This window comes from Atlantibacter sp. RC6, assembly GCF_014193285.1.
GTDB lineage: Bacteria > Pseudomonadota > Gammaproteobacteria > Enterobacterales > Enterobacteriaceae > Atlantibacter.
The window spans coordinates 57,672-288,357 of sequence record NZ_JACHZE010000002.1; the positions used below are offsets into that span (position 1 = coordinate 57,672).

213 protein-coding genes, 5 tRNA genes and 1 riboswitch (2 of these 219 only partly in view) are annotated in these 230,686 nt (G+C 55.5%); of the genes, 102 read left to right on the plus strand and 116 right to left on the minus strand.

Annotated features, from left to right (window positions below):
* A protein-coding gene (locus FHW74_RS05295; protein WP_183169490.1) for a LysR family transcriptional regulator crosses the window boundary here: on the plus strand, positions 1-431 show its end. It extends 472 nt beyond the left edge of the window; only the last 431 of its 903 coding nucleotides appear in the window; its start codon lies beyond the left edge, outside the window; the stop codon is at positions 429-431.
* Between the two features lie 32 nt (positions 432-463).
* Here the strand turns inward: FHW74_RS05295 and fhuB are convergent, their stop codons facing one another.
* The 6 genes from fhuB to hrpB all read right to left on the minus strand — a co-directional run bounded on the left by fhuB (position 464) and on the right by hrpB (position 11,756).
* Positions 464-2,449, minus strand: coding sequence for a Fe(3+)-hydroxamate ABC transporter permease FhuB (gene fhuB, locus FHW74_RS05300; protein WP_183169491.1), 1,986 nt, complete (start codon positions 2,447-2,449; stop codon positions 464-466).
* A complete protein-coding gene (gene fhuD, locus FHW74_RS05305) occupies positions 2,446-3,342 on the minus strand; it encodes a Fe(3+)-hydroxamate ABC transporter substrate-binding protein FhuD (protein ID WP_183169492.1) in 897 nt (298 codons plus the stop codon). The genes fhuB and fhuD overlap by 4 nt, the downstream gene beginning before the upstream one ends.
* Entirely contained in the window at positions 3,342-4,139 is a 798-nt protein-coding gene (gene fhuC, locus FHW74_RS05310; protein WP_183169493.1) for a Fe3+-hydroxamate ABC transporter ATP-binding protein FhuC, read from the minus strand. Before fhuC ends, fhuD begins: the two co-directional genes overlap by 1 nt.
* A 47-nt stretch (positions 4,140-4,186) precedes the next feature.
* Positions 4,187-6,439, minus strand: coding sequence for a ferrichrome porin FhuA (fhuA, locus tag FHW74_RS05315; RefSeq protein WP_183169494.1), 2,253 nt, complete (start codon positions 6,437-6,439; stop codon positions 4,187-4,189).
* 266 nt (positions 6,440-6,705) lie between these two features.
* Positions 6,706-9,228: a bifunctional glycosyl transferase/transpeptidase gene (gene mrcB, locus FHW74_RS05320; protein ID WP_183169495.1), complete on the minus strand. Its 2,523-nt coding sequence runs from the start codon at positions 9,226-9,228 to the stop codon at positions 6,706-6,708.
* A 95-nt stretch (positions 9,229-9,323) separates the two neighbouring features.
* A complete protein-coding gene (gene hrpB, locus FHW74_RS05325; protein WP_183169496.1) occupies positions 9,324-11,756 on the minus strand; it encodes an ATP-dependent helicase HrpB in 2,433 nt (810 codons plus the stop codon).
* A gap of 87 nt (positions 11,757-11,843) precedes the next feature.
* On the opposite strand from hrpB, the gene thpR reads away from it, so the two are divergent.
* From thpR to panD, 9 genes are all read left to right on the plus strand, one after another.
* Positions 11,844-12,371 (plus strand): RNA 2',3'-cyclic phosphodiesterase, encoded by a 528-nt coding sequence (gene thpR / locus FHW74_RS05330; RefSeq protein ID WP_183169497.1) that lies wholly within the window; start codon positions 11,844-11,846, stop codon positions 12,369-12,371.
* Positions 12,372-12,383: 12 nt separating this feature from the next.
* Positions 12,384-13,088 carry a DNA/RNA nuclease SfsA gene (gene sfsA / locus FHW74_RS05335; protein WP_183169498.1) on the plus strand — a complete coding sequence of 235 codons (705 nt, stop codon included), beginning with the start codon at positions 12,384-12,386 and terminating at the stop codon, positions 13,086-13,088.
* A 178-nt stretch (positions 13,089-13,266) separates the two neighbouring features.
* Positions 13,267-13,722, plus strand: coding sequence for an RNA polymerase-binding protein DksA (gene dksA / locus FHW74_RS05340; RefSeq protein ID WP_002436912.1), 456 nt, complete (start codon positions 13,267-13,269; stop codon positions 13,720-13,722).
* Between the two features lie 60 nt (positions 13,723-13,782).
* The gene (gluQRS, locus tag FHW74_RS05345) at positions 13,783-14,664 is read left to right on the plus strand and encodes a tRNA glutamyl-Q(34) synthetase GluQRS (protein WP_183169499.1); all 882 of its coding nucleotides are present in this window, start codon (positions 13,783-13,785) and stop codon (positions 14,662-14,664) included.
* Between the two features lie 55 nt (positions 14,665-14,719).
* A complete protein-coding gene (gene pcnB / locus FHW74_RS05350) occupies positions 14,720-16,117 on the plus strand; it encodes a polynucleotide adenylyltransferase PcnB (RefSeq protein ID WP_370527980.1) in 1,398 nt (465 codons plus the stop codon).
* Positions 16,114-16,593 carry a 2-amino-4-hydroxy-6-hydroxymethyldihydropteridine diphosphokinase gene (gene folK, locus FHW74_RS05355; protein WP_183169500.1) on the plus strand — a complete coding sequence of 160 codons (480 nt, stop codon included), beginning with the start codon at positions 16,114-16,116 and terminating at the stop codon, positions 16,591-16,593. The genes pcnB and folK overlap by 4 nt, the downstream gene beginning before the upstream one ends.
* A gap of 81 nt (positions 16,594-16,674) precedes the next feature.
* Complete coding sequence (panB, locus tag FHW74_RS05360) at positions 16,675-17,469, plus strand: 3-methyl-2-oxobutanoate hydroxymethyltransferase (RefSeq protein WP_183169501.1); 795 nt, start codon at positions 16,675-16,677, stop codon at positions 17,467-17,469.
* Between the two features lie 14 nt (positions 17,470-17,483).
* Entirely contained in the window at positions 17,484-18,335 is an 852-nt protein-coding gene (gene panC / locus FHW74_RS05365; protein ID WP_183169502.1) for a pantoate--beta-alanine ligase, read from the plus strand.
* 108 nt (positions 18,336-18,443) lie between these two features.
* Entirely contained in the window at positions 18,444-18,824 is a 381-nt protein-coding gene (gene panD, locus FHW74_RS05370; RefSeq protein WP_183169503.1) for an aspartate 1-decarboxylase, read from the plus strand.
* 27 nt (positions 18,825-18,851) lie between these two features.
* Here panD and FHW74_RS05375 read toward each other — a convergent pair whose 3' ends face one another.
* From FHW74_RS05375 to FHW74_RS05390, 4 genes are all read right to left on the minus strand, one after another.
* Positions 18,852-20,099: a polysaccharide deacetylase family protein gene (locus tag FHW74_RS05375; protein WP_183169504.1), complete on the minus strand. Its 1,248-nt coding sequence runs from the start codon at positions 20,097-20,099 to the stop codon at positions 18,852-18,854.
* Positions 20,100-20,176: 77 nt separating this feature from the next.
* Positions 20,177-20,608 (minus strand): PTS sugar transporter subunit IIA, encoded by a 432-nt coding sequence (locus FHW74_RS05380; protein WP_183169505.1) that lies wholly within the window; start codon positions 20,606-20,608, stop codon positions 20,177-20,179.
* Between the two features lie 123 nt (positions 20,609-20,731).
* A complete protein-coding gene (locus tag FHW74_RS05385; protein WP_183169506.1) occupies positions 20,732-21,502 on the minus strand; it encodes an ABC transporter permease in 771 nt (256 codons plus the stop codon).
* The gene (locus tag FHW74_RS05390) at positions 21,499-22,425 is read right to left on the minus strand and encodes an ABC transporter ATP-binding protein (RefSeq protein WP_183169507.1); all 927 of its coding nucleotides are present in this window, start codon (positions 22,423-22,425) and stop codon (positions 21,499-21,501) included. The genes FHW74_RS05385 and FHW74_RS05390 overlap by 4 nt, the downstream gene beginning before the upstream one ends.
* Positions 22,426-22,532: 107 nt before the next feature.
* Here FHW74_RS05390 and can point away from each other — a divergent pair, with 107 nt between their 5' ends.
* Positions 22,533-23,195: a carbonate dehydratase gene (can, locus tag FHW74_RS05395; protein WP_183169508.1), complete on the plus strand. Its 663-nt coding sequence runs from the start codon at positions 22,533-22,535 to the stop codon at positions 23,193-23,195.
* Between the two features lie 26 nt (positions 23,196-23,221).
* Here the strand turns inward: can and hpt are convergent, their stop codons facing one another.
* Positions 23,222-23,758 (minus strand): hypoxanthine phosphoribosyltransferase, encoded by a 537-nt coding sequence (gene hpt, locus FHW74_RS05400; RefSeq protein ID WP_167509364.1) that lies wholly within the window; start codon positions 23,756-23,758, stop codon positions 23,222-23,224.
* A 194-nt stretch (positions 23,759-23,952) separates the two neighbouring features.
* Between hpt and FHW74_RS05405 the strand changes: the two genes are divergently transcribed.
* Positions 23,953-26,352, plus strand: coding sequence for a glucose/quinate/shikimate family membrane-bound PQQ-dependent dehydrogenase (locus tag FHW74_RS05405; RefSeq protein WP_183169509.1), 2,400 nt, complete (start codon positions 23,953-23,955; stop codon positions 26,350-26,352).
* Between the two features lie 50 nt (positions 26,353-26,402).
* On the opposite strand, the gene cueO is transcribed toward FHW74_RS05405, so the two are convergent.
* Complete coding sequence (gene cueO / locus FHW74_RS05410; RefSeq protein ID WP_183169942.1) at positions 26,403-27,950, minus strand: multicopper oxidase CueO; 1,548 nt, start codon at positions 27,948-27,950, stop codon at positions 26,403-26,405.
* 146 nt (positions 27,951-28,096) lie between these two features.
* On the opposite strand from cueO, the gene FHW74_RS05415 reads away from it, so the two are divergent.
* The 3 genes from FHW74_RS05415 to speD all read left to right on the plus strand — a co-directional run bounded on the left by FHW74_RS05415 (position 28,097) and on the right by speD (position 30,270).
* Positions 28,097-28,444 (plus strand): YacC family pilotin-like protein, encoded by a 348-nt coding sequence (locus tag FHW74_RS05415; protein WP_125293639.1) that lies wholly within the window; start codon positions 28,097-28,099, stop codon positions 28,442-28,444.
* Positions 28,445-28,594: 150 nt separating this feature from the next.
* The gene (gene speE, locus FHW74_RS05420; RefSeq protein ID WP_183169510.1) at positions 28,595-29,461 is read left to right on the plus strand and encodes a polyamine aminopropyltransferase; all 867 of its coding nucleotides are present in this window, start codon (positions 28,595-28,597) and stop codon (positions 29,459-29,461) included.
* Between the two features lie 14 nt (positions 29,462-29,475).
* A complete protein-coding gene (speD, locus tag FHW74_RS05425; RefSeq protein WP_183169511.1) occupies positions 29,476-30,270 on the plus strand; it encodes an adenosylmethionine decarboxylase in 795 nt (264 codons plus the stop codon).
* 45 nt (positions 30,271-30,315) lie between these two features.
* Here speD and yacL read toward each other — a convergent pair whose 3' ends face one another.
* Positions 30,316-30,678 carry a protein YacL gene (gene yacL / locus FHW74_RS05430; RefSeq protein WP_183169512.1) on the minus strand — a complete coding sequence of 121 codons (363 nt, stop codon included), beginning with the start codon at positions 30,676-30,678 and terminating at the stop codon, positions 30,316-30,318.
* Positions 30,679-30,866: 188 nt separating this feature from the next.
* Between yacL and FHW74_RS05435 the strand changes: the two genes are divergently transcribed.
* Complete coding sequence (locus tag FHW74_RS05435; RefSeq protein WP_183169513.1) at positions 30,867-31,250, plus strand: hypothetical protein; 384 nt, start codon at positions 30,867-30,869, stop codon at positions 31,248-31,250.
* A gap of 49 nt (positions 31,251-31,299) precedes the next feature.
* Here the strand turns inward: FHW74_RS05435 and acnB are convergent, their stop codons facing one another.
* Complete coding sequence (acnB, locus tag FHW74_RS05440) at positions 31,300-33,897, minus strand: bifunctional aconitate hydratase 2/2-methylisocitrate dehydratase (protein ID WP_183169514.1); 2,598 nt, start codon at positions 33,895-33,897, stop codon at positions 31,300-31,302.
* Positions 33,898-34,803: 906 nt separating this feature from the next.
* Here acnB and FHW74_RS05445 point away from each other — a divergent pair.
* Together FHW74_RS05445 and FHW74_RS05450 are read left to right on the plus strand one after the other, a co-directional pair.
* Entirely contained in the window at positions 34,804-36,435 is a 1,632-nt protein-coding gene (locus FHW74_RS05445) for a DUF3300 domain-containing protein (protein ID WP_183169515.1), read from the plus strand.
* 12 nt (positions 36,436-36,447) lie between these two features.
* Entirely contained in the window at positions 36,448-37,296 is an 849-nt protein-coding gene (locus FHW74_RS05450) for a DUF2950 domain-containing protein (protein ID WP_183169516.1), read from the plus strand.
* Positions 37,297-37,342: 46 nt separating this feature from the next.
* Here FHW74_RS05450 and FHW74_RS05455 read toward each other — a convergent pair whose 3' ends face one another.
* The 5 genes from FHW74_RS05455 to pdhR form a co-directional block, all read right to left on the minus strand.
* Positions 37,343-37,627, minus strand: a complete 285-nt coding sequence (locus FHW74_RS05455; RefSeq protein WP_183169517.1) for a hypothetical protein — start codon at positions 37,625-37,627, stop codon at positions 37,343-37,345.
* A gap of 200 nt (positions 37,628-37,827) precedes the next feature.
* Entirely contained in the window at positions 37,828-39,252 is a 1,425-nt protein-coding gene (gene lpdA, locus FHW74_RS05460) for a dihydrolipoyl dehydrogenase (RefSeq protein ID WP_183169518.1), read from the minus strand.
* A 210-nt stretch (positions 39,253-39,462) separates the two neighbouring features.
* Positions 39,463-41,361, minus strand: a complete 1,899-nt coding sequence (gene aceF / locus FHW74_RS05465) for a pyruvate dehydrogenase complex dihydrolipoyllysine-residue acetyltransferase (protein WP_183169519.1) — start codon at positions 41,359-41,361, stop codon at positions 39,463-39,465.
* Between the two features lie 14 nt (positions 41,362-41,375).
* On the minus strand, positions 41,376-44,039 hold the full coding sequence (aceE, locus tag FHW74_RS05470; RefSeq protein WP_183169520.1) for a pyruvate dehydrogenase (acetyl-transferring), homodimeric type: 2,664 nt from the start codon (positions 44,037-44,039) through the stop codon (positions 41,376-41,378).
* Between the two features lie 178 nt (positions 44,040-44,217).
* On the minus strand, positions 44,218-44,982 hold the full coding sequence (pdhR, locus tag FHW74_RS05475; protein ID WP_125293654.1) for a pyruvate dehydrogenase complex transcriptional repressor PdhR: 765 nt from the start codon (positions 44,980-44,982) through the stop codon (positions 44,218-44,220).
* Between the two features lie 536 nt (positions 44,983-45,518).
* Between pdhR and aroP the strand changes: the two genes are divergently transcribed.
* From aroP to FHW74_RS05490, 3 genes are all read left to right on the plus strand, one after another.
* Entirely contained in the window at positions 45,519-46,886 is a 1,368-nt protein-coding gene (gene aroP, locus FHW74_RS05480; RefSeq protein ID WP_183169521.1) for an aromatic amino acid transporter AroP, read from the plus strand.
* A 168-nt stretch (positions 46,887-47,054) separates the two neighbouring features.
* Positions 47,055-48,461 (plus strand): glycoside-pentoside-hexuronide (GPH):cation symporter, encoded by a 1,407-nt coding sequence (locus FHW74_RS05485; protein ID WP_183169522.1) that lies wholly within the window; start codon positions 47,055-47,057, stop codon positions 48,459-48,461.
* On the plus strand, positions 48,458-49,408 hold the full coding sequence (locus FHW74_RS05490; protein ID WP_183169943.1) for a family 43 glycosylhydrolase: 951 nt from the start codon (positions 48,458-48,460) through the stop codon (positions 49,406-49,408). The genes FHW74_RS05485 and FHW74_RS05490 overlap by 4 nt, the downstream gene beginning before the upstream one ends.
* 17 nt (positions 49,409-49,425) lie before the next feature.
* Here FHW74_RS05490 and ampE read toward each other — a convergent pair whose 3' ends face one another.
* Together ampE and ampD are read right to left on the minus strand one after the other, a co-directional pair.
* Positions 49,426-50,280, minus strand: a complete 855-nt coding sequence (gene ampE, locus FHW74_RS05495) for a beta-lactamase regulator AmpE (RefSeq protein WP_183169523.1) — start codon at positions 50,278-50,280, stop codon at positions 49,426-49,428.
* Positions 50,277-50,840, minus strand: a complete 564-nt coding sequence (gene ampD, locus FHW74_RS05500; protein ID WP_183169524.1) for a 1,6-anhydro-N-acetylmuramyl-L-alanine amidase AmpD — start codon at positions 50,838-50,840, stop codon at positions 50,277-50,279. The genes ampE and ampD overlap by 4 nt, the downstream gene beginning before the upstream one ends.
* A gap of 87 nt (positions 50,841-50,927) precedes the next feature.
* Between ampD and nadC the strand changes: the two genes are divergently transcribed.
* The 4 genes from nadC to hofC all read left to right on the plus strand — a co-directional run bounded on the left by nadC (position 50,928) and on the right by hofC (position 55,009).
* Entirely contained in the window at positions 50,928-51,818 is an 891-nt protein-coding gene (gene nadC / locus FHW74_RS05505) for a carboxylating nicotinate-nucleotide diphosphorylase (RefSeq protein WP_183169944.1), read from the plus strand.
* Positions 51,819-51,996: 178 nt separating this feature from the next.
* Positions 51,997-52,434 carry a prepilin peptidase-dependent pilin gene (gene ppdD / locus FHW74_RS05510; protein WP_183169525.1) on the plus strand — a complete coding sequence of 146 codons (438 nt, stop codon included), beginning with the start codon at positions 51,997-51,999 and terminating at the stop codon, positions 52,432-52,434.
* Positions 52,435-52,443: 9 nt separating this feature from the next.
* Positions 52,444-53,814, plus strand: coding sequence for a type II secretion system protein GspE (gene gspE, locus FHW74_RS05515; RefSeq protein WP_183169526.1), 1,371 nt, complete (start codon positions 52,444-52,446; stop codon positions 53,812-53,814).
* Positions 53,807-55,009 carry a protein transport protein HofC gene (hofC, locus tag FHW74_RS05520; protein ID WP_183169527.1) on the plus strand — a complete coding sequence of 401 codons (1,203 nt, stop codon included), beginning with the start codon at positions 53,807-53,809 and terminating at the stop codon, positions 55,007-55,009. The genes gspE and hofC overlap by 8 nt, the downstream gene beginning before the upstream one ends.
* Positions 55,010-55,066: 57 nt before the next feature.
* Here the strand turns inward: hofC and FHW74_RS05525 are convergent, their stop codons facing one another.
* Positions 55,067-56,110: a GMP reductase gene (locus FHW74_RS05525; RefSeq protein ID WP_183169528.1), complete on the minus strand. Its 1,044-nt coding sequence runs from the start codon at positions 56,108-56,110 to the stop codon at positions 55,067-55,069.
* Positions 56,111-56,376: 266 nt separating this feature from the next.
* Here FHW74_RS05525 and coaE point away from each other — a divergent pair, with 266 nt between their 5' ends.
* From coaE to yacG, 3 genes are read left to right on the plus strand one after another with little or no spacing between them, the layout of a single operon-like run.
* Positions 56,377-56,997, plus strand: coding sequence for a dephospho-CoA kinase (gene coaE / locus FHW74_RS05530; RefSeq protein ID WP_183169529.1), 621 nt, complete (start codon positions 56,377-56,379; stop codon positions 56,995-56,997).
* Complete coding sequence (zapD, locus tag FHW74_RS05535) at positions 56,997-57,740, plus strand: cell division protein ZapD (RefSeq protein ID WP_183169530.1); 744 nt, start codon at positions 56,997-56,999, stop codon at positions 57,738-57,740. Before coaE ends, zapD begins: the two co-directional genes overlap by 1 nt.
* A gap of 9 nt (positions 57,741-57,749) precedes the next feature.
* On the plus strand, positions 57,750-57,944 hold the full coding sequence (yacG, locus tag FHW74_RS05540; RefSeq protein ID WP_161660877.1) for a DNA gyrase inhibitor YacG: 195 nt from the start codon (positions 57,750-57,752) through the stop codon (positions 57,942-57,944).
* Positions 57,945-58,000: 56 nt separating this feature from the next.
* Here the strand turns inward: yacG and mutT are convergent, their stop codons facing one another.
* Genes mutT through trmB form a run of 4 tightly spaced genes read right to left on the minus strand, consistent with a single transcriptional unit; the run spans position 58,001 to position 60,231 of the window.
* Positions 58,001-58,402, minus strand: a complete 402-nt coding sequence (mutT, locus tag FHW74_RS05545) for an 8-oxo-dGTP diphosphatase MutT (protein ID WP_183169531.1) — start codon at positions 58,400-58,402, stop codon at positions 58,001-58,003.
* 12 nt (positions 58,403-58,414) lie between these two features.
* Entirely contained in the window at positions 58,415-59,131 is a 717-nt protein-coding gene (locus FHW74_RS05550) for a DUF2884 domain-containing protein (protein ID WP_183169532.1), read from the minus strand.
* A 54-nt stretch (positions 59,132-59,185) separates the two neighbouring features.
* On the minus strand, positions 59,186-59,512 hold the full coding sequence (locus FHW74_RS05555) for a YggL family protein (protein ID WP_183169533.1): 327 nt from the start codon (positions 59,510-59,512) through the stop codon (positions 59,186-59,188).
* A complete protein-coding gene (gene trmB, locus FHW74_RS05560) occupies positions 59,512-60,231 on the minus strand; it encodes a tRNA (guanosine(46)-N7)-methyltransferase TrmB (RefSeq protein ID WP_183169534.1) in 720 nt (239 codons plus the stop codon). Before trmB ends, FHW74_RS05555 begins: the two co-directional genes overlap by 1 nt.
* Before the next feature lie 150 nt (positions 60,232-60,381).
* Between trmB and mutY the strand changes: the two genes are divergently transcribed.
* The 4 genes from mutY to FHW74_RS05580 all read left to right on the plus strand — a co-directional run bounded on the left by mutY (position 60,382) and on the right by FHW74_RS05580 (position 64,390).
* The gene (gene mutY / locus FHW74_RS05565) at positions 60,382-61,473 is read left to right on the plus strand and encodes an A/G-specific adenine glycosylase (protein WP_183169535.1); all 1,092 of its coding nucleotides are present in this window, start codon (positions 60,382-60,384) and stop codon (positions 61,471-61,473) included.
* Positions 61,470-61,745 (plus strand): oxidative damage protection protein, encoded by a 276-nt coding sequence (locus FHW74_RS05570; protein WP_183169536.1) that lies wholly within the window; start codon positions 61,470-61,472, stop codon positions 61,743-61,745. Before mutY ends, FHW74_RS05570 begins: the two co-directional genes overlap by 4 nt.
* Positions 61,746-61,800: 55 nt before the next feature.
* Positions 61,801-62,880, plus strand: a complete 1,080-nt coding sequence (gene mltC, locus FHW74_RS05575; RefSeq protein ID WP_183169537.1) for a membrane-bound lytic murein transglycosylase MltC — start codon at positions 61,801-61,803, stop codon at positions 62,878-62,880.
* A 253-nt stretch (positions 62,881-63,133) separates the two neighbouring features.
* Positions 63,134-64,390 (plus strand): nucleoside permease, encoded by a 1,257-nt coding sequence (locus FHW74_RS05580; protein ID WP_183169538.1) that lies wholly within the window; start codon positions 63,134-63,136, stop codon positions 64,388-64,390.
* A gap of 47 nt (positions 64,391-64,437) precedes the next feature.
* Here FHW74_RS05580 and FHW74_RS05585 read toward each other — a convergent pair whose 3' ends face one another.
* Positions 64,438-66,573, minus strand: coding sequence for an ornithine decarboxylase (locus FHW74_RS05585; RefSeq protein WP_183169539.1), 2,136 nt, complete (start codon positions 66,571-66,573; stop codon positions 64,438-64,440).
* 520 nt (positions 66,574-67,093) lie between these two features.
* Here FHW74_RS05585 and FHW74_RS05590 point away from each other — a divergent pair.
* Together FHW74_RS05590 and FHW74_RS05595 are read left to right on the plus strand one after the other, a co-directional pair.
* Entirely contained in the window at positions 67,094-67,804 is a 711-nt protein-coding gene (locus FHW74_RS05590; RefSeq protein ID WP_125293673.1) for a DUF554 domain-containing protein, read from the plus strand.
* A gap of 104 nt (positions 67,805-67,908) precedes the next feature.
* Positions 67,909-67,984: transfer RNA gene (locus FHW74_RS05595), tRNA-Phe, on the plus strand.
* A 354-nt stretch (positions 67,985-68,338) separates the two neighbouring features.
* Here FHW74_RS05595 and FHW74_RS22990 read toward each other — a convergent pair.
* A complete protein-coding gene (locus FHW74_RS22990) occupies positions 68,339-68,593 on the minus strand; it encodes a type I restriction endonuclease (RefSeq protein WP_370527981.1) in 255 nt (84 codons plus the stop codon).
* A 401-nt stretch (positions 68,594-68,994) separates the two neighbouring features.
* On the opposite strand from FHW74_RS22990, the gene FHW74_RS05605 reads away from it, so the two are divergent.
* Complete coding sequence (locus FHW74_RS05605; RefSeq protein WP_183169540.1) at positions 68,995-69,777, plus strand: type IV toxin-antitoxin system AbiEi family antitoxin domain-containing protein; 783 nt, start codon at positions 68,995-68,997, stop codon at positions 69,775-69,777.
* Positions 69,764-70,693: a nucleotidyl transferase AbiEii/AbiGii toxin family protein gene (locus FHW74_RS05610; RefSeq protein ID WP_183169541.1), complete on the plus strand. Its 930-nt coding sequence runs from the start codon at positions 69,764-69,766 to the stop codon at positions 70,691-70,693. The genes FHW74_RS05605 and FHW74_RS05610 overlap by 14 nt, the downstream gene beginning before the upstream one ends.
* 532 nt (positions 70,694-71,225) lie before the next feature.
* On the opposite strand, the gene FHW74_RS05615 is transcribed toward FHW74_RS05610, so the two are convergent.
* Complete coding sequence (locus FHW74_RS05615; RefSeq protein WP_183169542.1) at positions 71,226-71,525, minus strand: SymE family type I addiction module toxin; 300 nt, start codon at positions 71,523-71,525, stop codon at positions 71,226-71,228.
* 551 nt (positions 71,526-72,076) lie between these two features.
* On the opposite strand from FHW74_RS05615, the gene FHW74_RS05625 reads away from it, so the two are divergent.
* From FHW74_RS05625 to FHW74_RS05660, 8 genes are all read left to right on the plus strand, one after another.
* Entirely contained in the window at positions 72,077-72,820 is a 744-nt protein-coding gene (locus FHW74_RS05625; protein WP_161660891.1) for a FadR/GntR family transcriptional regulator, read from the plus strand.
* Between the two features lie 24 nt (positions 72,821-72,844).
* The gene (rpiB, locus tag FHW74_RS05630; protein WP_183169543.1) at positions 72,845-73,291 is read left to right on the plus strand and encodes a ribose 5-phosphate isomerase B; all 447 of its coding nucleotides are present in this window, start codon (positions 72,845-72,847) and stop codon (positions 73,289-73,291) included.
* A 17-nt stretch (positions 73,292-73,308) separates the two neighbouring features.
* Positions 73,309-74,217: an NAD(P)-dependent oxidoreductase gene (locus tag FHW74_RS05635; RefSeq protein WP_183169544.1), complete on the plus strand. Its 909-nt coding sequence runs from the start codon at positions 73,309-73,311 to the stop codon at positions 74,215-74,217.
* A 14-nt stretch (positions 74,218-74,231) separates the two neighbouring features.
* Positions 74,232-74,909 (plus strand): amino acid ABC transporter permease, encoded by a 678-nt coding sequence (locus FHW74_RS05640; protein ID WP_183169545.1) that lies wholly within the window; start codon positions 74,232-74,234, stop codon positions 74,907-74,909.
* A 12-nt stretch (positions 74,910-74,921) separates the two neighbouring features.
* A complete protein-coding gene (locus FHW74_RS05645) occupies positions 74,922-75,608 on the plus strand; it encodes an amino acid ABC transporter permease (protein WP_183169546.1) in 687 nt (228 codons plus the stop codon).
* Between the two features lie 18 nt (positions 75,609-75,626).
* Positions 75,627-76,352 (plus strand): amino acid ABC transporter ATP-binding protein, encoded by a 726-nt coding sequence (locus FHW74_RS05650; protein ID WP_183169547.1) that lies wholly within the window; start codon positions 75,627-75,629, stop codon positions 76,350-76,352.
* Positions 76,353-76,392: 40 nt separating this feature from the next.
* Entirely contained in the window at positions 76,393-77,190 is a 798-nt protein-coding gene (locus tag FHW74_RS05655; RefSeq protein WP_183169548.1) for a transporter substrate-binding domain-containing protein, read from the plus strand.
* 126 nt (positions 77,191-77,316) lie between these two features.
* The gene (locus FHW74_RS05660) at positions 77,317-77,928 is read left to right on the plus strand and encodes a DUF2238 domain-containing protein (protein WP_183169549.1); all 612 of its coding nucleotides are present in this window, start codon (positions 77,317-77,319) and stop codon (positions 77,926-77,928) included.
* Between the two features lie 47 nt (positions 77,929-77,975).
* Here the strand turns inward: FHW74_RS05660 and FHW74_RS05665 are convergent, their stop codons facing one another.
* Positions 77,976-78,935 carry a LysR family transcriptional regulator gene (locus FHW74_RS05665; protein WP_183169550.1) on the minus strand — a complete coding sequence of 320 codons (960 nt, stop codon included), beginning with the start codon at positions 78,933-78,935 and terminating at the stop codon, positions 77,976-77,978.
* A gap of 250 nt (positions 78,936-79,185) precedes the next feature.
* Between FHW74_RS05665 and FHW74_RS05670 the strand changes: the two genes are divergently transcribed.
* On the plus strand, positions 79,186-80,472 hold the full coding sequence (locus FHW74_RS05670) for an amino acid permease (protein WP_183169551.1): 1,287 nt from the start codon (positions 79,186-79,188) through the stop codon (positions 80,470-80,472).
* 21 nt (positions 80,473-80,493) lie between these two features.
* Positions 80,494-81,675, plus strand: coding sequence for a cystathionine beta-lyase (gene metC / locus FHW74_RS05675; protein ID WP_183169552.1), 1,182 nt, complete (start codon positions 80,494-80,496; stop codon positions 81,673-81,675).
* A 2-nt stretch (positions 81,676-81,677) separates the two neighbouring features.
* Here metC (FHW74_RS05675) and FHW74_RS05680 read toward each other — a convergent pair whose 3' ends face one another.
* Complete coding sequence (locus FHW74_RS05680) at positions 81,678-82,517, minus strand: alpha/beta hydrolase (RefSeq protein ID WP_183169553.1); 840 nt, start codon at positions 82,515-82,517, stop codon at positions 81,678-81,680.
* A 191-nt stretch (positions 82,518-82,708) separates the two neighbouring features.
* Between FHW74_RS05680 and FHW74_RS05685 the strand changes: the two genes are divergently transcribed.
* Positions 82,709-85,492: an autotransporter outer membrane beta-barrel domain-containing protein gene (locus FHW74_RS05685; protein WP_183169554.1), complete on the plus strand. Its 2,784-nt coding sequence runs from the start codon at positions 82,709-82,711 to the stop codon at positions 85,490-85,492.
* A 34-nt stretch (positions 85,493-85,526) separates the two neighbouring features.
* Here the strand turns inward: FHW74_RS05685 and cobU are convergent, their stop codons facing one another.
* Together cobU and FHW74_RS05695 are read right to left on the minus strand one after the other, a co-directional pair.
* Complete coding sequence (gene cobU, locus FHW74_RS05690; protein ID WP_183169946.1) at positions 85,527-86,078, minus strand: bifunctional adenosylcobinamide kinase/adenosylcobinamide-phosphate guanylyltransferase; 552 nt, start codon at positions 86,076-86,078, stop codon at positions 85,527-85,529.
* The gene (locus FHW74_RS05695) at positions 86,075-87,586 is read right to left on the minus strand and encodes a cobyric acid synthase (RefSeq protein WP_183169555.1); all 1,512 of its coding nucleotides are present in this window, start codon (positions 87,584-87,586) and stop codon (positions 86,075-86,077) included. Before FHW74_RS05695 ends, cobU begins: the two co-directional genes overlap by 4 nt.
* A 111-nt stretch (positions 87,587-87,697) precedes the next feature.
* Here FHW74_RS05695 and FHW74_RS05700 point away from each other — a divergent pair, with 111 nt between their 5' ends.
* Positions 87,698-89,011 (plus strand): FAD-binding oxidoreductase, encoded by a 1,314-nt coding sequence (locus FHW74_RS05700; RefSeq protein ID WP_183169556.1) that lies wholly within the window; start codon positions 87,698-87,700, stop codon positions 89,009-89,011.
* Here FHW74_RS05700 and FHW74_RS05705 read toward each other — a convergent pair.
* Complete coding sequence (locus FHW74_RS05705) at positions 89,008-90,213, minus strand: serine hydrolase (protein ID WP_183169557.1); 1,206 nt, start codon at positions 90,211-90,213, stop codon at positions 89,008-89,010. The genes FHW74_RS05700 and FHW74_RS05705 overlap by 4 nt on opposite strands.
* Positions 90,214-90,353: 140 nt before the next feature.
* Here FHW74_RS05705 and yghU point away from each other — a divergent pair, with 140 nt between their 5' ends.
* The gene (gene yghU, locus FHW74_RS05710) at positions 90,354-91,205 is read left to right on the plus strand and encodes a glutathione-dependent disulfide-bond oxidoreductase (RefSeq protein ID WP_183169558.1); all 852 of its coding nucleotides are present in this window, start codon (positions 90,354-90,356) and stop codon (positions 91,203-91,205) included.
* A 45-nt stretch (positions 91,206-91,250) separates the two neighbouring features.
* Here yghU and FHW74_RS05715 read toward each other — a convergent pair whose 3' ends face one another.
* From FHW74_RS05715 to FHW74_RS05730, 4 genes are all read right to left on the minus strand, one after another.
* Positions 91,251-94,616, minus strand: coding sequence for an autotransporter domain-containing protein (locus tag FHW74_RS05715; RefSeq protein ID WP_183169559.1), 3,366 nt, complete (start codon positions 94,614-94,616; stop codon positions 91,251-91,253).
* Positions 94,617-95,008: 392 nt separating this feature from the next.
* Complete coding sequence (yghX, locus tag FHW74_RS05720; RefSeq protein WP_183169560.1) at positions 95,009-95,896, minus strand: YghX family hydrolase; 888 nt, start codon at positions 95,894-95,896, stop codon at positions 95,009-95,011.
* A gap of 96 nt (positions 95,897-95,992) precedes the next feature.
* Positions 95,993-96,490, minus strand: a complete 498-nt coding sequence (locus tag FHW74_RS05725; RefSeq protein ID WP_183169561.1) for a TIGR00645 family protein — start codon at positions 96,488-96,490, stop codon at positions 95,993-95,995.
* Positions 96,491-96,579: 89 nt separating this feature from the next.
* Entirely contained in the window at positions 96,580-97,077 is a 498-nt protein-coding gene (locus tag FHW74_RS05730; RefSeq protein ID WP_183169562.1) for an ESA_00282 family adhesion-associated protein, read from the minus strand.
* 103 nt (positions 97,078-97,180) lie between these two features.
* On the opposite strand from FHW74_RS05730, the gene FHW74_RS05735 reads away from it, so the two are divergent.
* From FHW74_RS05735 to FHW74_RS05745, 3 genes are all read left to right on the plus strand, one after another.
* Positions 97,181-97,585 carry a hypothetical protein gene (locus tag FHW74_RS05735; RefSeq protein WP_183169563.1) on the plus strand — a complete coding sequence of 135 codons (405 nt, stop codon included), beginning with the start codon at positions 97,181-97,183 and terminating at the stop codon, positions 97,583-97,585.
* A gap of 3 nt (positions 97,586-97,588) precedes the next feature.
* Positions 97,589-98,038: a cytoplasmic protein gene (locus tag FHW74_RS05740; RefSeq protein WP_183169564.1), complete on the plus strand. Its 450-nt coding sequence runs from the start codon at positions 97,589-97,591 to the stop codon at positions 98,036-98,038.
* Positions 98,039-98,124: 86 nt separating this feature from the next.
* Complete coding sequence (locus tag FHW74_RS05745; RefSeq protein WP_183169565.1) at positions 98,125-99,021, plus strand: SDR family oxidoreductase; 897 nt, start codon at positions 98,125-98,127, stop codon at positions 99,019-99,021.
* 56 nt (positions 99,022-99,077) lie between these two features.
* Here FHW74_RS05745 and exbD read toward each other — a convergent pair whose 3' ends face one another.
* Entirely contained in the window at positions 99,078-99,503 is a 426-nt protein-coding gene (gene exbD / locus FHW74_RS05750) for a TonB system transport protein ExbD (RefSeq protein ID WP_183169566.1), read from the minus strand.
* A gap of 6 nt (positions 99,504-99,509) precedes the next feature.
* Positions 99,510-100,241, minus strand: a complete 732-nt coding sequence (gene exbB, locus FHW74_RS05755; protein ID WP_183169567.1) for a tol-pal system-associated acyl-CoA thioesterase — start codon at positions 100,239-100,241, stop codon at positions 99,510-99,512.
* A gap of 242 nt (positions 100,242-100,483) precedes the next feature.
* Here exbB and metC (FHW74_RS05760) point away from each other — a divergent pair, with 242 nt between their 5' ends.
* Together metC (FHW74_RS05760) and FHW74_RS05765 are read left to right on the plus strand one after the other, a co-directional pair.
* Positions 100,484-101,671, plus strand: a complete 1,188-nt coding sequence (metC, locus tag FHW74_RS05760; protein WP_183169568.1) for a cystathionine beta-lyase — start codon at positions 100,484-100,486, stop codon at positions 101,669-101,671.
* Positions 101,672-101,793: 122 nt separating this feature from the next.
* Complete coding sequence (locus FHW74_RS05765) at positions 101,794-102,447, plus strand: DedA family protein (RefSeq protein ID WP_125293701.1); 654 nt, start codon at positions 101,794-101,796, stop codon at positions 102,445-102,447.
* A 31-nt stretch (positions 102,448-102,478) separates the two neighbouring features.
* Here FHW74_RS05765 and FHW74_RS05770 read toward each other — a convergent pair whose 3' ends face one another.
* The gene (locus FHW74_RS05770; protein WP_183169569.1) at positions 102,479-103,375 is read right to left on the minus strand and encodes an AraC family transcriptional regulator; all 897 of its coding nucleotides are present in this window, start codon (positions 103,373-103,375) and stop codon (positions 102,479-102,481) included.
* Between the two features lie 187 nt (positions 103,376-103,562).
* On the opposite strand from FHW74_RS05770, the gene yqhD reads away from it, so the two are divergent.
* The 3 genes from yqhD (at position 103,563) to FHW74_RS05785 (ending at position 107,284) form a co-directional block, all read left to right on the plus strand.
* Entirely contained in the window at positions 103,563-104,726 is a 1,164-nt protein-coding gene (gene yqhD, locus FHW74_RS05775) for an alcohol dehydrogenase (protein WP_183169570.1), read from the plus strand.
* A 102-nt stretch (positions 104,727-104,828) separates the two neighbouring features.
* Positions 104,829-105,656 carry a 2,5-didehydrogluconate reductase DkgA gene (gene dkgA / locus FHW74_RS05780; protein WP_183169571.1) on the plus strand — a complete coding sequence of 276 codons (828 nt, stop codon included), beginning with the start codon at positions 104,829-104,831 and terminating at the stop codon, positions 105,654-105,656.
* A gap of 170 nt (positions 105,657-105,826) precedes the next feature.
* Complete coding sequence (locus FHW74_RS05785) at positions 105,827-107,284, plus strand: DASS family sodium-coupled anion symporter (RefSeq protein ID WP_370527982.1); 1,458 nt, start codon at positions 105,827-105,829, stop codon at positions 107,282-107,284.
* A gap of 37 nt (positions 107,285-107,321) precedes the next feature.
* Here the strand turns inward: FHW74_RS05785 and FHW74_RS05790 are convergent, their stop codons facing one another.
* From FHW74_RS05790 to parC, 4 genes are all read right to left on the minus strand, one after another.
* The gene (locus tag FHW74_RS05790; protein ID WP_183169573.1) at positions 107,322-109,505 is read right to left on the minus strand and encodes a YgiQ family radical SAM protein; all 2,184 of its coding nucleotides are present in this window, start codon (positions 109,503-109,505) and stop codon (positions 107,322-107,324) included.
* Positions 109,506-109,593: 88 nt separating this feature from the next.
* Positions 109,594-111,006, minus strand: coding sequence for a cell division protein FtsP (ftsP, locus tag FHW74_RS05795; protein ID WP_183169574.1), 1,413 nt, complete (start codon positions 111,004-111,006; stop codon positions 109,594-109,596).
* A gap of 57 nt (positions 111,007-111,063) precedes the next feature.
* Positions 111,064-111,801 carry a 1-acylglycerol-3-phosphate O-acyltransferase gene (locus FHW74_RS05800; RefSeq protein ID WP_183169575.1) on the minus strand — a complete coding sequence of 246 codons (738 nt, stop codon included), beginning with the start codon at positions 111,799-111,801 and terminating at the stop codon, positions 111,064-111,066.
* 224 nt (positions 111,802-112,025) lie between these two features.
* Positions 112,026-114,296 carry a DNA topoisomerase IV subunit A gene (parC, locus tag FHW74_RS05805; protein ID WP_183169576.1) on the minus strand — a complete coding sequence of 757 codons (2,271 nt, stop codon included), beginning with the start codon at positions 114,294-114,296 and terminating at the stop codon, positions 112,026-112,028.
* A gap of 249 nt (positions 114,297-114,545) precedes the next feature.
* Here parC and FHW74_RS05810 point away from each other — a divergent pair, with 249 nt between their 5' ends.
* Together FHW74_RS05810 and FHW74_RS05815 are read left to right on the plus strand one after the other, a co-directional pair.
* Positions 114,546-115,127, plus strand: a complete 582-nt coding sequence (locus tag FHW74_RS05810) for an NAD(P)H-dependent oxidoreductase (RefSeq protein WP_183169577.1) — start codon at positions 114,546-114,548, stop codon at positions 115,125-115,127.
* Between the two features lie 89 nt (positions 115,128-115,216).
* On the plus strand, positions 115,217-115,531 hold the full coding sequence (locus tag FHW74_RS05815) for a putative quinol monooxygenase (RefSeq protein WP_183169578.1): 315 nt from the start codon (positions 115,217-115,219) through the stop codon (positions 115,529-115,531).
* 84 nt (positions 115,532-115,615) lie between these two features.
* Here the strand turns inward: FHW74_RS05815 and FHW74_RS05820 are convergent, their stop codons facing one another.
* The 8 genes from FHW74_RS05820 to nudF form a co-directional block, all read right to left on the minus strand.
* Positions 115,616-116,050 (minus strand): hypothetical protein, encoded by a 435-nt coding sequence (locus FHW74_RS05820; protein ID WP_183169579.1) that lies wholly within the window; start codon positions 116,048-116,050, stop codon positions 115,616-115,618.
* The gene (locus FHW74_RS05825) at positions 116,047-116,403 is read right to left on the minus strand and encodes a tlde1 domain-containing protein (RefSeq protein WP_183169947.1); all 357 of its coding nucleotides are present in this window, start codon (positions 116,401-116,403) and stop codon (positions 116,047-116,049) included. Before FHW74_RS05825 ends, FHW74_RS05820 begins: the two co-directional genes overlap by 4 nt.
* 10 nt (positions 116,404-116,413) lie before the next feature.
* The gene (locus FHW74_RS05830; protein WP_183169580.1) at positions 116,414-116,905 is read right to left on the minus strand and encodes an Hcp family type VI secretion system effector; all 492 of its coding nucleotides are present in this window, start codon (positions 116,903-116,905) and stop codon (positions 116,414-116,416) included.
* Positions 116,906-117,215: 310 nt separating this feature from the next.
* The gene (parE, locus tag FHW74_RS05835; protein WP_183169581.1) at positions 117,216-119,108 is read right to left on the minus strand and encodes a DNA topoisomerase IV subunit B; all 1,893 of its coding nucleotides are present in this window, start codon (positions 119,106-119,108) and stop codon (positions 117,216-117,218) included.
* A 43-nt stretch (positions 119,109-119,151) separates the two neighbouring features.
* Positions 119,152-119,727, minus strand: coding sequence for an esterase YqiA (yqiA, locus tag FHW74_RS05840; RefSeq protein ID WP_183169582.1), 576 nt, complete (start codon positions 119,725-119,727; stop codon positions 119,152-119,154).
* On the minus strand, positions 119,727-120,554 hold the full coding sequence (gene cpdA, locus FHW74_RS05845; protein ID WP_183169583.1) for a 3',5'-cyclic-AMP phosphodiesterase: 828 nt from the start codon (positions 120,552-120,554) through the stop codon (positions 119,727-119,729). The genes yqiA and cpdA overlap by 1 nt, the downstream gene beginning before the upstream one ends.
* Positions 120,555-120,578: 24 nt before the next feature.
* Complete coding sequence (locus FHW74_RS05850) at positions 120,579-121,001, minus strand: DUF1249 family protein (RefSeq protein ID WP_125293715.1); 423 nt, start codon at positions 120,999-121,001, stop codon at positions 120,579-120,581.
* 2 nt (positions 121,002-121,003) lie between these two features.
* A complete protein-coding gene (gene nudF, locus FHW74_RS05855; RefSeq protein ID WP_183169584.1) occupies positions 121,004-121,636 on the minus strand; it encodes an ADP-ribose diphosphatase in 633 nt (210 codons plus the stop codon).
* A gap of 212 nt (positions 121,637-121,848) precedes the next feature.
* Between nudF and tolC the strand changes: the two genes are divergently transcribed.
* From tolC to FHW74_RS05870, 3 genes are all read left to right on the plus strand, one after another.
* Positions 121,849-123,339: an outer membrane channel protein TolC gene (tolC, locus tag FHW74_RS05860; protein ID WP_183169585.1), complete on the plus strand. Its 1,491-nt coding sequence runs from the start codon at positions 121,849-121,851 to the stop codon at positions 123,337-123,339.
* Positions 123,340-123,490: 151 nt separating this feature from the next.
* A complete protein-coding gene (locus FHW74_RS05865; RefSeq protein ID WP_183169586.1) occupies positions 123,491-124,162 on the plus strand; it encodes a DUF1190 family protein in 672 nt (223 codons plus the stop codon).
* Between the two features lie 3 nt (positions 124,163-124,165).
* A complete protein-coding gene (locus FHW74_RS05870; protein ID WP_183169587.1) occupies positions 124,166-125,326 on the plus strand; it encodes a glutathionylspermidine synthase family protein in 1,161 nt (386 codons plus the stop codon).
* A gap of 33 nt (positions 125,327-125,359) precedes the next feature.
* Here FHW74_RS05870 and ygiD read toward each other — a convergent pair whose 3' ends face one another.
* Positions 125,360-126,148 (minus strand): 4,5-DOPA dioxygenase extradiol, encoded by a 789-nt coding sequence (gene ygiD / locus FHW74_RS05875; protein WP_183169588.1) that lies wholly within the window; start codon positions 126,146-126,148, stop codon positions 125,360-125,362.
* 196 nt (positions 126,149-126,344) lie between these two features.
* Between ygiD and zupT the strand changes: the two genes are divergently transcribed.
* Positions 126,345-127,118: a zinc transporter ZupT gene (gene zupT / locus FHW74_RS05880; protein WP_183169589.1), complete on the plus strand. Its 774-nt coding sequence runs from the start codon at positions 126,345-126,347 to the stop codon at positions 127,116-127,118.
* Positions 127,119-127,179: 61 nt separating this feature from the next.
* Here zupT and ribB read toward each other — a convergent pair whose 3' ends face one another.
* On the minus strand, positions 127,180-127,833 hold the full coding sequence (gene ribB / locus FHW74_RS05885) for a 3,4-dihydroxy-2-butanone-4-phosphate synthase (RefSeq protein ID WP_183169590.1): 654 nt from the start codon (positions 127,831-127,833) through the stop codon (positions 127,180-127,182).
* Between the two features lie 107 nt (positions 127,834-127,940).
* Positions 127,941-128,097: riboswitch (FMN riboswitch) on the minus strand.
* A gap of 158 nt (positions 128,098-128,255) precedes the next feature.
* Between ribB and FHW74_RS05890 the strand changes: the two genes are divergently transcribed.
* Entirely contained in the window at positions 128,256-128,597 is a 342-nt protein-coding gene (locus FHW74_RS05890; protein WP_183169591.1) for an accessory factor UbiK family protein, read from the plus strand.
* Positions 128,598-128,650: 53 nt separating this feature from the next.
* Here FHW74_RS05890 and FHW74_RS05895 read toward each other — a convergent pair whose 3' ends face one another.
* From FHW74_RS05895 to FHW74_RS05915, 5 genes are all read right to left on the minus strand, one after another.
* The gene (locus FHW74_RS05895) at positions 128,651-129,097 is read right to left on the minus strand and encodes a lysozyme inhibitor LprI family protein (protein WP_183169592.1); all 447 of its coding nucleotides are present in this window, start codon (positions 129,095-129,097) and stop codon (positions 128,651-128,653) included.
* Positions 129,085-129,822, minus strand: a complete 738-nt coding sequence (locus FHW74_RS05900) for a LysM peptidoglycan-binding domain-containing protein (RefSeq protein WP_255459865.1) — start codon at positions 129,820-129,822, stop codon at positions 129,085-129,087. Before FHW74_RS05900 ends, FHW74_RS05895 begins: the two co-directional genes overlap by 13 nt.
* 147 nt (positions 129,823-129,969) lie before the next feature.
* Positions 129,970-131,403 carry a bifunctional D-glycero-beta-D-manno-heptose-7-phosphate kinase/D-glycero-beta-D-manno-heptose 1-phosphate adenylyltransferase HldE gene (hldE, locus tag FHW74_RS05905; RefSeq protein ID WP_183169593.1) on the minus strand — a complete coding sequence of 478 codons (1,434 nt, stop codon included), beginning with the start codon at positions 131,401-131,403 and terminating at the stop codon, positions 129,970-129,972.
* Positions 131,404-131,469: 66 nt separating this feature from the next.
* Entirely contained in the window at positions 131,470-134,310 is a 2,841-nt protein-coding gene (glnE, locus tag FHW74_RS05910) for a bifunctional [glutamate--ammonia ligase]-adenylyl-L-tyrosine phosphorylase/[glutamate--ammonia-ligase] adenylyltransferase (protein ID WP_183169594.1), read from the minus strand.
* Between the two features lie 12 nt (positions 134,311-134,322).
* Positions 134,323-135,624, minus strand: a complete 1,302-nt coding sequence (locus FHW74_RS05915; protein ID WP_183169595.1) for an inorganic triphosphatase — start codon at positions 135,622-135,624, stop codon at positions 134,323-134,325.
* A 244-nt stretch (positions 135,625-135,868) separates the two neighbouring features.
* Here FHW74_RS05915 and FHW74_RS05920 point away from each other — a divergent pair, with 244 nt between their 5' ends.
* Positions 135,869-136,489, plus strand: coding sequence for a TIGR04211 family SH3 domain-containing protein (locus FHW74_RS05920; protein WP_161659142.1), 621 nt, complete (start codon positions 135,869-135,871; stop codon positions 136,487-136,489).
* Positions 136,490-136,585: 96 nt separating this feature from the next.
* Positions 136,586-137,821 (plus strand): multifunctional CCA addition/repair protein, encoded by a 1,236-nt coding sequence (locus FHW74_RS05925; RefSeq protein ID WP_183169596.1) that lies wholly within the window; start codon positions 136,586-136,588, stop codon positions 137,819-137,821.
* Between the two features lie 16 nt (positions 137,822-137,837).
* Here the strand turns inward: FHW74_RS05925 and bacA are convergent, their stop codons facing one another.
* A complete protein-coding gene (gene bacA, locus FHW74_RS05930) occupies positions 137,838-138,656 on the minus strand; it encodes an undecaprenyl-diphosphate phosphatase (protein WP_183169597.1) in 819 nt (272 codons plus the stop codon).
* 113 nt (positions 138,657-138,769) lie between these two features.
* Positions 138,770-139,138, minus strand: a complete 369-nt coding sequence (gene folB / locus FHW74_RS05935) for a bifunctional dihydroneopterin aldolase/7,8-dihydroneopterin epimerase (RefSeq protein ID WP_183169598.1) — start codon at positions 139,136-139,138, stop codon at positions 138,770-138,772.
* A gap of 106 nt (positions 139,139-139,244) precedes the next feature.
* Between folB and plsY the strand changes: the two genes are divergently transcribed.
* Entirely contained in the window at positions 139,245-139,862 is a 618-nt protein-coding gene (gene plsY, locus FHW74_RS05940) for a glycerol-3-phosphate 1-O-acyltransferase PlsY (protein WP_183169599.1), read from the plus strand.
* A 14-nt stretch (positions 139,863-139,876) separates the two neighbouring features.
* On the opposite strand, the gene tsaD is transcribed toward plsY, so the two are convergent.
* Positions 139,877-140,890, minus strand: coding sequence for a tRNA (adenosine(37)-N6)-threonylcarbamoyltransferase complex transferase subunit TsaD (gene tsaD / locus FHW74_RS05945; protein WP_183169600.1), 1,014 nt, complete (start codon positions 140,888-140,890; stop codon positions 139,877-139,879).
* Between the two features lie 245 nt (positions 140,891-141,135).
* Between tsaD and rpsU the strand changes: the two genes are divergently transcribed.
* The 4 genes from rpsU (at position 141,136) to FHW74_RS05965 (ending at position 145,900) form a co-directional block, all read left to right on the plus strand.
* Positions 141,136-141,351, plus strand: a complete 216-nt coding sequence (gene rpsU, locus FHW74_RS05950; RefSeq protein WP_001144069.1) for a 30S ribosomal protein S21 — start codon at positions 141,136-141,138, stop codon at positions 141,349-141,351.
* Between the two features lie 178 nt (positions 141,352-141,529).
* On the plus strand, positions 141,530-143,272 hold the full coding sequence (gene dnaG, locus FHW74_RS05955; protein WP_183169601.1) for a DNA primase: 1,743 nt from the start codon (positions 141,530-141,532) through the stop codon (positions 143,270-143,272).
* 153 nt (positions 143,273-143,425) lie between these two features.
* The gene (rpoD, locus tag FHW74_RS05960; RefSeq protein ID WP_183169602.1) at positions 143,426-145,273 is read left to right on the plus strand and encodes an RNA polymerase sigma factor RpoD; all 1,848 of its coding nucleotides are present in this window, start codon (positions 143,426-143,428) and stop codon (positions 145,271-145,273) included.
* A 213-nt stretch (positions 145,274-145,486) separates the two neighbouring features.
* Positions 145,487-145,900: a hypothetical protein gene (locus FHW74_RS05965; RefSeq protein WP_183169603.1), complete on the plus strand. Its 414-nt coding sequence runs from the start codon at positions 145,487-145,489 to the stop codon at positions 145,898-145,900.
* Between the two features lie 29 nt (positions 145,901-145,929).
* On the opposite strand, the gene mug is transcribed toward FHW74_RS05965, so the two are convergent.
* Positions 145,930-146,436, minus strand: a complete 507-nt coding sequence (gene mug, locus FHW74_RS05970; RefSeq protein WP_183169604.1) for a G/U mismatch-specific DNA glycosylase — start codon at positions 146,434-146,436, stop codon at positions 145,930-145,932.
* Between the two features lie 125 nt (positions 146,437-146,561).
* Between mug and FHW74_RS05975 the strand changes: the two genes are divergently transcribed.
* Positions 146,562-146,637 (plus strand) — tRNA-Ile (locus tag FHW74_RS05975).
* A 496-nt stretch (positions 146,638-147,133) separates the two neighbouring features.
* Positions 147,134-149,212, plus strand: a complete 2,079-nt coding sequence (locus FHW74_RS05980; protein WP_183169605.1) for an ADP-ribosylglycohydrolase family protein — start codon at positions 147,134-147,136, stop codon at positions 149,210-149,212.
* Positions 149,213-149,333: 121 nt separating this feature from the next.
* Here FHW74_RS05980 and FHW74_RS05985 read toward each other — a convergent pair whose 3' ends face one another.
* From FHW74_RS05985 to FHW74_RS05995, 3 genes are all read right to left on the minus strand, one after another.
* Positions 149,334-149,633 carry a DUF1889 family protein gene (locus tag FHW74_RS05985; RefSeq protein WP_221192262.1) on the minus strand — a complete coding sequence of 100 codons (300 nt, stop codon included), beginning with the start codon at positions 149,631-149,633 and terminating at the stop codon, positions 149,334-149,336.
* 270 nt (positions 149,634-149,903) lie between these two features.
* A complete protein-coding gene (gene foxA, locus FHW74_RS05990) occupies positions 149,904-151,994 on the minus strand; it encodes a ferrioxamine B receptor FoxA (protein WP_183169607.1) in 2,091 nt (696 codons plus the stop codon).
* A gap of 140 nt (positions 151,995-152,134) precedes the next feature.
* Positions 152,135-153,121, minus strand: coding sequence for an AraC family transcriptional regulator (locus FHW74_RS05995; RefSeq protein ID WP_183169608.1), 987 nt, complete (start codon positions 153,119-153,121; stop codon positions 152,135-152,137).
* Between the two features lie 246 nt (positions 153,122-153,367).
* On the opposite strand from FHW74_RS05995, the gene FHW74_RS06000 reads away from it, so the two are divergent.
* From FHW74_RS06000 to FHW74_RS06035, 8 genes are all read left to right on the plus strand, one after another.
* A complete protein-coding gene (locus tag FHW74_RS06000) occupies positions 153,368-155,680 on the plus strand; it encodes a dynamin family protein (RefSeq protein WP_183169609.1) in 2,313 nt (770 codons plus the stop codon).
* Positions 155,677-156,612: a hypothetical protein gene (locus FHW74_RS06005; protein ID WP_183169610.1), complete on the plus strand. Its 936-nt coding sequence runs from the start codon at positions 155,677-155,679 to the stop codon at positions 156,610-156,612. Before FHW74_RS06000 ends, FHW74_RS06005 begins: the two co-directional genes overlap by 4 nt.
* A gap of 246 nt (positions 156,613-156,858) precedes the next feature.
* Positions 156,859-157,158: a hypothetical protein gene (locus FHW74_RS06010; protein WP_183169611.1), complete on the plus strand. Its 300-nt coding sequence runs from the start codon at positions 156,859-156,861 to the stop codon at positions 157,156-157,158.
* Between the two features lie 4 nt (positions 157,159-157,162).
* Entirely contained in the window at positions 157,163-157,375 is a 213-nt protein-coding gene (locus tag FHW74_RS06015; protein ID WP_183169612.1) for a hypothetical protein, read from the plus strand.
* 414 nt (positions 157,376-157,789) lie between these two features.
* Positions 157,790-159,019 carry a PocR ligand-binding domain-containing protein gene (locus FHW74_RS06020; protein WP_183169613.1) on the plus strand — a complete coding sequence of 410 codons (1,230 nt, stop codon included), beginning with the start codon at positions 157,790-157,792 and terminating at the stop codon, positions 159,017-159,019.
* 17 nt (positions 159,020-159,036) lie between these two features.
* Positions 159,037-160,101, plus strand: coding sequence for an AraC family transcriptional regulator (locus FHW74_RS06025; RefSeq protein ID WP_183169614.1), 1,065 nt, complete (start codon positions 159,037-159,039; stop codon positions 160,099-160,101).
* Positions 160,102-160,220: 119 nt separating this feature from the next.
* Positions 160,221-161,372, plus strand: a complete 1,152-nt coding sequence (gene grpR / locus FHW74_RS06030; protein ID WP_183169615.1) for a propanediol utilization system methionine adenosyltransferase GrpR — start codon at positions 160,221-160,223, stop codon at positions 161,370-161,372.
* A gap of 45 nt (positions 161,373-161,417) precedes the next feature.
* Entirely contained in the window at positions 161,418-161,963 is a 546-nt protein-coding gene (locus FHW74_RS06035) for a BMC domain-containing protein (protein ID WP_183169616.1), read from the plus strand.
* A 112-nt stretch (positions 161,964-162,075) separates the two neighbouring features.
* Here FHW74_RS06035 and grpO read toward each other — a convergent pair whose 3' ends face one another.
* The 22 genes from grpO to FHW74_RS06145 all read right to left on the minus strand — a co-directional run bounded on the left by grpO (position 162,076) and on the right by FHW74_RS06145 (position 185,226).
* Positions 162,076-162,981 (minus strand): propanediol utilization system permease GrpO, encoded by a 906-nt coding sequence (gene grpO / locus FHW74_RS06040; protein ID WP_183169617.1) that lies wholly within the window; start codon positions 162,979-162,981, stop codon positions 162,076-162,078.
* 146 nt (positions 162,982-163,127) lie between these two features.
* On the minus strand, positions 163,128-164,045 hold the full coding sequence (gene grpN, locus FHW74_RS06045; protein WP_183169618.1) for a glycyl radical diol dehydratase-activating enzyme GrpN: 918 nt from the start codon (positions 164,043-164,045) through the stop codon (positions 163,128-163,130).
* A gap of 108 nt (positions 164,046-164,153) precedes the next feature.
* A complete protein-coding gene (gene grpM, locus FHW74_RS06050; RefSeq protein WP_183169619.1) occupies positions 164,154-166,706 on the minus strand; it encodes a glycyl radical diol dehydratase GrpM in 2,553 nt (850 codons plus the stop codon).
* 48 nt (positions 166,707-166,754) lie between these two features.
* Positions 166,755-167,330 (minus strand): DJ-1/PfpI family protein, encoded by a 576-nt coding sequence (locus FHW74_RS06055; protein WP_183169620.1) that lies wholly within the window; start codon positions 167,328-167,330, stop codon positions 166,755-166,757.
* Between the two features lie 10 nt (positions 167,331-167,340).
* On the minus strand, positions 167,341-167,640 hold the full coding sequence (gene grpK / locus FHW74_RS06060) for a propanediol utilization system shell hexameric protein GrpK (RefSeq protein WP_122927243.1): 300 nt from the start codon (positions 167,638-167,640) through the stop codon (positions 167,341-167,343).
* A gap of 23 nt (positions 167,641-167,663) precedes the next feature.
* Positions 167,664-169,184, minus strand: coding sequence for a propanediol utilization system aldehyde dehydrogenase GrpJ (gene grpJ / locus FHW74_RS06065; RefSeq protein WP_183169621.1), 1,521 nt, complete (start codon positions 169,182-169,184; stop codon positions 167,664-167,666).
* Between the two features lie 60 nt (positions 169,185-169,244).
* Entirely contained in the window at positions 169,245-170,030 is a 786-nt protein-coding gene (gene grpI / locus FHW74_RS06070; protein WP_183169622.1) for a propanediol utilization microcompartment protein GrpI, read from the minus strand.
* A 21-nt stretch (positions 170,031-170,051) separates the two neighbouring features.
* Positions 170,052-170,333, minus strand: coding sequence for a propanediol utilization system shell hexameric protein GrpH (grpH, locus tag FHW74_RS06075; protein WP_002438304.1), 282 nt, complete (start codon positions 170,331-170,333; stop codon positions 170,052-170,054).
* A gap of 286 nt (positions 170,334-170,619) precedes the next feature.
* Positions 170,620-171,816: a propionate kinase gene (gene tdcD / locus FHW74_RS06080; RefSeq protein WP_183169623.1), complete on the minus strand. Its 1,197-nt coding sequence runs from the start codon at positions 171,814-171,816 to the stop codon at positions 170,620-170,622.
* Between the two features lie 32 nt (positions 171,817-171,848).
* A complete protein-coding gene (locus FHW74_RS06085) occupies positions 171,849-172,346 on the minus strand; it encodes a heme-binding protein (RefSeq protein WP_183169624.1) in 498 nt (165 codons plus the stop codon).
* Between the two features lie 35 nt (positions 172,347-172,381).
* Positions 172,382-172,654, minus strand: coding sequence for a propanediol utilization microcompartment vertex protein GrpE (gene grpE, locus FHW74_RS06090; RefSeq protein ID WP_122927237.1), 273 nt, complete (start codon positions 172,652-172,654; stop codon positions 172,382-172,384).
* A gap of 11 nt (positions 172,655-172,665) precedes the next feature.
* Complete coding sequence (locus FHW74_RS06095; protein WP_183169625.1) at positions 172,666-173,382, minus strand: flavoprotein; 717 nt, start codon at positions 173,380-173,382, stop codon at positions 172,666-172,668.
* A 4-nt stretch (positions 173,383-173,386) separates the two neighbouring features.
* Positions 173,387-174,211: an ethanolamine utilization protein EutJ gene (gene eutJ / locus FHW74_RS06100; RefSeq protein ID WP_183169626.1), complete on the minus strand. Its 825-nt coding sequence runs from the start codon at positions 174,209-174,211 to the stop codon at positions 173,387-173,389.
* On the minus strand, positions 174,204-174,896 hold the full coding sequence (locus tag FHW74_RS06105; protein WP_183169627.1) for a phosphate propanoyltransferase: 693 nt from the start codon (positions 174,894-174,896) through the stop codon (positions 174,204-174,206). The genes eutJ and FHW74_RS06105 overlap by 8 nt, the downstream gene beginning before the upstream one ends.
* Positions 174,897-175,035: 139 nt before the next feature.
* Positions 175,036-176,154: a 1-propanol dehydrogenase PduQ gene (locus FHW74_RS06110; protein WP_183169628.1), complete on the minus strand. Its 1,119-nt coding sequence runs from the start codon at positions 176,152-176,154 to the stop codon at positions 175,036-175,038.
* Between the two features lie 356 nt (positions 176,155-176,510).
* Positions 176,511-177,554, minus strand: a complete 1,044-nt coding sequence (fbpC, locus tag FHW74_RS06115; RefSeq protein WP_183169629.1) for a ferric ABC transporter ATP-binding protein — start codon at positions 177,552-177,554, stop codon at positions 176,511-176,513.
* 15 nt (positions 177,555-177,569) lie between these two features.
* Positions 177,570-179,648, minus strand: a complete 2,079-nt coding sequence (locus FHW74_RS06120; protein WP_183169630.1) for an iron ABC transporter permease — start codon at positions 179,646-179,648, stop codon at positions 177,570-177,572.
* Between the two features lie 53 nt (positions 179,649-179,701).
* Positions 179,702-180,733, minus strand: coding sequence for an ABC transporter substrate-binding protein (locus tag FHW74_RS06125; protein WP_183169631.1), 1,032 nt, complete (start codon positions 180,731-180,733; stop codon positions 179,702-179,704).
* A 15-nt stretch (positions 180,734-180,748) separates the two neighbouring features.
* Positions 180,749-182,071 carry an MFS transporter family glucose-6-phosphate receptor UhpC gene (uhpC, locus tag FHW74_RS06130; protein WP_183169949.1) on the minus strand — a complete coding sequence of 441 codons (1,323 nt, stop codon included), beginning with the start codon at positions 182,069-182,071 and terminating at the stop codon, positions 180,749-180,751.
* A gap of 99 nt (positions 182,072-182,170) precedes the next feature.
* Complete coding sequence (locus tag FHW74_RS06135; protein ID WP_183169632.1) at positions 182,171-183,712, minus strand: MASE1 domain-containing protein; 1,542 nt, start codon at positions 183,710-183,712, stop codon at positions 182,171-182,173.
* Positions 183,712-184,341: a response regulator transcription factor gene (locus tag FHW74_RS06140; protein WP_183169633.1), complete on the minus strand. Its 630-nt coding sequence runs from the start codon at positions 184,339-184,341 to the stop codon at positions 183,712-183,714. The genes FHW74_RS06135 and FHW74_RS06140 overlap by 1 nt, the downstream gene beginning before the upstream one ends.
* Before the next feature lie 132 nt (positions 184,342-184,473).
* Positions 184,474-185,226, minus strand: coding sequence for a siderophore-interacting protein (locus tag FHW74_RS06145; RefSeq protein WP_183169634.1), 753 nt, complete (start codon positions 185,224-185,226; stop codon positions 184,474-184,476).
* A 228-nt stretch (positions 185,227-185,454) separates the two neighbouring features.
* Here FHW74_RS06145 and FHW74_RS06150 point away from each other — a divergent pair, with 228 nt between their 5' ends.
* On the plus strand, positions 185,455-186,021 hold the full coding sequence (locus FHW74_RS06150; RefSeq protein WP_183169635.1) for a PadR family transcriptional regulator: 567 nt from the start codon (positions 185,455-185,457) through the stop codon (positions 186,019-186,021).
* 26 nt (positions 186,022-186,047) lie between these two features.
* On the opposite strand, the gene FHW74_RS06155 is transcribed toward FHW74_RS06150, so the two are convergent.
* From FHW74_RS06155 to FHW74_RS06175, 5 genes are read right to left on the minus strand one after another with little or no spacing between them, the layout of a single operon-like run.
* The gene (locus FHW74_RS06155) at positions 186,048-186,941 is read right to left on the minus strand and encodes a dihydrodipicolinate synthase family protein (protein ID WP_183169636.1); all 894 of its coding nucleotides are present in this window, start codon (positions 186,939-186,941) and stop codon (positions 186,048-186,050) included.
* Positions 186,938-188,653 (minus strand): dihydroxy-acid dehydratase, encoded by a 1,716-nt coding sequence (ilvD, locus tag FHW74_RS06160; protein WP_183169637.1) that lies wholly within the window; start codon positions 188,651-188,653, stop codon positions 186,938-186,940. The genes FHW74_RS06155 and ilvD overlap by 4 nt, the downstream gene beginning before the upstream one ends.
* Entirely contained in the window at positions 188,650-190,026 is a 1,377-nt protein-coding gene (locus tag FHW74_RS06165) for an MFS transporter (protein WP_183169638.1), read from the minus strand. The genes ilvD and FHW74_RS06165 overlap by 4 nt, the downstream gene beginning before the upstream one ends.
* A gap of 35 nt (positions 190,027-190,061) precedes the next feature.
* Positions 190,062-190,709, minus strand: coding sequence for a 2-dehydro-3-deoxy-6-phosphogalactonate aldolase (locus tag FHW74_RS06170; protein ID WP_255459867.1), 648 nt, complete (start codon positions 190,707-190,709; stop codon positions 190,062-190,064).
* Positions 190,706-191,602, minus strand: a complete 897-nt coding sequence (locus FHW74_RS06175) for a 2-dehydro-3-deoxygalactonokinase (RefSeq protein ID WP_183169639.1) — start codon at positions 191,600-191,602, stop codon at positions 190,706-190,708. The genes FHW74_RS06170 and FHW74_RS06175 overlap by 4 nt, the downstream gene beginning before the upstream one ends.
* A gap of 232 nt (positions 191,603-191,834) precedes the next feature.
* Between FHW74_RS06175 and FHW74_RS06180 the strand changes: the two genes are divergently transcribed.
* Positions 191,835-192,311: a hypothetical protein gene (locus FHW74_RS06180; RefSeq protein WP_183169640.1), complete on the plus strand. Its 477-nt coding sequence runs from the start codon at positions 191,835-191,837 to the stop codon at positions 192,309-192,311.
* A gap of 232 nt (positions 192,312-192,543) precedes the next feature.
* Here the strand turns inward: FHW74_RS06180 and FHW74_RS06185 are convergent, their stop codons facing one another.
* Positions 192,544-193,284: a FadR/GntR family transcriptional regulator gene (locus FHW74_RS06185; RefSeq protein ID WP_183169641.1), complete on the minus strand. Its 741-nt coding sequence runs from the start codon at positions 193,282-193,284 to the stop codon at positions 192,544-192,546.
* 117 nt (positions 193,285-193,401) lie between these two features.
* Positions 193,402-194,922, minus strand: a complete 1,521-nt coding sequence (locus tag FHW74_RS06190; RefSeq protein WP_183169642.1) for a PAS domain-containing methyl-accepting chemotaxis protein — start codon at positions 194,920-194,922, stop codon at positions 193,402-193,404.
* 195 nt (positions 194,923-195,117) lie between these two features.
* Between FHW74_RS06190 and FHW74_RS06195 the strand changes: the two genes are divergently transcribed.
* Positions 195,118-195,387, plus strand: coding sequence for a hypothetical protein (locus FHW74_RS06195; RefSeq protein ID WP_183169643.1), 270 nt, complete (start codon positions 195,118-195,120; stop codon positions 195,385-195,387).
* Positions 195,371-196,777: a putrescine aminotransferase gene (gene ygjG / locus FHW74_RS06200; protein ID WP_221192264.1), complete on the plus strand. Its 1,407-nt coding sequence runs from the start codon at positions 195,371-195,373 to the stop codon at positions 196,775-196,777. Before FHW74_RS06195 ends, ygjG begins: the two co-directional genes overlap by 17 nt.
* 43 nt (positions 196,778-196,820) lie before the next feature.
* Here ygjG and nadR read toward each other — a convergent pair whose 3' ends face one another.
* The 3 genes from nadR to serB form a co-directional block, all read right to left on the minus strand.
* Positions 196,821-198,053 carry a multifunctional transcriptional regulator/nicotinamide-nucleotide adenylyltransferase/ribosylnicotinamide kinase NadR gene (gene nadR, locus FHW74_RS06205; protein ID WP_183169645.1) on the minus strand — a complete coding sequence of 411 codons (1,233 nt, stop codon included), beginning with the start codon at positions 198,051-198,053 and terminating at the stop codon, positions 196,821-196,823.
* 155 nt (positions 198,054-198,208) lie between these two features.
* Positions 198,209-199,591 carry a DNA repair protein RadA gene (radA, locus tag FHW74_RS06210; protein ID WP_183169646.1) on the minus strand — a complete coding sequence of 461 codons (1,383 nt, stop codon included), beginning with the start codon at positions 199,589-199,591 and terminating at the stop codon, positions 198,209-198,211.
* A 12-nt stretch (positions 199,592-199,603) separates the two neighbouring features.
* On the minus strand, positions 199,604-200,575 hold the full coding sequence (gene serB / locus FHW74_RS06215) for a phosphoserine phosphatase (protein ID WP_183169647.1): 972 nt from the start codon (positions 200,573-200,575) through the stop codon (positions 199,604-199,606).
* 105 nt (positions 200,576-200,680) lie between these two features.
* On the opposite strand from serB, the gene FHW74_RS06220 reads away from it, so the two are divergent.
* Together FHW74_RS06220 and lplA are read left to right on the plus strand one after the other, a co-directional pair.
* Entirely contained in the window at positions 200,681-201,322 is a 642-nt protein-coding gene (locus FHW74_RS06220; protein ID WP_183169648.1) for a YtjB family periplasmic protein, read from the plus strand.
* A gap of 24 nt (positions 201,323-201,346) precedes the next feature.
* Positions 201,347-202,363 carry a lipoate--protein ligase LplA gene (lplA, locus tag FHW74_RS06225; RefSeq protein ID WP_183169649.1) on the plus strand — a complete coding sequence of 339 codons (1,017 nt, stop codon included), beginning with the start codon at positions 201,347-201,349 and terminating at the stop codon, positions 202,361-202,363.
* A gap of 27 nt (positions 202,364-202,390) precedes the next feature.
* Here the strand turns inward: lplA and kch are convergent, their stop codons facing one another.
* From kch to deoC, 5 genes are all read right to left on the minus strand, one after another.
* Entirely contained in the window at positions 202,391-203,575 is a 1,185-nt protein-coding gene (kch, locus tag FHW74_RS06230; RefSeq protein ID WP_183169650.1) for a voltage-gated potassium channel protein, read from the minus strand.
* 129 nt (positions 203,576-203,704) lie between these two features.
* Positions 203,705-204,424, minus strand: coding sequence for a purine-nucleoside phosphorylase (gene deoD / locus FHW74_RS06235; protein ID WP_125293779.1), 720 nt, complete (start codon positions 204,422-204,424; stop codon positions 203,705-203,707).
* 53 nt (positions 204,425-204,477) lie between these two features.
* Entirely contained in the window at positions 204,478-205,701 is a 1,224-nt protein-coding gene (gene deoB, locus FHW74_RS06240) for a phosphopentomutase (RefSeq protein ID WP_183169651.1), read from the minus strand.
* A gap of 100 nt (positions 205,702-205,801) precedes the next feature.
* Positions 205,802-207,124 (minus strand): thymidine phosphorylase, encoded by a 1,323-nt coding sequence (gene deoA, locus FHW74_RS06245; RefSeq protein WP_183169652.1) that lies wholly within the window; start codon positions 207,122-207,124, stop codon positions 205,802-205,804.
* A 56-nt stretch (positions 207,125-207,180) separates the two neighbouring features.
* Entirely contained in the window at positions 207,181-207,960 is a 780-nt protein-coding gene (gene deoC / locus FHW74_RS06250; RefSeq protein WP_183169653.1) for a deoxyribose-phosphate aldolase, read from the minus strand.
* 265 nt (positions 207,961-208,225) lie between these two features.
* On the opposite strand from deoC, the gene FHW74_RS06255 reads away from it, so the two are divergent.
* A complete protein-coding gene (locus tag FHW74_RS06255) occupies positions 208,226-209,776 on the plus strand; it encodes a YjjI family glycine radical enzyme (protein ID WP_183169654.1) in 1,551 nt (516 codons plus the stop codon).
* Positions 209,748-210,611 (plus strand): YjjW family glycine radical enzyme activase, encoded by an 864-nt coding sequence (locus tag FHW74_RS06260; protein WP_183169655.1) that lies wholly within the window; start codon positions 209,748-209,750, stop codon positions 210,609-210,611. Before FHW74_RS06255 ends, FHW74_RS06260 begins: the two co-directional genes overlap by 29 nt.
* Here the strand turns inward: FHW74_RS06260 and FHW74_RS06265 are convergent.
* The 8 genes from FHW74_RS06265 to FHW74_RS06300 form a co-directional block, all read right to left on the minus strand.
* Complete coding sequence (locus tag FHW74_RS06265; RefSeq protein WP_183169656.1) at positions 210,606-211,382, minus strand: TatD family hydrolase; 777 nt, start codon at positions 211,380-211,382, stop codon at positions 210,606-210,608. The genes FHW74_RS06260 and FHW74_RS06265 overlap by 6 nt on opposite strands.
* The gene (locus tag FHW74_RS06270; RefSeq protein WP_183169657.1) at positions 211,379-212,455 is read right to left on the minus strand and encodes a patatin family protein; all 1,077 of its coding nucleotides are present in this window, start codon (positions 212,453-212,455) and stop codon (positions 211,379-211,381) included. The genes FHW74_RS06265 and FHW74_RS06270 overlap by 4 nt, the downstream gene beginning before the upstream one ends.
* A 195-nt stretch (positions 212,456-212,650) precedes the next feature.
* A complete protein-coding gene (locus tag FHW74_RS06275) occupies positions 212,651-212,812 on the minus strand; it encodes a DUF1328 domain-containing protein (protein ID WP_002437547.1) in 162 nt (53 codons plus the stop codon).
* Between the two features lie 130 nt (positions 212,813-212,942).
* Positions 212,943-213,566: a molecular chaperone OsmY gene (gene osmY / locus FHW74_RS06280; RefSeq protein ID WP_183169658.1), complete on the minus strand. Its 624-nt coding sequence runs from the start codon at positions 213,564-213,566 to the stop codon at positions 212,943-212,945.
* A gap of 416 nt (positions 213,567-213,982) precedes the next feature.
* Positions 213,983-215,572, minus strand: a complete 1,590-nt coding sequence (gene prfC / locus FHW74_RS06285; protein WP_183169659.1) for a peptide chain release factor 3 — start codon at positions 215,570-215,572, stop codon at positions 213,983-213,985.
* Positions 215,573-215,669: 97 nt separating this feature from the next.
* Positions 215,670-216,347 (minus strand): pyrimidine 5'-nucleotidase, encoded by a 678-nt coding sequence (gene yjjG / locus FHW74_RS06290; RefSeq protein WP_183169660.1) that lies wholly within the window; start codon positions 216,345-216,347, stop codon positions 215,670-215,672.
* Between the two features lie 24 nt (positions 216,348-216,371).
* Positions 216,372-216,815 (minus strand): ribosomal protein S18-alanine N-acetyltransferase, encoded by a 444-nt coding sequence (rimI, locus tag FHW74_RS06295; RefSeq protein ID WP_183169661.1) that lies wholly within the window; start codon positions 216,813-216,815, stop codon positions 216,372-216,374.
* A complete protein-coding gene (locus tag FHW74_RS06300; protein ID WP_183169662.1) occupies positions 216,784-217,197 on the minus strand; it encodes a DNA polymerase III subunit psi in 414 nt (137 codons plus the stop codon). The genes rimI and FHW74_RS06300 overlap by 32 nt, the downstream gene beginning before the upstream one ends.
* Positions 217,198-217,323: 126 nt before the next feature.
* On the opposite strand from FHW74_RS06300, the gene rsmC reads away from it, so the two are divergent.
* The 4 genes from rsmC to FHW74_RS06320 all read left to right on the plus strand — a co-directional run bounded on the left by rsmC (position 217,324) and on the right by FHW74_RS06320 (position 218,796).
* Complete coding sequence (gene rsmC / locus FHW74_RS06305; protein WP_183169663.1) at positions 217,324-218,355, plus strand: 16S rRNA (guanine(1207)-N(2))-methyltransferase RsmC; 1,032 nt, start codon at positions 217,324-217,326, stop codon at positions 218,353-218,355.
* A gap of 122 nt (positions 218,356-218,477) precedes the next feature.
* Positions 218,478-218,564: transfer RNA gene (locus FHW74_RS06310), tRNA-Leu, on the plus strand.
* 28 nt (positions 218,565-218,592) lie between these two features.
* Positions 218,593-218,679 (plus strand) — tRNA-Leu (locus FHW74_RS06315).
* 30 nt (positions 218,680-218,709) lie between these two features.
* Positions 218,710-218,796, plus strand: a tRNA-Leu gene (locus tag FHW74_RS06320).
* A 32-nt stretch (positions 218,797-218,828) separates the two neighbouring features.
* On the opposite strand, the gene FHW74_RS06325 is transcribed toward FHW74_RS06320, so the two are convergent.
* Entirely contained in the window at positions 218,829-219,065 is a 237-nt protein-coding gene (locus tag FHW74_RS06325) for a DUF1435 domain-containing protein (protein WP_183169664.1), read from the minus strand.
* A 255-nt stretch (positions 219,066-219,320) separates the two neighbouring features.
* Between FHW74_RS06325 and FHW74_RS06330 the strand changes: the two genes are divergently transcribed.
* On the plus strand, positions 219,321-220,388 hold the full coding sequence (locus FHW74_RS06330; protein ID WP_183169665.1) for a GGDEF domain-containing protein: 1,068 nt from the start codon (positions 219,321-219,323) through the stop codon (positions 220,386-220,388).
* 80 nt (positions 220,389-220,468) lie between these two features.
* Positions 220,469-221,257 carry a siderophore-iron reductase FhuF gene (fhuF, locus tag FHW74_RS06335; protein WP_183169666.1) on the plus strand — a complete coding sequence of 263 codons (789 nt, stop codon included), beginning with the start codon at positions 220,469-220,471 and terminating at the stop codon, positions 221,255-221,257.
* A gap of 13 nt (positions 221,258-221,270) precedes the next feature.
* Here fhuF and FHW74_RS06340 read toward each other — a convergent pair whose 3' ends face one another.
* Positions 221,271-222,614, minus strand: a complete 1,344-nt coding sequence (locus tag FHW74_RS06340; RefSeq protein ID WP_183169667.1) for a PTS sugar transporter subunit IIC — start codon at positions 222,612-222,614, stop codon at positions 221,271-221,273.
* Positions 222,615-222,928: 314 nt separating this feature from the next.
* Between FHW74_RS06340 and FHW74_RS06345 the strand changes: the two genes are divergently transcribed.
* Positions 222,929-223,387: a YbaK/EbsC family protein gene (locus FHW74_RS06345; RefSeq protein ID WP_183169668.1), complete on the plus strand. Its 459-nt coding sequence runs from the start codon at positions 222,929-222,931 to the stop codon at positions 223,385-223,387.
* Positions 223,388-223,431: 44 nt separating this feature from the next.
* Here the strand turns inward: FHW74_RS06345 and bglJ are convergent, their stop codons facing one another.
* Entirely contained in the window at positions 223,432-224,079 is a 648-nt protein-coding gene (bglJ, locus tag FHW74_RS06350; RefSeq protein WP_183169669.1) for a DNA-binding transcriptional activator BglJ, read from the minus strand.
* A complete protein-coding gene (locus FHW74_RS06355) occupies positions 224,055-224,759 on the minus strand; it encodes a helix-turn-helix transcriptional regulator (protein ID WP_370527978.1) in 705 nt (234 codons plus the stop codon). The genes bglJ and FHW74_RS06355 overlap by 25 nt, the downstream gene beginning before the upstream one ends.
* A gap of 672 nt (positions 224,760-225,431) precedes the next feature.
* Here FHW74_RS06355 and FHW74_RS06360 point away from each other — a divergent pair.
* From FHW74_RS06360 to opgB, 6 genes are all read left to right on the plus strand, one after another.
* Positions 225,432-226,208 (plus strand): threonine/serine exporter ThrE family protein, encoded by a 777-nt coding sequence (locus FHW74_RS06360; RefSeq protein ID WP_183169670.1) that lies wholly within the window; start codon positions 225,432-225,434, stop codon positions 226,206-226,208.
* Positions 226,199-226,672 carry a threonine/serine exporter gene (locus tag FHW74_RS06365; protein WP_183169671.1) on the plus strand — a complete coding sequence of 158 codons (474 nt, stop codon included), beginning with the start codon at positions 226,199-226,201 and terminating at the stop codon, positions 226,670-226,672. Before FHW74_RS06360 ends, FHW74_RS06365 begins: the two co-directional genes overlap by 10 nt.
* Positions 226,673-226,798: 126 nt before the next feature.
* Positions 226,799-227,344 carry a primosomal protein DnaT gene (dnaT, locus tag FHW74_RS06370; protein ID WP_183169672.1) on the plus strand — a complete coding sequence of 182 codons (546 nt, stop codon included), beginning with the start codon at positions 226,799-226,801 and terminating at the stop codon, positions 227,342-227,344.
* Between the two features lie 2 nt (positions 227,345-227,346).
* A complete protein-coding gene (dnaC, locus tag FHW74_RS06375) occupies positions 227,347-228,087 on the plus strand; it encodes a DNA replication protein DnaC (protein ID WP_183169673.1) in 741 nt (246 codons plus the stop codon).
* 134 nt (positions 228,088-228,221) lie between these two features.
* Positions 228,222-228,719, plus strand: coding sequence for a DUF2501 domain-containing protein (locus tag FHW74_RS06380; RefSeq protein WP_183169674.1), 498 nt, complete (start codon positions 228,222-228,224; stop codon positions 228,717-228,719).
* Between the two features lie 241 nt (positions 228,720-228,960).
* Positions 228,961-230,686: the 5' portion of a phosphatidylglycerol--membrane-oligosaccharide glycerophosphotransferase gene (gene opgB / locus FHW74_RS06385; protein ID WP_183169675.1), read on the plus strand. It continues 566 nt past the right edge of the window; only the first 1,726 of its 2,292 coding nucleotides appear in the window; the start codon lies at positions 228,961-228,963; the stop codon falls past the right edge of the window.

Consider the following 230,686-nt stretch of genomic DNA (forward strand, 5'->3'; position numbering starts at 1 on the left):
CACCGCCGGAACTGCGTAGCCGTTTTCTGTTCGATGAAAAATACCGGCTGGTGTGCCGCCACGATCATCCCGAACTGCAACGCGCGCCGGATCTGGCGCAGTTTTGCCAGCTGGAGCATGTGATTGTCTCGCCGGACGGCGGCGGATTTTCCGGCAGCACCGACGAGGCGCTGGCGAAACTGGGGTTGAGCCGTAAGGTGGTGCTGTCGGTGCCGCACTTTAGCTTTGTCAGCGCCGTACTGAGCCGCACAAATCTGGTGGCGATGTTGCCGGAACGGCTGGTGCGCGACGATCCGGCGCTACGCGTGCTGGACGCGCCAATTGAGATCGCGGGGTTTGAGAAAATGATGCTATGGCCGGAGCGGATGCACCGCGACCCGGCGCATCAGTGGCTGCGCGAGTTTATCGCCAGCTCGGTTCCGGCAGAATAAGGCCCCTTTCCTGCTGAAAGAGGCCCACTCGCTTAGCGGCTCTGCTTACGCAGCAGATACACAAAATACGGCGCGCCGATAAAGGTCGAGAGTAATCCTGCGGGGATTTGATACGGGAACATCACCATCCGCCCGCACCAGTCCGCCACCACCAGTAACAATCCGCCAAGCAGCGCGGAAATCACCAGTTGCGGCAGCGCGCGGCGGAAACCCATCATCCGGGTGATGTGCGGGGCCATTAGCCCGACAAAACTCAGCGGGCCGATGGTCATGGTCGCCGCCGCCGTCAGGCTGGATGCCAGCATCAACAACGCCACGCGCGACGGCGTAAGCGCCATCCCCACCGCCCGCGCCGTGTCGCCGCCCAGCGGCAGCACGGTTAGCCAGCGGCGGCACAGCGGCGTCAGCGCCAGCAGTACCGCCATCACGATAAAACTGTATACCGCATGCTGGCCAGTAACGCTGTAGGTCGAGCCGGAAATCCAGGTGATGACTTTCGCCATTCGCGGATCGCCGCTGGCCTGTAGCATCATCAATAGCATGGTGAACGCGGTGCTTAAGGCCATCCCGGCGAGCAGCATCCGGTGCGGAGAAAATCCGCCGCGCCCGGCGGCGATCATGATAATCAGCAGCGTGGCGGCAGCGCCCAGGCTCCCGGCGGGCAGCAGCCAGCCAAAGGCGTCACCCGGCACCAGAAACAGCATCAACACCACGCCAAACGCCGCGCCGGAGCTGATGCCCAACACTTCCGGGCTCGCCATGGCGTTGCCGGTCAGCCGCTGGATAATACAGCCCGCCACCGCCAGCATGCAGCCTGCGGTCATCGCCGCCAGTACGCGCGGCCAGCGCCACGGCAGCAGATCGCGCAACAGATCGCCGCTGGCCCAGGTCCAGCCATGGGCATCGCGGCCAAACGTCAGGGCAACAGCAATCATCAGCAGCAACACCCCGACGCCTGCCAGGCTGAATAGCAGCACCTGCTGGCGCTCGCCAGGGATATGGTCGCCTGCGTCAAGCGACGGCGCGCTCTGGGTACGCAGGCGCGGCAGCAGCCACAGCAGCAGCGGCGCGCCGATTAACGCCGTAACTGCCCCGGTCGATACTTCCATCCACACCCGCGTCAGCCAGACAATCACCTGATCGGAGAGCCACAGGATCAGCGCGCCAATCAGCGGCGCGAGGATCAGCCGGGACAGCAGACGGCGCGCGCCAAGCATCTTCGCCAGCAGCGGGGCAAACAGGCCGATAAAACCGATAATCCCCACCGCGTTAACCAGCAGGGCGCTGATCGCGATAGCCAGCACCAGCGCCGCCAGGCGCGCCATGGAGAGCGCCAGACCCAGATTGCGCGCCACGCCGTCGTCAAGGCCCATCAGGGTGAGCGGGCGCAGCAGCAACAGCGTCAGCATTACGCCGCCCAGCAGTTGCGGCCACAGCCGGGAAACAATGCTCCAGTCGGTCTGGTTAAGCGCCCCGGTGCTCCACAAAAATACGCTTTGCAACTGGTCGTGATGGAAAATCACAATCAGCTGATTCACCGCGCCGCAGTACAGGCTGACCACCAGCCCCGCCAGGATCAGCGTGATCGGCGACAGGCGTTTATTCCAGGCGACACCGAAAACGATCAGCCCCACCAGTGCCGAGCCCGCCAGCGCGGCGAACTGCGAGGTCATATAGCCGCCGGGTAGCGCCCACAACGTAGTAATGGCGATGCCCAACTGCGCGCCCGTCGCCACGCCAAGCGTGGTCGGCTCCGCCAGCGGATTGCGCAGCACCTGCTGGAACAACACGCCCACCAGGCCAAGCCCTGCGCCAACCAGCAGCGACAGCGCCAGACGCGGCAGCGCGCTGTAGTGGAACAGCATCTGATCGAGCGCGTCCTGGCTGGGATGCCACAGCGCCGCGCTCCACTGGTCGCGCGGCAGTTGATGGTTGAGGTTAAACCAGGTGAGCCACAGCCCGGCCAGAAACATCACCGACAGCAGCACCGGCGCAAACAGATTGCTTTTGGCCCTCATGCTTTGCCTCCCAGCGCCGCATCCAGCACCCGGCAGAAATGCATCGACGACAGGGTCGCGCCGTAGAACCACACGGCAGGCACGCGCTGGAAGCGCTGCTGGCGGATAAACGGCATCGCGTTCCACAGCGGGGTAACGGCAATACGTTTCATCAGGGCGTCGTCGCCGTGTTCAAAGCACAGCACATCGGCGTCTTTTACCGCCGCCAGCCGTTCGATACCCACAACGGCGCTGCCCCAGAAGTTGGTTTCGCCGTGCCAGGCATTGGGAATGCCCATCACATCCATCACCTGCTGGAACAGGCTGTTCTCGCCGATCACCAGCACATGGCGCTCGTCCATCAGGGTCATCATCAGGATCGGACGATTACCCCGTCCGGCAAAGCGCGGTTTCATCTGCGCCAGATACGCGTCAAACTTATCCAGATGCGCGTGCGCCGCCTGGGAAAGCCCCAGCAGTTCGCCCATCTCCAGCAGTGAGTTGCGCGCTTTGGTCAGGGGGTGTTTACCGTCGCTGAAGCTAAAGCCGCGCCCCGGCGCGATAGGCCGCAGCGTCTCTTCCGAGGGGCCATAGCCCGTGGACCAGACCAGCATTGACGGTTTCATTTGCGCCAGTAGCTCAAGATTGGGTTCGGTACGTAGCCCGACGTCTATCACCGAGTCCGGCAAGGCGGGCTCATTGACCCACATTTTGTAGTTAACAATATCCGCCACGCCGTAAGGCATCACGCCAAGCGCCATCAGCAACTCTACCGGCAGCCACTCCAGCGCCACCACGCGATGCGGGTCAACCGTGGCGGCGCGGGCGGAACCCATTTGCCACAGTAGCGGCGACAACGCCATCGCCGTCACCAGGCGACGACGGGAAATCAGGTTTGACAGGGAATCAGCCATCAGTAGACAAAGCTCACCGGGGCTGCGCCCGCGGGATGGGGCAGAATGCCCATAGGAATACCGTAGATCCGCTCCAGAGTTTCGCTGTGCATCATGGCAGCAGGCTCCCCCTGGGCAATCATTTCGCCGCCGCGCAGCGCCACCAGATAATCACAATAGCGCGCCGCCATGTTGATATCGTGCAGCACGGCGATCACCGTTAAGCCTTTTTGCTGGCTCAGGCGATGGATCAGCGCCAGCACGTCCACCTGGTGGGCGATATCCAGCGCCGATGTCGGTTCATCCAGTAATAAACAGCGGCTGTCCTGGGCCACCAGCATCGCAATCCACACCCGCTGGCGCTCGCCGCCGGACAGGCTGTCCACCAGGCGATGGGCAAACGGCTTCAGCCCCACCAGCTCGATCGCCTCTTCCACTTTCTCACGATCGGCGACGCCGAAACGCCCTAACGCGCCGTGCCACGGATAGCGGCCAATCGCCACCAGTTCACGCACCGTCATGCCTTCGGCGGGCGGTAGCTGTTGTGGCAGATAGGCCACCTGGCGGGCAAAGGCTTTGCTGGTCCACTGGTCAAGCGGCAAATCGTTAAGCCGCAGATCGCCATCGGACGGCTTCTGATGGCGGCCAAGCATTTTCAACAGGGTGGATTTCCCGGAACCGTTGTGGCCGATCAGGCCCGTCACTTTACCCACAGGAAAGGTCAATGAGAGCGGGTGAAGCAGCGTTCGGCCTGGCACCCGGAAGGTGATATCGCGCAGAGAAAAGGTGGTATCGGGATGCGTCTGTTTATCCTGCATAGTCATCAACTTGATAAAGGGCACGGCGAACCGTGCCCGAAAACGGATCAGAAACGGAAGGTCGCGGTCGCGACAACCTGACGTTCCGCGCCCCAGAAGCAACCATAGGTATTGAAGCAGCTGGCGACGTATTCACGATCGAACAGATTGTTCACGTGTAGCGCCACGTTGGAGCCGGCCATGCCCACGCGAGCCAGGTCATAGCGGACCAGCGCATCCACCAGGGTGTAGCTGCCGACTTTAAAGGAGTTCGCCGGATCGCCGTAGCTGGAGCTGGTATAGCGAACGCCGGTGCCCAGAGTCAGGCCGGAGAGCGGGCCGTCAAACATGGTGTAATCGCCCCACAGGGATGCCATGTGTTTTGGCACCTGAGCCGGGGTGTTGCCCTTGTAGTTGGTGTCGGTGGTGTATTCCGCATCGGTATAGGTGTAAGAACCTACCATGTTGATGTTGGCGGAAAGCGCCGCTTTGGCTTCCAGCTCAACGCCGCGCGCGCGGATCTCGCCGCCTTCAACCGAGAAGAACGAGCCCGCAGGGTCGGCCATCAGGTTGTTGGTTTTGGTCAGCTGGTACACCGCGCCGGTCAGCACGATCGGACGATCTTCCGGTACGTACTTCACACCCGCTTCGTACTGTTTGCCTTTCGACGGCGCGAAGATGCTGCCATTCGCACCCACGGTAGAAGCCGGTTCGAAGGATTCGCTGTAGCTGAAGTACGGCGTCACGCCGTTGTCGAACAGGTAGTTCACACCGCCGCGCCAGGTGAATTCGTTATCATTGCGCGAGTGCTGGATATTCGCTTCACGATCCAGCGAATCCTGCTCCGCCCAGTCGTAACGGCCACCCAGGGTCACCAGCACCTTGTCCCACTGCGCCTGATCCTGCACGTACACGCCGGTCTGTTTTTGCTTGTTCAGCACCCGGTAAGCCGCGCCTGGGCCAGGGTGAGCGCCGAAATCAAAGTCGCTGCGGTCGAGGTTGTAGATATCCGATGACGCCACAGAACCCGCCCAGCCAAACCAGGAATTGATGTCGTTACGCATGCGCATAAAGTCGACGCCGGTCAGCAGGGTGTGGTCCACGGAGCCGGTTGCAAAGGTGCTTTGCAGTTGGGTATCTACCGCGAAGTTCTCTAATTTCTCGTAGTCGTCCACATAACGGCGCGTCAGGGTATGGCCCCATTCTGACGGCGCGATAGTTGCGCAGGGGCTGTTAGCCGGATCGCCGGTGTACAGCGGGTCAGAACACATGCCATAGCCGTAAACGCTGTGCTGCGACGTTTTGTTTTGCGCATAACGCAGATTCTGACGCACGGTAAAGGTGTCGTTAAAGCCATGTTCGAAGCTATAACCCACCATTTTCTCGTTACGTGAATAGGTATTGTTTTCCGCGCCTTCGTTGAAATCGGTCGGCAGACGGCTACCGTTTGGCAGCGTGGTGACCGTGCCCTCTTTCGGCAACCAGCCGTAATAGCCGGTTTCCGGCTCGTTCTGGAAGTAAGAGAGGAAGGTAAAGTTGGTTTTGTCATCGGGACGCCAGCTAAACGATGGCGCGATGGCGTAACGCTGCTCTTCCGCGCCCTGCTGCTGGGCATTCGCCGAGCGCGCCAGGCCGGTTAAGCGATACGAGTAAACCCCGTCTTCATCCAGCGCATCGCTGAAATCAAAACCGGTCTGATACAGGCTGTCGGTGCCCATTTTGAACTGGACTTCATACAGCGGCTCGGTGGTCGGGCGCTTGCTGACCATGTTCAACAGGCCGCCTGGGTTGCTCTTTCCGTACAGTACGGAAACCGGACCGCGCAGCACTTCGGCGCGCTCCAGCATATAAGGGTCAATCACCGCATCGTTATAGAAGTTGCCCTGCATCTTCAGGCCGTTGAGATAGTTATTCTGGCTCTGGCCGTCGGCTGCGAAACCGCGAATGATCAGGTAGTCATAGGTATTCGATGCGCCACGGGTTCCCACGGCGACGCCTGGCGTGTAGCTCAGGGCTTCTTTCACAGATTTCGGCTGGTGCAGCGCCATCTCTTCAGCAGTTACCACGGAAATCGACTGCGGCGCCTTCTGGATGGGGGTATCTGTTTTGGTGGCGGTGGCAGACTGTCTGGCCGCAATGGTGGCCGCCGGGCCCCATGCGCTTTCCTGCGGAGCCGCTGCGGTAACCGTGATGGTATCTTCTTTCTGGGTGGTGTCAGCCGCAAAAACCGGAGCAGAAATGCTGCCGACTGCTGTGGCTATCATCACAGCGATTTTACGCAGTGAGGTATTGACTGGCTGAGCAGTGTCTGGACGCGCCATGGGATTTTCTCTACGTGAATATAACGAATGATAACGTAAACGATAATTATTATTATGACCGCAGGATAATATGCGAAACGGTGTTTATATAGCAAGCAGCACACCTGCCTGATTTCACTAAGGGAACAAGAAATAATCACCCTGCTAAACGCAGGTTATATAGGGGTATGGCAGGGGTTACCGGGATGTGAAAAAACGTGGGGAGTGCGGTGTTCAGATACACGAAGGGCGGGAAAATCCCGCCCTTTATGGCTTGTGCTACGGCGTTAGTTGCCGCCGAACATATCCTTGATCCAGCCCGCCACGCCATCGCTCTTCTGCTCCTGCGCCGGTGCCTGCTGTTGCTGCTGAGGCTGCTGCTGTTGCGGCTGCGATGACTGGTCAAACGGGTTACCCGACGGCTCTGGCGGGCGGCTCTGCTGGCAAAGCGCGTCCGGGTTGGTGGTCCATACCGGCAGTGAACGCATCCCACCGCCGCCGCACAGGAAGTAGCCCTGATCGTCCACGCCCATGGTAACGATGTCTTCCGGCGGCGTCAGATCCAGCGCGATGGGCGACTGGTTGCTGAGGTAGCGCTGGTAAATCGACATCGCCCCGCTGGCCCCGTAAAGCTTGGTCGGCTGGTTGTTGTCGCGCCCTACCCAGGTGATCACCACTTCACGCCCGTCGATACCGGCAAACCAGGTATCGACGTTGTTGTTGGTGGTCCCGGTTTTCCCGGCCAGATGCAGGCCAGGGTATTTCGCGCCCAACTGGCGGCCGGTCCCGCGCTGCACCACCTGCTGCATGGTCCACAGCGTCATGTAGGCCGCCTGCGCCGGAACGGCGCGTTCAGACTGCGGGAAGCTCTGGAACAGCGCAGTGCCGTCTTCGGCAATTACCGAACGCACCGCTGACAGCGTGGCGCGGTTACCGCCGCTGGCGATAGTCTGGAACGCCTGCGCCACTTCAATCGGCGTCAGGTTCAGCGCGCCCAACAGCATGGAAGGAACCGGGTGCAGCTGGTCTTTTGGCACGCCCAGCTTCAGCCAGGTGTCGGTGACCGCTGGCAGGCCAATCGCCATCCCCAGGTTCACCGTCGGCACGTTCATGGAGCGGGTCAGCGCATCCACCAGCATCACCTGGCCGCTGTAACGGTGATCGTCGTTCTGCGGCGACCACACCTGGCCGTTCGGCTGCGGCAGAGAGATCGGCGCATCGGCAATCCAGGTATTCAGGCGGTACTGGTTGGGCTGGCTGAGCGCGGTGAGATAGGTCGCCGGTTTTGCCAGTGAACCGATAGAGCGGCGGGCCTGCATCGCACGGTTATAACCGGCAAACTGCGGATTCGCCCCGCCGACCATGGCGCGGACTTCGCCGCTAAAGCGGTCAACAACCACCATCGCGGTTTCCAGATCGCTCAGCTTACGCTGTTTGATCAGCGCCGGAATGCCTTCAATAGCGGCTTTTTCCGCCGCGTCCTGCGCGACCGAGTCAAAGGTGGTGAAGATCTTCACGCCGGAGAGATCTTTTACCTTATCGCCCAGTTTGGTTTGCAGCTCCTGACGCACCATCTGCATAAACGCCGGCTGCGGAGAGATCACCCCGCCGCGCGGCTGCACGCCCAGCGGACGGGCGCTCAGCATGTCATACAGCTCCTGGTCGATAACCTTCTGCTCCTGCAATAAACGCAGCACCAGATTACGGCGCTCCAGCGCCATTTTCGGGTTACGCCATGGGTTATAAATCGACGCGCCCTTCACCATGCCCACCAGCAACGCCTGCTGATCAAGGCTCAGCTCGTCGACCGGGCGGCCAAAGTAATACAGGCTGGCCAGCGGGAAACCACGGATTTCGTTATCGCCGCTCTGGCCGAGATACACCTCGTTCAGGTACAGCTCAAGGATGCGGTCTTTGCTGTAGCGCGCGTCCATGATCAGCGCCATATAGGCTTCGTTGGCCTTACGCCACAGTGTGCGTTCGCTCGACAGGAACAGGTTTTTCGCTAACTGCTGGGTCAGCGTACTCGCCCCCTGAACGGCGCGACCGGCGGTCAGGTTCGCCAGCACCGCACGGCCAATGGAGTAGAGGCTAATGCCGTCATGCTCGTAGAAATGGCGGTCTTCGGTAGCGATCAGCGTATCCACCAGCAGATCCGGGTAGCCGCTGCGCGGCACGAACAGACGCTGCTCGCCGTTCGGCGAAGAAAGCATGGTGATCAGCCGCGGGTCGAGGCGGAAGAAGCCGAACTCGCGCTTGCTGTCGAGGTTCTCGATGGTCTCCAGACGATCTTTGCTGAACGTCAGACGCGCACGCACCTGCCCCTCTTTGCTGTCAGGGAAGTCGAACGGGCGGCGGATCATCTCGATGCTGTTGGCCTGCACGGTAAACTCGCCCGGGCGCGTCATCCGCGTCACCTGGCGGTACTGGGTCGCCTCCAGCAGTTGCACCATCTCCTGCTTGCTGACGGGCATATCCGGCTCAAGGTTGACCATCCGGCCATAGACCGCGGCGGGCAGTTGCCACACTTTACCGTCGATGCGGCTGCGGATTTTCTGATCGAGATAAACGCCGTAAATCACCAGCACCACAATCAGCACCAGTAAAATTTTCAGTAACAGCCAGAGCCAACGGTGTTTTCTCTGCGGCTTTTTCCCTTTGCCTTTCCGTGGGGGCATCGGCTCCTCGTCTGCATCGTCTTCATAATCGTCGTACTCATCATCTCTGAGACGACGACGGGTTACTTTCTGTTTCACCGGACGTGAAGGTCGCCCTTTACGCCCGATGGGTTCGCGGTCATTCCCCGCCATGCTTTCTCTCCACTACGTTCAGGCGCGAGGGCCTGATTCTTGGTTCTTTCACGTCGCCGCGAAAGAAGAAATCTCTCAAAAGTACCGGCGTCTGGTTATGGCTGATGTTTTTTGGTACGCCGCGTTGGCAACGCGCTGGCAGGGTCGTCCGGCCAGACGTGTTTTGGATAACGCCCCTTCATCTCTTTTTGTACTTCCCGGTACGATCCCTTCCAGAAGGCGCTCAAATCACGGGTGATTTGCAGCGGGCGCTGGGCGGGCGACAGCAGTTCCAGCGTCAGCGGAATACGCCCTTCCGCGATCGCTGGCGTCACCGCCTCGCCGAACATTTCCTGCATCCGCACCGCCAGCGCCGGAGGGTTTTCCTGATGATAGCGCACGGCTATCCGGCTTCCGGTGGGCACAGTGTAATGAGTTGGCAGCGCACTATCCAGACGTTGACGCTGCGACCACTCCAGCAAATTGCCGAGCGCCGCGCTTAAATCGACGTTCTGCAAGGCGCGCAGCGAATGCACGCCGCCGAGTTGCGGCAGCAGCCAGCGCTCAAGTGTAGCCAAAAGTGCTGAATCTGAAACATCCGGCCAGGGATATTCCGGCAGCCATTTTGCGGCGCAGTGTAAGCGTAGCCGCAATTGCTCGGCTTGCGGGCTCCAGTTCAATACGGTCAGCCCTTTTTCACGGATGCCGTTGAGCATCGCCTGATGTAACTCTTCTTCCGACGGGCGCGCCAGCAGCTGGTTTTTGACTACCAGCTGGCCGATTTGCTGGCGGCGAAACGCTTTCAGCGTTCCCTGCGCCTCATCCCACTCCACGCTATCCTGCTGGCGCAGCAGTTGCGGGCACTGCGCGATCAGCGCGTCAATATCCAGCGCCAGCGCCTGCAAAATGCGCGCGTCCGGGGAATGGCTGCCCTGCAATAACAGCGGCGCGATCAACCATTCGTGGCGGGTCAGCGCATCGTCAGGATCGAGACGCGCCCCCATGCCGTTAGCGAGCTGGTAGCGCCCGTCCAGCCCGCGCCGCCGGGCGATGCGATCGCTAAACGCGATAGCGAGCAGTTGCGGCGCGAGAGTGATATCCCGCGCGCCCCCCCGGCTATCCATGCGCTTGAGCAGTTGTTGGCTACGGCTCTGCCAGTTCTGCTGGCTGCGTGAAAACATACTGGCTAAATCGCTGTTGCCGGTACGCGGCGGCTCTTCGAGCAGCGCGGCAAGCCAGGCGGCGGTCGCTTTCTCATCGGCAGATCCTGACGCCGCCAGCATCGCCGCCAGCCGCGGATCGTTGCCAAACTTCGCCATCTGCTGGCCGCGCGCGGTTAATCGCCCTTCCTTTATTGCGCCTAACTGTTCGAGTAACGCGCGGGCGGCGGCGAGATTAACCTCGGGCGGCGTGTCCAGCCAGTTAAGCTGCGCCACATCCTGGCAGCCCCACTGCAATAACTCCAGCCATAACCCGCTGAGATCGCTTTGTAAAATTTCCGGGTCCGCCTGAGCAGCCGCGCGCTCGCCCTGCTCTTTGGCGGTGAGATGCAGACAGATGCCCGGCTCGAGCCGTCCGGCGCGACCGGCGCGCTGGATCATCGATGCCTGGCTGATGCGCTGGGTAATAAGCCGCGTCAGGCCGCTGCGCGGATCAAAGCGCGCCACCCGCTCAAGGGTGCTGTCCACCACCAGGCGAATACCTTCGATGGTTAAGCTGGTTTCGGCGATATTGGTCGCCAGCACCACTTTGCGAAACCCGGATGGCGCGGGGAGGATCGCTTTACGCTGCTCGCTAAGCGGCAGCGCGCCGTACAGCGGGCACAACAGCACATCGCGCTGGACGCGTTCGGCTAGCTGTTCCTGCACTCGCTGGATTTCCGCCACGCCGGGCAAAAACAGCAGCAGCGAGCCGGTTTCTTCCCGCAGTAGCTGCGCCGTGGCGGCGGCAATCGCCTCTTCGCTACGCAACTGGCCAGGCAACGGCTGCCAGCGCCGCTCCACCGGGAAGGCGCGCCCCTCTGACGCAATAACCGGCGCGTCGGGCAGCAGCGCTTCCAGACGGGCATTGTCCAGGGTGGCGGACATAATCAGCAGTTTGAGATCGTCGCGCAGCCCCTGCTGCACATCCAGCAGCAGCGCCAGCGCCAGATCGGCCTGCAGGCTGCGCTCGTGAAATTCATCAAGGATCACCAGACTGATGCCGGTTAGCTCCGGGTCCTGCTGGATCAGACGCGTCAAAATCCCTTCGGTCACCACTTCAAGCCGCGTTGTCGGCCCGACGCAGGTTTCGCCGCGCATCCGGTAACCCACGGTTTCGCCGGGCGCTTCATTCAGTAATTCCGCCAGGCGCTGGGCGACGTTGCGCGCCGCCAGACGTCGCGGCTCCAGCAGGAGAATTTTGCCGTTAAGATCCGCCGCGTTTAGCAATTGCAGCGGCAGCCAGGTGGATTTGCCCGCGCCGGTGGGGGCGGAGAGCAGCACCTGCGGGGCGGATTGCAGGGCATCCAGCAGACGGGGTAAAACGGCGGCGACCGGCAATGAGGACACGGAGAGCTCCCAGGGGTTCACATCAAAAGGGTTAACATTAAAACGGGCGCATTGTAGCATCCCCTCAAACCATTACCGAGAACTGCTATGTCTGAGCCCAAACGGCTATTTTTTGCCCTTGAGATACCCGCGCCGATCCAACAGCAGGTGATCCAGTGGCGCGCCGCGCAGTTCGCCCCGGAGGCGGGCCGCCCCATCGCGGCGGCGAATCTTCATCTGACGCTGGCGTTTTTAGGCGAAATCAGCGAGCAAAAGCAGCAAATGCTGATGGCGCTGGCCGGGCGCATCCAGCAGCCGGCGTTTACCCTGACGCTGGACGACGCCGGGCACTGGCCGCGTTCGCGAGTGGTGTGGCTGGGTAGCCGCCAGCCGCCGCGCGGGCTATTGCAACTGGCGAATCTGCTGCGCGCCCAGGCTGCGCGCAGCGGCTGTTATCAGAGCCCGCAGCCGTTTCATCCGCACGTGACGCTGCTGCGCAACGCCGCGCATCAGGTCGCTATCCCCGCGCCAGGCTTTCACTGGACCTTTCCGGTGACGGAATTTGTGCTTTACGCATCGCAGTTCAGCCAGGGACGCACCCAATACCAGCCGCTGGCGCGCTGGTCGCTGGAATAAAAAGGACCGATTATGGAATTTTCTCCCCCGTTGCAGCCCGCCACGCTGATTAAACGTTACAAACGTTTTCTGGCCGATGTGGTAACGCCCGAAGGCGCGCTGCTGACGCTGCACTGCCCGAATACCGGCGCGATGACCGGCTGCGCCACGCCCGGCGATACAGTCTGGTATTCCACCTCGCCCAATCTGACGCGTAAGTACCCGCACACCTGGGAGCTCACCCAGACTCAAGAAGGCCATTTCATCTGCGTTAACACCCTGCGCGCCAATCAATTGGTCAAAGAGGCAATCCAGGAAAACCGGCTGGGGGAATTTTCTGATTATTCGACGGTCTTAAGCGAAGTTAAGTACGGCGCAGAGCGCAGCCGTATTGATTTCATGTTACAGGCAGGTTGCAAGGTTAACTGCTATATTGAAGTGAAATCAGTCACGTTATCGGATAATTCGCAAGGGTATTTTCCCGATGCCGTCACGGTAAGGGGCCAAAAACATCTGCGTGAATTGATGAGTGTGGTGGAGAACGGCGAACGCGCCGTCCTGTTATTCGCCGTATTGCATTCGGCGATTGAGCGGGTCTCTCCGGCGCGCCACATCGACCCCCGATACGCAATGTTGCTCAGTGAAGCACAGCAAAAAGGGGTGGAAATCGTTGCCTGGAAGGCGACGTTAACCGCCGAGAAAATGCAATTAACGATACCCGTACCGGTCTGCTTGTAATGCCGGTTAACCGTTTGAGTCATTATTGTTTCAGGCGCATGCGCAAATACGCTTTTCCTCACAGGGTTGTCAAGTGTAACGTTTATACAATTGCTATCCCGAAAAGCTTCTGCTATTTATAGCGGCCTGATTTTTCCCCCGACAAGGGGATCGATAGTGCGTGTTAAGGAGAAGCAACATGCAAGAAGGGCAAAAACGTAAAACATCGTCCCTGAGTATTCTCGCCATCGCTGGGGTGGAGCCGTATCAAGAGAAGCCGGGCGAAGAGTATATGAATGAAGCCCAGCTGGCACACTTCAAGCGCATTCTTGAAGCATGGCGTAATCAACTTAGGGATGAAGTCGATCGCACCGTTACGCATATGCAGGATGAAGCGGCTAACTTCCCGGATCCGGTCGACCGCGCCGCCCAGGAAGAAGAGTTCAGCCTCGAACTGCGTAACCGCGACCGTGAGCGTAAACTGATCAAGAAAATCGAGAAAACTCTCAAAAAAGTAGAAGACGAAGACTTCGGCTTCTGCGAATCATGTGGAGTGGAAATCGGCATTCGTCGTCTTGAAGCACGTCCGACCGCGGACCTGTGCATCGACTGCAAGACGCTGGCTGAAATCCGCGAAAAACAAATGGCTGGCTAACCGCAGCCCACATCCATTAATAACAAAGGCGGGGTCTCTCCCGCCTTGTTTTTTAGCGCTATGTCCACAGCTTATATCGGGCGTTTTGCCCCTTCTCCTTCTGGTGAACTCCACTTCGGCTCGCTGATCGCCGCGCTGGGCAGCTATTTGCAAGCCCGCGCGCAGCACGGCGTCTGGCTGGTGCGTATCGAAGACATCGACCCGCCGCGCGAAGTGCCCGGTGCCGCCGACACCATTTTACGCCAGCTTGACCATTACGGCCTGCACTGGGACGGCGAGGTGCTGTACCAGTCCGCGCGCCATGATGCCTACCGCGAGGCGCTGGCCTGGTTGCGCGAACATCAGCGCAGCTATTACTGCACCTGCACCCGCAGCCGGATCCAGCACATCGGCGGGATTTACGACGGCCACTGCCGCGACTTGCATCATGGCCCGGAGCACGCCGCCGTGCGTTTACGCCAGACCCAGCCGATGATGAGCTTTACCGACCAGCTACGCGGCGAGATTGTCGCCGACCCGGCGCTGGCGCGGGAAGATTTTATCATTCACCGCCGCGATGGGCTTTTCGCTTATAACCTGGCGGTAGTGGTGGACGATCATTTCCAGGGCGTCACCGAAATCGTACGCGGCGCGGATTTGATTGAACCCACGGTGCGCCAGGTGTCGCTGTATCACCAGTTTGGCTGGCAGCCGCCCGCCTGGTTCCACCTGCCGCTGGCGCTTAACGCCGACGGGAATAAACTGTCGAAACAGAACCACGCCCCTGCCCTGCCGCACGGCGATCCGAAACCAATGCTGGTTGCCGCATTGCAGTTTTTGAACCAGCCTGTAACAGAGCACTGGCGGGATTTATCTACCGACGCGCTGCTGCGCGAAGCGGCGATTAACTGGTCTCCCCAACGCATACCCGTGAATCCAGCATTCTCAAATGCGTTGCGCTGAGCTATGATTAGCCGCTATTTTTTGTCCAGAGTCTGACACACTACCGAGGTGCACCATTTTTACCCGAGTCGCTAATTTTTGCCGCAAGGTGTTAAATCGCGAGGAAAGCGAGGTTGACGATATCGTCAGCCAGCCCACGATTACCGTCATCCCGCGCGAACAGCACGCTATTTCCCGCAAAGATATCAGTGAAAACGCCCTCAAGGTGATGTACCGCCTGAATAAAGCGGGCTACGAAGCGTGGCTGGTCGGCGGCGGCGTGCGCGATCTGTTGCTGGGCAAAAAACCCAAAGATTTTGACGTGACCACCAACGCCACGCCGGATCAGGTCCGCAAACTGTTCCGCAACTGCCGCCTGGTGGGCCGCCGTTTCCGCCTGGCTCACGTGATGTTCGGCCCGGAAATTATCGAAGTGGCGACTTTTCGCGGTCATCATGAAGAAAATGTCAGCGATCGCGCTATTTCCCAACGCGGCCAGAACGGCATGCTGCTGCGCGACAACATTTTCGGCTCCATTGAAGAAGACGCCCAGCGCCGTGATTTCACCATCAACAGCCTGTATTACAGCGTGGCGGATTTCACCGTTCGCGATTACGTCGGCGGGTTGCAGGACTTAAAGCTCGGCATCATTCGCCTGATTGGCGATCCGGAAACCCGCTACCGTGAAGATCCGGTGCGCATGCTGCGCGCGGTGCGTTTCGCCGCTCGCCTGGATATGCAAATTAGCCCCGAGACCGGCGAGCCGATCCCGCGTCTGGCGACGCTGTTGAACGATGTGCCGCCTGCGCGCCTGTTTGAAGAGTCGTTGAAGCTGTTGCAGATGGGTTACGGCTACAACACTTATCTGCTGCTGCGTGAATATTCGCTGTTCCAGCCGCTGTTCCCGACCATCACCCGCTTCTTCACCGAACAGGGTGATAGCCCGATGGAGCGCATCATCGCTCAGGTGCTGAAGAACACGGATACCCGCATTCATAACGATATGCGCGTCAATCCGGCTTTCCTGTTCGCCGCGCTGTTCTGGTATCCGCAGATTGAAACCGCGCAGAAAATCGCCCAGGAAAGCGGCCTGAGCTGGAATGACGCCTTCGCGCTGGCGATGAACGACGTGCTCGACGAAGCCTGCCGTTCGCTGGCGATCCCGAAACGTATCACCGCGCTAATCCGCGATATCTGGCAATTGCAGCTGCGCATGTCCCGTCGTCAGGGTAAACGCGCCTGGAAATTAATGGAGCATCCAAAATTCCGCGCCGCCTACGATTTGCTGGAATTGCGCGCCGAAGCGGAAAACAACGCCGAATTGCAGCGTCTGGCCCGCTGGTGGGGCGAGTTTCAGGTTTCCGCGCCGCCTGCCCAGAAAGATATGTTAAATGATCTGGATGATGAACCGGCCGCCCGCCGTCGCCCGCGCCGCCCGCGTCGTCGTGCCCCGCGCCGTGAGGGCAATGCGTGACCCGCGTTTATCTCGCCATCGGCAGCAACCTTGCGTCCCCTCTCGAACAAGTGAATGCTGCCCTGGCGGCGCTGGCCGACATCCCCGAAAGCCAGCTCGTCGCGGTTTCTGACTTTTATCGCACCCCGCCGCTCGGCCCGCAGGATCAGCCTGATTATCTCAACGCCGCCGTGGCGCTGGAGACCACGCTAGCCCCGGAAGCGCTGCTGGACCACACCCAGCGTATTGAGTTGCAGCAGGGGCGCGAGCGCAAAGCCCACCGCTGGGGGCCGCGTACTCTCGATTTAGATATCATGCTGTTTGGCGAGCAACACATTCATACCCCCCGCCTGACCGTCCCGCATTACGACATGAAAAACCGCGCCTTTATGCTGCTGCCGCTGGCGCAAATTGCCCCGGATTTACGCTTCCCGGACGGCGATAAATTGTCTGAACTGCTGGAAAAGCTTGATCATTCCGGCATTTCCCGCTGGTAGTTGCCCAACCCCTGAACGCTGGCTACTCACTGTGAAAGCTATCGTTTACACTGTTCGCCATTTTCAGTTCAGGGGATAGCCATGAAACCAACCACCATTGCCCAGCTGCTCCGTTTGAAGGCCAGCGGCCAAAAATTCGCCACCATCACCGCCTACGATTTTAGCTTCGCCAAACTGTTTGCCGATGAAGGCATCGGCGTGATGCTGGTGGGCGATTCGTTGGGCATGACGGTCCAGGGGCATGATTCCACCCTGCCCGTCACCGTGGACGATATCGCCTATCACACCCGCGCGGTACGCCGTGGCGCGCCGAACTGCCTGCTGCTGGCCGACCTGCCGTTTATGGCCTATGCCACGCCGGAACAGACCTTCGCCAACGCCAGCGTAGTCATGCGCGCCGGCGCCAACATGGTGAAAATCGAAGGCGGCCGCTGGTTAGTGGATACCGTGCGGATGTTGACCGAACGCGCTGTGCCGGTGTGCGGACATCTGGGCCTGACGCCGCAGTCGGTGAACATTTTCGGCGGCTATAAAGTGCAGGGCCGCGATGAAGCCGCCGCTCAAACGCTGCTGGACGACGCGCTGGCGCTGGAAGCCGCCGGGGCGCAGTTGCTGGTGCTGGAGTGCGTGCCGGTTGAACTGGCGCAGCGCGTCACCGGGGCGTTACGCATCCCGGTGATCGGCATCGGCGCGGGCAACGTTACCGACGGTCAAATCCTGGTGATGCACGACGCCTTTGGCATCACTGGCGGCCATATCCCGAAATTCGCGAAAAATTTCCTTGCCGACGCGGGCGACATGCGTGCCGCCGTGCGCCAGTATATTACTGAGGTCGAGTCCGGGGCTTATCCGGGCGAAGAACACAGTTTCCACTGACAGGAGTATGGGTTGTGCTGATTATTGAAACCGTATTGATGCTGCGCCAGCAGATTCGCCGTCTGCGCCTGGAAGGCAAACGGATTGCGCTGGTGCCGACGATGGGAAACCTTCACGACGGTCATATGAAGCTGGTTGATGAAGCGAGAGCGCGCGCTGATGTGGTGGTGGCGAGCATTTTCGTTAATCCGATGCAGTTCGATCGTCCGGACGATCTGGCGCGTTATCCGCGCACCCTGCAGGAAGATTGCGAAAAGTTGAATCGCCGTGGTGTGGAGTTCGTGTTTTCTCCAACGCCGGAAGAAGTGTATCCGCGCGGTATGGGCGAACAAACCTATGTCGACGTGCCGGGCATCTCGACCATTCTGGAAGGCGCAAGCCGTCCGGGGCATTTCCGCGGCGTCTCCACCGTGGTCAGCAAGCTGTTTAACCTGGTGCAGCCGGATATCGCCTGCTTCGGCGAGAAGGATTACCAGCAGTTGGCGCTAATCCGCAAAATGGTCGCTGACATGAGCTACGACATCGAGATTGTCGGCGTGCCTACCGTACGGGCCAAAGATGGCCTGGCGCTCAGCTCGCGCAACGGCTATCTCACCAGCGACCAGCGTAAAATCGCCCCAGGGCTGAGCAAAGTCATGAACGGCATCGGTGAAAAATTAAAGGCTGGCGAGCGCAACGTGGAAGAAATCCTCGCAGCCGCCGCGCTGGAGCTGAACGAAAAAGGCTTTCGCAGCGATGATTTACAGATCCGCGATGCCGATACCCTGCTGGAACTGACGCCGCAAAGCCAGCGCGCCGTGGTGCTGATGGCGGCATGGCTCGGCCAGGCGCGCCTGATTGATAATTTGACGGTCGAACTGGCGTAACGGAGCGGGGATAGACAGCGGTTATAAAACGGGCAATACTGCCTGGGTAAAATTCCTGGAGCGGGGTCAACCCGCTCTGACAGTGTTGGTGTTAACAGGGTTAAATTTATGATTCGTACAATGTTGCAGGGCAAACTGCATCGCGTCAAAGTGACTCAGGCAGACTTGCACTATGAAGGTTCCTGCGCCATTGATCAGGATTTTCTTGAAGCGGCTGGCATTCTGGAATATGAAGCCATCGATATTTATAACGTGACGAACGGCAAGCGTTTTTCCACTTACGCCATTTCCGGCGAGCGCGGTTCGAAAATCATCTCGGTAAACGGGGCGGCGGCGCACTGCGCCGATGTGGGCGATATTTTGATTATCGCCAGCTACGTCACCATGCCGGATGAACAGGCCCGCAACTGGCAGCCAAAAGTGGCGTACTTTGACGGCGACAACGAAATGAAACGCACCGCCAAAGCGGTTCCGGTTCAGGTCGCCTGATGTTTTCGCGCCCGTTCGCGGGCGCTATTACCCCTGCGGCTGGTTACTGATTAAGCGCGCCATATCTTCCAGCGAATCCGTTCTCAGAATATACAACCGCTTGAGTAAATACGGATTGTCCCCCGGCTTCACCTTCCCTTTCACCGTCGTTACCGCTAAATGAAACCCTGCGTCATGAGCCGCTTTAACGGCTTTCTCATCGTAACCGCCAAACGGATACGAAAGGTACAGCACGTGCGGGTTGAACTGCGCCAGCGCCCGGCGCGAGCGTTCAAAATCGAACAGGATATTGTGATAACTGCGGCTAAGCAGGATCGGATGGCGCAGGCCGTCGATGCGGTGCAGGAAATGGGTATGGGACTGGATATCAAATACATCCTGGATGGACTGCAATTCTGAGACGCTCATAAACTGCAGGGATTTCGGGTCCCACTTTTGCGGGTGGCGTTTGATGCGCGAAGAGATAATAAACGCCGTGGCGGTAAACCCGTACTGCTTCAGCACCGGCCAGGCATAGCGCGATACCGACTTCAGGCCATCGTCAAAGGTAATGACCACCGCCCGGGCGGGCAAATTGATACGGTTATTCACGTAGCCTTCAAGCTGGTACAGAGAAAGCGTGGTGTAGCCCATATCGCGCAGCCAGGTCATCTGGTTGCTGAAAGCGCGTACCGACGTGGTGGTGGAGGTGTGACGAAAACGAGTGTTCTCTTCGTCGCGCAAAATATGGTGCCAGGTCAGCACTGGAATGCCGTTATCTTCCTGTGCCTCCAGGCTACTGACCCACGCCAGCCGGTTGCCGATGCGGATCTGGAACCAGGTCTGGTTAAGCCGATCTTTGAGTTTAGAATTAATCGGATAGCGCAGGTTTTCCGCCAGTACGCCCAGCGGTTGGCTTTGCGTGTCAGGTTCGTTATACAGCGTGACGGCTTGCCAGGTAAGCAGGTTCTGATTGCTGAGCGGCTTATTGAGATCCCCCAACCGATCCTGAATCCGCAGTTTGCCCTGTACCGGTTTGAGGTGGCGTTTATCAATAAACCCGGTGCCAAAGCCAAAGTTGAATTCGTAGTAATCGGCGTCGGTCGGCACCACCGCCAGCACCTGCCCCTGCTCGATACGGCCCACGGAAATGACGCGGTTGCCGATATGCGCCCAGATATCTGCATCTTCCGTGGTCTGCATATAGCGCGGCGGATTAAAGGTCGGGTTGACCAGGATCGCGCCGGCAGGTGCGGTAAATAGCAGCACAAAGCAGAAAATCAGGCGTGTCAGCATAGGGAATCGAAGCGGCTTGAGGAATTTGCGCTTATTTTGACAAAAAGTGCCTTTTACACCAAGCGGTAAACCGTCTGTCAGGCGTGATGCAGTAACACGAAAGGGGGATTTTTTTGCTGCTGGTGCCAGAGACTGCTGACGCCCTCGCCGCCACGCTCGACGATGGTATGGCGAAACGCGCGGCTGCTTAAGCAAAAGCGTAGCGGATAAAGCTCGGTAAGCAGGGTAAGCGTCACCCCGGAAATCACTTCACAATTATTATGCTTGTGGCTCATCAGAGCGGCGACACGGTACGGCGCGCCGCCGTTGCAGTCGGTCAGAAAAATCACCCCGTCGCCGGAATCCGCATGGTGCAGCGCATCGCACATCATTCTGCTGAGCATATTGGTGCCGATGCCATGCCAGTAATTGACAACCCGGCACTGGGGGATATGGCCGAAGCGTTTTTCCAGTTGTTCCAGTATGCATTGCGCCTTGTCGTCATGACAGGCGATGACCCATCCCAGCATTGGCAACTCCTTATCCAAAAGGGGTAGTTTAGCGAAGTAACGAAACGCCGTTGTGACCCGAATCATGGGAAAACAAAAGGCCCTCAAAATGAGGGCCTCGTTTTACCGTCAAAAGTCACGCTATCAGGTGCGCAAGCCGCGTCCGCGCTGGATCAAGTACCAGCAGAGCAGATAAAACGCGAGAATAAACACCACCAGCACGCCCATAGTGAAACCGAGCGGCACATCGTTAATACCCAGGAAACCGTAGCGGAACCCGCTGATCATATACACGATGGGGTTGAGGTGAGACAACGCCTGCCAGAACGGCGGCAACAGCGTCAGCGAGTAAAAAACCCCGCCCAGATAGGTTAACGGCGTCAACACGAAGGTTGGGATCAGGCTGATGTCGTCAAAGGTGGTGGCGAACACCGCGTTCAGCAGACCGGCCAGCGAGAACAAAATGGCGGTAAACAGCAGCGTAACGCCAACAAAAAGCCATGAATGCACCTGAAACGGCACGAAAAACAGCGAAATCGCGGTAACCAGGATACCGACGCACAGCCCGCGCGCCACGCCCCCGCCCACGTAGCCGATGATGATGACGTGAGTCGGCACCGGGGCCACCAGCAGCTCTTCAATATTGCGCTGGAATTTGGCGCTAAAAAACGATGACGCCACGTTGGCATAGGCGTTGGTGATCACCGCCATCATAATCAGCCCCGGCACGATAAATTGCATATAGGTAAAGCCATGCATTTCGCCGATGCGCGAGCCAATCAGGTTACCGAAAATAATAAAATAGAGCGTCATGGTGATGACTGGCGGCACCAGAGTCTGGACCCAGATACGCATAAAACGGTGGATCTCTTTGGTCCAGATACTTTTCAGCGCCACCCAATACAGCTGCATCATGCGTGGTCTCCTTGCTTTTCGTTCACCAGAGTCACGAACAACTCCTCCAGGCGGTTGGCTTTATTACGCATACTCAGGATCTGAATACCCTGTGCGGTCAGTTGGTTAAAGACGCTGTTGATGCCCTGTTCGCGCAGCACTTCCACTTCCAGCGTCGAGGTGTCTACCAGGCGATATTGATAGCCTTCCAGCTTCGGCAACGGGCTGCGCGGCGCTAAATCGAGGATAAAAGTCTCTGATTTCAGCTTGGCGAGCAGCGACTTCATCGAGGTGTTTTCCACCAGTTCGCCGCGCTGGATAATGCCGATATTGCGGCACAGCATTTCCGCTTCTTCGAGATAGTGGGTGGTGAGAATGATGGTGGTGCCTTTGTCGTTGAGATCCTTCAGGAATCCCCACATCGAGCGGCGCAGCTCAATGTCCACGCCAGCGGTAGGTTCGTCGAGGATCAGCAATTTCGGCTCGTGCATCAGGGCGCGGGCGATCATTAACCGGCGCTTCATCCCACCGGACAACATCCGCGCACGTTCGTTGCGTTTTTCCCACAGATCGAGCTGATTAAGGTATTTTTCGCTGCGGGCAATCGCGTCTTTACGCTCCACGCCGTAATAACCCGCCTGGTTAACCACGATCTGCTGCACCGTCTCGAACGGGTTGAAGTTAAACTCCTGCGGCACCAGCCCCAGCTGGCGCTTGGCGTTGACCACGTCTTTTTCGAGGTCATAACCAAACACCCTCACGCGGCCTGACGTTTTGTTCACCAGCGAACTCACTATCCCTATAGTGGTAGATTTACCGGCACCGTTCGGCCCGAGCAGCGCGTAGAAATCTCCCGCCTCTACCTGTAAGTCAATGCCGCGTAAGGCTTTCACGCCGCCGGGATAGGTTTTTTTTAATCCTTCCAGTTCCAATGCAATTGTCATGGATATACAGTTACCTTGTATCGCACAAAAGTTATGGTGTTTAAAAAATAATTGAGTTGCCTTATATTACATCAACGCAATCCCACGGTTACAGGTTGTTAACCTAAATGAAAGATATCGATACACTCATCAGTAATAACGCTCACTGGTCCAAAATGCTGGTGAACGAAGATCCTGGTTTTTTTGAACGCCTTTCTCAAGCGCAAAAGCCGCGCTTTTTGTGGATCGGCTGCTCCGATAGCCGCGTTCCCGCCGAACGTTTAACTGGCCTTGAGCCAGGCGAACTGTTTGTTCACCGTAATGTCGCCAACCTGGTGATCCATACCGATCTCAACTGCCTGTCAGTGGTGCAGTATGCGGTGGATGTCCTTGAAGTTGAACACATTATTATTTGTGGGCACTACGGCTGCGGCGGCGTACAGGCAGCGGTTGAAAATCCGGAATTGGGCCTGATTAACAACTGGCTGCTGCATATCCGCGATATCTGGTTCAAACACAGCTCCCTGCTGGGCGAAATCCCGCAGGAACGCCGTCTGGATACGCTGTGCGAGCTGAACGTGATGGAACAAGTGTACAACCTTGGGCACTCCACCATCATGCAATCTGCGTGGAAACGCGGACAGAAAGTCACGATTCACGGTTGGGCCTACGGGATTCACGACGGCCTGCTGCGCGACCTGGATGTGACCGCGACCAGCCGCGAAACGCTGGAGCAGCGTTACCGCAACGGTATCTGCAACTTAACGCGAACGCACACCAGCCATAAATAAGACTAAAGGGGCCGCGGCCCCTTTGTTTATTCGTCCAGCAAAACGACTTTGCCAATGTACGGCAGATGACGGTAGCGCTGGGCATAATCGATGCCGTACCCCACCACGAATTCATCGGGAATAGAAAAACCGATAAACTCCACTTTCACATCCACTTCGCGACGCGACGGTTTATCCAGCAGCGTGCAGATCGCCAGGGATTTCGGCTCGCGCAGGCTTAAAATCTCGCGCACTTTCGACAGGGTATTCCCGGAGTCGATGATGTCTTCCACAATCAACACATCTTTGCCGCGAATATCTTCATCCAGATCTTTTAAAATTTTCACATCGCGGGTCGTGGACATGCCGCTGCCGTAGCTCGACGCGGTCATAAAATCCACTTCATGGCCAACCTGCACTTCACGGCACAAATCGGCCATAAACATAAACGAACCGCGCAGCAGGCCCACCAGCACCATCTCACTTCCGCTGTCGCGATAGCGTTCAGTAATCTGACGTCCAAGTTCGACAATACGCGCTTTAATCTCCGCTTCGGAGATCATCACTTCAACAGTATGTTTCATATCGCTAACCATATGATTTAAGAACTAAATCATTAAATACTGGCGTTTATTTCACCAGCACTAATTCGTAAGGCAGGCAGTATAACAGTAATTAGCGTGTCGGGACCTATTCTGAAAAAAAGCTCTTTTTGTGATTAAGATCACACATGTTAATAACTATAATTACTTGCTACTAAAAAATTACGAGTGTGATTATGGCGGAAACAAAACATAAACAATCATCACTAATTGTGGTGTTAACAGCTCTGTTCGCAGCATTGTGCGGGCTGTATTTACTGATTGGCGGGGTATGGTTAGTTACATTAGGGGGTTCCTGGTACTATCCCATTGCGGGCCTGGTGATGCTTGGCGTTGCCTGGCTGCTGTGGCGCGGTAAACAATCGGCGCTCTGGCTGTATGCGGCGCTGCTGCTCGCGACCATGCTGTGGTCAATCTGGGAAGTCGGCTTCGATTTCTGGGCCTTGACCCCGCGCTGCGATATCCTGGTGTTCTTCGGCATCTGGCTGATCCTGCCGTTTGTCTGGCGAAAACTGCCGGTGATCTCGCGCCCTGCTCTGCCCTCAATGATGGTGACGTTGATTATCACCGCCGGTATTCTCGGATGGGCCATTTTCAACGATCCGCAAGAGATCAATGGCACCCTGAAAACCGATGCGGCGGCAGCCACCACTACCGCTCCGGCGATCCCGGACGGCGACTGGCCTGCATATGGTCGTAACCAGGAAGGGCAACGTTTCTCTCCGCTTAAGCAAATCAATGCGGATAACGTTCATGAGCTGAAAGAGGCCTGGACCTTCCAGACCCGTGATGTGAAATTACCCACCGACCCGGGTGAAATCACCAACGAAGTGACGCCGATTAAAGTGGGCGACACGCTGTACCTGTGCAGCGCGCACCAGCGTTTGTTCGCACTGGATGCGGCTACCGGGAAAGAGAAATGGCACTTCGACCCACAGCTGAACGCCAATCCGTCGTTCCAGCATGTGACCTGCCGCGGCGTCTCTTATCATGAAGCGCGCGCTGACAACGCCAGCCCGGATGTGGTAGCGGATTGTCCGCGTCGTATCATTCTGCCGGTAAACGATGGCCGTCTGTTTGCCATCAACGCTGACAACGGCAAGCTGTGCGAATCCTTTGCCAACAAAGGTATTCTCAACCTGCAAACCAACCAGCCGGTGACCACGCCGGGCATGTATGAGCCGACATCGCCGCCGATTGTGACCGATAAAATTATCGTGATCGCAGGCGCGGTGACCGATAACTACTCGACCCGCGAGCCGTCCGGCGTGATCCGCGGTTTCGATGTTAATACCGGCGATCTGGTCTGGGCGTTCGATCCGGGCGCCAAAGACCCGAATGCCATCCCATCGGATGAGCATCACTTCTCCTTGAATTCCCCGAACTCCTGGGCGCCTGCCGCCTACGACGCGCAGCTGGACCTGGTCTATCTGCCGATGGGCGTTTCTACGCCGGATATCTGGGGCGGCAACCGTACCGAAGAGCAGGAGCGTTACGCCAGTTCGATTGTGGCGTTGAATGCCTCCACCGGCAAGCTGGCCTGGTCTTATCAGACTGTCCACCATGACCTGTGGGATATGGATATGCCTTCCCAACCGACGCTGGCGGATATCACTGATAAGAACGGTAACGTAGTACCGGTGATCTACGCGCCGGCGAAAACCGGCAACATCTTCGTTCTGGACCGTCGTGACGGAAAACTGGTGGTCCCGGCCCCGGAAAAACCGGTGCCGCAGGGCCCGGCGAAAGGCGACCGACTTTCGCCGACTCAGCCGTTCTCGGAGTTGAGCTTCCGTCCGACCAAAGATCTGAGCGGCGCGGACATGTGGGGCGCGACCATGTTCGACCAGCTGGTGTGCCGCGTGATGTTCCATCAGCTGCGCTACGAAGGGATTTTCACCCCGCCGTCTGAGCAAGGCACGCTGGTATTCCCGGGCAACCTGGGGATGTTCGAATGGGGCGGTATTTCCGTCGATCAGAACCGTCAGGTGGCGATTGCTAACCCGATTGCCCTGCCGTTCGTCTCGAAACTGATGCCGCGTGGCCCGGATAACCCGATGGAGCCGCCAGAAACGCCGCATGCCGCCAGCGGTCAGGAAACCGGCATTCAGCCTCAGTACGGCGTACCGTTCGGCGTAACGCTGAACCCGTTCCTGTCGCCGTTTGGTCTGCCGTGTAAGCAGCCGGCCTGGGGTTATATCTCCGCCCTGGATCTGAAAACCAACGAAGTCGTGTGGAAAAAACGTATCGGGACGCCGCGCGACAGCCTGCCGTTCTCGCTGCCATTCCCGCTGCCGTTTAACCTCGGGATGCCGATGCTCGGCGGGCCGATCTCCACCGCCGGTAACGTACTGTTTGTTGGCGCGACCGCAGATAACTATCTGCGCGCCTACAACATGACAAACGGTGAAAAACTGTGGGAAGGCCGTCTGCCAGCGGGTGGACAAGCCACACCGATGACCTATGAGGTTAACGGTAAGCAGTACGTGGTGATTTCCGCCGGGGGCCACGGCTCGTTCGGGACGAAGATGGGCGACTACATTGTTGCCTTCGCGTTGCCGGATGACGCGAAGTAATCCTCAACGTTAAACAACAAGGCCGCGAATGATTCGCGGCCTTTTTTGTTTTACGCGACGGTAAAGCCCAGCATCATGCCGGTATCTTCATGCTCCAGCAGATGGCAGTGCGCCATATAGGCCTGCTCCGCCGGGGCCGGATGTTCAAAACGCACCAACACCTCGCTGCGCGCGCCTTCCACCCAGACGGTATCTTTCCAGCCCGCGCGATGAGCGGCTGGCGGCTTACCGTTTTCAGTCAGGATGCGAAACTGGGCGCCGTGGATGTGGAACGGGTGCATCATCATGTCGCCCTCTCCGGAAATGGTCCAGCGCTCGTACTGCCCGCGCTCCACGGCAAACGCCGGCTTCGCCATGTCAAACGCCAGCCCGTTAATTTTATTGGCGTGATGGAAATCCATGTTCTGGTGGCCCATGCCGCCATGGTTCATGTTGCCGTGGCCCATACCGTGGTGCATACCCATGCCGGCCAGCGCCTGTTTGCCGTATTTTTGCTCCAGCGCCTGCATCCCCATCATATCGAGCATCGGGTCCATCATCAGCTGTAGCCAGCGCTCTTTGGCGTTGACGCTCTCGGGAATGGTGGGCATGTCGACCAGTTTGTCAGGCAGTTCGCCGGATGCGGTCACTACCAGTGGTTGAATGCGCACCACCGGCACAGGCTTATCAAACGGCGCGACGGTCATGCCGATCTGTTTCACCGGCAGCGTCACAATATCGAAAGGCGTGTTGTCGCGGTTTTCCACCAGCACTTCAAAACGCTCGCCCATGATCATCGGCAGTTCGGTCACTTTGACCGGCTCGGCCAAAAAGCCGCCGTCGCTGGCGACCACATACAGCGGGCGTCCATCGCTGGCGGCGATGTTCAGCGAACGGGCGTTACAGCCGTTCAGCAAACGCAGGCGCAGCCAACCGCGCGGGGCGGCATGTTGCGGATACGCCGCGCCGTTACACAGCAACGTGTCGCCAAACCAGCCGACAGCGGCGCTCATCATATCCAGTTGATAATCAATTTGCCCATCGGCCCCGAAGCGTTTGTCCTGGATAATCAGCGGGACGTCGTCAATGCCCCACTGCTGCGGCAGACGCAACAGGCGGCTATCGTTATCTTCAATCAGCACTAATCCCGCCAGCCCCATCGCTACCTGATGTCCGGTTTTGCCGTGCTGATGCGGGTGGAACCAACAGGTGGCGGCACGCTGCTGCGGCGTAAAAGAGACGGTACGGGTTTCGCCAGGTTTAATCACCCCCTGCGGGCCGCCGTCTACTTCACCTGGGATTTCCAGACCATGCCAGTGCAACGTGGTTTCTTCCGCCAGGGTGTTATGAATATTGACGGTCACGGCTTTACCCTGACGCAACTGGAGCGCCGGGCCGAGCAGGTTGCCGTTGTAGCCCCAGGTGGTCGCCGCTTTGCCGTTAAACAACGTCTGGCCCGCCTGAATGGTCAGGCGGATGCGGCTCTCGGCATCGGCGGTTAACAGACTGGGGATGGGTAAAGCGGGACGATCGGCGGCGAAGGCGAAGCGGCTCCACAGCGGTAACGCGCTTGCTGCGCCCAGCACGGCGGAATATTTTATAAAGTCGCGGCGATGCATGTCGATTTCCTTATGGTTCGCAGGCGTAATTTTGAGCATAAACCCTCCCCTAAGCGGAAGGTCAAGCCTGGCCGAGAATAATAAAGATCGTCGTGAAATACAGAATTGTGCTAACTTTCACTCTTCAGAGAGGAGTTCCAGGCGCGATGATGAAGTGGGTCAGATTGGTGTTACTCGGTGGGTTGCTCGGATTTTCCGCCAGTAGCTTTGCATTAAGTGAGTCTGAAGCCGAAGATATGGCTGATCTTACGGCAGTTTTTGTATTTCTTAAGAATGATTGCGGCTATCAAAACTTGCCCAACGGCCAAATCCGACGCGCGCTGGTGTTTTTCGCTCAGCAAAACCAGTGGGATCTGAGTAATTACGATAGCTTCAATATGAAGGCGCTCGGCGAAGACAGCTACCGCGATCTCAGCGGCATCGCCATCCCCACCGCAAAAAAATGTAAAGCCCTGGCGCGCGACTCGCTCAGCCTGCTCGCTTACGTCAAATAATCCCCTCCGTTCAGCCTGAACATACTGGCGTTCAGGCTACGACACTGTTGCGTCTTTCGTTGATGAAATATTGACCGTGCATCGGTGTAAGATGTTAGCTATCATGTTGCGCCATTTTTCCATGAGTGTTAACGAAAGAGGTATCTGCCAATGGCCGAAGCAAAAGTGTGGCAGGAAACGCTGCACGACCAGTTTGGACAATACTTTGCCGTTGATAATGTGCTGTATCACGAAAAGACCGATCACCAGGATCTGATCATTTTCGAGAACCGCGCATTTGGCCGCATCATGGCGCTGGACGGCGTTGTGCAAACCACCGAGCGTGATGAGTTTATCTATCACGAAATGATGACCCATGTACCGCTGCTGGCCCACGGCGATGCGAAGCATGTGTTGATTATCGGCGGCGGCGATGGCGCAATGCTGCGTGAAGTGACGCGCCATAAAAACGTCGAAACCATCACCATGGTGGAGATCGACGCGGGCGTAGTCTCGTTCTGCCGCCAGTATCTGCCCAACCATAACGCCGGAAGCTATGACGATCCGCGCTTCACGCTGGTGATCGACGACGGCGTTAACTTCGTCAATCAAACCACGCAAACCTTCGATGTGATCATCTCCGATTGCACCGATCCCGTCGGCCCCGGCGAAAGCCTGTTTACCTCGGAATTTTATCAGGGTTGTAAACGCGCGCTGAATCCGGGCGGAATTTTCGTCGCGCAAAACGGCGTCTGCTTTTTACAGCAGGACGAAGCCATCGGCAGCCATCGTAAACTCAGCCACTACTTTGAGGACGTGAGTTTTTACCAGGCCGCAATCCCAACCTATTACGGCGGCATTATGACTTTTGCCTGGGCCACCGATAACCCCGCGCTGCGCCAGCTCGATCTAAACACGATCCAGACGCGCTTTGCCGACGCCGGTTTACCCTGCCGTTATTACAACCCGGCAATCCACGCGGCCGCTTTCGCTCTGCCGCAATACTTGAATGACGCACTGGCTCGCCAGGCATCCTAAGGAGGTGAACAAAATTGAAAAAGCTTAAACTGCATGGCTTTAATAACCTGACCAAAAGCCTGAGTTTTTGTATCTACGATATTTGCTACGTCAAAACGGCGGAAGAGCGCGATGGCTACATCGCTTATATCGATGAACTGTATAACGCAAACCGTCTCACTGAGATCCTGACGGAAACCTGCTCCATCATCGGCGCGAACGTGTTGAATATCGCGCGCCAGGATTACGAGCCTCAGGGCGCCAGCGTGACCATTCTGGTCAGCGAAGAGCCCGTCGACCCGAAGCTGGTCGATAAAACCGAACACCCCGGCCCATTGCCCGAAACGGTGGTGGCACACCTGGATAAGAGCCATATCTGCGTCCACACCTACCCGGAAAGCCATCCGGAAAACGGGCTGTGCACCTTCCGTGCGGATATTGAAGTGTCAACCTGCGGGGTGATCTCTCCGCTTAACGCGTTGAACTACCTGATTCACCAGCTTGAATCCGATATCGTGACCGTAGACTACCGCGTGCGCGGCTTTACCCGCGACGTTAATGGCATGAAGCACTTCATCGACCATGAAATCAATTCGATTCAAAACTTTATGTCTGAAGACATGAAAGCGCTGTACGACATGATGGATGTGAATGTGTATCAGGAGAATATCTTCCACACGAAGATGCTGCTAAAAGAGTTCGATCTTAAACACTACATGTTCCACACCAAACCGGAAGATTTAACCGAACAAGAGCGGAAAGACATTACTGATATGCTCTGGAAAGAAATGCGCGAGATTTACTACGGACGTAATATTCCGGTGGTATAACGCAGGTGGAGCAGGGACGCTCCACGCGGTTAGCTTTACTGAAGGCTATTTTTGCTGGATAAACTCACGGTAAGCGCGCAGCACCTGAAGAAAATCCTCCACGCCGCACAGCGACAGGCTCTCTTCATCGTAATAGCTCATCCCCTCTTCCATTTCATCGCCAGAAAAGGCTAGCTGATTGGCGCGCACCATCACCTCTTCGCCATCCAGCCACAGGGTGTATTCATGCCCGGCGCGTTGCCACTGGCGCTCGCTGCCGATGACCGCCTGCGCCGCCTGCTCCACTTCCTCCAGCAGCGCCAGGTTCTCCTTCACTTCCTCATTAAACCAGTGACCAATCGCTTCATGGCCCATCGACATGCGTACTCTCACCGTACCGGTAACGTCGCGCAGAAATTCATGATCCATAGTGTTTTCCTCTGCTACACGCCGGGCAAACTACGCCCGAATTTTCTTATCTGTAATTATCGCAGCACGGCGCAAGAAAAACAGCGCAGCGGGCAGAGGTATCGAGAAAAAAGCCAGACGGGACGGTTGTGCTATCCTGAGGATCTTCTTAAAGCCTTAAATCGTAATCAGTTATGCAAAAATTGAAAATGTCATTGTCCCCGATTCTGCTGTTTATCTTCCTCGCGTTTCCCTTTTCCGCCGCGTATGCGGGCGAAGCGGTGCGGCTCGACTGTCTGACCCGCCAGAATGTCCTGATCTCCTTTTTTAAATATCACCTCACCACCATGCAATGGGGAAAACATTTTCAGATAGCTTCTGGCGCGCATAAAGATCGCACCCAGTCAGGCGCGCGTTACAAAACCTGGTCGTTTCGTAACGGTGATGATCTGGTGTTTTTCCCGAAGAATGAGCGTTGGTTTATTATTTATTCCGACCAGCAAAAGCCGGAGCGCTGCCGGGTTGAAGAGAGCTTTACCTGGCCGGTGGTCAGCCTGCCGCGCTACAGCGGCAAAGAAGATGCCCTGTCGTAAGGCATAAAAAAGGGAAGCTCTCTGGCTTCCCTTTTCGTTACGCGAAAGATCAGACCGCCGTCTGGAAAATCACCCCGTCGGCTTTCTCGGTGTACTGGGAAAGCTGGTCGAAGTTCAGATAGCGATAAGTATCCGCCGCGGTTTTATCCACCTGGGAAACAAACGTCTGGTACTCTTCCGGCGTCGGCAGTTTACCGATCAGCGCCGCAACCGCAGCCAGTTCCGCAGACGCCAGGTAGACGTTCGCGCCGGTGCCTAAACGGTTCGGGAAGTTACGGGTCGAAGTCGACACGACGGTCGCGCCGTCCGCCACGCGCGCCTGGTTACCCATGCACAGTGAACAACCCGGGATCTCAATACGCGCCCCGCTCTTACCGAATACGCTGTAATAGCCCTCTTCAGTCAACTGCGCGGCGTCCATACGGGTCGGCGGCGCAACCCACAGACGGGTCGGCAGCTGGCCTTTGTGAGTATCCAGCAGTTTACCCGCCGCGCGGAAGTGACCAATGTTGGTCATGCAGGAACCGATAAACACTTCGTCGATCTTGTCGCCCTGCACGTCAGACAGCAGACGCGCATCGTCCGGATCGTTCGGTGCGCACAGGATCGGCTCTTTGATATCCGCCAGATCGATCTCGATCACCGCGGCATATTCCGCATCGGCATCGGCTTCCATCAGTTGCGGATCCGCCAGCCACTTCTCCATGCCCTGAATACGACGCTCCAGCGTACGGCGGTCGCCGTAGCCTTCAGCAATCATCCACTTCAGCAGCACGATGTTGGAGTGCAGATACTCTTCGATCGGTTCGCGGTTCAGTTTGATGGTGCAGCCTGCCGCAGAACGCTCGGCGGAAGCGTCAGTCAGTTCGAACGCCTGCTCTACTTTCAGATCCGGCAGACCTTCGATTTCCAGAATGCGGCCAGAGAAGATGTTTTTCTTCCCTTTCTTCTCAACGGTCAGCAGACCTTGTTTGATGGCATACAGCGGGATAGCGTGAACCAGATCGCGCAGGGTAATGCCCGGCTGCATTTTGCCTTTAAAGCGCACCAGCACCGATTCCGGCATATCCAGCGGCATGACGCCGGTCGCGGCGGCAAACGCCACCAGGCCTGAGCCCGCCGGGAAAGAAATACCAATCGGAAAACGGGTATGGGAGTCACCGCCGGTGCCGACAGTGTCCGGCAACAGCATGCGGTTCAGCCAGGAGTGGATAACGCCATCACCCGGACGCAGCGACACGCCGCCACGGTTCATAATAAAGTCCGGCAGGGTGTGGTGCGTGGTGACGTCAACCGGCTTCGGATAGGCAGCGGTGTGGCAGAAAGACTGCATCACCAGATCCGCAGAGAAGCCCAGGCACGCCAGGTCTTTCAGCTCATCACGGGTCATCGGGCCGGTGGTGTCCTGAGAGCCCACGGAGGTCATTTTCGGCTCGCAGTAAGCGCCCGGACGAATGCCCGCCACGCCGCACGCACGACCTACCATTTTCTGCGCCAGTGAATAGCCGCGGTTGCTTTCCGCCACGTCTTTCGCCTGACGGAATACGTCGCTGTGCGGCAGGCCCAGCGCATCACGCGCTTTGGTGGTCAGGCCGCGGCCGATGATCAGCGGAATACGGCCACCGGCACGCACTTCATCCAGCAGCACATCGGTTTTCAGCTCGAAGCTGGCCAGCAGTTCGCCGGTCTCGTGATTGCGCACTTCGCCTTTGTACGGGTACACGTCAATCACATCGCCCATATTCAGGTTGGCAACATCCACTTCGATCGGCAGCGCGCCGGCATCTTCCATGGTGTTGAAGAAGATTGGCGCAATTTTGCCGCCCAGCACCAGGCCGCCGCCGCGCTTGTTCGGTACGTTCGGGATATCGTCACCCATAAACCACAGCACCGAGTTGGTGGCGGATTTACGGGAAGAACCGGTACCGACCACGTCGCCAACATAGGCCAGCGGATAGCCTTTCTGTTGCAGGGCTTCGATCTGTTTAATCGGGCCAACGCTGCCCGGCTGATCCGGCTCGATGCCTTCACGGGCGTTTTTCAGCATCGCCAGGGCGTGCAGTGGGATATCCGGGCGCGACCAGGCATCCGGTGCCGGAGACAGGTCATCGGTATTGGTTTCACCGGTAACTTTAAACACGGTAACGGTAATTTTTTCATTCAGCGTCGGGCGCGACAGGAACCATTCGGCGTCTGCCCAGGACTGCATGACCTGCTTCGCGTAGCTGTTGCCCGCTTTGGCTTTTTCTTCCACATCGTAGAAGTTATCGAACATCAGCAGAGTGTGGGACAGCGCTTTCGCAGCAATCGGCGCGAGTTTGTCATTATCCAGCGCGTCGACCAGCGGATGGATGTTGTAACCACCCTGCATAGTGCCTAACAGTTCGATAGCTTTTTCAGGGGTGACCAGCGGAGAGGTTGCTTCGCCTTTGGCAATTGCAGCGAGGAATCCGGCTTTAACATAGGCGGCTTCATCAACGCCCGGCGGTACACGGTTGGTCAGCAGATCTAACAGGAATTCTTCTTCGCCCGCGGGCGGATTCTTCAGCAGCTCGACGAGCGCGGCCATTTGGGTTGCATCTAAGGGTTTTGGAACAATCCCAACGGCTGCACGTTCTGCTACGTGCTTACGGTATTCTTCTAGCACGACGGTTCTCCTCGCTCTCATTGTCATATGCGGCAGGCGCTTCTCTTCACGCTCCTGTGAGACAGCAGTTTGTAGGGTAAATGCCCGATACCGCGTCGGGCAGCATAGCAGGATTTTGAGGGGGTGTTAATCTGTTTACAAAAAAGCAACATAAAAAGATTTGCTGAATCGTTAAGCATGGTATAGCGCAAGAAAGCGGCGTTTTGCGGAGACAAAAAAACCGCTTTTCAGCGGTTAGTTTGTGCCATGCGGTGGTAGCAAGCACCGGTCCGGCGGTATCGATTTGTGGCAAAACCCTCACGCTGGGCATTCTGCTCCGCTCATAAACTGAACGCAAGCGCAAAAATGCTTTTTGCGTAACGTTATCCAGATTCGAATGAAAATCGCTGAAATTTACCCTACCCGTCTGTTTTAAAAAGTAATCATCAGATAATGTCCGCATCGGCCTGCTTCGCTGGCGTAGCAACCAGTCACCGGGCCCGGAAGCAGTTCCGTCATTTGCTACGTGGCAAAACCCTCATTTGCCAGGTTCTGCCTTTCCCGGTGAAGAAGGATCAGCGTAGTCCTGAAAAGGAAACGTACGCAATGGAGATGCGACAGCTATATGCATTAATCATTGTGACAGGTTTACTGCTGACGGCACTGCATGGTGGATGGAATATTTCCGACATCTCGGTACTGTTTGTCGTTAACCTCGGCAATTAGCTACTGGCCGCTCGTAAGAGCGGCCTTTCAATAACAGCGCAGCAGCAAATCCATCATCGCTTATAATTTGTGTAATAAATGTTCACATCTTAATTCAGACTTAACGGTTCGGTTCACCCTTTAAGTCAAAAACGCAAAATACGGGTGAATATACTCGCGGCAATCTAAACGCCTTACGGCTGGCCTTCGTCGGAGTCATCTATGAAATTGCCCTTTACGCCACACCTGCTTGCACTGCTGTGCAGCGCCGGGCTATTAGCCGCCTCCGGCGTGCTATATGTCAAAAGCCAGACGCCCGCAGCAAGCCCCCCGGTATCTCAACCTGCGCCCGCTCAGGCGCAGCCGGCACCCGCCGCTCCGGTTGCTCCCGCCTATACCACTGCACAAATCGATCAATGGGTCGCGCCCGTGGCGCTGTATCCGGATGCGCTGTTATCGCAGGTGCTGATGGCGTCAACCTATCCGGCTAACGTCGTACAGGCGGTTCAATGGTCGCGGGATAACCCCTCGCTTCAGGGCGACCAGGCGATTCAGGCGGCGGCGAGCCAGCCCTGGGACCCCAGCGTAAAATCATTGGTGGCGTTCCCGCAGTTAATGGCGTTGATGGGTGAAAATCCGCAATGGGTGGAAGACCTGGGCAATGCCTTTCTGGCCCAGCCTCAGGACGTGATGAATGCCGTGCAAAAGCTTCGGGCGCTTGCGCAGCAAACCGGCGCGCTCAAATCAAACCAGCAGCAGAGGGTGACGCAAACGCCTAAAACCACTGTTGCCGCACCCGCGCCGCAGAGTTCAGAGGCCGGGAAAACCACTGTGGTCAGTAGCGCGCCCGCCGAGACTATCATTAAAATCGAACCCGCCGATCCGCAGGTGGTTTATGTCCCCACCTATAACCCGAGCACCGTGTACGGCACCTGGCCTAACGCCAGCTATCCGCCGGTCTATTTACCGCCCCCTCCCGGGCAACAATTTACCGAAAGCTTTGTAAAGGGCTTCGGCTACAGCCTGGGCGTGGCGACGACTTACGCGCTGTTCAGCAGTATCGACTGGGATGATGATGACGATCATCACCATCACGATCATGACGATGATTATCATCACGGTCATGGCGACGGGTATTACCGCAACGGCAATAACATCAATATTAATGTGGATAACTATAACCGGATATCCGGCGAACACCTCACCGGTGGCGATCGGGTCTGGACCCATAATCCTGCCTACCGGGATAACGTGCCATACAGGAACGACGCCGTTGCCGCGCGTTTCCACCAGACCAACGTCGCGAGCGGCTTAAGCGCCACGCAAAACCCTGCGGATTCACGCGACGGGCAGCGGCAGGCGGCGATGCAGCAGCTTCAGCAATCCACGGGGCACAAGCTCAATGCATCCCAGCCCGCGACGCGTGACGCGCAGCGCCAGGCTGCGTCAAAACAGCTAAACCAGATAGCCCAGCGAAATAACTATCGCGGCTATGACAGCGCCGATAATAGCCAGCGCCGTGAAGCGGCAAAGCAGCACCTTAAAAACCCCACCGCGCAGCAGCAACAACGCCGGGATGCGGCGAAAAATGAGTTGCAGCATCCCACCGCTCAACAGCAACAACGCCGGGAAGCAGTACAACAGCACCGTGCGACTATTACCCCGGAGCAGCGCCAGCAGCGGCGCGAAACATTAAACGCCAACGCCTTTAGCGGCAACGACAGCCGTTCGCCCTCGTGGCAGGCGCAGCAGCAGCGGGGGATCCAGAGCCGCCAACATGCAGCGGCGGATCGGGAGCGGCTTTCCCACGCCCGGGAAAACGCCCCGCGGCATCGTGAATTTCATCGTCAATAAGCAGGAGCGAAAATGAAAAACCGAATCACTCTAAGCGCCCTTCCCCTGCTTTTACTGCCTGTTCTTGCCGAGGCGCAGCAGTATTTCAACACGCCGGAAGAAGCGGCAAACGCATTCGCCGTTGCGATAACCCAGCAAGATGATGCAGAACTTACCAACTTACTGGGCAACGACTGGCGGGAATTTCTTCCTCCTGAAGGCGTCGATCCGGAAGCCGTAGCGCGCTTTACCCGCGACTGGAAGGTCAGCCATCGCATCGTGCAAAAAGATAACGTCGCGCACCTCAACGTGGGCAGCGAGAGCTGGCAGTTGCCGCTGCCCATCGTTAAAGCGGAAAACGGCTGGCGGTTCGATATGAAAGGCGCGGCGGATGAGATCCTGACCCGGGCGATTGGCCGCAACGAACTTTCCGCGATCCAGGCGATGCATGCTTATGTGGATGCTCAGCATAGCTTTTATCAAATGAATCATGAGTATGCGCAAAAATTTGTCAGCAGCGAAGGTAAAAAAGACGGGCTTTACTGGCCTGTTCAACCCGGCGAAGCCCCCAGCCCGTTAGGGCCGTCATTCAGTCCGGTACAACCTGGTATGGGCTATCACGGATACCATTTCCGTATCATTACCGCCCAGGGTAAAAACACGGATGACGGCGAGAAAAATTACTTGCAGGACGGGAAAATGGTCGGCGGATTCGCGCTTATCGCCTGGCCGGTTGAATACGGGAAAACCGGCATCGCCACCTTTATGATTAACCAGCAGGACGGGATCTGGCAGACAGATTTAGGCCCGCAAACGGCTGAAAAGGCCAAAGCCATTACGCGTTTCGATCCCGGTAGCGACTGGCAAGCGGTTAATCTTTAACCCGAAAAAGCGGCCCTTGAGCCGCTTTTTCAATGCGTAAGAAAAGTTATCCCTGATGCGGCATCAGTTCAGGATGCCCTACTACCGGTGGTTTGGTACTGGAAAGATCGGCTTCATCGGCACTTATGCTGCCGGATCCGGTGCCCCAGACGCCCTCCTGGGTCTTCGTGTTTTGCTGATGCTGGGCATTCAAATCTTCGCCCATCGCGGCGATGTGATTCGACTCCGTTCCGCCGCTGTTATCCGCCCAGGGAATTTGTTGATCGGCGGCCAGCGTCAGGCCTGAAAATAACGTAGCGGCGAAGGCTGTGGTAATCAAAAGCGTTTTCATCTGTCACCTCTAATTAATTCACTATTTATTAATTATCACGCTATTAATTTAATGAGTTATTAGTTTTCAATGATCGACAAGATGTATAGGAATATTGTTCAGGTAACGTTTTTCAGCGGGGTAACGCAGACGCGAGTACGGTAACGGGCGGGCATAAAAAAAGCGGCCATTCAGCCGCTTTTATCATTTGAAACGAAGGGTTACTTCTTCTTCGCTTTCGGGTTCGGCAGGTCGGTGATGCTGCCTTCGAACACTTCTGCCGCCAGGCCCACAGACTCATGCAGAGTCGGGTGAGCATGGATGGTCAGCGCGATGTCTTCAGCGTCACAGCCCATTTCGATCGCCAGACCGATTTCACCCAGCAGCTCGCCGCCGTTGGTACCGACAATCGCGCCACCGATAACACGGTGAGTCTCTTTGTCGAAAATCAGTTTGGTCATACCGTCTGCGCAGTCAGAAGCGATAGCACGGCCAGAAGCAGCCCACGGGAAAGTGGCGGTCTCAAAGCTGATGCCTTTCTCTTTCGCTTCTTTCTCAGTCAGGCCAACCCATGCCACTTCTGGCTCGGTGTAGGCGATTGACGGGATCACTTTCGGATCGAAGTAGTGTTTCATGCCAGCGATAACTTCAGCGGCAACGTGGCCTTCATGCACGCCTTTGTGCGCCAGCATCGGCTGACCGACGATATCGCCGATAGCGAAGATGTGCGGCACGTTGGTGCGCAGCTGCTTGTCTACGCGGATGAAGCCACGGTCGTCCACTTCCACGCCGGCTTTACCAGCGTCGAGGTTTTTACCGTTCGGCACACGGCCGATCGCCACCAGCACGGCATCGTAACGCTGCGCTTCGGCAGGCGCTTTTTTGCCTTCCATGGAAACATAGATACCGTCTTCTTTGGCTTCAACGGCAGTGACTTTAGTTTCCAGCATCAGGTTGAATTTCTTGCTGATACGTTTGGTGAAGACTTTAACGATATCTTTATCGGCAGCCGGGATCACCTGGTCGAACATCTCAACCACGTCGATCTCTGAACCCAGCGCATGGTACACGGTGCCCATTTCCAGGCCGATGATACCGCCGCCCATCACCAGCAGGCGCTTCGGAACTTCTTTCAGTTCCAGCGCATCGGTGGAATCCCATACGCGCGGATCTTCGTGCGGAATAAACGGCAGTTCAATCGGACGGGAACCCGCCGCGATGATTGCGTTGTCAAAGTTGATCACGGTTTTGCCGTTTTCGCCTTCAACTTCCAGGGTGTTTGCCCCGGTAAATTTACCCAGACCGTTGACCACTTTCACTTTGCGGCCTTTCGCCATGCCAGCCAGACCACCGGTCAGCTGATTGATGACTTTTTCTTTCCAGGTACGAATCTTGTCGATATCGGTTTTCGGCTCGCCGAAGACGATACCGTGCTCAGCCAGCGCTTTGGCTTCTTCGATAACTTTTGCAACGTGCAGCAGCGCTTTAGAAGGGATACAGCCGACGTTCAGACAAACACCGCCCAGGGTGTTGTAACGTTCTACGATGACGGTCTCCAGACCTAAATCAGCGCAACGGAAGGCCGCAGAATAACCTGCCGGGCCTGCCCCAAGTACCACGACCTGAGTTTTGATTTCAGTACTCATCATGACCTCTGTAATTTATATCCGGCGGGTCTGACGCTATTGTTGTTACGCCCATCATCCACCGGGACGTTCTATCCGCCCGTATTTTACAAAATTGTTAACAATTTTGAAACAACAAAACGGCAAACGATTTGTCCTTTATTCCTGATAACCGCATAAAGCCTCATGAGATTATCAGAAAAAAGCCGGCCGTCAGGCCGGCTTTTTCGATTACATCACCAGGCGGCGAATGTCGCTCAGCATGTTGTTGATGATGGTGATGAAACGTGCACCATCAGCACCGTCGATCACGCGGTGGTCGAAGGACAGAGAAATCGGCATCATCAGACGCGGAATAAACTCTTTACCGTTCCACACCGGTTCCATCGCGGACTTGGACACACCGAGGATAGCCACTTCCGGCGCGTTAACAATCGGCGCGAAGTGGGTGGTGCCCAGGCCGCCGATGCTGGAGATAGTGAAGCAGCCGCCCTGCATTTCGCCGGCAGTCAGCTTGCCATCACGCGCTTTCTTAGAAATCACGGTCAGTTCGCGAGACAGCTCGGTAATGCTCTTCTTGTTCACGTCTTTGAAGACCGGAACAACCAGACCATTCGGCGTATCTACCGCAACACCGATATTGATGTATTTCTTCAGCGTCAGCTTCTGGCCATCTTCGGACAGGGAGCTGTTGAAGCGCGGCATCTGCTCCAGAGCAGCGGCAACGGCTTTCATGATGAAGACCACCGGAGTGAATTTCACGTCCAGTTTGCGCTTCTCTGCTTCGGCGTTCTGCTGTTTACGGAACGCTTCCAGATCGGTGATATCGGTTTTGTCGAAGTGAGTTACGTGCGGGATCATCACCCAGTTACGGCTCAGGTTAGCACCAGAGATTTTCTGGATGCGGCCCAGTTCCACTTCTTCGATTTCACCAAACTTGCTGAAGTCCACTTTCGGCCACGGCAGCATGCCCGGGATACCGCCGCCAGTGGCAGCAGCAGGTGCGGATTCAGCGCGTTTCACCGCTTCCTTCACGTAGGCCTGAACGTCTTCGCGCAGGATACGGCCTTTACGACCGGTGCCTTTCACTTTCGCCAGGTTAACGCCGAATTCGCGCGCCAGGCGGCGGATCAGCGGAGTCGCGTGAACGTAAGCGTCGTTTTCAGCGAATTCAGTTTTGCCTTCCGCTTTAGCTGGCGCAGCAGCCGGTTTCTCTGCTTTCGCAGCCGGAGCCGGTGCAGCCGCTTCCTGCTTAGCAGCCGGAGCCGCGGCAGGCGCAGCGCCTTCCACTTCGAAGATCATGATCAGGGAGCCGGTAGACACTTTGTCGCCGGTGTTGATTTTGATCTCTTTTACGGTGCCCGCGAACGGTGCCGGAACTTCCATAGAGGCTTTGTCGCCTTCCACGGTAATCAGTGATTGTTCAGCGGCCACTTTATCGCCCACTTTCACCATCACTTCAGTCACTTCAACTTCGTCACCGCCGATGTCCGGTACGTTAACTTCTTTAGAACCGGATGCCGCCGCCGGCGCGGAAGCCGCCTGCTCTTTCACTTCTGGTTTCGCCGCAGCGGCAGGCGCAGCGCCTTCCACTTCGAATACCATGATCAGGGAGCCGGTAGAGACTTTGTCGCCGGTGCTGATTTTGATCTCTTTAACCTTGCCCGCGAACGGAGAAGGGACTTCCATAGAGGCTTTATCGCCTTCCACGGTGATCAGAGACTGTTCAGCGGTCACGCTGTCGCCGACTTTGACCATGATTTCGGTCACTTCGACTTCATCGCTGCCGATATCCGGTACGTTAACTTCTTTCACGCCGCCCGCTGCAGCAGGTGCTGCCGCCGGAGCCGCTTCTTTCTTCTCTTCTGCCTTGGCAGGCGCAGCGTCAGCTGCACCGTCGGCGGAATCGAAAATCATAATCAGTTTGCCGGTCTCGGTTTTGTCGCCGACAGAGACTTTGATCTCTTTCACGACGCCAGCCTGCGGAGACGGCACTTCCATAGAGGCTTTGTCGCCTTCTACGGTGATCAGCGACTGTTCAGCTTCAACTTTGTCGCCCACTTTGACCAGGATCTCGGTGATTTCAACTTCATCAGCCCCGATGTCCGGTACGTTGATTTCGATAGCCATTATTCTTTTACCTCTTACGCCAGACGCGGGTTAACTTTTTCTGCATCGATGTTGAATTTGGTGATTGCGTCGGCAACCACTTTCTTATCGATTTCGCCACGTTTAGCCAGTTCGCCCAGGGCCGCTACCACCACGTAGGACGCGTCAACTTCGAAGTGGTGACGCAGGTTTTCACGGCTGTCAGAGCGGCCGAAACCGTCGGTACCCAGTACGCGGTAATCATCAGCCGGTACATAAGTACGAACCTGTTCAGCAAACAGTTTCATATAGTCGGTGGAAGCCACTGCCGGCGCATCGTTCATCACCTGAGCGATGTACGGAACGCGCGGGGTTTCCAGCGGGTGCAGCATGTTCCAGCGCTCACAATCCTGGCCGTCACGCGCCAGTTCGGTGAAGGAGGTCACGCTGTAGACGTCAGAGCCCACGCCGTAGTCTTTCGCCAGGATCTGTGCGGCTTCACGCACGTGACGCAGGATAGAACCGGAGCCCAGCAACTGAACTTTACCTTTGCTACCTTCGAGGGTTTCGAGTTTGTAGATACCTTTACGGATACCTTCCTCGGCACCTTCCGGCATGGCCGGCATATGGTAGTTTTCGTTCAGAGTGGTGATGTAATAGTAAATGTTCTCTTGCGCTTCACCGTACATGCGCTGCAGACCATCGTGCATGATGACCGCAACTTCGTACGCGTAAGACGGATCGTAAGAGATACAGTTCGGGATAGTCAGCGACTGAATGTGGCTGTGGCCATCTTCGTGCTGCAGACCTTCGCCGTTCAGCGTCGTACGACCAGAAGTCCCCCCGATCAGGAAGCCGCGCGCCTGTTGGTCACCCGCTGCCCAGCACAGGTCGCCGATACGCTGGAAACCGAACATGGAGTAGTAGATGTAGAACGGGATCATCGGCAGATCGTTGGTGCTGTAGGAGGTCGCCGCAGCCAGCCAGGAAGAACCTGCGCCCAGCTCGTTGATGCCTTCCTGCAGGATCTGGCCTTTCTCGTCTTCTTTGTAGTACGCAACCTGCTCACGATCCTGCGGGGTGTACTGCTGGCCGTTCGGGCTGTAAATACCGATCTGACGGAACAGACCTTCCATACCAAAGGTACGCGCTTCGTCAGCGATGATCGGAACCAGACGGTCTTTGATGGACGGGTTCTTCAGCATCACGTTCAGGGCACGAACGAAAGCGATGGTGGTGGAGATCTCTTTGTTCTGCTCTTCCAGCAGCTGCTGGAAATCTTCCAGCTTCGGCAGTTCCAGCTTCTCAGTGAAGTTCGGAATGCGGCTCGGCAGATAGCCGTGCAGTTTTTCACGCTGGCCGTGCAGGTATTTGTACTCTTCAGAACCTTCCGGGAAGGTGATGTAAGAGAGATTTTCAACCTGCTCGTCGGTCACCGGCACATTGAAACGGTCGCGGATATAACGCACGCCGTCCATGTTCATTTTCTTCACCTGGTGAGCGATGTTTTTACCTTCGGCGGTATCACCCATGCCATAGCCTTTAACGGTATGGGCCAGGATAACGGTCGCTTTGCCTTTGGTTTCCTGCGCTTTTTTGAATGCAGCGTAGATTTTCTTCGGATCGTGGCCGCCACGGTTCAGGGCCCAAATCTGATCGTCAGTCCAGTCGGCAACCAGTGCGGCAGTTTCCGGGTATTTACCGAAGAAGTGCTCGCGAACGTACGCGCCGTTTTTGGATTTGAAGGTCTGATAGTCGCCGTCAACGGTTTCGTTCATCAGCTGGATCAGTTTACCGCTGGTGTCTTTACGCAGCAGTTCGTCCCAACGGGAACCCCACATCACCTTGATCACGTTCCAGCCAGCGCCTGCGAAGATGCCTTCCAGTTCGTTAACGATTTTGCCGTTACCGGTTACCGGGCCATCCAGACGTTGCAGGTTACAGTTGATAACGAAGACCAGGTTATCCAGTTTTTCACGGGTCGCGATGGTGATAGCGCCTTTGGATTCCGGCTCATCCATCTCACCGTCGCCCAGGAAGGCGTAAACGGTTTGCTGGGAAGTGTCTTTCAGACCACGATGTTCCAGATATTTCAGGAACTTAGCCTGATAGATCGCGCCGATCGGGCCCAGGCCCATGGATACGGTCGGGAACTGCCAGAATTCCGGCATCAGTTTCGGGTGCGGGTAAGAAGACAGACCGTTGCCATGCACTTCCTGACGGAAGTTGTTCATCTGCTCTTCGGTCAGGCGGCCTTCCAGGAAAGCACGTGCGTAAACGCCCGGAGAGATGTGGCCCTGGAAGTACACCAGGTCGCCGCCGTCTTTGTCGTTGCGCGCGCGGAAGAAGTGGTTGAAGCACACATCATACACGGTCGCGGAAGACTGGAAGGACGCCATGTGGCCGCCAAGCTCCAGGTCTTTTTTAGACGCGCGCAGCACGGTCATGATGGCGTTCCAGCGAATAGCCGAGCGAATACGACGTTCCAGCTCCAGATTACCCGGGTATTCCGGTTCATCTTCAACGGCAATAGTGTTGATGTAGTTGCCAGCTCCGGTACCAGCGGCAACCTGTACGCCGCCTTTACGGGCTTCGCTCAGGAGCTGGTCAATCAGATACTGAGCACGCTCAACACCTTCTTCACGGATTACCGATTCGATCGCCTGTAGCCAGTCGCGAGTTTCAATCGGATCCACGTCATTTTGTAAACGTTCTGACATGGGGGGTATTCCTTATCTATCTAATACGTTGATTTAGCTGGAACCTGTCCCATTGTATTTTCATGGGGTTATCGCTCACAAAAACACAATAAGACAGGTTCTGCGTTTAGTTGCCGCGCTCTAAAAGTTGGCGCTCAATTCGCACTGTTTTCTTACTCTGACGAGCCGGAAAAAGCGCTTAGTCCTTTCGTTGCTGTAGGCGGCGCAGTGAGCGTTCACGACGACTGTGCTCACGGCTGCGGTCCAGCAATATCTCCTCAATAAAAGCGAGATGGCGATGCGACGCTTCTCGCGCCTGCTCCGGCTCTCTCGCCATAATCGCCTCGAATATACGAGAACGATGGTTGCTTACCAGCGGGAGCATCTCCCGGCGGGCATACAACAATTCAAAATTCTGTCGAACGTTTTGGGCCAGCATCGGCTCCATGCAGCGCAGTAAGTGTAGTAGCACAACGTTGTGTGCAGCTTCGGTGACTGCGATTTGATACTGCATGACGGCGTCGGATTCGGCATCCAGGTCGCCGGATTGCTGGGCAAGCTCAATGGCCTGGTGGAGTTCACGGATACGCTCAAGGTCTTCGTCGGTGCTGCGAAGCGCGGCGTAATACGCGGCGATGCCTTCAAGGGCATGACGGGTTTCCAGCAGATCAAATTGAGATTCAGGGTGATCGGTCAGCAGCTCGACCAGCGGGTCGCTGAAGCTCTGCCATAGTGTGCTTTGAACAAATGTCCCGCCACCCTGGCGACGAAGCAGTAATCCTTTGGCTTCGAGACGCTGAATCGCCTCTCGGAGTGAAGGACGCGATACGTCGAACTGTTTCGCCAGTTCGCGTTCCGGTGGGAGTTTTTCGCCAGGACGCAAGGTCCCTTCGAGGATGAGAAACTCCAGTTGCTGCTCAATCACATCGGATAGTTTTGGTTGGCGGATTTTGCTGTAGGCCATTATTCCCTGTCTCTGCCATTAGCCCGGAGTCAATTGGTATGACCAATTTCACATTCGTGACGCTAAAGTAACAAAGTATTCACCTTCTGTCCATCCCGGTTTTGATTGAAATCAGTAAAGCAGCCACATTTTAACAACCATACAGAAATAACGTTTCATTAATGTAACTTTGCACAAATGAGTTGGTTACCACCAAAGAAGTAGTTTTAACCTTAATGAAACGTGGATATTTGCGATCTGAACCGATTCATCAGATTAAAATATGAATATAAATGCGTAATTTGCGTATAAATTGAAAATGCTGTCGGAAGAGATTAATAACGGGGCGATTTACAAATGGTTTCTTTTTATTCACTTCTTCTGCATCCGCGTTAAAACCAGGTGCATTCAACTGCGCTTACCACTATTCTTGGCGCTGTGGTAGAGGAATAGGGAAAATTTAGCCTTCCACTTCGTAAATAAAAAAATACACCTATCGGAATATACAACTTACAACGGTGAACATTGCCACCGATTATAACTACTCACGAGGTTCAATGATGGAAGGTCAACACGACACGCTGAAGCGCGGCCTGAAAAACCGCCATATTCAGCTTATCGCGCTGGGAGGAGCAATCGGCACTGGCCTGTTTTTGGGCAGCGCCTCTGTTATCCAGTCCGCAGGGCCAGGTATTATTCTTGGCTACGCCATTGCGGGTTTTATTGCCTTTTTGATTATGCGTCAATTAGGCGAAATGGTAGTGGAAGAACCTGTCGCAGGCTCCTTCAGCCACTTCGCTTATAAATATTGGGGTGGATTTGCGGGCTTCGCTTCCGGATGGAACTACTGGGTACTGTACGTTCTGGTCGCTATGGCGGAACTGACCGCCGTGGGTAAATACATTCAATTCTGGTGGCCGGAAATCCCGGCATGGGTCTCTGCCGCCGTATTCTTCGTGCTGATCAACGCCATCAACCTGACCAACGTGAAAGTGTTTGGCGAGATGGAATTCTGGTTCGCCATCATCAAAGTTATCGCGGTTATCGCGATGATCCTGTTCGGCGGCTGGCTGCTGTTCAGCGGCACGGCGGGGCCGCAGGCCACCGTACGCAACCTGTGGGAACAGGGCGGCTTCCTGCCGCACGGCATCTCGGGGCTGGTGATGATGATGGCGATTATTATGTTTTCTTTCGGTGGGCTGGAGCTGGTGGGGATCACCGCCGCTGAAGCCGATAACCCGGAGCAAAGCATTCCGAAAGCCACCAACCAGGTGATCTACCGTATTCTGATTTTCTATGTGGGCTCCCTGGCGGTACTGCTGTCGCTGATGCCGTGGTCGCGCGTCACCGCCGACACCAGCCCGTTCGTGTTTATCTTCCATGAGCTGGGCGACGCGCTGGTGGCGAACGCGCTCAACATCGTGGTGCTGACGGCGGCGCTGTCGGTCTATAACAGCTGCGTATACTGCAACAGCCGTATGCTGTTCGGCCTGGCGCAACAGGGCAACGCGCCGAAAATGCTGCAAAAAGTGGATAAGCGCGGCGTACCGGTCAACACCATCCTGGTCTCCTCGCTGTTCACCGCCATCTGCGTGCTGATCAACTACTTCGCTCCGGAAGAGGCTTTCGGCCTGCTGATGGCGCTGGTGGTCTCCGCGCTGGTAATCAACTGGGCGATGATCAGCCTGGCGCACATGAAATTCCGCCGCGCCAAACAGCAGCAGGGCGTGAAAACCCGCTTCCCGGCTATCTTCTACCCGATGGGCAACTGGCTGTGCCTGGCCTTTATGGCGGCGGTACTGATCATCATGCTGATGACCCCGGGCATGGCGATTTCCGTCTACCTTATCCCGGTATGGCTGGTGATCCTGGGCGTGGGTTATATGTTCAAACAGAAAGGCGCTAAGGTCGCGAAAGCGCACTAATCTTTGTTATTCACCCTCTCCTTCGGGAGAGGGTGCTGTGTTAAATGTTACCTGTCTCACACTTTCCTTTTCATAGCATTTTTATCCATGTCTCTACCAACTTCCTACAACGCAATAAATCTTTAGCAGGCGAATAATTATTCCCACATCTCAGTGGGAGAAAACAGCATGGATAACAGCAAACTGTCTGTTAAAGAAAAAATCGGCTACGGCATGGGCGACGCAGGATGCAACATCATCTTCGGCGCTATCATGTTGTTTGTTAACTATTTTTATACGGATATTTTTGGTCTCGCCCCGGCGCTGGTCGGGGTGCTTTTGCTCTCTATCCGGGTCATTGATGCCGTAACGGATCCGATTATGGGGGCTATCGCCGACCGCACCCAAAGCAAGTACGGGCGCTTCCGTCCCTGGCTTTTGTGGATTGCAGTGCCTTATGCCCTGTTCAGCATCCTGATGTTTACCACGCCGGACTGGAGCTACAGTAGCAAAGTTGTCTATGCGTTTGTGACTTACTTTCTGCTGTCGTTGACCTATACCGCGATTAACATCCCCTATTGCTCGCTGGGCGGCGTGATCACCAGCGACCCGAAAGAGCGCGTAGCCTGCCAGTCGTATCGTTTTGTCATGGTCGGAATCGCCACGCTGTTACTGTCGCTGACTCTGTTGCCGATGGCGGAATGGTTTGGCGGCGAAGACAAAGCCAAAGGTTATCAAATGGCGATGACCGTGCTGGCATTTATCGGCATGTGTATGTTCCTGTTCTGCTTCGCCACGGTACGCGAGCGTATCCGCCCGGCAGTGCCCACCCATGACGATATGAAAAAAGACATGAAGGATGTCTGGAAAAACGACCAGTGGGTGCGGATTTTGCTGCTCACTCTGTGCAACGTTTGCCCGGGCTTTATCCGCATGGCGGCCACCATGTATTACGTCACCTGGGTGATGGGGCAAAGCACCCACTTCGCCACGATTTTCATCAGCCTTGGGGTGGTCGGCATGATGATCGGCAGTATGCTGGCGAAAGTGCTGACCGACCGCTGGTGCAAACTGAAAGTGTTCTTCTGGACCAACATCGCGCTGGCGATCTTTTCCTGCGCGTTCTACTTCTTTGACCCGCAGGCAACGGTCATGATTGTGGTGCTCTACTTCCTGCTGAATATCCTGCACCAGATCCCCTCCCCGCTGCACTGGTCGTTAATGGCGGACGTCGATGATTACGGCGAATGGAAAACCGGCAAACGCATCACCGGCATCAGTTTTTCCGGCAACCTGTTCTTCCTGAAAGTGGGCCTGGCGGTGGCCGGCGCGATGGTGGGCTTCCTGCTCTCCTGGTACGGCTATGACGCGGGTGCCAAATCCCAAAGCGCCAGCGCCATCAACGGCATCGTGCTGTTATTCTCGGTGATCCCCGGCGTTGGCTATCTCATCACCGCAGGCGTGGTTCGTCTGCTGAAAGTCGACCGCGAGCTGATGAAAACCATTCAGGCGGACCTGGCGAAGCGCCGCGTCAATTATCATGAACTGGGCGAGAACGCGGGTGTTCCCGTCAGCGAACAGGTAAGGAAAGCATAATGAACTGGCCAAACCCTTTTATCGAACAACGCGCCGACCCGTATATTTTGCGCCATCAGGACCACTACTATTTTATCGCCTCCGTGCCGGAATATGACCGGCTGGAACTGCGCCGGGCCAGCACCCTGGAGGGGTTGCGCAGCGCCGAACCGGTTGTGGTTTGGCGCAAACCCGCCACCGGGCCGATGAGCGAACTGATCTGGGCGCCGGAGCTGCACTGCATCGACGGGAAATGGTATCTCTACTTCGCGGCGACCTGGACCAAAGCGCTGGACGCATTGAATATGTTCCAGCACCGCATGTTTGTGCTGGAGTGTGACGATGCCGATCCGCTGACCGGAACGTGGCGGGAGAAAGGTCAGGTGAAAACGCCGTTTGATACCTTCGCGCTGGACGCCACGACGTTTGTGCATCAGGGCAAACGCTGGTATCTGTGGGCGCAAAAATCGCCGCACATTCCCGGCAATTCAAATCTGTATCTGGCGGAAATGGAAACACCCTGGATGTTGAAAGGCGAGCCGGTGATGCTCAGCAAGCCGGAATACGACTGGGAATGCCAGGGTTTTCTGGTGAATGAAGGCCCGGCGGTGCTGTTCCATGGCGATCGGCTGTTTATCAGCTACTCTGCCAGCGCCACCGATGAAAACTACTGCATGGGCCTGCTGTGGATCGATATCAACGCCAACCCACTGGATCCGGCGAACTGGCATAAATCACCGCAGCCGGTATTCCGAACCAGCTATGAAAACCGCCAGTACGGCCCCGGCCACAACAGCTTCACGCAAACTGAAGATGGCGAAGACGTGCTGGTTTACCATGCGCGCAACTACACGGAAATTGAAGGCGACCCGCTGTACGACCCCAATCGCCACACCCGCCTGAAACTGATCCGCTGGGATGAAAACGGGATGCCTGACTTCGGCATCCCGCCTGCGGATACGCTGTAAGCCAACGGCGCGCTGGCTTACACCAGCGTGCCGTAAATCGTTAGCAGCGCGACCACTACCACAATCACCAGCGTGGTTTTCTTCGCCATTGATACCGCCGCTTTCGGCGTTTCGATCTTATCCAGGTGCGGCTCGCGCGCCAGCGAGAACTGCGCCAGACGCGTCAGCACCTGATACTGCGAGGTATGGCGATCGGCCAGCGACGCGAACCACGCCGGTAGCGCCCGTTCGCCATGGCCCAACAGCGCATACACCACGCCCGCCAGACGTACCGGCACCCAGTCCAGCACGTGCAAAATGCTGTCTACGCCAGAATAAAGCCGCTGCTGCGGTGAATGATGGCGCGCCAGCCAGGCCTGCCAGGCGCGCAAAAACGCATACCCGGTGAGCAGCACCGGCCCCCAGATCCCCCCGACAATAAACCAGAACAGGGGTGCCAGATAAAAACGGAAGTTAATCCACAGCAGCGCGTTCTGCAGCTCGCGCAGATATTCGCGCTCATCGCAATCATGCGGAACGCCGTGGATCAGCGTCAGCTCCGCCGACATCGCATCCCTGGCATGGCTGTCGCCCTGGCTTGCCGCTTTCAAATACGCATGATAATGCAAACGCACCTGCCCTGCCCCGATACACAGCAACCCCAGCAATATCCAGAACACCAGCAGCGGCACATTGAAAAATAGCCCGTACAGGGCGCGCAGGCAGAGCCAGACAATCAGCATGGCAAGCAGCGTCATGCCGATCGTCCGCCACCAGGAAAAATGGTGGATCCGGCGGAATACCCCTTCCAGACGGCTATCCAGTTGCCAGTGCTCGCCCAGCTTGAATAAGCGCTCGGCGATCAGCACCAGCAGCAAGGTGAATAACGTCATGACACCTCCTTATTAGTCGGGCAGCCAACCAACGCGCGAAAGCGTTGCCAGTCGAACGCCGGGCCGGGATCGGTTTTGCGCGTCGGCGCAATATCGCTGTGCCCGGTCATATGCCGGGCAAGGTTCGGATACTGTTCGATAAGCGTGCGCGTCAGCGCCGCCAGTTGCTGATACTGCGCATCGGTATAGGGCAAGGTATCGGTGCCTTCCAGCTCAATACCAATCGAGAAGTCGTTGCAGCGCTCGCGGCCCTGATACTCAGAGACGCCCGCATGCCAGGCGCGTTTATCAAAAGGGACATACTGCACGATTTCGCCGTCGCGGCGAATCAGACAATGCGCGGATACCCGCAAATGCGCGATATCAGCGAAGTAAGGATGGGCGTCGGGATCTAAGGTTCCGGCGAACAGCGCGTCGATCCACGGCCCGCCAAATTCACCCGGCGGCAAACTGATATTGTGTACCACCAGTAACCCAGGTTGTTCATCATCTGGCCGACTATCCTGATGAGGCGAGCACTGATGCCTCACGCCCTGTAGCCAGCCCCCGTTAACCTGCATGCGGTAACCTCCTTTTGATGGTGCTGAAACCCGCTTCAGAGTAGCATGTTTACCTCTCAGAATTAGCCACCAATTTGGAGTTTTATGATGTCGCCTCGCCGTTATAATCCCGATCACCGACGTGACGTTCTGCTCGATCGCATCAATCATGATATCCCGCAAATTATCGCCGCCGCGCTGCGTGAAGACCTGGGCGGTGAAGTTGACGCCAACAACGACATTACGGCGCAGTTGCTGCCTGAAGACCAGCAATCCCACGCGGTGTTGATCACCCGTGAAGCCGGGGTGTTTTGCGGCAAGCGTTGGGTTGAAGAGGTGTTTATCCAGTTGGGCGGCGACGTGGACGTCATCTGGCATGTGAAAGACGGCGACAGCCTGGTGCCCAACCAGCCGCTGTTTGAGTTGCAAGGCCCGTCGCGGATCCTGCTGACCGGCGAGCGCACCGCGCTTAATTTTGTGCAAACCCTTTCCGGCGTCGCCAGCCTGGTGCGCAGCTATGTCGATTTGCTCGAAGGCACCCAGACTCAACTGCTGGATACCCGCAAAACGCTGCCGGGCCTGCGTACCGCGCTGAAATACGCCGTGCTGTGCGGCGGCGGCAATAACCATCGTCTCGGCCTGAGCGATGCGTTTCTGATCAAAGAAAACCACATTATCGCCTCAGGATCGGTGCGTAAGGCGGTAGAAAAAGCCTTCTGGCTGCATCCGGACGTCCCCGTGGAAGTGGAAGTAGAGTCGCTGGAAGAGTTGGATGACGCCCTGAAAGCGGGGGCGGACATCGTAATGCTGGATAATTTCACCGTTGACGATATGCGCGAAGCGGTGAAGCGCACCAACGGCCAGGCGCGTCTGGAAGTTTCCGGCAATGTCACCAAAGAGACCCTGCGCACCTTTGCGGAAACCGGCGTGGACTTTATCTCCGTTGGCGCGCTGACCAAACACGTTCAGGCGCTCGATCTGTCGATGCGTTTTCGCTGATCGCCAGCCGGAGGCGCGCCTCCGGCTCCACTAAAATTTGCGAGCTGTATTCCCTGCGAATGTTCCCCGGCTGCAACCCATGAAATAGCCTGGAATGCCGCTTCAAAAGCGGTAATTTCTCACTCGTTTGCGTTCTCGCGCTCTGCGACAGTGGCGTCCCCACATCAAGGAGCGAGTTATGAACAGACAACACGGTTTCACCCTGATTGAACTGATGGTGGTGATTGGCATCATCGCCATTCTCAGCGCCATCGGTATTCCCGCCTACCAGAACTACCTGCGCAAAGCCGCGCTGACGGACATGCTGCAAACCTTTGTGCCGTTCCGGACCGCCGTAGAACTGTGCGCCATTGAAAGCGGCGGCACCAGCGGTTGCGATGCCGGCAGCAAAGGCATTCCATCGCCTAAAACCACGCGCTACGTTTCCGCCATGAGTATCGCGGCGGGCAAAGTCACGCTAACCGGCCAGGAGAGCCTCAACGGGCTGACCGTGTCGCTGACGCCGGTCTGGAGCAACAGCGAAGGCGTTACCGGCTGGCAGCGCACCTGCGACAGCGGCAGCGACGGCGCACTGAAACAGGCTTGCGAAGAAACCTTCCGGTTTAACGCTGAATAAGGATGCGCCATGGATCGCGAATTCTTACTGGCGCTGTGCAAGCGCCATCATGCTCATCTTGTGGATCTTACTGACGCTGAGGTGCGCATCGCCCTCAGCGGCACGCCGGGCAAGGAACTGCTGGATGCCTTGCGCTTTGCCACACAGCGGCAGGTCAACATTGAGTACTGGAGCGCCGAACAACTGGAAAAACACCAGCAACAGACGCAGCCCGCGCAGCCTGACGACAGTACGTCTGCCGTCGCCTGGCTGGATGAAACGCTGCTGCACGCACTCAAGCGACGCGCCTCCGATATTCATATTGAGCCCGGTGACAATCACTGGCGGGTACGGCTGCGGGTTGACGGCGTGCTGCACCCTTTCACTACCCTGCCAGCAGAGCTGGCGCAGGCGGTGATGGCACGGCTTAAAGTGCTGGGCGAGCTGGATATCGCCGAACGCAGGCTGCCGCAGGATGGGCAATTCTCGGTGCCGCTACAGGGGAAACCGGTCTCTTTTCGCCTCTCCACGCTGCCCTGCCGGAGCGGTGAAAAGGCGGTGCTACGGTTGCTTGAGCAAAACGATCGCCCGCTGGCCGTCGAATCTTTGGGTATGCTGCCGGTCCAGCAGGCTGACTTTTACCGCGCCATCAGCGCGCCACAGGGCCTGATTCTGGTGACGGGCCCGACGGGGAGCGGCAAAACCATTACTTTGTACAGCGCGCTGGGCGCGTTAAATAGCCCGGAGCTCAACCTGTGCAGCGTGGAAGATCCCATCGAAATCCCGCTTTCCGGCCTGAACCAGACCCAGGTTAATACCAAAGCGGGGCTCAACTTCCAGAACGTGCTGCGCGCCCTGCTGCGCCAGGACCCGGACGTGGTGATGGTTGGCGAGATCCGCGACGGCGAAACCGCTGAAATCGCCATCAAAGCCGCGCAAACCGGCCATCTGGTGTTATCGACTCTGCATACCAACTCCACGGTAGAGACCCTTACGCGGCTGGAACAAATGGGCATTGCACGCTGGATGCTGGCCTCGGCGCTGGAAATCATTATCGCCCAGCGGCTGGTACGCAGATTATGCCCACACTGCCGGGTGCGTTTAACACAACCCGCTTCGCTGCCCGCCGCGTTCTGGTCAAGCCCGCTCTACGCATGGGAAGCGAAAGGCTGCGCGCAGTGCTATTCCGGTTTTTACGGACGCGTGGCGCTGTTCGAAGTGCTGACGCTGGAGCCAGGGTTGCGCCAGGCGATCGTCGATGGCGCTTCGGCGCAGCAGGTTGAACAGCAGGCACACGAATTGGGCATGGTGACGCTGTTTGAACATGGCCTGAAAGCGGTGGAACAAGGGCTAACCACATTACAGGAAGTTTACCGGGTGCTGGGGATGCCTCATGAATGAGCGCCGCTTGTGGCAGTGGAGCGGCCTGAACGATGAGGGCGCGCCTTGCGGCGGGTTGTTCTGGGCAGCAGATCGCCCAACGGCGCTCCAGCAGTTGTACCAACAAAATATCTGGCCCCTGAAGCTGAAGCGCCACTCCGTTGCGCGCCAGTACTGGAACCTGACCTATAAAATCCACTTTATTCGCCAGTTAGCAACGCTGTTGCAGGCGGGGATTGCCTTGCCTCAGGGGTTATCGATGCTGGCGGAGCAGCACTCCCGCCCTCAGTGGCAGGCGCTGTTATGGGAACTGGCTCAACAGGTGACCCAGGGCGTACCGTTTTCTGACGCGCTGAAAGCGTGGCCCAGGGTATTTTCTCCGCTGTTTATCGCGTTGATCCGCACCGGAGAAATTACCGGCAAGCTCGACGAATGCTGCCAGCGGCTGGCGGCTCAGCAAGAGGAACAGCAGGCGCTGCGAAAGAAGGTGGTCAAAGCGCTGCGCTATCCGGGCATCATCTTTGTAATGGCGCTGCTGGTCACCATCGGTATGGCGGGGTTCGTGCTACCGGAATTCGCCGCGATCTATCGTGCGTTTAACGCCCCGCTACCGGCGTTAACCCAGGGCGTGATGGCGTTCTCTGCTTTTATCACCGGCAGCGGGCACTGGCTGGCGCTGTTAACGGGCGCGCTTATTGGCGTTGTCCTGCGGTGCCGCCGTAACCCCAACTGGCAGTGGCAGGAACAAAACCTGTTGCTGCGCCTGCCGCTGGTGGGCGAGCTGGTACGCGGGCAGCGGTTGAGTCAAATTTATACCATTCTCGCCATGACCCAGCAGGCGGGCTTGCCGCTGTTGCAAGGGCTGGAGGCGGTGGTGCAAACGCTTGAGTCTCCGTTCTGGCGGCAGATGCTGGAGCGAATCATGCGGAAAATCGCCGACGGCGTACCGTTCTGGAAGACGCTCGAAGAGGAAAAGGGTTTTACCCCACTGTGTCGGCAGCTGATTTATACCGCCGAAGAAACCGGGTCGATGGATTTGATGCTGGCGCGGCTGGCGCACTGGCATACCGGACAAACCCACGAGCGCGCTGATTCGCTCTCGTCCACGCTGGAACCGCTAATGATGGTGGTGATTGGACTGATCGTCGGCACGCTGGTAATCGCCATGTATTTACCGGTGTTTCAGATGGGAGATGCCATGAGCGGCGCGGGCTAGCGGCATAAAAAAAGCAGAAGGTCGCCCCTCTGCTCTTTGCCGCGCTAAGCCAGCTAATTACAGGCTGTTGAACACGCGGTTCTCTTGTTCCTGAACGCGGATAAAAGTCGTGCGTTTGGTCAGCTCTTTCAGACGTGACGCGCCCACGTAGGTGCAGGCTGAACGCAGGCCGCCCAGGATATCGAGCGCAGTATTCTCTACCGGGCCACGCAGCGGCAGCTTCACGGTTTTGCCTTCTGCGGCACGGTATTTAGCGACGCCGCCAACGTGACGGTTCATCGCGGACTCCGAGCTCATGCCATAGAACAGCATGAATTTTTCGCCGTTCTCTTCCACTACGGTGCCGCCGCTTTCGTCGTGACCCGCCAGCATACCGCCGAGCATCACGAAGTCCGCGCCGCCGCCGAAGGCTTTGGCAACATCGCCCGGCGTGGTGCAGCCGCCGTCACTGATGATCTGGCCGCCCAGGCCGTGGGCCGCGTCAGCACATTCAATCACGGCGGAGAGCTGCGGATAGCCGACGCCGGTTTTTACGCGGGTGGTACACACCGAGCCAGGGCCGATGCCGACCTTAACAATATCCGCGCCGGAGAGGATCAGTTCTTCACACATCTCGCCGGTCACCACGTTGCCCGCGATGATCACTTTGTTCGGCCAGGCTTCGCGAGCTTTAGTCACAAACTGTACAAAGTGTTCGGAATAACCGTTCGCCACATCGATGCAGACGAAATTCAGGCCCGGGTTGAGCGCCAGGATCTGTTTGGTTTTTTCAAAGTCGGCGTCAGAGGTGCCGGTAGAAACGATGGCGTGCTTCAGCACGTTGGCATCCACGCTATCGATAAACTGTTGCCACTCTTCAACGGAGTAATGCTTGTGCACCGCCGTCAGAATATCGAACCCCGCCAGCGCTTTCGCCATACCGAAGGTGCCGACCGTGTCCATATTAGCGGCAATAACAGGTACGCCAGACCATTGGATACCAGAGTGCTTGAAGGTGAATTCACGAGCCAGTTCGACATCGGAACGGCTTTTGAGGGTGGAGCGTTTAGGGCGGATAAGAACGTCTTTAAAACCTAACTTCAGATCTTCTTCAATACGCATGAGCGAATTCCTGGTAAATGGCGATGAACGCGTAAGTATATGCGGCGGTACAACTACCAACTCCAGTGACGCTATCATACGCACTAATTGTGGCTCCGCAAGACTGCGAAAACGCTCTTTTTTACGCTACAATCCTATAAATTTACCTGCCGCCAGGCAGAAATCGTCATCTTATTAACAGGGAATTTTTTTCTTGTTGAGCAGGCTTTCGCAAGGCCATGAAAAGACAGACGATCACGTCAGAACACAATAATCGGGATTGGTTTATGGTTTACACAGTAGCGATAACAGGCGGCATCGGAAGTGGAAAAACCACCGTAGCCAACAAGTTCGCGCAACTGGGAATTACCATTATTGATGCCGATATCATTGCCCGAAATGTTGTTGAGCCCGGAAAACCCGCGCTGAAATCCATCGTGCAACACTTTGGCCCGGCCATGCTGCTGCCCGACGGCACGTTGGATCGCCGGGCGCTGCGCGAGCGTATTTTTGCGGATCCGCAGGAAAAAGCCTGGCTCAACGCCTTATTACATCCCCTGATCCATCAGGAAACCCAGGACCAAATAGCACACGCCACCTCCGACTATGTGCTGTGGGTGGTTCCGCTATTAGTGGAAAACCAGCTACATAAAAAAGCCGACCGGGTGCTGGTGGTCGATGTCGATCCTGAAACTCAGAAAATACGTACCATGCAACGTGATAATGTGTCGCGTACTCATGCAGAACAGATCATCGCCGCCCAGGTAAGCCGTGAAGCGCGCTTAGCCGTCGCCGATGATGTAATAGACAATAGCGGTAGGCCAGACGCTGTTGATGCCGAGGTGAAGCGCTTGCATCAACACTATTTGCAGCTGGCCGCACAAGCCGTGCAACAGGAAAATCAGTAATGCACAACCACATACTTTTTGAACATCCGTTGAATGAAAAAATGCGCACCTGGCTGCGTATCGAGTTTCTCATTCAGCAGGTGATGTCACGCCTGACCGTGACCGACCATGCTTCCGCCCTGCATTTTTTTCGCAATATCGGCGAATTAATGGATGTGTTTGAACGCGGCGATGTCCGCACTGAAATGCTTAAAGAACTGGAACGCCAACAGCGCAAATTACAAAACTGGGCCGAAGTGCCGGGCGTGGATAACGATCGTATCCAGGCGCTGCGTAAAGAGCTGAAAGAGCACAGCGTCACACTGATGGCCGCGCCGCGTCTCGGCCAGGCGTTGCGTGAAGATCGCCTGATCGGTCTGGTACGCCAGCGCCTCAGCATCCCCGGCGGCTGTTGCAGCTTTGATTTACCGAGCCTGCATTTCTGGCTGCATATGCCGCAGCAAGTACGCGACGCCCAGGTCAACCACTGGTTCAGCAGCCTTGACCCGCTGCGTTTCGCGCTGGAAAAAGTGCTCGATCTTATTCGCCATTCTGCGCCGTTCCGCAAGCAAACCAGCCTGAACGGTTTTTTCCAGGATAACGGTGACGACGCGGATCTTTTGCGCCTGACGCTGAACATGAGCGACGAACTGTATCCGCAGATTTCCGGGCATAAGAGCCGTTTTGCCATCCGCTTTATGCCGATTGATAGCGAAAATGGCCGCGTGCCTGAACGTCTGGATTTTGAACTGGCCTGTTGTTAAGGAGGCAAAATGACGGAAACCACCACGGTAAACTGCCCCACCTGCGGCAAACCGGTTATCTGGAATGAAACCAGCCCGTTTCGCCCGTTTTGCTCAAAACGCTGTCAGTTGATTGACTTAGGCGAGTGGGCAGCGGAAGAAAAACGCATCCCCAGCCAAAGCGACTTAAACGACAGCGACGACTGGAGCGAGCAGGACCGCTAAAAAAACGGGAGGGTCATTGCGTTACCCTCCCGGTTGTTTTTTTGTTCGCGATAACATCAACGCGCGTGGGCATCCGCAATCAGTCGCGCCACCACGGATTCATTGGCGGGCGGAAACGCCGCCGCATCCAGCTGGCTTGCTGCAATCCATTCTCCAGGCTGCCCCTCTTTCCCCCAGGGCTCCCCCTGCCATGTTTCGACCAGGTAAAACCACAAAGTGATATGCCGATCAGGGAAAGCGTACTCCAGCGTTTCGTAGAGTGACGGCTGTCCGGCGGTAATCCCCACTTCTTCCTGGAGTTCGCGGATCAGCGCCTGCTCCGGGGTTTCGCCAGCTTCAATCTTGCCGCCAGGAAACTCCCATTTATTCGCCATATGGGCATCAGCGGCGCGACGGGTAATAAAAATCGCGTTTTCGGCGTTGCGGATGATCCCCACGGCAATCTGTAGTTTTTTCATGTTCAGACCGCTTTATTTCAGGCTGGTGACCAGCCTGGTGCGCTGATCTTCCAGGGAAATCACACGCTGGCACACATCACGGCCAAACTGCTGAAAGTCCTGCTCCTGGTTTTTCCACTCATTCTGGATCGCCGTCTGCAATCCGCCCAGGCTGCCCAGCACGCCCTGTAATGGATTTCCGCCGCCTTTCAGTACCGCTTTGGCACCCATTTCATTGATGCTGTCCTGCAGGATGCCGCCCATCGCCTGGTTTACCAGCTGTTGGCCGTCGGCCCGCACCTGGTCGATGGCTTTATAGTGGAACGTCAGCCCGTCGCTGCGCTGTTCGATTATGCGATTCATCTGCGTTTTGAGCTGGGCATCAAGGCTGGTCAGGCGATTACGCATATTACTGCTCGCCCCGACTTCCTGAGTAATCACCCGGTCCAACGCCACGCGCCCTTTTTCCACGCGGCTTAACGCGCCTTGCTGGATCCACGGTAAATCGGTCCGTAAGGCTTTCTGATAGTTCAGCGCCTGCTGACGCTGCGCGGCGGTCAGGTTTTTCTGCTGGCCGTTAAACTGTACGCTGCCGTCGGGGCCAATCACCAGGTTGCCGTTTTCGCCAACCACCTGCACGGTTTGCGGGCTGAGCACCACATCGTCACGCGGCGTGACGCTGCATTTGTATTCGGCCTGAGCCTGCATCGCCGTTACCAGCAACGCGCCCAGAAGCACTTTACGCATCATATCGACTCCCTATAAAGCAAAACGGGCCACTCATTCGGCCCGTTATCAATTAACTCAATCCCACCATACATCGAACAGATCGCTTAAGCGGATCTCTTCGAGCTTGCGATCTTCAAGCCATTTGCGTACCAGCGCCTGATCTTCTTCGGTGCACTTGCCGACCTCCTGCTTGCAGATCAAACCTTCCCAGGCGAGGTAACCACTGCCGTCAAAGGCCAGACCGTTCGGCTCGATCACTTCATTGATCAGATCATCAACGGTTTTATCCACCACCTCTTCGCTGGTGCCTTCCGGGAAACGCCAGGCTACCGAGAATCCCAACTCCTGAAACTCATCGATGTGCATCTTTTTACGCAAACGACGGCTGCGGTTCTTTGCCATTATTTCACCCTCTCGAACATTAAGTCCCATACGCCGTGACCAAGACGATGGCCACGCTGTTCAAATTTGGTTACCGGACGCGATTCCGGGCGCGGTACGTAGTCGTTGTTTTCAGACTGGTTCTGATAACCTTCCACAGACGACATCACTTCGAGCATATGTTCGGCATAAGGTTCCCAGTCGGTGGCCATATGGAACACGCCGCCGAGCTTTAATTTGCTCTTCACCAGCTCCGCAAACGGGGCCTGGACGATGCGGCGCTTGTTGTGGCGCGCTTTGTGCCACGGATCCGGGAAGAACAACTGCACCATATTCAGGGAGTTATCCGGGATCATGGTTTGCAGCACTTCCACCGCGTCATGGCACATCACGCGCAGGTTTTCCACGCCCTCTTCATGGGCCAGGCTCAGGCATGCGCCCACGCCCGGGGAATGCACTTCAATACCCAGGAAATCCTGATGCGGATTGGCTTTTGCCATCGCCACCAGCGAGGCGCCCATGCCAAAACCAATCTCCAGGGTCACCGGCGCAGTGCGGCCAAACAGCGCGGTAAAGTCGAGCGGCGCGGGAGTGAACTCAACGCCCATCACCGGCCAGTAGTTATCCAGCGCGTGCTGTTGGCCTTTGGTCAGGCGGCCCTGGCGGCGGACAAAGCTGCGGATGCGGCGCAGCGGGCGGCCGCTTTCATCAAATTCCGGTGAAATGACGTCGTTATTCATGGTTTCAATCTGTGTCAGTGAATGGAAAAGCAAACCGGCATTATCCAAAGATAGTCATGGGATGCAAGCACAGGAAAGTTCCGGTTTACAGCCTTTTCGCTCTGTGCTGCAATCTGGGCCCTGAAACTCTAAGCCGGATGCCACGCGTTCATGATGCAAGCGCAGCAATTTTCTCGCCAGGTGCTCGACTGGTACGACAAATATGGGCGTAAAACCCTCCCCTGGCAGATCGAAAAAACGCCTTACAAAGTATGGCTGTCTGAAGTGATGCTGCAACAAACGCAAGTCGCCACGGTTATTCCTTATTTCACCCGCTTTATGGCGCGCTTCCCCACCGTCACCGATCTGGCCAACGCGCCGCTGGACGAAGTGCTGCACTTATGGACCGGGCTCGGTTACTACGCCCGCGCCCGCAATCTGCATAAAGCGGCGCAAAGGGTCGCCGACCAATACGGCGGCGTGTTCCCGCAAACCTTTGATGAAGTGGCGGCACTGCCTGGCGTGGGGCGCTCCACCGCGGGCGCGATCCTCTCTCTGTCGCTGGGCCAGCACTTTCCCATCCTTGATGGCAATGTTAAGCGCGTGCTGGCGCGCTGCTACGCCGTGGAAGGCTGGCCGGGCAAGAAAGAGGTAGAGAAAAAACTCTGGTCGCTGAGCGAAGCCGTTACCCCTGCCAAAGGCGTGGAGCGTTTCAATCAGGCGATGATGGATTTAGGCGCGATGGTCTGCACCCGCTCGCGCCCGAAGTGCGAGCTGTGTCCGTTACAGCTCGGCTGTGTGGCCTACGCCACGCAAAGCTGGGCCCGTTATCCGGGTAAAAAACCGAAGCAGGTGCTGCCGGAAAAAGTCGGCTATTTTCTGCTGATGCAGCAGGAGAACACCGTGCGCCTGACCCAGCGCCCGCCGGTGGGGCTATGGGGCGGGCTGTTTTGTTTCCCGCAGTTTGACAGCGAACAGAGCCTGCGCGAGTGGCTGGCGCAACGTAACATTAAGGCCGATAATCTGACGCAACTAAACGCGTTCCGCCATACTTTCAGCCACTTCCATCTGGATATCGTCCCCATGTGGCTTTCTGTGTCCTCGCAGGCGTCTTGCGTGGAGGAAGAGAGCGCACTCTGGTATAACCTGGCACAGCCGCCATCCGTTGGGCTTGCCGCCCCGGTTGAACGTTTGTTGCAACAATTACACGCGGAGCCGGTTGTGACACAACCTCTTCGCCACGATAGTGAGGATTCACGATGAGCAGAACGATTTTTTGTACCTACCTGAAGCGCGACGCCGAGGGCCAGGATTTCCAACTCTATCCGGGCGATCTGGGCAAGCGCATTTATAACGAGATTTCCAAAGAGGCGTGGAAGCTGTGGCAGACCAAACAAACCATGCTGATTAACGAAAAGAAACTCAACATGATGAACCCGGAGCACCGCAAGCTGCTGGAGCAGGAAATGGTTAACTTCCTGTTCGAAGGAAAAGACGTTCACATTGAAGGCTATACGCCGCCAGAACAACAATAAGGGCCTTTGGCCCTTTTTTGACAACACAATTTCAATAACACAACGCACTCCCTTAATGATGAAAAAATTACTCGCGCTGGCTTTGATTGCGCCGTTACTCATCTCGTGCTCCAGTAAAAAAACGGAAACCTATAATCCGGAACTGGAAAAAGATACCAACGGTTTTGACATCCTGATGGGGCAGTTCGCCCATAACATTGAGAACATCTGGGGATTTAACGAAGTCCTGATCGCCGGGCCGAAAGACTACGTTAAGTACACCGACGGCTACCAGACCCGCAGCCACATCAACTTTGACCAGGGTACCATCACGGTCGAGACTATCGCGGGCACCGATCCCGCCGCCCGCTTACGCCAGGCGATTATCACCACCCTGTTGATGGGCGACGATCCGGGTTCTATCGATCTCTATTCCGATGTAAACGACATTCCGATTTCCAAACAACCGTTCCTGTATGGGCAGGTAGTGGATAACACCGGCGAGCCTATCCGCTGGCAATGGCGCGCGGCGCGTTTTGCCGACTACCTGCTGCAAACCCGCATGAAGAGCCGCAGCAACGGTCTGCGTGTGATCTACAGCATCACGATTAACCTGGTGCCGAACCACCTTGATAAGCGTGCCCATAAATATATGGCAATGGTGCGCCAGGCGTCGCGCAAATATGGTGTGGATGAGTCGCTGATCCTGGCGATCATGCAGACCGAATCCTCGTTTAACCCGTATGCGGTCAGCCGTTCCGACGCGCTGGGCCTGATGCAGGTGGTGCAGCATACCGCAGGCAAAGACGTGTTCCGTTCCCAGGGTAAATCGGGCACGCCGAGCCGCAGCTATTTGTTCGATCCGCAAAGCAATATCGACACCGGCACGGCGTACCTGGCGATGCTCAATAACGTCTACCTGGGCGGTATTGCAAACCCCACCTCGCGCCGCTATGCGGTAATTACCGCTTATAACGGCGGTGCGGGCAGCGTACTGCGCGTGTTCTCTAACGACAAAATTAAGGCGGCCAGCATTATTAACAGCATGCAGCCGGGCGATGTGTATGAAACGCTGACTACGCGTCATCCGTCCGCCGAATCACGTCGTTATTTATACAAAGTGGACACAGCGCAAAAGAGCTATCGTCGTAAGTAATTTCAGTTAAATGTTATATCCCTCACATTCACTGTGAGGGATATTTTTTTGCGCCGCGTTTGGCCTGTCGTGGCATTTCTTCATTCGAAACCATTAACCACCTCACATTTTGCATCTGCAAGGCGGAGTTTTTTGCAGAATTATGTCGTAGCTAACAAAAAACATAGTGGCTGCAATGCTAAAATCCGCACAATTCACAACCTTCAATTTTTTAATTCAACATAATTTTGGTTTCTCGTGTGAGGAAAATAACATGAATTATAAGCTGCAGCTAAAAGTGCTCTCGTTTCTGCAGTTCTGCTTGTGGGGAAGCTGGCTGACCACGCTGGGCTCCTACATGTTCGTCACCCTGAAGTTCGACGGCGCGTCTATTGGCGCGGTGTACAGCTCACTCGGGATCGCGGCGGTGTTTATGCCGACGCTGCTGGGGATTGTGGCGGATAAGTGGATCAGTGCTAAATGGGTGTACGCGTTCTGTCATCTGGTCGGCGCTGCCACGCTGTTTATGGCCGCTAACGTCACCACGCCCACCGAGATGTTTGTGGTGATCCTCATCAACTCGCTGGCCTACATGCCGACGCTGGGCCTGGTTAACACCATCTCCTATTACCGTTTGCAGCAGGCCGGGCGCGATATCGTTACCGACTTCCCGCCTATCCGTATCTGGGGCACCATCGGTTTTATTCTGGCGATGTGGGCGGTGAGCTTCTCCGGCTTCGAACTGAGCCATATGCAACTGTACATTGGCGCGGCGCTCTCTCTGGTGCTGGTGCTGTTTACCCTGACCCTGCCGCACGTGCCGGTGTCTAACCAGCAGAAAAACCAGAGCTGGTCGACCATGCTGGGCCTGGATGCGTTCGCGCTGCTGAAGAACAAGCGCATGGCGATTTTCTTTATCTTCTCCATGCTGCTGGGCGCGGAACTGCAAATTACCAATATGTTTGGTAACACCTTCCTGCACAGCTTCGATCAGAACCCGCTGTTCTCTGGCAGCTTTATCGTGCAACACGCCTCGGTGCTGATGTCGATTTCGCAGATTTCTGAGACCGTGTTCATCCTGACTATTCCGTTCTTCCTGAGCCGTTACGGCATCAAGAAAGTCATGCTGATCAGTATCATCGCCTGGATGCTGCGCTTCGGCCTGTTCGCCTACGGCGACCCGACCCCGATGGGCACCGTGCTGCTGGTTCTGTCGATGATCGTCTACGGCTGCGCCTTCGACTTCTTTAACGTCTCCGGTTCCATGTTTGTTGAACAGGAAGTGAAACCGGCCATTCGCGCCAGCGCCCAGGGCATGTTCCTGATGATGACCAACGGCTTCGGCTGTATCCTCGGCGGCATTGTGAGCGGTAAAGTGGTTGAGCAATACACCCTGAACGGCATTACCGACTGGCAAACCGTGTGGCTGATCTTCGCGGGCTACTCGCTGGTTCTGGCTTTCGCATTCGTGGTGCTGTTCAAGTACAAACACGTCAAAGCGCCGGTTGCGGGCGTTCCGCACAGCGCCTGATAGCGCAGTAACACAGAAAAATGCCGACCACGGGGTCGGCATTTTTTTTAGGCTTTCAGCACGTTTCCGTAGAGCCGTTTGATCCCGTCGGCATCGGTTTCGCTATACACGCCCTGAAGTTCCGGCGAGAAGCCTGGCAGTAAATTCACGCCCTCTTCCAACGCCAGGAAGTAACGCTGCACCGCCCCGCCCCATACTTCGCCCGGCACCACGCACAGCACGCCTGGCGGATACGGCAGCGCGCCTTCCGCCGCGATGCGTCCTGCGGCTTCGCTGATGCGTACCAGTTCCACATTACCGCGGATAAACTCGCGGTTAGCGTCCTGCGGGTTCATCACTACCTGCGGCAATTCGGCTTTGCGGAACATCGCTTTTTGCAGGTCTTTGACGTTAAAGCTGACGTACAGATCGTGCATCTCCTGGCACAGCTGGCGGAGCGTATAGCCCTTGTAGCGCAGCGAATATTTTTGCCAGATGGTCGGCAGCACGTCAGCCAGCGGCGAGTCCTGCTCGATGTGGCGCTCGAACTGCGCCAGAAGCGCCACCAGATGAGCCATTTTTTCCGGGCTCTCCGCCGGGGTCAGCAGGAACAGGATCGAGTTGAGATCGGCTTTCTCCGGCACCAGGCCGTTTTCCCGCAGATAGTTGGCCAGAATGGTGGCCGGTACGCCGAATTCAGCATACTCGCCGGTTTGCGCGTCGATACCCGGCGTGGTGAGCAGTAGCTTGCAAGGGTCGACAAAATATTGCTCATCCGCATAGCCGTCAAAACCGTGCCAGCGTTCGCCAGGGATAAAGCTGAAGAAGCGGCGTTCGCTGGCAATCTGCGCGGTGGGATGGTCCTGCCACGGTTTCCCCTCCACCCTCGGCGGCACAAAGGGTTTGATCATTGAGCACTGGCTGAGAATAGCTTTACGCGCTTCGATGCCCAGCTCCACGCACTCGGCCCACAGGCGGCGACCGCTCTCGCCCTCATGAATCTTAGCGTTGACGTCCAGCGCGGCAAACAGCGGATAAAATGGGCTGGTGGAGGCATGCAGCATAAACGCGTTGTTCAGGCGCTTGTGCGGGCAAAACCGCGCCTGACCGCGCAGGTGATTATCCTTTTTGTGGATTTGCGAAGTCTGGGAAAAACCGGCCTGCTGTTTGTGCACCGACTGGGTGACAAAAATCCCCGGATCGTTTTCGTTCAACTCCAGCAGCAGCGGCGAGCAGTCGGCCATCATCGGAATAAACTGCTCGTAGCCCACCCAGGCGGAGTCAAACAGGATGTAGTCGCACAGATGGCCGATTTTATCGATCACCTGGCGGGCGTTATAAATGGTGCCGTCGTAGGTGCCAAGCTGGATCACCGCCAGGCGGAACGGACGCGGCTCATCGGCACGTTCCGGCGCAGCTTCGCGGATTAACTCACGCAGATAAGTCTCTTCAAAGCAGTGCTCGTCAATCCCGCCGATAAAGCCAAACGGGTTGCGCGCCGCTTCCAGATAGACCGGCGTGGCACCCGCCTGAATTAGCGCACCGTGATGGTTGGATTTGTGGTTATTGCGGTCAAACAGTACCAGGTCGCCACGGGTTAGCAGCGCGTTGGTTACCACTTTATTCGCGGCGGAGGTGCCGTTAAGCACGAAATAGGTTTTATCGGCATTAAACACTTTAGCGGCAAACTTCTGGGCATGTTTAGCCGAGCCTTCGTGGATCAGCAAATCACCCAGCTTCACATCGGCGTTGCACATATCGGCGCGAAACACATTCTCACCGAAAAAATCGTAAAACTGACGCCCTGCCGGATGCTTTTTAAAGAACTCGCCGTGCTGATGTCCGGGACAGGCGAACGTGCTGTTTTGCATCTCAACGTACTGATACAGGGTATCGAAAAACGGCGGCAGCAGGTTTTCTTCATAGCGCGTAGCAGCGGCTTCCAGCTCGAGGAACGACTGGGCTTTACCGTCAATCACGCCGGTAATCGCGTCCAGATCCAGCGGCGTTTCACTTAGCACAAAGACCGGCAGATTAAATCCGCTGCGTTTCAGCAACGCCAGAATGCCGCTGCGGGTATCGGCAATGCTCAGCACCACGGCGGCGACATCGGTAAAGTCAGTGTTATCCAGCGTAACCACCTCACGATGCGTGGAGAGTGCGCTGGCAATGTCGTGACTGGCTGCGATTTTTAACGATTTCATAAGCAACAAAAGCCTTAAAGGGAGTAAGTGCCAACAGGCAAGCACGGGGAGTTCATCCCGGTATGGCGTCTTTGGTGAAACTGGAAACAGCTCCAACCGCCTGACATCAGTAAAAACAGAATGCATCTGGTCTTACTGATGTCCTGGAGTGAGCGTGCGTTGGCCTCACCGCATGGTGAGTGCAGGCAATAACGGACTGAGAGCACGGGCTGGCGGCTGCATAGCAGAACGCAGTCTGTAAGTGACAGGCGCGGAAAACAACCTCATCATACAAGCCTCGTGTCAGGGAAGCGGAAAATTCGCGCAATCATGGCAGTTTTACCCCTCCCGCGCAAGACGCAATCGATAAACTGCATAATTCGCCAAAGATTATTCAGGTAAATTATTGATATTATCAGGCAGCACAACGTCTTCAGCGACAGGCGCGCTACATTAACACGCATTTTTAGCGCATGAAAACGCATTCACCGCACAGAGAAAAACACGGTTTTTAGCGCGGAAAGACGCATCGGGAGAACACATGGTTACTGGTCCTTTTATCAATGGTGCCGCCGTATTGATCGGCGGATTGTTGGGCGCACTGCTGGGCTCAAAATTACCGGAGCGGTTACGGGTGACGATGCCGTCGATCTTCGGGCTGGCCTCCCTGGGTATTGGTGTATTGCTGATCGTTAAATGCGCCAACCTGCCGGTGATGGTGCTCTCTACCCTACTTGGCACCATTATTGGCGAACTGTGCTACATGGAGCGCGGCATTAACGCCGCCGCGGGCAAAGCGCGTTCGCTGCTGGATAAAGGCGGTAAAAATGGCGGCCATGACGCGTTTATCCAGAACTTCGTCGCCATTTTGATTCTGTTTTGCGCCAGCGGCACCGGCGTGTTTGGCGCGATGCAGGAAGGCATGACCGGTGACCCGACCATCCTGATCGCCAAATCCTTTCTCGATTTCTTTACCGCGATGATTTTCGCCACCACGCTCGGCGTGGCGGTGGCGTTTATCGCGTTTCCGCTGGTGGCGATCCAGTTAACCCTCGCCTGGTGCGCGGCGATTATCCTGCCGCTCACCACGCCCGCCATGATGGCCGACTTCACCGCCGTTGGCGGCGTACTGCTGCTGGCGACCGGGCTGCGGATTTGCGGCATCAAAATGTTCCCGGTGGTGAATATGCTCCCTGCGTTGATTATCAGCATGCCGATATCCGCACTGTGGATGCACTTCTTTGGCGGGTGAAGTGGTGGGATTGTCGTCAACATGGCGGCTTAATGCGCATCTGAACGCAAACGACGGAAATTTCGTTGACGCGGTACGGTGAATCGGGTTTAATGCGCCCCGTTGCCCGGATAGCTCAGTCGGTAGAGCAGGGGATTGAAAATCCCCGTGTCCTTGGTTCGATTCCGAGTCCGGGCACCACTATTCAAAGAACCCGCCGAAAGGCGGGTTTTTGCTTTTGGGGTTCCGGTAGATTTCTGGGAATTCTGACCACAGATGCCGCAACTCTGTCTCTTCCATCCAGCCTGAGCATTTCTCTTTAGGTACTCCCTGCCCTTCCGGTCACAGTGTCGTTGTCTGTTCGGCTTCAAACGGTCAATAAACACTATTTCCAGCTTGTATGCCTGTCTGATGGGTTCATCACAGCAAGGCAAAATCCGGTCTTTGTCCGGTCTGTGCCAGGAAAGTGTCATCGCTTCGATTCTGATATGTGAAAAACACTACCGCGCCGGTAGGCTTGCTCACCCCTCACAACCCTGGAAAGGATTCCCGGCCTTATTCACGGACCTCATTACAATCGGTTACTGTCCCACTACATAGTTCGGTGACGACGTGGAAGCTGTTGTTAGTGAAGTTTTCAAAGTCGATCAGTTTGATGTTTGAGCGATCGCTCAGCTTTTCAAAGAAGGCCCGACCTAAGTCTTCGTTATCAAGCAAGAGTTTGGTGTCTTTAAATACGCATTCGATGTCATCGGGCGCTGTGTCGGGGTTGATTCTGGCAAGGGCGGAGGTAAAGATGTCAGGAAAGATATTGGTTTCTTTGTCTCACGTTTGCGTTTTGAGCGACAGGTAGCTGTAACCCAGCCTTATCAAATGCAGAATGACGGGAATTTTTACGCGGGTATCTTCGGTGAATTTCATCAGATTCTCTTCTTATCGTTTTGCCACGCCCCAAGCCCCATACAACAATTACCACAGGGGACAATACACTACGCTTGCTGTTTCACTTTAAAGCTATGTTACACGCCCCACATTAGCTGACGAATACATTTAGCCCTACTTTTCTATAATGATCTAAAGTTTATATTTTATAAAAAATGTCGACTTATAATCGACAAATACGAGAATTACCAAACCGAATGTTGCGATAAAATCACTTCCGGTCTAAATTAGTTTAATAATTTAAGTATTTGTCCACCCAGAGGCGACATTTGCCAAACTATCTAAACTGGCTGATGCAAAACACCCTACCCGGTCAGGTTTTGCTTCAGTCATGGCTTACCCGTAACGGCATAGACCGTAAGCTCTCTTACCTCTATGTCCAGAATGGCTGGCTAAGGCGGATCGCGCACGGCGTATACTGCCGGACGGGCCGCGAGCCCGACTGGGTGGACGCGGTTTACGGCCTGCAGACACAGTGGGAAAAGCCAGTTCGCGTGGCCGGGCTGACAAGCCTTGCGCTACAAGGTCATGCTCACTATACCGAACCGGGTAAACCTCAGGTCTGGCTCACACTTCCGGCTTACGCCAAACTGCCAGGATGGTTTGCTGCCTTTGAACAATTCGCGACATTTGTCACGCTGTATACCTCTGGTCTCACCGTCGATGTAACACCATTCACGGCAAAACTGAATATCGGCGACCGACAGTTAATAGGTAGTGTCCCGGAACTGGCCGCGTATGAGATTGCCTGCTGCGTACCCTCGTTGATCTCATTCGAACATGCCGATGCACTGTTTCAGGGGATGAACCTTCTCAGCCCGCGTAAATTACAAACGCTGCTCTGCGCCAGCCATTCGGTTAAAACCAACCGGGTAATGCTCTATCTTGCCCGGCGCAATGAGCATCCTTATTTTCGGTATCTCGATCAAAGCGGTATAGAAACAGGTACGGGAAAGCGGCAAATCGTTCCTGGCGGCTGGCTGGAACCGGATTATCAAATCACCGTTCCCCGCGCATTTAAACCGGAAGGAGTCGAAGATGGATCTGCGTGATAGTTATGCCCGACAGGTCAGTCTATTAATGGCTACGCTGCCGCATGTGGCAAAGGAATCTTGCTTCGCTCTGAAAGGCGGCACGGCAATCAATTTGTTTGTACAGGATTTCCCTCGCCTGTCGGTAGATATCGATCTGGCGTATAAGACCTATGCGGATCGTGATACCGATCTGGCTGCCATCAATGACGCCTTGATGCGTATTACTGAATCGCTGAACGGCAAACCGGGGATCACCGCTATTCGGCAGGAGAACAAAGCGGATGAAAAGCGCATCATTGTTAACACCGCCGACGCGCAGATAAAGATTGAAGTTAGCCCAGTCTGGCGTGGGCTGCTGTTGCCACCAACAGAAATGCCGGTATGTGAACAGGTGGAAATGGAGTATGGCTTTACCACGATGAATGTCGTCTCGCAGGCGGATCTTTACGGCGGTAAAATCTGCGCCGCGCTTGACCGCCAGCATCCGCGCGATCTGTTTGACGTACTGAATATGATGAAAAAGCCGGGCCTGACACGCGAGATCTTTGACGGTTTTCTTTGCTATCTGGCAGGCCATCCTCGCCCCATTGCCGAGCTGCTGTCACCAAACTGGGATACAGCGCGGATCGCTACTTTGTACGCACAGGAATTTTCAGGAATGACACAGCAGGAAACGTCGCTGGAGTCCCTTTTATCAGTAACGACATTGCTGCCAGAAGCGCTGCAATCGCTTCTTACGGACAGAGATCGCCAGTTCTTGCTCAGCTATAAGCAAAATACCCCTGACTGGTCGCTGTATCGCTATCCTGAAATTCAACACCTACCGGCTATTCGCTGGAAACTGCGTAATCTGGCGGTACTGAAGGATAAGAATCCGGCCAAGTATGCGGCGGCGGTGAGCAAGCTGGAAGGGGTTCTGGAGCAGTATTTTTAGCTCTGGTTCTGAGGGAATGAATTGAACCATGATGTTTGGTTATCTCAACGGCCTCATGGCTATATCTCAAAAAAGATGAAAATATTAATATAATTCAATAAATAATAATCGACACCGTCAAATATTATCTCAAAAGTGCCTAATCCGACATATCAACTTACAGCTCAATGCAGAGGGACGAATTAACACCCTGCGGGCAAGGTAAGTATGTTTTTCACGCGGTTATATGTGGACCTCGAATCATTATATGTGGAGTTTCATCCGCTATATGTGGACCTCAGACCGTTATGTATGGACCTGGCTCCACATATAACGAAGCCCCTATTCGCTAAATGATGATTTTTCGTGATAACCCTCACAAAACCAAAGTGATTTTTTATGCGGGCCTTTGTGGGGGTGCTATTTACGAGAAATACCAATAAAAACAATAACAAACAGCATGTTAATCGTGGATATGATTCCGAGTCCGGCACCACTTCTTCAGAAAACCCGCCCTTGAGGCGGGTTTTTGCTTTGTATTTTCATAATATTTTCAAAGCAAATTTAATACCCTCTGCTTCATCTCTTTCACTGCCGCCTTTGCCTGTTTTAACTCTTCATGCAGTACCTGGATTTCATTATTGTCTGGAATAAGTACGATGCAATCGTCGGCGATCTTAACCGTAACGCCCTTTCCTGTAGCAAATCCTGCTTCTCTTAACCATTTTCCACTCAGATACAGTGCAGGTGTGCTGGTATCGCCCCGATTAGGCATATAGCCGACGGTGTAACGACGTTGGGTCTTCGCGCTTTTTTCAGATGAAAGTTGAGTCTGGTTAGGGGTAGTAGCCATAAGGGCAGCCTCCTGTAACGTTTGATATTGCCGCCACTGGAGAGGTCAATCTCGCGGGTGGCGGAACCTGGCGGGGTTGACCTTACCGGCGTTACAGGAAACCGGCGCGTCTCGCGACGCCCCCGCCCGGCCCGCCATTGAGGTGTAACCGTGCGCACGACATAAAAACGACGCTGGCGCGTCATATGTCGCCTGTAACAGTATTTCAGGAGGTCAATCCCGGCACCTGATTTTGCAGGTGCGGGTGAACAATACTGCTACCAGAAACTCACAGCAAGAGGTTTAAACCAGTGCTGATGCAGTATCTTACGAATCCAGAATACATCTCGCAAATTCCCCCCAAGCCTTGCACTTCCTTTATCTGCCGGGCGTCGATTGCAACCTAAAACACGGATCTAACGATCCCGGCGATCTCTCCCCACAGTCAGTTAAAGCAATAATTGCAATCCCGCTCACAAAACCACCAGGTTAATTATCGATCAACATCACATTAATAACTCGTTAACATATCTACCATTGGTATTACCACTTAAGACCACCGGTAAAATCATATGGATATCAAACGTGAAAAGACGGAAAACAGCAGCGGCCATGACCGCGTCGTTAAATTTTTGCGCGAGCAGTTGTTAAGCGGCGCGCTGAGCGCGGGCGACAGTTTGCTCCCGGAGCGTGAACTGTCCGCCCGATTAGGCGTCAGCCGCCCGGTATTGCGGGAAGCGCTCAGAGCGCTGGCGATGATTGGCGCTGTAGAGATCCGTCATGGCATCGGCACGGTGGTAACAAAACCGGATGTTTCGATTTTTGGTGAATTTTTCACCTTCGTACTGGCCCACCAGCCAAATGTGGTGGACGACGTGATGCAGGCGCGTATCGCCATTGAACGCCAGGCCGTGCGCCTCGCCTGCCGCCGGGCAACCCAGAGCGATTACGATCGCCTGGCCGCCTGCTTGCGCGACATCAGCGATACCATCCATGAACCGGAACTGGGCGGTCGGGCTGACTTTCGTTTTCATGAAACCATCGTCAACGCATCGGGCTCGCCAACGCTTATCAACATCTATCAGTCGATTGGCGTACTGATGCAGCGCTCCCACCTCGACAGGCGTGAACAGATTATTCAGGTGGAAGGCATTGAAGCTTTTCTCATCGATCACCACCGCGCCATTTTTGCCGCCATCGTCGAACGAGACGAAGACAAAGCCGATGACTTACTGAGCCGCCATTTTGAAATTGGCGCTGATTTTCGTCGTCGCGCCACCATTCGCATGGTGGGTTCTCAACCTTTTGCTGACTAAACCCCCCTTAATAAGGAAAAGCAGATGCAGATCGTAATTGGCAGTGACCACGCAGGTTTTCACCTTAAGCAGGAGCTCATCCAGTGGCTCGAGCAAGCGGGCCATCAGATTGACGATGTGGGGAGCTATAACCCTGAGCCTGTGGATTTTCCCGATATCGCTTTCGCGGTGTGCAATAAAGTACGCGAAGGCAACGGTCTGCGCGGCATCCTGGTGTGTGGTACCGGCGTGGGCGCGGTGATTGCCGCCAACAAAATTAAAGGCATCCGCGCCGCGGTAGGTCACGACGTGCATTCCGCCCATCAGTCCGTTGAGCACGATGACGTCAATGTGCTGTGCATCGGCGCGCAAATCGTGGGCCCCTGGCTGGCGCGCGATCTGATTGACGCATTTTTGCAGGCAACCTTTGTTCAGGATGCCGACTTCATCCGCCGCGTCGAGAAACTGGCGCAGCTCGAACAGCATAACTAACGGCAAGGGGACTTCTGATGAAGACAGAGACTTCCGGCATCGTTGGCTTTCTTGGCTTAGGTGTGATGGGGCGCGAGATGGCGCGCAATCTCGCCCAGGCGGGCTATACCGTGCGCGCGTTTGATATTGTCAGCGGCGCGGGCGATGCGTTGCGCCAGTTCGGCGTTGAAATCGTTACTGATATTCCCTGCGCCGTAAGCGATGCCGATATCGTGATATCCATGCTGCCGGACACCCCGCAGGTTGAGGAGATCGTGCGCGGTCCGCAGGGTCTTTTAGCTGTTCCGCCGCGTGGAAAACTGTACGTGGATATGAGCACCATCGCGCCGGAAGCCACCCGCAAGCTGAGCCAGGCGTTGGCGGCTGCCGGGGTGACCATGCTGGATGCCCCGGTTTCCGGCGGGCCGATTGGCGCTAAAAACGGCACGCTGACCATTATGGTGGGCGGTGAAGCCAGCGGGTTTGAGCAGGCGACGCCGTATTTGCGCGCCATGGGCACCACGTTAAATCACGTTGGCGCATCCGGTGCCGGGCAAACCGTCAAGCTGTGTAATCAGCTGATTTGCGGCATCAATATCCAGGCAATTTGCGAAGCGCTGGCGCTGGCTCGCGCCTGGGATATCAATTTGCCGCAAATGCGTGAAGTGCTGCTGGGCGGATCTGCCGCATCCTGGATGCTCGACAAACTGGGGCCCGCCATGATCGAAGGCGATACCTCCGCCGGTTTTCGCATTGATTTGATGATGAAAGATCTGCGTCTGGTGCTGGAGGCGGCGCAGAAACATCCGGTTCCCCTTCCTGCGACTGCCCTTGTCGCCAGCCAATACCAGAATGCGCAGGCTTACGGTGAAGGAGCCAATGGCAACCAGGCGCTGTTCAGAGTCTATGACCGATTGACCGGCCAGCAGACCGCAAAAACTAATTAACCGGGGCGAAAGTCATGATGCTCGATTTCACAGCAATACTTTCACAATGGCAGCTGTTACTGGACGGCGCGACATTAACCGCCCAACTGGCCATCGTGACGACGGTGACGGGTTTTCTCATCGGCACGCTTTGCGCCGTTGCCCGGCGCTCTCACTCCAAAGTGTTTGCGAGAATCGCGGCAATCTACGTCGAATCCATCCGCAACACGCCGTTTCTGGTGCAGATCTTTCTGGTTTATTTCGGCCTTTCCAGCCTGGGTTTTTCATTTACCGCCTTCACCGTCTCGGTCATTGCGCTGACGATCAACGTGGGTGCCTACACCGCAGAGATCATGCGCGCCGGATTTGAGTCGGTGCATAAGGGGCAATGGGAGGCCGCAGAAACGCTGGGGTTAACCAAATGGCAGCAGTACTGGCATGTTGCGCTTCGGCCTGCCATCGAACGCGTGTATCCGTCGCTGACCAGCCAGTTTATTTTGCTGATGCTGGCCTCCTCGGTGACCTCGCAGATCTCTACCGAAGAACTGACCGCGACCGCCAACTTTATTCAGTCAGAAACCTACCGCCCGTTTGAAACCTTCGTGATTGTGGCGGGTATTTATATCGCGATCTCACTGTTGATGCGCCTGGTATTCTGGTTGTTTGGACTGGTCATTTTCCCTCGCCGTCGCCGGCTTGGCACCATGATTTAGGGAGGCCTGACGATGAATATTTCCCTCAATTTCGCACATATTCAGTTTTTGCTGGAAGGCGCAGTGTGGACCGCGATCCTGTCGCTGATGGCTTTCGGCGGCGGCGGGTTAGTGGGCTTTCTGCTGGCGCTTGGCCGCATTGCGCCGGTGCGTATCGTCCGTTTAGTTGTGGCGACCTGGGTGCAGTTAATTCAGGGCACGCCGCTGCTGATTATCATGTTTATGGTCTATTTTGGGCTGCCGCAACTGGGCTTTACCATCTCGCCCCTGCTGGCGGCAGGCGTGTCGCTGACGATTTACGCCAGCGCCTACCTCGGCGAGATCTGGCGGGGCTGTATTCAGGCGGTTCCGCGCGCGCAGTGGGAGGCGGCTGAATGCCTGGCGCTCTCCCGCGTGCAACGCATGTTTAAAGTGATACTCCCGCAGGCCATTAAACTGGCTACACCGCCAACCGTGGGGTTTTCGGTGCAGATCATCAAGAACACGTCGCTGGCTTCAGTGGTGGGATTTGTCGAACTGGCGCGCGCCGGTCAGTTGATCAACAACTCCATTTTTGAGCCGTTCATTATCTATCTGATTGTTGCCACAGTCTATTTTTGCCTCTGCTTCCCGGTATCCGTGCTAAGCCGCCGTCTTGAACAGGCCGCGCCTGAGAAGAAAAGCAAGCTTCTCCAAACCGTAAGTCCACCAATCAATTAAGTGCTGAAGGTTAATATTATGTCCATCATTACCCTGAAAAATGTGCAAAAAAGCTTTGGCCACAACCCGGTACTGAAAGACGTCTCTTTTTCAGTGAATCAGGGGCAGGTCGTGGCACTGATTGGCGCCAGCGGTTCAGGCAAAAGTACGGCACTGCGCTGTATCGATCGGCTGGAAACCATCAATAGCGGCAGCATTGAGGTCTGTGGACACAAAGTGGAAGATCCCCATGTCGATCTGCGCAAGCTGCGTCAGGATGTCGGGATCGTGTTCCAGAGTTACAACCTGTTTCCCCATCTGACGATTGAACAAAACATCACGTTAGGCCCGGTATCGGTCAAAAAAATGGCGAAGGCGGAAGCCCGACGGTTAGCGCTGTCCGTACTGGAGCAGGTTGGCCTGGCGGATAAAGCCGACAGCTACCCCGAGCAGCTTTCCGGCGGGCAGCAACAGCGTGCCGCCATCGCACGTTCACTGGCAATGAAACCGAAAGTGATGTTGTTTGATGAAGTCACCTCGGCATTAGATCCCAAACTCACCGGCGAAGTGCTGCGCGTTATTGAACGCCTGGCGGGCAGTGGCATGACCATGATTATGGTGACCCATGAGATGAATTTCGCCCGTCGGGTCGCCGATAAAATTATTTTTATGCACCAGGGAACCGTCCACGAAACCGGCACGGTCGAGATCCTGAAAACGCCAGCCACAGCGGCATTACAGGAATTTATTTCAAACGATTTGTGAGTCCCTCAACCCTACAAAATTCCCATGAAGGAGAATAATAATGAGCCCTGCAAAACACATCTTAATGCTCGCCACACTGTTGTCCGCCGTCGTCACGCTTCCCGTTTCGGCCAATGCTTTAGAAGAGATTCAAAAACGGGGCGAGATCCGCGTCGCGACCGACCTCTCTATTCCCCCTTCCGGGATGCTGGATGCGTCGATGAAACCCGTTGGCTCCGACGTTGAAACCGCCGAACTGCTGGCTAAAGACTGGGGACTGAAACTGAAATTCATTGAGACAACCGGCGCGACGCGAATTCCTAACCTGCAAACCGGTAAGGCGGATATCGTGATATCTACCCTCTCCGTTACCCCTCAACGTGCGCAGGTGATTGATTTTAGCCGCGCCTATGCAGGCTTACGCTCTGTCATTGGCGCGCCTGCGGCCACCAAAATCAGCGACTGGGCCGATCTGAAAGGGCATGCCATTACCGTGACCCGGGGAACGACTCAGGACTCCATGTTGACCAAAGACGCGGCGAAAAATGGCGTGACCATTCAACGTTATGATGACGATGCCACGATGGTCACGGCTGCCGTGAGCGGCCAGGCTTACGCGGTTGCGACATCCGCCACCCTGGTTAATCAGATCAACAAGCAAAACCCGAAGCTGGCGTTTGAACCGAAAATGACGCTAACCGTGTTTGATTTAGCCATTGGCCTGAAAAAGAATGAGCCAGAGCTGAAAGCAAAACTCGATGAATGGATTGCGACCAACCTTAAAAATGGAAAATTGAATGCCATTTACCAGAAGTATCACGGCGAGCCGATTCCCGCTGAGATCCTTAACCGCCCCTGATTTAGCATACTGGCGACCATTTCAGGCGTGACGTCACTGTCACGCCTTTTCCCCTGCTATTTTCAGCGTTGTTTTTCTTCGCTTTCAGTCGGATAGTATGCCCTTTCCCTGAGTGAAGGATCGCTAATGAATTCTGCCCGTTCTCTCTGTTTGCCCGTCGGCGTAGTGCTGCTGGCCGCATTGCTTATCGTCACTGGCATCGCCACCGCCAGCAAACTCACCTGGCTGATGGAAGTGCTCCCGGTTCTCATCGTGGTGCCGATCCTGTGGGCAACCGCCCGGCGCTATCCCTTGACGCCCCTGCTCTACCTGCTGATCTTTTTTCACGCCATTATTTTGATCGTCGGCGGGATGTACTCGTATGCCAAAGTGCCTCTCGGGTTTGAGGTACAGGAGTGGCTGAACCTCAGCCGCAACCCCTACGACAAGCTCGGCCATCTGTTTCAGGGCTTAGTCCCGGCGCTGGCGGCGCGGGAAGTGCTGATTCGCGGCGGCTTTATCAACGGGCGCAAAATGCTGGGTTTCCTGGTGTGCTGTATCGCGCTGGCGATCAGCGCCTTTTATGAGTTGATTGAGTGGTGGGTGGCGCTGATTCTGGGCCAGGGCGCGGATGAGTTCCTCGGTACTCAGGGCGACCCGTGGGATACCCAATCCGATATGCTGTGCGCCCTGCTGGGTGCGATGATTTCCGTGTTTATCCTCGGTCCGTGGCATTCGCGGCAGATAGAAAAACTGTAATGACAGCCCGCCGCCCGGCGGGTTTTTTTATCCTGAAAGACGCGGACTCACGTCTCCAGCCACTTATCCCATGCCGGGGCGGCCGTGATCCTTTTCACCATAAAGTCGATAAAGCTGCGTATTTTGGGGTCCTGGTGATAGCCGGGGTGATACAGCGCATACAGGCTGTATTCATGCTCTTTGACCTCATGATCCAGCAACACCGGCACCAGTTCGCCGCGGGCGATGTAATCGCCCAGCAAATAGGTCGGCAGGCTGACAATCCCCTGATGATGCAGCGCGGCATTCAATAGCCCCAGCGTGCTGTTAACCTCAATAACATTATTCACCTTTAACGCGCGCGGCTGGTGCTGCTCGTCGATGTAATACCAGTTATCCGAGACATTGGGATTAATCAAACAATCATGCTGTTCCAGGTCGGCCAGCGACTGCGGGATCCCTCGCCGTTCAAAATAGGTTTTGCTGCCGCAGTACACCCAGTTGATTTTACAGATTTCCCGCAGGGCGAAGTTAGTCGGCGGACGCGCGGTGATCCGTAAGGCAATATCAAAATTCTCTTCGTTAAGATTAACGTTCCGATCATTGAGATCCACCGACAGCCGCACGTCCGGGTACGACTCCCGGTACTCGCTGTACAGCCGCATCAGATGCGACACGCCAAACGCGATGGAACAGGTGATTTTGAGCTGGCCTTGCGGATGGTGATGAAAGCTGGAAGTGTTGATTAGCGAATCATCGAGATCGCCCAGCAGACGTTGGGCGCGGATCAGCAAATATTTCCCCGGCTCGGTGAGGATAAAAGTGCGGGTGGTTCTTTTTAACAGCACGACGCCGAGGCTCTCTTCCAGTTGCGAAATACTGCGGCTCACGGACGACGGCGTCAGGCTCAGTTTTTGCGCGGCGACGGAGAAACTGTTGCATTCAACCACCTTAATGAAGATTTCTAACTGGCGAAATATCGCGTGGTTATCAATTTTTGCTTTAAATGGCATAAAAACCTTATTCATCACTCTCCCTCGCCCTGGCGACACCCGTTCAACAGCATATCGCGCCGTCACGCAAACAGCGACCCTCATCAACTTTTGCGTTTTACGCACAAGTCTTATTGATACTTAGCACCGCCAACGCCTTTTCGTTTCGCTGTTGATTACGTACCATGATATTGCAGTCAGAAAATGAATGAACTGAATAATAATTATCACCGCCGTTGCAGTCATGCGTCACCATTATTTTAATAAATTGCGACAGGAAAATATTATGAATGACATTTCTCACTCTGTACCCCGCTCTAAAAAGTTTCAACCATCGATTCCATTTACCCAATATGATGCAGGATGGGTGGTATTGTGTATTGGCATGGCGATTGGCTCTGGCATTGTATTTATGCCGGTGCAAATCGGCATAAAAGGCATTTGGGTATTTATCGCCTCGGTCATCATTGCCTATCCCGCTATCTATTTATTACAAAGCCTGTATTTAAAAACCCTTTCGGAAAGCGAAAACTGTGAAGATTACTCTAACGTCATCACCCAGTATTTAGGGAAAAACTGGGGATTCTGGCTGGGCATCGCTTATTTTTTAATGCTGCTGCACGGTATGTTTTCTTATTCGCTGGCGGTCACCTTCGATAGCGCATCCTATATTCAGACCTTCGGATTAACTGAGGGATTACTGTCGGATTCGGTCTGGTACGGGCTGGTGATTCTGGTGCTGCTGGTCAGCATCGCCTCACAGGGCGAACGGCTGCTGTTTAAAGTCTCCGGGCCGATGGTCTGCGTGAAGTTCGGTATTATCGTGGCGCTGGGCCTGGTGATGGTTCCGCACTGGAATTTCAATAATATCAGCGCCTTTCCACCGATTGGCTCCTTTCTGCGCGACGTGTTTCTGACATTGCCGTTTACCCTGTTTTCGATTCTGTTTGTGCAGATCCTCAGCCCAATGAATATCGCCTACCGTAAAGTGGAGCCGGACCGGCGCATCGCCACGTACCGCGCCATTCGCGCAAATCGGGTAGCCTATATCATTCTGGCGGTGGCGGTTTTATTCTTCGCCTTTTCGTTTACCTTCGCGATTAGCCATGAGCAAGCGGTCTCCGCATTCGAGCAGAATATTTCCGCGCTGGCGATTGCCGCTCAGGTGATCCCCGGTTCGGTGGTGAAAGTGATGAGCGCCCTGTTAAATATCTTCGCGATATTAACGGCGTTTCTCGGGATTTATCTGGGCTTTCAGGAAGCGATTAAGGGCATTGTGGTGAATATTATTAGCCGCTTTATTCCTGAAGAGAAAATCAATCACCAAACGCTGAATCTGGCGATCCACGCTGGCGTGGTGCTCGGGCTGTGGGCATGGATTTCTACCCGTTTTTCGATTCTGTTTTTTATGCAGCTCGGCAGCCCGTTATTCGGCTTAGTCTCCTGCTTAATTCCCTGTTATTTAGTTTATAAAGTCAAAACGCTGCATCAGTTTAAAGGTCCGGGCGTTTGGTTCATCACCTTTTTTGGCATCTTGCTATGCCTGTCCCCTTTCTTTAAGTTTTTTGAATAACGCTGGTTTAAGAGGTACCTGATGAGTAAACAATCTCCTTCGAATTTTAGTATCGGCACACGTCTCACCCAGATTGGCAGAGACCCGGCGCAGCAGAAAGGCTTCGTGAACAGCCCGGTGTATCGCGGCTCGACGGTAATTTTCCCCACCGTCAGCGATATTGAAAACAACCGCGCCGAGTTTAATTACGGCACCATGGGCACCCCCACCATCGCCAATCTGGAGAAGGCGTGGAGCGAACTGGCAGGCGCGGCGGGAACCGTGCTGTCGCCTTCCGGCCTCGGCGCTATCGCCCTGGCGCTGCTCACCACCCTGAAAGCGGGCGATCATCTGCTGATGCCGGACAGCGTGTATAAACCCACGCGCCTGTTCTGCGCGGGTTTGCTGGCGAAGATGGGCATTGAAACCGAGTATTACGACCCACTGATCGGCGCGGGAATTGCGGCGCTGTTCCGGCCAAATACCAGCACGCTGTTTTTGGAATCCCCCGGATCACAGAGCTTTGAGATCCAGGACGTGCCCGCCATGACGGCACAGGCCAAAGCGCGCGGTATCGCCACCATTATCGATAATACCTGGGCGACGCCGGTGTTTTTCCGCGCCCATGAACACGGCTGCGATTTATCGGTGGAAGCCGGGACCAAATACCTCGGCGGCCACTCCGATCTGCTGATGGGCGTGGTCTCCGCCAACGATGCCTGGTGGCCGGCGTTGCGCAAAACCTACGATCTGATGGCGATGCTGCCCGGCGCGGAAGACTGTTTTCTGGCGCTGCGCGGCATGCGCACCCTGTATCTGCGGCTCAAAGAGGCGGAAAAACGCGGGCTGGAGATGGCGCAGTGGCTGCAATCGCGCCCGGAAGTGTTGAAAGTGCTACATCCGGCATTCCCCGATTGCCCCGGCCACGAGATCTGGAAGCGCGACTTTACCGGTTCATCCGGGCTGTTCTCGATCATTCTGCAACCGGAATACAGCAAAGCCAGCGTCGATCACATGCTGGATAATATGGCCATTTTCGCGATGGGCTACTCATGGGGCGGTTTTGAAAGCCTGATCATTCCGTTTAACTGCGCGGAATACCGCACCGTGACGACATGGCAACCCGGCGGCAGAGCGCTGCGTCTGCAAATCGGCCTGGAAGATATGGACGATTTAAAAGCCGATCTGGCCGCCGGGCTGGAACGGCTAAAAATGTTCGTCTGAGGTCAACGGCAGTCGGGCTGTTGCTGTAGCAGCGACGGCCAGACTGCCGCCCAGTCCGATCCATGCGCCATCCCCTGCACCTCTTCGATACGCACGCACTGGCCTCCCGCCGCCTGCTGGAAACGCCGCGCCGTTGCTGGCGGCACAGTGGTGTCGGCGCTGCCGGTAAAATGGATCTGCGGCAGGTGCGCCAGTTGTGGAGCAACGTCGATAGCGCTTAACGCATCAGGCATCGCATAAACGTGATGCGCGGCGTTAACGTAAGCCACATCCAGATTGCCCGCCACGGTGCGCAGCGATCGCACGTCATCACGGCGCGCGGCGATAAGCGCGGCAATTGCGCCACCGCCAGAATACCCGACCAGCTCGATCGGCATCCCGGGCCAGAGGCGCAGCGCCTGGCTTAGCGCCTCATTCATCGCCTGCACGACCTGCGGCGAAAAACGGTTATCGGTCCACCAGGTCACGCCACAGTTTGCCGGAAGCGGCGGGCCGATAAACTGACAGGGCCGCGCCAGATACAACACGTTAGCGGAGGTGTCCGCCGCCGCCAGCGTCAGCCCGGTGGGCTGGCGCGGCGTCGGGTCGTCAGAGGGACGCGTGCGGCTGACCCAGGCGAAACCATCGCCCTCGATATACACCCGCACCGGCTGTGCAGGGTCGCTGATGCGCTGCCAGCTACGCAATTCGAAGAACGCGGTGGGTAAATTTTGACTGTTCAGACCAGATTTTTTTGCCAGCAGCGCCGCGCGGTCCCGGCTGTCGGCGTTAATACATCCAGCCAATAAAAATACCAGCGTTATCAACCAATAATAACGTGACGTATACAAGCGCAGCGGCATAATGGCATCCTGACTAAGTGAAATATCATTTCAAAATTTAATTTAAGTCTTATTTTCGCGCTGAGATAGTTAAGAAATTGTGATTGATCTTGTCATGTAAATCGCTATTCTGCCGATAAATAACATCGGATAATTCCTTAATTATTTATACCTGCTTTTTTCGATAACAATTAGACATCGCAACGGACATTATGAAAAAAAATCATTTTAGCCAGCGTGGCGCTATGCTGGTGGCATTGACGACTGCGCACGGGCTGCTCGCGCCTGCTGCGTACGCCGACCTGGGGAATATTATTGACTACCAGTACAACGGTAACGTCACCATTAATACCACTTACCCTGATTTCACCGTGACGTCGCAAGGCCAGGTGCAACCGCCATTAGGAACAGGGATCACAGTAGGTTCACAAGGCCACGTCGAGCTATTGACTAATCAGGGCTGGATAACTGGCCTAAATGGCCACGGTATCCAGAATGAAGGGTATATCGGCACCCTGGAAAACACCAATTACATTAACGCGCAAAACAGAAGCACTTCAACGCCTTATAGCGGTTTATATCTCGCCGCCGAGAGCCAGACCGATACGATTATCAACCGGGGTTCTATTACCGCCAACTACTCATGGAATATGAGCAATCCGGTCGTTGCTCACAGCGCCGCCATTGCGAACAAGGGCAACGTGGGTACGCTGACTAACGCTGAAAACGCGCAGATCTACGGTATCACTGCGCTGCAAAATAATGGCGTTATCGATCTGGTGCAGAACGACGGCACAATGAGCAGTTATCCTGTTAATATTTATATTGACGGCGTCAACACCACCCAAATTAATAATGTTACGATTATTAACGATGGGACGATCAACACCTTAAATAACACCGGTACGATCACAAGCCTGAATTACATGGATTCCCATGAATCAACGGCAATCCTTAACGCGGGTACGATTTCCGCACTGAACAATTACGGCACGATCAGCAGCAGTAATGTTGCCATTGATTCTTCAGGCATCATTAATCATCTTCACAACGAAGGCGAAATCACAGGCGATATTTATGTACGTGGTAATGCGCCGCTGAATATCACCGGTGGTAGCGGAACGCAGGGTAAGTTCTCTGGCGCACAGCAAATGCCGATCTTTGGTATTTTCGCCATGGGCCCGGGCCCGATCATTGAAGAGACTATCGGCACGCTGAGTGCGGGCGGCGACATCAACTTTACTTCGGGTTCTGTCCTGCTGAATGACAATGTGATCACCGGCGGCACCGTGTTCAACAACGCGGCGAAAATTCAGATCAACAATCCTGTCGCTATTACGGGCAACTACCACCAGAAAAGCGATGCCACGCTGATTATCGGCGTAGCGGACAGCGCCATCGCCAACGGCGACAGCCTGGACAGCGGCTATGGCCGTCTGAACGTGAGCGGATCGGCAGTGGTAGAGGCGGGTTCACGCGTTAACCTGGTGCAAAAAGAGAGCAGCTATGCCTTTGCGCCCGGCCAGCGTTACGTGGTGATCGATGCGGATACCAGCGGTACCCAGTACAACGCCAGCCAACTGAAATATAAAGTGTCTGGCTATGAAGGCGCGGTATACGGCAAAACGCAGCTCGACGGCTCCCGCAGCGCGCTGGTCATCAGCCTGACGGATGCGCCGATTGAGCCGGAAGTGCCTGTGATCCCGGAAGTGCCGGTCACGCCGGAAACGCCTGTGACTCCGGAAGTCCCGGTAACCCCTGAAGTCCCGGTAACCCCTGAAACCCCGGTGATCCCTGAAGCCCCGGTCACGCCAGTTGAACCGGAAACCCCGGCACAACCTGAGCCGACCGCGCCGCAGCCGGGCTTTGCCACCACCCGCAACGCGACCTCCGCGCTGAGCGGCTTAACCAGCTACTCCGGGATTTCTCCGCAACTGCTGGAGCTGTACAACGCCTCGCTGGCGATTGATAACACCAAAGAAGCGAACCGCGTTGGCGAGCGCCTGTCTCCGGGCCAGAGCATCAGCGCGGGCCAGGCGACCCAAACCGCCACGGCTTCGGCCTACTCGGTGATCGGCAACCATATGGATAACCTGCGCAACCCGCAAACCGCGGGCATGAGCGGCGTTTCGACCGGTGATGCCTACAACGACTGGCTGATGTGGGCGCAGCCGTTCGGCGGCTATGCGCGCCGCGACAGCACTGACCAGATTAGCGGCTACAGCGCGAAATTCGGCGGCCTGCTGATCGGTGCCGACCGTGCGCTGAATGACGCATGGCGTCTGGGCGCAGCGGTGAACTACAGCAACACCTCGGTTCACGGCAAAGATAACCTGAACGGCAACACCTCAACGGCAGACAACTACGGCCTGATCGGCTACGCCAGCTACACCGGCGAACCCTGGTTCATGAACCTGTCCGCAGGCGTTAACCGTCAGAACTATGACACCTCGCGCCACGTCGATTTCACCGGCTTCTCCGGCCATGCGCGCGGTAAGTTCAACGGCCAGTCTGTGACGGTACAGAGCGAATTCGGTTATCCGTTCGCGCTAGGCGCCGACGTGACCCTGACCCCGCTGGCAAGCCTCTCTTATAGCTATCAGCATATCGACGGCTATTCGGAAACCGGCGGTAACGGTATGGCGCTGGACGTGGACGCGTCTCACAACCAGTCCGTGGTGAGCGATATCGGCGCGCGTCTGGACAAGACGTTTGAAACCCGTCTGGGCAACCTGACGCCGTTTGTTCAACTCTCCTGGATCCACCAGTACGATAACAAGCAGATGAGCAACACCGCGACCTACGCCGCAGACAGCATCGGTGAAACTACCTTTATTACCAAAGGCGCGGCGCCGGTTGAAGATATGGCGGGCGTGGCTATCGGTAGCACACTGTATGATGTTAACTCGCTGAGCCTGGATGCCCGTTACGATCTGCAAGCGGGCGAAGATTATCAGGCGCACAACTTTAGCCTGCGTTTACGCAAAACCTTCTAAGTCAGACCCGGCGGTGGGCCACAGGCCCGCCGCCTTATCCCTTAATCTTCACGCCAATCCCCGATACCACCAGCCACACCTGTTCCGCCTGCTCCGCCAGCCGTTGATTAACGCGCCCGGCAATGTCGCGAAAATGGCGCGCTAAACGGTTTTCCGGCACGATGCCCATCCCCACTTCGTTGGTCACTAACACCACCGGAGACGGACAGGCCGCGCAGGCCGCCAGCAGTTGCGTGATATGCGCGTCAATATGCGCTTCAATCGCCACGTAATCCCAGCTTTCTTCCGGCGTATCGCCCACAAAATCAAACAGCAGATTGCTGATAAGCGTGGTAATGCACTCCAGCAAAATGGCTTCCTGCGGATCGTTGTCTGGCGTGATGACGGCGGGCAAATCGCGCCACGCCTCGACGGTACGCCAGTGCGCGGGGCGGCTGAGCTGGTGATGCCTGATTCGCTCGGCCATCTCATCATCAAAAATCATCGAGGTGGCGATATACAGCACGCGCTGCGCCATGCCCTGCACGAGCCGCTCGCCGTGACGGCTTTTTCCGCTGCGCGCGCCGCCGGTAATCAGGATCATCAGCAGGGCTCCCTGTGTTCGCGCATAATCTGGTAAATGCGTTCGATATCAATGTGTTCACGCATCTGCTGCGCCAGCAGATCGAACTGCTGCGCTTTGTGGGCCGCGTAATCCAGCACCTCGCCGTCCCACGGTTCGAGGCCTTTACGCTGGCGCAGAGTGTCCAGCAGCGCGCGGGTAAAGCCGCCGTTATCAAACAGCCCGTGCAGATAACACCCCGCCGCCTGCCCGTCCGGGCTGATCGCGCCGTCAACGCGGTCGCTGAAGGTTAACATTGGCTGAACGCCCGCGCCGCGCGTGGTTTCGCCCATATGGATTTCATAACCGATGACCGGTTGTTGGCCGCAACGCTGCAACACGCCGCTGAAGTTTTCCGCCGTCACGCCCGTAACCCGGGTGGTGACTTTTTCCCCGGCGAAGCGTGTGGTGACGTCCAGTAATCCCAACCCTGGCCGCTCGCCAAGCCCGGATTCCACCTCATCAATAATTGTTGCGCCAAGCATCTGGTAGCCGCCGCAAATGCCCATCACCGGCGTTCCCGCCTGATGCCGCGCCAGCAGCGCCTCCGCCAGCCCGCTTTCCCGCAGCCACTGCAAATCGCCGAGGGTGTTTTTACTGCCGGGTAGCAGCAGCAGATCGGCATCATTCAGTTGATGGGGAGCCGTGACGTAACGCACCCGCACGTCGGGCTGCGCCGCCAGCGGATTGAAATCGGTGAAGTTAGATATATGCGGTAGCTGGATCACGGCGATCTCCAGCGGGCGCTCTGAGATATCACGATATTTTCCGCGCTGGAGCGCCACGCCATCCTCATCCTCGAGGCTAACGTCCAGCCACGGCATCACGCCAAGCACCGGCACGCCGGTCAGGGCTTCGATTTGCTCCAGCCCGGAGGTCAGCAGCGCCACGTCGCCGCGAAACTTATTGATGATGACGCCCTTTACCCGCCAGCGCTCATGCTCCTGAAGCAGCGCTAACGTCCCGTAAATGGCGGCGAACACCCCGCCCCGGTCGATATCCGCCACCAAAATCACCGGACATTGCGCCAGTTCCGCCATGCCCATATTGACGATATCCCGGTCGCGCAGGTTGATTTCCGCCGGGCTGCCGGCCCCTTCCAGTACCATCACGTCATACTCTGCGGCCAGGCTCTGGTAGACCTCGCGCACCGTTTCGCGCAGTTTTGGTTTGTAATCGTGATAGCTCACCGCGTCCATGTCGCTGGCGACTTTGCCCATTAAGACGATTTGCGCTTTGCGATCGCTGGTGGGCTTGAGCAGGATCGGGTTCATGCGCACATCCGGCGCAATGCCCGCCGCTTCAGCCTGGAACACCTGGGCGCGCCCCATCTCTTTGCCATCGGGCGTGATACCGGAGTTCAGCGCCATATTCTGCGATTTAAACGGCGCAGTGCGGTAACCATCCTGGAAAAAGATGCGGCATAGCCCGGCCACCAGCGTGCTTTTACCCACATCCGAGGCGGTACCCTGCAACATGATCGACAGGCTCATGCCCTCTCCTGATTGTACTTGTCTCAAATCAATGACCCTCAGATTATCACTGGCGTGAATGGCAATCTTTACTTTATAAATCTGGTTTATTTCCTAAAAGGACTCAGGGCCGTGCGCTACGCAACAATACCGTTTAATCACAATCAGGTGGGCTGGCCGGAAGGCGAACAGCATGTCGACCCGCACCCTACGTTACGCAGTGATATGACCGCCGACTGGGTCGTCATCGGCGCCGGGTTTGCCGGGGTGGCATTTGCCCGCCGCCTCGCGGAAATTAACCCTGGCCTGAAGATTGTTATCCTCGATGCCTACAGCGCGCGGGAAAGTTCCTCGGCGCGCAATTCCGGTTTCGTGATCGGCCTGCCGCATAATATCGGCAGCTCCACCGCCGAACTCAAAAAAGCCCATGCTTACCGCAATCTGTTGCAGGAGGGCATTCGTCAGTTAGAAAGCCTGATTGACCAACACGGGATTGCCTGCGACTGGGAAAATGCCGGGAAATACCATTGCCAGGTCGAGCGCGGCAACCATCGTATTTTAAATGAATACGCCAGCCATCTCGATGTCATGCGCGAGCCGTATCAAACCTTAGAAAGCGACGCGCTGTATGAAAAACTCGGCACCCGGTTTTACAGCAAAGGCATTTATACCCCGAGCTGTGTGCTGGTGAACCCGGCGCAGTTGATTTCCGGGCTGACGCACTGCCTGCCGGAAAATGTGCAGAGTTTTGATAATACCCCGGTGCTGGGGATCCGCTACGGCAGCGGAGCGGAAGTCGTGACCCCTTATGGCGTCATCAAAACCCCGAAAGTGATGCTGGCGACCAACGCGCTTTCCTCCGCCCTACTACCCGGTATGACGCGCCAGGCGTCGATGGCGACCTTCGCCAGTATTAGCGAGCCGTTAACCGACCAACAGCTGGCGACGCTGCCGCCGATGCAGAGCTGGGGGCTGACGCCGGTTAACGCCATTGCAGGGGCGACGTTCCGCTTTACCGCCGATCGCCGTTTCCTGATCCGCCAGCACGTGACGCCAGCATTAAAAGGCCAGGTCAGCGTGGAGCAAACCTGGCATGCCGCGCAGTTGCACCGCCGCTTGTTCAATAAAGTCTACCCGACGCTGCGCGAAGTGAATCTGGAGCATACCTGGTCCGGCACCATCAGCGTGACGCGCAACGGTGCGCCGGTATGGGGGGCATTGAATGAGGTGCTCTGTACCGCGGGCGGCTGCAACGGCGCGGGCGTCTCGAAGCAGACCGTCGCGGGCAGCCTGCTGGCGGATGTGATGCTCAAACAGGACAACCCGCTGATTGCCGATATGCAATCGCTGGGCGAGGCCAATTTCCTGCCGCCGTCGCCGATTCTGGATATTGGGATTGCCGGCTCGCTGCTGAAAGAGCGCTGGCTGGGGCGGAAAGAAGCCTAATTTTTCGCGAAACGGTTGCCGGGGAGCTGGCGATCGTTTTTCGCCATATCCAGCAACAGCGTCATGCCGATATAGTTGCTCCAGTTAAAGGCGTTTTGTAACACCACCACCGCATTGCCTTTTTCTTTATCGAAGCCGATAAAACTGGAGTAACCGCCGATATAGCCCACCTGCCAGGTAATTTTTTCCCCGCCGCGGTAGTCGGTGACCCAGGCGATGCCCTGTGACTGATTGGATTGTTGATAGATGATATTGCCGACTTCAGCGAATACCGTATCCAGTTCGCGGCTGCCGGTTTTCGATACGTGATAGCGGGCATAGGCGATCAAATCTTCGGCGTTGCTGTATAAGCTGGCCGCCGCCACCATATTATTATCAAAATGCCAGTCCGGGGTTAGCTGACCGCGCGGAATAAATTTCGGCTGATCTCCGGCGTGGCCCAGCGCGCGCTGCGCATAGCCTTTTAAGTGTTGCGGCGTAAAGCTGGTGCTGGCCATATTTAATGGCTGGAAAATATAACGCGACGCCAGCGTCTGAATATCTTCGCCGGTTTTATATTTCAGGATATAGCCGATCAACGCATAGCCGAGATTGGAATATTCCGGCGCTTTGCTTTGCGGTGCCTGCCAGTTAGCTAAATAATCCAGCACGTTATCGCTATCCAGCTCGCCATAAAAGTTTTCGCCGCTGCCTAAATAATCGATGAATTTTTTCAGCATCGGCAGATCCATATTCTGGCGTGGCAGCCCGGAAGTATGGGTCACCAGCGCCAGCAAGGTGATGTTGCGCGCATCTGCGCTGAGCGGCGTGCCCGGCGGCAACAGGTCCGTGAGTTTGTCGTCCCAACTGAGCCGCCCTTCATTCACCAGGCAGGTCACCACTTCCGCCGTCACCCCTTTACTGAGCGAGCCGAGGGCAAACAGGGTATCTGGCCTGACCGGGTAACGATGGGTGGCATCGGTCACACCCCAGCTGTAATACTGCGGCTCGCCGTGGTTATGGATCACCGCGACCGTCATTCCGGAAACCGCCTTCTGCGCCATATAGTGGCGTACCACGCTGTCCACGTCGCCTTCCAGCGATTCATGAGTAAGCAGTTCCTGGGTGCCTGCCGGGGAGGACATTTGCGAGAGCGTACCGCAGCCGCTGAGTAACGGGATGATGAGCAGAAGCCAGCGAAATCGTTTAGTAATGTTCTGCATACCCGTTTTTATGTGTCGTGGTCATTTATAAGCGCGGAAAATGTATCACACTCCCGGCGTTTAAGCGCACGGCTTGCTACACATTGGCCGCCAGCTCGGCTATCTTCGCTAAACATTTCAGAGTAAAGGCGGAGAAAACGATGTCCGAGCAATCCTGGCAACCCCCAAAAGTCTGGACCTGGCAAAAACAAGGCGGTACCTGGGGCAGCATCAATCGCCCCATCGCCGGCCCGACCCACGAACGAACCCTTCCGGTTGGTAAACATCCGCTCCAGCTCTACTCGCTGGGCACGCCCAATGGCCAGAAGGTCACTATCCTGCTGGAAGAACTGCTGGCGCTGGGCGAAAGCGGGGCGGAGTATGACGCCCACCTGATCCGCATTGGCGAAGGCGACCAGTTCTCCAGCGGCTTCGTGGACGTCAACCCGAACTCGAAAATCCCTGCGCTGATGGACCACAGCGTTAACCCGCCGCTGCGCGTGTTTGAGTCCGGCGCGATCCTGCTCTATCTGGCGGAGAAATTCGGCCACTTCCTGCCGAAAGATCATGCCGGACGCACCGAAACCCTGAACTGGCTGTTCTGGCTGCAAGGCTCTGCGCCCTATCTCGGCGGCGGCTTTGGGCACTTTTATCACTACGCTCCGGAGAAAATCGAATACGCCATCAACCGTTTCGCCATGGAAACCAAGCGCCAGTTGGATGTGCTGGATCGCCAGTTGGCTGACCATCGCTATATCGCGGGTGATGAATACACCATTGCCGATATCGCCATCTGGCCGTGGTACGGTGCGCTGGGCCTGGGCGGGATGTACGATGCGGCGGAGTTCCTTGATGTGGCGTCGTATAAAAACTTCCAGCGCTGGGTGCAGGAAGTGAATGCCCGCCCGGCGGTACAACGTGGCCGCAAGGTCAACCGTACCTGGGGCGATGCCTCGGAACAGCTCCACGAACGTCACGATGCGGCAGATTTTGACGCGCTGCAAGGCAAGTAAAAAAACGCCTGCCTCCGGCAGGCGCTTTACTCACAGCACAGACCATCAGAAGCGCCAGGTCGCCGACAGGTTTCCGGCTACCGAGTCATAGCCGGTACGGAAAAGGTCGCTGTTCACGCTGGCCCCGATCTCGACGTCTTTGTTAATCGCATAGCTCATGCCCGCCTGAACGCCCATGCCATCACGCCCGACCACCTGGTTTTTACTGGTGAAGCCAACGCCGCGATAGCCCGCGAAGCTGGCATCCTGCACCAGATCGGTATCCAGCAGTTCATGATCCCAGGTGAGTTGCAGGTTGGCTTTCACCGCGCTTCCCGCCGCCAGCGGCTTATCCCAGTTCGCCCCTACCCCGATACGCGATTGCAGCGAATGGAAGGTTTGTGAATCCAGATGGATCCGGGTGCCTTCGCTGCCGCTTTCGGTGACATCTTCACGGGACAGCACGGTGTAATTCAGCGCCGCCAGCGGCCCGGCTGACAGCGTGTCGCTCAGCGCCCAGTTGTAGCCGCCGCCGGCCGCCAGCGAACCGCTATAACCGGTCCAGTCGGCATGGTTACGTGACGAGTAACCGAGGAAGCTCACACTGCGATCCATTTTCCCGTCTTCTACCCCAACGCGGCCATTACCAAACAGCCAGACGCCTGCCTGCGGATCGACGGCATAGCGCGCCTGCATCCCCACATCGAACGCCGTGGTTTTGCCGGTGCCGTTTTCAGGCGCTTTCACTTTTACCGTCTGGCCGCTCACCGCGCCGTGGAAACCCACAATCCAGTTAGGTGCCGCCGTGCTCTGTTTTTCCGCGCCGAACAGAATGCCGTAGCTGGTGGCGTCATAGCCGACATGGTTATCCTGACGGTTCTGCCACGCGCCGCCACCGAACGGTACGGCGAAGCTGCGCCATTCCTCTTCCGCCAGTTGAGCGGGCGCAGTAGCGAACTGACGCGCGCCGATCAGATCGGCAATCTGCTGCTCGCGCTTCAGCGAGCTGGCAAACATGGCGCTGTATCCCGCCGGAGAAAGCTGGCTCAGCGCCCGGGCGATATCGCTGCCGTCTTGTGATGAGAAGTCGAGTGCCGTGAACATCGGCTGCATATCGCTACCGGCGCGGGGGACGATTTGCCCCAGCGCTTCCCCGACGCGGCGCGCGTTATCATCTTGTCCATACTGGCTATAAGCGTTGGCCGCACGGCGGATCGCCAACTGGTAAACGCCCTCGCCCTGCGGTGTCGCTTCCAGCGCCAGGGTTGGCGAGAACAGCAGGCTATTCACCTCGCTGAAGTCTCCGCTGTAAGTGGCGGATTGCAGCAGTTGCGTTGAACTGAGCTGCCAGTCGGCGGCATACCAGTCCGGCTGCGGCGCCAGGGTCAGTTGCCCATCCAGTGCGGCATTGCCGTTAACGATCAGGGTATCGTGATTGCCTGCGCCGTCCACTTCCATCAACAGTTGCCCGGTCGGCCCCTGCTGGAAATCGCCGTTGATGACGATTTGCCCAATGGAGTTGCCCGGCGAGACGATGCCGTCGTTATTAAAGACTCCATCAGCATTCAGGGTGTACTGGCCGTTACCGGCTAAGGTCGCGTCTTCAAACACGTCCACGCTGTAGACGCTGTAGTTGCCGTTGAGCGATGTGACCCCACCCGCCGCGTTTAACGCCAGGTTGTTGATGCCCGAGATGTCATCATCGTAACGCATCCGGAAATCGTCATCGGCCTGGTCGGTGGCGCGGCCCTGATCGTCAGCCAGCAGGCCGAACGAGAGCTGCGTCAGGCGCTGATCGCCGTCATCGTCTTGCTGGTCGTATTCAGAGAGGATATCGCCCTGAAGCTGCGCGCCGCTCATCACGTTGATATTGTTAACCAGCGCGTTTGAAGAGATATAAATCGCCGCCAGATTACCGGCGAGGCGACCGGTAATATCGACGTTGTCCACCAGCGCGCCGTCGAGCTCCGGCAGCAGCTCGTCATCTTCTCCGCCGACGGTGCGAATATAGGAACCGCGATAATCATAGTTATTACCGAGCAGGTTATTGCCAAAATCAAACCGCGCGGCAACGCCGTCCTGGCCTAATGCCTGAATATCGCCCCGTTGAACGAAGTTGTGGTCTTTACCGTAGGTGAACATTACGCCCTGGCCGTTCAGGCCATCCGCGTAAATGCGCGTACCAGGCAGCACAGTGAAGGTATTCCCCTCTCCATCAATACGTACGCCCGCACCGCCTGGGCCCGCCGTCAGCAGATCCGCCGCCTGGGCGATCTGGTTATTGCTGCCGTAGACATGCAGGCCGATCCCCAGCATGGCAGTGTTATAGGCACCTGCAATGTAACCCGTGCCTTCGGCATTTCGCAGCGAGTAGCCGTTGTGATTAACCAGCGTCTGCCCATCGCCGTACACCGAGAAGCCGAAGAAATTGCGGCGGTCGATCTGGTAACCCATGTCCTGAAGCATCGCCAGTTCCGCTTCCATAAAGGTGGTGTAGTTGCGGTAGTTCTGGTGGCTCATCAGGCTATTTTTGAGTTCCGAATGGCTCATATAGTCTTCGTCTACATCGCCATAATCATCCAGGATTTTAACCGGCAGGCCGCGCATGGCCCCTGCCAGCACTTCATTAACGTGATCCCCGGTGAAGTAGGCGCGATCGAGACGAACATCAAAGCCGTTAGGGTCATACTCATTGTCACATCCGGTACAGAGAATAACCTGGCCGCGCTGCGCCGGATTGCCGTTATCATCGCGCAAATGCTCTGTCCAGGTGCCAAACGTGTCTGCATAATACGGCTTATAAACCGGTTCAATATCATCATCGTCGGTATCGCCCGTGCCCTCCTCGACAGTCTGATTCATGATGCCGAGACCATGCGCCAGTTCATGGAGCGCGATACTGGTGAGATCCGCACGGGAGGATCGCGGTAACTGGGAGGGAACATACGTCAGCTCGTCAAAAGACATCTTGCCCATAACAAACTGAGCATGCGAGCCATAAACTAATTCACCGGTCTCGCTGCCGGTTAACAAAGCCTGAAGTTTGGTAAGGCTAAATGGCGTTTCAGAGACTGATTCGCTGATGCCTGCCGCATTCTCAATATCAAAGGTTCCGACATTAACGACGGCAGGCGGCTGCCCGGACGGCGGCGTAATCACTGCCGCCCAGTAATCCAGCGCATTCAGGATTTTCGCTTTTTGCAGCGAATTCATATTCCAGGTGGAGACCATCGGAACAACGTTCCCATCCTCATCCACATCATCATCGTCGTCACCCGGCATAAACGGCCCGTCGGTGGTATCAAAGAAACGCGCTTCAAAAACGGCGATCCCCTGAGGGTTATAAACTAAATGGCTTTCTAAAGCATAGGCTTGCAGGCTGGTAAGCCCCAGAGCCAGCGATATAGCAGCAGCCAGTGCGACTTTTTTCATTACCTTGTCCTTATTTCACAACGTTAAGGCGTGGATGCCGTGATTGTGCATCGCAATTAGGGTAAAACAGGCGCACTGCCGTTCGAGTTTGAATATAAAATATATTCTCTTCATTAACGGCTTTATTATTGCCCGCACTTTTTTATGATTAACGGCAAAGTAAAAGAATACTTGAGCTCAACAACAGGTAATTATTCCTTCACCGATCAACGGATTTATTTTCACTCTCTTTGGGCATCGCTTTTTTCACAGCAAGCAAATGAAGCTAATAAAAGTCTTTTTGCTATGGCAGCGTAATTATCCTGCGCACCAGGCGCAAATTCCCGAGTGGTAAATTGTGATGGTCACGGCGGTTTGGCACCCGAATCATGACGTCCGGGTGCCCGGGCGAATTAATGCAGGTATTTTTCAAACCACGCCAGGGTACGCTGCCAGGCGAGTTCAGCAGCGGCCTTGTCGTAGCGCGGCGTGGAATCATTGTGGAAGCCGTGGTTCACGCCAGGGTAGATATGTGCCTCATAGGTTTTGCCCGCTTTTTTAAGCGCGGCTTCCCAGGCGGGCCAGCCCTCGTTGATGCGCGTATCCAGTTCGGCGAAGTGCAGCAACAGCGGCGCTTTCACTTTTTCTGCATCCTGCGCAGGCGGTTGGCGGCCATAAAACGGCACGGCGGCCGCCAGTTCCGGATACGCCACCGCCGCCGCATTCGATACCCCGCCGCCATAGCAAAAGCCCGTCATGCCCACTTTGCCGGTGGCCTCTTTGTGATGCATTAAAAACTCAATAGCGGCGAAAAAGTCATTCATCAGCTTAGTGGGATCGACTTCCTGCTGGAGTTTGCGCCCTTCGTCATCGTTGCCCGGATAGCCGCCAACGGAGCTCAGCCCGTCCGGGGCCAGCGCGATATACCCGGCTTTCGCTACCCGGCGCGCCACGTCCTCGATATACGGGTTTAAGCCACGGTTTTCGTGTACCACCACCACGGCAGGCACTTTGCCGGCTGCCTTCGCAGGTTTGACCAGATAGCCGCGCACCTCGCCGTGTCCGTTTGGCGAAGGATAGGTGATGTATTCGGGCAGGATATCCGGGTCGGTAAACAGCACCTGTTCCGCCAGGGCGTAGTTGGGTTTGAGCAGGTCAAACAGCGCCAACGCGGTTAATCCGCCGACGGCGTATTTGGTCGCCAGCTCCAGGAATTCGCGTTTGGTGATTTTGCCGTGGGCGTAATAGTCGTAGTAATCGAGCAGTTGTTGAGGAAAGTCTTTAGCGGTGAGGCGCGTCATAGCAGGCTCCGGCGTGTCGCTGACGAAAGTCATTTAAGCGAAGCACAACACGGCGGATTTGCACAGAATTTCACCACGGCAGGCCGTGGCGAACGACTATTTGTGATCGTGGCGGGTTAACCGGTCAAGGTAGCCCATCACAAAGGCGGAGAGCACGAAGGTCAGATGGATGATGACGTACCACATCAGCTTGTTATCCGGCACGTTACGCGCATCCATAAATACCCGCAGCAAATGGATAGAAGAGATAGCGACAATCGACGCGGCGACTTTGTTCTTCAGCGAGCTGGCATCCATTTTACCCAGCCAGTTGAGCTTCTCTTTATGCTCGTCGATATCGAGCTGCGAAACGAAATTTTCGTACCCCGAGAACATCACCATTACCAGCAGCCCGCCTACCAGCGTCATATCCACCAGCGACAGCAGCACCAGGATTAAATCGGCTTCCGCAATCTCATAGATGTTCGGAAGAACGTGGTACATCTCCTGGAAAAATTTTAACGTCAGGGCCAACAGCCCCAAAGACAAACCAAAGTACACCGGCGCGAGTAGCCAACGTGAGGCGTACATTGCGTTTTCAAAAAAGCGTTCCATAAGGTCCTGCCAGATAGCCAAGGGGCGCTCAGTATAACGCAGAAATGTTAACCGCTTGCAACAGCCTGATGTGCGTTGCAAGCAAGTTGTTAAACATCAGCAGGGTTCACTTCCGGGCGCGCATACTCGGGCCAGACCAGCGCCACCAGCGCCGGGTAGGCCTCCAGGCTGAACTCATGAAAACAGTGGCGCATATTGAGCACTTCAATGTCGGAGAGCAGCACTAATTCGCCATTCAGGCAGCGTTTTTTAATATTTTCGTAATATTTATACACCGCAGAATTGAGATCGCTACAGCGCCGTTGCGCCTCAAATAACCCCGGCGTGGCGTTCAGTTCATCAAAACGCATCCGCTTTACCGTGGCGTTGATAAAATCCATGTATTCATGGTTAACCCGCCAATACCACACCGGCGTAATGGAATTAAGCAGTGCCGAAAAATGATCTTCACCCTCTTCTTTGGTGGCAGGGCCCCGCGCATCAGGTTCAACCACTGGCGATTTATTGACACCATCCTGGCGCATTAATATCAATATGCCGATCATCAGCAGTAATACGGTAAGAATTAAATAAACAACTGTGTTCATGCACCGAACCCATTTTTTTGATTTTAAAATTAGCACATGGTATCGTCAACGCACCCCATCGAAGCCACAACCGTAACAACCTGAAGTATAAGGAAATTATATCATGTTGCCCGATTATCTCGTGGCGGCGCGTTACGTTATTTCTACGCCTGCTACCCCGCCGCAGCCCGACAGCGCAGATGAAAATTTCACTCAAGGAATACCCGATATCAGAGAGCATGAGAAAGATATTTTAAGCCGGACTTCATTGGCGGGGCAACGAAGTCATGCTTTACTTGAGGAGCGTGACCGCCACATTAAAGAGCGCCTGTTCTGTGCGGCTAAAATTGATAGCTTTGCGCAAGTGCTTAATAATCTTCTCGAACAACAAAAAATAAGCCCGGAAGAGATCAGCCAATTAATTCATGAGCAAACGACGTTGATAAACGATCAGGGTAAGAAAATTTGGCTTAATCTTATTACCCGCGAATCAACGGAGCCTGTTTTTTATCAATTAGGGGATAAATAAACAATGGAAAAACAGGAAACTGAAAAATATTTTACTTTGGATAAGCAAGAAGAACAAAAATTTATATTAAGTCAGAACAGACAGGTACTGATTAATATTCGTAATGACGATATTGCTTACTACACCCAGGAAGTCGCCATCCCTGCCGCGCTGGTGCAGTTGAAATGGCAAAACCGCCGGGAAATTTACGCGCTGAAGGTCAAAGAAGAGATCTATGGCGCCGTGCTTTGCGCCATCATGAAAAAAAATCCCGCGCTCAAAAACGAACTGGAAGCGCAGATTGAAGCGCGCTATCAACAACTCAAAACCGACGAAGCCGCAACGCTGATGATGAGCCGCCAGCTTGCTGAAAAACAGTATAAAACCCACACCGTGCCTACCCTGCCGCCGGAGGAAATCACGCCTGGCGAACCCGACGCTGCCGTTTCGCCCTCTTCCCCCACCGGCCACTGACCTCTTCAGGAATATCCTGAATCCGCCGGAAAACGGGCGCCCGGGCACTATCCTTAAAGGGAATGTTCTACTGATGGAGATCCCTTATGGCCAATGATCAAACCCACGTTCAGGACCCAACCACCCAGTATTACACCGGCGAATACCCGAAACAGCTCCAGCCTGTTCCGGGTATCCAGGCAAAAATGGATCCGGTCCCCGACTGCGGCGAGAAAAGCTACGTCGGTTCGGGCCGCCTTAAGGATCGTAAAGCGCTGGTCACCGGCGGCGACTCGGGCATCGGGCGCGCAGCGGCCATCGCTTACGCGCGTGAAGGCGCTGATGTGGTGCTGAACTATCTGCCCGACGAGCAGGAAGACGCCGAAGCGGTAAAAAAACTGATTGAAGAGGCGGGGCGCAAAGCGGTGCTGATCCCTGGCGATTTGAGCGATGAGACGTTCGCCCGCAGCCTGGTGGACCAGGCGGTGAAAGAGTTAGGCGGGCTGGACATTCTGGCGCTGGTGGCGGGTAAGCAGGTCGCCGTGCAGGATATCGCCGAGATCACCAGCGAGCAGTTCACCAAAACCTATGCGGTCAATGTATTCGCATTGTTCTGGATAACCCAACAGGCGCTGCCGCACCTGAAACCCGGCGCAAGCATTATCACAACGTCGTCGATTCAGGCGTATCAACCGAGCCCACACCTGCTGGATTATGCATCCACCAAAGCGGCCATCCTCAACTTCACGCGCGGGCTGGCGAAGCAGATTGCCGAGAAAGGCATTCGCGTGAACTGCGTAGCGCCTGGCCCCATCTGGACCGCGCTACAGATTTGCGGCGGGCAGCCGCAGGAGAAACTGCCGGAATTCGGTAAGCAGACGCCGATGAAACGCGCGGGGCAACCCGCTGAGCTGGCGCCGATTTATGTCTACCTGGCCAGCCAGGAGTCCAGCTACGTCACGGCGGAAGTTCACGGCGTGACCGGCGGCGAGCATTTAGGCTAAACCGCAGGCAATAAAAAAGGCGTGGTCTTCGCCACGCCTTTTTTAGCGCCCGGAAATCACTTCGCTTTCGCGGTTTCCTGGCCGACTAAACCAATCTTCAGATATCCCGCCTGATGCAGGGTATCCATCACTTTCATCATGGTTTCGTAATCAACGGTTTTATCTGCGCGGAAGAACACCGTGGTGTCTTTCTTGCCTTGCGTCAGCGTGTCGAGCTGCGCGATCAGGGTTTCCGCAGTAATCGGCTCATTGCCAAGGAACATCGATTTGTCCGCTTTCACCGACACGTAAATCGGTTTTTCCGGGCGCGGCTGCGGCTGGCTGGTGGAGGCCGGCAGGTTCACTTTAACGTCAACCGTCGCCAGCGGCGCGGCCACCATAAAGATAATCAACAGAACCAACATCACGTCGATAAACGGCGTGACGTTGATTTCATGCATTTCGCCGTTGTCGTCGAGATTCTCGTTAAGACGCATTGCCATAGGGCATTAACCTACACGTAATTTCTGAGCGGTACGCACCGGGCGCGCAGAAGAAGCATTCAGATCCAGATCGCGGCTTTGCAGCAGCAGGACCTGCGCGGCGACATCGCCCAGCGTGGCTTTGTAGCTGCCGATCATACGGGCGAAGATGTTGTAAATCACCACCGCCGGGATAGCGGCTACCAGACCGATCGCCGTCGCCAGCAGCGCTTCCGCGATGCCAGGCGCAACCACCGCGAGGTTAGTGGTTTGGGTCTGGGCGATACCAATAAAGCTGTTCATGATGCCCCAGACGGTGCCGAACAGCCCCACAAACGGCGAGATCGCGCCGATGGTGGCGAGGTAACCGTTGCCGCGCCCCATATGACGGCCCACCGCCGCAACGCGGCGCTCAAGACGAAAACCGGTACGTTCTTTGATCCCTTCGTTGTCTTCGCTGCCTGCGGAGAGCTCAAGCTCGTCCTGGGCTTCGTTAATCAACGCGGTGCTGAGACTTTTGCCGTGGAAGGAGGCGGAAATTTCGCTGGCGTCGTTCAGGGAACGGGCTTTCGCTAACAACTGCTGCTCGCGCTGGAGGCGGCGCTTGTGGCTAATCAGTTCAGCGCTTTTGCTAAAGAAGATCGCCCAGGTCACGACGGAGGCCAGAATCAGGCCAATCATCACCATTTTCACCACGATATCAGCGTGCTGATACATACCCCAGACGGAGAGATCCGTCTGCATCAACTCATTACCCACTCTGTATCTCCAGGACAAAAATCACCAAACTGCTGCTAATAATATCAAAACATCATCGAATTGATAGTAGTTCTCATTAGTATTTGCATAGTGTCGGAAAAAGGCGCGATTTTCCTTGCGCTTACGCAGTAAATCGAATCAGCAGAATATTTTTTAACTTTTTGAGTCTTTGTTGAAGAAAACCTGCCCCCTAACCGTGTTAACGTATGGACATCCAGACGTATAAACAGGATCCCGCACAGATGAAAAAACAGCACATCGAAACCGCGCTGGTCAACGCCGGACGCAGCAAACGTTATACCCAGGGCTCAGTGAATAGCGTGATCCAACGCGCGTCGTCACTGGTGTTTGACAGCGTGGCCGCCAAAAAAGCCGCCACCGCCGGGCGCGCGTCCGGCGAGCTGTTTTACGGGCGGCGCGGCACCCTGACCCACTTCTCGCTTCAGGAAGCGATGTGCGAGCTGGAAGGCGGCGCGGGCTGCGCGCTGTTCCCCTGCGGCGCGGCAGCGGTGGCGAATACCATTCTGGCATTTGTCGAACAGGGCGATCATGTGCTGGTGACCAATACCGCTTATGAACCCACGCAAGATTTCTGCACGAAAATCCTTGGCAAACTCGGCGTCACCACCAGCTGGTTCGACCCACTGATCGGCGCGGGTATTGCGGACTTGATCCAGCCGAACACCAAAATCGTGTTTCTGGAATCGCCCGGCTCTATCACCATGGAGGTGCATGATGTCCCGGCGATTGTCGCCGCCGTGCGCCGTATCGCGCCCGAGGCGATTATCATGATCGACAACACCTGGGCGGCGGGCGTGCTGTTTAAGGCGCTGGATTTCGGCATTGATATTTCGATTCAGGCGGGCACCAAATACCTGATCGGCCATTCTGATGGCATGGTAGGCACCGCCGTGGCCAATGCGCGCACCTGGGCGCAACTGCGGGAAAACGCCTATCTGATGGGCCAGATGCTGGATGCCGACACCGCCTATATGACCAGCCGGGGTCTGCGCACGCTGGCGGTGCGGTTGCGTCAGCATCATGAAAGCAGTCTGACGGTCGCCGAATGGTTGGCGGCGCATCCGCAGGTGGCACGCGTTAATCATCCGGCGCTGCCCGGCAGTAAAGGCCACGAATTCTGGAAGCGCGATTTCCTCGGCAGCAGCGGTTTATTCTCATTTATCCTGAAAAAGCGTCTTACCGAGACGGAGTTTGCGGCCTATCTCGATAATTTTAATTATTTCGGCATGGCCTATTCCTGGGGCGGCTTCGAATCGCTTATTCTTGCCAACCAGCCAGAAGAGATCGCCGCCATTCGCCCGGACAGCCGCGTTGATTTCGACGGCACGCTGGTGCGCGTTCACATCGGCCTTGAGAATGTCGAAGATTTAATTGCCGATCTGGAAGCCGGTTTCGGGCGTATTGCCTGAAGTTGCCAGTACTGGACAGCTACACGGACAGAATAGTCCGTATTTATTGGGCCCCGGATCAAACCGTTCCGGGCTTTTTGCGATTACAATAACCCTATCCACGCTGTTCGTCAGGATTACCCATGGTTGTTATTCAGAATATTGTTTCCGCGCTCTGGCAGCATGATTTCGCTGCGCTGGCGGACCCGCATGTTGTCGGCATTGTTTACGGCGTGATGTTTGCCACGCTGTTTCTGGAAAATGGGCTGTTACCCGCCTCATTTTTACCCGGTGATAGTTTATTGCTACTGGCAGGGGCGCTGGTGGCGAAAGGCGTGATGGATTTCGTTCCGACCATGCTGATCCTGACGTCCGCCGCCAGCCTCGGCTGCTGGCTGAGCTACGTGCAGGGCCGCTGGCTTGGCAATACCCGAACGGTAAAAGGCTGGCTAAAGCAACTGCCGGCAAAATATCACCAACGCGCCACCTGCATGTTCGATCAGCACGGGCTGCTGGCGCTGCTGGCCGGGCGGTTCCTGGCGTTTATCCGCACCCTGCTGCCGACCATGGCGGGCATTTCCGGCCTGTCCAACCGCCGCTTCCAGTTCTTTAACTGGCTCAGCGCATTTTTGTGGGTCGGCGTGGTGACCAGCTTCGGCTATGCACTTAGCATGATCCCCTTCGTGAAGCGCCATGAAGATCAGGTTATGACCTTCCTGATGGTGCTGCCGATTGTGCTGCTGGTGGCGGGCTTTATCGGCGCGCTGACGGTGGTGCTGAAGAAAAAATTTGCCTGATAAGTCACCTCGCCGCCAGGCGGGGTGATGACTACCCCTGTAACGTGCGCATCCGCGCCGCATCCTCTCCCGGCGTCACGCCGAAATAGCGTTTAAATTCCCGGCTGAACTGCGATGCGCTCTCGTAACCCACGCGCATCGCCGCCGCGCTGGCTTTCATCCCGTCATGCACAATCAGCATTCTGGCCTTATGCAGGCGGAAAGTTTTGATGTACTGCAATGGCGAGGTGCTGGTTACCGACTTGAAGTTATGGTGAAACGCCGAGACGCTCATATTGGCGTCCAGCGCCAGTTGGTCCACGGTCAGGTTTTCGGTGTACTGGTTTTCAATGCGCTTGAGCACGCGGCTTATCAGGCTGAAATGCGTCTGGCGGCTCACCAGCGCCAGCAGCGCCCCACCTCGCGGCCCCATTAAGACGTGATAGAGGATTTCACGAATAATCGACTTCCCGAGGATCCGCGCATCCAGCGGCTTATCCAGCACATCTATCAACCGCTCAATGGCGCAGAGGATTTCATCGGATAGCACTGCGGAGTTAATCCCGCTGGCGCACTGCGCCGGGTGAAACGCGTCATCTTCACCGATGTCCATCAATAGGGTTTGCAATTGCTGAACATCAACGTTAATGCGGATGCCCGCCAGCGGCGTTTCCGGCGTGGCGAAGGTTTCGCACTCAAACGGCAGCGGCACCGTCAGCAGCAGATATTCGTTAGCGTCATAGCGAAACACCCGATCGTTAAGATAACCGGTCTTATTGCCGGAAAAGAGAAATATGATGCCAGGCTGGTACATCACCGGGGTGCGCGGATGCGGCTGGGTGCCATACAGCAGGCGGATTTCGGGCAGCAGGGCGCTGATTTTTTCTTCATTATTTTTCAGAAGGTTAACTTTGTTTGCCAGATGCTGGCAGATTTGCTGACGGTTCATGATTCGCTACGCCGTGGCTACTGTTCACGCCTCACATTGTGCGCAAAAAATTGCTAATCCTCCAGTGCGCTGGAGAAACAGGCAAGACACCGGCAGAAATGAGCATTGAGCATCCCGATAGCCACGCCCACAATATGTCCCATCGCCACGCTGTGGCTCTCTGTTCACCCACTTAACGGGAGTTCCCATGAATAATTTCGATCTGCATACCCCAACCCGAATCCTGTTTGGTAAAAATTCCATCGCTCAGCTACGGGCGCAAATTCCAGAAGGCAGCCGCGTGTTGATCACTTACGGCGGCGGTAGCGTCAAGAAAACCGGCGTGCTGGACCAGGTATATGACGCGCTGAAAGGGCTGGACGTACTGGAATTCGGCGGCATTGAGCCGAACCCGTCCTACGAAACGCTGATGAAAGCGGTTGACGTGGCCCGTAAAGAGAACGTGACTTTCCTGCTGGCTGTCGGTGGGGGTTCAGTACTGGACGGCACCAAGTTTATCGCCGCCGCCGCGCTCTACCCGGACAACGTCGACCCGTGGGAAATTCTCCAGACCTCCGGCAGCAAAATCACCCGCGCTATCCCCATGGGATCGGTACTCACCCTGCCCGCCACCGGTTCTGAATCCAACAAAGGCGCGGTGATTTCCCGTCGTGCCACTGGCGACAAACAGGCGTTCCATTCTCCGTTCGTACAGCCGGTGTTCGCGGTGCTCGATCCGGTTTACACCTATACCCTGCCGCCGCGTCAGGTAGCAAACGGTGTGGTGGATGCTTTTGTTCATACCGTTGAGCAGTACATCACTTACCCGGTGAATGCCAAAGTGCAGGACCGCTTCGCGGAAGGCATTTTGCTGACGCTGGTGGAAGATGGCCCGAAAGCGCTGTCTGAGCCGGAAAACTATGACGTGCGCGCCAACGTGATGTGGGCGGCGACCATGGCGCTGAACGGCCTGATCGGCGCGGGCGTGCCGCAGGACTGGGCAACCCATATGCTGGGCCACGAACTCACCGCGATGCACGGCCTTGACCATGCGCAGACGCTGGCGGTGGTATTGCCGTCACTGCTCAACATCAAGCGCAATGAAAAACGCGCCAAGCTGTTGCAGTACGCGGAGCGCGTCTGGGCAATCACCGAAGGCAGCGAAGACGCGCGTATTGATGCCGCCATCGCCGCGACCCGCCATTTCTTCGAGCAGATGGGCGTGCCGACCACCCTTTCCGGCTATGGTCTCGACGGCAGCTCCATCCCCGGTTTGCTGGCGAAGCTGGAAGAACATGGCATGACGAAACTCGGTGAACACAAAGACATTACCCTGGATGTGAGCCGTAAAATTTACGAAGCCGCACGCTAAGCTTTTTACCGACCAACCTTTCGTTTTCGGCTTTTTCGTCCAGAATTAAGTCACTCGACTTACCCCGCAGCACCTTGCGGGGTATTCCAAAAGGAGGAATTTATGGCAAATCCGACCGTAATTAAGCTTCAGGACGGTAATGTTATGCCACAGCTCGGCCTTGGCGTGTGGAAGGCAGGGAATGACGAAGTCGTCCCGGCCATTCATAAAGCGCTCGAGGTGGGGTATCGCTCCATTGATACCGCTGCGGCATACAAAAACGAACAGGGCGTAGGGCAAGCCATTCACAGCGCGGGCATCCCGCGTGAAGAACTGTTTATCACCACCAAACTGTGGAATGACGATCAGCAGCGCCCTCAACACGCGCTGGAGGAGAGTCTTGAGAAGCTTAAGCTCGATCATGTCGATCTCTATCTGATGCACTGGCCGGTGCCGGCAATCGATCACTATGTCGACGCCTGGCAAGGGATGATTGAGCTGCAAAAGCAGGGGCTCGCCAAAAGCATCGGGGTATGTAACTTCCAGATTAACCATTTGCAGCGCTTGATTGATGAAACGGGCGTCACGCCGGTGATCAACCAGATCGAACTGCACCCGTTATTACAACAGCGCCAGCTGCACGCCTGGAACGCCACGCACAAGATCCAGACGGAATCCTGGAGCCCGCTGGCTCAGGGCGGCGAAGGGGTGTTTGACCAGAAAGTGATCCGCGAACTGGCGGATAAGTACGGCAAGACCCCGGCGCAGATCGTGATCCGCTGGCACCTCGACTCCGGTCTGGTGGTGATCCCGAAATCAGTCACGCCTTCCCGCATTGTGGAAAACTTTGACGTCTGGGATTTCCGTCTTGATAAAGACGAACTCGGCGATATCGCCAAACTCGATCAGGGCAAACGGCTGGGGCCGGACCCGGATCAATTCGGCGGATAACCTCCAAACCCGGCGTCCAGCGCCGGGTTTTTTTTCAGAATTTTTTAATTCCCATTTCTGCGCTCAAACAGTAAGCCCCTTTCTCTTCATCGATAAAATTCTTATCTATCAAGTAATTATTCATAACCTGAATGATTTACTACTTCCAATAATTTTCTGATAAGGATTTCATCGTGGTTGAGACCTCTTCCCGGGCCGTTAACTGGCTTAAGCTGATTGTGATTCTCATCCCGGCTGGGCTGCTGTGGCAGCTTTCACCGCCCAGCGGGTTAACCCTTCCCGCCTGGCACAGCGCGGTGATTTTCGTGACTACCATCGTCTGCATCGTGGCGAACGTGCTGCCGATTGGCGCGGTGGGGATTATTGGTATTACGGTGTTTGCCCTGGTACGCGCAGCGGGCGACGTGAAAGCCAGCGAAGCCATTACCACCGCGCTGAGCGAGCTCAACAGTTCGCTGATCTGGCTTATTGTGGTGGCGTTTATGATCGCGCGCGGGTTTATCAAAACCGGTCTCGGGCGGCGCATCGCCCTGCAAATGATCCGCTTGCTGGGTAAGCGCACCCTGGGGCTGGCGTGGGGCCTGGCGTTTGCCGATTTGATCCTTTCCCCGGCGATGCCCAGCAACACCGCGCGCTGCGGCGGGGTGATCTACCCTATTGCCGATGCGCTTTCCCGCAGTTTTGATTCCCGCCCGGAAGATGAATCGCGCAGCAAGATCGGTACCTTCCTGATTGCCTGCATCGGCAACGTCAATGACATCACCGCCGCGCTGTTTATGACCGGCTATACCGGCAACCTGCTGGCGGTGAAGCTGGCGGCAAACGCTGGCGTGACCATTACCTGGGGCGGTTGGTTTTTAGCGGCGCTGCTGCCCTGCCTGGTGTCGCTGATCGTGGTACCGCTGCTGGTGTATGCGCTGGTGTGCCCTACTATCACCCATACGCCCGATGCGCCAAAACTGGCTATCAGTGAACTGGAAAAGATGGGGCCGATTGCGAAAGGCGAATGGCTGATGCTCGGCACCATTGTGCTACTGCTGGTGCTGTGGATTTTTGGCGATACCCTGGGTGTTGACCCGACTACCGCCTCGTTTGTCGGGCTGTCGGTTTTGCTGTTAAGCGGCGTTCTCTCCTGGGAAGACGTCAAAAGCGAAAAAGGCGCATGGGACACGCTGATCTGGTTTGCCGCCCTGCTGATGATGGCGAACCAGCTTAAGAAACTCGGCTTTACCACCTGGTTTGGTAACCTTATTGGTGAAAGCCTGGCGAGCTTGTTGCAGGGAACCAGCTGGGTTGTGGTGCTGCTACTGCTTAACGCCGCGTATTTTTATACTCACTACTTCTTTGCCAGCGGCAACGCGCAAATCGCCGCGCTGTACGCGGTGTTTCTCGGCGTGGGTAGCCATCTCGGCCTGCCGATTGTCCCGCTGGCGTTCATGCTGGCGTTCAGCAGCAGCCTGTATTGCTCACTGACTCAGTATACCCACGCCCGCGGCCCGATTCTGTTTGGCGCAGGGTATGTGCCGACCGGCGTATGGTGGCGCACCGGGTTTGTGGTCAGTCTGGTGAACCAGGCCATATTTATGGGCGTGGGGCTGGCGTGGTGGAAGGTGTTGGGGCTGTATTAAGCCGTAAAAAAGGGGGAAATTCTTCCCCCTTTTCTCATTAACGTTGACGCGCTTTAGCAGCAGTTTTAACGCGTTTTTTATTGTCCGTCGGTGTCTGCCGCTGATGCTCTACCGGCGTATGTTTGGTCAGTGCCGGGCGGGTATAGCGATTCTGGCGGCGCGCTTCACGCATCTCTTCAATGGTCGGCGCAGGCACCAGGCAATCGCGGCGTGAGCCGATCAGGTGTTTTTTACCCATTGCCTCCAGCGCCTGACGGATCAGCGGCCAGTTGGCTGGGTCGTGATAACGTAGCAGCGCTTTATGCAGACGACGCTGTTTATCCCCTTTCGGCACCACCACGTCTTCACTCTTGTAACCAATCTTACTCAGCGGGTTCTTGCCGGTGTAATACATGGTGGTGGAGTTAGCGAGCGGTGACGGATAGAAGTTTTGCACCTGATCCAGACGGAAGCGGCGTTGTTTCAGCCACAGCGCCAGGTTGACCATGTCTTCGTCACGCGTACCGGGGTGCGCGGAGATAAAGTACGGGATCAGATACTGCTCTTTACCGGCCTGCTTAGAGTAGGTGTCGAACAGCTCTTTAAAGCGATCGTAACTGCCCATGCCCGGCTTCATCATTTTCGACAGCGGGCCTTCTTCGGTGTGCTCCGGCGCAATCTTCAGATAGCCGCCAACGTGGTGGGTCGCCAGCTCTTTGATGTAACGCGGATCTTCCACAGCGATGTCGTAACGCACGCCGGAAGCGATCAGGATCTTCTTGATGCCTTTCAGGTCTCGCGCCCGGCGATAAAGATTGATCGTCGGCTCGTGGTTGGTGTCCATGTGCTGGCAAATATCCGGATACACGCACGACAAACGACGGCAGGTTTGTTCCGCGCGCGGCGATTTACAGCGCAGCATGTACATATTGGCGGTAGGTCCGCCTAAATCAGAGATCACGCCGGTAAAGCCGGGAACCGTGTCGCGAATCGCTTCGATTTCGTTGATGATCGAGTCTTCTGAGCGGCTTTGAATAATGCGCCCTTCGTGCTCGGTAATCGAACAGAAAGAGCAGCCGCCAAAGCAGCCGCGCATGATGTTGATGGAGAAGCGGATCATCTCATACGCCGGAATGCGGCTGTTACCGTATGCCGGATGCGGTACGCGCTGGTACGGCAGGGCAAACACGCTGTCCATCTCTTCGGTGGACAGGGGGATTGCAGGCGGGTTGATCCAGATATAACGCTCGCCGTGTTTTTGCATCAATGCCCGCGCACAGCCCGGATTGGTTTCATGATGCAGAATGCGCGACGCGTGCGCGTAAAGCACTTTGTCGCCTTTGACTTTTTCAAACGACGGCAGCAGTACGTAAGTTTTTTCCCACGGTTTGGGACGTGGCGGTTGCACGACAACGGCTTTCGCTTCGGCTTTCTTCGGCTCGACCGGCTTGTTATCGGCACATGGCAAATCTTCACCGTAAGGATGCGGGATCGGGTCAATCTTGCCCGGCATATCGATGATACGCGAATCCACCCCGCTCCAGCCCGGCAGCGCCTCTTTCACCATGATGGCGGTATTACGTACATCGCGGATCTGCCCCACCGGCTCGCCCTGCGCCAGACGGTGCGCCACTTCTACCAGCGGGCGCTCCCCGTTGCCGAAAATCAGCATGTCGGCTTTGGAATCCACCAGCACTGAACGGCGCACGGTATCAGACCAGTAATCATAATGCGCGGTACGGCGCAGGCTGGCTTCGATGCCGCCGAGGATCACCGGCACGTCTTTCCACGCCTCTTTACAGCGTTGGGTGTATACCAGCGTCGCGCGATCGGGACGTTTACCCGCCACATTATCCGGCGTATAGGCGTCGTCATGACGCAACTTACGGTCAGCGGTGTAGCGGTTAATCATCGAGTCCATGTTGCCCGCCGTCACCCCGAAGAACAGGTTCGGTTTGCCCAGACGCATAAAATCGTCTTTGGTGTTCCAGTCCGGCTGAGCGATGATGCCGACGCGAAAGCCCTGGGCTTCCAGCATGCGTCCGCAAATCGCCATCCCGAAGCTCGGGTGGTCGACGTAGGCATCCCCGGTAACCAGAATGATGTCGCAGCTATCCCAGCCAAGTTGATCCATTTCCTCACGGGACATCGGCAAGAACGGCGCCGGGCCGAAACAGGCGGCCCAATACTGGGGCCAGGAGAAAAGGTCGCGATCGGGTTGGATCAGACTTATAGCGCTCATAATGCTTCCGGGGTGGTAAAAAAATAGACAAAGGGCGGCGATTATACGTTGTATCGCCGCCAGAAAAGAAGAGGTAATAACAAAACGTTTACGGTGCCGGGTTCACCAGAATCTGGCCAATTGATCCGCGATCCGCCATCTCCAGCGTTTGGCTGCCGTACAGGAACGGGAAGTGCTCCCAGGATGGCTGCGAGAAATAAACCAGCAGCTCTACCTGCCCATCGACCCATACCGTGTCTTTCCAGCCGCGATCTTCCGGGAACGGCGCGGCACCGTTGACATGGCGGATCAGGAACTGGACGCCCTCAATGTGGAACGACTGCGGCGAATCGGAACGCACCGTCCAGCGCTCCCAGGAGCCCTGTTGAGTGGTGATGTCCAGACGCTTCATATCCCACAACTGGCCGTTAATCCCCGGATCGTCGCCCAGCGTGATATCGCGGCTGCGCACCGGGCTGCCGTCCAGAATGTTGTTCGGCAGCAAACGCATCGGCAGCGTATCGGTTACCAGCGGAAGCAAACCGGTCGGGCGCAGCGTCAGCACCAGGGTGGAGATCAAAATGCTAGAAGGCTCAAAGAAGCCGCGCAGGCGATCCATGATGCTCGCCGCTTCACCGCAGGTGATAGAAACTTCATCGCCGTTGGTCATATCCACCAGGATTTCGCGGCGTTCGCCCGGCGCGAGGGAAAGCTGCTTGACGGAAACCGGCGCGGGCAGAAAGCCCTGGTCGCTGGAGATAACATGCAACGGACGGCCATCGCTCATCTGCAACAGATAACGGCGGGCGTTAGAGGCGTTCAGCAGGCGCAACCGCACCCAGCCACGGGACACGTCCACATACGGGCTTTGCGCGCCGTTCACCAGCAGGGTGTCGCCGACAAACCCGCCGCTACCCGGCTCGCTGTATTCCGGCGTTCCGAAATTATCCAGCCGCTTGTCCTGAATGATCACCGGAAAATCGTCCACGCCGTAGTGGTTAGGGATCGGCAGCGCTTTGCTGACCTCGTCCTCCACCAGCCACATTCCCGCCAGGCCGTTGTAAACCTGCTGGGCGCTGCGATTAGGGGTGTTAGCGTGATACCAGAGCGTCGCCGCGGACTGGCGGATCGGCAGCACCGGTGCCCAGTCGGCGCTGGCGGACATCATGCGCGAGGCGCCGCCGATCAGCGGGCCGGGAACCTGTAAACCGCTCACCGTCATCGCCACGTTTTCAGGCAGGCGGTTACTGTAAATCAGCTTGACGTCATCGCCGTTCCAGACGCGGATTGTCGGCCCCAGATAGCGGCCATTGACGCCCCAGACCTGCGCCCGGGTGCCCGGCGTAAACGACCAGTGGGTGCGTTGCAGCGTAAGAAATAGCGGCTGACCGCGTCGTGATTCGAGGAGCGGCGGGATCGGCAGCGGTTGCTGCTGCCCTGCCGCATGTGCCGTCAGTGGCGCTGCGCCTGCACAGAGAACCCATCCCGATGCCTGAATAAACTGACGCCGACTGAATGACATACTTTGCTCCGTGTAAACTGTCAAAATCGCGAGGAAGGGCCCCTCGCGAGGTAAAACTCAGATATTGCCAGATGCTTCGCGCTCGGCCACTTCCTGGTCCAGCTCTTTGATTTTGGCTTCCATCACTTCACGGCAATGGGTCGCCAGCGCACGCACCTGATCCTTCTGCCAGGCAGAGGTATCAATCGGCGGCAGCATTTCCACAATCACCAGGCCGTTATTCCAGCGATTAAGATTGATTTTGCCGTGGGTGTTGGAGACGCAAACCGGAATGATCGGCACGCCTGCCGCCAGCGCCGCATGGAACGCGCCGGTTTTAAACGGCATCAGGCCACGACCGCGGCTGCGGGTGCCTTCCGGGAACATCCAGATAGAGATGCGGCGTTTTTTAAACTGCTGCACCACCTGGGCGATAGTGCCGTGCGCTTTGGCGCGGTTGTCGCGGTCGATCAGCAGGTTGCCGGTCAGCCAGTAGAGCTGCCCGAAGAACGGGATCCACAGCAGGCTTTTTTTACCCACGGTAACGGTAGGCGGGATCACGATATTCGCCGCCGTGACCATATCGTAGTTGTTCTGGTGGTTGGCGATAAAAATGGCATTGCCAAACTGCTCGGCGCCTGGCGGCAGACGCTTTTCGACTTTCAATCCAAAAACGGTGGAGAGGCGGCCAAACATATGGCCAAAGGTAGCGACGTGGCGCGGATTGCGCGGGCTGAACAAACACCAGATACAACCCAGGATGCAAACAACAATGCAGTAGATCACGACAAAAATAATACGAAGAATAAGTAACATAACTACCTCTGAAGCCCTTGTCGCAGACAAGTATACTGGCTTTGTCGCAAAAACACCGCTCCGGTCGAGGATGACCGCGGCACAATACGGCTAATTTCCCAAACGCGTATTCTTATGCGCGACGCATCAACACACAATGGCTGAGTTATAAAAAAGTTACGCTGACGTACTGCGGGATAACGGCAGCGAGAGAAGCTCCCGCTGCCGCGATGGTCGGCGCGTGATTACTCTTCGCTGTTTCCTGCGTCAGGACGCAGCGGCGAATCCACGTCGATACGGTCGATGCGTTGCAGGCCGCGCATCAGGGTGCCGCGACGCCCGCGTTCCCCATGCACTTTTTGCAGCTCTTCCGGGCGCATTTTGATTTTGCGTTTGCCGACGTGGAAGGTCAGGGTGCTTTGCGGCGGCAACAGCAGCAGGTGCGCCAGCTTATCGTCGCCCTTCGCCGCTTCTGCTGACGGAATGGAGATGATTTTATTCCCCTTCCCTTTAGACAGTTGCGGTAAGTCAGACACCGGGAACATCAGCATACGGCCTGCGGCGGTGATGGCGAGCAGCATGTCCTGTTCACTGACGATTTCGATCGGCGGCAGCACATGGGCGTTTTCCGGCAGGGTGATCACCGCTTTGCCTGCCCGGTTGCGGGCAATCAAATCGTTGAAGGTGCAGACGAAGCCGTAGCCAGAATCCGAGGCCATCAGCAGCTTCTGCTCCTCATTGCCCATCAGCATCTGCTCAACCACCGCGCCCGGCGGCAGCGTCAGCTTGCCGGTGATCGGCTCGCCCTGCCCGCGCGCCGACGGCAGCGTGATGGGGTCGATGGCATAGCTGCGGCCCGTGGAGTCGATAAACACCACCGGCTGGTTGCTCTTGCCTTTCGCGGAGGCCAGCCAGCTGTCACCCGCTTTGTAGCTCAGGCCCTGCGCGTCGATGTCGTGGCCTTTGGCACTGCGCACCCAGCCCATCTGGGACAGCACGATGGTAATCGGCTCCGACGGCAGCATGTCGTGCTCGCTCATGGCTTTGGCTTCGCTGCGCTCGTGCAGCGGTGAGCGACGATCATCGCCATAGGCGTCGGCGTCGGCCTGCAACTCTTTCTTCAGCAGGGTGTTCATTTTGCGCTCAGAGGCCAGAATCGCCTGGATCTGGTCGCGCTCTTTCTCCAGCGCGTCCTGCTCGCCGCGGATTTTCATCTCTTCAAGCTTCGCCAGATGGCGCAATTTTAGCTCAAGGATGGCTTCGGCCTGGGTTTCGCTCAGTTCGAAGCGGGACATGAGTACCGGCTTCGGCTCATCTTCGCTACGGATGATGTGAATCACTTCGTCGATGTTGAGGAATGCCACCAGCAAGCCTTGCAGGATATGCAGGCGCTTGAGCACTTTTTCCAGACGATAGTTCAGGCGGCGGCGCACGGTATCGCGACGGTACGCCAGCCATTCGGTCAGGATCTCCAGCAGGTTTTTCACCGCCGGGCGATTATCCAGGCCGATCATATTCAGGTTAACGCGATAGCTCTTTTCCAGATCGGTGGTAGCGAACAGGTGGTTCATTACCTGCTCCATATCCACGCGGTTGGAGCGCGGCACGATCACCAGACGCGTCGGGTTCTCATGGTCTGACTCGTCACGTAAGTCATCCACCATCGGCAGCTTTTTATTGCGCATCTGGGCGGCGATTTGCTCCAGCACGCGCGCGCCGGAAACCTGGTGCGGCAGCGCCGTGATCACCACCGCGCCGTCCTCTTTCTTCCACACCGCGCGCATCCGCACCGAACCGCGGCCGCTCTGGTAGATTTTGCGGATCTCGGCGCGTGGCGTAATGATTTCCGCTTCGGTCGGGTAATCCGGACCCTGGACGATGTCCAGCACGTCGTCTAGCGTGGTTTTCGGGTTATCGATCAGGCTGATGGTGGCTTTCGCCACTTCGCGCAGGTTGTGCGGCGGAATATCCGTCGCCATACCTACCGCGATGCCGGTGGTGCCGTTTAACAGAATATTCGGTACCCGAGCCGGCAGCATTTTCGGCTCGTCTAAGGTGCCGTCAAAGTTAGGCACAAAATCCACCGTGCCCTGGCCCAGCTCGCTGAGCAGCAGTTCGGCGTATTTCGACAGGCGCGATTCGGTATAACGCATCGCCGCGAAGGATTTCGGATCGTCCGGCGCACCCCAGTTCCCCTGGCCATCCACCAGCGGATAACGATAGGAGAACGGCTGAGCCATCAGCACCATCGCCTCATAACAGGCGCTGTCGCCGTGCGGATGGTATTTACCCAACACGTCGCCCACGGTACGGGCCGATTTTTTAAACTTGGCGCTGGCGTTGAGGCCCAGTTCCGACATCGCATACACGATGCGGCGCTGTACCGGTTTTAAACCGTCGCCGATAAAGGGTAACGCCCTGTCCATGATGACGTACATGGAGTAGTTCAGATAGGCGTTTTCCGTGAACTCATGCAGCGCAAGACGCTCTGCACCATCCTGAGTTATGTCACTCATTAATCGTTATACCTCGAACAGGGGCCGCAGGGTGAAGTAGCGGCAATATTGCCGCAGATAGTACCTTATCTGAGGAGCGAGTCCCAGCGTGGGATGGGATCTTTCCTGTATTTAACACCAGTAATCAGACTAGCGCTGTAATCGTTGATTATTGCTCATCTGGCAAAAGTCTTTGCACTTTTTGCACATTTTACCGTCCCGCCCGATCCGCTATCATTCATGCCAAATGCAATTATTCGAGGATAAATAATGAGCAACGTGCTTATCATCAACGGCGCGAAAGAATTCGCGCACTCTAAAGGCCAGCTTAACGACACCCTGACCGACGTCGCGCAAAGCTTTCTGCGCGACCTCGGACACGATGTTCAGGTGACCCGCGCCGACAGCGATTACGATATTCAGGCCGAAGTGCAGAAATACGTCTGGGCCGACGTGGTGATTTACCAGATGCCGGGCTGGTGGATGGGCGCGCCCTGGACCGTGAAAAAATACATTGATGATGTATTTACCGAAGGCCACGGCGCCCTGTACGCCAGCGATGGCCGTTCCCGCGCCGACGCCAGCAAAAAATACGGCTCCGGCGGCCTGATTCAGGGCACCAAATATATGCTCTCCCTGACCTGGAACGCGCCGCTTGATGCGTTCACCGATGAAGATCAGTTCTTCCACGGCGTGGGCGTAGACGGCGTGTATCTGCCATTCCATAAGGCCAATCAGTTCCTTGGCATGGACGCGCTGCCGACTTTTATCACCAATGACGTGATCAAAATGCCGGACGTGCCGCGTTATATTCAAGAATATCGCGAGCATCTGGCAGCGATTTTTGCTTAACTGAATGCCTGTTACTCTATCCTGATCAAGAGAGCCGCGACTTGCCGCCTGCGGCTGCTGTTCTACGGATTTATCACAAGGAGTTTTTCATGCTGACAGTTATTGCCGAGATCCGCACGCGTCCGGGCGCCCATCATCGCCAGGCGGTGCTGGATCAGTTTGCCAAAATCATTCCCGCTGTGCTGGCGGAAGAAGGCTGCCACGGCTATGCGCCGCTGGTGGACGTTAACGCCCAGGTGAGCTTCCAGTCCACCGCGCCGGACTCCATCGTGATGCTGGAGCAGTGGGAAAGCGTGCCGCACCTCGAAGCGCACCTTCAAACGCCACATATGAAAGCCTGGAGCGAGGCGGTAAAAGGCGACGTGCTGGAAACCCATATCCGTATTCTGGAACAGGGCGTTTAAGCGCTTATTCAGGAACAAAAAAGGCGATGAAGATTCATCGCAGCAGAATGCCGACCCGGTCATTAACTGACCGGGTAAAGGATTTTACCGGCCTTGCCGAGCTTTGTCTGCGTTTAGTTCTTCCCAGGATGCTTCAAGAACCCAGAGACATTGTGCGCCTTCGCTTGTCTTCAGCAGGGCTTGCCGTGTGCGCTGGTAGAACGCTATGACCTCCGCTGACGGTTTATCAGTCGGTGGTGTACACACGATATCGGTCCCTACCATATGCGGCCAGTTCCCGGCGTCAATCTTTCGCAGCGCGACCAGTGTGGCGCGGGTATTTGTGGTTAGCGCAACAGCCAGCGCGTCCTCAAGTTCCTGTGCCTGCTTAATGTCGGCAACGGCTGCCAGTTCAGGGGTGCGCTCTAACCAGTCCACATCGCCTGCTGCCACTCCCCGCAGCGCGGCGGGCCAGTCAATAACGGCAGCAAATACCGGAAGGGTTAGCCCCGCCAGCAGCAAAACGACCAGTCGCATCATCGGACAACCTCCAGATTCCCTCCAGAGCGCAGTATTTTTCGACGTGTCGCCAATGAAAGAATAATACAACCCTCGGAAGCAAACCCCGCAGGACCATGAACACGCTCGCCATGTATGCGAAAATCTGAACGACCAAACGATTCTCCTGAAGTTTGTTCCAGAATAATTGTCACGGGTCCCTTTGACGTTGAGTGCCCGGCAATTTTATAGGTACCTCGCGGCAATGGGCCAAGCCCCTTCACATGCTGGCGGTCGGGGTTGTTTTTATTCGTCAATGCACCTGAGTAACCGGTTTCGACCAACTCACAGTCATCATACATTTCGCCGGTCGACTGATGATACGTCCACATAATATTGTTCTCCTTACGCAGTTGCGCGTTCGTTCCAGCTGTCAGAGTGAATAATGTTACCGTCGACATAACGCCAGGTGATTTTTTCGTATAGCAATTCAACCAGTTCCATATGATTATGCTTTTCGTGGCGCGGGTCTTTAACGTCCAGCATCATCGGACAGACGCCGACAATCTTCACGCCTTCCATCAGCGTCGAGAAATATTCCACCTCCTGACCAGCGTCATTGATGTGATAAAATTTGACCTCAGCAGATTTGAGCGTCTGACCCGTCGTTACCGCCTTGTACAGATAAGGGCTGGAGGAGTCGATCTCTTTGTCAAATGAATACGGCGAATGCACGCGGAGACTGGTCGCCTTGCCTGTATGTATATCTGTGGGTTGCATTACGTCGTGATTAATACCCGTTATTTCGATGCTGCCTTCACGTCCCTTAACATCAACCGAACCTCGGATATCAGCGCCGCCATCGTCTTTCAGCCATAAATATGCGGGAATTGCCATTTTTTAAACTCCATTTATAAAACGCATTAATTGTTACCTCTGCTAGACACGAGGCATTCTGACGCTATCCACAACGAAACAATGGGTCAATTTTGCGTACTGTGTATAAAAATTGATCCGCGATTTCTTTGATGCCAATAAAAAAAGGCCGGAATAATCCGGCCTCTGACAGGTGAAGATTGTTACTTAAATAAATTTTTCTGGACCGGCCGTTGCGAAACATTACTGGAGATGAGCTATTAGCCTTTTCGGTCACTGCTGCCAAATTGCGAACAGATAACGGTCATCGTCTTTTACGTCATCGCACCAGTTACACATCCAGATCCGCGAGATCGCCTTTCTCCTGCAACCAGTTGCGACGATCTTCCGAACGCTTCTTAGCCAGCAGCATATCCATCATCGCCGTGGTGCGCGCATCGTCGTCATCGCTGATGGTCAACTGCACTAGGCGGCGGGTGTTCGGGTCCAGCGTGGTTTCGCGCAGCTGGAGCGGGTTCATTTCCCCCAGCCCTTTAAAGCGCTGCACGTTCGGTTTGCCCTTCTTACGCTTAAGCTGATCCAGCACGCCGGCCTTTTCCTCTTCCGTCAGTGCGTAGTAAACCTCTTTACCCAAATCGATGCGGTACAGCGGCGGCAGCGCAACGTAGACGTGGCCGTTTTTCACCAGGGTGCGGAAGTGTTTCACGAACAGCGCGCACAGCAGCGTGGCGATATGCAGCCCGTCCGAGTCGGCATCCGCCAGAATACAGATTTTGCCGTAACGCAGCTGGCTGAGATCTTCGCTGTCCGGATCGATGCCGATGGCCACGGAAATATCGTGTACTTCCTGAGAGGCCAGCACTTCGTCCGACGACACTTCCCAGGTGTTCAGGATCTTACCTTTCAGCGGCATGATCGCCTGATATTCGCGGTCGCGCGCCTGCTTGGCCGAACCACCCGCCGAATCCCCTTCCACCAGGAACAGCTCGGTGCGCGCCAGATCCTGCGCGGTACAGTCCGCCAGTTTGCCCGGCAGCGCCGGCCCGCTGGTGAGTTTTTTACGCACCACTTTTTTGGCGGCGCGCATCCGGCGCTGGGCGCTGGAGATCGCCAGTTCCGCCAGCATTTCCGCTGCCTGCACGTTCTGGTTCAGCCACAGGCTGAAGGCGTCTTTCACCACGCCAGAAACAAACGCCGCGCACTGGCGCGAGGAGAGGCGCTCTTTGGTCTGCCCGGCAAACTGTGGATCCTGCATTTTCACCGACAGCACATAGGCGCAGCGTTCCCAAATATCTTCCGCTGAGAGCTTCACGCCGCGCGGCAGGATGTTGCGGTATTCGCAGAACTCGCGCATCGCGTCCAGCAAGCCCTGGCGCAGGCCGTTAACGTGGGTACCGCCCTGCATGGTCGGGATCAGGTTAACGTAGCTTTCCGTCAGCAGTTCGCCGCCTTCCGGCAGCCACAGCAGCGCCCAGTCAACCGCTTCGGTATCACTGGAGAAATTGCCGATAAACGGTTTTTCCGGCAGCGTCGGCAGCCCGTTCACCGCCTCGCTCAGGTAATCATTCAGCCCGTCGAGATAGCACCAGCGCTGCTCGGTATTGTTCACCTTGTCTTTAAAGGTGATTTCTACGCCGGGGCACAGCACCGCTTTCGCTTTCAGCAAATGGCTTAAGCGCGATACCGAAAAACGCGGGGAATCGAAGAAGGATTCATCCGGCCAGAAGTGCACGCTGGTGCCGGTATTGCGTTTACCGCAGGTGCCGACTACTTCCAGGTCTTTCACTTTATCGCCGTTGGCAAACGCGATGTTGTAGATCTGTCCGTCACGGCGGACGTTCACTTCCACCCGCTTCGACAGGGCGTTAACCACCGAGATCCCCACGCCGTGCAGGCCGCCGGAGAACTGGTAGTTTTTATTCGAGAACTTACCGCCGGCGTGCAACCGGCACAGGATCAGCTCAACGGCGGGCACACCCTCTTCCGGGTGGATATCGACAGGCATACCGCGCCCGTCATCAATCACTTCAAGCGACTGATCTTCGTGGAGAATGACGTCTACGCGTTTCGCATGGCCCGCCAGCGCTTCGTCCACGCTGTTATCAATAACTTCTTGCCCAAGGTGGTTGGGGCGAGTGGTATCGGTATACATCCCCGGACGGCGGCGAACCGGCTCAAGCCCGGTGAGTACCTCAATGGCATCAGCGTTATAGGATTGCGTCATGGTTTATTCGTTCAGAGAGAAACGGCATCGACTCGGGGCGGAATTACTCAAGCCCCAGAAAATCGACAATCTGTGAGAAATAATCTTCAAAGCCCACAAAGGCGTGATTACCCCCGTCAATCACGGTCTGCCGGCAGGAAGCGTAGTACGCCACCGCCTGGCGATAATCAAGCACCTCGTCCCCGGTCTGCTGCAGCAGCCAAATCAAATCCGGCGCTTCCAGCGGGTCGATTTGCATGACTTTAAGATCGTAAATATGGCGTGACTCTAGCACATATTGCTGCCCGGTGTAGGGGTTCTCGTTTTGGCCTAAATAGTCGACCAGCAGTTCAAACGGGCGCACCGCCGGGTTGACCACCACCGCCGGTAACATAAAGCACTGGGAAAGCCAGGTGGCGTAATAGCCGCCGAGAGACGAGCCGACTACCGCCAGCTCTTCGCCGCCGTGCTCCAGCACCAGCGACTCCAGCAGTTCCGCGGCATCGGAGGGAAACGGCGGCAGTTGCGGCACAATCATGTTAATCGCCGGATGATGCTGTTCCAGCCAGGCTTTAAACCGCGTCGCTTTGGCGGAGCGCGGCGAGCTGTTGAACCCATGCAGGTAGAGAAGCGTGGACATCAGTAACCTTCGGACGCGGTATCAGGATTGAACTGCGTCCCCTCCAGGCGTTCGACCTGCGTAGTTACTGTACCGTCGGCATGCAGTTCCAGCCAGCGCCAGCCGGGGGCGATAGTATCAAGGGTAAAGTTCGCGCAGTGAGGTTTGAACTGAACGCAGGTCGACGGCGTCGCCAGCATCCGGCGGCCATTCCAGTCGAGATCCAGCTCCTGGTGGATATGCCCGCATAGCAGGTGGCGCACATTCGGAAAACGCCCCAGCACCGCGTCCAACTCGCCCGCATTACGCAGGCTGTGTTGATCAAGCCAGCTGCATCCCGCTGGCAGCGGATGATGGTGAAGCAATAATAAGGTGAACCGATCGGCGTTCTCGGCCAGCTTCGCTTCCAGCCACTCCAGCTGATATTCGCTTAATTCGCCATGCGGAACGCCGAACACCTGGCTGTCCAGCAGCAAAATCTGCCACTTTTCGCCGCACAGTACCTGCTTCGCCGAGGAGATGCCCGCCTCCTGAAGCGCGCTGAACATGGCGGGCTGGAAATCATGGTTGCCCGGCAGCCAGACGCAGGGCGCAGAAAACGCGGCGATGCCCTGCGCGAAGTGCTGATAGGCCTCAGGCGTATGGTCCTGCGCTAAATCGCCGGTCGCGACAATCAGGTCGCACGGACGCTGCTGTGCGGCGATCGCCTCCAGCACAGCCTGATAACTACTCCAGGTATTGACGCCCAACAGCGTTTCGCTTTTTTGCGCGAACAAGTGGGTATCGGTAATTTGTAAAATCCTGACGCTCGCCCCATCCGCAACAGGAAGATTCAACAAACTTTCCAAAGGGTGTCCTTAGGTTTCACGACGCTAACAAACCGGAACCGCCATCGCTCCATGCGCCAGGCAGTAGCGCAACCAATCCGCAAGAAACTGGTTAATTTGATGCTTTTCATCGCGTTGATGCAACTTTTTGTTCGGGTAATCATAACGTGCTTTGAAGCGAAAGATCTGCTGGCTTGAACACACTTCCGCCACCATCGCGTCATGATAGAGCCGCACCGACATTGACGGCAGGCTCCAGTAGCTAATCGCCGGCACGGTCTGTTTGATTTCCACGAGCGTAGTGTAGCGGGTGGATTCGAGGATCGTTAATCGGTATTGCGCGCTGCCGACTTGATAGCTCACTGTTTCGCCCACTGCGTCAGTTCGCGGCAGCAAGCGGCGCAAAATTGCAAAATTGGTTTCGCAAAGGCGCATCATTTCTGGAAAGTCGGGGGTATAGCGCTTCATATTCAGGTGTTCCACTCTTGACGTATTTCTTGATAGTGCAGTTGCAGCCAGAGCAGTGCGATGACTGAGGCTGCGTTATCGATTTTCCCCTCGTTTACCCACTGGTATGCCTGTTCCCGGCTTACCACATGAACACGAATATCTTCGTTTTCTTCCACCAGGCCGTGTATACCTTCGGCCTGCGTGGCATCCACTTCACCGACCAGAATCGATAACCGCTCGCTGGTGCCGCCTGGGCTTGCGAGATAGTTCAATACCGGCTTTGTGCGTCCCACCAGCAATCCTGCTTCTTCCATGGCTTCGCGGCGCGCCACCTCTTCCACGCTTTCGCCGGGCTCAATCATGCCGGCGACCAGCTCCAGCAACCACGGGGTGTCGCTGGTATCGTACGCGGCGATGCGGATCTGCTCGATCAACACCACTTCATCGCGCACAGGGTCAAAGGGTAGCAGGACTGAAGCATGACCGCGCTCAAAAATTTCACGGTGCACTTCGCCGCTCATTTCACCGTTGAAAAGGCGGTGTCGAAAACGATACAGATCTAACGAAAAAAAGCCGCGATACAATTTTTCCCGTGCAATAATTTCTACATCGTTTTTGGTGAAAGTCACTGCGCGATCGTCTGGTTTGCTCATGATTAAAGCCTGTTATAAATGTGGATGGTGGTGAACCTATTCAACTCAGTTTACCTGTCGTTATAACGCCAATATGGTAGATTGATGAAATTTAATGGCATAAGGCACAGAAGGCCAATCTTCACATATCGCGGATTCTGCTAAAATCGGCGACAATTTTTGACTTCTGTCAGCGCTAATAAACAAATTCTGCTTCACAACAAGGAATGCAAATGAAGAAACTGCTCCCCATTCTTATCGGCCTGAGCCTTACCGGATTCAGCGCCATGAGCCAGGCAGAAAACCTGTTACAGGTTTATCAGCAAGCACGTTTGAGCAACCCGGACCTGCGTAGATCCGCTGCCGATCGTGATGCCGCATTCGAAAAAATCAACGAAGCTCGCAGTCCTTTATTACCGCAGCTCGGCCTTGGCGCAGACTACTCCTACAGCAACGGTTACCGCGACGCGAACGGCGTTAACTCCAACACCACCAGCGCATCGCTGTCGTTGACTCAGACCATTTTCGATATGTCGAAATGGCGTCAGTTAACGCTTCAGGAAAAGAGTGCGGGTATTCAGGACGTCACCTTCCAGACCGATCAGCAGACCCTGATCCTGAACACCGCGACCGCCTATTTTAACGTGCTGAGCGCTATCGATGCGCTCTCCTATACCGAAGCGCAGAAACAGGCGATCTACCGCCAGTTAGACCAGACGACCCAGCGTTTTAACGTGGGCCTGGTCGCGATCACCGACGTACAGAACGCCCGCTCCCAGTACGATAACGTGCTGGCGAATGAAGTGACCGCCCGTAACAACCTGGATAACGCGCTGGAACAGCTGCGCCAGGTGACCGGCAACTACTATCCGCAACTGGCGTCGCTGAACGTTGACGCATTTAAAACCGCCAAACCGGATTCGGTTAACAATCTGCTGAAAGAAGCGGAAAACCGTAACCTGGCGCTGTTGCAGGCCCGTCTGAGCCAGGATTTGGCCCGCGAGCAGATTCGCCTGGCTGAATCGGGCCATTTGCCGACGGTGGGTTTGACCGCATCGACCGGCATCTCCGACAGCTCTTACAGCGGCTCTGCGACCAATACCGCGCAGTATAACGACAGCAACGTTGGCCAGAACAAAGTCGGCATCAACTTCTCCCTGCCGATTTACAGCGGCGGCGCGGTGAACTCCCAGGTTAAACAGGCGCAGTATAATTTCGTCGGTGCCAGTGAGCAGCTTGAAAGCGCCCACCGCAACGTGGTGCAAACCGTGCGTTCCTCCTTCAATAACATCAATGCGTCTATCAGCAGCATTAACGCCTACAAACAGGCGGTGGTGTCTGCCCAGAGCTCATTAGATGCGACAGAAGCGGGCTATGAAGTGGGCACCCGTACTATCGTTGATGTGCTGGATGCCACCACCACGCTGTACAACGCGAAGCAGCAGCTCTCCAGCGCCCGTTATAACTACCTGATTAACCAGCTCAATATCAAATCCGCGTTGGGTACGTTGAACGAGCAGGATCTGCAAATCCTTAACAGCAACCTGGGTAAACCGGTTTCTACCACGCCTGAAATCGTGGCACCGGAAAATGCCCAGCAGGCTGCCGCCGCCGATGGCTACGCCACGACCGACGCGCAGACCCAGCCAACCGCTCAGCCGGCGAGCGCGGTACAACCCGCGGCCGCTACGCAGAGCAACGGTAAAAATCCGTTCCGCAATTAAGCCTGCGACGGGGGGTGTGAATCACCCCCCGAATCTTCGTAAGGCAACGTAAAGATCCGCGCCCGGCGCGCCCGCCGCTTTAATTTCGACCATTCATCCTCTATCCTTTACGATTAATTCTTTGCATTATCACTGGGTTCAGGAAGATAAAATGAAACGGACAAAATCCATCAATCATGCGACGTTTCGCAAAAGCTTTAGCGCGCGCCACTTAACGCCGGTTGCACTGGCGGTTTCCGCCGTGTTTATGCTTGCGGGTTGTGAAAAGAGCGATGAGACTGTCTCGCTTTATCAGAATGCCGACGACTGTTCGAAGGCTAATCCGGGCAAAAGCGCCGAATGTACCACTGCCTACAACAACGCCCTGAAAGAAGCCGAGCGCACCGCGCCGAAATACGCCACCCGTGAAGATTGCGTGGCGGAATTTGGCGAAAACCAGTGCCAGCAGGCCCCTGCACAGGCGGGCGTGGCAGGTGAAAACCAGGCTCAGGCCCACAGCGGCGGCAGCTTCTGGATGCCGTTAATGGCGGGCTATATGATGGGCCGAATGATGGGCGGCGGCGCGGGCTTCGCGCAGCAACCGCTGTTCACCTCGCGCAACCCTGCCAGCCCGGCCTACGGTCAGTACAACGACGCCAGCGGCAAGAGCTATGGCGCGGCGCAGCCGGGCCGCACCATGACGGTCCCGAAAACCGCTATGGCCCCGAAACCGGCCACCACCACTACCGTGACCCGTGGCGGCTTTGGCGAGTCCGTGGCGAAGCAGTCCGCGATGCAGCGTAGCTCCGCAACCGGCAGCTCCAGCCGTTCAATGGGCGGTTGATCGATGGAACGGATTGCCATTAGCGAGCGCCCTGACTGGCGCGAAAAAGCCACCGAATACGGTTTCAACTTCCACACCATGTACGGCGAGCCGTACTGGTGTGAGGAAGCCTATTACCAGTTGACGCTCAGCCAGGTGGAACGCCTGGAAACCGTCACCGCCGAACTGCACCAGATGTGTTTGCAGGTAGTGGAAAAAGTCGTCGCCAGCGATGCGCTGCTGACCAAATTCCGCATCCCGAAACACACCTGGGAATTTGTGCGCCAGTCCTGGCGCAGCCAGCAGCCGTCGCTCTACTCGCGTCTCGATTTGGCCTGGGACGGCATCGGCGATCCGAAGCTGCTGGAGAACAATGCCGATACCCCCACCTCGCTGTATGAAGCGGCGTTTTTCCAGTGGATCTGGCTGGAAGATCAGATTAACGCGGGCAAGCTCCCGGCCAACAGCGATCAGTTCAACAGTTTGCAAGAGAAGGTGATTGAGCGATTCGCCGTTCTGAAAGAGCAACACGGCTTTAATCTGGTGCATTTCGCCTGTTGCCGCGACACGGTGGAAGATCGCGGAACCGTGCAATATTTGCAGGATTGCGCCGCTGAAGCGGGCGTGGCGAGCGAATTCTTATATATCGACGACATCGGCCTTGGCGAGAAAGGCCAGTTTACCGATCCGCAGGATCAGGTGATTGCCAACCTGTTTAAGCTCTACCCATGGGAATACATGCTGCGCGAGATGTTCTCCACCAAGCTGGAAGACGCGGGCGTACGCTGGCTGGAGCCTGCCTGGAAAAGCATTATCTCCAACAAAGCGCTGTTGCCGATGTTATGGGAGATGTTCCCGAACCACCCTAACCTGCTGCCGGCTTACTTCGCTGAAGATGAGCATCCGGCGATGGATAAATACGTCGTGAAGCCGATCTTCTCCCGCGAAGGGGCCAATATTTCCATCATTGAAAATGGTCAAACGCTGGAGAAAGTCGAGGGGCCGTATGGCGAGGAAGGCATGATCGTACAGCAGTTCCACCCGCTGCCGAAATTTGGCGACAGCTACACGCTGATCGGCAGTTGGCTTATCAACGATCAGCCTGCCGGGATCGGCATCCGGGAAGATCGGGCGTTGATCACCCAGGATCTGTCACGTTTCTATCCGCACATCTTTATCGAGTAACAAACAGGGCGCGAATGATATCGCGCCCTTTGTTTAGCCCACCTGCACCGACAGCATACTTAACGATCCCATCTCGATACCGTCCACCGGCACCGAAACCGGCTCGCTGCCGTCCCACGCGCCCAGCACGTACAGCAACGGTAAAAAGTGCTCCGGGGTCGGGTTGGACAAACTGCCCCCTTCCTGCTGGAGATAATTCACCAGCGGATGCTGCTCTACCGGCCCTTGCCAGGTGAGATTGGCTTTCACCACATTGTTAAACGCCGTCGCCCAGGGGTATGGCGTATTTTCACCGTGCCAGCGGGCGGTACGCAGGTTGTGCACCACGTTACCGCTTGCCACCAGCATGATGCCCTCATCACGCAGCGCCGCCAGTTTACGGCCCATTTCAACATGCCAGGCGGCAGGTTTGGTGCTGTCTATACTCAATTGCACCATCGGGATGTCGGCATCCGGATACATCTTGATCAGTACGCCCCATGAACCGTGGTCGAAGCCCCAGGCTTCCCTGTCGAGCGCAACAGGCACCGGCGCGAGCAGATCGACCAGGCGCTGCGCCAGTTCCGGCGATCCCGGCGCCGGATAATGCGTGTCATACAGCGCCTGCGGGAATCCACCAAAATCATGGATGGTTTTGGGCTGTTCCATGGCGGTGACGCCGGTCCCCCGGGTAAACCAGTGGGCAGACACCACGACGATCGCTTTTGGACGTGGCAGGGTCGCGCCCAAATGCCGCCAGGCCTGAGTATACTGATTGTCCTCCAGCACGTTCATCGGGCTACCGTGGCCGAGAAACAGTGCAGGCATACGCGAAACGTTCATGGTGTTATCCTTTGGTCTTCGGGGTATTGTCGATGGATAAACCTTACGCCGATTCGGGAAAAGAAGAACTCAGATAACCATGATGGAGATCATCAGGAAATTTGAATGTAAGGCTGGTGTAAATCCGCTGACCCCACGTCGATTTTAATCGACGGGTTCTTTAAGCTTTGAGAATCCAGAACACAAGGAGCTGTTGATGTCGGTCCCTCTTATATTGACTTTACTGGCTGGCGGAGCCACGTTTATCGGCGCGCTGTTGGGCGTGATCGGCCAAAAACCGTCAAACCGGTTGCTGGCGTTTTCGCTGGGTTTTGCCGCTGGCATTATGCTGCTGATTTCATTGATGGAAATGTTGCCCGCCGCGCTGCGCGAAGAAGGGATGTCTCCGATGCTGGGTTACGGCATGTTTATTGTCGGCCTGCTGGGCTACTACGCCCTGGACCGCATGTTGCCCCACGCCCATGCTCAGGATCTGCTGGATAAGGATTTACAGCGCACGCCGCGCAATCTGAAGCGTACCGCGCTGCTGCTGACGCTCGGCATCAGCCTGCATAACTTCCCGGAAGGTGTCGCTACCTTCGTGACGGCCAGCAACAATCTGGAATTAGGGTTTGGTATCGCCCTTGCCGTCGCCTTGCACAATATTCCTGAAGGACTGGCGGTAGCCGGACCAGTGTATGCCGCGACGGGCTCCAAATACAAAGCGGTGTTCTGGGCGGGTATCTCCGGGATGGCGGAAATTCTCGGCGGCGTGCTGGCCTGGCTGATCCTCGGTTCGCTGGTGTCGCCGGTGCTGATGGCCTCGATTATGGCGGCGGTGGCGGGGATTATGGTGGCGCTGTCAGTGGATGAGCTGATGCCGCTGGCGAAAGAGATTGACCCGAATAACAACCCCAGTTACGGCGTGTTGTGCGGCATGTCGGTAATGGGTTTAAGCCTGACGTTGCTGCAAACCAGCGGGATTGGCTGATTTCTCTGGACGTAAAAAAACCCGGTTGATGAACCGGGTTTTTTATTATCTGCCTGCAGAATTAGCTGGCTTTGCGTTCGTGCTGCTGACGATAAGCCACCAGATCTTCAATGGTCACGACGGCCATCTGATGTTTACCCGCAAAGTCGATGCACTCCGGCGCGCGCGCCATAGAGCCATCATCGTTGGTTAATTCACACAGAACGCCAGCCGGTTTGAAACCCGCCAGCGTCACCAGATCGATAGTGGCTTCGGTATGGCCGCCACGGGTCAGGACGCCGCCGTTCTGGGCGCGCAGCGGGAATACGTGGCCCGGACGGTTCAGATCGGAAGGTTTCGCGTCATCGGCAATCGCGGCGCGGATGGTGGTAATGCGGTCCGCCGCGGAAACCCCGGTGCTCACGCCGTGCGCGGCTTCGATAGTGACGGTAAAGCCGGTGCCGTAAGCGCTGGTGTTATTTTCAACCATCATAGGCAGGTCGAGCTGCTGACGGCGATCTTCAGTGATGCACAGGCACACAATGCCGCTGCCGTGGCGAATGGTCAGCGCCATTTGTTCAACGGTCATGGTTTCGGCGGCGAAAATCATATCGCCTTCGTTTTCACGGTCTTCATCATCAAGCACCATCACGCCACGGCCTTCGCGCAAAGCGGTCAGAGCGTGTTCTACGCGTTCAAATGCGGTACCGAAAGAGGAAAGAAGCGTCTGATTCATGGTAAAAAAACCTCATTAAAATTATGGTTACCAGAATCAGGGCGGTCTTAGGAGTGCCGTAATAACGGCAAAAAAATAACGTGAGTGGGCCCTACGCCCGACTTGATCGTTACTCTCTCCCATCCGGACTTTAACCGTCGGCCCCGGAATTACACCGGATCTGCTGACCTTCAGCGTTTATGAAAACATCTGAAGCGCTCGCGGGCTTTCAGCATAAGCTGATTTACCGCCGGTGGGGAATTTCGCCCCGCCCTGAGAATAAGCGGGGTTACTATAACGCCAATGACCAGGGTCGGCAATGCATTCAGCAGACTAAATAAATCGGTTTGTGCTATTACTTAGATTCATACATTTCCGGTTTCTCCTCCCGGAAACAGGCATTACAATAAGAGGTTATGTAACTCACGCACTGGGAAACCGCCATGATTGACCCGAAGAAAATTGAACAGATTGCCCGCCAGGTTCATGAATCCATGCCGAAAGGCATTCGTGAATTCGGGGATGACGTTGAAAAGAAAATCCGCCAGGTTTTACAGTCTCAGTTGACGCGTCTCGACCTGGTCAGCCGCGAAGAATTTGATGTGCAAACCCAGGTTCTGCTGCGCACCCGCGAGAAGCTGGCTGCGCTGGAACAGCGCATCAGCGCGCTGGAAGGCCGTAATACAACTGCGCAACCCGCTGCGCCAGCGCCAGCTATTCCGCCGGTCGATGTGATTCAGCCTGCACCGGCGGTCCCGCCGGTTGATGAAGAAAAACCGCTGTAAAAAATCGGGCCTTCATTGAAGGCCCGATTACATAACCTACTCGTTTTTCACGCTTAACTCTTTTTGCGTATATCGCTCGCCATCAGGTTAAGCTGTTGCGCCCGCGTATTATTCAGTTCCGCCATACAGGCGATACGCCCCATATCAAGCGCGTTGCCAATTGCACCTCCGCCTAACGAATACGCGAACTCACAATGTGATTTTCGAAAGGCAATAAATGATTTTCCAGCCTTATCCAGTCGGGTTTGGGCCTGTTTGATATACCGGGTCTCTTCATCCCATGCATTTAAGGCAAGGCGCATTGCTTGTTCCGACTCTTTCAGGGAGCTTTCGCTAACCTGGAGCTTTATTTCCAGACACTTTCTCATGTCAACCATTGAGGCGCTCTCTTCTGAACACTCATCACGTAACTCTTTCTCACTCTGTATAGCTTGAGCTGCCATAACGAATGAAGGAAAACACGTTACAATGACAGCAACAAGAAAAATTATTTTGCGCATGCAGATGTCCCTCTCTGTTGAATCGCACTCAAAGCATACGTAAGTTTATTAGCGTATCTGGAATCACGATTAGTGTTATAACGTTCAGCGATATTTTCAATGGTTAAACCCTTCCAGCCAACGATAACCCTTTTAATTCTTGATCTCTGGTATTTCAATACCTCTCCGGCGTGTAGGATATTGGCATGAGGGTTAAGCTGTTTTAACGTTTCGATTGTAGTGTTATGATTTCGTGCAATCTTATCAAAACTATCCCCGTTCTTTACCGTTACCCGCTCAATTTCGCTATTAAGCTCAACAATATTTTTATTCTGGAAATTAGCCGATCTCAAAAGCAAATACCCAATTCCTGCACGAATATTATATGCAGGCAATGATCTTACTGCGGAAAAACTTAGTTTACTTCTCCAGCCTGGCGGTAAAATCAACTCACCACCATGACCCGATAATAATTCATCCAATCCAGGATCGCCAACCACACCTATTTGCATTGGTTTACGTTCCCACTCACTGCTGGTAGCGCCTGTCTCAACCCATATCATCGCTTTTATATATAACCAGTTAAGCGGACGATACCCTGCCGTACCAGCCAGATGTCTATTATATTCATTGACCGCCTGACGTATTTCACAATCCCACATATCCCATTTTTTATTTCCCCTTGCTGTATTAATTCCATCTTGCCATTTTTCAAAACCTGATTTTGTAGCCATTTGAGCACCCATATGCCCTCCTTATGTCAAAGTTTTACTAACTTAAACATTGTCTAAAGCAAAAAATGCTCATCACACACAAAAGTGGGAATATTATTCAGCACCAGGGGGATTTAGGAAAATATAAAAATAAGGCCTTCAGGAGAAGGCCTGGGATAATTATTTACCGCTGTCTTTCTGGATCTTTTTAATGATGTTGGTGGTTGAACATCCGTCTTCGAAGTTCAGCACCATCACCTCGCCGCCGTTGGCCCAGACCTCTTCGCTGCCTGCGATCTCTTCCGGTTTGTAATCGCCGCCTTTGACCAGCAGGTCAGGCAGGATCCCAGCGATCAGGCGCTGCGGGGTATCTTCTTCAAACGACACCACCCAGTCCACGGCTTCCAGCGCGCCCAGCACGATCATCCGCTGTTCAAGCGGGTTCACCGGACGGGTTTCGCCTTTCAGGCGTTTGGTGGAGGCGTCGCTGTTGACCGCGACGATCAAACGGTCGCCCAACTTGCGGGCGTTAGCCAGATAGGACACATGTCCGGCGTGGAGAATATCGAACACGCCGTTGGTCATCACCACTTTCTCGCCGCGTTTGCGCGCCGCGGCGACAGCCAGTTTCAGCGCCGCTTCGTCCATCACGCCAAAACCGGAATCGGCACGACCGCGTACCGCATTTTCCAGTTCGATTGGCGACACGGTGGACGTACCGAGTTTGCCCACGACCACACCCGCCGCCGCGTTAGCGAAGAAGCAGGCCTCTTCCAGCGAATTGCCCGCAGCAAGGGTAGCCGCCAGCACGCCGATCACGGTATCGCCCGCACCGGTCACGTCATACACTTCCTGCGCCTGGGTGGGCAGATGCAGCGGATCTTTCCCTGGCTGTAGCAGCGTCATGCCCTGCTCAGAACGGGTCACCAGCAGCGCGCTGAGATCGTAATCCGCCACCAGTTTCATGCCGCGCTCAACGATTTCCGCTTCGGTTTTGCATTTCCCGGCCACGGCTTCAAATTCAGACAGGTTCGGCGTCAGCAGCGTCGCGCCGCGGTAGCGTTCGAAATCGGTGCCTTTCGGGTCGATCAGCACCGGGACGCCTGCTTTACGCGCCAGTTGGATCATCTGCTGGACGCTGGCCAGCGCGCCTTTGGCGTAATCAGACAGCACCAGCGCGCCGATATTGCCCAACGCCTGGTTGATGCGCTCGTGCAGCGGCTCCGGGTCAACGCCCTCGAAACCCTCTTCGAAATCCAGGCGGATCAGTTGCTGGTTACGGGAAAGCACCCGCAGTTTGGTGATGGTCGGGTGAGTCGGCACCGACACAAAATCGCATTTCACATTGACGTTGGCCAGCGCCTGGCTCAGCGCCCGCGCCGCATCGTCGATGCCGGTCAGGCCAACCAGCCGGGAGTGCGCACCCAACGAGGCGATGTTCATCGCCACGTTCGCCGCGCCGCCGGGGCGTTCTTCGATAGTATCGACTTTCACCACCGGAACCGGGGCTTCCGGGGAAATACGGCTGGTGGGGCCATACCAGTAGCGATCGAGCATGACATCGCCCACCACCATGACGCCTGCGCGTTCAAACTCGGGCAGCGTTACTTTCATTCCAGACTCTCCTGAGAGATACCAAATTTGCGCGGGATAATAGCACAATTCCCTGCGTACACATTTTTATGCCTTGCCCAGCCATGCCGCCCAGCTTTGGATAACCTGCTGGCGCTCCGCCTGAAACGCGCCGGGCTCTACGTGGCCGGGCAGTTCCTGAAGCGCCAGATGGTGCAGTTCATCGCGCAGCGTGACGTAAGCGTGAGTCAGCGCGCGCGCTTCCTGTTCCGGCATGATGTCATTCTGCGCCAGCAACTCGAGGATGCGCACGTTATCAGACCAGCGGGTCAGCTTCGGCGCGTCGTGGGAGAAACGCAGCACCAGATACTGGGTGATAAACTCGATATCGGTAATTCCGCCTTCATCGGCTTTAATATCGAAGCGATCTTTATGCTTATTGCCGAGATGGGCGCGCATTTTCTCGCGCATCTCGCGCACCTCAGTTTGCAGCGCGTCGCCCTCGCGCGGTTTACACAAAATTTGTCGACGAATGGCGTCAAACTGCTGGCATAGCGTCGGATCGCCGTAGACCACGCGGGCGCGCACCAGCGCCTGATGCTCCCAGGTCCAGGCCTCGTTTTGCTGATAATCCGCAAAGGCGTCAATGGTGGTGACCAACATCCCCGCCGCGCCGGATGGACGCAGCCGGGCATCCACTTCATATAAGATGCCGGACGAGGTGCGGGTGCTGAACAGGTGCATGATGCGCTGGGCCAGGCGCAGATAGAACTGGCGGCCATCGATTTCCCGCGCGCCGTCGGTCATCACATCCGCCGGGCAATCGTGCAGGAATACCAGGTCGAGATCGGAACTGTATCCCAGTTCCCAGCCGCCCAGTTTGCCATAGCCCACCACGGCGAAACCGCGCCCTTCCCGACCCTGAAGATGCGTCGGCGCCCCGTAACGTGCGACCATTAACGTCCAGGCCTGCTGCACTACCGCGTCGATCATCGCTTCCGCCAGCCAGGTTAAGTGATCGCTCACTTTCATTACCGGCAGGGTTTCCGCGATATCCGCCGCCGCCACGCGCAGCAGTTGGGCCTGTTTAAACTGGCGCATCGCTTCAAGCTGCTGCTCTTCATCATCTTCTGGAACGCGCAGTAAATATTGACGCAGCTCGTCGCGATAGGCGTTGGTAGCCGTCGGCTGATACAGCGTATTGGGATCGAGCAGTTCATCGAGCAGCAACGGATAACGCGCCAGTTGCCCGGCGATCATCGGCGAGGCGGCGCACAGCCGGATAAGATGCTTTAGCGCGCCGGGGAATTCGGTGAGCAGTTCCAGGTAGGTAGTGCGGGTTACAATGCCCAACAGCAGCGGCGTGATGCGCCCCAGCGGAACGGCGGGGGTCGGCATGGCGCACACCTCGCTTAACAGGCGCGGCATCAGCAGATCGAGCACGTGGCGTCCACGCGGGCCGATGGTGCGTTTATCCACCTCTTTGCGGAAATCCGCTGCCAGCGCCGCAACCTGACGCTGGCTGTCACTATCCAGATGGCTTAATACCGGGCTGGAAACGTCGGCGTCATGCGCGTCCTGCCACAGTTCGCGCCAGCCTTCGGCCAGCTTATCTTCGCTGGCATCGGGCTCGTCATCGCCGATCAGCTCGTTAAATATGCGCCGCACCGCGGTCATGTGGCTGGTTAACGTGACCTGGAGCCCCGCCCAGTCGGGCTCGCCCATCGCCCAGGCCAGGCGCGCGCGATTCAGCTCATCGCCGGGCAACGTCTGGGTCTGCTCGTCGTTAATGCTTTGCAGCAGGTTTTCGAGGCGGCGCAGAAACAGGTACGCGTCACGTAACTGTTCTGCATCGCCCGTTGGTAGCAGATGGAGCGCGTCGATGGCCTCCAGCGTCGGCAGCAGCGAGCGTGATTGCAGCGACGGCTCGCGTCCGCCGCGAATCAACTGGAACACCTGGACGATAAACTCGGTTTCCCGGATACCGCCCGCGCCCAGCTTGATGTTATCGGTCAGGCCGCGCCGCCGCACTTCGCGGGCGATCATGCCTTTCATATTACGCAGTGACTGGATCACGCTGAAATCGATATAGCGGCGGAACACAAACGGGCGCAGCATGGCGCGCAGCTCCTGGCTCCAGCGGTCGTCGTTGTCGCCCATAATGCGCGCTTTGACCATGGCGTAACGCTCCCAGTCGCGCCCCTGCTCCTGGTAATAATCTTCCAGCGCCGCAAAGCTCAGCACCAGCGGGCCGCTGTCGCCGAACGGACGCAGCCGCATATCCACCCGGTAAACGAAGCCGTCCTGAGTCGGCTGGTCGAGCACTTTGATCAGCCGTTGCCCCATGCGGGTAAAGAATTGCGCGTTATCCAGTTCGCGCCGCCCCCCCTGGGTAACGCCGTTTTCCGGCCAGGCGAAGATCAGGTCAATATCAGAAGAAAAATTGAGTTCGCCGCCGCCGAGTTTCCCCATTCCGAGGATCATCAGCGGCTGCGGCTCGCCCTGGGCATTACACGGCGTGCCCCACTCGCGGCAGCAGGAGGTCCACAGCCAGTCGCGCGCGGCGACGATCAGCGTTTCGGCCAGTACGCTGAGTTGCGCCAGCGTGTCTTGCGTCGCCACCCGATTCAGGGTTTGCGCCCAGGCGATACGCACCATGATCCGCCGCCGGAACTGGCGCAACGCGCGCATCAGCTGCGCCTCATCGCTCACCTCCTGCAACGCCTCCTGAAGCCAGAGCGCGTAATGGCGTTCTTCGTTGGCTTCCGGCGGCCTGCCGCGCAGCTCGTCCAGCCACTCGGGATACGCGGCCAGGCCGTCGCGGACGAAATCGCTGAACGCCAGCATCGCCTGGGCGTCTTTATCCAGCGCCAGGCCCGATAACGGCTCCGGCAGGTTAGCCAGCACGTTTTCGGCGTGTTGCTGCAGTAAAGGAGAGAGCGGCATCATGGTGAGGTCCTTTTATTTTTTTCCGCTGTGCAGCCAGAACGGCGATTGGGCAATCGCTTCATGGCGCAGGGATTCGATCTCGCCACGTAAGCCGTTTTCGATAGCGTGACGCAGGGCGTCCCAGGTATCGATCCAGTCCAGCGCCGCCTCGCCCGGGTAAACGCCCGCCAGGGTGCGGATAGCGTCCAGCTCGCGGTATAAACGCGGCAGTTGATCGCGGTAGCGTTCGCCGCAGGATTGTAAAAACGCCTGTTTCAGCTCGGCGGCATGGCGTGAGAGGTGAATATCGGCGTAGCGCTTAAAGGAATCATCCAGCTTGCGGCGCTCTTTTTCATCGATAAACGGCTGCCAGCCCTGAGTCAACAGCCACTCGGTCAGCGCCAGTTTCGCCGTGCTGATTTCGCTGCCGAACGCGAGGGTTTCCGCCGAAGCTTCCGATACCAGCGACACTTCACACTGAGTCAGCAAATCACGTAAGCGAGCGCTCGCTTTCCTTGGAACAACGCCGCCGAACAGCACCAGAATATGGCGCACCAGGCCAATCGCCTGTTGGACCTGCGCTTTCGCCAGGGTATTTCCGCGCACCCACAGCTCTTCATGGTACTGCCAGTGGAATAGCGCGGCGTCCAGCGCCGTTTGCAGCCCCTGCTCAACGGTGGATTTCGGCGGCACAGGGATAACCGTCAGCGGACGGATAGCCCGCAGGGCGTTGCCCTGGGCCAGATGATAGCCGCGCGCGGCCTTGCTCAGGCTGCCCTGGCGCAGGCCGGGGACCGCCACCAGCTGGCGCGCCAGTTTTAGAATATCCGCTAACTGGCCTTCCAGCAGTTCCATTTCCAGTTCGCACAGCGGCTCGCTGTGTTCTCCCGCTTTGATCTCCCCGCGATCGAGCGCCAGCTCAATGCGGCTTTCTCCGTGAGTAACCACCCACTTCTCGCGCTGAAAATCGGTGCTGAACAGCGGTTTTACCTGGCTTTGCAGGGTTTCAGCCGCCAGCCCTTCCGGCCAAATGTCCGCCGGGAAGCGCGCTAAATCCAGTTCGGCATTATCCAGCTCGACATTGTATTCCGGTCGCTGGTGTACGCCGCCCGTGACGCGCCCGGCAGTTTTGATGGTCATTTCATAACGGCCATCCACGCCGCGAATACGCAATCCCATATCGTGGCTGCGTAACTGGTTATCGGGCGTTTCGTAATACACGTTGAGTAGCTGACGGGGGGCGTGATGTTCGCCGGAAAAGCCATTGAGGACGTTGCGCACGCTCTCAAGGGCGTCGGGTTGTACGATAAATTTGAGTTCGATTTCTTGTGCCATAGCCTTTTACTTACGGTTGCGTCACACCGGCGCTAACGTCCGGCGAACTTACGGGCCTGATTTTTGTCAGTAGATAGTATTTTCCGCTAAAATGCCACGCCGACGGCGTTTTAGACGAGTGACAAACCCTTTGGCAGTGCGCCAGTCACTGATGTACCAGGATGATTCTCATTCAGGTTTGCGCTTCGCATCGTCAAACTGTTGCACTACTATCATCCCACGAATAATGATTAATGAAGACCTGATGCCTAAATTACGCCTGATTTGCCTGACTTTATTCGCGCTTAGCGTTTCTACTGTGGCCCATAGCGAAGAGAAACGCTACGTTTCCGATGAACTGACCACATGGGTTCGTAGCGGCCCTGGCGATAACTATCGCCTTGTGGGTTCACTCAACGCGGGTGAAGCCGTCACGTTATTGCAGACCAATGAGTCCACGAATTATGGTCAGGTGCGCGACAGCAACGGGCGTACCGCATGGATCCCGCTTAAAGAGCTTAATACTGAACCGAGCCTGCGCACCCGCGTGCCGGAACTGGAAAACCAGGTCAAAACGCTGACTGACAAGCTTAACAATATTGATGCGACCTGGAACGAGCGCACGTCAGATATGCAGAAAAAGGTCTCTGCCAGCGATGGCATCATCAATGGCCTGAAAGAAGAAAATCAGAAGCTGAAAAACGAGTTGATCGTGGCGAGCAAGAAAGTGAACGCCGCGAATCTGCAACTCGATGACAAGCAGCGCACTATCATTATGCAGTGGTTTATGTACGGTGGCGGCGTGTTAGGCGTCGGTCTGCTGCTGGGCTTGCTGCTCCCGCATATGATCCCGCGTCGCAAGAAGAAAGACCGCTGGATGAATTGATCTCTTAAGGGCAACCGCACAGGTTGCCCTTTTACTTGGTCTTCTCCTCTACACTTACGTATTATCTCAACGCTAACGTAAACAAGAGAGGTGTGGGTGAAGAGCTATTTGGTCGGTGGTGCAGTACGTGATGGATTGTTAGGGCTACCGGTTAAAGACAGAGACTGGGTTGTGGTAGGCGCAACGCCTGCGCAAATGCTTGAGCTGGGCTATCAACAGGTTGGGCGCGATTTCCCGGTATTTTTGCACCCGCAAACCCGTGAGGAGTATGCGCTGGCGCGTACCGAGCGGAAAAACGGCTACGGCTATACCGGGTTTGTTTGTTACGCCGCGCCCGACGTTACCCTTGAGCAAGATTTACTGCGCCGCGATTTGACGATTAACGCCATTGCGCTGGATGAAAACGGCGAGTTTGTCGATCCGTATAACGGGCGCGCGGATATTCAAAAGCGCTTGCTGCGCCACGTTTCCGGCGCGTTCAATGAAGATCCGCTGCGTGTGTTGCGCGTAGCGCGTTTTGCCGCCCGCTTCGCCCATCTCAACTTTACTATCGCTGAAGAAACCCAGGCGCTGATGCGGGAAATGACCGAGGCTGGCGAACTGGCGCACCTCACTCCTGAGCGGGTCTGGAAAGAGACCGAAAACGCGCTGCGCTCCCATAATCCGCATATTTTTTTCAAAGTGCTGCGCGACTGCGGCGCGCTGAAAGTGTTGTTCCCGGAGCTGGATGCGCTGTTTGGCGTACCCGCGCCGGAAAAGTGGCACCCGGAAATCGACACCGGCGTGCACGTGTTGATGACGCTCTCTATGGCGGCGATGCTCAGCCCCAATGTTGACGTGCGTTTCGCCACGCTAACCCATGATGTGGGCAAAGGCCTTACGCCGCCGCGCCTCTGGCCCCGTCATCACGGACATGGCCCGGCAGGCGTTCCGCTGGTCGAGAATATCTGCCAGCGCCTACGGGTGCCAAACGAGATCCGCGACCTCGCCAAACTGGTGGCGGAATTTCACGACCTGATCCATACCCTGCCGATTTTGCAGCCCAAAACCATTGTGAAATTGTTTGATTCTATCGACGCCTGGCGCAAGCCTCAGCGCGTAGAGCAGATTGCGTTAACCAGCGAAGCGGACGTGCGGGGTCGCCAGGGCTTTGAAGGCTGTGATTACCCGCAAGGACGATTGTTGCGTGAAGCCTGGGAAGTGGCGAAAGCGGTGTCACCGAAAGAGGTGGTCGCCGACGGGTTTAAAGGTATTGAGGTGCGTGAAGAGTTAACTAAACGGCGTATCAGAGCGGTCGCGCAATGGAAAGAACAACGCTGCCCCCAGCCCTGAGGCCGGGGGCGAGGCATCACATAAAGACCACGTAAACTGCCGCCGCGACGATAAAACGGTAGATAGCAAACGGGATAAACGAAATCCGTTTGATGATTTGCAGGAAGGTTTTGATGGCCACCAGCGCCACCAGAAACGCGGTGACAAATCCCACGGCGAACATGGGAATATCCGCGGCGGTCAGGAAGTGAAAACTTTTATACAGATCGAGCGCCGTCGCGCCCATCATCATCGGCACCGCCAGTAAGAACGAAAACTCCGATGCGGCGTAACGGCTAACGCCCACCAGCATCCCGCCGGAGATGGTCGCGCCGGAACGTGAAAAACCGGGCCACAGCGCCAGGCACTGGAAACAACCGATGGTAAAGGCCTGGCGATAAGTCATATCATCCAGCCCGAGCGCGCGCGGCTCTTTAGGCTTAAAGAGTTCCGCCGCTATCAGCAACACCCCGCCAACCACCAGCGCGTACATCACATTGATCGGATTAAACAGCGATTTGATCAGATCGTGGAACACCAGCCCCAGCACCACGGCGGGGATCATGCCCAGCAGGATATGAATTAACGACAACCGACCACGTCCCAGGCCTTCATGGGGCGGACGGCCAAAATGAATGCCGATCAGGCTGAACAAGCGACGCCAGAACATCACCACCACGGCCAGAATCGATCCCAGCTGAATGACCACTTCAAACGTCTTGGCCGTTTCCCCTTCAAAACCTAACAGGTGGCCCACAATAATCATATGCCCGGTGCTGGAAACCGGCAGAAACTCGGTTAAGCCTTCAACGACGCCGAGAATCGCCGCGATGACCAGCGAATGCAAATCGCCCATGAAATGTCCTCGTACCCCAAAAAAATCAAAAAAAACGGCGGGCGCTGTGCGCATGCCGTAAAAGCTCGAGCTATATGACAGGTATAGCCGCGTTAGGTTTAATAATTATTAATTTAAATGATTTGATTAGGATTATGGCCACGCTGAATGATAACGCCCACGTTAGCCGCCTGCGCTACCGCGCCAGGTTTGCTGATTTTGATTTTCACCCATGGCGTGTTGAAGCGGGTAAGCAGCAGTTCCGCCACCTCTTCCGCCACGCGCTCCACCAGCGCAAATTTGCCACCCTGAACGTGCTGGATAATCGCCTCGCTCACGTCGGCATAGCTCAGGCAATCCGCGACGTCGTCGCTTTTACCTGCCGGACGATTGTCCCAGGCCATTTCGATATCGAACATTAACTTCTGTTCGATTGTTTGCTCCCAGTCGTAAACACCAATAGTGGTGATTATCGAAAGTTGCTCTATAAATACTATATCCATCATCACCTGCCTGTTTTTAGCGCGCCCGGATACCACTTCCGGCAAATTATGCGTATTATCCACAGATGCAGAGAATAAAACGACATTTTCAAAACGGAACAGCGTTATGAGTGCAATCGCGCCTGGAATGATCCTCCTTGCGTACCTTTGCGGCTCAATTTCCAGCGCCATTTTGGTCTGCCGTATCGCAGGTTTGCCCGATCCGCGCGACAGCGGTTCCGGTAATCCCGGGGCGACCAACGTATTACGCATAGGTGGCAAGGGAGCAGCCGTAGCGGTGCTGATTTTCGATGTGCTGAAAGGCATGCTGCCGGTCTGGGGCGCTTACGCGCTCGGTCTTTCCCCGTTCTGGTTAGGATTAGTCGCCATCGCCGCCTGTCTGGGCCATATCTGGCCGGTGTTCTTTGGCTTTCGCGGTGGCAAAGGCGTCGCCACGGCATTTGGGGCCATTGCGCCCATTGGCTGGGATCTCACCGGCGTGATGGCGGGCACCTGGCTGCTCAGCGTGCTGCTTAGCGGTTACTCGTCGTTGGGTGCTATCGTCAGCGCACTGATTGCGCCGTTTTACGTCTGGTGGTTTAAACCCCAGTTTACCTTCCCGGTTTCGATGCTCTCCTGCCTGATTTTGCTGCGCCATCACGACAATATTCAGCGTTTATGGCGCGGACAGGAAACCAAAATCTGGCATAAGCTAAAAAGAAAGCAAAAAAAAGAAGAGCGCTAAGCTCTTCTTGTCTTTTATGCGGCGGGTAACTCCGCCAGCGGCCAGCGCGGACGCACCGAGACGCTTAAATCGGTTTCGCCGCCCGCTTTTAAACGCACCATGCCCGCATAAGCGATCATCGCGCCGTTATCAGTGCAGAATTCCGGGCGCGCGTAGAACACTTCGCCACCACGTTTTTTCATCATCTCAGCCAGTCGGGCACGCAGCGTGCGGTTGGCGCTGACGCCGCCCGCCATTACCAGCCGCTTAAAGCCGGTTTGCTCCAGCGCGCGGCGGCATTTGATCATCAGCGTATCCACCACCGCGTCTTCGAACGCGCGGGCGATGTCCGCATGGGTTTGCGGATCGGGCGCATTGTCGCGAATGGTGTTGGCGGCAAAGGTTTTAAGACCCGAGAAGCTAAAGTCCAGCCCCGGACGGTCGGTCATCGGACGCGGGAAAGTAAAGCGATCGGGAGTGCCGTTGGCGGCCAGTTTCGACAGCATCGGGCCGCCGGGGTAATCCAGGCCCAGCAGTTTGGCGGTTTTATCAAAGGCTTCGCCAGCGGCGTCGTCAATGGACTCGCCCAACAGTTGGTATTGGCCGATGCCGGTCACGGAAATCAGTTGGGTATGACCGCCGGAGACCAGCAGCGCGACAAACGGAAATTCAGGCGGATTCTCTTCCAGCATCGGCGCCAGCAGGTGTCCTTCCATATGATGCACCGGCACCGCAGGCACATTCCAGGCAAAGGCCAGCGCGCGCCCGACGGTTGCGCCAACCAGCAGCGCGCCCACCAGGCCAGGACCTGCGGTATAGGCCACCGCGTCGATATCGCGGGCGTTGAGCCCGGCGTTTTTCATCGCTTCCTGAATCAGGGGCACGGTTTTACGCACATGATCGCGGGACGCCAGTTCCGGCACCACGCCGCCGTAATCCGCGTGCAGTTTTACCTGGCTATACAGTTCGTTAGCCAACAGCCCCTTTTCATCGTCGTAAATGGCGATGCCGGTTTCATCGCAGGATGTTTCAATACCCAATACACGCATGCTTATTTTTACCTCTTTTGCCTGCGCCGCAGTGTATGCGCAGAGGTCGCCATTGTAAAACATTGCTCATCGGCCTGCGGGATAGTGTATAATCCCCGCCCCTGTAAGAATGCCACCGAAAAGCGGTTTTTGTTCCTCCTGTTGCTTTACAAAGCATCAGCAGTTGCAGTAAAATTCCGCACCATTTTGAATTAAGCTGGCGTTGATGCCAGCAGCAAACCGATTTAATCAAAGGTGAGAGGCACATGCCGGTAATTAAAGTACGTGAAAACGAGCCGTTCGACGTAGCACTGCGTCGCTTCAAACGTTCCTGTGAGAAAGCAGGTGTTCTGGCGGAAGTTCGTCGTCGTGAGTTCTATGAAAAACCGACTACCGAACGTAAACGCGCCAAAGCTTCTGCTGTGAAACGTCACGCGAAGAAACTGGCTCGCGAAAACGCACGCCGTACTCGTCTGTACTAATCTCTGGAGGGGACTCCCCTCCTTTCAGACCGAGTTGTAGTTGTAAAGGCCGTGCTTCCGAAAGGAATGCGCGGCTTATTTTCGTTTATGAACTGACATCCCTACGCTTTTTGCCCCGCATCGTCGTCGTGCGATCGCATTTCATGGCAAGCAGAAAGTTAACGGGTAAATGGGGCTTATGGCTGGACGAATCCCACGTGTCTTTATTAATGACCTGCTGGCTCGTACCGATATCGTCGACCTCGTTGACGCGCGGGTAAAGCTCAAGAAACAGGGCAAAAATTACCACGCGTGCTGTCCGTTCCATAATGAGAAAACGCCTTCATTTACCGTAAACGGCGAAAAGCAGTTCTACCATTGCTTTGGCTGTGGCGCGCACGGTAACGCCATCGACTTTTTGATGAACTACGACAAGCTCGAGTTCGTCGAAACCGTTGAAGAGCTGGCGGCCATGCATAACCTGGACGTGCCTTACGAGGCGGGTACCGGGCCGAGCCAGATAGAACGCCATCAGCGGCAGAACCTGTATCAACTGCTGGATGGCCTGAGTACGTTTTATCAACAATCCCTGACGCAACCGAATGCCAGTGACGCGCGTGAATATCTTTCCCGACGCGGTTTAAGCGCCGATGTCATTTCGCGCTTCGCTATCGGTTATGCGCCGGCCGGGTGGGACAACGTGCTCAAGCGCTTCGGCGGCAACGAGGAAAATCGTCAGTCGCTGATTGATGCCGGCATGTTGGTTACCAACGATCGCGGGCGCAGTTATGACCGTTTCCGCGAGCGGGTCATGTTCCCGATTCGCGATAAACGAGGCCGGGTGATTGGTTTTGGCGGTCGCGTGTTGGGTGACGGCCAGCCTAAATATTTGAACTCGCCGGAAACCGATATTTTCCATAAAGGCCGCCAGTTGTATGGCCTTTATGAAGCGCAGCAGAGCAGCCCTGAACCGGCGCGCCTGCTGGTGGTCGAAGGCTATATGGATGTGGTTGCGCTGGCGCAATACGACATCAACTATGCGGTCGCGTCATTAGGCACCTCCACTACGGCTGACCATATTCAGTTGTTGTTTCGGGTGACCAACAACGTCATTTGCTGTTATGACGGCGACCGGGCCGGACGGGATGCGGCATGGCGCGCGCTGGAAACGGCGCTGCCTTATATGACCGACGGACGGCAATTACGCTTTATGTTTCTGCCCGACGGCGAAGACCCGGATACGCTGGTACGTAAAGAAGGTAAAGACGCGTTTGAAGCGCGTATGGATCAGGCTCAGCCGCTCTCAACCTTCTTGTTTAACAGCCTGATGCCACAGGTGGATTTAAGCACGCCGGATGGCCGCGCGCAGTTAAGCACGCTGGCGCTACCGCTGATCACGCAAGTGCCTGGCGAGACGCTGCGAATTTACCTGCGCCAGGAATTAGGAAAAAAGCTCGGTATCCTGGATGACAGCGCGCTGGAGCGCCTGATGCCGAAGCAGGCCGACGCCTTAGCGCGTACCGCGCCGACGCTAAAACGCACAACCATGCGTATACTGATAGGACTGCTGTTACAGAATCCTGAGCTGGCACCGCAGGTGCCGCCGCTGGATGCGTTGGACAAAGACAAACTGCCTGGGCTTGGCTTATTTGCAGAACTGGTCAACACTTGTTTGTCACAGCCAGGTCTGACCACCGGCCAGCTTTTGGAGCAATATCGCGGTACAAAAGAGGCCGCCACCCTTGAAAAACTGTCGATGTGGGACGATATAGCAGATAAGGACATTGCAGAAAAAACGTTCACCGACTCACTCAACCATATGTTTGATTCGATGCTTGAACAGCGCCAGGAAGAGCTTATCGCTCGCGAGCGCACGCACGGTTTAAGCAGCGAAGAACGCCGGGAGCTCTGGAGATTGAACCAGGAACTGGCAAAAAAATGAATTCCGCGGCTTAACTGCCGATTATCGTTCGGGTGAACCCCCGAAGGCCGCAAAGAGGTGCTGCGGCATGAAAATAAATCAGCCCTCGCTCGTTATTGTTGGCGGTCACGCCTGCCGACACAACCCTCATGAAATAAGTGTGGATACCGTCTTATGGAGCAAAACCCGCAGTCACAGCTGAAGCTTCTCGTCACTCGTGGTAAGGAGCAAGGCTATCTGACCTATGCCGAGGTCAATGACCATCTGCCGGAAGATATCGTCGACTCCGATCAGATCGAAGACATCATCCAAATGATTAATGACATGGGCATCCAGGTGATGGAAGAAGCACCGGACGCCGATGATCTGCTGCTTGCTGAAAACTCAAACAGCACTGATGAAGATGCAGAAGAAGCTGCTGCCCAGGTACTGTCCAGCGTTGAGTCTGAAATCGGGCGCACCACCGACCCGGTTCGTATGTACATGCGTGAAATGGGTACTGTTGAACTGTTGACCCGCGAAGGCGAAATCGACATCGCTAAACGCATTGAAGACGGGATCAACCAGGTTCAGTGTTCTGTTGCCGAGTACCCGGAAGCCATCACCTATCTGCTGGAGCAGTACGATCGCGTTGAAGCGGGCGAAGCGCGCCTGTCTGACCTGATCACCGGTTTTGTCGACCCGAACGCAGAAGAAGATCTCGCGCCGACCGCGACTCACGTGGGCTCAGAACTGTCCAGCGAAGAGCTGGAAGATGATGACGACGAAGACGAAGACGACGATTCCGACGACAGCAGCGATGACGACAACACCATCGACCCGGAACTGGCCCGTGAGAAGTTCAGCGAACTGCGCACCCAGTACGAAGCCGCGCGCGTTGTCATCAAAGCGAAAGGCCGCAGTGATAAAGCCGCTCAGGAAGAGATCCTGAAGCTGTCTGAAGTCTTCAAACAGTTCCGTCTGGTGCCGAAGCAGTTCGATTACCTGGTTAACAGCATGCGTACCATGATGGACCGCGTGCGTACTCAGGAACGTATCATCATGAAGATGTGCGTTGAACAGTGCAAAATGCCGAAGAAGAACTTCATCACGCTGTTTACTGGCAATGAAACCAGCGAAACCTGGTTCACCGCCGCGCTGGCCATGAATAAACCGTGGTCTGAAAAGCTGAAAGAAGTGGCTGAAGATGTGCATCGCAGCCTGCAAAAACTGCAGCAGATCGAAGAAGAAACCGGCCTGACCATTGAGCAGGTTAAAGATATCAACCGTCGTATGTCCATCGGTGAAGCAAAAGCCCGCCGTGCGAAGAAAGAGATGGTTGAAGCGAACTTGCGTCTGGTCATTTCTATCGCTAAGAAATACACCAACCGTGGCTTGCAGTTCCTCGACCTGATTCAGGAAGGCAACATCGGCCTGATGAAAGCGGTAGATAAGTTCGAATACCGCCGCGGCTATAAGTTCTCGACCTATGCCACCTGGTGGATCCGTCAGGCCATCACCCGCTCTATCGCGGATCAGGCGCGCACCATCCGTATTCCGGTGCATATGATTGAGACCATTAACAAGCTCAACCGTATCTCTCGCCAGATGCTGCAGGAGATGGGCCGCGAGCCGACGCCGGAAGAGCTGGCCGAGCGTATGCTGATGCCGGAAGATAAAATCCGCAAAGTACTGAAAATCGCTAAAGAGCCAATCTCCATGGAAACGCCGATCGGCGACGATGAAGATTCGCATTTAGGGGATTTCATCGAGGACACCACCCTCGAACTGCCGCTGGATTCGGCTACCACTGAGAGCCTGCGTGCCGCCACGCACGATGTGCTGGCTGGCCTGACCGCCCGTGAAGCGAAAGTGCTGCGTATGCGTTTCGGTATCGACATGAACACCGACCACACGCTGGAAGAAGTGGGTAAACAGTTTGACGTAACCCGCGAACGTATCCGTCAGATCGAAGCCAAGGCGCTGCGTAAACTGCGTCACCCGAGCCGTTCTGAAGTGCTGCGTAGCTTCCTCGACGATTAATCGTTAGACTCTTCCACTCACATTTAAAAGCTGCATTTCGGTGCAGCTTTTTTTTCGCCTTCATATTAGCGGGCAATGCCTCTAAAGATTCATTGAACAGACACGGTTTTTTAAAGGAAACCAGTTGTCAGGTGAATATTTCATACTGTAACGTAGCCGGATACATTTTCATTCCATCTGTTTAAGATTCATCAGCTTAGGAATCTCCTTCAAATGAAAAAAATCGGCCTTTTGATTTTCAGCCTGATGCTGGCTGGCTGCGCCACCACTCACCAAACCGCACCCAAGTCGCTGGTCACGCCCGCTCCGGTTCAGGCTGAGGTCGTCGAGCCGCAACCCTCAGCTGTTCCGGAAAAAGGCACCAGCCTGACGGCTAACGAAACTTGCACCAAATCTTTGGCGGCATTACAAACTTATAATTCGCGCAGTTGGAATAAATACAGCCGTGAAATGAGTGAGCTCACCAGTAAAACCAGCCAGTTCCTTTCCGTTAAAGAAGATTTGAACCCGCAGACAAACCAACTGGTAATGAACGTTTACGCGTCCCGAATGGCAACCCTGTGCTACCGCATCGAAAGCGCGTTAGGTCAGGCGATGCTTGAGCAAGCAGCACAGCTGGGAAATTGATGTTCAGGCCGGCAGCACCGACTGCCGGTCTATAAGCCCCGAGTCATTAACGCTTCGTCCAGTTCCCGGTACGCTTCCACCAGCTTCTCAAGCGATGCGCGATTTAACCCGCTGGGATTGGGCAACACCCATACCTCTGTCTCACCGATGGTTAACGCCTGCTTGCCCCATTTCACACCACACTGGCTGAATGCCTGCTCAAAAGCTTTTTTGCCTAATACCGCCAGTGCAGCCGGCTGATAATCGTTGATTTTACGGATAAGCTCGCGTCCACCGGTGCGCAACTCATGCAGCCCAACCTCATTCGCCTGCACCGTTGGGCGTTCCACCAGCATGGTGATCCCGCAGCGGGTATCCAGCAATTGCTGCTCTTCTTCCGGAAGCAGTTGTTTATCGGTAAACCCAGCCTGGTGGATAACCTTCCAGAATCGATTACCTGGATACGCAAAATGGAATCCGGTATGGGCAGAAGATTTACCCGGGTTAATCCCGCAAAACACCACTCTTAACCCGGGGGCTAAAATATCGCTAATCATGCTTACTCCCGATAACTTACGGATTCTTAAAGTATAAAAGACCGCGTTTAAATTGCTGATAAAAGCAGCAGCCGCACGGTAATGGCTGGATTGAGAACAGTACATCCATTATAATCCTGCGCCACGGCCCCTTAGCTCAGTGGTTAGAGCAGGCGACTCATAATCGCTTGGTCGTTGGTTCAAACCCAACAGGGGCCACCAAATAAAACAAGGGCTTGCATTAAAAATGCAGGCCCTTTGTTTTTTCCAGGATATTGACAGGATATTTTCAAGCAGTATGAATGGGTACCTTTGGTTAACAAATATCCATAATAACGGGCTCAGCGCTTAAAGCTATAGATCGACAAATTCACTGAAATTGAAGTGTTCAAAGATTTCACGCGCGTCCGGTGAAAACGATTATACATAGCTTTCCTGGTTGGCTTTGATGTCGTTCTGTCCCCTCTTGCCAGGCTCCATCTTCGAGATGTTGAAGAAGGAAAGCTCGCTGGCGCGCAGTAGAAACTTCTCTTTGGCATCTTCCGGTTTCGTATGCAATATGATTATAAATTACTACATAGTAAAAGCAGATAAATGCTCGCTATCAAAACGTCCTGTATCATTTTTTATTTCAAATAAATAATGGAGTTAATAAAGTAAAGACAGGCCGATTTATTTTCCTGCCCCTGGTGGCCTTATCGCTACCCATGGAGTTCGTATGACACTAAGTAGTCTTAATAGCCCTTTAGTCATCGCCTCGGTTGAAGTACCTGATAGCCAGGGGCTCATCGGTATGACAATTTGCCCGGGAAAGCATCAGCAAAATGCTTTATCAGGACAGTTTCAGCGAGACCTCGCACTTGACCTGGATCTTATAAAATCCTGGGGGGCAACTGCCGTTGTGAGCCTGATGGCAGATGAAGAACTTGCCAGTTTGCACGTCGAGGACTTGGGTAACGAAGTTGAGGCCAGAGATATGCTCTGGTTTCAGTTGCCTATTCTCGATCAAGCAATGCCAGATGAAATATTCGAACGTCACTGGGTTTATGCTGGCCTTCGATTACGTATGCTTCTTCGCGAAGGAAAACGCGTTCTTGTCCATTGCCGTAGCGGCCTCGGGCGCACCGGGCTTATTTCAGCAAGACTCTTAATTGAATTCGGTATGCCAGCTGAACAGGCTATGGCATTAGTTCGCGAGGCCCGACCGGGCACTCTGGAAGCCACTATTCACAAGCACTATCTCACTTCTCTACCCCTTCCACATAATGATGCCTGGTTGGATCGCGTTTTAGGTTGCTTACTGGGTGGTGCGGTCGGTGATGCTTTCGGCTATGCCGTCGAATTTGATTCACTCGAAAAAATTCGCCAGCACTTTGGCAATGAAGGGCTGACCAAACCCATTCTGCAACAGGGAAAACTGGTGGTCAGTGATGATACTCAAATGACCTTGTTTACCCTTGAAGGTATTCTGCGGTCTACCGATGAACAGGGTGCGATTAACCAATCTCGTGCACTTGAAGAAATCCGCCACGCTTATCTCGACTGGTATGATACCCAGCAAAGCGAGCCAGGATCACATTTCGGATGGCTGGCTTCACGAGCAGCCATGCGAGCAAGGCGTGCTCCCGGGAATACATGCCTGTCCGCACTAAAAGCGGGCGGAGCAGGCAGTATCGAAAACCCGATAAATGACTCAAAAGGCTGCGGTGGCGTGATGCGCACCGCTCCCATAGGTTTTTTGCAGAACATTGATCTGTTCGATCTCGCTGCCCGTGCGGCGGCATTGACTCATGGTCACGTTGATGGCTGGGCTTCTTCAGGTGTTTTGCCCAGAATTGTTGCTCGCTTAATCGAAGGTGAAGAGAAGCACCTCGCTGTTCGTAATAGCTATAGTGACGGCAGCGAATGGGGACATGTCTATGGAAAGGCAGCCAATATAGGCCATTATCTGTTAGCTCAAAAACTTGCCCGTAAAATGCGTTTCAATCCACATGAGGCTATTCGGCAGTTGGGACAAGGCTGGGTGGGTGACGAAGCGCTGGCAATTGGTATGTATGCCTTTCTTTCAGGCCAGAGTTTCCGCGATACACTCATACGAGCAACCAATCACGACGGAGACAGTGATTCAACTGCCTCCATCGCCGGCCAGCTTTGGGGGGCCAAATACGGTCTAAAGGACATGCCTCAGGCATGGATACGTCGGCTTGATATACTGGATGAAATACTTTACCTGGTTCAAAAACTTCAGGGCTGGCATAACCGGGTTGATACAAAAAACCGTCGGCAACCGATCATTGATGACAGTATTCAACCCTGTATTCGCATGATTGAAATGACGCATGAGTTACATATTCTGGGTTATCAAAGAATCCGTATTTTTCCTTACATATCACCATCAGGCTGCTATTGGCGACTGGAATGGGCACCACGCTCTGCATTCGTTTCAGGCACCGCCCAGCCTCATGGTGGTAATGAGCGAGAGATTGCCCGTTATACAAGCGGTTCTGGCTGGCAACCTTTTGAATGGCAAGATGTAAAATCACTTTCCGCATTAGAGATGGCGCAACAGTTTTTACGCCAGTTCCCGGAACTTGCGCGTGCCGGGAAAGGGGATGACTGGGCCTATGCGGGTTGGTTCACAAAGTTACTCGGTGAGGTCCGACAAGGGAAACTACCCTATTTCTGGGCTGACTGGGATATTGATTTGAGCAGAGGGGTACCGATGCATGATGGAGCCCCCTTCCCCTTGCCACCACAAATCAGTCGGTCAGATCAGGCCAGTTGCCCAATTGAATAAATCTCTCTTTCAGGAGTAACCACATAAAACAAGGGCTTGCATTAAAAATGCAAGCCCTTTGTTATTTTGGGATTATCTGGTGTGCGGCACAGCCAGCAAAATCAGTTTGCCGCCAACCCACTCAAACCAGCGACCGCAATTGCTCCCGCATGTACGATGAAAAGTACTCCGGGTTTTTAATTATTACCCGGTTACCAGAGGCGATTTTCTCAGCCCATCCGGCGACTTTCTGTGTGAACCCCGCATCCCAGCCCTCCTGAAGCCCCCTTGCCGTCACATCCTGTGCGCTGGCCGGCACGCCCAATTCGTTTAAATACTTGAGCAATCCCTTGGCCGTGCTTTCATCCATCGGTTGTGGCACAGGCGCTGAAGTATTCATACCGTTAATGAAGTCCAATGCTTTATCAATTACTGCTGGCATAGTCTTATCCTTAAAATTAACCACGTAATAAATGAGCCTCTTTCACCATAGCAAATCCCGCGCACAAACCTACCTGTCAGCGCCGGAATTGAGATATTGCATCATCATTTCCTGCCAAAATAAAACAGGAGCCAGTGGGCTCCCCTCTGACTCCTCGTTCCCGATACACCCGGTTTAAAACTCTACCCGCGCCCAGAGGGGCGTACTACAGATTAAGCCAGCCGCGGTGCTGCGGCTGGCTGGTGTTATAACGGGATGGTTAAATCCCGATCAGAATTTCCACGATACGCTGCCAACAATGCTGCGTTCAGCGCCAAAATAGCAGTACGAGAGTGAGTTACAGGCCGCCACGTAGCGCTTATCGGTCAGATTATTAACATTAAGCTGTGCGCTTAAGCCGCTCACGCCCAGTTTCGACAGGTCATAACCCACCATCATATCCACCAAGGTATACGACGGCAGCGTATGATTGTTCTGGCGATCGCTGGTTACGCCGTTCACATACCGCACACCGGAGCCGACGGTCAGTCCGTCCAGCGGACCGGTTTTCACGTCATAGCTCAACCAGCCGCTGGCCATATTGCGCGGCGCGTAAACGGCACGTTTCCCCTGCTCTTCCGGGCTGCTCTTCTTGTAACGAATATCCGTGTAGGTATACGCCGCCTGCATCCGCAGGCTGTCGGTCAACTGCCCTACCGCTTCCAGCTCCACGCCCTCGGATTCAATTTCCCCGATGGATCGATACGGGTCGGTAGGTTCCTCTTTGGTGGCGATGTTTTTCTGATTGATGCGGAACACCGAGGCGCTGAACTGGCTGTTCCACCCTTCAGGTTCATATTTCACGCCCGCTTCCCACTGTTTGCCCTTCATCGGCTCCAGAATATTGCCGTTCTCATCGGCAAAACTGGTTGGCGTAAAGGCGGTGGAGTAGCTCACGTACGGCGCAACGCCGCTGTCAAACAGGTACAACAGCGCCGCGCGGCTGCTGAAGTTGTTCTTATCCAAATCACTGCGGGTGTTGTTGAAATTATCGATATTCGACACGCTTACCTGGTCGTAGCGGCCGCCGAGCGTCAGACGCCAGCGGTCAAGCGACATCTGATCCTGAAGGTAATATCCGGTCTGGCGCAGCTTGTGTTTCTCTTTACTGTATTGGGTGATGTAATCGGGCTGCGCGCCGTAAACCGGATGGAATGCGTTAATCGGCGGGAACGCGCCATAGTAACCGGTGGTGTGGTTGCTGCGATCCTGATAATCCATGCCAATCAATACGCGATGGTTAATCGCTCCGGTATCGAAACTGCCATCAATCTGGTTATCCAGGGTGATGGCGTTCATCTTCTCGTCCGATCCGGAATAGCCGCGATTCAGCTCGGTTGCATTCAGCCAGTCCGCCGCATAGACCTGGTTGAGCTCCACTTTGGTATGCAGATAACGCAGCTTCTGGCGTACCGACCAACCGCTATCGAACAGATGTTCGATGTTATAGCCAACCATGTTCTCGCGACGGTCGTATTTGTCATAATCGTCCTCGCCTTCAAAGAAGGTGTTGGAGATTTTATTGCCGTCATGCGCAACCACGGTACCGTCATAGGGCAAACCAGAATGATTGCCGCCCTCTGGATCGCGGTGCAGATAAGCCATCAGATCAAGGCGCGTATTATCGGTAATGCGCCAGGTCAGGCTGGGCATCAGCGCATAACGCTCTTCTTTTAGCGGATCGAACTGGGAATCGGCGTAACGGGTCATGCCGCTCAGGCGCACCGCCACGCGATCGTTATCGTCCAGCGGGCCGGTGACGTCGAACATCGCCCCGCGCTGCTCATTATTCCCGGCGAAAAGTTTAATCTCCCCGCCCGGATCGAACGAAGGTTTACGCGAGGTCAGCGCCACAATGCCGCCCGGCGATGAGCGCCCATACAGCACAGAAGCCGGGCCGCGCACCACTTCAATATTTTCCAGGAACCACGGATCAACCACCAGCGAGCTGTGAGAGTTGGTATCGCCCATCATCTTCAGGCCGTCGAGATAAACGTTGTCGAGACTGCCATCCGAAAAACCGCGCAACACGATATAGTCAAAGCGATTCGATGCGCCGATCTGGTTGCTGTAAACCCCCGGCGTATAGCTCACCGCCTGGCGCACGCTGGTAGCGCCTTGCTCTTCGAACTGCCCGCGCGTGATGATGGACACCGACTGTGGCGTTTCAATATCCGGCGTTGCCACTTTGGTGGCACCGCTCAGCATCTGTGACGTAACCACAAGGGTATCGGTTTTTTGCGTATCCTGCGCCATTAAGGGAAAAGTGAGGCTGCCGGTAACCCATCCCACCAGCAGCGCCAGCCGCGATTTAGCGAACATGAACATCTCCAGAAAGCATTTCTAATTGTTAATAAGAATTATTACCTTTTTTGAATCGCAAACGGCTATGCGCGCCGCCAGAATGCCTATGCGCGCTGCCAAACCGTTGCGGTGTTATTCGCAAAGAGGAAGAAAATGGGTTAGCCGCCGGGGCGAATATTGCCGGGTGAGACGCCATAGCGGCGACGAAAAGCGGTGGAAAAATTAGTGGCGTGCTGATAGCCCGAGATCCAGGCGGCGTGCTGGACGCTATGGCCTTCCAGTAAATAGCGGCGTGCCAGCGCCAGCCGGCAATCGCGTAAATAATCAAACACCGTGCAGCCATAGGCCTGGCGGAACTTGCTACGCAAACTGCTGGGGCTCATCGCCGCCTGCGCCGCCAGCTCAGCCAGCGAATAATCGCGCTCCGGCGCGCTTTCCAGCCGTTCTCGCACCCGCTCCAGACGGTGTTGCTCACAACGAACCGGCGCGCCGCTGCGCTGGGCGTTTTCCTGACGCGCGCTCAACCCCTGGCCCAGCAGTTGGAGCATCAGGCCCTCCAGCATTAATTGCCGCGCGACGCCGTGAGCCTTACTCTGGCGAACGTGCGCCAGCCCGGAAAGCAAAAAGCCCGGCACCTGCCAGACAAACGTCGACGGTCCGCGCATTTCCCACTCCCGCAGCAGCGAATCCAGCATCCCGTTGCGCCAGGCATCGCCCGGAAAAACGCCCAGCGACAGGGTTTTCAGCTTACATTCCGCCGTATGCCGCGCATTCATGGTCTGATGCTCATAAAGGCTGGAGCTAAACGCCATTCCGGCGCGCACCACATACTCCTGACCGTTAAGCGTTAAAACAACGCAGCCTTCCAGCACCACCAGGGTATACAGTGGGCTGCTATAGCGTGAAAACGTTTCGTAAGGCTGAAGTACCTGGACATCCGAATGCGTCAAAGAGATACCGGGCGCGAGGGCGATCTCTTCCACATCACCCTGCAAAACCGGCGCATCGGCCTGATGCGGGGAAGCCAGCAACGGGAAGCGGTAATCAATACCGTAACGCTCGCCAAATCCCAGGAAGTCGCTGACTAAAAAAACTTTTTTCTGCGGCTGAGGAGAGGACTGCATTAATAACGTTGCGTCGTTCATACCGGGGTTAGCTGCGAAATAGGGGGACTAAACGTTATCATCACGGCCCCACAAACGCAATTGATAACCATTATCAAAATAAAAACTTAGTATCAGTTAAATTATTTATCTTTATTAATCATCTATTTAAACAAAACACATGGTACTCCCTACCAGAATAGGCAGTTATTTAGACCTATGCGTCTGGATTCAACATTCATAGGTTGCTATTTTAGACATACCGGTCTGAAAATGGTGGGCATTGCAATGAACGATAAACTGAAGATGTGGCGCGATAAAGCAGGTTTAAGCCAACAGGAAGTTGCCGAACGGGCAGGAGAAAATATTCTGACCCAAAAGCAGGTTTCGCGTATTGAGCAAGCACCGCTGTCACAAAATTTAGAACTGGTGCTGGCCTACCTTCGCATCGTTGCACCTGAAAAAATCCAGGAATTCATTACTGATTGTTTACAGGCGCAGTTAAATAACTCTTCTTTAAATGAAAATTACACACAGCAAAAAGAGATTATGATGAGAAATAAAAAAGAATTGATACAGTACCTGGAAAAATCGATTGCCACGCTATCAAATACCGCTAATCCATTTATAAAAAACAGCAGTATCACCAAAGATATCTCCGAACTCAAAGACAATCTCAAGGATATTCATGCCAAACCCGTCCTGAGCGCGATGGGGCCATCAGACGCAGGGAAATCGACACTGCTAAACTATATTCTGGGTAGCGAAATCCTCCCGGCGAAATGGCAACCCGCCACCTGTCTTGTCACGCTACTTATGCATACCCAGGATAAACCCGACTATCTGGATAAACATAAATCCGTGTTTATTTTTAAAACGGGCTTCAAACCCCATATGATTTTCGACCAGAAAATGCTAATGAATTATCTGCTTGATTCTGGCGGCAAAGAGCTGATCAAATCTTATGGTGAAAAGGATGAAAATGATAACGTTCTTAATCCGCAAGCTTATATGGTTGTCGTGTTTGAAAATTTCGCGATTCTCGAAAATATCTGGTTGCTTGATACGCCAGGGCAGTTAATTGAACCCGAGATGTATGATGAAATTGAAGGGTGTTCCAGCGAAGAAATCCTTAATGATAAAGCCAAAGCCATGAGTGCGATTTCACTGGTGGATGGCCTTATTTTCGCCTCCGCCACCACTAAGTTTATGCGTGACGAAGATCCCGACTTCTTACAAAATATCTTAATGCATAAAGTCCCTCTTGAAGGGGACAAGCCGCTGGCCAACTTGATTATCCTGAAAACCCACAGCTATGATCAAATTACCGCCGAGGCGAACGACGCCACATTCCGTACCGCAGCCAATCATCTGACGAAAAACTTTTCGCATACTCTGTATGATGAATGGGAACATCAGCTAAATAATCCCAGCAATCCTCAAAAGTTAACCCGGCCGGACGCGTCCGTCTGGGCCAGCAGAATGTTGCCTTTCTTCCGGGAAAATAATCACTACTGCGAAGCCTTTGATGCGCGCCTGAAAGAGGTGATTAATTATCTCCTTGCTAACCGAACGGCGCTGATTAATAACCGGGTAGAAACCATAAATAAACGCATTCAAGCCCGGATCGCATTAGCGTTGCAGGAACTACAACAAAGCAGCCGTTCTGTTCAGGAGAAAAAGGAGGATATCAAGCAACAGGATGCGCGATTTCGCGAGGGCTCCGACGCGTTAATCGCTCGTTTTACTGAGATCGGCAATCACTGCCCAGGCTACGCCGAAGAAGATATCGAGCGCATTCGGGATATTTTCTATTCACTTTGTAATGAAGAGAGTATGTACCGTTTTATCGAAAATCGTTTTGACGATAAAGATGAAGCGAAACGTGCTATCAATAAAGCGCTGGGTAATCACTTCGAAAGCAAATTCCGTCGCGTTATGGAAGAGAGCACCCGCAGGTTCAGCCTTGAAGTGGAAAGCGTAGTCCAGGCATGGCAGAAAATCGTCCCTTCCGCCCATGGCGCAGCCAACACGAGTATGCGGGAGACTGACATTTCCCTTTCCGCCACGTCCGATTTCGATGCTTACTCCGCTTTCGTCGGCGGGATGGCCGGATTAACCAGTTTCGGTGCGATGGCGGGCTACGTCGCCACCATATCCAGCAACTTAGGTGCCTACATTTTAGTCGGCAAAGCCGCCGGTGTCCTGACATCACTGGGGATTACCAGTTCGGTCACTACCTTGCCAACGCTGGTTGCCGCAACCGGTGGCCCGGTCGCATGGGGCGTGGCCATTGCCGCCGTGGTCGGTCTTTTGGTTTACCGACTGTTCGCCAACTGGAAAAAGGCGCTCGCTAAATCAGTTGTTAAAGGTCTTGAATCCAGCAATACGCTTAGCAATGTGGAAACGGATATTACCCGCTACTGGCAGGATTCACGCAAAGCGCTGGCGGCGTCGGTCGATTCACTGAAAACGGAAACTGAAGCCTTTATTAAGCATCTGTATGCAGAAGCCAATATCGAGTATCAGCAGCAGGATATTGCTGAAGCCGAGCTAATTTTAAAGACAATAAAAACTAATCTGGATGGTGAAAAAAAATGAGTTTTATTAGAACAATAATGGATTCCTTTAGCGCAATCACAAATTCGGCCGCTAATGCCCCGGCGACGGAGAAGAACAAGCCGCGCCGCAGTGATGAATATATCACTGGCGCGAAAGACGATGCCAGCCGAATTAAATTTCTGACACAGCAGTTTATCGACAACGAACTTGCGATCGATAAAAGCAAAAATAATTGGCAGGTTTTCAGTCAGCATCATGAGACTCTAATACATTGTCTGGAGCGCTATGAGAATGCCAGACTCAGCCAGCTCGAAGCCGCTCAAAAAGAACAGGCAACGGCTTTGCTGGAAGCCCTTCAGCAGGGAAAAGAGCTTTCGTCTCAGAGTGACAGCGGCTCGATACTAGATGTGGATGACTACATCAACGGCCTGAAAAAGATCACGCTCGTTTATTGCCAGAAGCACGTCCTGAGCATGGCTGACTTTATGGATAACATTCCGGAGCACCTGTGCGACGGAAAGAGTGCCAGTACGGCGTGGCAATCAATCAGAAAAGATACCAGTAAAAAACGTTGGAAAAATTTCGACCAGGCCTGTCGGGAAAACTCACTTTATTATTTTAATGCCGAGATCTTATTTGACACTACGCTTTGGGGTTCAGCTAAGCATGGATTTATGCTAGGATGCGATGATATAACCTGCTTAGGGGGAGACCCTGAGAAGTTCCGCGTTTTATGGAGTAATGTCACCAGTTTCTGGCACCACAAAGGCCACCTTTACGTAAACGATTATAAAACAGGTTTTGTCGCTAATGATGAAGCCCGAGAGTTACTGGAGCTGCTGGAAGAACATTATGATAAAACGAAACGCTCTGAAGGTAATTTATTATTAAACTATCTGGGTTATGAGCGGGCCGCACAGCAAGCGATTAAAAACGCTTACGAGGGGGATGTGCAGCAGTTTATTCAATAAAAAAACCGGGGGCCATCATTGTTCATGGCTGGCCCCCGGTTTTTGAATGCCATTCCGCAGCGGGCGCGAGAGTGCGTCACCTGTCCGACAGAAATACCTCTTTTTCTTCCGCCCTGTTCTTAAGAAGTATTTACTCGAAAGTTTCCAGATAACAGGTATCTTATACCTGTTTGGCGGGCGCTGATGCCTGCTGGCGGTAAGCGTACATCGTGTTTGCTTACCCGCTGAGTATTTTGGAGAGGTTCCATGTTTCATCCTAAACAAAGTAGCCTGCCTGCTTTGATTTCACGCATGCTGGCTAAAGGCATTGGTTCGCTGCTGAGCACACTTATCCGTCATCCGTTGGTAACGGGGGCAATGCTGCTGGTTTATCTGGGAGCGGCTCACCCGGCAAATATTGAACGTCTGCAATTAGCCATTTCTGCCAACGATTTTCCGGAAACCGCCCTCGGCGCGCTGATATTCTCCGCGCTGCTGATGGCCGTGATTTACGCCATTGTCCTTTTTGCTCGTCAGATCCTGACGGCGTTGCGCAACGACGAGTAATGCCATGAAATCTCAGGGACTTGCACTGATCATCGGCACCGTGGTGTTAATCAATGCCGCCAGCTCCCATGCACGCACATCATCGGGAACGGTTCGTCTACTGGCGGGGCTGCATGCTGCCAGAGCGTCGTTGCCGCCCTGGAAATTCTGGCCCGGCGGGCCACGTCGCGCCGTGCTACCGCAGCGTAGACGTCCCCGGGTAGTACAGGGCAGCTAAACACCATTTAACGGGCGCGTGAAGCGCCTTTTTTAATGACTTTATTACAGGATTGCGAGCTGGATTCCCGTTTATCGCTGACTGAAATATTGCTGTCAGGCTCCTGCCTGCTAATATATTACCCGTTATGCTTATGCCGCTATTAATGTTAACCAGCAAATGGAAAGCCTTATTCTGTCACGTTAGTGGTTCACATTAAAATAATCCCTAAGCTAAACTTTTTGATTGTTATTAAGATTAATCCAATCGACAAATAATTACCTTTTTTCGTTACATTCAAACAACATCAAACATAGGTCATTAACATGATTTTTAATGCGTATTTTTGTTGCCGTGACCCATTTCAATATTTTTTTGCGCCAGATCGCTTATTTTTAAATATGCGATAATGCTTTAAAGATGCAGGCTGAAAGTATGATAAATAAATACAAATTACATGAGTTTTTGGATGTAAAACGCCTTCAGACCCTGCAGGACAACTTTTCAAAATCGATGATGATCGCGCTGGTAGTGGTGGATGAGAATGGCGTCCCGGTCACTAAGCCCAGCGGTTTTTCAGACTTCTGCGCGCGTTCGCGTCTCAACCCGACGCTGGCGCACCACTGTTATGAAAGCGACAACGCCGGCGGACGTGCCGCGATGCATGCCCGTGAGCCGGTGGTCTATCGCTGCTACTGCGGTTTTGTCGAATTCGCCGTCCCGATCATGATTAACGATCATTATCTCGGCGCGTTTATTTCCGGCCAGGTCAAAGTCGAAGAAGAGAAAGAGCAAAGTATTCCGTATATCCTGAATAATAATGAAGTCTGGGAAGAGAATCCGTGGTTAATTAATTTACACCAGAATACGCGTCGCATGCCGTATGACCGTTTTGAATCTACCGCCTCGACGTTATTGCACGTATCGTCTTATCTGGTCGAGCAGGCGCATGCCAATAATATCCAACGTGAATTGCGTAAAAAAGATCTTGAACTGACCAATGAATTAAGAAAACGCGTAGAGATCGAGCGCTCATTACATGACGCCGAATTTAAAGCGCTCTCTTACCAGATAAACCCGCACTTTTTATTTAACGTATTAAATACCATTGGCCGGTTAGCTTTTCTGGAAGATGCGCAGCGCACCGAAACCATGGTGCACGATTTCTCTGACATGATGCGTTATCTGTTACGTAAAAATAATCACGGCCTGATTACGCTGCGTAATGAAATGAATTACGTCAACAGTTATATGTCGATCCAAAAAGTACGCATGAGCGACCGCTTCGATTACCTGTGCGATATCCCGGAGAAATATCTGGATGTGGTTTGCCCGTTTTTAATCCTGCAACCGTTGGTGGAAAACTTCTTCAACTACGTGGTAGAGCCACGCGACAGCAGTAGCCATCTGCTGATCCGCGCCACGGACGACGGCCAGGATGTGATTATCGAAGTCACCGATAACGGTGACGGCATCGCGCCGGATGCCATCAACCGTATTTTGTCAGGCGACCAAAATCTGCAAAAAGGCAGCATTGGCATTAACAACATAAAAAATAGATTGAAGCTGTTATTTGGCGAAAGCTATGGCCTGGAAATCATGAGCCCTAACAAACCCAGGATGGGTACAACCATTAAACTTCGGTTCCCGATGCTGGAAGCCTGATATCAGGAAGAGGACATATGTTTAACATTGTTATCGTTGAAGATGAGCCCATCGAATTAGAATCCCTGCGACGGATTATTTCCCAGTGCGTGGAAAACGCGGTGATCCATGAAGCCTCAACCGGTAAAAAAGCGATTCAGTTGATCGACCAGTTGAGTCAAATCGACATGATCTTCGTGGACATTAATATTCCGTTGCCGAATGGCAACCAGGTGATTGAATACCTTAAGAAAAAAAACAGTGATACCAAAGTCATCGTCACCACAGCCAATGACGACTTTGATATCGTGCGCAGCATGTACAACCTCAAAGTGGATGATTACCTGCTCAAACCGGTGAAAAAAAGCATCCTGACCGACACCATCAAAAGAACCCTGGCGTTTGACGAAGGAGACAATGAAAAATCCCGCGCCCTGAAGCAAAAAGTGTTCGCCATGATAGACAATTGCGATTATGCCCAATGGCACAGCTTGATTTTTGACACCATCAACGGCGCCTGTCCGGTGGATATGATGGAAGAAGACAAGCGCAAAAACGTAACCGATTTTCTGGAAATCGTTAGCCAGTATATGACCGCGCAAGGGGAAAAATTAGCGCCAACCAACCGAAAAATCGCCGCGTTGATCAAAGACATCAACCAGTATGGCGTGATGGAAAGCCGCTATTTCCGCATCATGATCAGCCTGCTGACCATTAGCGAAGAACTGTTTGATTACGCTTTCAAGAGTTACTCCGGCAATATCGATTTTATTGAACGGGCGAAATTCCATATTGAGAAAAATATTCTCAGAAACCTGACGCTCGATGACGTGGCGGCAAAATCGTTTGTCAGCTCCTGCTATCTGAGCCGCGCCTTCAAGAAAATTACCGGCATCGGGTTTTCAAACTATATTGCCACACGCAAAATCGCTATCGCCAAATCGTTGTTGCAGTTCAGCGACTTAAAAGTGAATACCATAGCGCTGGAGCTAGCATACCAGGACTCAAACTATTTTTGCCGCATCTTCAAAAAAGAGACCGGCATGGCCCCCTCTGATTATCGGAAAGTCGTGACCCCCGGGGATTACGCGGCGATGGCGTGATTTTGCGCTGGCCCGATAATGAAAACAAAATAGTCCAACACGCCCGCAAGATAGTTTACGCCCACTTGTCTGGTTGCCCCCTAAGATAGGAATAAACCTTCCAGACAAGTGGCCTCGCTTTGAACGATTACCTGTTTACCTCCGAATCCGTTGCCGAAGGGCATCCTGATAAAATGGCGGACCAAATTTCCGACGCCATTCTGGATGCTATTCTCCTGCAGGACCCGTGGGGCAAGGTTGCCTGCGAATGCCTGGTGAAAACCGGCGTCGCTATTGTCGCAGGAGAAATCTCTACCTATGCGACAGTCGATATCGAGCAGATTGTCCGCAACACCATTAAAGAGATTGGCTATGACCATTCGCGACTGGGGTTTGATGGCAACACCTGCGGCGTATTGAACATTCTCGGCAAGCAGTCCGTAAATATTGCTGACGGCATTCGCGGCCACTCGCTGGAAGAACTGGGCGCGGGCGATCAGGGCATCACCTTCGGTTACGCCTGTGACGAAACGCCGGAGCTGATGCCCGCCACGCTGGTTTACGCCCATCGTCTGATGGAGCGCCAGGCGCAGTTGCGCAAATCCCAACGGCTGCCTTTTTTACTCCCCGATGCCAAAAGCCAGGTCACCCTGCGCTATCAGGATAACCGCGTTCATTCGGTAGATACCGTTGTGGTTTCTACCCAACACAGCCCGGACGTTTCGCTGGAGACGCTACGAGAAGCGGTCATTGAAGAGATCGTCAAACCCGTGATGCCGTCGCGCTGGATCACGCCGCAAACCCGCTTTCTGGTCAATCCGGCAGGCAGTTTTGTGATTGGCGGGCCGGTGGGCGACTGCGGGCTAACGGGCCGGAAAATTATTGTCGATACCTACGGCGGTGCAGCCTGCCACGGCGGCGGTGCGTTTTCCGGCAAAGACCCATCCAAGGTTGATCGTTCCGCCGCTTACGCGGCTCGCTATGTGGCGAAAAATATCGTCGCCGCCGGGCTAGCCTCACGCTGTGAAGTCCAGCTGGGATGGGCCATCGGCCTGCCCCGCCCCGTTTCCGTCCGGATTAATACCTTCGGTACGCAAACCGTGTCCTCTGAGGCGTTGCAGCAAGGCGTTAACCGCCATTTTGACCTTAGCGTGTTTGGCATCATTACTATGCTCGACCTGCTGGTCCCCCGCTATCGTAAAACGGCCTGCTATGGCCACTTTGGTCGCGACAGCTTTCCGTGGGAAGTCACGGACAAAGCGGCGCTATTACGCGAAGACGTTGGACGTTAAGCCGACGACGCGCAGCACAATTGAATTTATCTACAGGAGAAGTGTATGTCCGGGCAAAGTTTAGGCTTAATCGAAACCGTCGGAATGGCAGCGGCGGTAGAAGCCGCCGATGCCGCCATGAAATCCGCGAATGTGAGTCTGGTAGGCTATGAGTTAACCAAAGGCGGCGGGATGGTAACCGTGAAGCTGGAAGGTGAAGTGGGCGCGATTAACGCGGCGGTTGCGGCAGCCATCAGCGCGGCAAGCCGGGTTGGTGAGGTGTATGCCCATAAAGTGATCGCCCGCACCGCGCAGCATATCGAGCATATTATTCACTCTAAAGAGACCGTCGGCGTCGCGCAGCCTGAACCTGATGCGCCCGCTACAGAGCCAGCGTCGCAGGCTGCTGAGGCGCCTTCACAGTCAATCCCGGTGGTGAACCTGGATACGTCAACCAGCGCATCCTGCATGGATGTCGTCGATGACGCGCCCCAGTCCGTAGCGCAGGAACCACAACCTAAACTCAGTACAGAAAACGTTGAACCGGCAAAACCTGAAGCGCCACAGGAAGTGACAAAGAAAAGCCCCCGTCCCGGTGGCAAGAAAAGATAACGAAACCGCTACGATACTGCCGCGATAAATATTCTCTTATCGCGGCTTTTTTATGCCTGAGAGATAACAAAAAGCCAGCAGGCATAACCTGCTGGCTGGTTACAGGGCGGGATTAAAACAGAGGAACCAGCGTAAATAAACCCATGGTCGCCAGCAGGTTGATCGCCGTGGTCATAATGGCAATGGCCATCGCCGGCGGATCAATATGGGTATCGCCGTGGATCAGGAAGATACGCGACATCAGTTCACCCAACAATGCACAAATTATGCCGACGATAGCCGCCCAAATCAGGCTTCCTGACAACACCGCTACCAGCGCAGCAGGCAGCGCAATATGATGTGACACCGGTACTTGCGTGTTGAAGTGCAGGAAAATCAGCGAGAACGCGGAAATCCCAAACGCCAGCAGCGCGCCATTGCCGCCAAACTTCAGGCTTAAAAAACCGGCCATCAGACCAATACCCAGGCCCAGTACAGACAGCTGCGGAATGCGGCTATGGTAAGGCATCCAGCACTTATCTTGCGGCGGATAGCAGTGACGAATACCCTGTTCCGGTTTGCCAAACAGGCCCGTTTTGCCGAAAACCAGACGCGAGACCACGCCAGAGATCACGACAGTCAGCGCCACGGTATCGGTCCAGGCATTACCGGACGGGAAAGCCGGGATTTGGTTGAGCCCCCAGGCGATGATATAACCGCCCGCGCCGAAAACCCCGCCTACCAGCAGCACATCGTAAGCCGCCAGACCGCTCAGCCCGGCAGTGATATCGCGCCCGGAACCCAGTTTGCCCTTCTTCGCTGCATACGCCGTTGCCGCCACCCCTGCGGCAAAGCCGCCGGTATGCGGGCCAAACAGTCCAAACGGGAAAGTAATAAAGTCCGATGGCGCGCCGGTAATAATTTGCACTACCGCCATCGCGATAACCAGAAGCCCAACGAATTCAAACGCCGCCAGCGCGCCAACAGCTGCGCCAAATATACCGCCGCCGAAGGCAACTAAAATATCTAAGCTATTCATCTAGCTTACCTCTGTAATTGGATTAAATTAAATGACAAGATAAAAAATGCAGACTGGCTCCAGATTTTTATAATTGAAATAATATTCATGCGTAACAAATAAAAAAGCGCAGCACTTTTTTTTCCGCGCTCTGATGACGTTATTAATTAACCGCCGATATGGCAGTTAAAGCCTAAGGATTCCACCGTTGCTTTTAACGTTGCCATTTTGGCTTCTTCAATACTTTTTGCATCGCCCATCGGATACTGGCGGCCCAGCAAGTTATATTTATTTTCACCGAAGCTGTGATAAGGCAATAGGTGAATGGTATCGACGTTTTGCATCAGGCGGGCGAATTCCGCGATATTATGGATTTCTTGCGGGTTGTCATTCACGCCGGGGATCACCGGGATACGCACCACCACTTTGGTTAAAAAGGATATGCGCAGCAAGTTTTCCAGAATCACGCTGTTATTCACGCCGGTGTTGCGTTCATGGATTTCCGGATCGATGGCTTTGATATCGGTCAACGCCAGATCGACATAGGGAAACACCTCATCTATCACCGCTTTGGTGGTAAAGCCGGTCGTTTCAATGGCGGTGTGCCAGCCTTTGGCTTTACAGGCCTTAAGCAGCTCACGGGCAAATTCCGGCTGCGCCAGCGGTTCGCCGCCGGACAGGGTAATCCCGCCGCCTGAACGACGGTATAAATTCTCTTCTTTTTCCAGTTCGCGCATTACTGCCGTTACCGACATACGCTTGCCCTTCATTTCCAGCGCGCGGGTCGGGCAAACTTCGGTACATTTACCACACTGAATGCAGCGGTCACGATCGATAAACCAGGCATTACGGGTGGAAAGCGCTTGCTGCGGACACGTCTCAATACATTTTCCACAGCGGATGCAATCATTCTTTTTAAATAATAATTCTGGCTGTGGACGTTGTGATTCCGGATTACTACACCATTTGCAGGATAGCGGGCAGCCTTTAAAAAAAGGAATGGTGCGAATGCCCGGGCCATCATGCAAAGAATAGCGTTGAATATTAAATATGACGCCTTCGGTTTCGTACTCAACTTTATTCATAACATCACTCTATATTTGCCAGATGACTTACCCTTTCAGGTAAAAATAAAAACCAGAAGTCGTGGAGAAAGTTACGGGCTATGTATTGCGACATAGCCCGTTTGGTATTTACGACAATTGTTGCTCAGTACGGCTGATGATGTCGTCCTGAACTTCTTTCGCCAGCACCACCCACTGGGCGCTATAACCCGCTACGCGTACCACCAGATCCTGATGTTGCTCAGGATTTTTCTGGGCTTCGATCAGGGTATTGCGGTCGATAACGTTAAACTGAACGTGCATCCCTTTCTTATCGAAGTAGTTACGCACCAGGCCGCTGAAGTTACGCAGACCGTTCTCGCCAGCCAAAGAAGACGGCAGGAATTTCTGGTTATAGAGCGTACCGTTGGAGGCGATAAAGTGGTCCAGCTTGGCAACCGAGTTGGCTGCGGCTGTTGGGCCAAGAGTATCTTTACCCTGACGTGGAGATACGCCATCCGCCAGCGGCTCTTTCGCCAGACGGCCATCCGGCAGTGCGGCAACGTCTTTACCAAACAGCACGTTTGCAGACACCGGATAGATACCGGCCTGGAACTGGCCGCCGCGCGGGTTGGTATATTTTTCAACTTCCTGGCAGTAGATCAGCGCACATTTACGCGCCACTAAATCCACATCATCAATGTCGTTACCGAAGCACGGCGTGTTCTCCAGGATACGACGGATCTCTTCGTGACGGGACATAGTGCCGGATTGCACCGGTGCTGCACTGCCAGAGGTCAACTGGCGATACACTTCGTTTTTAATCGCCGTGGGATCCAGCGCGCCATGCTGCTCAATGATGCGTTTTACTACGTCGTAGATATCCTGCTCGTTGAGTGAGGATTTGGCCGCCGGGGTGTGCGGATTTGCGCCAACCGGGTAACCAAAGTTGGCATCCAGCGCGCTTTTCAGTTCGCTCAGAGAGAGTTTGCGGTCTTCGAATACCTGTTTCTGGATGGCATAGACGGAGTCGCCGGTATCGGCTACGCCGAATGCCTGCGGTCCCGTAAAGTTGTAAATTGCGCCGCCTTCCTGCAGCGATTTACCGCGACCGATACAGTCGTCGACCAGTGCTGACAGGAACGGCAGCGGGCAACGTTCGCCGTGAGCAATATCCACGCTGTTACAGGCTTCCACCAGTTGATGAACGAAGTGCGCCATCTGTTTCTGGAACGCGGTGTAGAAGTCGTCCATGCTGGTGTACTGAGTCAGCTCGCCAGTTACCGGGCCCAGTTGTTTATTGCCAACGCGACCGTTGTTCAGGGTAATTTCCAGCACTTTGGCGACGTTAAAGAACGCAGCGTCATGCCAGCCTTCGGTGCGGTGCGGCGCCTGCGGCTCTACGCAGCCGATGATGCAATAATCACGCGCGTCACGCAGCGAAACGCCACGGTTTTGCAGTGCCGGGATGATCACTTCATCGTTATACATCGCTGGCACGCCCAGACCCATACGCACCAGTTCGCAAGCGCGATACAAGAACGCATCCGGCGTACCCTGCCATACGCGAATAGAGAAGGAGGGCTGCGGCAGACGCACGTGCGCGGTCGCTTCCATACACATGTAGCTCAGGTCGTTAGTCGCATCGCGACCATCTTCGGTCTGACCGCCACAGCACAGGTTCTGGAATACCGCATAACCGGCAAACGCCTGGGCAGAGACTTCGTCACGGGTTTTGTTGATGTCGTTAAGCTTGATCCAGCAGCAATCCACCAACTCCTGGGCGAATTCGCGCGAGATGGATTTGTCCGCCGCCAGGTACGGATACATATACTGGTCGAAACGGCCCGGGGAGATAGAGTGGCCACTGGATTCGATCTGCAGCATGCTCTGGATAAACCAGAAGGTCTGGCACGCTTCCCAGAATGTGGTCGCGCCGTATTCCGGTACGCGAGTACAGTTTTGAGCGATTTGCTCCAGTTCGCGTTTACGGGTCGGGTTACTCTCCTGCTGCGCCAGGCGGGACGCTTCTTCCGCGTACCGATGGGCGAAACGGATCGCCGCGTTGTAGCTAATCAGCACCGCGTTATAGAACTGCTCTTTCTTGATATAACCTGGCTCGGTGCGATCTAACGCTTCCAGCGCGCGGCTGACTTCATTGATGATGCCGCGGAAACCGATTTTCAGCACCTTACCGTAGTCGACGCTGACGTGGCCAACGCCGCCGAAGAAGTAGTTGCCAACGGTAAATACGCCGCTCGCCATACTCTCTTTGGTGCCTTCAGACATGTAAGACGCCGCCAGAGAACTGGTGGTTTTACCCGGCCAGTATTTGAACGCTTCATGCAGATCCTGGGCGGTCTTTTTCGGGATAATGAACGGGTCGGCGATACGGTGTTCCATAGTCTCGAACTCTTTTTCCACCCAGTCGTAGGAGAACTCAGGGCAGATTTCAGTCGAGCGAGGATTAATGGTTACCGCGCCAACGATTAATTCATCCGGGCGGATCGTCACCGGTAATTGATTAAAGATTTTTTCAACCACTTTTGCGCGGCGCATAATCGCCGGCAGCTGTTCTGTTTCTTTATATGCTTCGGTTGCCAGTACTGCGCGTTCTGATTCCACATACGGCTTCGCCGTCAGGATCATATTTTTCAGTCTTACAACACGGTCAGTCGGATTAGAAAAGCCTTTCTCTAACATATAAAACTCCCGAATATATTTTGTTAACCTTGCGGCGATGCCGGGGTATTAATGAATAATGCTGGTACCTGTTTGAGTAATAAAGTGACGTAATATTGCCGGATGTCCCATCCAGGTGGTCGCAGTAATTAAATTACCATCCACGACGACCTCATCATCTGCGGCAGTGACCCACAGACCGCCTGCCATCTCCACCTCGGGTTTCACCGTAAAATATCCTGTCAGTTTCCTGCCTTTTAATACCCCCGCAGCGGCCAGAATTTGTGGACCATGACAAATTGCAGCAACAGGTAATGAAAAATTCATCGCATAATGCACAATATTCAGAACCGATTTATTTAATCGCAGGTATTCTGAGGAACGCCCGCCTGAAATATAAATGCCGCAATATTCCTGTAACCTTATTTCATCAAATGATGCGGTTAATCTAAAAAGGTGGCCGGGTTTTTCGGTGTACGTCTGGTCACCTTCAAAATCATGAATCGCGGTTTTAATAAACTCGCCGGTTCGTTTACCCGGACACACTACATCCACTCTGAAACCTAACATGCTTAATGCCTGCCATGGCACCATGACTTCATAGTCTTCAGAGAAATCGCCTGCGATAAGTAATATCTTCTTCATAAGCGAACTCTCAAAACTGGTTGTCGTCTTCCTCAATTATTCGCATGGCTTCATGCACCGCCGCGACTTCGCCAAATATGGCCAGGGTGGTGATGTGCTGAGGGCAACTGCCAAAGATTTCCGATACCACCACATTGGCGCTTTTGCTGGCTACGTCGGCATAAAAATAGAGATCCGGAACCGGCAGCATTAACAAACCAATGGCGTCGATGCGAATCAAATCCAGACGCGAACGAAACTCCCCAGGCATACGCCGTTTCAACATGGCCAGGATATCCGGGGTCGGCGCGTTTATGATTCGTTTTTTCATCTTTGAGTTACCCTTCGCGATGGTTAGCGAATATTCAGCGCTTCAACCATTACACAGCGACGCTGACGTGCAAACGCACGCGCTGATGTAAGCCCTTCGCCGGTCGGTCCGGCAATCGTAAAGGTGGCATGCCCTTCGCCACCCACCCCCAGCCCCGCATAAGAGGGACCATTTTTAACAAAGATGGTGGTCTGGATCAGGCGCGCCATTTTGGTCAGTTTTTCGACGTTGGTAGAGTGCATAATCGCGGTATGGCGATTGCCGTGCTCCACTTTCACCGCCAGCTCGATGGCTTCATCCACGTTGTCGACGCGCACCACCGGCAGGACCGGCATCATCAGTTCGTGCACCACGAAAGGATGGGTCTTCTCAGTCTCAATTAAGATGACTTTAATATCGTCGCCAACCGTGATCCCCAGCTGTTGCAGGATGTAGCGCGCATCTTTGCCGACAAAGGCGGTATTCGGCCCGGTACCTTTTTCGTTAAGCACCAGCGACTGCAGCTGCTGAATCAACTTCTTATCGCACAGCAGATAGGCACCGCTTTTCTTCATGCAGTGAATCAGATAGTCCGCCACCTGGTTCACCACGATCACTTCTTTTTCCGCCACGCACGGCAGGTTGTTGTCAAAGCTACAGCCTTTAATGATGTCGCGGGCTGCTTTTTCAATATCCGCCGTTTCGTCTACCACCGCTGGCGGGTTACCTGCGCCTGCGCCAATCGCTTTCTTACCGGACGACATCACGGTTTTCACGATGGCCGGACCGCCGGTCGCCACCAGCATGTTAATGCGCGGGTCGTTGATCAGGGCGTTGGTGTTGTCGATAGACGGTTTGGTCACCGTCACCACCATGTTCGCCGGCGCGCCCAACTGGGCGAGCTTGTTGTTAATCAGCTCAACCGCGTACAGCGACACTTTGCGCGAGCGCGGATGTGGACTGAACACGACGGTGTTACCTGCCGCCAGCATGCCAATGCTGTTGTTGATGATGGTTTCAGTCGGGTTAGTTGTTGGCGTAATCGAACCAATCACCCCGAACGCGGAGTATTCGATCAGCGTTAAGCCGCCGTCTCCGGTAACCGCGCTAGTGGCCAGGTCTTCAAGACCTGGCGTTTTCAGCGCTGCGACGCGGTTTTTAATCAGTTTGTCCTCGTAATTACCCATACCGGTCTCTTCCACCGCCATACGGGAAATGGCGCACAGCACGTCTTCCTGCAGGAAAACATCCCGAATGCCATTGATAAACGAGGCGCGGTCTTGCATAGAACAGTGGCGATACTGCACCTGCGCCAGGACGGCGGCGGAAATTGCCTCATCCATGGTATCGAATGCGCCGGTGCCCGCGTTCGCTACCTGAGACGTTGCACAGGCGGCGCGCCCGGAGGACTGCTGCGCCAGCGCCTTAGCGACGATTTCATCCAGCCCGTCGACCCGCGCCGTTGCTGACGTGGCGGGAGCCGCTGCCGGAGCCGCATCCGGTGTTGCTTTGGTGAATTTGCTCAGAATGGTCGAGACAGCCTGAGCGATTTCAATATCATTCATCTTTAAATTCCTTACTACTCTTCCTCTGCTGACCGCGTCGCGCGCGTCGTCACCCGATGCTTAGATATACGGCGTCGTGGTGGATTTAATTTCCGCCGGATCTAACGTGGAGAGCAGTTGCAGACCGACTTCACGCGCGGCAATCACCGCCTGGCGTACCGCACCGGAATCACCGGAGAAGGTAAAGATCACTTCGTTACTGAAGCTGGTGCCTTTCGACGGGCTGGCATAACCCACCGGGTCAATCACAGCGGATTTCGCCGCAGCGTCGGCAATCACCAGGCCAATCGCCGCAGGCGAGGCGCAGGTCATCCCAAAGGATTTGCCGATCGGCGCGCCCAGCGCTTTGTTCAGCGCATAGCTGGCACGTGCGGTGTACTGGAATTCCAGGTGACCGGCTGGCGAGCCATAAACGTCGCCCATGGTGCGTTCAATTTCAGACAGCGCCACTTCAACCGCACGTCTGACGTCGGAAACATCAGATGCGCCGAAAATAATTAAGCAACCGTGTCCGCCACCGCCTTCGGTATCACGGGCCAGCTCAATAGAAATAATTTCGCTGTTGGTTGCTTTAATCGCTTCATCAGCCGCAAAAATATGCGGACCTGCGCCAGTGCGCGCGCCCAGAATACCGATAGAGCGATATTTCTTGTCGATATTCATGACTTCATGCAATTGATTATCGACATTGGCAATCACCAGGCCGATAGTGTGACCCAACGCAGTACCGACAAATTCCGTAATACCACAACCCGCGAAATTCGCTGCGGTTTTGGCTTTCGGTTGGGCGTCGGTTTGTTTATTCATTACGTCAGATATAATCTGCTCAACAAGATTATCTCTCATGATCAGTATCCTTTATTGTTATTAACCGACGGCCTTCGGCAGAATTTTTTCCACCTCAATGTGCGGGCGCGGAATAACGTGTACGGAGACCAGCTCGCCCACTTTACCCGCCGCGGCAGAACCTGCGTCAGTCGCGGCTTTCACGGCACCCACGTCGCCACGAACCATCACGGTCACCAGGCCGGAACCGATTTTTTCATAACCTACCAGGGTCACGTTGGCGGATTTCACCATGGTGTCTGCGGCTTCAATTGCAGAAACCAGGCCTTTCGTTTCAACCATTCCTAATGCTTCTTGTTGCATAACAACCTCGATATTTCCGATAGAAAGAAAACGTGCACAGAGGAATAGCAATCCACGGATTTACCCATGTGCGTTAATTATTGACTCATCATGATGCTAAAGTTATTCGGACAAAATGTTTTGCGCGCCAGCGGGACTATCTTGTTTTTGCCTCTGCCGAATCGACAATAAAATCCACCTGGGATCGGCAATAAAAGTCCTGATGTTGATGCGCCTTGCGCAAAATATTCCTCAGCCAAATAGCAATAATAATTACCGTTAAAGCGATCGCATTTTTGCTGATTCGTTACGCCGTACGGGCGATCTCTACGGCGTCCATGGCAATCATTTTTTCTTCATTGGTGGGGATGACGGCAATCTTCGTGGTGCCGGCTTTAGAAATCATGCCGCTGCGCCCGCCGAACAGCTGCTGGTTGCGTTCTTGATCCAGCGCCAGTCCCAGCGCCTGCAGGCGTTGCACGGTGAGTTCGCGGATCAGCGCCGAGTTTTCGCCAATGCCGCCAGTGAAAATCAGAGCGTCAAAGCGTTTCAGCGAGGTCACGTGGCCACCAATATGCCGCGCGAGACGATGCACCATCACATCGATGGCTAACGCTGCACGTTCGTGGCCTTCATCCCGCGCCTGTTGAAGGGTGCGGCAGTCGCTGGATAAGCCGGAAATCCCCATCAGGCCGGACTGGTTATTGACCATTTTGTACAGCGCGTCGATTGTTTGCCCGGTGCACTTCGCCAAATAGGCGGCGGCACCGAAATCAAGATCCCCGCAGCGCGTCCCCATCACCAATCCTTCCAGCGGAGTCATGCCCATTGAGGTGTCGACGCTCGCGCCGTTTTGCACCGCGCACAGCGATGAACCGTTGCCCAGGTGGGCAATCACGATGCCGTGATCCGCCGGGTCGAGATCCAGTGCGTCCAGCGCCTCGGCGGCGATGTAGCGATGAGACGTCCCGTGAAAGCCGTATCGCCGCACCTGATAATCCTGCTGGTACTCCAGCGGGATCGCATAGGTGTAAGCCGCCGGAGACAGGGTCTGGTGGAACGCGGTATCGAACACCGCAATCTGCGGCAGCGCGGGCAGCAGTGCGCGCGCCGCTTCAATGCCGATCAGGTTGGCAGGGTTATGCAACGGGGCCAGCGCCGACAGCGCGCGGATTTTTTCTATTACCTCGTCGGTCACCAGCACCGAGCTTTTGAAATCGCTGCCGCCGTGCGCCACACGGTGCCCAATGGCGCTGATGGTTGCCAGCAGTTGCTGCTCGTCGAGCTTCGCGAACAGCACTTTGAGCGCATGCTGATGGCTGGCGTCGTCCAGCGCGACGGTGGATTTATGACCATCGCGGTCTTTGAACGTCATGACGGCCTGATCAATGCCCAGCCGCTCCGCCATGCCCGACAGCAACGGCTGATCGGCATCCTGGGGAATAACGGAGAATTTCATTGATGAGGAACCACAGTTAATCACTAATACACAAGCTAAGGACATGATGACCCCTGAAATGGACTGCGATAAAAAAATTAACGGGTTGTTGCGAGGGGATAACGCAGCGCGCTAAACCGCGCCAGCGCCTGGCGGGCGATGAGCATATCTTCCTCAACGCTGCCGCCGCTGATGCCAATGCCGCCGAGCAAACGCCCGCCCGACCAGCAGGGAAAACCACCGCCAAAGCAGCAGATATCTTTTTCTTTCTCAAGGCCGTACAAATCACCGCCCGGCTGCACCAGGGTTGCCAGTTCATGGGTGGGCATTTTGAGCGCCACTGCGGTCCAGGCCTTTTGTGGCGCCAGGGTATGGCTGACCAACAGGGCGTTATCCATGCTGAAGAAAAACCGCTGCTGGCCGCAGGCATCCACCAGACTAAAAACGATCGGCACATCGCAGGCCAGGGCCGCTTCCCGGGCCAGCTTCGCCAGCAGTTCGCTGTCGTCCAGGCTCAGGGACATCCGGCGTTCCGGCAGTTGCGTGGCGATAGCCTCGTTAATCCAGTTGTCGAGCGAAGCCTCATTCACAGACATAACTATTCCTCAACGTGTCCTCAACGTTCGCGCCGTTATTTACCGTTAAGTTCGAGTGAGTCAACGATGCCCACCACGGCGGCGTCAATCACCGAGTGATCTTTGCTGTTGCTCATCCGCGCCGAACTGCCGGTGGTGACAATCACAATTTCGCCATTGCCCGCGCCAACCGTATCGACTGCCACCTGGGCATGGCCGGTCGGCTGATAGTTTTCATCGAGGCGCGCCACCATCAGCAGTTTCGAGCCATTCAGCGAGGCGTGTTTAGTGGTGGAAACCAGTGCGCCAGTGACTTTTGCGAGGTACATATTTCCTCCGGCTATCCGTGGATAACGGTGAGATTGCGCCGCTGAATTTCATCTCTGGCGGCAGGGGTAATCAGCGTATTGCCCTCAACGCGCAGCGCTGAACCGGTCGCCAGCAGGCGGATATCGCGCAGGGTGATTAAGCGTTTTTTACCGGCCACCGGCAGGGTAGCGACGGATGCGGATTGGCTTAGCGGCAACGGGCTGGCGTGGGCCGCGCGTTTGCCCGAGAGCGCAATACCATAGCTCTCCAGGGCCTGTGCGTACCCTTCCAGACGGGCCAGCAACGGCAGCGGAAGCGTGCTGTCAACACACTGCGGATGCAGCGTGGCGATGACCTGTTTACGGTGCTGTAACGCCTGAAATACCGCTTCACAAGCCAGATTATCGCGAATGCCCAGCGCAATTTTGCTCATGCTGTTAACAGAGAGCGCAGGCAGATAGAGCGCCTCATAGTGAGGCGGCGATCGGTCAAATCCGGCGCGAGAGCCGCGCTGGCGTAACGCATCCACACAGGCGGATTTCAGCGCTGACTGGCTGGCGCTGTGAGAAAAACTGATCCACAGCTGATAGCCCGCCTGCTCAAGCGCCGCGAGGCAACTCAGTGTTTCCGGCAGCGAGGAGATATCCTCTCCGGTCACCACCACGCGGACATTTTTCTGCGTGACGGACTGCGCCAACAATTCGGCGATTACGCGGTCCAGCAGTTGCGATAAGGTCTGGCTGTCCATTGCTTTACCCCTGGCCCGCATTCATGGCGATGCCTAACGGCGTGACTAATAGCGGCTCCACCGAAGGAATGACATTTTTACCGGTTTGCTTGCTGAACACGGCGGCAAACTGGCTGAAGCTGCTGGCGCCGCCAACCAAATAAACATTTTTTACCCGCTGGGAAGCGAGCCATCCCGACACCAGGCTGGCCATTTTCTGGGCCACCGGCAGCACCAGGGTAAAGACCTGCGCTTCCTGCGCCGGGTCTTTTTTCATCTCTTCCGCCTCGGCATAGGGCAGACCCAGCGCGCCCGCGATCACCAGCGTCATATGGCTGCCGCCGGTGGGCTCGTCGGCGCTGAACGTGACTTTGCCGCTTTTCAGAATGCTCATGCCGGTGGTGCCGCCCCCCACGTCCACCACCGCGCCGTTTTTGATATTCAATGCGCTGGCGGCGGCGACCGGTTCATCAAGCACCCGGGTCACGGTAAAGCCTGCCGATTCCACCACGTTGACGATCACTTTGGTGTTGCCTTCAGAGATCCCAGGCGGGATTGCGGTCGCCGCGCGATCCAGCGGGCGGCCCAATTTCTGTTCAAGAATTTGTTTGAGACGCGTCACTACCCGACTGGCGGTCAGGTAATCCACCACCACACCATCTTTCACCACGCTGGAGGGGTACGTTACCCCTGCCACCGGCTGGTTATCTTCATCCACCACCACGATGGCAATATTGGCGGTGCCAAGATCCACACCCACCTTCAACGCGCCGGTGCAGGGCCGACATTCGCCGCTGTCAATCAGCGCAGCCAGTTCGTGCAAACGGCGGTTTTCGGGGCTGTCAGCCATGGCGCATGTCCTGTTTAATGCCGCGAACGGTATCGCCGTTACGCAAGCCGAAGCCGTTGGCCTCTTCCACATCGATATGCAGTTCCAGCACCGCATCCGCCGTGACGCGCACGACCACGTGGCTGAGCACGCCGCCGCGCGGGCCTTGGGTTTGCACGTCGATTTCCATCCCATCACGCAAGCCGTGCAGTTCAGCTTCTTCGGGCGAAATATGGATATGACGCCAGGCGACAATCATGCCGTTGTGTTTCACCACCCGCCCTTTTGGACCGATGATTTCAATGCCCGGCGAATCCAGCAGATCCCCCGACATCCGCACCGGCGCTTTCGCGCCCAGCGCAAAGCCGTCGGCCACAGAAATCTCTACCTGCGTGGTATTACGCAGCGGCCCTAACACGCGCACTTTGCTGAGCTCACCTTTTGGCCCGCGCAGCGTCACCATCTCTTCGGCGGCATACTGGCCGGGCTGTTTCACCGCTTTAAAACGGGTCAACGTCGAGCCGTAGCCAAACAAAATGTCCATATCCTCACGGCACAGATGCACATGGCGGTTGGACACCCCTACCGGGATATCCAGCGCGGCGGGGCTGGCGGCAGGCGCAGGGGGTGTCGGGCTTTTCCTGGCGGCGAGTTCCTGCAGGATTTGTTGGGTGATCCACTCGGCTTGTTGTTCGGTGTAATTCATAACGGGTACGACCTGATTATTGGGTTATCGCTTGGGTACTGGACGTCTGTTAATCAGGATAAGGAGTAACGACGCCCGGTTTTTGTTTATCAGCAGGACTTTTTTGACCGCTTCACGAAGGCTGGACAAAGTTGTCCAGCTAGCCGGTGATCTGGTCGATCAGCCCTTCGAGGTCATGCGCCGTCGCCTGGCGCGGGTTGGACGCCGTGCAACCATCAGCCAGCGCCGAGTTCACCAGTGCGCTGCGCAATTTGGCGATTTTCGCGCGGTCGATGCCCAGTTCGCTGAGCGTGGCGGGGATGCCGAAATGACGATTGATCTGACGGATAGCCTGGGTCATCAACATGATGGCCTGCTCGGGTATTGCATGGTCAATACCCATAATCTGCGCGCAGCGGTGGTAGCGATCGCGGGTCGCGGCGCTCGCCTGTTTGCTGTTGAAATCAATCACAATCGGCAGCAGCATGGCGTTGATTTTGCCGTGTGGAATATGCAGCATCCCGCCGATGGCGTGAGCCATACCGTGTACCAGCCCAAGCCCCGCGGAGTTAAACGCCATGCCCGCCATACAAGAGGCGTTGTGCATATGGGTGCGCGCCGCAATGTCTTTTTCATCGTTGAACACCTGCGGCAGATAGCGCCAGGTCAATGCGATAGCCTTTTCCGCCAGCGCGTCGCTGAAGTCGTTTGCGCCTGTGGAGACAAAGGCTTCAATGGCATGGGTCAGCACGTCCATCCCGGTATCTACCGCCACAGAGCGCGGCACGGTTAACACCAGATTCGGGTCGAGAATGGCGATATCCGGCACCAGATGTTCAGAGATCAGCGGGTATTTGCGGCCATTTTGCGGATCGGAAATGATCGCATAAGCGGTGACTTCAGAGCCGGACCCGCTGGTGGTGGGAATGGCGATCAAATCAATATGATGATCGGCAAAATACTCTTCCAGCGTGACTTTGATCCCCTTAGCCGCGTCCAGTGACGATCCGCCGCCGAGGGCAATAATCACATCAGGCTTAAACGCTTTAAAACGCGCCGCGCCCGCGGTCAAAATATCGATATCCGGATCGGGTTTAACCTCGCCGAAAATACACACCGCTGCCTGCGGCATGTGATTGATCAAATAGCGAGTTTTACCCGATGACACCATAAAATCATCGGTCACGATGCCGACGCGTTTATCATTAAACTGGCTGAGCGACGTCATCGCCTGTTCGCCAAAATAGACTTCAGGGCAGGAAAAATAATAGCGGGCCATGGGCAACAACCTTAAGACTAAATACGATGCCGTTAACCTAACATGGTGATATTTCGAAGGGGCTGAGGATGTTTGTGCAGGTAAAGGATTATTTTGCGGTGTTGTTTTTGCCCCGGGCAAAAAAATCCTTTGACGATAAAAATAAAGCCGGCCCGGTATAGATGCAGGGAAATAAATTCCGAATCCGCACAAAAGTCACGTTCTGCCGCATTATCAACGGCAAACTGGAATAAAGTAGCCGTCAGTAAGATGTCTGGTAACAAGACGCAACAGGCCTCGTTTAACCCCGCCACTAAAGCGGGGTATTTTTTTGCGCCGCACTGTTACAGCAATTAATCTTTTCCTTCTCACTGGCTTCAGTTATTTTCCGCCAGCGCGAACATACCGTAAGGGTGGATTTGCAGATAATAGTGCTCGCCCACATCCGGCTGTAAACGCGTGGCGTTAACCTGCAACAAAATCTGCTGCCCGTGCCAGTCGACGATCACTTCATACTGCGGCCCCATATAAGCAACGTGACGAATCACGCAACGCTGGCTCTCTTCGCCGTGCGTGCCAAGGGTGATGGCCTCCGGACGCACGCCCACGGTGCCTTCGCCCATCGGCGCGATGTTCTCCGGGCGCGGCAGGCGGTAGCCGTAAATATCGACATAATCCGCGCCAAACTGCGCCGGGAACAGGTTGGCGTCGCCCATAAAACTCGCCATAAAGCGCGAGGCCGGTTGCCGGTACAGCGCCTGCGGCGAACCGATCTGCATGATGTGGCCTTTGTTCATCACCAGCACCGTATCCGACACCGCAAAAGCTTCGCTCTGGTCATGGGTGACATACAGCGAGGTAATGTTGAACTGCTTTTGCAGCTCGCGGATTTTATCGCGCATGCTGCGGCGCAGGTTGGCGTCAAGGTTACTCAGCGGCTCATCGAACAGCAGCACTTTTGGTTTGAGGATCAGAGCGCGAGCCAGCGCCACGCGCTGCTGCTGGCCGCCGGAAATCTGATCCACATAGCGATCTTCAAAGCCGTCGAGATCGACCATCGCCAGCGCCTCTTTCACCCGCTGTTTGATCTCGGCGCGCCCTACGCCGAGCATCTTCAGGCCATAGCCCACGTTTTCTCCCAGCGACATATGGGGAAACAGTGCGTAAGACTGGAACACCATACAGATATCGCGCTGTTGGATGGAGCGATGCGTCACATCCTCGCCGTCGATAAAGATCTGCCCTTCGCTGGGTTTTTCCAGCCCGGCCACCAGGCGCAGCACCGTGGTTTTGCCGCAGCCAGACGGCCCCAGCAGGGTGACCATCTCGCCGCGCGGGATCGCCAGATTGATGTTGTCGATCACGGTGTTATTGCCAAACCGTTTGGTGACATTACGTAATTCAACAAAATGATGCGTCATGGTTAAGCTCCGTGATTACGCCTGGTTTTTGGCTTTGGAACGCGAAATGCGCGCTTCGCCGATCAGCCAGTCAAAAAGGAAGATGATGGCCAGCATCACCACAATCAAAATCGAACCGTAGGCAATCGCCACGCCGTATTCGCCGTCTTCCACGCGGTTCAGGATGTAGGCCGTGGCCACGCGGGTGTCCGGCGTCACCAGGAAGACAATGGCGCTGACGGTGGTAATGGCGCGCACAAAGCTGTAGATCAGCGCCGACAGGATCGCCGGGCGCAGCAGCGGCAGCAGGATATTGACGATGGTACGCAGCGATCCGGCACGCAGGCTCAGTGACGCTTCATCCAGCGACTTGTCGATCTGCCCAAGGCCCGCAATCCCGGCGCGGATACCCACCGGCACGTTACGCATCACCATCGAGATAATCACAATCGCCGCCGTGCCGGTCAGGTATACCGGCGCGCTGTTAAACGCCAGGATGTAAGAGACGCCCGCCACGGTGCCCGGCACCGCGAAGCACAGCATGGTTGTGAACTCGATGGTCTTTTTGCCTTTAAACTGCTGGCGCACCACGATCCAGGCGATCAACAGCCCGAAGATGGCGGTGATCGGCGCGGCGATCCCGGCGTACAACAGCGTGTCGAGCAGCGAAGGCCACGCGCCGTCGTCCATGCCCTGGCCGAACAGTTTGATAAAGTTATCCAGCGTCAGGGTGTAATCCACGCCCCAGTTGACGGTGAAGCTGCCGTAGAAAATGCTGCCGTACAGCAGAGCGTTGAAGGCGATCCACACCGCCAGCAGGCCCACCACGCTCCAGACCAGCGCCACCGGCAACGGCTGCACATCGCCGCGATAGGATTTGCCGGAAACGGTGACGTAAGAGCGTTTGCCAATCCACATGTACTGGATGCAGAACACCAGCAGGGAGAACAGCAGCAGGAATACGCCGAGGGTACTGGCTGCCTGATAGTCAAGCTGCGAGCCGGTAATGTAGAAGTAAATTTGCGTCGCCAGCACGTCAAAGTTGCCGCCAAGCACCAACGGGTTACTGAAGTCCGCCAGCGATTGCACCACCACGATCAAAAAGGCGTTGGCCATGGCCGGTTTCAACAGCGGCATAAATACCGAGACAAATGTCTGCCAGCGGTTGGCGCGCAGCGTGTAGGAGGCCTCCTCCAGCGACGGATGAATGGTTTTAATCGCGCCGTCGAGGATCATAAACGCCATCGGGGTGAACGCCAGCACCTGCGCCAGCCAAATCCCGGTGAAGCCATACAGCCAGTTGGTGTTAGTCAGACCGAACCAGTCGACCATCAGTTCGGTGACGTAGCCCGAACGGCCCATCATCAGCGTGACGCCCAGGCCCACCACAAACGGCGGTGTGACGATGGGCAAAATCGAGAAGATGCGCCCGATAATGGCGCTGCGTTTGGCGATGCGGGTGGTGTAAATCGCCAGCACCAGGCCAAAGAAAGTACAGCCCACGCCCACCGCCATGGAGAGCATGATCGAGTTAGCGATAACTTGCAGGATATGGGCCTGTCCCAGCACCGCCATAAACGCCAGCGGGGCGAACTCGCCCACGTCGTTGGTGAACATCGGGATAAAAATAGCGATGCTGGGCCAGACGATAAACACGCCAATCAGCGCGATAATAGTAATCAGCGAGCCGATAACAAACTGGTCGCCGCCGAGAAATTCCAGCCGGGTCAGCGCCAGCGTGGCGATAGCGCCTAAAGCGATAAACAGCACGATGGAGGCATAGCCCATACCGCGCCCGACCAGCGTGGCGCTGATCACCACAAACGCCATGCAGCCCAGCGCCCACAGCGCGTCAAACCAGTGGCGCGAGCGCTGTTCGCGGCGCGATTCATGGAAAGGACGCAGCAGCAGCACGCATGGCAATAAATACCACAGCACACTGACGTTCCAGTGCGACCAGCCATAGGCATCCAGGATCTCGTCAGAGGTGGATTCCATCAGGCCATAGTCCAGGCTCCAGCTCGGCAGCAGCGCGAACGCCAGCAGTCCCAGCAGCACCCAGGCGAAAATAGCCTCCCGCTTCTGCGCGGGACGCAAAAGTAATGTTTCAGACATACACGCCTCGTCGGCAGGGGGAAAAGGCGGGTGAGGAACTCACCCGCGTACGGTTACTTGCCCATCTTCACGTCGTTGACCCACTTGTTGATCAGCGCCTTACGCGTGTCAGTGGAGCCGTATTTGTCCATGTCGTAGTTGATCAGTTTCAGATCGTCGAGCTTCAGGGACAGCGGCGAGGTTTCCGCCGTGGTGTTGGTCAGGATCTGGTAAGACTTACCCTTCTTCCACGCCAGTTCCTGGGCTTCTTTCGACAGCACCCAGTCCACGAACAGTTTGGCGTTGTCGATGTTGCGCGCGCCTTTCAGAACGCTGACGCCGCCGATCTCATAACCGGTGCCTTCGCACGGGGAAATCAGCTCCAGCGGCGCGCCCTGCTCTTTTTCCAGCGAATAGTCGTGCAAGAAGCCGATGCCGATGGCGGTTTCGCCACGGGCGGCGTTACGCGCCGGGGCAATGCCGGATTTGGTGTACTGGGAGATATTGCCGTTAAGCTGTTTCAGGTAATCAAACGCCTGATCTTCACCCCACAACTGCACAAAAGTCGCCAGCGCGGTGTAGGCCGTGCCGGAGCTCTGCGGATCGGCAATCTGGATTTCGCCTTTGTATTCCGGCTTAGTCAGATCTTTCCAGCATTTCGGCACCGGCAGGTTTTTCTCTTTCAGGCGCTGGGTGTTGACCCCAAAGCCGAGAATGCCCACGTAAACCGCCGACGACAGGTTGCCTTTCACTTTGGCCGGATCGCGGAATTTCTCCATAATCTGTTCCAGGTTCGGCGACTTGTAGGCTTCCAGCAGGCCCATTTCACCGGCCTGAGACTGCGGGTCCAGCGTTCCGCCGTACCACACATCCGCCTGCGGGTTCTTCTTCTCAGCGTCCACTTTCGCCAGCGTACTGCCCGAGCCGTTGCGGATAAACGAGGTTTTCACGTCGTATTTCTCGCCGAACGCTTTGGTTTCCACTTCACACATTTCATTGGTGGCGCTGCAATACACCACTAAACGTCCTTTCGCGTCCGCCGCGTGGCTGAATGTCGCCAGCGTCACGCCTGCGGCAATCAGAGCAGAGAGGGCTGTCAATTTCATTTTGTTATCCTTCTGTCAGGTGTCTGGAGGTAAGCTCGCCGGGTCCGTGGCGTGATACTGGCGGTCCTGTGCGCTGATGCCCGCCATTAGCAGCGGCATCAGCAATAATCCAATCAACACGGCGGCCACCGACAACAGCACAAACATACCGGACCAACCGTACACTTCGGTGAGTTTCGACAGCGGCCAACCGGCCAGCGCCGCCCCTAAGTAGGCAAACAGGCCGAGAAAACCGGTAATCGAGCCCGCAGCCCCTTTATGACCGCATTCCACGGCCGCAAGACCAATCAACATCTGCGGGCCAAAAACAAAAAAGCCGATGGCGAAGAAACACATCGCCAGTAATGCATAGTGGTGAACCGGCGCGAGCCACAGCGCAGTCACCGACACCATCAACCCGAGGGTAAACAGCAAAATCATCGGCGCGCGTTGCCCGCTGAACAGCAAATCCGAGCCCCATCCGGCGAACAACGCCCCCAGCAATCCACCCACTTCAAACAGCATCACCGTGGCGTTGGCGCTGAGTAAATTGACGCCATGGGTTTCAGAAAGCCAGATGTTGCCCCAGTCGTTCAGCGCGATGCGAATCAGATACACCAGCACATACGACCCGGCCAACAGCCAGATCATCGGGTTTTGCAGCATGGTGGTGCGTAACATGGCCCACAGCGACATCGGTGGACTGCGCTCTTGTTGGCGCAGTTCCAGCGGGTCGTGCCGCCACTCTCCCACCCCCGGTAACCCCTCTTCGTTCGGCGTGCCAGGCAATTGCCGGTACAGCCAAACGCCTAACGCCATGCTGATGATCCCTGGTGTCAGCATCGCGGCCTGCCATCCCCACCAGTGCGCGGCCAGCGCGCTGATCAGCGGGATAATCGCCCCGCCAATGTTGATGGAGGTGTTCCAACATCCCCACCAGAAGCCGCGCTCGTTGCGCGAATACCAGTGGGTTAATAATCTTGCGCAGGGCGGCCAGCCCCAGCCCTGAAAAAAGCCGTTCAGCGTCCAGATAATCAGCAGCAGCATCAGGCTGTCGCCAAACGCGAACAGCACGTTCAAAAGGCCGGTGGCAAACAGACCGATCCCCATAAACGACCGCTGACCGTGGGCGTCATGCCATAATCCCGCCGCGAATTTCGACAGCCCGTAGGAGAGATAAAACAGCGATCCCAACAGGCCGATATCGCTTTTGCTCAACCCCAAATCGAGCTGGAGCGCGGGCAGGATGAAGTTCAGGCTTTTGCGCGTCAGGTAAAACGCCGCATAGCCGACAATCATAACCAACAGCAGCCGCGGCCTGACGGCGCGATAGCGTTTGGCGATGTCTGCATTGGACATAGTTACGTGGTCCATGGCTGTCTCCGGCCAGATGAATGTAGGAAATGGCCCGCGAAAAGGGATGAGAGTCGTTCCAGGATGACTAAGACTTTTTCCTGGTTACAGCGGTTTTTGTGGCAAAAGTGTGGGCAAGTTAACAGTTACCCGCACGCCTGGCTGGCTTTCCAGCAGCAGTTCGCCGCCCAGCGCCTGTACCCGTTCACTCATTCCCTGAATGCCAAAGCCCGGCGCGCGGCCTGGCGGTACGCCGACGCCGTTATCGCTCACCACCAGATGCACAAAGCCGGGCGACTGGCTGAGGGTGATCTCCACCTCCGTGGCCTGCGCGTGTTTAGCAACGTTGTTCAACAGTTCCTGCAACAGGCGATACAGGGTAAACACCACGGTTTCGTTGTGCGGGGGCGCGGCGAGTTGATAGTGGAAGCGGCAGCGAATGCCGCGTTCGGGGAACGCGAATTCACGCACCAGATGATGCAGCGCTTCATCAAGCGCCATCTGATCGAGCACCGGCGGGCGCAGCTGGCGCAACAGTTGGCGCGTGGAGTGGTGAATGCGCTGGGCCAGTTCGCTGATTTGCTCTCCCGCCATCAACGCGGTGCGGTTATCGCTCACCCGTTTCACCAGCTGCGACTGGATTTGGATCGCCGTGATGTTTTGACCGATCTCATCGTGCAGTTCCCGGGCCAGCAGCTTGCGGGTGTCTTCTTCGGCGTGGATCAGCTTTTCGGTGAGTGCCCGGCGCGCGTCCAGCTCCACTTCCAGCCGCTGGCGGTAGTGGTCGAGATTGCTGGCCAACTGCTCCTGACGGCTGATAGCGATGCCGAGACCGATGCCCAGCAGCGCCTGGGTGGAGAGGAAAATTTCCAGCTCCATTAAGTCGCTAAAACCGCTGCCTACCTGGCGCGCGGTGGTGATCATCATGCTGCCGATCAGCGCCGCCAGCACCCCGCCCTGCCAGCCGAATTTCCACGCCATCACCACGTTGGGTAAAAACACCACGATTAACAGCAGCCGTTCGATTTCCGGCGACAGCACCATCTGGGTGCCGATGCCGATAATAAAAAATAGGCTGCACCAGAGGATCAGCGAGGTACGCAGCGGCGGATTGCGGGTTTCCAGTCCTAATAGCTGATAGCGATGCTGCTGGCGCAAATAGTCAAACACCAGATAGACAAACGGCGTCAGCAACACGCCGCCGGTGAACGACGCCAGCAAGATCAGCGTGGCGCGGCTTTCGATAACCGGCGTTAGCAGCAGCGTGTTAAGCAATGCCGACCCCGCTACCGCGCTTAACAGTAGCGATAGCCGTTGCCAGTAAAGCGGAAAGCGGTGCCAGAAATGCTGGGTCAGTAGCGCCGGAATGGCGGTGATCACTGGCGCAAGCGCGATTGCGCCGCCGTTAATCAACTGCTCGTGCCACAGCCACAGCGACAGACCAATTTGCGGGATAAACAGCGCAGGCCAGTAGCGGCGCGCCAGCAAAATCAGCAGCGCCAACTGGACGCCGTGGGGCAACAGCAGCGCCGCCTGCTGGCCGTTGCGGGTGAGGTAAAAACTGATGGTCCAGAGCATCAGCCAGCCTGGGCCCCAGGCGAGCATGATGAACAGTGACAGGACGATCTGGCGCAGGGAGCGGCGCATCAATGCCCCGTCAGCAACTGATGTTCCAGGGCGAAATGCACCAGTTCAATGGTGGTGGCGCATTGCAATTTGCCCAGCACGTTGGCCCGATGGACGTGGACCGTTTTATGGCTGAGATCGAGCTGTAGCGCGATGGATTTGACGCTCTCGCCACGTACCAGCAGATCAAAAACCTCCCGCTCGCGGGGCGTTAATACCTGCAATACCCGGGCCGGTTCCGCACCGCCGCGCAGCGCTTTTAACGCATCGGCGCACAGGTAATGCCCGCCCAGCCCCACCGAGCGCACGGCATGCACCAGTTCCTCCGGGCCGCAGCGCTTGGTTAAATAACCGCACGCACCGGCATCCAGCGCGCTTTGCACAAACGCCGGGGTGTCGTAGATGCTCAGGATAATAGCGCGAAAACCCGGCTGACGGGCGCGCAGACGCTTAAGCAAGCTTAATCCGTTTTCATCGGGCATCGCCACATCCAGCACCGCCACATCCACCGGCTGGCGCGATAACACCGGCCACGCTTCGGCGGCGCTACTGTACTGGCCCAGCACCTTAATGTCCTCTTCCAGGCTGAGGAGCTGGACGAAACCCGATCGAACGACCACATGGTCATCCACTAACACCACACCAATCATGACGCTTCCCCTTGCTCAACCGCGCCATAATGCGCCATCAGATTCAGGAGGCAATATTCATGTTGGTAATATGTAACGGATGTAACAAAACGGCAAGCTATGGAACAGCTTGCCGTAATTTAACGACGGGGATCAGGCGTGCCAGTAAGCGACGGCGCGTACTAACTGCTGATCGAGCTGATGGGTGTAGCGATCTGCCAGGCTTTTCGCCCGCTTGCCTTCCCCGGTGATCCAGACAAAGTAATCCTCCGTCGGCCAGGTGATGGCCGCCAGGTGCTGCTCTACCGCCGCCGCGTCATGCCCAACCACCCAGTCGATAGTCGTCTGATCGAGATGAGCCAGATAGCCTTTGCTGGCTTCACTGGCGACGCTGACAATGGCGCGGCATTGCGCATTCACGCCAGCGGCGCGCAGCGCTTCCAGACGGCGGCGCAGCGCCGGTAAGCCGGACTCATCACACACGTAGAGCTGCCACGAATATTCCAGCGGCACCACCAGCGAACCGCGCGGCCCGCCGATGCACAGCGTATCGCCAGGGCGCGCCGCCACGGCCCAGGCGCTTGCCACGCCGCCGTCGTGCACCCAGAAATCTATGGTCAGTTGCTGGGTTTGCTCATCAAACAGCGGCGTGTAATCGCGGGATTGCGGGCGCGCATCCCCGGGCCAGACAATCCCCGACTCGGTGATGTCCGGCGGGGTAAACGGTTGGCCCGGTTCCGGGAAAAACAGCTTGATGTGATCGTCAAAGCCCTGCGAAGAAAAGCCCGCCAGCGCGTCGCCGCCAAAGACGATACGCTGAAAGCCGCTGACATGGCTGCTGCTTAAAACGGTAATTTCGCGAAAGCGCAGCTCATTGCGCACACGCTGAGGGTAAGAAGTTGTCATAGTCAATCCAGCTCGCTAAGTTTAGATATATCGAATTTTAAATGATAATGATTGTTATCTGTGCGGCTGGCAAGTTTTTTTTAGAGTGCATAATCAATTGGGCACGGATCGTTAAAACAGCAATAAATCACATTCAAAAACATACAGTTAATATTTTTAATAGTATTGAAGGTTGTGTTATTTCTCTTTTTAGATATAAATTAGATATATCTAATCAAGGAGCCAACCATGAGACATCAACACCGGCATACCCATCACTGTCACGCTCACGACGACGAACGCCATCATGAACCTTGCGAAAAACGTGGTCACGGCGGCGAAGGGCGTAAACGGCGCGCACGCTTTTTTGGTCACGGCGAACTGCGTGTGGTGCTGTTAGATATTTTGACGCGCGGCGCGAGCCACGGTTATGAATTGATTAAAGAGATTGAAGCCCTGACCGGCGGCCACTACACGCCCAGCCCCGGCGTGATCTACCCAACGCTGGATTTTCTTGAAGAACATGCGTTTATCGCGTTCAGCGACGACGATGCCGGACGTAAAAAAATCGCTATCACGCCGGACGGCGAGGCCTGGCTTAACGACAATCGCGAGCATCTCGAACACATCCGCGCCCGCATGACGGCGCGCGCCATCGGGCATGAGCTGCGTAAAAACCCGGATTTAAAACGCGCGCTGGATAATATGAAAGCGGTGCTGGATTTGCGGGTAAACCAGTCGGAAATCGATGCCCAGACGCTGAAGCGGATTGTTGGCGTGATCGACAGAGCCGCTCTGGAAATTGCCCAGCTGTAAGGCCGCCGGACGGCGGCCATGGATGATTACAGGAACATCGCTGAAAAGGTCTCAATGTCCTGACAATCTTCAGGCGTTAGCATCCAGCCGGGGTGACGGCAATAGTCGCTGGCGATAATGCCCCGCTGCTGAAGAAGGGTTTTCTCCACCTGAATAATGTACTCGCAGTGGCTCATCCAGCGGGTGATCCACGGCAGCAAACGCCGATGCAACGCCTCCGCCCGGGCGACGTGCCCCTCACGCCAGGCGCGGTAGATCTGCACGTACACCTCGCTGAACGAGCAGCCGGGCATCACGCCCTTGCCGCCCGCCGCCAGCATCTGCAACATATACAGCCCGGCATAGCCGTTCAGCACATGAGCGCCGGGCGCCTGCTGCAAAAATGCACGGGTATAGTCCACCGGCGGATTGCATTCGATTTTAAATACCGCGTGCGGATAGCGCTGCGCCACGCGCGCCAGCTCTTCAGGCGGTATCGGCAGGCCGGTTTCGCCGGGAGCATACTGCACCATGACCGGGATGGCGACCGCCTCCAGCACCTGGTTGATATGGCTCGCCACTGCCTCCGGGCTGGGTTTCAGGAAAAATGGCGGCAGCAGCATTAGCGCGTCTGCGCCCATTTGCTGGTAGCGGCGCGCACGCTTCACCGCCAGCTCCGTCGAATGATCGGTCACCGAGATGGCGCGAAACACCCCGCTGTCCGCGAGATCGCTGATAAACCGCGCCGCCAGCCGCTCGCGCTCGTCATCCGCCAGCTTGGGGAATTCGCTGGCGATGCCGAACAACGTGAGGCCATCGATACCGGTCTGCGCCAGATGCGCCAACATGTTGCTGAAGCTGGTTTCATCCAGCTCGCCATCGGCGCGAAACGGCACAGCAGCAATAGGGTTAACGCCTTTAATCGCGGCAACGCTGCTCATAATGTCTCCTCCCGGTCAGCCAGCACCGCGCCCTGTGCGGCAGGGGCGGCCCAGCGGCGATACAACCGTAAAAAGCCGCGCGGCACCTGTTTGTCTATTGGTTGCCAGCGGGCCTGACGCGCCGCCAGTTCGGTTTCATCGACCTGCAACGTCAATGTACGCTCAGGGATATTGATGGTAATGATGTCGCCCTGCGCGACCAGCGCCAGCACGCCGCCGTCACTGGCTTCTGGCGAAATATGCCCGACGAATAACCCGCGATTGGAGCCGGAAAAACGCCCATCGGTGATTAACGCGCAGCTGTCGGATAAGCCCATCCCTTCCAGGCACTTCATCGGCTTGTACATTTCCGGCATCCCCGGCCCGCCTTTCGGCCCCTCATAGCGCAGCACCAGCACGCTGCCCGGCTGAATATCGCCGGACAGGATCGCCTCGACCGCTTCGTCTTCGCTGTTGAATACGACAGCAGGCCCGGAAAACATCATCAGATGCGCCGGCACCGCCGCCGGTTTCACCACACAGCCCAGCGGCGAGAGGTTGCCGTGCAGCACCGCCACGCCCGCTTCATTACGCACCGGGATCGCCAGCGTGTGGATCACCTCCGGGCGGCGCGAGCGCGGAACCTGCGCCAGCCATTCGCCTTTGGTCTGGCCGTTCACCGTCAGGCAGTCGGTATGCAGCAGCGAGGCGATCTCTTTTTCTACCGCCGCCACGCCGCCCGCTTCCCAGAAATCGATCATATCGTGCTCAGACGCCGGGTAGAGCGATGCCACCAGCGGCACGTTGTAGCTCAGTTGGTCAAACGCGGCGAGCGGCAGTTCGCCCAGTTCGGCTTCGTAATAGATCGCCTGTAGATGCAGGATCGCGTTAGTGGAACCGCCCGTCGCCAGCAGATACACCATGGCGTTGTGGATCGCTTCCCGGGTGATGATCTGCCGGGCGTTAACGCCGTTTTTCACCAGATCCACCGCCCTCAGCCCGGTGGCGTAAGCGCAGTCGCGCCGCTCGCGAGAGATGGCGGGCAAGGTGCTGCTGCCCGGCAGGCTCATGCCCAACACTTCAGCAATGCAGCACATCGTATTGGCGGTGCCATACATGGTGCAGGAACCCGGCCCCGGTTCGGCAATATCTTCGATATGGCGAAATTCCGCTTCATCGATTTCACCGCGCCGCTTCCAGCCGATGGCCTCGGTGACAATATTGCCATCCCAGTGTTTACCTTTATATTCCGCCGGATACATCGGCCCGCCGTTCACCAGGATCGCCGGGACATCCAGCCGCGCGGCTGCCATCAACATCGCCGGGACGATCTTGTCGCACGAGCCCAGCAGCACCATGCCGTCAAAACGGTGGGCGCGCATCATCACCTCGATGGAGCTGACAATCACTTCCCTGGCCGCCAGGATGTAGCGCATCCCGAGATGCCCTTCGGCGATGCCGTCGCAGGGCGCGATGGTGCCGAACACCATGCCCACCCCGCCAGCTTCATCGATGCCTTTAAGCACTTCCGCCGTCAGCTCATTAAGATTGGCGTGGCCTGCCGTGGCGTTGGTATAGCTGTTCACCACGGCGATCACGGGCCGACGCAATTGCTCATCGGTATGGCCCATCGATTTATACAGCGCGCGCTTCAGCGCCCCGTCATCACCACTGAGAATCGGGTTAAAGTGGCCGACACAACCGCCGCCGCATCCCGCGCCACAACTGCTCATATATGACCTCTCTTCATCGTGCCTGTTTCTTCACGCTGCGTCGGCGCAGCGGTTTTGGATTTTGGGTTTACCAGCCTGGCGGGCAGTAAGAACATCAGCGGCGCGCACAGCACCAGAAAACCCGCCAGGATATACAGACCGGCGTTGGCGCTGCCGGTGGTGTCTTTGAGATAGCCCAGCACCGTGGGGCCGAAGAAGCCTGCCAGGTTGCCGATGGAGTTCACCAGCGCGATGCCCGCAGCGGCGGCGGTGCCGGAAAGCAACGTGCCGGGCAGGCTCATATAGGTGGGGATCAGCGCTAAGGTGCCGGACATCGCCAGGCAGATCCACGCCATCATCCAGAAGGTGGAACCACTGCAGGAGGCGCTGAGCGTCAGCCCTGCCGCGCCGATCAGCGCCGGAATGGCGATATGCCAGCGGCGCTCCTGTTTCAGATCCGAATGGCGGCTGTTCCAGACCATAAATGCCGCGCCGAAGATGTACGGCAGCGCCGCCAGCAGGCCAATGGCGAAGTCGTCCTTCACACCGGAGGATTTAATGATCGACGGCAGCCAGAAGTTGATCCCGTAATAGCCGATATTGAAGCTGAAGAAGATCAGCGCCAGCAGCCAGACGAACTTGTTGCTGAACATGGCGCCCAGGCTGGTGGGCGCTTTACCGGCGTTGGCGGCGATCTTATTGATCCGATCCTGCTCCAGATCGCGCTGGATAATGGCCTTCTCTTGCGCCGTCAGCCAGTGGGCCGATTCCACGTTGTTATCCAGGTAGCGCAGCACCACAAACGCCAGCAAAAATGAGGGGATGGCTTCCACCAGGAACAGCCATTGCCAGTTATGCAGATGGCCCACCCCTTCGAACATCTTCAGGATTAACCCGGACAGCGGGCTGCCGATAATCGTCGACAGCGGGGTCACCAGAATAAACAGGCCAAGGGTGCGCGCCGAGCGCCACGACGGGAACCACAGAGTGAGATAAAACACGATCCCCGGGAAGAAGCCCGCTTCTGCCACACCCAGCAAAAAGCGTACGATGTAAAACTGGGTTGGGGTGGTGACAAACATGGTAAGGCACGACAGCACCGCCCAGCTCACCATGATGCGGGCAATCCAGAAGCGCGGCCCAAAGCGCTGCATCAACAGGTTGCTGGGCAACTCGAAAATGAAATAGCCGATAAAGAAAATCCCGGCGCCGATGCCGTAAACCGTATCACTCAGGTTTAACGCATCCTGCATGTGAAGTTTCGCGAACCCCACGTTTACCCTGTCCAGATAGGCAAAGAAATAGCACAGGATCAAAAAGGGGATCAGCCGCCGGGTCACTTTACGGTAGACCTCGTTCTGGCGGGCTTCGCTGTGTGTAGAGTCTGTATTCATACGGACCTCAGTAAGGTTGTAGGGTTGTGTTGTTATCAGTGGCTGTTGCGCCACGCCTCGCGATAGTCGCGGGCTTTTTGTTGTACTTTCTTAGCGTCGTCCGCACGGCGGTATAGCCCGCCGCCCAGACCAAACCCTTGCGCCCCAGCGTTACGCCAGGCGCGCATTTGCGCAGCATCAGGCTGAATGCCGCCCACCGGCAGGCACACCACCTCGGCGGGCAACACCGCGCGCCAGGCGCTCAGGGTGCCGGGTTCTATGGTTTCCGCCGGGAACAGTTTGAGCGCGCTGGCGCCGGCCTGGAGCGCGGTAAAGGCTTCCGAAGGTGTGATCACGCCAGGCATGCTGATTAACCCGCGCTCGCGGCTGCGGCGGATAACGTCCACGCTCATGTTGGGCGAAATAATGATTTGTCCGCCCGCGTCCGCAACCGCATCCACCTGCTCTGCGGTTAACACCGTGCCCGCGCCGACGTAGCCCCGGCTACCGACCTGATTGCGCAGCAGCGCGATCGAGGTCAACGCATCCGGGCTGTTGAGCGGGACTTCAAGCCATGTAAAGCCTTCCGCCAGCAAGCCCCCGGCCACGGCGGGCGCGTCTTCAGGCGTCAGGCCACGTAATATTGCAACCAGCGGCAGCGCTGTTTGCTGCCACAGTGTGGAAAAGGCGCGGTAATCCATCATTCGATTCCTTGTAGATAAAGACGTATCTGGTTCATCCCGGCGATAAAACAGCGCTCGCCGGACAGGGCTTCCGTCACTAAACCCAGCTGTGACGCGGCCTGCTGATAGCGGGCGTTCAGCGCATCGCTGCCGATGATCCAGTGAGGGGTTGAGGGGCACTGGCGCAATTCCTGGCCGATTAACAGTCCGGACAGATAGTCGCCGACGCCGGATAGCGGCACATCACCGCGCAAGCGCAGGGTGCGTACCGAAAACAGTAGTTGGCTCAGCGGGGCGGCCAGGCCGCTGTGCTGGACACCAAGCGCAAAGGCGCGGCTGTCAGGCTGCTGAGGCGGTAAATCGCGGCCCAGCAGGGAGTGAGCCATCAACAGCTGATACAGCTCGCCGGTCATAAAGGTGGAAAAATCATCAATAGCCTGATGAGTGACCGTGGCGTGTTTGCTGTGCGTACCCGGCAAGATGGCGTGATGATTATCTGCCGGTTCGAGCGCCATCAGGCCGACCAGTTGAATCTCTTCACCGCGCATCACCTCCGGCAACCCCACGGCGCTGTGTCCGGCCACACCGGGTAAGATCCATGCCTGGCTTCCCCAACGGGTGTGTAGCGCATGGGCGCCCTGCGCCAGCTGCTGCGCATCAATACGCCCCGTGCAGTAACGCACGTTAACCCACCCCTGCTGCGACCCGACCATGCCCGCCATCAGCAGCGGCAGCGCGCCGTATTCGGTAATCCATAACGCGATATGGGTTTGCAGCGCCGCTTCAAACTGCCCGTTTTCAACCTGCAATAAGCCACAGGGCGCATTGATGACAGAAACCACTTCTGCATCGCACATCAGCCAGGCACGAAAATTCGTCGTACCCCAGTCCACCGCCAGCCAGTTCTTACTCATCTTGTAATCCAAATCATGCAATCTTGTATGACAAGAAATGTAGTCGAAAAACGGCGCTGCGATCTGTGATCGGGATCTAAAGCTGGCGTTAAGGGTGATAAAGGGGCCGATCTTTAAATGCGCAAAGCAATTACGGAAGATGCCTCGTAAAATGAGAGAAAATTTTACGCGTATTTTTTTAGTCTGTTAGGGGAAGCGTTAATATATCGAAAAGGAGGGATGATAATTAATCATGACTTATTTCGATGAATGTGCTGAATATGGACTTCCACGATTGCAAGTCGCCCGATTTACAGTGGCAGACGTGGATTATGAAGTACGTTTTACACAGATAACAACGGTAAACCCTTATGATTGCGCAGCGTTGTTTCCAGAGGGATTTATATTCCCATTATATGGTCACCATTATGATGTGACCTTTGATACCAAAGCTAACAGAATAAATAAGACGCCTTATAAACGAGCAGACAAATTACCAAACGGCGCGGGTACCCGGGTTCTTAAATGCGTTGAAAGAATAATTATTGACCATTATACTCGCTTCAACGTTGGGCTTTATACCTTCGTTCCCGCAGACCATAAATTATTAACTGTCTACTGCCGATTTATAACTAAAAAGAAACATAAAGGATCAACCATTGAGGTTGGGCTGGAGCCCAACGGGAGGGCAAATGTCTTACGAACACCCAAATTCTGGGGACTGGCTTGAACAGTATCGTGCACATCAGGCTGCCCGGGCAGAACAACTGTTTCGCGCTATTGAAGAAGGCAGGACGCATGTCGTTATTGCTGGTGAAGACGCGCCGGCAACGTCGTGCGGGAAAACTGACCCTACGGCACCGACATCACAACAGGACGGGTAATATCGCCTGCCGCGATCAACATGATTATTGTGATGCTAAAAAGCCCCATTCGGGGCTTTATCATTTAAAAAGCTAAAATCAGTTGGCTGATAAAAAGTGATTCAGGCGATCCGGCAGCGGATCCCCGAGATGCTTCTTCGCTGCGCTAAGCAAAATACTCCGCATCTGCTGGCGCGCCTGCTCGGGTTGCTTGAGGCGGATGCACTCCATCAGTTCGCGGTGCGCGTCCACGGCTTCCAGCGTCAGCGTGACGTCCGGCTCCAGCGTGCGTTTAAAGGAAAACAGCATTGCGGCGGATAGCGCATTGCCCACCGAAAACAGAAACGGATTGTGCCCCGCTTTCAGGATCGCGGTATGAAACGCCAGATCGCCCTGTTTAAACAGATCGGCGGAATCCTGCTGCTGGCCCTGAGACATGATTTCCCAGGCCTCCTCCAGATCGGCCAGATCACGTCCGCTGGCATTGATCGCCGCCATGGCCGCCGCGTTGGGCTCAAAGATCAAACGCGTAATCATCAACTGTTCGATCAGCGCGTCATCAATGCCGATCTCCTCCAGCCAGCTCAGCACGTCGGCATCAAGAAAACTCCACTGTTCGCGGGGCGCCACGGTGCTGCGCCGTTTGGCCTGGATGGTCAACATGCCTTTCGCCCCCAGGACCTGAAGCGCGTTGCGTACCGAAGTGCGCGAGACGTTGTACTGCACCGCCAGCTCGTTTTCGCCAGGAATAGACATGCCCGGTTGCAGCTCGCCACGCATAATGCGCAGGGCGAGGTCCTGGGTCAGGGTTTCAGCCACAGAGGCGGTCACGCTTTTCATGGGGATCCGGTTAAAGAGGCAGTAAGCAAAGTAGTTTATATCAGGTTGATATAAGATGGAATTTTCGCGGCTTTACAAAGGAATAATGCCCTGCGAACAGGGCATTGGCTGTAATGGTTATTGCAGGACCGTGACCGCATCCTCCAGCCGCGCCGCGCGATGCTTCACCATCGACGAAACATGCGCGCTTTCTTCAACCAGTACCGCGTTCTTTTTGGTGATGTCATCCAGCTCCGCCACCGCGCGGGTCAGTTCCGACAACCCCTGCGCCTGCTCTGATGTCGCACTGCTAATTTGGCCGATCAGCTGCGTCACGTTTTGCACCTGATCCACAATGTTTTGCATGGTGCGCCCTGCCTCATGAACCTGTACCGCGCCGGACTGCACTTTACTGGCGCTGGCATCGATCAGTTTGCGGATATCGTTGGCAGCGCTGGCGCTGCGGCTCGCCAGATGGCGCACTTCCCCGGCAACCACCGCGAAGCCTTTGCCCTGCTCGCCGGCGCGCGCAGCCTCCACGGCGGCGTTCAGCGCCAGGATATTGGTCTGGAAGGCGATATCATTGATCAGTGAGGTAATCGACCCGATGCGCTGAGTGCTGTCAGCGATATCGTCCATGGTGTTGACCACCGTTTCCATCGCCTGCCCGCCCTGCCGTGCCGCATCGCTGGCTTCGCTGGAGAGTTTGTTAGCATCTACCGCCGTCCGGGAGTTGTTCTGCACCGACGTCGCCATCTGATTCATGGTAGTCACGGTCTGCTGAACGTTCACCACTGTCTGGCGGGTACGCTCATTGAGATCTTCATTGCCGCGCGCCAGGGTTTCGCTGCCGCTACGCACATTTTCCACCTGGTTGGTGACGTCATTGATCAGCCAGCGGCACATCAGGCCCAGTTGCCCGATGGCCCGTAGCGTCAGCCCCACTTCATCGGTGCGATTTAAGTGCTCAATGCTGTTGTGCTCCCCCGTCGCTACCTGTAACGCCTGACGCGCAACATTCTCAATCGGGCGCGATACCTGCCACTCCAGCGCCAGGCAACCGAGCGCCATAAGCACTACCGGCCCAATCGTCATCAGCCATCCCGGCATGGCAAACGCACTCAGCGCCAGCCACATCAGCGCGGCAATGCCCATAATGCTGCGGATACGCCAGCGTAACGGCATGGCGGGCAGTTTGCCGAAAACGTGTTTGCGCAGCACCAGCCCTTTATAGAGGCGGCGCTTCGCCTTGCCCTCGCGCAGCGCCTGGTACAGCGGTTCGACGGCGGCGATTTCCTGCGGCGTGGCGCGGGTGCGAATCGACATATAGCCGGTGGTTTTCCCGTTGCGCACCATCGGCACCGCGTTGGCGCGCACCCAGTAATGGTCGCCGTTTTTACAGCGGTTTTTAACGATACCGGTCCAGGGTTCGCCCTGCTTCAGGGTGTACCACATATCGGCAAACGCCGCTTTCGGCATATCCGGATGACGCACCAGGTTATGCGGCTGGCCGGTGAGTTCCTGCAGAGAATAACCGCTCACCTGCACAAAGGTGTCATTGGCGTGGGTGATGAAGCTTTGTAGATCGGTGGTGGACATTAAGGTGGTGTTTTCATCCAGCACTTTTTCGCGCTGGGTCACGCGGGAATGCGACGACATGGCTGCTCCATTTTGCAGGTTATTCTATTGTTAATCATTTAACTGCCATGTTATGTCGGCGCTAAAATTAATAACTTTAACGGTTAAATATGATTGAGATCGCAAATCTCAGGATAACCCCAAAGAAGTAGTGCCAATGCAAATAATCAACCCGATCAACTATTTGAATATCCCGATAGATTATGCGGTAAAAAAGTGAATTTGGGAGCTATTGCACAAATTTGCAACAATCTGCACCATCATTGTGCATCCGCGCTGTTTTTTCTTCTCCCTCTGGCGCTGTGGATAGCACAAACTGCCGAAACCCCGGTTGCGATGAGATTAAATCGTAAGCGGCGCGCGTTCTCCCTGGCGTTTATTCCGTTTATCGGCTCCTGCGACGAAGTGGCGCAAATGCTGCAATACTTGATCTGTGTATCGCGTGATACGCCATTCCCAGGAGCACATTTTGAACAGGTTACCTAACAGCGCCTCGGCACTCGCCTGCACCGCGCACGCATTGAATCTCATTGAGAAGCGAACGCTTAGCCATGAGGAGATGAAAACACTGAACAAAGAGGTGATCGACTATTTCCAGCAGCATGTTAATCCAGGTTTTTTAGAGTACAGAAAGTCTGTTACCGCCGGCGGGGATTACGGAGCCGTAGAATGGCAAGCGGGAGGTTTGAATACGCTTGTCGACACTCAGGGACACGAGTTTCTCGATTGCCTGGGTGGTTTCGGCATTTTTAACGTGGGGCACCGTAATCCAAAAGTGGTTTCCGCCGTACAGCATCAACTCGAAAAACAACCTCTGCACAGCCAGGAACTCCTCGACCCACTACGGGCGATGTTGGCAAAAACCTTAGCCACCTTGACCCCTGGCAAACTCAAATACAGCTTCTTCAGCAACAGCGGCACCGAATCGGTGGAAGCGGCGCTGAAGCTCGCTAAAGCCTATCAGTCGCCGCGCGGGAAATTTACCTTTGTCGCCACCAGCGGCGCGTTCCACGGTAAATCGCTGGGCTCGCTTTCTGCCACCGCCAAAGCGGATTTCCGCAAGCCGTTTATGCCGCTGCTGCCGGGTTTCCGCCACGTGGCGTTCGGGAATATCGAGGCGATGCGCGCCCTGTTTACGGATTGCAAAAAAACCGGCGACGACGTGGCGGCGGTGATCCTTGAGCCGATCCAGGGAGAAGGCGGCGTGATCCTGCCGCCGCCAGGCTATCTGCCTGCGGTGCGTAAGCTGTGCGATGAGTTTGGCGCGCTGCTGATTTTTGATGAAGTGCAAACCGGCATGGGACGCACCGGCAAAATGTTCGCGTGCGAGCACGAAAACGTGCAGCCGGACATTTTGTGTCTGGCGAAAGCGCTGGGCGGCGGCGTCATGCCGATTGGCGCGACGGTGGCGACCGAAGAGGTATTTTCGGTGCTGTTCGACAACCCGTTCCTGCACACCACCACCTTTGGCGGCAATCCGCTCTCCTGTGCGGCGGCGCTGGCGACAATCCATGTACTGCTGGAAGAAAACCTCCCGGCGCAGGCGCAGCAGAAAGGCAATTTATTGCTGGACGGCTTTAAAGAGCTGGCGCAGCAGTATCCGGATCTGGTGATTGACGCGCGTGGCCAGGGGATGCTGATGGCGATTGAATTTGTGGATAACGAAATCGGCTACCAGTTTTCCAGCGAGATGTTCCGCCAGCAGGTGCTGGTGGCAGGCACGTTAATTAACGCCAAAACGGTGCGCGTTGAACCGCCATTAACGCTGACCATCGAGCAGTGCGAACAGGTGCTTGCGGCGGCCCGCCGCGCGCTGGCGTCGCTGCGACAAACGCTGGGAACCACCACAGCAACAGAAAACATCACAGCAAACTAATCGGTGAGTCAGGGAAACCGTATCAGTGGTTTCCCTGACACCCTTATCCCGCCTCGCCCATCAAATCCTTCACCAGTTCCACGCAGCGCAAAAAGCGGGTGTCGTAATCCGGTTCCTGAACGTGCACATAGCTGATGTTGTTCTCGTTGAGCATCTCCACCAGCAATGCCTGAAAGGTATGACGATCCACGGAACTGCCAAGGCTGCGCAGGCCATCGGCCACCCAGGGGGTGTTGTTTTCCAGCAGGATCACCAGGTCGAAGCGGTATTCGTCAATCAGCGCCTGCACGAACGGGTGTTCGCGCCCTTCGTACTTTTTGCAAAACGCCTGGGTGGTGACGAAATCAGTATCGATAAACGCCACTTTGTTGGCATATTTAACCGCAAAATCAATGTACTGGGCGTGGCCGAGCGCGATTTTGTCGTAGTCAGAATATTGCAGCGCCATCTCGTCGCCGCCCAGATGGGAGAACACATAGTCGCGGCCATATTCCCAGGCGCTGGTGGTGTTGAAGATATTGGCCAGCTTATTTACCAACATCGATTTGCCGCTCGACTCGCCGCCTAAGATAGCCACGGTACGCACGAAAAACGGCTTCACTTCGGTAGGAATATATTCCCAGTAGCGGAACGGGTTTTCGCGGATCTGGCCGCCGCTGATGTTCATAAAGGTGCGTTTCGGATCAATCAGCACCGTTTCGATGCCCAGATGCTGGAGATACTGCGACGCATCAGCCTCTTCGGAGGTGTAGATCCAGTCCGGCTCAATGCCCTTCTCCGCCATAAACGCGGAGATCCCCTCGCTCCAGACGTCCCAGCCATGCGGGTAAGGCTCCATGCCTTCTTCATTAAACGCATGGATGCGGATGTTTTTCTGGTACTTAAAGGTTTGCAACAGCCAGCGCAGGCGATCCGGCACCGTCGGCTGCTGGGACATGGCGCTGTCTTCAAACAGCGCCCGGTCGCGGGTTTCATCGTAGCCCATGATGATATGCAGCTCGTCCACCTGGCTACAGGCGCGCTGGATCAGATAGATATGACCGGTATGCAGCGGGTAAAACTTGCCAAACACCACCCCGACGCTTTTCTGGCGACGCGGGAACTCCAGGCCAAGAAAGCGATGCAGCGCTTCCAGCTTCTGGGCGCTGGGGCTTTTGATTTTGGCGTTCAGCAGCTGGCTGAGATAGCCTTTGGTCATCCCACAGGCCGCCGCGACCTGTTGCAGGGTGCAGCCCTTCTGGCGAATAGCGGTTTTTAGATAGTCGAATGATGACAAGATGCGCTGCCTCCCTTACTGAATCCGCGATCGTTCACTGCTACTAAGTCTAGCGGCAAACGCCTCAATGCCAGGAGGATACTTGAGTAAACGACTGAGGTGAATGGTAAATATTGACAGGCGGCGTTGCCGCCGCCTGAATCTGAGCGAGAAAGTCAGAGATCGTTGAAAATATCCAGCGCGTCGGCGAGTTTTTTCACACCAAACACCTGCATTCCTTCCGGCGCTTTTTTCGGAACATTGGCTGCCGGCACGATAGCGCGACGGAAGCCATGTTTCGCCGCTTCGGAAATGCGCTCCTGGCCGCTGGGCACCGGACGGATTTCCCCCGCCAGACCCACTTCGCCAAACACCACCAGATCCTGCGGCAGCGGGCGATCGCGCAGGCTTGATACCATTGCCAGCAGCAGCGCCAGGTCGGCGCTGGTTTCGGTGACCTTCACGCCGCCCACCACATTGACGAACACATCCTGATCGGACATCTGCAATCCGCCGTGGCGATGCAGCACCGCCAGTAAAATCGCCAGACGGTTTTGCTCCAGCCCCACCGCCACGCGCCGTGGGTTAGCCATCATCGACTGATCCACCAGCGCCTGAATTTCTACCAACAGCGGGCGCGTGCCTTCCCATACCACCATCACCGAGCTGCCGGAGGTGACTTCATCGCCCCGGCTCAGGAAGATAGCGGACGGGTTGCTGACTTCGCGCAGGCCCTGTTCGGTCATGGCGAACACGCCCAGTTCGTTCACCGCGCCAAAGCGGTTTTTATGGCTACGCAGAGTACGGAACCGCGAATCGGCATCGCCGTCGAGCAGCACCGAGCAGTCGATGCAGTGCTCCAGCACCTTCGGCCCGGCCAGCGAACCATCTTTGGTGACGTGGCCGACCATAATAATCGCCACATCACGGGTTTTAGCGAAACGCGTCAGATAGGCGGCGGTTTCACGCACCTGCGCCACGCTGCCCGGCGACGACTGGATATCCGCCATATGCATCACCTGGATGGAGTCGATCACCATCAGGCGCGGCTGCTCCTGCTCGGCAATCAGGCAGATCTGCTCGATGCTGGTTTCCGAGAGCATATTCAGGTTATCGGTCGGTAATCCGAGACGATGGGCGCGCATTGCCACTTGCTGGAGAGATTCCTCGCCAGTGACGTACAGCGTTTTCATATTCTGGGCGAGCCTGCACAGGGTTTGCAGCAGCAGGGTGGATTTCCCCGCGCCGGGGTTACCGCCGATCAGAATGGCGCTGCCCGGCACCACGCCGCCGCCCAGCACCCGGTCGAACTCTTTAAAGCCGGTGGAAAAGCGCGGCAGCGCCTCAAGGCTGATTTCAGACAGCTTCTGGACTTTTGACACGCCCGCGCTGCCCGCATAGCCGGAAAGCCGTTCATTGCGCGCAACCGTGGGCGACGCCGCCAGACGCACTTCGGTGATGGTATTCCAGGCGTGGCAGGCGCTGCATTGCCCCTGCCAGCGCGGATAATCCGCACCACACTCATTACACACAAATGCGCGTTTTGGCGCTTTAGCCACCTTTTACCTCGTTTATTTCTTGTTCAGACTGCCTGACAGAATACAGAATACGCCCATCAGGTCCGCATGGCGGATGGTCACTTCAGTTTTTTCATTGACCTTAGGTTTGGCATGGTACGCAATGCCCAACCCGGCCGCCTGGATCATCGGCAGATCGTTGGCGCCGTCACCGATCGCCACGCACTGGGCAATCGGCACTTCATATTTTTCCGCCAGGTTTTTCAGGGTCTGCGCTTTGAACTGCGCATCGACGATCTGACCGATCACCTGACCAGTTAGTTTACCATCACGGATCTCAAGTTCGTTGGCCACCGTGGCGGTTAAGTGCAATTTTTCGCGCAAATAATCGGCGAAGAAGGTAAACCCGCCGGAGGCAATCGCCACTTTCCAGTTCATGGCTTGCAGCTTGAGCACCAGCGAGGTCAGCCCCGGCATCAGCGGCAGCACATCGCGCACCTGGCGCAGGATTTCCGCATCCGCCCCTTCCAGCGTGCCGACGCGTAACCGCAGGCTGGCGGTAAAGTCCAGCTCGCCGCGCATGGCGCGTTCGGTCACTTCCGATACCAGCTCGCCAGTCCCCGCCAGTTTGGCGATCTCATCAATACATTCGATCTGGATGGCGGTGGAGTCCATGTCCATGACCAGCAGGCCCGGGGTTTTTAAATGGGGGATCTTGCCGAGCGGCGCGACGTCCAGCCCGTTATCATGCGCCAGACGCGTGGCGCGCGGGGTTAATGATCCCGCCAGGCGGATCACCTGATAATCTTCCACGCACCAGGCGGTAACGATCACCATCGCCGCGCCCAGCTTGCGCTGATAGTCGGTCAGACGGCTTTTATCCAGATCTCTGCCATACAGAAGCCAACCGCTGCGTCCGGCGTGATAATCCAGCGGCATCACTTCATCGCCACTTAATGAAAGCGGTAACCCCGGCCAGAGAGAAACATCGTTCGGCAGGTCGCACCAGGTCAGACTGTTAGGCATTAACGCTCCTGAAATCGGTAACAGAGAGGTAAAAACAACGCATGAGGCTACCTTGAGTCCAGCGCTTCTGGCAACATTAAGATTCATTTTTTCAGCAGGTGGATTATGGCCCGTACCCGCTTCAAATTTAGACTGCATCGCGCGGTGATCGTGCTTATTTGTCTGGCGCTGCTGGTGGCGCTAATGCAGGGGGCAAGCTGGTTTAGCCAGAGCCATCAACAGTCGCGCAATATCCAGCTTGAAGAATTAGCCAGGACGCTGGCACGCCAGGTTAATTACTCGTTGACGCCGTTAATGAAAAGCGAGAACCCGGACGAAAAACGCGTCGGCGCGATCCTGAAGCAGTTAACCGATGAGAGCCGTATTCTCGACGCCAGCGTTTATGATGATAAAGGCGAGATGGTGGCGCGCGCCGGGGAGAGCGTCGACGTGCGCGACCGGCTGGCGCTGGATGGCAAACGCGCGGGCAGCTATTTCAGCCAGCAAATCGTTGAGCCGATCGAGGATAAAAGCGGCCCGCTCGGCTACCTGCGCATTACGCTCGACACCCATTCACTGCCCACCGAAGCCAAACAGGTGGATAACACCACCAATATTTTACGCCTGATGCTGCTGTTAGCGCTGGCGATCGGCATCGTGCTGACGCGCACTCTGTTACAGGGTAAACGCACGCGCTGGCAACAATCGCCCTTTTTGCTGACGGCCAGTAAAGACGTGCCGGAAGAAGACGTGAGCAAAAAAGAATAACCATTTGATGAAGGGATATCGTTTATGAGTACGCTGCGGCTACTGATTTCAGACTCGTATGACCCCTGGTTTAACCTCGCGGTGGAAGAGTGCATTTTCCGCCAGATGCCCGCGACCCAGCGGGTGCTGTTCCTGTGGCGCAACGCCGATACCGTGGTGATTGGCCGCGCTCAGAATCCATGGAAAGAGTGCAATACCCGGCGCATGGAGCAGGATAATATTCGCCTGGCGCGCCGCAGCAGCGGCGGCGGCGCGGTGTTTCACGATTTAGGCAATAGCTGCTTTACCTTTATGGCGGGTAAGCCGGAATACGACAAAAGCGTCTCTACCGGTATCGTGCTGGCGGCGCTTAACGCGCTGGGCGTGCAGGCATCCGCCTCCGGGCGCAACGATCTTGAAGTCGCTACGCCGGACGGCCCGCGTAAAGTCTCGGGTTCCGCCTACCGGGAGACCAAAGATCGCGGGTTCCACCACGGCACGCTGCTGCTGAATGCCGATCTCAGCCGTCTGGCGAACTACCTCAATCCCGATGAGAAGAAGCTGAAAGCCAAAGGCATTACTTCGGTACGCGGACGGGTGGCGAACCTCAACGATCTCCTGCCGGGGATCACTCATCAGCAGGTGTGCGACGCGGTCAGCGAGGCGTTTTTCGCCCATTATGGCGAGCGCGTCGCGCCGGAAGTGATCTCCCCGGACGCCGTCCCGGATCTGCCCGGCTTTGCCGAGACCTTTGCCCGCCAGAGCAGTTGGGAGTGGAACTTCGGCCAGGCCCCGGCGTTTACCCATACCCTGGACGAGCGCTTCGGCTGGGGCGGCGTGGAGCTGCATTTTGACGTCGAGAAAGGCCATATCACCCGTACCCAGGTGTTTACCGATAGCCTGAATCCGGCCCCGCTGGAGGCGCTCGCTAATCGGCTACAGGGCTGCGTATATCAGGCCAACGCGTTAAAGCAGCAGTGCGAAACGCTGATTATCGACTTCCCGGACCAGCAAAACGAGTTGCGCGACGTGGCGCAATGGATGGCGGACGTGGTGCGCTAATCTCTGGCAACGCCCTCACGGGCGTTGTTACTCGCTCTCTTTACTCTCAGTGATATCGCCAAAGAACAGCGCGGTGATAAGCTTATTGTCGATAGGCTCGCCGTTCAGGGTGCGCACCAGCAGTTCGCTGCCCAGGGTTTGCAGTGAAAACACCATATCCGGCTGAACGCGTTTGATTTTTTGCAGGTTTTTACTGGCGTTGACCACCGAGATGGTTTTACAGCCCGCGCCCGCCACGTCTTTGGCGGCCAGCACGATAAACGCGTTTTCGGCGTCGTCATCGCGCAGCGCCAGAATGTATTTCGCTTTTGCCGCCCCGGCTTTGACCAGTTCATCGGCGTTCGACGGGTCGCCGGAAATCAGGTCGGTATCCGGCGGGTATTCATGGGCGATATGCGACGGAACAATAACGGTGATCGCTTCGCCGCGCGCTTTTAAGCCGTGGTAAACGCTCAGCGCCAGCGGCGACGCGCCGGCAATAATAAAGTGATTTTTACGCATCACGTGTGAAATCCGCCCTGTGACGATTCGTTTTAAATTACCGCCAATCACCGGCCCGATAATGGCGCTGATTGACGTCGCAAAGACGGTGATGCCCATCACGATCACCGAGACGGTAAACAGCCGCGCCGTGGAGGTGATCGGGACAATATCGCCGAATCCCACCGTCGACATGCCGACAATCGCGAAGTAAAACGCCGTAGGCATATCCATAATCGCCGGCGCGAACTCCTCGCCCAGATACAACGCGCCCATCACCGCATACAGCAGCAACGAGACAAAGCTCACCAGCGCGAACAATCCGCCCGCCGCCAGGCTGGCGCGGTCGAACTGCCGCCAGAAGCCAATCAAAAGCACTATTAATACCAGCGCGCCGAGGCTTAGCGCGGGGTTACCCTGCGGGGATAAAAAGTTAAACGCGCCGGTGACCAGCAGCAATAGCAGCGAGAACACCCAGGCGGTGCGGGCGCGCAGCAGCAGCCCGAAGGCCATCAGAATCAGCCCCAGCCCCAGCACAAACTGCGGGATGTCGAGCAGGCCCAGCACCGACAGCGCCTCTTTCCAGGTGCTGAAGCTGCGCATCTGGGGCAGCACGTCCACGGTTCTCATCAGAACCGGATGCAGGAACAGATAGCCGCAGGCCGCCACCAGAATGGCGAGCAGTCCGTGAGGTGAAAACAGGGCCAGGCAACGGTGAATTATTTTTTTCACAACAAATGGTTATTCCATGTATCCGTGATGTGAATGCATGAATAATAGCCGTGCGGCGAGGGGTTTGAAACAGCCGGGCGCGAGAAACAAAAATGCCAGCCGGAAAGGGCTGGCATTGAGAGGCAAAAATTACGCTTTATCGCCTAACAGCACGGATTCCAGCGCGATTTTAATCATATCGTTAAAGGTGGTCTGGCGCTCTGCCGCCGTGGTCTGCTCATGGGTACGGATATGGTCAGACACGGTGCAGATGGTCAGGGCTTTGGCGCCGAATTCCGCCGCGACGCCGTAGATGCCTGCCGCTTCCATTTCCACGCCCAGGATGCCGTATTTTTCCATCACGTCGAACATCTGCGGGTCCGGCGAGTAGAACAGGTCCGCCGAGAAGATGTTACCGACGCGCGCTTCCACGCCCAGCGCTTTTGCCGCGTCAACCGCGTCACGCACCATGCCGTAATCGGCAATCGCCGCGAAATCGTGGTCTTTAAAACGCAGACGGTTAACTTTGGAATCGGTGCAGGCACCCATGCCGATCACCACGTCACGCAGTTTCACGTCAGCGCGTACCGCGCCGCAGGAGCCCACGCGAATAATTTTCTTCACGCCGAAATCGGTGATCAGCTCTTTGGTGTAGATGGAGCAGGACGGAATGCCCATGCCGTGGCCCATTACCGAGATTTTGCGGCCTTTGTAGGTGCCGGTGAAACCCAGCATGCCGCGCACGTTGTTGACTTCACGCACGTCTTCCAGGAAGGTTTCCGCGATATGTTTCGCACGCAGCGGGTCGCCAGGCATCAGAACAACATCAGCGAAATCACCCATCTCTGCATTAATGTGAGGCGTAGCCATGAATATATCCCTTTTTAAAATGGTTAATCAGGGCGGACAGGCCGCCCCGTCAATCACAACATGTTTTTGCCGTATTCCATGTCGGATGTACCGAAATAGTTGGCGACGGTCTGGCCGATATCCGCGAAGGTTTCACGGTGGCCCAGCGAGCCTGGTTTGACTTTCGGGCCGTAGATCAGCACCGGAATATGCTCGCGGGTGTGATCGGTGCCTTTCCAGGTTGGGTCGCAGCCGTGGTCGGCGGTCAGGATCAGAATGTCATCCTCACCCACCAGCTCCATCAGCTCCGGCAAACGGCGGTCAAACAGCTCCAGGCCGCCCGCGTAACCCGCCACATCGCGGCGGTGCCCCCAGGAGGAGTCAAAATCCACGAAGTTGGTGAACACGATGGTGTTGTCGCCTGCGGCTTTCATCTCTTGCACCGTGGCGTCAAACAGCGCATCCAGACCGGTGGCTTTCACTTTTTTGGTGATGCCGCAGTTAGCGTAGATATCGGCGATTTTACCTACCGACACCACGTTGCCGCCCTTCTCGTCCACCAGTTTCTGAAGCACGGTCGGCGCGGGCGGTTCAACGGCCAGGTCATGACGGTTGCCGGTACGCTGGAAGTTACCCGCTTTGTCGCCAATGAACGGACGCGCGATCACGCGGCCAATGTTGTAACCGCCTTCGGTCAACTCTTCACGGGCGATTTCACACAGCTCATACAGGCGATCCAGCCCGAAGGTTTCTTCGTGGCAGGCAATCTGGAATACCGAGTCGGCAGAGGTGTAGAAAATCGGCTTGCCGGTTTTCATGTGCTCTTCGCCCAGTTCGTCGAGGATCACGGTGCCGGAGGAGTGGCAGTTACCGAGATAACCCGGCAGGTCTGCGCGCTCAACCAGTTTATCCAGCAGTTCCTGCGGGAAGCTGTTGGTGTGATCGCTGAAGTAGCCCCAGTCAAACAGAACCGGCACACCGGCGATTTCCCAGTGGCCTGACGGAGTATCTTTACCGGACGACAGCTCGTGTGCCCAGGCGTAGGCGCCAATCACTTCTGCGTTGCCGTCCATACCGGCGGCAATTTTGCCGGTGGAGCCTTCATGGGCTTTCACCAGACCAAGACGGGTTAAATTCGGCAGGTGCAGCGGGCCTTTACGGCCATGATCCGCTTCACCTTTTGCGCAGGCTTCAGCAATGTGACCGAGGGTATCAGAACCCACGTCGCCAAAACGCTCTGCATCTTCAGTCGCGCCAATACCGAATGAATCCAGTACCATAATGAATGCACGTTTCATATTTTCTCCGTACGTTGCGCTGTTTAACGCCCTGTGGCGTTAAAAAAAATGCGATCAGATCAGTATACCCGAATGCGTCTCGCCCAGGAAGCGAGGACGGTTACTGGCTGATTCTGCGATACACCACCGGCGTGTCTTCGGCTGCGGTGTCGCCCACCTCAATCGCCGCTTTAACGGCTTTGGCCGCTTCCTGCCATGAGGCTTCGTTTTTGGCGTGGATAATCGCCAGCGGACGTTGGCTGTCAACGCTGTCGCCAAGGCGCGCCATATCGGTAAAGCCCACGCTGTAGTCAATCGCATCGGAAGCCTGACGACGGCCGCCGCCCATGGACACCACCGCCATGCCCAATGCGCGGGTATCCATGGCTGAAACCACGCCGCTGCGATCGGCGTACACCGCTTTGCTCAGCGTCGCGGCTGGCAGATATTTGTCATAGTTTTCCACGAAATCCGCCGGGCCCTTCTGGGCGCTGACCATGCGGCCAAACACCTCTGCGGCCTTGCCGTTATCCAGCACCGCCTGTAACTGTTGACGGGCGTCGGCTTCATCACGGGCCAGGCGACCAGAAATCAGCATTTCTACGCACAGCGCCATGGTGACGTCGAACAGGCGCGGGTTGCGGTAGTCGCCCGTCAGGAACTGTACGGCTTCGCGCACTTCCACGGCGTTACCCGCGCTGGAGGCCAGCACCTGGTTCATATCGGTGAGCAGCGCGGTGGTCCGCACGCCTGCGCCGTTGGATACGCCGACGATAGCCTCCGCCAGCGCTTCAGAGAGTTCATAGGTCGGCATAAACGCGCCGCTGCCCACTTTCACATCCATCACCAGCGCATCCAGCCCTTCCGCCAGTTTCTTGGCGAGGATTGAGGCGGTGATCAGCGGGATCGAATCCACGGTGGCGGTAATATCGCGGGTCGCGTAGAAGCGTTTATCCGCCGGGGCCAGCGAGCTGGTCTGGCCGATAATCGCCACCCCGACGTCTTTAATGATGGCACGGAAACGGGCGTCATCAGGGAATATATCAAAGCCAGGAATGGCTTCCAGCTTATCCAGCGTACCGCCGGTATGGCCGAGGCCGCGTCCGGAGATCATCGGCACGTAGCCGCCGCACGCCGCCACCATGGGGCCGAGCATCAGGGAGGTGACATCGCCCACGCCGCCGGTAGAGTGTTTATCCACAATCGGGCCGTTGAGGTTCAGGCTCTTCCAGTCCAGCACGCTGCCGGAATCGCGCATCGCCATGGTCAGCGACACCCGCTCGGGCATCGTCATGTCATGGAAAAAGATGGTCATTGCCAGCGCGGCAATTTGCCCTTCTGAGACGGTGTTATCGCGGATCCCGTTAATGAAAAAGCGAATTTCTTCGTCACTGAGCGCATGACCATCACGTTTTTTGCGAATAATTTCTTGAGCGAGGAACAAGGTAACCCCCAGAGATAGCAGATTTTAGGCGGCGGTTGCCCGCCGCAGAAAAGGAATTAGTAGCTGCTGGCGCTTTTACCGTCGCCGTGGCCCAGCGCTTTCAGCAGGCTGGCTAACAGGCTGGATGCACCAAAGCGATAGTGACGGGAGTCCGCCCAGTCCGCGCCGAACAGCTCATCGGCAATCGCCAGGAATGTCTGCGCGTCTTCGGCAGTACGTACACCGCCAGCAGGCTTAAAGCCCACGGTTTTCTGCACGCCCATATCGCGGATCACTTCCAGCATGATGCGCGCGCTTTCCGGCGTGGCGTTTACCGGCACTTTACCGGTAGAGGTTTTAATGAAATCCGCACCCGCGTTGATGGAGATTTCAGAAGCTTTACGAATCAGGGCTTCTTCTTTCAGCTCGCCGGTTTCGATGATCACTTTCAGCAGCACGTTGGCAGCGGCGCAGGCCTCTTTACAGGCTTTCACCAGTTCGAACCCTACCTGCTCGTTACCGGCGATCAGCGCGCGGTACGGGAATACCACGTCCACTTCATCCGCGCCGTAAGCGATGGCCGCGCGAGTTTCCGCCAGCGCGATCTCGATATCGTCATTGCCATGCGGGAAGTTGGTGACCGTCGCGATGCGGATATCCGGCGTGCCCTGCTCTTTCAGCGTCTTACGGGCAATCGGAATAAAGCGCGGGTAAATGCAGATCGCCGCGGTATTGCCCACCGGGGTTTTGGCCTGATGACAAAGCGCGATGACTTTCTCGTTGGTGTCGTCATCGTTCAGGGTCGTTAAGTCCATTAACTGCAATGCGCGAAGGCTGCTTTTGGTTAAATCGGTCATGTATTTCTCCAGATGGAAGCCGGGTTCGCCGGTTCATTAATCACCGCGCGGAATGTTATTATTCTAACATTTACTCGCGCTCACTCTTAGACAAACGTCACAGTTATGGAAATCGATACAACTCGCCATACACCGTATATGTGACGCATCTCAAAATTTTCACCACGTATTCGCCGTTCAGTGCCTGATGTGGCTGACAGGATCAAAAGCGTACAGCACGTATGGCTTTACATTGGTGTCACTGTCAACATGGAAGGAACACATCATGTCTACACTTTCTCAATCAGGGCTGCTGGAACGCTGCCAAAATATTGTGATTTCGTCGGCGCTTTCTCCGGCACAGAAACGCCATTTTCTGGCGCTGGAAGCCGAGAACGCGCTGCCCTACCCCACTCTTCCTGAAGCGGCGCGTCAGGCGCTGGCGGATGGCGTGATTTGCGATATGTTCGAAGGCCACGCCCCGTACAAACCCCGCTATGTGCTGCCCGATTACGCCAAATTTCTCGCCCAGGGCAGCGAATGGCTGGAACTGCCGCCCGCCGAAGATTTCGACGATGCGCTGGCGATGCTCACCATTCTTTATCACCACGTCCCGTCGGTAACGTCGTTGCCGGTATTCCTGGGGCACCTGGATGCGCTGCTCTCGCCTTATGTTAGAATTCTAACACAAGAAGAGATTGATCTACGCATAAAACGTTTCTGGCGCTATCTCGATCGCGTCCTGCCGGATGCGTTTATGCATGCCAATATCGGCCCGCATGACTCAATGGTGGCACGGGCGATATTGCGCGCGGATGCAGAACTCAAGCAGGTTGCACCTAATCTGACCTTTATTTATGACCCGCAGATTACGCCGGACGATTTACTGCTTACCGTCGCGAATAACATTTGCGAATGCGCTAAACCCCACATCGCCAACGGCCCGGTGCATGATAAAATTTTCACACCCGGGAATTATGGCATCGTCAGCTGCTATAACTCGCTGCCAGTGGGTGGCGGCGGCAGTACCCTGGTGCGTATAAACCTCAGCGAAGTGGCGGCACGCAGCCACAGCATTGACGATTTCTTTGCCCGCACGCTCCCTTATTATTGTGAACAACAACGGGACATCATCAATGCGCGCTGCGCATTTCTGTACCAGCAGTCGAACTTCTTCACGGAAAGTTTCCTGGTGCGTGAAGGGCTGATCGACCCGGATCGTTTTGCGCCGATGTTTGGCATCTATGCGCTGGCTGAGGCGGTGAACATATTGTGCGATAAAGCCGGGATGGCGGGCCGTTACGGAAAAGACGCCGAGGCCAATGAGCTGGGCTACCGCATCAGCGCCGCACTGGCCGCGTATGTGGAAAACACCGAAGTTAAGTTTGGCTGGAATCATCGCGCCCTGCTGCATGCGCAGTCCGGTATCAGTAGCGACACAGGCACCACGCCTGGCGCGCGTCTGCCGTATGGTGACGAACCCGATCCGATAACCCATCTGCTGGCCGTTGCGCCGCATCATCGCCATTACCCTTCCGGCATCAGCGATATTTTGACCCTCGACGAAACGGTGAAACGCAATCCGCAGGCGGTGGTTCAGCTCTGCCTGGGCGCGTTTAACGCCGGGATGCGCGAGTTTACCGCTAACATCAGCGGCAACGATCTGGTGCGGGTAACCGGCTATATGGTGCGCTTATCGGATCTGGAAAAATATCGAGCGCAAGGATCGCGAACCAACACCACCTGGCTGGGTGAAGAAGCCGCCCGTAATACCGGCATTTTGCAACGTAAACCGCGCGTGGTCAGTCATGAGCAGCAGATGCGCTTCGATCAATAAGATCCTGCCGTTCTCCTGCGTGGATGGGCCGGGCAGCCGCCTGGCTCTGTTCCTGCAAGGCTGTAATCTACGCTGCAAAAGCTGTCACAACCCGTACACCATCGCGCTGTGCGACCACTGCGGCGACTGCGTCCCCGGCTGCCCCGAGCAGGCATTAACGCTGGCCGATGGACGGGTGGTGTGGGATGAAAAGCGCTGCGCCCAGTGCGATACCTGCCTTAAGAGCTGTGCTTCACAGGCCAGCCCAATGGCCCGGACGCTGAGCGTTGACAAGGTCATCACGCAGATTGAACGCGCCGCGCCGTTTATTGAGGGCATCACCGTCAGCGGCGGTGAAGCCACCACCCAACTGCCGTTTGTGCGCGATCTGTTTGCGGCGGTTAAAAACCGTGCCGCGTTGCGCCATCTCAGCTGTCTGGTAGACAGCAACGGCGAACTGGGCCAGGCTGGCTGGGAAAAACTGCTGCCGGTGATGGATGGCGCCATGCTGGATCTCAAAGCCTGGCGCCCGGAGCGGCATCAGTGGCTCACCGGGCGCAGCAATGCGCGGATCGTCGAGAGTATTCGCTTTCTGGGTGAGCAGAAAAAACTGGCGGAACTGCGGCTGTTGCTCATCCCCGAGCACAGCGACTATTTGCAGCACATCGACGAATTAAGCGCTTTTCTACGCGAACTGGGATCGGTGCCGGTACGCATCAATGCTTTTCATCATCACGGGACTTACGGCGAAGCGCGGGCGTGGCGGGCGGCCAGCAGGCAGGACGTGGAGCAGTTAGCTAACGCGCTACGCCAGCGCGGCATTAACCTTATCGTTTTGCCCGCACTCTATTTATAAATCAAACACCTGATGGGTATTGGCCAGAATGGCGGCGGCGATGTCATCCGGCGCTTCGCGACGCAGCTCGCACAGCGTTTCAAACACCAGCGCGATGCGCTCCGGGCGATTGGGCTGGCCCTGCCAGCCGTTAAGCGGCATATCCGGGGCATCGGTTTCCAGCAATAGCGCGTCCAACGGCAACTGCGCCATCACATCGCGGGTTTTGCTGGCGCGCGGATAGGTGATGGTGCCGCCGACGCCGATCTTATAACCCAGTCCGATAAAGCGTTCTGCCTGTTGCAGGCTACCAGCAAAGCCGTGCACCACGCCGGTACGCGGCAGATTGTGGCGCTTAAGATGCATCGCCAGTTTGTCGTGGGTACGGCGTGAATGAAGGATCACCGGCAGATCGTGGCGTTTAGCGAGCTGGAGTTGCTGGTCGAGATACCACTGCTGGCGCTCAAACTGCGGATTGTCGCGATACAGATCCAGCCCGATCTCCCCCACAGCCACCAGTTTATTCGGACGCTGCGCCAGCCGTCGGTCAAGCGCCTCAAGCGCCGCTTCAGTGTGGTTTTCAATCACAATCGGATGCAGGCCCAGCGCGGCATAGATTGCCGGATGCTGCCGGGCGAGACCGAGAACGGTATCGAAGCGCGTTTCATCAATCGCCGGCAGGATGAGTTTGTCTACGCCCGCCTCAGCGGCGCGGGCGATGGCTGAGGCTTCGTCACCGGTAAATGGTGGAAAATCGAAGTGGCAATGGGTATCGATAAAACGGCGGGTCACGCCAAATCCTCATTTTCAAACGCCGGATCGTTGGCCTGCGGCGCGTTAACCAGCGTGGCGTCGACGGCGTCGTTGGCGACGGTAGCGGGCGGCACCACAACCACCGGCGCAGGGGTAACGACGCGCGGAACGTGACGCAGCACCGGCGGCGTTGGCACCAGCAGTTTACCTACCGTGGCCAGGAAATACCGTCCGCATAAACGGCCAATTTTGTAATCTTCCAGCAGCGTCGGGACGCGGCTGCCCAGCGCCATACTTTGTAACGGCTTCGGCGGATAAATTTCGAAAATGCGCAGCTTACCCGGCGGCTTTTCAATGAATTGCTGGATTTCCCGATAGGTCTTTTCGTGATGCTGGACCAGATTTAACAGCGGTTGCAGGCTGCTGTCGGTCATCCAGCGCTCCATACGCTTGAACCACTGCGGGGTGTAGTACATCTGCGACGGCACGGTACGGATCACCACCAGCGTGTTTGCGCCCAGCCGGGCCGCTTCGCGCACCGGAACCGCATCGCTGATGCCGCCATCCTGATAGCTGATGCCGTCGAGCATCACGCCGGTGCGGTAGAAACCGGGAATGGCGCTGGAGGCGCGCAGGATATCCAGCCAGTTGGCATTAGTCGGCGAAAAATAGCCCGGCGAGTAGTCATCGCTACGGCAGGCGCACATATAAAAAGCCTTGCCGCCGTCAAACAGCCGCGCGGCGTTGTCCATCGCCAGCGGCATTTTGCTGGCGGTCGCTTCGGTTAACCAGTCGAGATCGATAAGATTGCCGCCGCGCACAAAGCGCACCGGATTAAAAAATTCGCGGCTGGTGGTGTAGCGGGTGATCACGCGACGCGCGTAGCCCGGTTGATTGCAGAGATAAGCTGAGAGGTTTTGCGCACCGGCAGAGGTGCCAAGGAAAGTGTCGAATGGGTTGAAATTCGCGCGCATGAATTCGTCCAGCACGCCGGCAGTGAAGATCCCACGCTGCCCACCCCCTTCGCACACAAGGGCAAGCTTTCCGGGACGAAACGGTTTTAACGCAAGCGGCGCGATGTTGCCGAGCGTAACGGGTATACGTTGTCCCACCCTGCTTTCCTGATTGTTGTTGTGCTGGTAAACGGAACAATCCGCCAGCAATCAACATGTTAGTTTTTCTTACGCCATAAACAAAAAGATACCACGCGAAGCGCAATATCAACAACCCGCGTGGGGCGCAACGGTAAAACCGTGAAAGCCAGTCGCACTGACTGGCTTTCCGGTTACCTGTTGCTAAGGGTCACACTATGGACGTCTACGGCCCATAAAGAGGCTGACCAGGAACAGAATAATACCGACTACGAAGACAATTTTCGCTGCGCCAGCCGCTGTACCGGCCAGACCACCAAAGCCTAAAGCCGCGGCAATCAACGCAATCACGAGAAAAATAATGCCCCAACGAAACATAAGACTCTCCTTTACCATAGTTTAATTGCTACCGCTTCTGAGCAAGCCATGCTTGCTGGCGGTGTTATCTGGTGGTGATGCTTACCATCTCCCCCGGCTCTCACCGGGAGAGGGGGTTTCGTGGTGTGAATTACTCAACTTTCAGATCGTTTTTCACGCTTTTCACACCATCAATGGCTTTGGCGATGCTCTCAGCACGCTCGGACTGTGCTTTGGACTCAACCGTACCTGAAAGCTGTACCACGCCATCGGTGGTCTCAACCTTCACTTTTCGTGAAGGAACGATGTCATCGGCCAGGAATTTGGCTTTGATTTCACTGGTGGTGGCGGCATCACCGGCATAGCCTTTTGCAGAGTCGGTTTTGGACTCGGATTTGCCATCACGCACGTGCAGTTTGTCGCTTACTGAGTCGACGCCTTCAACGCCTTTGGCGATTTTCACGGCCTGTTCAGCCTGCGCCTGGCTTTCTACGAAGCCGCTCAGGGTGACAACTTTCTTATCGGTTTCTACCGAAATATCGGTGCTCTTGATGTTCTCATCGTCCACCAGAGCCGCTTTTACTTTCGCTGTGATAGCACTGTCATCCATGAAATTACCGACTTTATTCATAGAGTTATCGATTTTTTTCCCTGCGCTATCCGCCGTTGATTCGACTTTGTTCATGGTTTCGGATTCAGCCAGCGCGGAACCGGAAGCCAGTGCAGAGCCCAACAAAACAGCCATCAGAGTTTTTGAAATCTTAGTCTTATTCATCGATTCATTCCTGTAGGTTTGCTCAGCATTTGAGCCTTGAGCTACTTAACGAGTAGCTTCTCCTTAAACAGCAACGCCTTCACGGCAGCCGCTAAATGACTAAAAATCAATGCGTTAAAGTAGAAACAATCCTGTTTACCGCTTTATTACATTTTGTTGACACTTTCAGTCATTAATATTGCGTTCGAAACCAATCTCAGGATTAATGGTCAAAAACATTAAATTAGATGACACATTAACCCGGCAATCTGTTCTTCACTTTGTTAAATATAGATCACAATCTTGAAAACGCCTGGTTGACTGCGCGAAAAATGAGCAAACCGGCGACAAACGCAGGAAATTAAGAACAATCCGCAAGGGACTAAAAAGACAGGGAAAGTGACGGGACGCGGCGTGTGCCGCGCCCTGAGAGAGGATTAATGCTCGCGGGTTTTACGGAACGTGACGTCAGGGTAACGTTCCTGCGTCAGGTTGAGGTTGACCATGGTTGGCGCGATGTAAGTGAGATTGTCGCCGCCATCCAGCGCCAGCTGAACCTCGTTCTTACGTTTAAACTCCTCGAACTTTTTGACGTCTTTGCTTTCCACCCAACGCGCGGTCGCCACGTTGACCGATTCGTAAATCGCTTCAACGTTGTACTCGCTTTTCAGGCGTGCCACGACCACGTCGAACTGCAGCACACCTACCGCGCCCACGATCAGATCATTGTTGGCGATCGGACGGAACACCTGCACCGCCCCCTCTTCGGAAAGCTGAACCAGCCCCTTAAGCAGCTGTTTTTGCTTGAGCGGGTCGCGCAGGCGAATGCGGCGGAACAGTTCCGGCGCGAAGTTCGGGATGCCGGTGAACTTCATCATTTCGCCCTGGGTAAAGGTATCGCCAATCTGAATAGTGCCGTGGTTATGCAGACCGATAATGTCACCCGGATAGGCTTCTTCCACATGGGAACGGTCGCCCGCCATAAAGGTCAGCGCGTCGGATATCACCACGTCTTTGCCGATACGCACCTGGCGCAGCTTCATGCCCTTTTCGTACTTGCCGGATACCACACGCATAAACGCCACGCGGTCACGGTGTTTCGGATCCATGTTGGCCTGGATCTTAAATACAAAGCCGGAGAATTTCTCTTCCTGGGCTTCGACTTCGCGGGTGTCGGTTTTACGCGGCATCGGCGCAGGCGCCCACTCCACCAGACCATCCAGCATATGATCTACGCCGAAGTTACCCAGCGCAGTACCGAAGAAGACCGGGGTGATTTCACCGCTCAGGAACAGCTCTTTATCGAACTCGTGCGATGCGCCCTGCACCAGCTCAAGTTCGTCACGCAGCTGCGCCGCCAGATCTTCCCCCACCGCCGCATCGAGGTCCGGGTTGTTCAACCCTTTAACAATGCGCACTTCCTGAATGGTGTGGCCTTTACCGGTCTGGTAGAGGTAGGTTTCATCTTTATAAAGGTGATAAACGCCTTTAAACAGTTTACCGCAGCCAATGGGCCAGGTGATCGGCGAGCAGGCGATTTTCAGTTCGCGCTCGACTTCATCCAGCAGTTCCATCGGATCGCGAATGTCGCGGTCCAGCTTGTTCATAAAGGTCAGGATCGGCGTGTCGCGCAGACGGGTCACTTCCATCAGCTTGCGGGTACGATCTTCAACGCCCTTGGCGGCGTCGATCACCATCAGACAGCAGTCCACCGCCGTCAGGGTGCGGTAGGTATCTTCCGAGAAGTCTTCGTGGCCCGGGGTGTCCAGCAGGTTCACCAGGCAATCGTGATACGGGAATTGCATCACGGAGGTGGTAATAGAAATACCACGCTGTTTTTCCATCTCCATCCAGTCGGATTTGGCGTGCTGGCTGGAGCCGCGGCCTTTTACCGTACCGGCGGTCTGGATCGCCTGTCCGAACAGCAGCACCTTTTCAGTAATGGTGGTTTTACCGGCATCCGGGTGCGAGATGATGGCAAAAGTGCGGCGCTTGGCCACCTCTTGCAAATAAGGAGACAACGTCATAATTAAATCTTCTTCATAAGGGCATGGGCAGGCCATGCGACTGGAAATCGAAAAATGCGGCTATTTTACCTGGCTGGTAATCTCAGACAATCAGTGTTTAGGGTTTACACAACAGCTGCTCCAGTTCACTTAACGACGAAACCTGCCAGGTGGGTGTGATCTCTGGCGGCAAGGTACGTCCGCTTGAGCTCAGCCAACAGGTCGCCAGCCCGGCATTGATGCCGCCCAGAATGTCGGATTCCGGCGTATCGCCCACCATTAACACGCGCGAGCGCGGCGGGTTGCCCATTTTCTCAAAAGCATAATCGAAGATCCGCGCGTCGGGTTTGGCAACGCCAACCTGCTCGGAAATCACTAATAAATCAAAATAGTCGCGCAGGCCGGTGCGCTCCAGACGAATTTCCTGCAACGCGGTAAAACCGTTGGTAATGATACCCAGCTTTACTTTGCCTTTCAGGGCGTTCAGTAAGGATACCGCGCCTGGCAGCGGGGCGCAGATTTCCGCCATGGCGTTCAGGAAGGCTTCATTTAGCGCGCCAGGCGTAACGTTTAAGCGTTCAGACCAGCTCTGGAAACGGTTATGTTGCAGTTGCAGCGCGGTAATGGCCCCGTTCTGGTAATCGACCCACAACGGCTTATTGATGGCCTGGTAATCCTGGAAATCTTCAGCGGTAAACGTCACGCTGTAGTCGAGAAACATCCGCTGTAAACCGCCGAACGAGTCAAAAGTAAACAACGTTTCGTCAGCATCAAACAGTATCCAGTCCCAGTTCATCACTTCACCTGTCTTGTTGTGTTATCAACCCAATGGGAGGGCCATGATAATGGCGTCTTCACGGCCATCCGCAGTGGGGTAGTAATTGCGGCGTATTGTCGCTTCGTTAAAGCCGAGGCTCTCATAGAGCGCGATAGCGGCGGCGTTAGAGGCACGCACCTCCAGCCAAAGCGTAAACACGTCGCGCTGTTCCAGTTCGCGAATCAGATGCTCCAGCAGCTGTCGCCCCAGCCCCCGGCGCTGCCAGGCTGGATCGACGGCAATATTGAACAGCGTCGCTTCATCCAGCACCACCTGGGTAATGGCAAATGCGGCCATCTCGTCCGCCACATCCAGCCGAAAATTGAGGTAACGCTCGCCCTGGTTACTGGCAAAGGTTTTTTGACTCCAGGGGAACGCGTGGGCGCGCTGTTCAATGGCAAATGCCCGGTCAAGGTCACTGCTCGTGAGTAAAGAGATCGTGTTCATGTTCGCAAATGTGTTGCCATAAAGCGGCGCGCGCCGCGGGATCTTCACGCAGTTCGTCCAACGTTTGGGTGCGTAGCGCCGTGCCTGCCAGCGACGGTAACGGCTCCACGCCCAGCCACAGGCTTATGCAATGGCTGTCAGGCGGCAGCATTTCCACCCGATCAGGGGTGAGCACCAGAACCTGATCGGGGCTCACGCCCAGCGCCTGCAGCAGATCGCGGATTAACGGCGTGGTTAACGCCACAAGCGGCTGCGCGACCATCACCAGACGAATATGGGCGGGCAGCGTGATGGCGATTTCGCCCTGCAACGCCGTCGGACGACGCAGCACCCACTGGGTGATGCCCAGTTGCTGTAATTGCCAGTCGCGTCGGGATGTCATCGCAAAGCCTGCCTTATTGCCGGAAGGGCGCAAATATAGCAAATCCGAGCAGCCTGCGCCAACAAAGGTGCAGCCGGAAGCGGGTCGGGGTTATAATCGCCGCCTACGTTTATACAGGAGAGTTTCATGTCTGCTTTTACCCCGGCAAGCGAAGTCTTGCTGCGCCACAGTGATGATTTTGCCGAAAGCCGCGTGCTGTTCGCCGGAGATCTTCAGGACGACCTGCCAGCCCGGTTTGAAACCGCAGCCAGTCGCGCTTTCACGCAATTTTATCACCACTGGCAGACGCTCTCCCAGACGATGGGTGACAAGGCGCAGTACGGCCTGACCGTGGATGCCGACTTTATCGCTGACAGCGATACCCTTATCTACTACTGGCCGAAGAACAAGCCGGAAGCCCAGTTCCAGCTGATGAATCTGCTGTCGCTGATGCCGGTCGGCTGCGACGTGTTCGTGGTGGGCGAAAACCGCAGCGGCGTGCGCAGCGCCGAGCAAATCCTTGAGGCTTTTTGCCCGCTGAATAAAATCGACAGCGCGCGCCGTTGCGGGCTGTACCATGGCCGTCTGGAAAAACAGCCGACCTTCGATGCCGACGCAGCGTGGGGTGAGTATCAGCTCGACGGGCTGTCCATTAAAACGCTGCCAGGCGTGTTCAGCCGCGATGGGCTGGATGTGGGCAGCCAGCTGCTGCTCTCAACCTTTACCCCGCACACCAAAGGCAAAGTGCTGGATGTAGGCTGCGGCGCGGGCGTGCTGTCCGTGATGCTGGCCAGCCATTCGCCGAAAGTACGCTTAACACTCACTGATGTGGGCGCTTCAGCGGTCGAAGCGGCGAAAGCGACTCTGGCGGCTAATCAGATGGAAGGCCAGGTATTTGCCAGCAACGTCTATTCCGATGTGAATGGCCGCTTCGATATGATTATCTCCAACCCGCCGTTCCACGATGGGATGCAAACCAGCCTGGACGCGGCACAGCAGCTGATCCGCGGCGCGGTGCGCCATCTCAATATCGGCGGTGAGCTGCGCATTGTGGCTAACGCCTTCCTGCCCTATCCGAACGTGCTGGATGAAGCGTTCGGTAATCATGAAGTGTTGGCGCAAACCGGGCGTTTTAAAGTGTATCGCGCCGTTATGGGCCGCGGCGCGAAGAAGCGCTAAACCTGACAGGTGTCGCTTTTTAAGCCAATCAGGAAAGCGACACCAAATTAACTGTTGACGACGCTCAGAAAACATCTAGAATGCGCCTCCGTGGTTGCAATACTTCTCGGTATTGCTGGTACGCGAAGGTGGCGGAATTGGTAGACGCGCTAGCTTCAGGTGTTAGTGCCTTAACGGGCGTGAGGGTTCAAGTCCCTCTCTTCGCACCAACAACCACGCAAATATCGTTCGCACTGCGCGAAGGTGGCGGAATTGGTAGACGCGCTAGCTTCAGGTGTTAGTGTCTTAACGGACGTGAGGGTTCAAGTCCCTCTCTTCGCACCAATGCGATGACGATATTTATCTTTACCCTGTGCGAAGGTGGCGGAATTGGTAGACGCGCTAGCTTCAGGTGTTAGTGCCTTAACGGGCGTGAGGGTTCAAGTCCCTCTCTTCGCACCACGCTTTACTCCCTCTTGTTTAACTTCTCTGCTTTAAAACCACCGCAAATTTAGCGCTATCAGCATCAGCCCGCTGATAAAGGCTACGCATGACGGCAACAGGACAAAATGACGCAGTCGCTTGTGATAAAGCATGCCCGATGTCGCCAGCAGCGCCAGCACAACCACGCCCCGCCACTGTTCGAAAGTTAAACCGCTCAATGCCAGTACGGTCACGACTACACCCGGCAGCACGATCCCCCAGCCACTTTCCAGCGCTCGTTGCAACATGGCTACACCTCTTTCACTGATAACCCAACCGATAATGATAAATTATATCATATGATATAAATTCTCATTTTCAACCCTTCATTTGTTAAGTGCTGGTTGAGTTTTTCGGGCAATTAATGACACGAATTGATGAAGGTGATAGATTGAGCAAATTGATAAAGATCATTAATTCTGGCTCGATCATGACCGACTTTCCGCCTGTTAGCCTTTATCTCACCTCAACCTGACATAGCGCGTGTAAACAACGACTTAGATATGACGTCTCAATCCTGGCGATCGCTACTTCAAGAGAAGTACCAACTCTCATTACGTCTGTTTCTGTTTCTTAATGCGTTGTCAGCGTTATTTAGCATGCTGAGCCCATTGTTCCGCGTAAAGATGATCACCGTGCCGCTGGTGACCATACTGACGCTCAGTATCGGTTTGTTGATATGGCGTTGGGTAAGCCAGCCGCGCACCCTAAGCCTGAGTCTAATCTCCCTGCTCTTCGGCTTGCTCTGGGCTTGGCATATTTATCTTAAGCAGCCCCATATTCCTCAATATGAATCGTCCTATCTGATCATCGCGCTGATGAGTGTGCTGTTCGTCGGCGCGCTGGCCTTTATTAATAATCTCAAAGCGTTTATTTGCCATTGCCTGCCGGTGATTTTGCTTGTGCTGTGGCTGGATCAGGGGCAACACACTATCCGGATGCTTTACGCCGTCGCGCTGCCGATGGTGGGCATTGTGATCCAGCACCTGATTCAGAAGCGTAACGACGCCTTTGCCCAGGGCCTGATGTTTAAGCTGATGGAAGAGAAAAAAACGCTCACCGATCTGAGCATGGTCGACCCGTTAACCGGGCTGTATAACCGGCGCGGCTTTCAAAACCGGCTGGAGAATCTGTTTGCGTTAGGTTCGGAACGTAACGTGGTGGTGGTGTTAGATATCGACCACTTCAAGGCCTACAACGACCATTACGGCCATATGATGGGCGACCAGGCGCTGGCCCGCGTGTCGGCAGCTATTCGCGATGCGGTGCGTTCGCGAGATATCGTGGCGCGTTTTGGCGGCGAAGAGTTTCTGGTGCTATTGACCAATACCGATTTGGATATGGCGCGCAAAACCGCAGAGCGGATACGCCAGCGGGTATTTGACTTGCGTATCCCCCACCGTTTTAACGCCGAGGTTGCCACCAACGTCACCATCAGTATTGGCCTGGCACCGATGCATGAACGGGATTTTAACGATGCATTTAAGCTTGCGGATAAGGCCCTGTATAAAGCCAAGCATCTGGGGCGCAACCATATCCTCACCAGTGAAGAGATGGAAACTGAACAGTAGCCGATGAATCCGCTTGCCATCGGTAAAACCCATCGTTAGGATTGGCAATCATTATCATTTAGATTTGCTGTTCAGTGCTTATGGCTTACCTCTCGCTTCAGTTAGATCGCCCTGCCATTGCGTCGCCTGTCCCGTTTAACAATACGGCAGCGCTGGCGGACGCGCTTCGTCACGTCCTGCGCGAGCATCATCCCCATTTACTCGATACCGTAAAGTTTGATGAGCCGACGCCTGGCAATGCGCTGACGCTTGCCCACTGGGCGCAGCCCGAAACGCTGAACGCACTGATGGCGACTTACGGCGATCATATTTATGCCCATCAGGCTAAACAGGCGCGGGAAGCAAAACCACTGAAATCGCTGTGGGCGCAGTGGTATCTGGGCCTGCTTACGCCTGCGCTGATGGCGGTCGTACTGACGCATCCGCGAGGCCTGCACCTTTCCCCGGACGTTATCCGGGCGCGCTTTCATGAAACGGGCCGCGTGGAGTCATTCTGGATTGATGTTTACCCGCATCCCGCGCTGGCGAACTCCAGCCTGCGCGAGCGGATGGAGTATCTGGTAAGCGAGGTGTTAATGCCGGTGGTCGACGCGTTGGAAGAGAGCGGCGATATTAACGGACGCCTGATCTGGGGCAATACCGGCTATCTCATCAACTGGTTTTTAGGCGAATTGAAGCCACGCCTGGGCGAAGCCGCCTGGCAACAATTACGCCAGGCCTGCTTCTTTGAAAAAACGTGTCTGGATGGACGCGACAACCCGCTATATCGCACCGTTGTACCCCGTGAAGGTTTACTGGTGCGCCGCACCTGCTGCCAGCGCAATCGCCTGCCTGGCGTTCAACAGTGCGGCGACTGCACGCTTAAATAATCAGTCCGTTTCCTCACGCCACCTGCTGGTTATCAGACTCCTGCGCCAGGCTTTCCGCCGCTTCCTGCGCCAGCAGCTGTTTTTCATACACCTTGAAAAACGGGTAGTAGATGATGGCAGACACGACCGCCAGCACGATAACCAGCAGCGCCGCCCGATAATCCCAACCCAGCGCCCATGCCCCGCCAATCGGCGCTGGCGCAGTCCAGGGCACCACGGAAATCACCCGGCTAATCAGATCGAATTTCATGGCGGCCCAGGCGAGCACCGCATTCACCATCGGAGCCAACAGGAACGGGATAAAAAATACCGGGTTCATCACGATAGGCGTCCCGAAGATCACCGGTTCGTTGATATTGAACATGCTGGGCACCACGCTCAGCCGGCCAATCGCCCGCAAATGCGCCGAACGGCTTCTCAGATAGCAAATCACCAGCCCCATGGTCGCGCCCGAACCGCCAACCACAATAAAAAAGGTCCAGAAGGCTTCCATAAAGATATGCGGCAGTGGCGCACCCTGCGCCAGCGCCGCCTGGTTGGCGGCAAGATTGGTCAGCCAGAACATTTGCAGCATCCCGGAGACGATTGCCGCGCCGTGGATCCCGGCAAACCACAGCAGATGGCCAATCAGCACCGCCAGCAAAATGGCCGGTAACGAATCCGCCGCGGCAACCAGCGGTTTAAATATCGACATAATCGCCTGCGGGATCAGCATATCGAACTGCGACTGGATCAACAGGCTAAGTGGGTAAAGGGTCAGCACGACCACCAGCACCGGGATCAGCAAATCAAATGAGTTTTTGATCATCGGTGGTACCTGATCCGGCAGACGGATGCCGATATTGTGCGCTTTCAAAAAGCGCATCATCTCCACGCAATAAATCGCCACCAGGATCGCCGTGAAAATACCGGTACCGCCGAGACTGTCTCCTGGCAGCGCGCCCTTGGTTTTCGGCGCAGCCACCAGTAAAAATGCCATCAGCGACAGCATAGCCCCCATAAAGGGATCGAGCTGATGGCTCTTCATATAGTGTTTGCCGAGGTTGTAAGCGATGGCAACGCAGATGTAAATCGACATGATCCCCATGGTCATATCAAACGGCGACAGGATCTGCCCTTCGAACTGTTTCGCCAGCGCCAGCCAGCTGCGGGCAAAGCCCCAGGTGGTATCCGGTGAAAACGGTGGATACGCGAAAACCAGCAGGAACGACCCTACGATCATAAACGGCATCGCGGAAATAAAACCATCGCGGATAGCCATAACGTGGCGCTGAGATGAAATGCGTACGGCGACGGGACTGACATAGTTTTCGACAAAACGGAAGATGACATTGAATGCAGCATGATTGGACGACATCGCAATTCTCCTGTCAGGCGATGAAATGCAGATGCCAGTACCGAAACGATCACTGTGCATCCTTTCCCATACACCCTGCCTAAAGCACGGTAAAAGAGAGGGTTAGAAGCGACTTATGGTATGAATCAGAGAGAGTTGACGACCTCAGTATTAATCCGCCCTGGCCGACCTGCAACCGGTTACAGTGTCCACTTTTTGTCATTGTGAAGAAGATCGCTAATTAGCAGGGTGTTAACAGGAGGTGAAAGATTGTCAATTTACAAGGGCAGACTGGCTGTGCCAGATTAACAGGCGACAAGACGCAGGAGCCCGGAATGAGTATTGAATCTGTACGTCAATTTTTTGCTGAACATGCCCCGGATATCGACATCATCGAATTAAACCAGAGTACCGCGACGGTCGCTCTGGCAGCCGCCGCGCATAATGTCGAGCCAGGCCAAATCGCCAAGACGTTATCACTAAAAGTGAAAGAAGAGATTATCCTGGTAGTCGCAAAGGGGGACGCGCGGCTGGATAACAAAAAACTCAAGGCAGCCTTTGGCGCGAAAGCGCGCATGCTAAGCAGTGATGAAGTCGTGACATGGACCGGGCATCCCGTGGGCGGAGTATGTCCCTTTGGGCTGGAGCACCCATTGACGGTGTATTGCGATGTTTCATTGCAGGCGTATCAGGAAGTTTTACCTGCTGCTGGCGCCATCCATAGCGCCGTGCGTATCTCTCCCCAACGGCTGGCGGAACTTACCGCCGCAAGCTGGGTTGATGTTTGCCAGTAATCATAACTGTATGGGCTATTCAGGCCTGCCCCGACCTGAATACCTTACAGAAAGTTATTACGGTAGCGCAGGATATCCGCCGCATCCAACAACCCGGCGTCATTGTTGACGCCCAGTTTCAACATCGCGTTGAATTTATGTGCGCGTATCGTTTTGATGTTCCGCTCCAGGCAGGACGCGATTTGCGAAACAGAGTAACCATCCGTTAAATAACGTAGGATGATGCGCTCGGTAGGGCTCAGTAAACGGGGGCTATTGCTGATATACCAATGATTTGCATTAGCATCAGACGTCCGGCTGGCGTCATTGAGCAGCGCAGATAGCTCATCATAAAAGCGCGTCACTGGTGAATCTTTATTAACCACGCCGTTAATAATAGTTTGCGAAAGTTGAGTAATGAGTTTTGCTTCATCGGTACCATTAACCATAACAATACGTTTCAGGTTCGGCTGCAAGGAGGCGATTTCACTAAACAATTGCAGGCATTCCCGGCGATGCTCCCGCGATCCTGATAACGAAAAAATAACGCCATGAAACGGCACATGCGTCTGCATCTGCATAAACTCATCACGGTGCTTAAAAAAGATAATACGGTACTGAGATTGCTTAGCAAAAAGTGCTTTCATTCCTGCTGCAATTAACGCACAGGTTTCGAAAACCGCAATATTTAGTTGGTTGCCAAATTGTTCCATTGTTGTGATTCCATGTGCATAGATAATAAATTCAATTCCTTTAACCCCTGAAAGCTATTTATCCACCCATACATTTCTGCATTGGTTTTCAGGGACAGGCGACGCATGGCACTGTGTTTTTGTGCACTAATGGTTTTATTACTTTTCTTAAGTAATTGAGCTATCTGGTTTATACCCCAACCTTTACCTAATAAACGTAACACTTGTTTTTCTGAAGCCGTTAATAACGGTGTATTTTCTTCATCATTGCTGCTCTCCTGGCCTGCCATCAACAGCGAGTGGCTAATCCTGTCGACTTTCTGGCTCCCCAGAAAAATGGCATTCGCCACGGTTTCGATGGATTCGCAAGTAGATAACAGGGTGGTTTCAGGCCGCACCAGCCACTCTACCGCTTTTGAAAAACATGCTCTTGGAACTAAAAAAATCCAATGAACTTCCCGAAAACGACTAATAAGTGAATAGTAAGACTCACATTCACGAGCGAGTTTCTGCTCGTCGCCACCCAGTTCAGCGATAACCACTGAAGTCCGCATTAATTCATTGCTACCAATATTTTTAACATCAAAAAAATGTAATAGGCTCATTGTTTCAATATGGCTATCAACAACTTTTTGAAGACCCGAATGCATTAAGGGTGTTTCGCTAATGACAATGCCTTGCCTGTTATAATTATGTAACACGCTTCCTCCATGAATACATGAATATATTCAAAACATTCTCGCCCTGTATGATTTGAGCTTTTACAATTATATAAATAATAGATTGAGGTGACTCTCAGGCATCGTAAAACCGCAGAATACTGACGCATTCTGCCTGAGTTCCGATTAACTTAAGAACATTCTAAAAATGCGCTTTAAAAGAGTCAATATGCAGAAATAAAAACTCAATTAAGAATATATTTATAATGAAAGTAAAAAGCGGCCACATGAAACCATAACTGTCCATTAATAAACACTATTTTACACCTTTTCTTTAATCAAGACTGGCCCGCTGCTTTTACTTTTATTTCATGCATCATTAAGAAAAATGATATCATTGACTTATCGCTTCCCTGACAATCTGAAATCCTACAAACATCAGTCATTAATAATCGAATTTCACCAGTAAAACGTGCATCAACACCTCACCCTACAATGGGTTCAATAATTAATCCGCTCATCAATATCGCTTTTACGGCATCGATCTCATTAAACCGCTAAAAAGTGAACGTTGCGCAAACTTTCTGTTTCACGTGGTGAGCAAAAAAGGATCACTTTCTACTAAAAACTTGATCCAAAGGACTAAGTGTCCTGCTGGACGGTATGTTAAAACCATCCTCTCCTCTTTTTGTTATCGAGCGTTTTGCCTGAACCATGGAACAAGAAGTCGCTACGCAGCGAGAAGTCACTCGCTTATGTATTCAATGCGGTCTGTTTTTATTACAGCACGGTGCCGAAAGCGCTCTGATTGAAGAACTGTCGACCCGGTTGGGGCTGGCGTTAGGCATGGACTGCGTGGAAAGCTCCATATCCGCAAACGCCATCGTGCTGACCACCATAAAAGACGATCAATGCCTGACCTCAACGCGTAAAAACGTCGATCGCGGCATTAATATGCATGTGGTCACCGAGGTCCAGCACATCGTTATTCTGGCCGAGCATAAACTTATCGATCTCCAGACGGTTAAAAAGCGTTTTAACCAGATTAAGCCGCTGCGCTATCCGCGCTGGCTGGTCGTTACCATGGTGGGGCTCTCCTGCGCTTGCTTTTGCAAACTGAACAATGGCGGCTGGGACGGGGCGCTGGTGACCTTTATCGCCAGTGCCGTGGCCATGTATGTCCGCCAGGTCTTTACCCAGCGCCACCTGCATCCGCAGATCAACTTCTGCCTGACGGCGTTTGTCGCCACCACGATTTCCGGCTTGTTGCTCACTATCGCGCCTTTTGTCCAGACTTCAACGGTGGCAATGGCCGCCAGCGTTTTATTGCTGGTGCCTGGCTTCCCGCTGATTAATGCCGTGGCGGACATGTTTAAAGGCCATATCAATACCGGGCTGGCGCGTTGGGCGATGGCGAGCCTGCTGACGCTGGCGACCTGCATCGGCGTGGTGATGGCGCTGTCGCTGTGGGGGCTGCGCGGATGGGCATAATCGATTTTATCTTTGCGCTTATCCAGGACATGTTCCTGTCCGCAATTCCTGCGGTGGGATTCGCGCTGGTGTTCAACGTACCGCAGCGGGCGCTGCCGTGGTGCGCGCTGTTGGGCGCTATCGGTCACGGATCGCGCATGGCGATGATGACGGCGGGCTTCAATATTGAGTGGAGTACCTTTGTCGCCTCGATCCTGGTCGGCATTATCGGCATTCGCTGGTCGCGCTGGTATCTGGCGCATCCGAAAGTCTTTACTGTCGCCGCGGTGATCCCGATGTTTCCGGGGATTTACGCCTACACCGCCATGATCTCCGCCGTGAAACTCAGCCACTTCGGCTACAGCGACCCATTAATGGTGGCGCTGGTCACCAACTTCCTGAAAGCCTCTTTTATTGTTGGCGCGTTGTCTATCGGCCTCTCCCTACCGGGGCTCTGGTTGTACCGTAAAAAGCCTCGCGTTTGATCGTCTTGAATGTCGGGGGCAAGCAACAAAAGCCGCCCCCGACTGTGCTACTATGGAAGAAGCATCGACAGCCTGGACTGATGCTTGTCAGCCTGTGTAGTTAACCTCCTGTTTTGAGAACGTTTTATGTCTTCCAGAATCCTCACACCCGACGTTATCGGCATTGATGCCTTTTATAACGACCCGCAAGGCGCGCTATCCCGCGCTGACAACGGGGCGCTGGCGGTATTTAAAGATAACGTCCCCGCGTTTTATGCCGTTTCGCCTGCCCGCATGGCGGAGTTGATGGCACTGGAAACCCGGTTAAACGCGCCGCAATCGGATGTCGCGCTGGAAGATCAGCTGTTTGACGAACTCACTACGCAAAGCCATCCGGTGCCGGTGCCGCTGGGCAAATTCGCCATGTATCCGGCATGGAAACCCGATGCCGATTTCCAGCGTATGGCGGCGCTTTGGGGCGTTAATTTGATCCAGCCGGTCACCGATGAAGAGCTGGCGACCTTTATCAGCTACTGGCAGGCGGAAGGGAAAGTCTTTCATCATGTACAATGGCAGCAGAAGCTGGCGCGCAGCGTACAAATCAGCCGGGCCAGCAACGGCGGCGCGCCGCGCCGCGACGTCAACAGCGTGCCGCAACCCGATAACAGCATCCCCGATGGATTCAGAGGCTAACGATGAAACACGTCACTGATCTGATGACGCGCCTGAAAAAGATGATGCCCCGCGATATCAAACCGGCGTTCACAACCGCTGAAGAGCTGCTTGCCTGGCAACGGGAGCAGGGCAAACTGCGTTCGGCCTCCATCGCTCGCGAAAATCAGGCCATGAAAATGCAGCGTACTTTTAAGCGCTCCGGCATCCGCGAGCTGCATATGAACTGCTCGTTCGATAATTATCAGGTCGAAACCGAAGGGCAGATGAAGGCGCTGGAGCGCGCCAGAAAGTATGCGGCGGAATTTGACGGTAACATCGCCAGCTTTGTGTTTTCGGGCCGCCCCGGCACCGGCAAAAACCATCTGGCAGCCGCCATCTGCAACGAACTGCTGCTGCGCGGCAAGTCGGTGATGATCATCACCGTCGCGGATATCATGTCGGCGATGAAAAACACCTTCAGCGACGGCGCGGACACCACCGAAGAGCGGCTGATTAATGATTTAAGTACTGTGGATCTGCTGGTGATCGACGAAATCGGCATGCAGACTGAATCCCGCTACGAGAAAGTGATCATCAACCAGATCGTCGATCGCCGTTCGTCATCCAAACGCCCCACCGGCATGTTGACCAACCTGCCCATCAAAGAGATGAATGCGCTGCTCGGCGAACGGGTGATGGATCGTATGCGGCTGGGCAATAGCCTGTGGGTCAACTTCGACTGGGACAGTTACCGCAGCCGGGTCACGGGCCGTGAAGTGTAAAAGCGCCAGATAACTCCTAAACAGCAGGCGACAGGTTCTGAAACGCCTGCTCCCCTCTCCTTCCTGCCCCTGTGCCCGTTATACACTAGCCGCGACTTTTGCCTGCGCCGCAGGCCAACCATGAGATCGCGCCGATGAAATCAGTAAAACAGATGTTTCAGCTTGCCGCTTGCGGGGCAATGTTGATGGCAACCAGCGGCTATGCCGCGACCTGGCAGGAGAGCTTATCCAGCGCCGCCAGCCAGTTGAGCCAGACCCAGACCACGACCAGCGGCACGCAAAGCAACTCGCTTTCTTCGCTCAGCGGCCTGCTGACGGGCGGCTCTCAGGCGTTGAGCTCGGAGAACATGCCTAACGTGGCGGGTATCCTCGGTTACTGCATGAAGCAGAAACTGGTTTCTGCGACCAATACCGAAAACGTCAAAAATCAAATTATGGAAAAGTTAGGGCTGAGCACCCCGCAGGCCCAGACCACCACGCCGGATTACACCGAAGGTTTGATGGGTTTGCTGAATACCGCGAAAGGCGAACAGCTTGATCTGGCCACCATCGGCAACTCGCCGCTGGCGGAAAAGGTGAAAACCAAAGCCTGTGACCTGGTCCTCAAGCAAGGCGTTAATTTCCTGATGTAAACCTCAGGCGGGTGTTTTTATACACCCGCTTCCTCCTTATTTCCCCCACATTTTGCCGCTACACTGCCTGTTCCCGCGTAATGTGCGCGCAATCAAATAATCCCATAACTAAACCAATTCTTAACCACTACATACTTTGATGACACTAGAATTGCAGCTGTGTTACTGAAAAGTTAGATTGTGATGTTAAAAAAGAGAATTGATCTAAACAGGCATGATGCCTGCTGGTGAGGATTTGGCGTTGTCAGAACTGCTCTCGGTTGTTTTATTTATCGCCTCGATCGTAATTTATTCCCTCAAGGCGGGCCGTAATACCTGGTGGTTTGCCGCCACCCTGGTGGTGCTTGGCCTGTTTGTAATTTTAAATATCACCCTTTACGCCAGCGATTATTTTACCGGCGACGGTATCAACGACGCGGTGATCTATACCCTCACCAACAGCCTGGCGGGCGCAGGCGTCAGCAAATACCTGTTGCCTGCCGCAGGCCTGATTGCCGCGCTGGTGCTGGTTTTTGGCGCGCTGGCCTGGGTTTTACGCCGCCGCCGTCACCGCCCATACCATTTTGGCTACAGCCTGCTGGCGCTGGTGATGGCGCTGGCTTCCGTTGACGCCAGCCCGGCGTTTCGCCAAATCACTGAGCTGGTGAAATCGCAAAGCCGCGACGGCGATCCGGATTTTGCGGCGTACTACAAAGAGCCGGGTAAAGTCATTAATAATCCGACGCTGAACCTGGTGTATATCTACGGCGAAAGCCTGGAGCGCACCTATTTTGACGACCAGGCCTTCCCCGGTCTCACGCCGGAACTGGGCGCGTTAAAAAATGAAGGGATTGATTTTAGCCACACCGCGCAGTTGCCGGGCACCGATTACACCATCGCCGGCATGGTAGCCTCCCAGTGCGGCATTCCGCTGTTCGCGCCGTTTGAAGGCAATGCGTCAGCGTCAATGTCGAGCTTCTTCCCGCAGAATATCTGCCTTGGGGATATCCTGAAAAACTCCGGCTACGAAAACCATTTTGTCCAGGGCGCCAGCCTGCGCTTTGCGGGGAAAGACGTGTTCCTGAAATCCCACGGCTTCGACCACTTATACGGCGCGGATGAGCTGAAAAGCGTGGTGGCCGACCCGCATTACCGCAACGACTGGGGCTTCTACGACGATACGGTTCTCGACCAGGCGTGGCAAAAATTTGAAGCGCTGTCTAAAGAAGGCAAACGCTTCTCGCTATTTACCCTGACGGTGGATACCCACCACCCCGACGGCTTTGTGTCGCGCACTTGCGAACGCAAACGTTATGACATCGACGGCAAAGCCAATCAGTCATTCAGCGCGGTAACCTGTAGCCAGCAGCATATCGCCGCGTTTATTAATAAAATCAAAGCGTCGCCCTATTTTAAAAATACCGTCATCGTGGTCTCTTCCGACCATCTGGCGATGAACAACACCGCCTGGAAATACCTCAATCAGCAGGATCGTAACAACCTGTTCTTTGTGCTGCGCGGCGATAAGCCTCAGCATGAGGTGATGGCGGTGAAGCGTAATACCATGGATAACGGCGCGACGGTGCTGGATATCCTGGGCGGTGATAACTTTATCGGCCTCGGTCGCAGCAGCCTGTCGGGAGACTCGCTCTCCACCGTGTTCCTGAACATGAAAGAGAAAGTGCTGGCCTGGAAACCGGACGTGATCCGCCTGTGGAACTTCCCGCGTGAAATTAAAGATTTCACGATCGATCAGGAAAAACAGACTATTGCGTTTTCCGGCTCCAAATTCCGTCTGCCGTTGCTGCTGCGGGTATCGGATAAAAAAGTCGAACCGTTGCCCGAAAGCGAATACTCCGCGCCGCTGCGCTACCAGCTGGCGGATTTCGCCCCGCGCGATAACTTTATCTGGATCGATCGCTGCTACAAAATGGCCCGCCTGTGGTCGTCGCAGTGGGCGTTGTCCACCGACTGGTGCGTGTCGCAGG

Bases quoted from the DNA above. Each gene is read 5' to 3' on its own strand.
- fhuB (WP_183169491.1), bottom strand. From the start codon at position 2,449: ATGAGGGCCAAAAGCAATCTGTTTGCGCCGGTGCTGCTGTCGGTGATG.
- fhuD (WP_183169492.1), bottom strand. From the start codon at position 3,342: ATGGCTGATTCCCTGTCAAACCTGATTTCCCGTCGTCGCCTGGTGACG.
- fhuC (WP_183169493.1), bottom strand. From the start codon at position 4,139: ATGCAGGATAAACAGACGCATCCCGATACCACCTTTTCTCTGCGCGAT.
- fhuA (WP_183169494.1), bottom strand. From the start codon at position 6,439: ATGGCGCGTCCAGACACTGCTCAGCCAGTCAATACCTCACTGCGTAAA.
- mrcB (WP_183169495.1), bottom strand. From the start codon at position 9,228: ATGGCGGGGAATGACCGCGAACCCATCGGGCGTAAAGGGCGACCTTCA.
- thpR (WP_183169497.1), top strand. From the start codon at position 11,844: ATGTCTGAGCCCAAACGGCTATTTTTTGCCCTTGAGATACCCGCGCCG.
- sfsA (WP_183169498.1), top strand. From the start codon at position 12,384: ATGGAATTTTCTCCCCCGTTGCAGCCCGCCACGCTGATTAAACGTTAC.
- dksA (WP_002436912.1), top strand. From the start codon at position 13,267: ATGCAAGAAGGGCAAAAACGTAAAACATCGTCCCTGAGTATTCTCGCC.
- gluQRS (WP_183169499.1), top strand. From the start codon at position 13,783: ATGTCCACAGCTTATATCGGGCGTTTTGCCCCTTCTCCTTCTGGTGAA.
- panB (WP_183169501.1), top strand. From the start codon at position 16,675: ATGAAACCAACCACCATTGCCCAGCTGCTCCGTTTGAAGGCCAGCGGC.
- panD (WP_183169503.1), top strand. From the start codon at position 18,444: ATGATTCGTACAATGTTGCAGGGCAAACTGCATCGCGTCAAAGTGACT.
- FHW74_RS05375 (WP_183169504.1), bottom strand. From the start codon at position 20,099: ATGCTGACACGCCTGATTTTCTGCTTTGTGCTGCTATTTACCGCACCT.
- FHW74_RS05380 (WP_183169505.1), bottom strand. From the start codon at position 20,608: ATGCTGGGATGGGTCATCGCCTGTCATGACGACAAGGCGCAATGCATA.
- FHW74_RS05385 (WP_183169506.1), bottom strand. From the start codon at position 21,502: ATGATGCAGCTGTATTGGGTGGCGCTGAAAAGTATCTGGACCAAAGAG.
- FHW74_RS05390 (WP_183169507.1), bottom strand. From the start codon at position 22,425: ATGACAATTGCATTGGAACTGGAAGGATTAAAAAAAACCTATCCCGGC.
- can (WP_183169508.1), top strand. From the start codon at position 22,533: ATGAAAGATATCGATACACTCATCAGTAATAACGCTCACTGGTCCAAA.
- hpt (WP_167509364.1), bottom strand. From the start codon at position 23,758: ATGAAACATACTGTTGAAGTGATGATCTCCGAAGCGGAGATTAAAGCG.
- FHW74_RS05405 (WP_183169509.1), top strand. From the start codon at position 23,953: ATGGCGGAAACAAAACATAAACAATCATCACTAATTGTGGTGTTAACA.
- cueO (WP_183169942.1), bottom strand. From the start codon at position 27,950: ATGCATCGCCGCGACTTTATAAAATATTCCGCCGTGCTGGGCGCAGCA.
- FHW74_RS05415 (WP_125293639.1), top strand. From the start codon at position 28,097: ATGATGAAGTGGGTCAGATTGGTGTTACTCGGTGGGTTGCTCGGATTT.
- speE (WP_183169510.1), top strand. From the start codon at position 28,595: ATGGCCGAAGCAAAAGTGTGGCAGGAAACGCTGCACGACCAGTTTGGA.
- yacL (WP_183169512.1), bottom strand. From the start codon at position 30,678: ATGGATCATGAATTTCTGCGCGACGTTACCGGTACGGTGAGAGTACGC.
- FHW74_RS05435 (WP_183169513.1), top strand. From the start codon at position 30,867: ATGTCATTGTCCCCGATTCTGCTGTTTATCTTCCTCGCGTTTCCCTTT.
- FHW74_RS05445 (WP_183169515.1), top strand. From the start codon at position 34,804: ATGAAATTGCCCTTTACGCCACACCTGCTTGCACTGCTGTGCAGCGCC.
- FHW74_RS05450 (WP_183169516.1), top strand. From the start codon at position 36,448: ATGAAAAACCGAATCACTCTAAGCGCCCTTCCCCTGCTTTTACTGCCT.
- FHW74_RS05455 (WP_183169517.1), bottom strand. From the start codon at position 37,627: ATGAAAACGCTTTTGATTACCACAGCCTTCGCCGCTACGTTATTTTCA.
- lpdA (WP_183169518.1), bottom strand. From the start codon at position 39,252: ATGAGTACTGAAATCAAAACTCAGGTCGTGGTACTTGGGGCAGGCCCG.
- aceF (WP_183169519.1), bottom strand. From the start codon at position 41,361: ATGGCTATCGAAATCAACGTACCGGACATCGGGGCTGATGAAGTTGAA.
- aceE (WP_183169520.1), bottom strand. From the start codon at position 44,039: ATGTCAGAACGTTTACAAAATGACGTGGATCCGATTGAAACTCGCGAC.
- pdhR (WP_125293654.1), bottom strand. From the start codon at position 44,982: ATGGCCTACAGCAAAATCCGCCAACCAAAACTATCCGATGTGATTGAG.
- aroP (WP_183169521.1), top strand. From the start codon at position 45,519: ATGATGGAAGGTCAACACGACACGCTGAAGCGCGGCCTGAAAAACCGC.
- FHW74_RS05485 (WP_183169522.1), top strand. From the start codon at position 47,055: ATGGATAACAGCAAACTGTCTGTTAAAGAAAAAATCGGCTACGGCATG.
- ampE (WP_183169523.1), bottom strand. From the start codon at position 50,280: ATGACGTTATTCACCTTGCTGCTGGTGCTGATCGCCGAGCGCTTATTC.
- ampD (WP_183169524.1), bottom strand. From the start codon at position 50,840: ATGCAGGTTAACGGGGGCTGGCTACAGGGCGTGAGGCATCAGTGCTCG.
- nadC (WP_183169944.1), top strand. From the start codon at position 50,928: ATGTCGCCTCGCCGTTATAATCCCGATCACCGACGTGACGTTCTGCTC.
- ppdD (WP_183169525.1), top strand. From the start codon at position 51,997: ATGAACAGACAACACGGTTTCACCCTGATTGAACTGATGGTGGTGATT.
- gspE (WP_183169526.1), top strand. From the start codon at position 52,444: ATGGATCGCGAATTCTTACTGGCGCTGTGCAAGCGCCATCATGCTCAT.
- hofC (WP_183169527.1), top strand. From the start codon at position 53,807: ATGAATGAGCGCCGCTTGTGGCAGTGGAGCGGCCTGAACGATGAGGGC.
- FHW74_RS05525 (WP_183169528.1), bottom strand. From the start codon at position 56,110: ATGCGTATTGAAGAAGATCTGAAGTTAGGTTTTAAAGACGTTCTTATC.
- coaE (WP_183169529.1), top strand. From the start codon at position 56,377: ATGGTTTACACAGTAGCGATAACAGGCGGCATCGGAAGTGGAAAAACC.
- zapD (WP_183169530.1), top strand. From the start codon at position 56,997: ATGCACAACCACATACTTTTTGAACATCCGTTGAATGAAAAAATGCGC.
- yacG (WP_161660877.1), top strand. From the start codon at position 57,750: ATGACGGAAACCACCACGGTAAACTGCCCCACCTGCGGCAAACCGGTT.
- mutT (WP_183169531.1), bottom strand. From the start codon at position 58,402: ATGAAAAAACTACAGATTGCCGTGGGGATCATCCGCAACGCCGAAAAC.
- FHW74_RS05550 (WP_183169532.1), bottom strand. From the start codon at position 59,131: ATGATGCGTAAAGTGCTTCTGGGCGCGTTGCTGGTAACGGCGATGCAG.
- FHW74_RS05555 (WP_183169533.1), bottom strand. From the start codon at position 59,512: ATGGCAAAGAACCGCAGCCGTCGTTTGCGTAAAAAGATGCACATCGAT.
- trmB (WP_183169534.1), bottom strand. From the start codon at position 60,231: ATGAATAACGACGTCATTTCACCGGAATTTGATGAAAGCGGCCGCCCG.
- mutY (WP_183169535.1), top strand. From the start codon at position 60,382: ATGATGCAAGCGCAGCAATTTTCTCGCCAGGTGCTCGACTGGTACGAC.
- FHW74_RS05570 (WP_183169536.1), top strand. From the start codon at position 61,470: ATGAGCAGAACGATTTTTTGTACCTACCTGAAGCGCGACGCCGAGGGC.
- mltC (WP_183169537.1), top strand. From the start codon at position 61,801: ATGATGAAAAAATTACTCGCGCTGGCTTTGATTGCGCCGTTACTCATC.
- FHW74_RS05580 (WP_183169538.1), top strand. From the start codon at position 63,134: ATGAATTATAAGCTGCAGCTAAAAGTGCTCTCGTTTCTGCAGTTCTGC.
- FHW74_RS05585 (WP_183169539.1), bottom strand. From the start codon at position 66,573: ATGAAATCGTTAAAAATCGCAGCCAGTCACGACATTGCCAGCGCACTC.
- FHW74_RS05590 (WP_125293673.1), top strand. From the start codon at position 67,094: ATGGTTACTGGTCCTTTTATCAATGGTGCCGCCGTATTGATCGGCGGA.
- FHW74_RS05610 (WP_183169541.1), top strand. From the start codon at position 69,764: ATGGATCTGCGTGATAGTTATGCCCGACAGGTCAGTCTATTAATGGCT.
- FHW74_RS05615 (WP_183169542.1), bottom strand. From the start codon at position 71,525: ATGGCTACTACCCCTAACCAGACTCAACTTTCATCTGAAAAAAGCGCG.
- FHW74_RS05625 (WP_161660891.1), top strand. From the start codon at position 72,077: ATGGATATCAAACGTGAAAAGACGGAAAACAGCAGCGGCCATGACCGC.
- rpiB (WP_183169543.1), top strand. From the start codon at position 72,845: ATGCAGATCGTAATTGGCAGTGACCACGCAGGTTTTCACCTTAAGCAG.
- FHW74_RS05635 (WP_183169544.1), top strand. From the start codon at position 73,309: ATGAAGACAGAGACTTCCGGCATCGTTGGCTTTCTTGGCTTAGGTGTG.
- FHW74_RS05640 (WP_183169545.1), top strand. From the start codon at position 74,232: ATGATGCTCGATTTCACAGCAATACTTTCACAATGGCAGCTGTTACTG.
- FHW74_RS05645 (WP_183169546.1), top strand. From the start codon at position 74,922: ATGAATATTTCCCTCAATTTCGCACATATTCAGTTTTTGCTGGAAGGC.
- FHW74_RS05650 (WP_183169547.1), top strand. From the start codon at position 75,627: ATGTCCATCATTACCCTGAAAAATGTGCAAAAAAGCTTTGGCCACAAC.
- FHW74_RS05655 (WP_183169548.1), top strand. From the start codon at position 76,393: ATGAGCCCTGCAAAACACATCTTAATGCTCGCCACACTGTTGTCCGCC.
- FHW74_RS05660 (WP_183169549.1), top strand. From the start codon at position 77,317: ATGAATTCTGCCCGTTCTCTCTGTTTGCCCGTCGGCGTAGTGCTGCTG.
- FHW74_RS05665 (WP_183169550.1), bottom strand. From the start codon at position 78,935: ATGAATAAGGTTTTTATGCCATTTAAAGCAAAAATTGATAACCACGCG.
- FHW74_RS05670 (WP_183169551.1), top strand. From the start codon at position 79,186: ATGAATGACATTTCTCACTCTGTACCCCGCTCTAAAAAGTTTCAACCA.
- metC (WP_183169552.1), top strand. From the start codon at position 80,494: ATGAGTAAACAATCTCCTTCGAATTTTAGTATCGGCACACGTCTCACC.
- FHW74_RS05680 (WP_183169553.1), bottom strand. From the start codon at position 82,517: ATGCCGCTGCGCTTGTATACGTCACGTTATTATTGGTTGATAACGCTG.
- FHW74_RS05685 (WP_183169554.1), top strand. From the start codon at position 82,709: ATGAAAAAAAATCATTTTAGCCAGCGTGGCGCTATGCTGGTGGCATTG.
- FHW74_RS05695 (WP_183169555.1), bottom strand. From the start codon at position 87,586: ATGAGCCTGTCGATCATGTTGCAGGGTACCGCCTCGGATGTGGGTAAA.
- FHW74_RS05705 (WP_183169557.1), bottom strand. From the start codon at position 90,213: ATGCAGAACATTACTAAACGATTTCGCTGGCTTCTGCTCATCATCCCG.
- yghU (WP_183169558.1), top strand. From the start codon at position 90,354: ATGTCCGAGCAATCCTGGCAACCCCCAAAAGTCTGGACCTGGCAAAAA.
- FHW74_RS05715 (WP_183169559.1), bottom strand. From the start codon at position 94,616: ATGAAAAAAGTCGCACTGGCTGCTGCTATATCGCTGGCTCTGGGGCTT.
- yghX (WP_183169560.1), bottom strand. From the start codon at position 95,896: ATGACGCGCCTCACCGCTAAAGACTTTCCTCAACAACTGCTCGATTAC.
- FHW74_RS05725 (WP_183169561.1), bottom strand. From the start codon at position 96,490: ATGGAACGCTTTTTTGAAAACGCAATGTACGCCTCACGTTGGCTACTC.
- FHW74_RS05730 (WP_183169562.1), bottom strand. From the start codon at position 97,077: ATGAACACAGTTGTTTATTTAATTCTTACCGTATTACTGCTGATGATC.
- FHW74_RS05735 (WP_183169563.1), top strand. From the start codon at position 97,181: ATGTTGCCCGATTATCTCGTGGCGGCGCGTTACGTTATTTCTACGCCT.
- FHW74_RS05740 (WP_183169564.1), top strand. From the start codon at position 97,589: ATGGAAAAACAGGAAACTGAAAAATATTTTACTTTGGATAAGCAAGAA.
- FHW74_RS05745 (WP_183169565.1), top strand. From the start codon at position 98,125: ATGGCCAATGATCAAACCCACGTTCAGGACCCAACCACCCAGTATTAC.
- exbD (WP_183169566.1), bottom strand. From the start codon at position 99,503: ATGGCAATGCGTCTTAACGAGAATCTCGACGACAACGGCGAAATGCAT.
- metC (WP_183169568.1), top strand. From the start codon at position 100,484: ATGAAAAAACAGCACATCGAAACCGCGCTGGTCAACGCCGGACGCAGC.
- FHW74_RS05765 (WP_125293701.1), top strand. From the start codon at position 101,794: ATGGTTGTTATTCAGAATATTGTTTCCGCGCTCTGGCAGCATGATTTC.
- FHW74_RS05770 (WP_183169569.1), bottom strand. From the start codon at position 103,375: ATGAACCGTCAGCAAATCTGCCAGCATCTGGCAAACAAAGTTAACCTT.
- yqhD (WP_183169570.1), top strand. From the start codon at position 103,563: ATGAATAATTTCGATCTGCATACCCCAACCCGAATCCTGTTTGGTAAA.
- dkgA (WP_183169571.1), top strand. From the start codon at position 104,829: ATGGCAAATCCGACCGTAATTAAGCTTCAGGACGGTAATGTTATGCCA.
- FHW74_RS05790 (WP_183169573.1), bottom strand. From the start codon at position 109,505: ATGAGCGCTATAAGTCTGATCCAACCCGATCGCGACCTTTTCTCCTGG.
- ftsP (WP_183169574.1), bottom strand. From the start codon at position 111,006: ATGTCATTCAGTCGGCGTCAGTTTATTCAGGCATCGGGATGGGTTCTC.
- FHW74_RS05800 (WP_183169575.1), bottom strand. From the start codon at position 111,801: ATGTTACTTATTCTTCGTATTATTTTTGTCGTGATCTACTGCATTGTT.
- parC (WP_183169576.1), bottom strand. From the start codon at position 114,296: ATGAGTGACATAACTCAGGATGGTGCAGAGCGTCTTGCGCTGCATGAG.
- FHW74_RS05810 (WP_183169577.1), top strand. From the start codon at position 114,546: ATGAGCAACGTGCTTATCATCAACGGCGCGAAAGAATTCGCGCACTCT.
- FHW74_RS05815 (WP_183169578.1), top strand. From the start codon at position 115,217: ATGCTGACAGTTATTGCCGAGATCCGCACGCGTCCGGGCGCCCATCAT.
- FHW74_RS05820 (WP_183169579.1), bottom strand. From the start codon at position 116,050: ATGATGCGACTGGTCGTTTTGCTGCTGGCGGGGCTAACCCTTCCGGTA.
- FHW74_RS05830 (WP_183169580.1), bottom strand. From the start codon at position 116,905: ATGGCAATTCCCGCATATTTATGGCTGAAAGACGATGGCGGCGCTGAT.
- parE (WP_183169581.1), bottom strand. From the start codon at position 119,108: ATGACGCAATCCTATAACGCTGATGCCATTGAGGTACTCACCGGGCTT.
- yqiA (WP_183169582.1), bottom strand. From the start codon at position 119,727: ATGTCCACGCTTCTCTACCTGCATGGGTTCAACAGCTCGCCGCGCTCC.
- FHW74_RS05850 (WP_125293715.1), bottom strand. From the start codon at position 121,001: ATGAAGCGCTATACCCCCGACTTTCCAGAAATGATGCGCCTTTGCGAA.
- nudF (WP_183169584.1), bottom strand. From the start codon at position 121,636: ATGAGCAAACCAGACGATCGCGCAGTGACTTTCACCAAAAACGATGTA.
- tolC (WP_183169585.1), top strand. From the start codon at position 121,849: ATGAAGAAACTGCTCCCCATTCTTATCGGCCTGAGCCTTACCGGATTC.
- FHW74_RS05865 (WP_183169586.1), top strand. From the start codon at position 123,491: ATGAAACGGACAAAATCCATCAATCATGCGACGTTTCGCAAAAGCTTT.
- FHW74_RS05870 (WP_183169587.1), top strand. From the start codon at position 124,166: ATGGAACGGATTGCCATTAGCGAGCGCCCTGACTGGCGCGAAAAAGCC.
- ygiD (WP_183169588.1), bottom strand. From the start codon at position 126,148: ATGAACGTTTCGCGTATGCCTGCACTGTTTCTCGGCCACGGTAGCCCG.
- zupT (WP_183169589.1), top strand. From the start codon at position 126,345: ATGTCGGTCCCTCTTATATTGACTTTACTGGCTGGCGGAGCCACGTTT.
- ribB (WP_183169590.1), bottom strand. From the start codon at position 127,833: ATGAATCAGACGCTTCTTTCCTCTTTCGGTACCGCATTTGAACGCGTA.
- FHW74_RS05890 (WP_183169591.1), top strand. From the start codon at position 128,256: ATGATTGACCCGAAGAAAATTGAACAGATTGCCCGCCAGGTTCATGAA.
- FHW74_RS05895 (WP_183169592.1), bottom strand. From the start codon at position 129,097: ATGCGCAAAATAATTTTTCTTGTTGCTGTCATTGTAACGTGTTTTCCT.
- FHW74_RS05900 (WP_255459865.1), bottom strand. From the start codon at position 129,822: ATGGGTGCTCAAATGGCTACAAAATCAGGTTTTGAAAAATGGCAAGAT.
- hldE (WP_183169593.1), bottom strand. From the start codon at position 131,403: ATGAAAGTAACGCTGCCCGAGTTTGAACGCGCAGGCGTCATGGTGGTG.
- glnE (WP_183169594.1), bottom strand. From the start codon at position 134,310: ATGATGCCGCTCTCTCCTTTACTGCAGCAACACGCCGAAAACGTGCTG.
- FHW74_RS05915 (WP_183169595.1), bottom strand. From the start codon at position 135,624: ATGGCACAAGAAATCGAACTCAAATTTATCGTACAACCCGACGCCCTT.
- FHW74_RS05920 (WP_161659142.1), top strand. From the start codon at position 135,869: ATGCCTAAATTACGCCTGATTTGCCTGACTTTATTCGCGCTTAGCGTT.
- bacA (WP_183169597.1), bottom strand. From the start codon at position 138,656: ATGGGCGATTTGCATTCGCTGGTCATCGCGGCGATTCTCGGCGTCGTT.
- folB (WP_183169598.1), bottom strand. From the start codon at position 139,138: ATGGATATAGTATTTATAGAGCAACTTTCGATAATCACCACTATTGGT.
- plsY (WP_183169599.1), top strand. From the start codon at position 139,245: ATGAGTGCAATCGCGCCTGGAATGATCCTCCTTGCGTACCTTTGCGGC.
- tsaD (WP_183169600.1), bottom strand. From the start codon at position 140,890: ATGCGTGTATTGGGTATTGAAACATCCTGCGATGAAACCGGCATCGCC.
- rpsU (WP_001144069.1), top strand. From the start codon at position 141,136: ATGCCGGTAATTAAAGTACGTGAAAACGAGCCGTTCGACGTAGCACTG.
- dnaG (WP_183169601.1), top strand. From the start codon at position 141,530: ATGGCTGGACGAATCCCACGTGTCTTTATTAATGACCTGCTGGCTCGT.
- rpoD (WP_183169602.1), top strand. From the start codon at position 143,426: ATGGAGCAAAACCCGCAGTCACAGCTGAAGCTTCTCGTCACTCGTGGT.
- FHW74_RS05965 (WP_183169603.1), top strand. From the start codon at position 145,487: ATGAAAAAAATCGGCCTTTTGATTTTCAGCCTGATGCTGGCTGGCTGC.
- mug (WP_183169604.1), bottom strand. From the start codon at position 146,436: ATGATTAGCGATATTTTAGCCCCCGGGTTAAGAGTGGTGTTTTGCGGG.
- FHW74_RS05980 (WP_183169605.1), top strand. From the start codon at position 147,134: ATGACACTAAGTAGTCTTAATAGCCCTTTAGTCATCGCCTCGGTTGAA.
- FHW74_RS05985 (WP_221192262.1), bottom strand. From the start codon at position 149,633: ATGCCAGCAGTAATTGATAAAGCATTGGACTTCATTAACGGTATGAAT.
- foxA (WP_183169607.1), bottom strand. From the start codon at position 151,994: ATGTTCGCTAAATCGCGGCTGGCGCTGCTGGTGGGATGGGTTACCGGC.
- FHW74_RS05995 (WP_183169608.1), bottom strand. From the start codon at position 153,121: ATGAACGACGCAACGTTATTAATGCAGTCCTCTCCTCAGCCGCAGAAA.
- FHW74_RS06000 (WP_183169609.1), top strand. From the start codon at position 153,368: ATGAACGATAAACTGAAGATGTGGCGCGATAAAGCAGGTTTAAGCCAA.
- FHW74_RS06005 (WP_183169610.1), top strand. From the start codon at position 155,677: ATGAGTTTTATTAGAACAATAATGGATTCCTTTAGCGCAATCACAAAT.
- FHW74_RS06010 (WP_183169611.1), top strand. From the start codon at position 156,859: ATGTTTCATCCTAAACAAAGTAGCCTGCCTGCTTTGATTTCACGCATG.
- FHW74_RS06015 (WP_183169612.1), top strand. From the start codon at position 157,163: ATGAAATCTCAGGGACTTGCACTGATCATCGGCACCGTGGTGTTAATC.
- FHW74_RS06020 (WP_183169613.1), top strand. From the start codon at position 157,790: ATGATAAATAAATACAAATTACATGAGTTTTTGGATGTAAAACGCCTT.
- FHW74_RS06025 (WP_183169614.1), top strand. From the start codon at position 159,037: ATGTTTAACATTGTTATCGTTGAAGATGAGCCCATCGAATTAGAATCC.
- FHW74_RS06035 (WP_183169616.1), top strand. From the start codon at position 161,418: ATGTCCGGGCAAAGTTTAGGCTTAATCGAAACCGTCGGAATGGCAGCG.
- grpO (WP_183169617.1), bottom strand. From the start codon at position 162,981: ATGAATAGCTTAGATATTTTAGTTGCCTTCGGCGGCGGTATATTTGGC.
- grpN (WP_183169618.1), bottom strand. From the start codon at position 164,045: ATGAATAAAGTTGAGTACGAAACCGAAGGCGTCATATTTAATATTCAA.
- grpM (WP_183169619.1), bottom strand. From the start codon at position 166,706: ATGTTAGAGAAAGGCTTTTCTAATCCGACTGACCGTGTTGTAAGACTG.
- FHW74_RS06055 (WP_183169620.1), bottom strand. From the start codon at position 167,330: ATGAAGAAGATATTACTTATCGCAGGCGATTTCTCTGAAGACTATGAA.
- grpK (WP_122927243.1), bottom strand. From the start codon at position 167,640: ATGAAAAAACGAATCATAAACGCGCCGACCCCGGATATCCTGGCCATG.
- grpJ (WP_183169621.1), bottom strand. From the start codon at position 169,184: ATGAATGATATTGAAATCGCTCAGGCTGTCTCGACCATTCTGAGCAAA.
- grpI (WP_183169622.1), bottom strand. From the start codon at position 170,030: ATGAGAGATAATCTTGTTGAGCAGATTATATCTGACGTAATGAATAAA.
- grpH (WP_002438304.1), bottom strand. From the start codon at position 170,333: ATGCAACAAGAAGCATTAGGAATGGTTGAAACGAAAGGCCTGGTTTCT.
- tdcD (WP_183169623.1), bottom strand. From the start codon at position 171,816: ATGTCCTTAGCTTGTGTATTAGTGATTAACTGTGGTTCCTCATCAATG.
- FHW74_RS06085 (WP_183169624.1), bottom strand. From the start codon at position 172,346: ATGTCTGTGAATGAGGCTTCGCTCGACAACTGGATTAACGAGGCTATC.
- grpE (WP_122927237.1), bottom strand. From the start codon at position 172,654: ATGTACCTCGCAAAAGTCACTGGCGCACTGGTTTCCACCACTAAACAC.
- FHW74_RS06095 (WP_183169625.1), bottom strand. From the start codon at position 173,382: ATGGACAGCCAGACCTTATCGCAACTGCTGGACCGCGTAATCGCCGAA.
- eutJ (WP_183169626.1), bottom strand. From the start codon at position 174,211: ATGGCTGACAGCCCCGAAAACCGCCGTTTGCACGAACTGGCTGCGCTG.
- FHW74_RS06105 (WP_183169627.1), bottom strand. From the start codon at position 174,896: ATGAATTACACCGAACAACAAGCCGAGTGGATCACCCAACAAATCCTG.
- FHW74_RS06110 (WP_183169628.1), bottom strand. From the start codon at position 176,154: ATGGCCCGCTATTATTTTTCCTGCCCTGAAGTCTATTTTGGCGAACAG.
- fbpC (WP_183169629.1), bottom strand. From the start codon at position 177,554: ATGACGCATCATTTTGTTGAATTACGTAATGTCACCAAACGGTTTGGC.
- FHW74_RS06120 (WP_183169630.1), bottom strand. From the start codon at position 179,648: ATGTCTGAAACATTACTTTTGCGTCCCGCGCAGAAGCGGGAGGCTATT.
- FHW74_RS06125 (WP_183169631.1), bottom strand. From the start codon at position 180,733: ATGAAATTGACAGCCCTCTCTGCTCTGATTGCCGCAGGCGTGACGCTG.
- uhpC (WP_183169949.1), bottom strand. From the start codon at position 182,071: ATGTCCAATGCAGACATCGCCAAACGCTATCGCGCCGTCAGGCCGCGG.
- FHW74_RS06135 (WP_183169632.1), bottom strand. From the start codon at position 183,712: ATGCGCCGCTCCCTGCGCCAGATCGTCCTGTCACTGTTCATCATGCTC.
- FHW74_RS06140 (WP_183169633.1), bottom strand. From the start codon at position 184,341: ATGATTGGTGTGGTGTTAGTGGATGACCATGTGGTCGTTCGATCGGGT.
- FHW74_RS06145 (WP_183169634.1), bottom strand. From the start codon at position 185,226: ATGACAACTTCTTACCCTCAGCGTGTGCGCAATGAGCTGCGCTTTCGC.
- FHW74_RS06150 (WP_183169635.1), top strand. From the start codon at position 185,455: ATGAGACATCAACACCGGCATACCCATCACTGTCACGCTCACGACGAC.
- FHW74_RS06155 (WP_183169636.1), bottom strand. From the start codon at position 186,941: ATGAGCAGCGTTGCCGCGATTAAAGGCGTTAACCCTATTGCTGCTGTG.
- ilvD (WP_183169637.1), bottom strand. From the start codon at position 188,653: ATGAGCAGTTGTGGCGCGGGATGCGGCGGCGGTTGTGTCGGCCACTTT.
- FHW74_RS06165 (WP_183169638.1), bottom strand. From the start codon at position 190,026: ATGAATACAGACTCTACACACAGCGAAGCCCGCCAGAACGAGGTCTAC.
- FHW74_RS06170 (WP_255459867.1), bottom strand. From the start codon at position 190,709: ATGATGGATTACCGCGCCTTTTCCACACTGTGGCAGCAAACAGCGCTG.
- FHW74_RS06175 (WP_183169639.1), bottom strand. From the start codon at position 191,602: ATGAGTAAGAACTGGCTGGCGGTGGACTGGGGTACGACGAATTTTCGT.
- FHW74_RS06180 (WP_183169640.1), top strand. From the start codon at position 191,835: ATGACTTATTTCGATGAATGTGCTGAATATGGACTTCCACGATTGCAA.
- FHW74_RS06185 (WP_183169641.1), bottom strand. From the start codon at position 193,284: ATGAAAAGCGTGACCGCCTCTGTGGCTGAAACCCTGACCCAGGACCTC.
- FHW74_RS06190 (WP_183169642.1), bottom strand. From the start codon at position 194,922: ATGTCGTCGCATTCCCGCGTGACCCAGCGCGAAAAAGTGCTGGATGAA.
- serB (WP_183169647.1), bottom strand. From the start codon at position 200,575: ATGCCTAACAGTCTGACCTGGTGCGACCTGCCGAACGATGTTTCTCTC.
- FHW74_RS06220 (WP_183169648.1), top strand. From the start codon at position 200,681: ATGGCCCGTACCCGCTTCAAATTTAGACTGCATCGCGCGGTGATCGTG.
- lplA (WP_183169649.1), top strand. From the start codon at position 201,347: ATGAGTACGCTGCGGCTACTGATTTCAGACTCGTATGACCCCTGGTTT.
- deoD (WP_125293779.1), bottom strand. From the start codon at position 204,424: ATGGCTACGCCTCACATTAATGCAGAGATGGGTGATTTCGCTGATGTT.
- deoB (WP_183169651.1), bottom strand. From the start codon at position 205,701: ATGAAACGTGCATTCATTATGGTACTGGATTCATTCGGTATTGGCGCG.
- deoC (WP_183169653.1), bottom strand. From the start codon at position 207,960: ATGACCGATTTAACCAAAAGCAGCCTTCGCGCATTGCAGTTAATGGAC.
- FHW74_RS06255 (WP_183169654.1), top strand. From the start codon at position 208,226: ATGTCTACACTTTCTCAATCAGGGCTGCTGGAACGCTGCCAAAATATT.
- FHW74_RS06260 (WP_183169655.1), top strand. From the start codon at position 209,748: ATGAGCAGCAGATGCGCTTCGATCAATAAGATCCTGCCGTTCTCCTGC.
- FHW74_RS06275 (WP_002437547.1), bottom strand. From the start codon at position 212,812: ATGTTTCGTTGGGGCATTATTTTTCTCGTGATTGCGTTGATTGCCGCG.
- osmY (WP_183169658.1), bottom strand. From the start codon at position 213,566: ATGAATAAGACTAAGATTTCAAAAACTCTGATGGCTGTTTTGTTGGGC.
- prfC (WP_183169659.1), bottom strand. From the start codon at position 215,572: ATGACGTTGTCTCCTTATTTGCAAGAGGTGGCCAAGCGCCGCACTTTT.
- yjjG (WP_183169660.1), bottom strand. From the start codon at position 216,347: ATGAACTGGGACTGGATACTGTTTGATGCTGACGAAACGTTGTTTACT.
- rimI (WP_183169661.1), bottom strand. From the start codon at position 216,815: ATGAACACGATCTCTTTACTCACGAGCAGTGACCTTGACCGGGCATTT.
- FHW74_RS06300 (WP_183169662.1), bottom strand. From the start codon at position 217,197: ATGACATCCCGACGCGACTGGCAATTACAGCAACTGGGCATCACCCAG.
- rsmC (WP_183169663.1), top strand. From the start codon at position 217,324: ATGTCTGCTTTTACCCCGGCAAGCGAAGTCTTGCTGCGCCACAGTGAT.
- FHW74_RS06325 (WP_183169664.1), bottom strand. From the start codon at position 219,065: ATGTTGCAACGAGCGCTGGAAAGTGGCTGGGGGATCGTGCTGCCGGGT.
- FHW74_RS06330 (WP_183169665.1), top strand. From the start codon at position 219,321: ATGACGTCTCAATCCTGGCGATCGCTACTTCAAGAGAAGTACCAACTC.
- fhuF (WP_183169666.1), top strand. From the start codon at position 220,469: ATGGCTTACCTCTCGCTTCAGTTAGATCGCCCTGCCATTGCGTCGCCT.
- FHW74_RS06340 (WP_183169667.1), bottom strand. From the start codon at position 222,614: ATGTCGTCCAATCATGCTGCATTCAATGTCATCTTCCGTTTTGTCGAA.
- FHW74_RS06345 (WP_183169668.1), top strand. From the start codon at position 222,929: ATGAGTATTGAATCTGTACGTCAATTTTTTGCTGAACATGCCCCGGAT.
- bglJ (WP_183169669.1), bottom strand. From the start codon at position 224,079: ATGGAACAATTTGGCAACCAACTAAATATTGCGGTTTTCGAAACCTGT.
- FHW74_RS06360 (WP_183169670.1), top strand. From the start codon at position 225,432: ATGGAACAAGAAGTCGCTACGCAGCGAGAAGTCACTCGCTTATGTATT.
- FHW74_RS06365 (WP_183169671.1), top strand. From the start codon at position 226,199: ATGGGCATAATCGATTTTATCTTTGCGCTTATCCAGGACATGTTCCTG.
- dnaT (WP_183169672.1), top strand. From the start codon at position 226,799: ATGTCTTCCAGAATCCTCACACCCGACGTTATCGGCATTGATGCCTTT.
- dnaC (WP_183169673.1), top strand. From the start codon at position 227,347: ATGAAACACGTCACTGATCTGATGACGCGCCTGAAAAAGATGATGCCC.
- FHW74_RS06380 (WP_183169674.1), top strand. From the start codon at position 228,222: ATGAAATCAGTAAAACAGATGTTTCAGCTTGCCGCTTGCGGGGCAATG.